This is a genomic window from Sphaerisporangium sp. NPDC005288, from assembly GCF_040607475.1.
Lineage (GTDB): Bacteria > Actinomycetota > Actinomycetes > Streptosporangiales > Streptosporangiaceae > Sphaerisporangium > Sphaerisporangium rhizosphaerae.
Genome location: NZ_JBEXGT010000003.1, coordinates 173,015 through 340,603 on the forward strand (window position 1 = coordinate 173,015; position 167,589 = coordinate 340,603).

Consider the following 167,589-nt stretch of genomic DNA (forward strand, 5'->3'; position numbering starts at 1 on the left):
ACTGAGCTACTCCGCCTCAGGCCGGCGAACTGGACCGGCCACGAAAGGATACCCGACCCGTCTGACGATCGCGCACGCCCATCGCGCGCCCGATCGGGACCAGGCGCTCCCAGTATGCCTGATCACGGGACCCCCATACTTCCCCTATTTCAGGCGACCGGCGAGCACTGGTATCCCACAAGCGAAAAGCCCCACCCGGAATTCCGGGAGAGGGCGATTACGCTGTGGAGCCCCTTTACGGAATCGAACCGTAGACCTTCTCCTTACCATGGAGACGCTCTGCCGACTGAGCTAAAGGGGCCTGCCTCGCCGCGTTTCGCGTTACCGCTCCGCGCTTCGGACAGGTGTAACCATACACTCCCCCAGCGGTCGACGCGAATCAGAACGTCCACCGCAGCCGCCTCCGCGACGGCCCGGCGGGGGGCTAGCGCAGGGCCTCGGTGCGGGCGCGCGGGGAGCGGGCGCCGAACGGCACGGTGATCACTTCGCACAGGTCGGCGAGGTCCAGATATCGGCGCAGCTCGTCGACGGCGGAGCAGTCGGTGACGAACTCGCCGTACCGCCACAGACGGAGCACCTGGCACCCGCCGCGCGTCGCGGCGGTGATCTCGTACCCGTCCGGTCCGACCCAGCGCGTCTCCATAGCCGCACAGAGTATGCCTGATGCCCGACAGTTGCCCGAATTATCGGCATTCGCTCTATCACCATCGTCACCGCCGGACACGGTGGTAGTGGCACCGGTCCACGCCGGCATACGGCCGCGAAGACGGGCCCCGCAGGAGACTTGTGGAGTTGTTCAACAATACTTACATTTGAGGGTACTCCGTACGAGCGCCACCCCCATCTCACAGCGGCTCTACCTTGGAGGCCCTCATGTCCGTGCGCGCCGTATCGGCTTCCGTGGCGGCGGTCGTGGCCGTCATCGTCGCCATCGTCAGCGTCATCGGCCTGCTCAGCGGCTACGAGAGCACCGACGGCGGCGAGGTGGCGGTGGTCCGCGACGGCGGGCCCCTCGACGACAACCGGGTGCGCGGCGTGATCGACCCCGCCTCGAGCCTCACCTGGACCGGCTGGTGGTCCGAAGTGCACCGATATCCGGCGCAGCAGCGCTTCTACACCATCACCGCGGACCCCAAGCGCAGCACCCTGCTCGGCGTCGACGTCGTGACCGTCCCGAGCAGCGACGGCGTCAACATGGGCATCGAGGGCACGCTGTACTTCACCCTCAACCTCGACCACCAGACCCTGCGGCTGTTCGACGACAAGTTCGGCACCCGCAGGTTCCGCGGCCAGGACAACGAGATGCGCTACGCCTACGAGGGCGAGGAGGGCTGGTCCGGCTTCTTCGGCCAGGCCATCAGGCCCGTCGTGGACAACGCCCTGAGGAGCCAGATCGGCGTGTTCCGCTGCGCCGAGCTCGTCTCCTCCTGCGCCTTCGTGGAGAGCGGCGCGGCCCAGAAGGCCGTCCGGCTCACCCCCCGGGACAACAACGCCGCCCTGGTCAAGGTGCAGAACGCCGTGAACAGCACCCTCGCCGGCGACCTGCGCCAGATGCTCGGCGCGGACTTCCTGGTCGACCTGCGGTTCAACCTGGTCAGGATCACCCTGCCCACGCAGGTGCAGTCGGCGGTGGACCGCGCCCAGGCGGCCTTCGCCGGAGTGGCCGAGGCCCAGGCCGCCGTCGCCCAGGCGCGCGCCCAGGCAGACGCCAACAAGGCACGCCAGGACGGCTACGACCGGTGCCGCACCTGCGCCGAGATCGAGAAGCTCAAGGCCCTCCCCCAGGGCATCACCGTCTACGCCCCCGGCAACGGCGCCGCGCTGTCGCTGCCCACCAGGTGACGGCGCCTGTCGCCGCCCACCAGGCGACGGCGCACGGCGTCAGTCCTGGCCGAGGTCGCTCGCGGCCAGCTCGTTGAAGCGGGCGAGCATGCCGGCCAGCAGCTCGACGTCCTCCTGCGGCCAGGCGCCGAGCATGGCGTAGAAGCGCCGCTGGCGGGCCGCCCGGGCCCGGTGGAGCCTGGCCTGGCCCTCGCCGGTGAGGGCCAGGAGCTGGGCGCGCCCGTCCAGCGGGTCAGGCTGCCGCCCGACCAGGCCGAGCTCCTCCAGCACCTTGATCTGGCGGCTGATCGTCGCCTTGCCGACGCCGAAGTAGGCCGCCAGGTCGCTCGGGCGGGCCGGCGCGGCCTCGTCGATGCGGACGAGCAGGCTGTAGGCGCCCGGTTCGAGCTCGGGGTGCACCTCGCGGGCCACCTCGGCCGACAGCGCCCGGGAGCGCCGGAACAGCAGGCCGAGCTGGCGCTCCAGCGCGCAGTATGCCTCGTACTGCTCGACGGGCACCGCCGTCTGCGTCTCCATCGTGGTCATCTCGGCCTGCCTCCCCTCACGCGCCGCGCACCGCGTCCGCGCCGGAGGTCCGGGCGCCCGCGCCGTTCGGAGACTCATTGTCCCGTACCGCCTGGACGTCGAGCTCCACTTTCAGTGTCGCTCCTATGAGCGCGATGCCGGCCTGCACCACCTGGTTGTAGTTCATCGCGAAGTCCTCCCGGCGCAGCTCGGTGACCGCGCGGAAAGCGGCGCGCAGCCCGCCCCACAGGTCCGGCCCGGCGCCGAGGTAGGAGAGCGCGAGGTCCACCGGACGGGTGACGCCCGCGAGGGTGAGCTCGCCGCGCATGGTCCAGCGGTCCGGGCCGGCCGGGGACAGCCCGGTGCTGCGGAAGGAGATCCGCGGGTGCGCGGCCACGTGCAGGAAGTCGGCCGAGCGCAGGTGCTCGTCGCGCGTCCGGTTGCCGGTGTCGATGGACGCGGCGTCGATCTCCGCGACGACCGAGGAGCTCTCGGCCGTCGCGCCGATCTGGATGCGTCCCGCGAACTCGGCGAACCTGCCCTGCACGCTGGACAGCCCGAGGTGCTGCGCGGTGGCGGCGACCTTGGAGTGGGCAGGGTCGATCGTCCACAGCCCGGGCGGCGGCAGCTCCACGCCGCCCTGGCGGGCGAGCTCGATGACCCCGAGGTCGGCCGATCCCGAGGCGGAGGCGATGGCCGTCACGGCGGCCGGCGCGTAGCCGACCGCGGTGACCACGACGGTGTGCACGCCGGAGGGCAGCGGCGCGGTCGCGACCGCGCCGTCCGCGTCCACCTCGGCCCGGACCACCTGGTGACCGGACATGTCGGTCACGGTGAGCACCGCGTGCCCTACCGCCCACCCGTCCTTGCCGCGCACCACGGCCCGCAGCCCGTGCGACGCGGTGGCGCCGGCGACGACGCCGGGCCCGGTGGCGTTCCACTCGCCGCTCATTCGGGGTGACCGAGCCAGACGTCGTGGGCGTCCTCGCCCTGCCCGTTGAGGGTGACCGTGCTCGCCACGGGAGGGTACCCGGTGGCGATGACCGTGTACTGGCCGCCGGTGAGGTCGGCGAAGGCGTACTCGCCGTCCTCGCCGGTGGTGGCGGAGCCGACCACGTTCCCCGCCGCGTCGAGCAAGGTCACGCGGGCGTCGGCGAGCGGCCGTCCGTCCTGCTGAACCCGGACGGTGCCCCTGACCCGGGCGCCGTGCAGCAGGACGACGTCCTGCCTGGTCTGGCCGGTGCCGACCGCGACCGGCACCGCCGCCGGGCGGTAGCCTTCGGCGCTGACCGCGAGGGTGTAGTCGCCCGCGACGATCCCGGCGAAGCCGAAGTCGCCGCCCTGACCGGTCAGGCCGGTGGTGACTACCTCGCCGCGCACGTCGGCCACGACGACCATGGCCGCGGGGACCGGGGCGCCGTCCAGGTCGCGGACCGTGCCCGCGAGCCGTCCGGACCCGACGAGCGTCAGGTCGAAGTCCAGCGGCCGTTCCCCGACGGCCAGCGTGGCCACCTGCGGGTCGTGCTCGCCCGCGGAGGCGATGAGGACGTAGCTGCCGGGGCCGGGGGTCCACATGCTGTACCCGCCGTCGGCCTGCGTGACGGCCCGGCCGAGCTGGTGGCCGCGCAGGTCGATCAGGGTGAGCGTCGCCTGGGCCACCGGGGTGCCGTCGCCGCCGCGGATCACGCCGCGGATGCCGCTGCCCTCCTGCGGCTCGGCGCCGATCTCCTCACCGGGGAAGGCCGCGGTGGCCTGCGCCGTCCGGGTGGCCGACAGCGCCGCGCCGGCCTGCGCCATCCCATTGGCGGACAACGCCGCGGTGACCGGCGTCATGGTGTTGGCCGACAGGGCCGCGGCGGGCTGCGTCGTCCCGTTGGCCGACAGCCCTGCGGTGACCGGCGTCTCGCCGTTGCGCTGGGCGTGGCGGCCGGGGCCGCCGACCGGGGCGGGCACGCCGTCGGCGGTCGCTGCCTGCAGCTCCTCGCCGCTGGCGCTGCGCAGCGGGATCTCCTTGATGAACAGGATGGCGATGAACGCCAGCAGCGCGAACGGCGCGGCGTACAGGAACAGGTCGCCGACGCCGTGCCCGTAGGCGTCCTCGACCACCGTGCGGACGGGCGCCGGCAGCTCCGACAGCCGGGGGACGGCGCCTTCGCTCAGCCCGCCGCCGCCGCGGATGCCCAGCCTGCCCAGGCCCTCGGCCATGTAGTCGATGACGCGGTGGGCGAGCACCGCCCCGAGGGCGCCGACGCCGATCGCGCCGCCGAGCGTACGGAAGAAGGCGACGACCGAGCTGGCCGCGCCGAGCTCCTGCGGACGGACCTGGTTCTGCACCGACAGCACGAGGTTCTGCATGGTCATGCCGAGGCCCACGCCGATGAGGAACATGTAGACGGCCAGCAGCCGATAGTCGGTGTCGTAGCGCAGCATGCCCATCAGCGCGACGCCCGCGGTGAGGAGCAGCGAGCCGGTGACCAGGAAGATCTTCCACCGGCCGGTGCGGGTGATGACCTGTCCGACGATGGTGGAGGCCAGCGCCAGGCCGAGGATCATCGGCAGGGTCATGACGCCCGCCATCGTCGGCGTCTCGCCGCGCGCGAGCTGGAAGTACTGGCTGAGGAAGGTCGTCGCGCCGAACATGGCGACGCCGACCAGCAGGCTGGCCACCACGGCGAGGCTGATGGCGGCGTTGCGGAACAGCCGCAGCGGGACGACCGGCTCGGCGGCCCTGGACTCCACCAGCAGGAAGAGCAGGGCGAGCACCACCGCGCCGCCCACCATGGCTCCGGTCTGCCACGACAGCCAGTCGTACTTGTGGCCGGCGAAGGAGACCCACACCAGCAGCAGCGAGACGGCGGCGGTGATCAGCAGCGCGCCGAGCCAGTCGACCTTGACGGCGCGCCTGCGCACCGGGATGTGCAGGGTCTTCTGCAGGACGACCAGGGCGATGAGGGCGAAGGGCACGCCGACGTAGAAGCACCAGCGCCAGCCGAGCCAGGAGGTGTCCACGATCACGCCGCCGATGAGCGGCCCGCCGATGGTGGCCAGGGCGAACACCGCGCCGAGATAGCCGGAGTAGCGGCCGCGCTCGCGGGGCGCGATGATCGCGGCCATGATGACCTGGACCAGGGCGGTGAGGCCGCCGGCGCCGAGTCCCTGGATGACCCGGGCGCCGATCAGCATGCTCGGGTTCTGCGAGACGCCCGCGATCGCCGAGCCGATGATGTAGATCAGCAGGGCGAGCTGGACCAAGGTCTTCTTGCTCACCAGGTCGGAGAGTTTGCCCCAGATGGGGGTGGAGACCGTGGTGGCGAGCAGCGTCGCGGTGATCACCCAGGTGTAGGTGTTCTCGTCCGCGTGCAGGTCGGCGATGATCGTGGGCAACGCGTTGGACACGACCGTGGACGACAGGATCGCCACGAACAGGCCGAGCAACAGGCCCGACAGCGCTTCCAGAATCTCCCTGTGGGACATGGGTGCGGCCGGATCGGGGGCGGCCTCCCGCGTCTCCGCCGGTACTGCGGTGGTCATCGAAGTCCCTTCACTGTCTGAGCTCGGGCCGTGTCCGGCACAGGGGCCGTGTCCGGCATGGGTTGTGGGGGGCGGTCGCGATGGAGCGGCCGGTCGCGGTGGGCGTCGAAGCCGGCGCGGAAGCGGCCGAGCAGTCCCGACAGCTCGGCGACGTCCTCGTCCGTCCAGCCGTCCAGGGCTCCCTCGATGGAGTGCCGCGCGTGGGCGAGCGCCTCGCGCACCACCCGCTCACCGTCCGGGGTCAGGCGGACGTACCATGAACGCCCGTCGCGGGGGTTGGGCGCGCGTTCCACCCAGCCCCGCTCCTCCACGTCCGCGACGTGCCTGCTGATCACCGACTGGTCGACCTCCGAGCAGTCGGCCAGCTCGCCCAGGCGCATCGCGCCGCAGCGGTACAGCACGACCAGGAGGCTGAGGCCCGCACGGGGGCCGGGGAACGGCAGGTCGCGCTTGACCGCCTTGATCACCGGCACCAGTTCGGCCAGCCGGACGAGCAGTTCTCCGCGGTCGCCGTCGGACGCCATGACCCTTCCTCCATCTAGTTGCCTTAGGCAAATATATATTATTGCCCAAGGCAACCTTTAGGGGGGTCTGTCCTATTCCCGGCCTCCCGGCGTGTACCCACCGGCGCGAGCGGCCCGTCCAGGACGCGAAACGGCGCCGCCCCCGCCCCGAAGGGAGGAGACGGCGCCGTGTCAGCGCGCCGGCCGGCCGGTCAGCCGGCGGTGGCGATGGTCCGGTAGTGGTCAGTGATGGTCAGTGATGGTCAATGATGGTCGTGACCGTGACCGTGGCCGTTGCCGTCGGACGGACGGCGCCACGGGCCGGTGATGGCGAACACGTAGCCCGGAGTCTGGATGTTCGCGAACAGAATCCTGCCGTCCTGGCTGAACGTCGGGCCGGTGAACTCGCTGTCGTTCAGCTCGTTGCGGGCCATCGGGTACGGCGTGCCCTGCTTGGTGACGCCGACCAGGTGAGAGACGCCTTCGCCGTCCTCGGCCAGGATGACGCCGCCGTACGGCGAGACCGTGATGTTGTCCGGTCCGTCGTAGTCGGTGTCGGCCTCGGGGTCGGGGTTCACGCCGAAGATGGTCTTCAGCGTGATCGTCTCGGACTCGGGGTCGTAGAACCAGACCTGGCCGTCGTGCTCGTTGACGCTGCCGTCGTCGTGGCGGGCGTAGCTGGCCACGAAGTAGGCGCCGCCGTCGGCGAACCAGGCGCCCTCGAGCTTGCGGCTGCGGGTGATCTGGTCGTCGGTGAACTGCTTGCGCACCGAAACGGTCTTGGCGTCGCGGTCGGGCACCGCCACCCACTTGACCTTGTACCGGGTGCCGGGCTGGGTGGCCTCGGACAGGTCCTTGATGTGCTTGCCGCCCTTGTAGGCGCTCAGCGCCTCCAGCGTGCCCGCGGTGTCGCCGCCGTTGGTCAGGGCCAGCGCCCGCAGCGCGCCCTTGCGGGCGTGGAAGCCGCGCGGCGGGGTCCAGCGATAGTAGAGCCCGTTCGGGCTGCTGGCGTCCTCGGTGAGGTAGATCTCGGAGTTGCGGGGGTTCACGGCGACGGCCTCGTGCGAGTACCGGCCGAGGAACTTCAGCGGGACCGGGTTCTTGTTGGCGTCGCGGTCGAAGGGGTCCACCTCGAACACGTAGCCGTGGTCCTTCTGGAACGCCCCGCCGGCGCGCTGCTCGGTCTCCTCGCAGGTGAGCCAGGTGCCCCACGGGGTGATGCCGCCGGCGCAGTTGTTGTGCGTACCGGCCACGCTGACGTACTCGCGGACGCGGTCGCCCTGCTTGTCCACCTCGATGTTAGTCGTGCCGCCGTGCGCGCCCGGGTCGTAGGTGAGGCCGTCCAGCGCAGGGACGCCGTAGGGCTCGCCGCCGCCGATCTCGTGGTTGTTCACCAGCACGAAGCCGTGCGGCGCGCGGAAGCAGCCGGTGCCGTCGGCGTCGCTCGGGGTCGGCTCGCCCGTCTCCAGCAGCGTCTTGCCGGCCTGCGCCACGATCTTGTAGGAGAAGCCGGGCGGGAGCGCCAGCAGGCCGGCCGGGTCGGCGACGACGGCGCCGTAGCCGGTCGCGCCCTTGGCCCCGGTCTGCGCGAAGGCGGCGGGGCCGGCGATCGACTCCAGGCTGCCGGCGATGGCGATGCCCAGACCGCCCACCGCGCCGGCGCGGAACAGGTCACGGCGGGAGAGGCCGCGGCTCGACACGTCGCCGTCGGACACGTCACCGCCGGTCGCGCCGGTCGCCTCGTGGCGTGACATCGAGGAGGTCATGAAAGCACCTTTTCCATTCGCATGGTGTGTAGACCTAATGGACCCAAGCCGCTACATATGAACGCTTCCTCCCCTGATGCGGACTTATTGGTTAAGGAACGACTAACGTCCCCTACGTCCCGATGACCATGACACCAGGGCAGAGCGGGACACGTCGCCGTCCAGCACCAGAGCGGACACGCCTTCGTCCGCGTCGGGACGGGACACGCCTTCGTCCGCACCAGGGCGGGACACACCTCGGTCCACACCAGGGCGGGACACGCTTCGTCCCGCGCTTCCAGCCAATCAGCTACCCGCCCGGGTCATCAACCCTCCGCCGCGCCGTGTTGCCGCTGCCCTCCGGCGCCGCGAATTCCCCTGCCTCGCCGAAAGCACCAGAGAGCCTCATCCGTGCGGCGACAGGTCATCAATCACGCTTTTATGCAGGTATACGCGCCATAGGCACCCGCCTGGAACCGGCTGTCCACGATACGCAGGCCGACCGCGGCGATCATGGGTTCGAGCAGCCAGCGGAAGGTGCTGAACTCCGTGCGCACGTGCTCGGCGTACTCCTCCGCGGTGTACCCCTCCGCCGGATCGGACACCGCGCCCGCGAACCAGCCGTCGAACACCCGCCCCGCCTCGGACGGCTGAAAGTCGTAGATCAGATCGTGCAGGCGCAGCACGCCGCCCGGCCGCAGCAGGCCCGCGATGCGCTCCAGCGCGATCGCCTTGAAGAAGTCGGGCAACTGGTGCAACGCGTTCCTGGTGTAGACGGCGTCGACCGGCGGCCCGGCGTGCTCGTAGGTCAGGAAACCCGCCCGGACGAGCTCGATGTTGGACAGCCCGGCGTTCTCCGCGCGCCCGCGCAGGGCGTCCTGCATCACGGGAGAGACGTCCACCGCCACCACCCGCCGGAACCGCCGCGCCGCGGCCAGCGTGAACTGCCCGGTGCCCGCGGCGAGATCCACCACGGTGGCGTCCTCGCCCACCCCGTGCTCGGCGAGGACGGCCAGGTCCGCGGAGGGGTCGGGATACCCCTGCTTGCGGTCGTAGCCGGTGATGAACCCGGGGTCGAGATGCTCATGGCCCGCGTAGGCCAGCTCGTCGATCATCCATGCTTCAGCCATGCGCCGATCCTCGCGAACGTCCTCGCCTGGACGCATCTCCTTTTACACAGAGCCAGATCGGGCCTGTCGCGCCGTAGAACGCGATCCGAGCGAACTCATCGGGACGGACGAGCGTCGAACAAGGGCACACAGACAAGACCACAGATGATGAGGCCCCTTATGAACCGATACCTGCCGCTCGGCGCCGTCCTCAGCGCCGCGCTCCTCACCCCCCTGGCCGTCGCCCCGGCCTCGGCGAGCACCACCCCGCTCTCCCTCGCCCGATCGGCGCCTGCCTCTACGACCGCGGCGGCGAAGCCGGCTCCGATCAAGGGCGTCGCCGTCTACGCGCGGTACAACCGCGGGTACGTCGTCACCCGCTACGAGCCCGGCAAGGGACCCACCCGGCTGGGGGTCACACCGGAGACCGGGCAGTTCTCCGCCTCCCCCGACGGCAGGAAGATCGCCTGGATCACCGGGCTGGGCAAGGTGCAGGTGAGCGCCGCCGGCAAGGTCACCACCCTCGCCAAGGGCGCCGGAGCCAACGCCCCCTGCCTGACCCCGGTCTGGTCGCCCGACTCCGCCAAGGTGGCCTTCCTGCCCAGCAGTGAGAGCGACGCCTCGCCGGTGGCCATCGCCGGCGCCGCCGGCGGCGGCACGCGCAAGGCGGGCACCACCATGGGGGTCTGCCACCTGGCCTGGTCCGCCGACGGCCGCTACCTGGCCGGGTACGCCGGCACCACCGACGGCGTCTACCGCCTCGACCTGCGCGCCCGCACGTCGGTCAGGGTCAAGGGCGTCAAGCTCGCCAACCACGTCCAGAGCCTGTCACCGCACGGCGAGCGCGTCGTCGTGGCGACCCTGTCTCCCAAGGACCCCGGCGGCGACGGCGGCTGGCCCGTGTGGTTCCGCCCGACGATCGTCGACACGACCACCGGCGCCAAGGTCCCGATCGCGGTCCGCGGCCGTCTCATCGGCGCCCTCTACCTGCCCGACGGCCGCCTGGTGGTCCGGGTCGCCGGCTCCGGCCACAACACCCTGGTCGTCCTGGACGCCTCCGGCAGGCAACTCCAGCGCCTCGCCGAACCCGCGCAGGCCCGGACCCAGGCCCTCCTCCAGATCGTCCGCTGACCTGGCCCGACCGGATCATGCCCGACCGGATCATGCCCGACCGTCCGCTGACCGGCCCTGACCTGCTCCTACCGACCGTCCGCTGACCTGACCCGACCGGCTCGTACCCGACCGGCCCGTACCCGACCGTCCGCCGCCCCTGAGCGACCGGGCGCGGGCGGCGGCCCGGGTGAAGGCCGGGACGGGCCGGTACGGGCGGTCGGTCACCCGCACGGCGCGTACATCATGACCAGCACGCCGACGCGAGTGGGGGGAGACGGACGCCGCTGTGGTCAGGCCGGGAGTGCCGTGGCCTGGGAGAGGTGGGAGGGGTTGACCAGGGCGTGCAGGTGCATGTCGTGCCAGCCGTCGGGGTGCAAGATGGAACTGCGTTCGGTGCCTTCCAGGGCGAAGCCGGCCTTGAGCGCGAGACGGCAGGAGGCGTCGTTGAGCGTCGAGTGGTAGAGGTACAGCCGGTGAAAGCCGATGCCGAAGGCCCAGGTGGTGAGCGCCCGCACCGCCGTCGTCGCCGCGCCGCGCCCCCGGGCCGCCGCCCGCGTCCAGTAGGCCACCTCCGCGTGTCCCCAGAAGAGGTCGAAGGTGCGGAACGCGACCCGGCCGAGCACCTCGCCCCGGGGCGTGACCACCGCCCAGTGCGCGCTGGACTCGGCGCGCCAGCCCTGCGCGTAGCCCTCGATCATCTCTTCGGCCTCGGCGAGCGACTCGACGCTGCGCGCATGCCAGTGCTGGATGTCCGGATCCCGGAAGGCATCGACGATCGCGGGCGCGTCCGCCGCCGTCCAGGGCCGCAGCACCAGATCGTTCTCCGACGACAGCACCGGTTGCGGGGCACGCTTCAGCGATCCCGGCACGACGACCGCGGGCACAAGGCTAGGCATCGCGCTGCACTCAACCCCAATCAAGGTCCACATCGGTTCCGGCGTCCGTCGACCTGGCCGGCCACCTCCGGGCCGTCAGGCGGCCCGGAGGCTTCAGACGTCCGGCAGGTCTTCAGGCGGCCCGCAGGTCTTCGGGCGGTCGGCGGGTCTTCGGGTCCGGCAGGACGATCAGAAGATCCAGTCCAGCAGGCCGCCGCCGCTCTCGCTCTGGGTCGGGCTCGGCGCCGGCGGCGGGGGCGCCTGCGTGGTCGGCGGGGGCTTCGGGGACGACTCGGGGTCGTCCTCGATCCGCGGGTCCTGCGTCTGCTGCGGGCGACCGCTGGACCTGGGCGACGGCCGCGGCGAGTGGACCCGGGTGCGCGTCGGCGTCGGCCGGGACGTGGGCGGGCGCGTCTGCCGTCCCTGGCCGGCCGTCGGCGTGGGCGTCCCGCTGGGGGGCTCCGCGGTCTCGCCGGTCCCGGCGGTGGGCTCGGTGGCCGGGTCGCCGATGCTGGGCCCGGCGCTGGGGGTGTCGGTCAGCGCGGGATCCGACTGCTCTACCGAAGGGCACTTGCCGGGGGCCGAGCAGGCCGCCTCCGGCTTGGAGCCGACCGAGGTGGACACGATCCAGCCGCCCGCCACCGCGAGCAGCACGATCGCGGCGATGGCGACGATGAACCCCTTGTTCTTGCCGCCCTTCTCCTCTGCGTCCGCCTCGCCGGTCCACCCCGAGCCGAGGAAGCCGCGCTCCCCTCCGCTCTCGGTGTCCCACTCCTCGCGACCCGGCCGCTCAGGGTCCTCGGACTCGGACCGCTCGTCGTCGAGCACCATCTCCTCGCCCTCGCGGCGGTAGAGATAGTCGAATTCTTCGAGACTCTCGAGCCGCTCGTCACCCTCGGCCCACTGATGGTCGGCCCGGTCAGGGTCGGACGCCTCGTCGTCTGGGGCGTGAGCGGGTTCGTGTCCGGGCGTCCAGCCGTCGGACAGCACGTCACCGCCCGGGCGCACCGGTTGGTCGTCCCGGTCGATGCCCGTGGGCTCCACCTGCTGGAGAGGATCCTCTTCGTGGGATCTCGGGTGGCCGTCGCGGTCCATGCCGAACCTCTCTGCTGTGAATCCTGGCCGCACAACACTTAGCAGCTCTGACTCCGCCTTGTCCGGAAACTCCACATTATTTCCCGGAGGCCGCAATCTTCCCATCGGTCACAGCCGTCACAGACCCCTGGTAGATGGCGAAGCCGCAACGATTGGACGGCGACTCGAGATCCGCCCGTGGTTCGCGGCCGGACTCGGTGTCTAGAGGGGTTCGCCGGATCGCCGCACGCGATCGGCGATGATCTCCGCGCACGCCAGGGAGCCGGTCCGCGTGGTGTCCACCTCCAGGTCATACACCATGCCCTCGTGGACGATCTCCGCCTGCGTCACCGCCATTCCCGGGACCCGGTCCCCCCTGGTCCTCTCGCGCTCGGCGGCGACCGCGCTGTCGCACCTGACCCCGACCCACAGGACCTCCAGTCCGCCGAGAGCCGCCTGCCAGCGCCGCTGGGTCGCCGCTCCGCCGAGGAAGACATCGTCGATGATGACCGGGGCTCCGGCGCGGACCATCGCGGCGATCCCCTCCATCCACGCGGTCTGCAGCGCCATGAACTCCGGCCCGACGTTCACTCCGCCGTCCTGGTCGAACTCGATTCCCGCGTCCGACGCCCGCATGGACGCGGGCATCGCCTCGATGAGCGAGTCGACCCCGAAAGCGAGCCATGGCCGCGGCAGGACGGCCTGCAGACGCCGGACGATCTCGGACTTGCCCGCGCTGGACCCGCCGTTGAGCACGATCACCTGAGTCGTCACGGCGTACAGGGTAGAGACCCGGCCCGCGGGCTGTGAAACCGTTTTCGGCCGGCGCCGCCCTGCCGCCACCGATTAGATCACGGCGCTAGGTCACGATCTCCGTGGTCTCGCAGCCACTGAAGGTGTCCACCGTCTCCAGCAGACCTCGCAGGTCGGAGGTACAACGGTCGGCGCCGGCGCCCCCGTCCAGGGTGCCGCCGCCCCTGCCGGTGAGCCGGTCGTCGCCGCCCAGGCCCTGGATCAGGTCGTGGCCGTTCGACGCGTCGATGACGTTCGGGCCCGCGTCGCCGATGAGCACGTCGTCGGCGTTGGTCCCCTCCAGGTTCTCCACGTCCGCGGCGATGGTGTCGCGGGCGCCCGCAGGCCCGTCCTCCGAACTGCCGTCGTCGCCGGTCGCACCGTCGAGATCGGCCCGGACGCCGAGCCTGTTCGACACCTCGGAGTAGGCGACGGTGTCGGAGCCGGCGCCGCCCCGCAGCAGGTCGCCGCCGAACCCGCCGACCAACGTGTCGTCGCCCGAGCCGCCGACGAGCCGGTCGTCACCGTCCCCGCCCATCAGGCGTGCGGCGAGGCCCGTGGAGTTGGTGATCACATCGTCGCCGTCCAGCCCGCGGACGACCATCGAGCCGACGTTCGCCGACGCGCAGCGCGCCTCGTGCGGGGTCACCAGCGTGCACCCGGCGCCCACGGTGAGCGTGGCGGTGGGATCGGCGACCGTGAGGAACCCGCCGGTCGCGCTGACGGTGATCTGGTCGTCCACGCCCACGGGGGCGTCGTACTTGAGGACCCCGGCGGACCGCACCACACCCGGTTGGCAGTCGCCGTAGCAGGGCCGCGCCGCCATCGCGGGCCGCACGGACAGAACGGCCGGCAGGGCGGCCAGCGCCGCCGCGCCGCCGAGCACCCGCATCACGCGGCGGGAGACGCGGTGGTTTCGATCACGCCCGGACATGCGCTTCTCCTGACGACGGGAACGACGAAAGGCGATCGTCGTCGCGGTGATTCGGCGTGGGGGTCATCCGTCACCACGGCCTTCCGGGTGACCTGATGGACGTTCCTTCATGTGCGCCCCTCTGATCGTCCTGAAACGGTGCCCGTTCAGCACCCACCCGGTAGGCGTTCCACCGCGTTCCACCGCACTGGTGTCGCCTGCCGCTCCCGAGATCGCCGTCGTGAGACGCGCAGGGCCGATCCGCGTGAAGGGCCGGCCATCGGTCTAAAGGACTGCTCGGAAACCGTGCCGACCGCACCTTCGGTCGATACCGGGGCCGTCCTGAACTCGCAAGATCGCTCCATGCCCTACGACGATTCCGCTCCGGCCCAGCGCACCGAGCGCCTGACCGAGCACGACGAGAGTCACCCCACCCCCACCGGCCCCGGTCCGAGCAGGAGAAGGCCGCGGGCCGTGGCCGCGCGAGGCGGCTTGGCCGCCGTGGCCGGACTGCTCGCGCTGGTGGCCGCCACCTCCTGGGCGCCCGCGTCCGCCTCTGCCTCCGTCCCTGTCTCCGCCTCTGTCTCCGCCTCCTCCGCCGGTCCTTCGGCCACGCCGAGCGGCGCCCCGTACCTGCCGGCGCCGACCGGTCCCCATCCGGTCGGCACGACATCCCTGTACCTGAAAGACGCCTCCCGCCCCGATCCGTGGGTCCCCGAGGCCGGGGCGAGGGAGCTCATGGTCTCCCTCTGGTACCCGGCGACGTCGCGGAGCGGCCCGCGCGCGCCGTACGTGACGCCCAAGGAGTCGGAGCTCATCCTGCAAGGCAAGGGGGTGACGGGCGTCCCCGCCGACGTGCTGAGCAGAACGCGGACCAACGCCCACACCGACGCGAGACCGGCGGGAGTTCGGCGCACTCTCCCCCTCGTCGTGCTGTCTCCCGGCTTCACCGACCCCCGGAGCTCGCTCACCGCCCTGGCCGAGGAGCTGGCGAGCAGGGGCTACGTGGTGGCCGGCATCGACCACACCTACGAGACCTTCGCCACCACCTTCCCCGGCGGGCGGCTGACCACCTGCGCCGCCTGCGAACTCGAGACCGACGACTTCGGGAAGAAGGCGGTGGAGAACCGGGCGGTCGACGTCTCCTTCGTGGTCGACGAGCTGACCGGACCACACTCCGCGTGGCAGGGCGCTTCGCTGATCGACCCGTCCCGGATCGCGATGGCGGGCAGCTCCCTCGGAGGCGCGAGCGCCGCCGAGACCATGCTGAACGACCCCCGGGTACGCGCCGGGATCAACATGGACGGCACGATGTTCGCCCCGATCTCCGGCAGCGGAGTGGCGCGGCCGTTCCTGTTCCTTGGCCAGACGCTGCACAGCCCGGGCGGCGAGGACTCCACGTGGGACCGTGACTGGGAGCATCTGACCGGATGGAAACGCTGGCTCGTCGTGGCCGGAGCCGTGCACGCGTCCTTCACCGACTATGACCTGCTGGCCCAGCAGATCGGCGTCGACCTCGGCGGCGACCTGCCCGCGACCCGCACCGTGGAGATCACCCGCCGGTACGTCCGCGCCTTCTTCGACCTGCACCTGCGCGGCATCCCGCAACCCCTGCTGAACGAGCCGTCCCCCCGTTATCCCGAGGTCGAGTTCTGCACCCCGCAGACCGCGACCTGCCGGTAACGGCCCGTCCCCTGCGGTGGCGGCTATGCGCCGACGTCGTCGGCCAGGCGCCGCAGATAGCTCGCGAACCGCCGCCGGTCGTCCTCTGGCCAGGAGGCCGTCAGCTCATCGAACGCCTGGCGCTGCCATCGCCTGGCGGTCGCCAGCAACTCCTCCCCGCTCTCGGTGAGCCGCAGGCAGGCGCGGCGCCGATCGCGTTCGGAGGTGGCGCGGGCGAGGTAGCCGGCTTCGACCGCGTCCCTCACCATGCGGCTGGCGCCCGAATGGTCGAGCCCGAGCTGGTGGGCCACGGTGCCCACGGTGACCACCGCGTCCTCCCCGGGGACGGCGCGGGACGCGTTCGTGACCACGGCCTCGACGACCAGGATGTGCTGCACGTGACGCGACTCGCCGGTCAGCTCCTCCGATGCGCGGCCGGCCCACCTGCGTGACCAGAAGCGCACCAGGCGGAACAGCGCGGGTCCTCCGTCGTGCCCCTCTCTCATGCCCTCACCCTACGGGCGGTTGCGTGCGATTCGCACATATGATTATGTGCGAATCGCACGCATCTCGATCCTCCTGAAGGGCTCTCCATGACCATCGTCATGAACCACCTGATCGTCCCCGCCACCGACCGGACCGTGGCCGCCACGTTCTTCGCCGGCCTCCTGGGCCTGCGGGTCGGCCCGCCCGCCGGGCCGCTCACACCCGTCAGCGTCAACGACGACCTCACCCTCGACTTCGACGACCGCCACCGGCCCCAGCCCGGCCACTACGCGTTCCTGGTCGACGACGACACCTTCGACGCGGTCATGGAACGGCTCGGCCGAGCCCCGTCGGTCGACTACGGCTCCGGCCCCGCACACGGCTGGGACCGCGACATCAACCACCTCGCCGGCGGCCGGGGCGTATACGTCCGCGACCCCGACGGCCACAGCTACGAACTCTTCACCGTCGTACCCGAGTGACCGCCACCGCATGGCCCACCTTCTACCGCCCCCCGGCACCCGAGGCCGCCTCCTCGGCCGTCACAGGGAACCAACAACGAGGCATGGCGGGGATAATTCCCCCATATTTGGACACCACGCAACCCGATAATCCAGCATGGATATCGGCCACAACGCACGGACAGCACGGGACCGCTTGAGCCACTAAACTGAATATCGTCCCCCTTATCGAGAGCCGACCCGGCGGTCATCCTCCCCGGAGGCAGCGTGCGTCAGCGTGGAATCACCCATCTCAGATGCAACGCGTCGAATATTCTCGCCGCCATCGTCCTCGCCACGACCGGTTGCGCCCCCTCCACCACGCCGCCGAACAGGAGCTGCGACGAGGTCACCGTCGGCAACGGGTCCTCGGCGGGCGGCATCGGCATCAGCGGGAAATTCGACCTGACCATGGCGCTGGCCATCGTCGACCCGCCGGACGGGGCTGGCACACCCGAGATCGAATGGAAACCCGTCTACTCGATCGCCAACCTCACCAAGAACAGGATTTGCATCGTCGACATCAGCACGACATTCCCTACGAACCGCGACAAAGCGGGCGCACTATTAGCGCTGAAGACAGCCAGAGAGACGCGTCAGGTCGACATCTACCAGAACAACGCGGCGGTCCTTTCCCGGACGCCTTCTGTGACGCAACGGCCGCCTTTCGCGCTTGAACCGGGCGTCACCGTGCTGGTCCGCTTCCACCAGTACCTCACCCTGACCGCCGACGGGCGGGACGTCTCGTTGAGAACCGACGAAGACCTGTCGGAGCGCCTGGGGCCGCTGTTCCGGCTGAACCGCCTGGACGACGGCAGCTACCACTGTGCCCCGCAGTACCCGTTGAAGGTCACCGTGACCTCCGACATCGGCACGTCGACCCAGGAGGTGATCAACGCGATCATGCCGGACGGTTGCGGGCTCATCTTGCCGACCGGCTGACGGCAGGTCCGATGACGAGACGACCGCCACCACGGAAGACCCCACCGCGTCACGGACCCATTCCCCGGCAGGGCTTACCGGCGCCCCGCCCGAAGTCGTCCCCTGACCAGCGCCACCGATCTCCGGTGATCCGCCACCTCCCCTTCGTCGCGGCAGTACTGCTGTTCTCCGCGGCCCGGGCGATACTGCGGTGGGCGGCCGGCCGGACGCCGAGGCCGAAGACCCCGCCGACGCCGAAGACCCCGCCGCCTCCCGCACCGGCGCCACGTATCCCGGCCCCCTCTCTGAAGCCACCCCCCGAACAGCGACGGCAGGTCCGTTTTCCCGTGGCCGGCATCCTGCTCCTCACAACCGCGGTGTCGCTGTGTGGGCTGGCCTGGGCGCTGTTCGACGCGGGACGTCCCGGCGCACCGTTGTCCCCACATCTGCGCCCGGACTACGGGTTCGACAGCGACGTGACGATCTACCTCCCCCGCGAGGCCAAGCTCACCGAGTCCTCGCTCAACGTCTCCTACGAGAAATCCCAGGAGCCCGGCCATCAGGACGAATGGACGCAGTCTCTCGCGCTCTACTGGGACACCGCGCGCGCGAACCCATTCCCGGTCATCCTGGAGTTCCGCGGCGGCGCCCGTATCGACCGACCTCGCATCGGTGAGACGAAACTCCAATCGGTCGAACTCGGCGACCGTCAACTCGTCCTCCTGGACGACTCCCGCCGGCTCACCGGCGAGATGCGCATACCGCCGATCAGCGCCGAGAACTCGCGGATCGCGTTCGCGTCCCCGCAGGTCGGGTCCCAGATGCAGTGCACGGGGCTGGCCGCCGCCACCCATAACGGGAATCTGTCCGGCCTGACCTTCGCCGAGTGGGACCGCATCTCCAGCGCGTGCGACTTCACCGACTTCAAGCGGTACACGCAAATGGTGCTGATCCTCGACGAGGCGCCACTGCGGGTGGACTACCTCAGCGTCGAGCCTGTCGAAGCGGGCAATACGCCCGGCTTCAGCTGGAAGAGCGAAGGCGAGCTCGCCACCCTGCAGGTCCGCGCCAGCTACGTCGACGTGAACGGCGAAGCGATCGCGCAGCGCATGCTGTTCCTCTCCGGCGTCGTCATCGGCCTCGCCGCGGCCTGCGCTCCCAACGCCATCCACTCCATATCCACATACATCCACCGCCGCCACCGCGCCTGACCGGCCCCTCGACCTCTGCTCTTCCACCTGTGGCCGCTTGGCCGCGTCAAGACATCCGATTTCCCGCGTCCCGACGCGAAATGATGGCCCTTCTCCCTACATAGGCACAGATGTCCGTGGACCGCGCCATGAGGAGAGCAGCATGAGAATGCCAAGGAGACCGGAGATGGGCCCAGCCAGTGGGTGGTGAGCGGGCCAGGTTCGAGTCCGTGTACCGGGAGACGTATGGCCGGCTCACGGCGTACGCGGCCCGGCGCTGCGACTCACCGCAGGATGCGGCGGACGTCGTGGCCGAGACCTTCGCCATCGCCTGGCGGCGGATGGGCGAAGTGCCGGACGGCGAACAGGCCACGCTGTGGCTGTACGGCGTGGCGCGGAAAGTGCTGGCCAACCACTATCGCGGCGAGGTGCGTCGCCAGGCCCTCAGTGTGCAGCTCGACGCCGAACTGGCCGACGTGTACCAGGCCGCGCCCGACAGCGGGGTCGAGCTGACAGCGATCAAGCAGGTCTTCCTCACCTTGCCGCACGCCGATCGGGAGCTGTTGTCCCTGGTCGCCTGGGAAGGGCTGGACCGAGAGCAGATCGCCACCGTGCTCGGCCTGTCACGCAACGCCGTACGCATCAGACTCCACCGCGCTCGCAGGCGCTTCGCCCGCGCGCTCGCCGAGGCGGACGTGCGGTTCAGACCGGAAAGCCGGCTGATCCCGGCGGAGGAAGGGCAGCTGTGAAGCACATCGACGACATCGACGTGATCACCCGTGCGCTGGCCCGGGTGGAACCGGGCGCGCCGGGTGGGGGCGCGTCCGACACGGGGGCGCGGGAGCTCCTGGCGGCGATCACCGCCGAGCAGCCCGGCCCGTCCTCCAACCAGCCCGGCCCGTCCTCCGCCCGTCCCCGCCGGCGCCATGCCCCACGGCTGCTCATGGGGTTGGCGGGCGCGGGCCTGCTCGCCGCGGGCATCGTGGTGGGGCCGAGCCTGCTGGAGAACGGCGGCACCCCCTCCTACGCGGTCACCGAGGAACCCGACGGCGTCGTGTACGTCCAGATCCGGGATTTCCGCGACCAGGGCGGCCTGGCGAAGCGGTTGAAGGAGCTCGACGTTCCGGCCATCGTCGACTACGCACCGCCCGGCAAGTGGTGCAGGGAACCGCGTGGAGCCCATGTCCAGGACATTCCCCGCGGCCTGTACTCCGTGCCGGAGAACATCCCCGGCGAAGAGTCCGGACAAGGCTGGCAGATGCGGATCGACACCCATCTCTTCAAGCCCGGCCAGACGTTCGTCTGGACGATCAGCGACCATTCCACCAGCACGATCCTGATGAGCGGCCCGGTCGCCCCATGCGTTCTCGTACCCGACACGTCACACGAGCCGCGGATGATCAAGTACGAGTACCGGACGGCGACCACGAAGGGCGGCTCGCTCGCCGATTTCCGGGTGGACGAGAAGACCGTCGGGGAGGTTCTACCCGAACTCAAGAAGCGCGGGTTGAAGGTCACCTACCTGATCATGGCGGTCGCGCCGGACAACCCCGGCGGCTATAGCGAGGTGCGCACGCAGACCAAGCCCGTCGGCGATGACTGGATCGTCTGGGAGGCGGAGCAGCCCGACCGCGATCCGAGAGCGATCCGCCTGCTCGTCACAGAGAAACGCTTCGACAGAAACCCCGTCTACGGCGGCCCCCGGGACCGCGTCATCAAGGAACAGCCCTCTACCGGTCAGCCATGACACATCGCCCGCACCCTTAGCCGTGGCCGCCAGCGCGTGCAAACGCTCTCGGAGGAGCGGCCGGTGCCCAGCACGCCGTGACAAGGCTCAATGGCGTCGAGGACACCTCTTCGTGGCCTGGTCATGCCGCGTCCGTGGTCGCATGCTGGAACCAGTCGGCGGCCCATGCGCTAGCTGTGGCGATCACCGTACGGCCATCATGCTCGATCATGGTGTGATGTACGACGCCATCACTCAGCCGTACCGCGACCTGCTACGCCGCAACCACAAGCTGATCGATTACATCGAGCATTTCTGCTACACCGTCACCACGCCGCTGACCCTCGACGAAGCCGTGCGGCGCATCGGCATGCAGCGGGCCGACCTTGTCCCCGCTCCCGGACGCGAAACGCTGGGCGAGGACGGATGCCTGCTCATCGGGCAGGTCGGCCCGGCCGTCGTCACTTACGACGAAGTAGGTGCCGCCCGGTTCATGCCCAACGCCCATGCTTTGGGTAAGGGCTGTGATCACGGCATCGCCCAATGGGATTTCTACAACCTGGCCTTCGCCTACATCCGGTCCGACGGCAGCGGCGGCAGTTGGGACGAGGAACGACGCGGCCATGAGGAGTCGTCGGAGGAACTCATCGCGGGATGGCAGGCGGGTCCGCTCGCGGCCTATGCCGACCTGTTCCACCGCTACCTCCAAGAAGAGGAAGCCGACGAGGAGGGGGCCGATCCCGTCTATCTGCGAGCCGTCATGCTGACGATTCTCGAACTGGAGACCGGCGTGCGACTCGACGACGCACTCATCGACAGCCTTCCCTACGCCCTTTACCTGCCACTGTGATCCAAGGCGGCCTCTGATTTCATCGACGGTCAGATGCTCCTCACTGTCGCCCGCCGAACTGCCAGTCGTGGACCTCGATGTCGGCGTAACGGTCGGGGGTCAGGACCGAGCGTGCCGCATCCGGGTCCGGCGCCCGGATCAACAGGGCCGTGCCCAGCCAGGTGGTGCCGTCGTCCGACAGCAGCGGCCCATACGCGATCAGCTCGTCCTGGCCGAGCGGCGGGACAAGGTCGGCGGCCTGACCAGAGCCGAGCCCCAGCACCAGGTACCGGTCGCCCCCGTCTCGGCCACCAGGGAAGTCCCACATGGTGCGCCCCAGCACGTTCTGCCACCGACGCAGCATCACATCCCGGTACACACCGGCCTGGTAGTTGGGCTCGTCGAAGACGAACGCACGCGCAGTGGCGAGATCGGGCAGGTCAACGATGTGCACGCTGCCGGTGGCCGTATCGCGGCCACGGTCGAGGGTCGGGCCACGGGCGATCATCTCCGCCGCGTACCGATCCATATAGGACCAGTGCTCTTCCAGCAGCTCATCGCGCAATGCCGCGGAGTCACGCCGATCCCGGTGGTAACAGAAGAACTCCATAGGCAGAGTACCTACCATGGGCAGAACCGATGGCTCCATTCTGATTCATCCGAGCCACGGGCGACCGCTGCGCCAGGTCACAGGCCGGCCGTCACCCTCGTACAGGCCGCGACACACAATGGCTGACCCCCGTCGAATCGGCGCGTGATCAGCGACTGGAAGAGAGGCAATGAGCATGCGGTCGAGAACACACCTGTACGACCTGCTGGAATCGACCCTCTTCACCGAAGGTCTCGACGACCACAATGACCTCTGGTCGCTGGGATTCTGCGCCGTATGGGTACAGGGAGTGGACATCGCGACCATCGCATCACACTTTTCACTAGACCCCGGCACTCGCACCCCGTGCTACCTGAGCGAGATCCTCGATGAGGCGATCGACGACGGTTCCCTCTGGGTGGCCGAGGTCGGCGACTGGACTTGTGTCCTGCCCGCACGTACCGACGCCGCGTTCGTTCGTACCCTCGCCGCCGGCGGCGGGCAAGCCCTCAGCCTCGACATGGACATCAACAACAACGCCCTGTTCCAGTACGCCCGCGATGGACGCATGGTCGTCGCCTTCGAACCCAGATGCCCAGGCGACCGGCTCGGCGATGATCCGCACGCGCTCGATCACCTGATGGAAGGATTGCGCTTCCAGATCAGCGGTGACGAGCCCACCGATGATCGGGTTGACTCGGACGAAAGCCTGGCTTCGGCATTGGCGCTCATCGGACGGGTCACGCGAACGGACATAGCCGCCGACTGGTTCGAAGCGCAGCACTCCCGTATGAGATTCATGTCCCCTTGATGCTCGCTGAGCGTGCACCTTCCAACAGCGGCAGTACAGCGAACCAACCCGTCATCCGCTCCCTCGAGATCTGCGAGTCGTCCGGCCGGACATCGCCTCGCACGCTCGTAGCGGACACGGCCGCATATTGGCCGCAACGCCCCGCAGAACGCCGCTGATGACCACCAACAGCCAGGCACACAGCAAGAGGTCCGGCTCAGACCGGAGCCAGTACGCCCGGCGGTTCCTCCTCATCCTCGTCGTGCCACGTGCGCGCCAAATCGTCCCCCGAACCGTTCTCCGTGCCTGGTCAGCATCGAACGCGTCCGCGATCTCTCTGTCGCGCAGCGTGGGCGCCGGTCCCGGCCGGCGGCGGGAACGCGGGCCGCCCGCCGTACACAGCACCCGCCGCACCAAGCCGAACCCGCCGGCGATGGACGTGCCGCCGCCATGCAAAGCGAGAGCGCTGCAGCGGCGTGGGTCGATCTGTTCGGCCGTGGTCACCCGCGTGGGGCGTACATGATGACCAGCACACCCAGCAGGCAGATCGCCGCCCCTATGAGATCCCACCGATCCGGGCGGAACTTGTCCACCACCATGCCCCACACCAGCGAACCCGCCACGAACACACCGCCGTAGGCGGCCAGGATGCGGCCGAAGTCGGCATCCGGCTGGAAGGTGGCCACGAGCCCGTAAAGGCCCAAGGCGATGAACCCGGCGCCGACCCACAGCAGCCCGCGTTGTTCTCGAACCCCCTGCCAGACCAGCCAGGCCCCGCCGATCTCGGCGAGCGCGGCGACCACGAACAGCAGAAGGGAACGCGCGACAGTCACAGCCGTGACTGTAGAGGGTCGCTCACCGAGTGCTGACGGGCCTTCGCACTGTGGCAGCCGCAGCCGTCTCCGCCCGCGCATGCAGTGGCCCGCCTGCGGCGCCGGAGGAACCACGCCAGTCCCCCACGCCAGCACGGCCACGCCCGCCAGGCCCACAGCCACCATCGGCATCACATTCGTCAGCACAACAGCTCCAGCGCCACCGATCACCCCTGCCGCCGGCAGTACAGGAAGCACACAGCAAGCGGCGCAGGCCAGTGCGGCCAAGCCCGTCACGCCGGCCGGAAGCAGTCGCCGGCCTCGGCCGGGATCAGTTGACCTCGCCATGCTCGCCCTCGTCCGCCACGTCCGAGAACGGCAGCGGACAGCACGGACTCCCCGCACACGCCACCAGGTCGTCACACCCGGCATCCACCGCCTGGACGAGCGTCTCGCGAATCGCCTGAAGGTCGGCGATCTTCTGTTCCACCTCGGCCAGCTTGGCCGCCGCCCGTACCCGCAAACCTCGATCCGGCCCGCCATGACGATGTGCGACCGCCTCCACCAGGCCGGCCACCTCATCCAGCGTGAAGCCCAGCCGTTGCGCCACTTTGATCACACGAAGAACCGTCACGGTCTCCGGCGGATACAGCCGATGCCCTCCGTTGCTCCGTCGCGGCTCCTCCAGCAGGCCCCGCCGATGGTAGTAACGCAACGTCTGGACGTTGACCCCCACCGCCTCCGCGACCTCTCCCGTACGCAACCACTTCCCGCTCACGACGCCACCCGGGGAGCCGCCTTGACCGCCTGAGCCGCCAGCCCATCAAGCACATGGGCGTGAACCGCGGGCACCTCGACGTCCAGGACCAGGCCCTCACCGTCGCCGGCGAAGGTGAAGACGAAGAACGAGCAGCAGGCCGACTCACGCGCTGCCAGATCCCTCGCGGCCTCCTCCACCTGCGCACCACCACCCAGCACCAGCCGCAGACGCGTAGACGTCACACGCTCCAGCCCGCGCAGCGCCGAGGCGAACAACTCATCGAACTCCGCCACCCTCAACGGCCGTTCCTCCGTCGGCAGCGTGCATGCAGCCGGTGCCCACTCCATGAGCCCTCCACGTGCCACGACCGCCCGACTCTCACGCGAGCGACCCCTACAGCTCGACGGTAGGCCCGTACCCCGGTACAGGTTGCAACCCCAAAACCATGCCTCCGACGGGGGGCCTCGGCTCCGGGTAGAAACGGTGCACGCCAAGGACCGTACGTGGCCGAGGTGGAAGCCTGATCGTCCCGCCTGCCCCGACCCAGGCAAGCCCAGCAGACGGAAAGATCAGGCAGGGGTGCCCCCGTTGTACCGTGCTCCGTCCCGCCCGTCAGGCGGGCGCCGGGCACGGGGTGGAGATGCAGGTCAGCTTGTTCGTGTATACGTGATTGGCGATCTTCTCGCCGAGTTCCAGCCCGTCCCGGGCGTCCCACGGGTAGTGGACGCCCAGCCATACCCGGCTGTCGGCGTTCTCCCGCGCGGCCTGGCTGAAGCCGGCGAAGTCCTTGGTCCGGACGGGGGCGTGCGGGTCCTCGCTGGTGAGCCGGACCGGGATGTCGTCGTTGCCGAAGAAGCGCCGCATGATCCCGGCCCAGGCGCCGCCGAACGTGGCATGGCCGGAGGCCCATGCCGGGAAGCACGGCGAGAAGTTGACCCCGTTGCGGTCGGCCGACAGCGGCCGCCAGTCGGGGTCGAGGCCGCCGTCGCGGATGGCGGACTCCGGCCGCCAGAGGTCGATCGGCGTCAGGTACTTCACGTCCCACTCGGCGATGGCGGCGTCGGCCAGGGCCAGCGACACCAGGGCGAACAGTCGCGCGTTCTCGTACTTGCTGGTCAGGCCGCGCTGCCGAGCCACCAGGCGAGTGTGTTCGAGGAGCTGGCCCGGCGGCTTGTAGGTGCCGTCCAGGTCGTTGGACCAGAACCAGGCCGCCGCGGTCTGGTCGACGTCGCGCTGGTTCGGGGTCGCGGCGGTGGAGGTGGCGCCGCCCAGCCTCCGGACCTCGGCGACCTGCGCCCGGTATTCGGGATCGCGGATCAGCGCGGCGTAGTCGGCGTACTTTCCCGGCGTGGCCGGCCGGAACACCGACCCGCTGGATATGGCGAACGGCCTGACCACGCCCCACCTCGGGTCCACCGCGTCAGCGCCGCCGGCGCACGAGCTTCCCGGCCCGCCGGTGGGCCGCCAGGCGCCCGGGACGTTGGCGAGCGTGTACCCCGGGGTGTCCTCGGAGCCGTCCCCGGCCCGGAAGTTACGCATCCGGTTCACGACCGAGCTGACCACCTGCAGGTCCAGGTAGTCGGAGTCGGTGGGCGAGGTGCCGAACCAGGCCCGGAACCGCTGGTCGAGGAAGGCCGTCTGGTCGGGGCTGTCGGCCAGCTTCCCGGCACCGAAGAGGTCGAGCATGATGTTGTAGGCCGTCCGGCCGATCACCCGCTCCTCCTCGCCGTCGGTCCTGGCCAGAGAGAAGTACGTCCCGGCCTGCAGGTACGGCTGGTATCTCCGCACCCCCCACTTGTCCTGGAACATGGTCTCGGCGTCGAAGATCGACGCGTTGACCATCGCCGCGGCCCTGGCGAGCTTGCCCGGCGTCGCGTCCCTCCCCTTGAGGTTCCGGAACACGTCGATCAGTACGCCGTTCCAGTACTGGGTGGGGTCCTCGCTGTAGTTGGGCGGCGCGGCGGCGGCCGGTGGCGCCGCGACCGTCGCCGTGGACGCGGTCACCGCCAGCGCGGTGGCCACCGTCACCACGGCTCTGCGTAACCTCTGCCCGACTCCCCTGCGATGCCCGGAACTCATGGGTGCTCTCGCTTTCTCCCGAGGGATGTCCTGTGGATGGGCGAACAGCCTCCATGGAAGCGCGCGAACCCTCGTCCGCCATCGAACGAGGAGTCGAATCCCACCGTGACTTTCGCGGTAAGAGCGATCTGGCTACACCCCTGGGAGTGCGACTTCCGCGGTACACGGTTTCACCTCCGGGTTGATGCGAGCCGGGAACGCGCGGGGTTAGCCTGACGGATGCTCTACGGCGCGCCACCGTCGGTTCGGCGGCTGTCACAGGTCAAACCGGAGATCGCCGACACCGCCCTGGCCCTGTTCATGATCATCACAAGCTGGTTGTGGGCCCTGATCGAACCAGCCCAGGGACATCATCCGGCCGACCTGCCATCGCTGGCCCTGACGCTGCTGGTCAATGCCCCTCTCGCGGCCCGCCGTCGCGCGCCCTACTCCGTACTGGTGATCTGCGTATCGGGGGCGATCGTCTACCACCTGCTCGGCTACCACTACGGGCTCAACAACATGGGTCCCCTGGTGGCGCTCTACACCGTCGCCGCGCACCGGCCCATGCGCGCCGCGCTCGTCTGCTCCATGCCCGTCGTCGCCGAGTGGACGCATTCCTCCTCCCTGCATGAGCCGCGCGTGGCCGTGTGGTCCGCGCTGGGGCAGGCCCTGATGGTGTCCGGCTGTGCCGTGTGCGTCGGCGCGGGCGTGCGACTGCTGCAGTCGCGAACCAGGCAGCTCACGGACCTGGCCGACCGGCTGCATCAAGAGCAGGAGGCCGCCGCGCATCGGGCGGTCACGCTGGAGCGCATGCAGATCGCCCGCGAACTGCACGACGTGGTAGCCCACCACATGTCGGTGATCTCCATACAGGCCGGGCTCGGCCGCTACGTGGCGTCGTCCGAGCCCCAGACCGCGCGGCAGGCGCTGGAGGTCATCGCCCACACCAGCAGCGAGGCCCTGAACGAGATGCGGCGGCTGCTGTCGATCCTGCGCGTCGAGCCCGCCGGCGAGGACGATGAGCTCTACACCACGACACCCGGTCTCGAACGCCTGCCGCCGCTGGTCGAGCGGATACGCCGGGCGGGACCGTCCATCGACATGACCGTCGAGGGAACGCCGCGGCCGCTGCCCCCGGGCCTGGACCTGTGCGCGTTCCGGATCGTTCAAGAGGCGCTGACCAACGTGCTCAAGCACGCCGGCGACGACGCCCACGTACGGATCATGGTGACCTACGCCCCGGCCCACCTCGCCCTCCGCGTCACCGACGACGGGCACGGAACGCGGGCGCCCACCTCCTCAGGAGGGCACGGCTTACTGGGCATGACAGAACGTGTCAAGCTCTATGATGGCGTGATCACCGCCGGTCCGCTCCCCGAGGGCGGCTACGAGGTGGCCGCGTCCTTTCCCATGCCCTCGTCCCCGCAGGAGAGAGGGCTTCCGGACACCGATCGGCGATGCGAGTGAACGTCAGGGTAGCCGTGGTGGACGACCAGATCCTGGTCCGCGCGGGCCTGGCGGCGTTGCTGCGAGCCGCCCCGGGCATCGACGTGGTCGGCGAGGCGGGCTCGGACGAGGAGGCGCCGCCGTCCAGCCTGGCCGGGTTGACCCCGCGGGAGACAGAGGTGGTGCGGCTGGTCGGCCGTGCGCTGTCCAACGGGCAGATCGCCGAGACCCTGCAGGTGAGCGAGGCCACGGTGAAGACCCACCTCAACCGGCTCATGGCCAAGCCGGGCCTGTGCAGCCGCGCCCAGGTCGTAGTCCTCGCCTACGACTGCGGCCTGGTCAGACCGGGCATGCGCTGACCCGCCGGCCGCTCCTGGCCGAGTCAGCCAGTGGCGCCGGTGGTGAGACAACAGCAGCGCACCCCCTCGCTCATCCAGCGGAGCAGCCCTTCTCGAACACGCTCAAACAGAAGGAGATAAGGGCTTGGTCCTTCGGCACGCATTGGGCACAGCCACCTGTTGAGAGCCGCTGACGGCCGGACATAAGCGGACATGACAAAACGGCCCCTGACCGCATCTCTGCTGGTCAGGGGCCTCTTCAGGCTGGTGTGGCAGGTCCAGGGTTCGAACCTGGGTAGGCTGAGCCGACGGTTTTACAGACCGCTCCCTTTGGCCACTCGGGCAACCTGCCGTGTCTTCGCTCTCGCGGCGACAGGTAGAAGAATAGCGGACTTCCGGGGCGGCTGTGACAACGGCCGCCGACGCCCTGATCCACACGCGACACCTCCTGGGTCGCTAGGGTCGGAGGGACGAGAGAGGACACCTATACCGATGGCCGACAGCAGTTTCGACGTGGTGAGCAAGATCGACCGTCAGGAGGTCGACAACGCGCTGAACCAGACGGTCAAGGAGGTCGGGCACCGCTTCGACTTCAAGGGCACGGGCGCGGGCATCGCCTGGTCGGGTCAGAACAACATCGAGATCAAGGCCAACAGCGAGGAACGCGCGAGCGCCGTCCTTGACGTGTTCAAGGAAAAGATCATTAAGCGCGGGCTGTCGCTGAAGGTGCTGGACGCGGGCGAGCCGAAGCTGTCCGGCAAGGAGTACCACCTGGTCGTCGGCCTCAAGGAGGGCATCGACCAGGAGCATGCGAAGAAAATCTCGAAGATCATCCGAGATGAGGGGCCCAAGGGGGTCAAGGCGCAGATCCAGGGGGAGGAGCTGCGGGTCAGCTCGAAGAAGAAGGACGAGCTCCAGGATGTCATCGCGCTGCTGAAGGGCAAGGACCTCGACATCGCCCTGCAGTTCACGAACTACCGCTAGCCAGTCGAGTTTCACGGCTCCGACCTGCCGGCTCATCGGGCGGAGCCCGCGGGGGGCACATCCGGGGCACATGGCCGAGCGCGCCGCCCACCAGGGCACGCGCTCTCTCCTGTGCCTCGGGCCACTCCCCACGTACGTGTCCGGTGTGACCATGGGCGCCGCGCCAAGGCGGAGCTGTACGGTGTCGACGCTTGCTCCCCGGCGGACCACGTTTTCCGAGGTGACGATATGAGCTCCGCCGATGCGCAGTACTCGGAGCTACTGCACGCCGGCCTGTCGAGGCAACTGTGCCTGACCTGGTGTCAGCAGCGTGACCTGGACGAGGTGGCGCGCAGGTTCGGCGCGGACATGGAGACCGGGCTGTGGGCCACGGAAGACGAGATCGAGGAACTCGAAGAGGACGACACAGCTGAACTGGTGCAGCTCGCCACGATCGGCGCTTGGACGATCGCGTACGAACCAGGTGGATATCAGGGCTCGAGGAACATCATCCTGGAGTCGCTCTCCGAAGGGGGCCGAGCTTTCAACGTCCATTGGAACGTCGAGCTGGACAGCTCCATCTGTTACGCCGTAGACGGCGTGACCGAAACCGCCTTCGAACTCCTCGACCCCGAGCGACGGTCGGGAGCTCATCCAGCCGCATTGGACGACATTCTGGCCGAAGTGGGCCTGCACCAAGGTCTTACGACCGAGCAACTCAAGGCGCGTGTCCTCGCGCTGGGAAAGAAGATCAGCGGACAGCCGCTGACTCCCGAGTGGTTGCGATCTCCCCGATACGTCTTCAAGATCAGCGATGCGCTCCCGGATCCCCTCGTTCCAGCCGCATACCGGTATCCCCGAGCCCCCTTCCTGGACGAGCCGGAGTTCGCGCGGATCCTCGACGATCCGTCCCCGGCGATGGCCTCTGCCGTCCTCAGACAGGTCGTCTCCGTCGTCATCGCGGCCGCCTCACTCGAAGGTCCACTTCCCAGTAAGGTCATGCGAATAATTGATCATGGCGAGCAGGTCCAGGGAGAACGAGACGCCCTCCGCTCGGAATTGAGCCGGCAGGCCGGTGATATACGGGCGAAGATGCTCCGAGATGCACCCGACGCGAGTGAGAGGGACCGGCTGGATCTGGCAGGTCAGACGCTGGTCGTCCTCCGGAGCGCCCTTAACGCCTCACCGGCCGAGGCGGCGGGGGCCGCATCCCGCGCCGCCCTCGGGCTCAGCGGGCTGCCCAGGGAGGACTTCATGCGCCTGCTCGTGCTGAGCAATGTGAGCACACGTATCGAACGCGACCTACACCGCTCGAATGACCGAATTGCGTCGATTGATGGGGCATAACGCATCGATATAGCGCGACATATCGCGATTGATGGCTGATAGTGGCTGCTGTCGTTTTGTGGGCGTCGGTCGGGGCTCGGCCGACGCTGAATCGTGACTCAACTTTTCGTCGGAGACCTGCATCTATTGAGGGTGACGAGAGGATCACGCATGAAGCGGACGCGCACAATGGCACTGCTGGCGATGGCCGCCATGGCCACCGCCACCGCCCTCACCGGCCCGGCGGAGGCGTTCACGGGAGCCGCCTCCACCGCGAAGACCCGGGAGACCACGCACACCACGCACACCACGAACACAGCGAGCGGCAAGGCGGTCAGGTACGCCTGGGTGGCGAGCTGCGCCAAGGGTGACTACGTCACCCCGTGCGGCTCGTGGACGCTGAGCCTGCGCGGCGGGAAGACCGTGAAGGTGCCCGAGGCCACCGTGTACCCGCGCGGCGCCGACGGCAGGCCGGACAAGGAGTCGAGCGCCCCGTTCGCGGTCAGCGGCGACGGCTCGCGGGTGGTGTACTTCCGCAGGTCCGACCACAAGCTGGTGTGGACGGACGTGGCGAGCGGCCGCAGCCACGGCCTCCCCGGCTCCTCGGCCAAGCTGCCGAAGAGGCTGGGCATGGAGGACGTCGCGGCCACGCTCTCCCACGACGGAGACACCGTCGTGGTCGACTACGGCGACGCGAGCGGCAAGCTGCCGACGCTCGTCGTGCACCTGAGGTCGGGCGAGGTCGTGAAGCTGCCCGGTAAGGACGATGTGCAGGGCTTCAGCCCCGACGGCCGGCGCGTTCTGCTGTCGCGCACGACCGCGGACAACACCACCGAGTTCACGGTGTACGACACCGACGGCCAGGCCGGCGAGAGCCGGGAGGTGCCGCAGGTCGTGTCGAACAACTCGCCCATCGCGCTCGCCGACGACGGCGTCACGGTGGGGGTCGTGATCGTCCCGACGTCCGGCAGGCCGCGCCTGCGGCTGTACGACCTGTCCACGGACGCGGTCTCACCGGCCGTCGACCTGAACGTTCCCTCCTCCGAGAGCCCCTACCGGCTCGACTGGGACGAGTCCGGCAAGCTGACGCTCTGGCGGCTGCGCTCCAGCGACGACGGCACGCTGACGCGGGTGACGGCCAGCAGGGTCGACCCGTCCGACGGCGCGCTGAAGAAGATCGACTCATTCAGGGTACGCGGCAAGATCTACACCTGGTGGCTTCCCGGAGAATGACCGATCTCCCCGGGGAATGACCGATGCCCCCTCCTATAAAGTCCGATATATCGGGTCTTAGGAGGGCTAAATGGCCAAGGTCTACGACGCGTTGAACGACCGGCTGCGCACGTTCATCTCCGAGCAGCCGGTCTACTTCGTCGCCACCGCGCCCGAGAGGGGCGGGCACGTCAATGTGTCTCCCAAGGGGTACGCCGACACTTTCACCGTGCTGGACGACACCACCGTCGCCTACCTCGACCTCGACGGCAGCGGCGTCGAGACCATCGCGCACCTCCGCGAGAACGGGCGCATCACCATCATGTTCGCCGCGTTCTCCGGCGCCCCGAACATCGTGCGCCTGTCCGGCCGGGGCCGCGTCCTCACCAGCGGCGACCCGGAGTTCGCCCGGCTGCTCGGGCGCTTCGGGCCGCACCCGGGCGTGCGGTCGGTCATCGTCGTGGAATGCGACCGCATCGCCGACTCCTGCGGCTTCGCCGTGCCGCACATGTCCTTCGACGAGGACCGCACCCTGCTCGACGAGTGGGGAGAGCGCAAAGACGTGCGGCAGAGACGCGCGTACCGCGCCAAGCACAACCGGGAGAGCATCGACGGCCTGCCCGCCCTCAAGGCCGAGGAGACCGACCCCGCGCACGACCGCTCCTAGACCCCCCGTCCCGATCAGGCTCCTCGCCCTTCCCGCAGAACCACTCCGAGCCGACCTCGGAGAACGAGACGAACGTCGCCGCTCCGCTCAAGTCAGCCGGGACGGCGGCGCGTCGCGTACTACAGCGAAGGGGCCCAGGCGTTCGTGGTCCGGGACCTGGCGATCGGACAGGTCTGGCGCGTGCCGAGGACGATCGCACGCAGTTCGTTGGTGAGGCAGGCCGGGACGGTCCTCCCGTTGGTCAGCGGCGGTAGCCCGCCATGCGTTCGAGGCGGGCCACCCGGGCGGCCGTGGAGGGGTGGGTGGAGAACAGCCTGCCCACCCCTGCCCCGCGGAACGGGTTGGCGATCATGAGGTGGGAGGCGGAGGTCAGCCGGCTCTCCTCGGGGAGGGGCAGGTCGCGCGCGCCCATCTCGATCTTGCGCAGCGCCGAGGCCAGCCCGAGCGGGTCGCCGGTGAGCAGGGCGCCCGACTCGTCGGCCTGGAACTCGCGGGACCGGGAGATCGCCATCTGGATCATCCCGGCGGCGACCGGGCCGAGGAACATCATCAGCAGCGCGCCGATGAACCCCGGCCCCTCGTCGTCGTCCGCGGAGCCGCCGAAGAAGACCGCGAGATAGCTGCAGTAGGTGATGATCGTGGCCAGCGCCGCGGCCACCGAGGAGATCAGGATGTCGCGGTTGTACACATGGGAGAGCTCGTGGGCGATCACGCCCCGTAGCTCCCGCTCGTCCAGCAATCGCACGATGCCGTAGGTGAGGCAGATGGACGCGTTGCGCGGGTTCCTGCCGGTGGCGAAGGCGTTGGGGTGCACGGTGGGCGACAGGTACAGGCGCGGCATCGGCTGGCGGGCGTCGGTCGACAGCTCGCGGACGATGCGGTACAGGCCAGGCTGCTCGACCTCGCCGACCGGGCGGGCCCGCATGGCCGACAGGGCGATGCGGTCGGAGAAGAAGTAGGCGACCGCGTTGGCGGCCAGGGCGACGAGCACGGCGACCTGCACGCCCCGGCCGCCTCCCAGCCATGACCCCGCGATCAGGATCAGAGCCGACAAGGCGCCCATGAGCACTGCGGTACGCAGGCCGTTGTTGTGCACGCTTCCCCCTCTCGGAACGCTGCGCTCACTACTGGCAACGTTCGCGGCCTGCCCCAACGTTCCCAGCCCCGCGACCGGGGCAGGCGGGCGCGCGATGTCAGCACGCTGGGAAAAGACCGTCGTCGGCACGCCAGGACAAGGGACCAACCCGGTGGGACGTGCGCGGGAGGGGTCCGGACGGCGGAGCGGGCGGAGGAGTCGTTCGGACAATGGGGCGGGCGGAGAAGGAGTCCGGACGGTGGGGTGCGCGGGAGGGGTCCGGACGGCGGGGCGGGCGGAGGAGGGGGTCGGGCGGCGGGGTCAGCCGGCCACGGAGAGGACCAGTTGCGGGGCGATCGAGAAGGCCACGGAGGCCGCCAGCCCGAGCGCGATCGCGACCGTGACCGCCGGGGAGGGGGCACGCCCGGCGAGCCGGTCGACGAGGTCACCCTCGTCCGGGCCGGTGGCAGGCACGGTGACCTGGCCGGTGGCGGGGCCGGTGACCGGGCGGGTGGCAGGGACGGGGGCGAACAGCCGGGCGGTCCAGCCGATGTAGTAGTAGAGCCCGATCACGGTGTTGACGGCCATGACGACGGCCAGCCAGCCCGCGCCGCCCTGGACGATCTCGCGGAACACCACGATCTTGGCGAACATGCCCGCAAGTCCCGGGGGCAGCCCGGCCAGGCAGATGAGGAAGAAGGCCAGCGCGAGCGCCGGCACCGGGGCGCGGAAGGCCAGGCCGCGGTAGTCGTCCAGCTCGTTGCGCTCCGCCCTCCTGCTGACCGCCATGACCACGGCGAACGCGCCGATGTTCATGGCCGCGTAGATCGCCAGGTAGGCGATGGACGCGGACACGGCCGCCCTGCCCGCCACGCCCAGCGGGGCGAGGATGTACCCGGACTGGGCGACCGACGACCATGCCAGCAGCCGCACGGCGTGGCGCTGCCGCAGGGCCAGCAGGTTGCCTGCGGTCATGGTGAGCGCGGCCAGCACCGCCACGAGCGGTCGCCACATCCCCGCCTGGCCGGCCAGCGCCGTGGTCAGGACGAGGATCAACCCGGCGAACCCGGCGGACTTGGAGATGACCGACAGCAGCGCCGCCACGGGCACCGGGGCACCCTGGTAGACATCCCCGGCCCAGAAGTGGAACGGCACCGCCGCGACCTTGAACGCGAACCCGGCGAGCACCAGCACGACACCCACGGTGAGCACGCCGGCGGGCACCTGGCCGGGCCCGTCCGCCGCCGCCCCGCCCGACGCGACGAAGTCGACGTACATGCGGGGGAAGGCGGAGGCCGAGACGGGGAGCCGGGCGGCGATGCGGTCGAGGTGGACCGACCCGGTCACGCCGTACAGCAGCGAGACGCCGAAGAGCATCACGGCCGTCGAGATCACCGAGACCAGGAACAGCTTGAGCGCGGCCTCCGAGCCCCGCGCGTCGTACCGCTTGAGCGCGGCGAGCGCGAAGACCGGCAGTGAGACCAGCTCCAGCGAGACCACCAGCATGATGAGGTCGCGGGACGCCGGCAGGGTGACCGCGCCGGTGAGGGTGCACAGCAGCAGGAAGTACCACTCGCCGGGCGGGATCGTCCGGTCGGCGAGCTGCGCCATGGACAGCAGGACGACCACGACGGCGGCGCAGAGCACGACGGCGCCGAAGACGAGGGTGACGCCGTCGACCACGAAGGAGCAGGAGGAGGCGGCACCGCCTGCGCTTCCTGCGCCGGCCGCGCCTCCTGTGCCTGGTGTGCCTCCTGCGCCGCCTGCGCCTCCGTTCAGGCCCGCGGGGACGCAGAAGGTCGCCAGGCGCCCGCCTCGCAGGGCCTGCGCGGCGACCACGGCGAGCGCGGCGAGGACGCCGGCCAGCGTGAGGAAACCGAGCGCCGTGGTCGTGCGCCCGCCGCGGGGCAGGAACGCGTCGAGCAGCAACACCGCCCCGGCCACCACCGCGAGGATCAGCGGCGGCGCGATGGCCGCGTAGTTGATGGACTGGATCATCGTGCCCCCAGGAACGCCTGAACCGCCGGGTCGGTGACGGCGAGCAGCGCCTTGGGCCACAGCCCGAGCGCCACGGTGAGGACCACCAGGGGCGTCCACGCCGCCAGCTCGTACGCGCTCACATCCGGCATCGGCCCGCGAGGCGCGGGCACGCCGCCCGCCACCGCCACCGGAACACCGCCCGAAACCTCCGAGGGCGCGGCGCCCTGCACCTGCGCAGGCGCGCCGCCCGGAGCTCCTGCGGGGACCTCGCCCCAGGTCTCCTCGAGGACGCCGCCCGGGGTTTCCTCGGACGCAGCAGGTTCGCCGGAGACCGAGGGTTCACCGAAGACCACGGGTTCGCCGAAGGACGCGGGTTCGCCGGGTGGCGCCTCCGCCAGGGGCTCTCCCGGCACCGGCCCGGCGTCGGGCGGCCGGCCGTGGGTGACGCGGGAGAGCATGCGCAGGAAGTACGCCGCGGTGAGGACGGTGCCGAGGCCGCCGACGGCCATGAAGACCAGGAACAGCGGCCGGGAGAGTCCCTGCGCCGGCTGGAAGGCGCCGAGCAGCGCGAGCATCTCGCCCCAGAACCCGGCCAGACCGGGCAGCCCAAGGGAGGCCACGCAGGCGAAGGTGAGCAGCGAGGCGACGTAGGGCATCCGGGCCAGCATGCCGCCGCCGAGCCGCGACATGTCGGCCGTCCCGTACCGCTCCTTGATCCCGCCCGCGACGAAGAACAGCAGGCCGGTGATCAGACCGTGGGCGATGTTGCCGAACAGAGCCGCGTTCATCCCGACGGGGGTCAGCGTCGCCAGCCCGAGCAGCACGAACCCCATGTGCCCGACGGAGGAGTAGGCGATCATGCGTTTGAGGTCGCGCTGGGCCAGGCAGGCCAGCGAGCCGTACACGATGCCGGCGACCGCGAACGCGCCGAGCCACGGGGCGAGCGCGGCGGCCCCCTCCGGCACGATGGGGATGGCGATGCGGGCGAACCCGTAGGTGCCCATCTTCAGCAGCACGCCGGCGAGCAGCACCGAGCCGACGGTCGGGGCCTCGGTGTGCGCGGCGGGCAGCCAGGTGTGCAGCGGCCACATCGGCGCCTTGACGGCCAGGCCGAGGCCGATGGCGAGGAAGGCGAGGACCTGCACGCCGTGGGACATCCCGGCGCCGTGCCGCCGGGCGAGAAGTGCCATGTCCAGCGTGCCGGTGTGCGCCCAGACCAGCAGCAGGCCGAGGAGCAGGACGGCCGAGCCGAGCAGCGTGTAGAGGATGAACTTCACCGCCGCCGCCCGGCGTTCCCCGCCGCCCCACACGGCGATGACGAAGTACATCGGGACGAGCACGACTTCGAAGAACAGGAAGAACAGCAGCAGGTCGAGCGCGAGGAATGTTCCGATCATCCCGACTTCGAGCACCAGCAGCGTGATCACGAGGGACCGGACGCGGCCCTCTTCCGGCCGATGGCGCACCAGGTACACGAAGCACAGGAAGGTCAGCAGCGCGGTGAGCACGACCAGGGGAAGCGAGATGCCGTCGATGCCGAGGTGGAAGCGCAGGTCCAGGCCCGGGATCCACGCGGCGTCGATCTCGAACTGCGGCCGCGCGGCCCGCGCGTGGTCGAACCGGGCCAGGGGCACCAGGGCGAGCACCAGCGTCACCCCGGACACCACGGCCCCGTACCAGGGCCACCGCCCGGGGCCGGGGAACAGCACCAGGAGCAGCGCCCCCGCCAGGGGAACGGCGAGCAGCCCGACGACGACCGCGCTCATCACGACACCACCGCCCCGGCGAAGACCACGCTCATCACGACACCACCGCCCCGGCGGCGACCGCCCTCGGCCCTGACGACGACGGCGCTCACCACGACACCACCGCCCCGGGGGCGACCGCCCTCGGCTCTGACGACGACCGCGCTCATCGCGACACCACCACACTGACGCCGACCGCGCTCATCCCAGCACCACCGCTCCGATGACGATGATCAGGACGCCGGCGAGGACGCCCGTCAGGTACAGCTGCGCGTTGCCCGTCTGGCCGCGCCGCAGCAGGCCCGAGACGCCGACCGCGAGCCTTCCCGACCCTTGGACGGCCCCGTCCACGACCGTGTCGTCGGCCCGGGCGACGGCTCTCGCCAGCCACAGGACGGGGGCGACGAACAGCCGGTGGTACACCGCGTCCACGTAGAAGGCCCGCTCGCACGGCGTCCGCAGCGGCCCGAGCACGCGGGCCGGGTCGGCCGCCGGGTCGGCGCGCCAGGACGCGTACACGACGCCCGCGCCGAGCAGCGCCACGAGCAGGCTGATCACCGCCGAGGACCACTCGACCAGGCCGGCGCCGGCGAACCCGAGCAGCAGAGCCGGGACGACGAGGACGCCGATCGGCCACAGCATCGACGCCGGAGCCTCACGCCCGTCCCAGACGTGGGCCACGCCCGGCTCGGGCTCCGGCAGCGGGACGTGGCGCACGCGGCTCGCCCCGAAGAACGTGCGGAGCCACGCGCGGGTCGCGTACGCCCCGGTCACCGCCACGGTCACCAGGGCGCAGGCGTACAGCAGCCACGCGGCGGCGTCGGTCAGCGGCGCGGCTCCGGTGGCCGCGTGCTCGATGGCGGCGAGCACGGCGTCCTTGCTGAAGAACCCGCTGGCGGGGGGCAACCCCATGAGGGCGGCGAAGCCGATGGTCATGGCCGGGAACGTGACGGTCATGGACCGTCGCAGCCCGCCCATGTCGCTCATCAGGTTGGAGCCGACGGCGTGGATCACCGCTCCCGCGCACAGGAACAGCAGCGCCTTGAAGGCGCCGTGGGTGACCAGGTGGAAGATCGCGGCCTGGTCGGACCCGGCGGCCAGGGCGCCCGCCATGTACGCGAGCTGGCTGATCGTCGAGTAGGCGAGCACCCGTTTCAGGTCGTCCTGGGCCAGGGCGGCCAGCGCCGCGCCGAGCATGCCGAGGGCGGCCATCACGGCGAGCAGGTCCAGCGACGGACGGGCGCCCAGGAACGCCGGGTACAGCCGGGCCACGACGAAGATGCCGGCCGCGACCATCGTGGCGGCGTGGATGAGCGCGCTGATCGGCGTGGGGCCCGCCATCGCGTCCGGCAGCCAGGTGTGCAGCGGCACCTGGGCGCTCTTGCCGGCCACGCCGAGCAGCAGGAGCAGCGTCGCCGCGACCAGCGTGCCGGTGGACATGTGAGGCACCCGGTCCAGCACCGTGGAGACGCGGAAGCTCCCCGCCGCCAGGCCCAGGGTGAACACGCCGAACAGGAAGCCGACGTCGCCGATCCGGGTCACCAGGAACGCCTTGACCGCCGCCCGCGAGTTGGCGCGGTCCTCCCACCAGTGGCCGATGAGCAGGTAGGAGCACAGACCCATGACCTCCCAGCCCACATAGAGCACCAGCAGGTCGGCGGCGTAGACGACCAGTAGCATGGCGCTGGTGAACAGGCTGATGAACGCGCTGTAGGAGGGGTAGCGACGTTCGTCGCGCATGTACCCGGTCGAGTAGATCTGCACGGCGAGCGCCACGCACCCCACCAGCACCGCGATGACGGCGGCCAGTTCGTCGACGCGCAGGCCGATGGTGATCGGGACGGCCCCGGTGCCGACCACCGACAGGGTGCTCTCGATGGCGCCGGCGGGCTGCCGGGGACCCTCGTGCATCGGGACGTAGGTCGTGAAGCCGGACGGCAGGTCGCCGAGGTAGGTCACCAGCACCCAGACGGCGAGCACGGTGGCGAGCGCCGTGGGGGCGACGGCGAACCACGCCGCCCTCCGGTACACCGCCCGATCGACCGTCCCGGGCGGCCGGCCGCGGCGGGGCAGGCGGGTGCCCAGCAGACCGGCCACCGCACCGAGGAAGGGCAGCGCCACCGCCACCGCCGCGAGCCCGGGCAGAGCGTTCATGCGCCACCGCCCACGACTCCGGCGTCCGCGGCCCTCATGCCGCACCGCCTCGGGCTCGGATGTGACCACCGGTCGGCCCGCACCGCACCGGCGCTCATGCCGCACCGCCTCGGGCCGGGATGGTCTCGGCGTCGTGCGGGCGGTCCTGTGAGCCGGCGGCCGGGTCCGGGTCCGGATCCGGATCGGCCAGGTCGCGGAGGCGGTCGATCTCGATGGTGCGCCGGTTGCGGAACACCGCCAGGACGATCGCCAGCCCGACGCCCAGCTCCGCCGCGGCGATCACGATGACGAACAGGGTCAGCACCTGCCCGCCGTGCAGGGCGTCCTTGAGCCAGACGTCGAAGGCCACGAGGTTGAGGTTGACGGCGTTGAGCATCAGCTCCACCGACATGAGCACGAGGATCGTGTTGCGCCGGGCCAGCACACCGTACACGCCGATCGAGAACAACAGCGCGGCGAGCACGACGGGATAGACGACGTGCACGTCAGTCCTTTCCGCCGATGTCGGTACGGGAGAGCACGATCGCGCCGATCAGCGCCGCCAGCAGCAGCACGGAGAGCGCCTCGAAGGGCAGCACCCAGGTACGGAAGATGCTCGCCCCCAGTGGCTTCGCGGCGCCCTCGCCCGGCTCCAGCGGGGCGTAGGCGGTGCGGAACCCGTCGATCACGGTGGTGACCAGGACGGCGGCCGTCGCCACGGCGACCACCGCGGCCACCGTCTTGTTCCCCGAGTCCAGGTCGGTGGACGGGCCGATCGGCGCGCGGGTCAGCATGACGCCGAACAGGAGCAGCACGACGACCGCGCCGACGTAGATGAGCACCTGCACCCAGGCCACGAACTCGGCGGTGAGCACCAGGTAGCACCCGGCGAGCGCGCCGAAGGAGACGACCAGCCACAGGGCGGCGTGCACGATCTGGCGCGTGGTGACCACGAGCAGCGCCGCCCCGGCCGCCACCACGCCGAGCAGAAGGAAGACGATCTCCTGCCCCGTGGGGGGCCACAGGCCGGGCGGCGCGAAGCTCACGACTCCCCCACCGTCCCCGTCTCCGGCCGCCCTTCGGACGGCCCTGGCTCCGGTCGCACCTCGGACGCCCCTGGCTCCGGTCGCACCTCGGACGCCCCTGGCTCCGGTCGCGCCTCGGACGCCCCTGGCTCCGGTCGCCCTTCGGACGGCCCGGGCTCTGGTCGCGCCTCGGACGGCTCCGGCTTCGGCCGCCCGTCGAACGGCCCTGGTTCTGGTCGCGCCTCGGAGTCCTCCGGGCGCTCCCTTGTGTGCGGCGCCGCCTCCGGTCTGCGTCCCGGCTCTTGGCCGGTCCGCGGTGCGGGCTCGGAGCCGGTCTCCGGACTCGAGGGCTCCGCGGCCTCTTCCCGGGCGGAGGGGGGTGGGGCCGCAGGGGGTGAGGGTGCGGCGGGCGGGGCTGCAGGCGGTGCGGCTGCGGGGGGTGGGGCGGCGGGCTTCTTGGGGAGCGCGCCCGGGGGCCTGATCGCGCGGACGGCGGCGTGCGCCGTACGTCCCGGCGACGCCCCGCTCGCCGTGGCCCCCGGTCCGGCCGCGGCCCCGGGCTGAGCCTCGGAGGCAGCCGCGGGCCGAACCCCGGATGCGGCGGCAGCGGGGCTGGACGGGGCCGCGGACGGGGAGCCGGAAGAGGTCTCGGACGGGGCGGCGGCACCGGCCGAGGGCTGCGCGGGGCCGGAGGCGGTGCCGGGACGGTCGGGGGCGGGGCCGGAGGCGGCGCCGGGACGGTTGGGGGCGGGACGGGAGGCGGCGCGTTCGGCGGCGGCGATCTCTTTGGGAGGCTCGGCGTTCGGCTCGTGCGCGGGCGGGATCGGCACCGTCTGCGCCCACTCGCCGAGCCTGTCCTTCTCGTGGAGGAGGTTGCGGATGTCGTACTCCGCGTACTCGAACTCGGGCGACCAGAACAGGGCGTCGAACGGGCACACCTCGATGCAGATGCCGCAGTACATGCACAGGGAGAAGTCGATCGCGAAGCGGTCGAGCACGTTGTGGGCTCGCGGGCGTCCCCCCTCGGGGGCCGGCGCGGTCTCCTTGTGGGAGTCGATGTAGATGCACCAGTCGGGGCACTCCCTGGCGCACAGCATGCAGACCGTGCAGTTCTCCTCGACCAGGGCGATGACCCCGCGGCTGCGGGCGGGCAGATCAGGCTGCACCTCCGGGTACTGCCGCGTGTCCGCCCTGTTCAACATGTGGCGGAAGGTGACGGCCAGACCCTTCGCCAGCCCTTCTCCTGGTATACGAGCCACGGTTCAACATCATGGCGCACATAGGCGTCCCCGTGAATGCACGAGCCCCGGCCATCTCCGGGTTTTCCACAATCATCACGATTTTGGGGGACTAATCGGCCTGGGCATGTGGTCCTTGTGGCCGATGCGGGAGCCTACCGGAGGCCGTATTGTTCGCGGTATGCACCCCACCAACGGCCACGGGGGCCCAGGATCGGGGCCACCGGGAGGCTCTTCCCCCCAGCCTGGTGATCAGAATGGGCCGACGGTGCCACGTCCCCACCAGCTGGACCCGAACGGCCCCACGGCCCCCCGGCCCCGCCAGGCGGCGCGGCCGTTGCCGGAGCAGGGACGGCCGCACCAGGAACAGGGACGGCCGCACCACGAGCAGGGACGGGCGCACCAGGAGCAGGGGCAGCCGTGGCCCGGCCAGGGCCGGCCGCGCCCCGCGCAAGACCCCACGCAGAGGCAAGAGCCCACGCAGAGACAGGGGCCCGCGCAGAGGCAGGGGCCCGCGCAAGGGCAGGGGCCCGCGCAGGGTCGGCGTCCCCGGCCCGAGCAAGGACGTCCCCCGTACGCCCCGCCGAACCCCCGGCCGGCCGCAGACCCGTTCTTTCCGCCTCATCTCGACCAGCACGGGCTGGCCCCCTACTCCCGCCCGGCGCCCCCCGGCCCGTACGGCGCTCCGGGGCCCGCCGGCCCGCACGGCCACCCCTACCAGCCGCCGTTCCCGCCCCGCGTCCCGCCGCCGGCGCCGTCGGGCAACGGCGCCGCGAGCGTCCTGTGGGCCCTCGCGCCGCTGCTGACCTGCGGCGCCGCCACGCCGTTCACCATGGCCTACGCGGCGGCGAAGCTGCGCAGCACGATGCTGGCGCTGTCCGCGGCGATCTACGCCATCGGCATGGTCGCCGTCGTGGTCGGGCTGGCGGACAACGGCTCCGACTTCGCGGAGGCCCTCGCGGTCATCGGCTCGACCGGCAGCTGGCTCGGCGGCACGATCCACTCGCTGATCATCCGCAGGAAGGTCTTCGAGCGCACGGAGACCCCCAACGACCATGCCGTGGCCTTCGCCCAGCACCGCCGCGAACTGCGCCAGCAGGCCCGCGAGCTGGTGGAGCGCGACCCGTCGCTGGCCCGTGAGCTGCGCATCGGGCGTCCCGACCTGCCCCGGCAGTACGACGACGGCGGGCTGGTCGACGTCAACCACGCGCCCGTGAACGTGATCGCCGGCCTGCCGGGCATGACGCCCGAGCTCGCCGAGCGGGTGGCCGAGGTGCGGGCGAACGTCGGCGGGTTCATCTCGGCCGAGGACATGTCCATCGCCGTCGACCTGCCGCCCCGTCTCACCGCCGAACTCCTGGAGATGACCATCTACCTGCCCTGACCGGCAAAAACCTGCACAAGCCCGTCTATCCCCGTAATCTTCGCGATATGCACCCAGGCAGGCCCTCGCAGTCCACCACCGCGATCAGCTTCGTATGGGCTCTGGCTCCGGTGTTCACCTGCGGATTCGCGACGCCCTTCACCATCGCGTACGCGGCCTACCGCAAGCGCGCCCCGATGATCGCGGTGGCGGCGATGCTGTACTTCCTCAGCCTCTTCGTGATGTTCGTGCTCATCGTCGCCTATGACAGCGTCGACAACTACCCCGACTGGGCGGGCCTGCTCATCGTCGTCGGGCTGTTCACGAACTGGATCGGCGGGCCCATCCACTCACTGGCCATCCGCACCACGGTGTTCGCGCCCGGGGTCGCCGCCGCCGCGCCCTACCCGCCGCCGCGCCGGGACCACCACCCCGCGTACGCGCAGGGGCCCTACCCGCAGCGCCCCGCCTCCGGGCCCTACCCGCAGCAGAACCACGCCCCCCACCAGCGTCCCGGCCAGAACCACGCCCAGAGCCGGCCCCACGCCCAGCGGCCGCCCGAGCCCCCCTACCACCCCGGCGCCGTCCCCCCGCGTCATCCGGGCCAGGACTCCCGCCCCCCGTGGTCGCAGCACCAGCGGCCGCAGGACCAGCCGCAGCGGCCGCCGCAGGACCGGACGCGCTTCCTGACGCAGCAACACCAGGGACCGGCGGACCGGACGCCACAGAACCAGGGAACGCACGACCGGGGGTCGCAGGACTGGGGGTCGCAGGACCGAGCGCCGCAGAACCTGGCGCCGCAGGACCAGGGGCGGTATCCGCTGGACGGGCGGCCTCAGGACACCCCGTCCTCCGTACTCCCCTCGGCCGTGAACGCGCCCGTGGCGGCCCGGGTCACGGCCCCCGGCCCGTCCGGCTCGCGGGACGTCTCGACGATCCCCACCCAGGCGCCCGGCCCGCTGCCCGCCGGTGAGCCCGACCGCATCGGCCGTTACCGCCTGATCGGCAGCCTCGGGCAGGGCGGCCAGGGCTCGGTGTACCTGGGCGAGACGCCCGACGGCACCCGGGTGGCCATCAAGATCCTGCACGCCCGGCTGGCCGCCGAGAACGGCGCGCAGCAGCGTTTCCTGCGCGAGGTGGAGGCGGCCCGCCGCGTGGCGCCGTTCTCGACGGCCCGGGTCATCGACGCCGACGTCGCCGACGAGCGGCTGTTCATCGTCAGCGAGTACGTCGAGGGCGCGTCGCTCGAGCAACTGGTCCGCGACCGCGGCCCGCGCGGCCACGACGGCCTGGTGCGCCTGGCGCTGGGGACGGCCGGCGCGCTCGCCGCGATCCACCGGGCCGGCATCGTGCACCGCGACTTCAAGCCGAGCAACGTCCTGATCGGCGCGGACGGCCCGCGCGTGGTCGACTTCGGCATCGCCCGCGTGCTGGACAACGCCACCGCCACCGGTAGCGGGGTGCTGGGCACCCCGGCGTACATGTCGCCGGAGCAGGTCTCGGGCGAGCGCGTCGGGCCGGAGTCGGACATCTTCAGCTGGGCCGCCACGATGGTGTTCGCCGCGACCGGCCGTCCGGCCTTCGGCGAGGACAACATCGCGGCGGTGTTCCACCGCATCTTCACCAAGCAGCCCGACCTGTCCGCGCTGCCGGAGGCGCTCGCCCGGGTGGTCGGCACCTGCCTGGACAAGCGGCCGGAGAACCGTCCCAGCGCCTCGGACGTGATGCTCGCGATCGTGCAGTGACCTGCGGAGGGCCGGCTGAGGGACGACGCCGGTGCAGGAGGTAGATTGCCGTTCGCGCTGTTCGTCGTGTTCCGCCTACCGGAAGAGGTGTGAGGGTCATCTCCCAGCAGCCCGTTGATGCGACGCCCGACGCCGCCGCCCTGCACGAGGTCGTCCCCGGCGTGCTGGCCTGGGTCCAGCCGGACGGGACGTGGTGGCTGAACAACGCCGGAGTGGTGACGGGCGACGATGGCGTGGTCCTGATCGACACCTGCGCCACCGAGCGGCGTACCCGCCGCCTGCTGGAGGCCGTGCGCGGGGCCACCGGCGACGCCCCGGTGCGCGTCGCCGTCAACACCCACCAGCACGGCGACCACGCCTACGGCAACAGCCTGCTGCCCGATTCCACCGTCATCGTGGGGCACGAGGCGATGCGCGAAGGGCTCCGGGTGGACCCGATCATCGACGGGTGCCCGCCGGTCTGGGCGCCGGTGCCCGACTGGGGCGGCGTGAGGCGCCGGTTGCCGTCCATCACGCTGCGCTCGGAGCTGACGGTGTTCACCGGCGAGCGCCGGGTGGAGCTGCGCCACCCCGGATACCCCGCGCACACCACCGGCGACGTGGTCGCCTGGCTGCCGGAGGAGCGGGTGCTGTTCTCCGGGGACCTGGTCTTCCACGGACTGACGCCGCTGGTGTTCATGGGGTCGGTCGAGGGGGCGCTGCGGTCGCTGGACTGGATGGCGGCCTTCCGGCCGGACCATGTCGTCCCCGGGCACGGCCCGCTGGTGGACGCGCGGGCGCTGCCGGAGGTGCTGGCGGCCCACGAACGGTACTACCGCCTGGTGCTGGACACCGCCGAGCGCGGGCGCAGAGACGGGCTGACGCCGCTGGAGGCCGCCAAGCGGTGCGACCTCGGCGAGTTCGCCGGGTGGGCGGACTCCGAGCGCCTGGTGCTCAACCTGCACCGCGCCTACCTGGACGCGGCCGGAGGCGGCGAGCTGGACCTACTACTGGCGTTCGGCGACGCCATCGCCTTCCACGGCGGCCCTCTGCCGACCTGCGTCTGATCGGGCGCGACACCCTTGCGGATCCGGCGGCGGCGCGCGCAGCGCGGCATGACTCCGTGCCCGGGGCACGACGGGCTCAGCCGGTCGTGCCCGTGGCGGGGTGCAGGCCGCCGGCGAGGAGCTGGAGCACCTCGACCAGGTCGCTTCCCGTCGGGACCGCCCGCGGGTCCACCAGCCACTGCGCCGCCAGGCCGCTGAGCATGACCTGGTAGAGCGCGCCGATCTTCTCTGCGGTGTGCTCGTCCGCGCCCACGCCGAGGTCGCCGATCAGCTCCGCCAGACCGAGGCGCGCCTGCCGCCCGGACTCGGCGAACGCCTGGCGCAGCTCCGGGGTCTTGTCCATGTGGGCGACCAGCTCGAACTGGACGGCCCACAGCGGCCGGTTCTCCTCGAAGGACCTGACCACGGCCGTCCAGGCCGCCTCGAACCGCTGCCGCGGGGTCGCGGCCGGGTCCACCTGCGCCGACAGGATGCGGCCGAGATCTTCGCCCCACTCTTCGAGCGCCTGGAGCAGGGCCGCGTTGAGCAGCGCCTCCTTCGACCCGTAGTGGTAGCCGATCGCCGCGAGGCTCACCACTCCCGACGCGGCCGCGATGTCGCGCGCCGTCGTGCGCGCGTACCCCTTCTCGTACAGGCAGCGCTTGGCGCCCGCCAGCAGGTCTTCTCGATTGCCCATGGCTCGGAGTCTACACGCGTCTCATACAGATGTCTCGTACGAATGTATTGCACAGTTGACTGATACAGATGTACTGTCCGAGCGGAACAACACGCCGGGCCCGCTGAGGGACCGGCGGACGAACGCCGAGGCCCGCGCCGAGCGGGAACGGCCGAGCCGATGGAGCCCCCCATGAAGAACCGCACCGTCCTGATCTCCGGCGCGGGCGTCGCCGGCACCGCGCTGGCCTACTGGCTGCGCCGCCACGGCTTCGCGCCCACCGTCGTCGAGCGGGCCCCCGCACTGCGGGACGGCGGCTACAAGGTCGACATCCGCGGCGCCGCGGTGGAGGTCGTCCGGCGCATGGGCGTGCTCGACCAGATCCGCCGCGAGCGCACCGACGTCCGGCAGGGGTCGTTCGTGAACGCCGCGGGGCGGCGGGTGGCGAGCATGGAGGGCGACGACTTCGGCGGCCGGACCGGCGAGGACGCCGAGCTCCTGCGCGGCGACCTCAACCGCATCCTGTACGACCTGACCAAGGACGACGTCGAGTACCTGTTCGACAGCTCGATCGCCGCCGTCGCCGACACCGCGGGCGGGATGCGCGTCACCTTCGACAGCGGTGCGACCCGCGAGTTCGACCTGGTGGTGGGCGCCGACGGCCTGCGCTCGGTCACCCGCCGCCTGGTCTTCGGCCCCGAGGAGGACTACGTCCACGACCTGGGCTACCACGTCTCGATCTTCAGCGTCGGCAACCACCTCGACCTCGACCGCGAGGAGGTCACCTACGTCTCCCCCGGCCGCACCGCGCTGATGTACAGCACCGCCAAGGACACCGGCGCCAAGGCCATGTTCCTGTTCGCCTCCGGCCCGCTCGAGTACGACCGCCGCGACCGCGAGCGCCAGCAGAGCCTCCTGGCCGCCGCCTACGCCACCGACACCTGGGAGGTGCCCCGGCTGCTCGCGGCGATGAGCTCCGCGCCGGACTTCTACTTCGACTCGGTCAGCCAGGTGCGCATGGACCGCTGGTCGAAGGGCCGCGTGGTCCTGCTCGGCGACGCCGGATACTGCGCCTCCCCGGCCTCCGGCCAGGGCACCAGCCTGGCCCTCGTCGGCGCGTACGTCCTGGCGGGCGAGCTGGCCGCCGCGGGCGGCGACCACGGGGCCGCGTTCGACCTCTACGAGAAGGAGATGCGGCACTTCGTGGAGGAGAACCAGAAGCTCGGGCCGCAGAACGTCAAGCACATGGTGCTCGGCAGCAGGGGGCTGATCCGCTTCCAGATGACGATGCTGCGCATCATGCCGTACATGCCGGGCAAGGACCGCGTCATCGCTAAGATCCTGGAGCCGATCCACAAGGCCGCGAACGCCATCTCCTTGAAGGACTATTGAGGCGGCGACTCCCGGAACCTCGCGGAGCGGAATGAACGATCTAATAGCGCCACGAACGCCACAAAAGAGGGACGAGATGGAACAGCGACGTGTGGTGGTCTCCGGAGGAGGCACCGGCATCGGCCTGGCCACGGCGGACGCCTTCGCCGCGGAGGGAGCCCAGGTGGTCATCCTGGGCCGGCGCGGCGAGGTGCTGAAGGAGGCGGCGGCCAGGCTGAACACCGCCTACGACGCCGACCTGGTGAGCTGGCGGGCCACCGACCTGTCCGATCCGGCGCAGGCGCAGGAGGCCGCCGAGGCGATCGCCATGCAGGGCCCGGTCGACGTGGTGGTCACCAACGCGGGCGGGAACGTCGCCGCCTCCGACGACGGCACGCTGGCCGGCATCGCCGAGGGCTACCGCCGCAACTTCGAGGCCAACGTGCTGACGGCCGTCCTGCTCACCGAGGGCCTGCTGCCGTACCTGCGGCGGCCGGGCGGGCGCGTCGTCCACCTGTCCTCGATCGCCGCCGTCCGCGGCCCGGGGTCCTACGGCGGCGCCAAGGCGTCCCTGCACGCCTACACCTACGAGCTGGCGCAGCGCCTCGGGGCCGAGGGGATCACCGTGAACGCGGTCGCCCCCGGGTACATCGCCGACACCGAGTTCTTCGGCGACCGCGCGACGCCGGAGTTCGTCCGGTCGCGCGTCGACCAGACCCTGGTCGGCAAGCCGGGCACGCCCGCCGAGGTGGCGGCCGCCATCAGGTACCTCGCCTCTCCGGAGGCCGGATACGTCACCGGCCAGATCCTGCACATCAACGGCGGCACCGTCTTCGGCCGCTAGCAGCCACCGGACACCTTCACCCGGGTCGCCCGGGTCGCCCGCCGCACGGCGGCGCCGGATTCGCCGTCCACCCTCCCGCCGCCCCGGCGCCGGGAGAAAGCCCCACCCAGGGCGGGCGGAGCAGTGCGCCGGCGAACGGCGGCACGGGCGTCCAACCCAGGACGGGCGGGCAGTGCGCCGGCGCGGGCGTTCAACTCAGGGCGGGCGGAGCAGCGCGGCGGCGGGGGCGTTCAACCCAGGACGGGCGGAGCAGTGCGCCGGCGAGAGGCAGCGCGGACGTCCAACCCAGGACGGGCGGAGCAGCGCGGCGGCGCGGGCGTTCAACCCAGGACGGGCGGAGCAGTGCGCCGGCGAGAGGCAGCGCGGACGTCCAACCCAGGACGGGCGGAGCAGTGTGCCGGCGCGGGCGTTCAACTCAGGGCGGGCGGAGCAGCGCGGCGGCGGGGGCGTTCAACTGAGGAAAAGGACCTTCACCACACCGGTGAGGGCCAGTTGGAGCAGGGCGAGGGGGACCAGGCCGATCCAGGCGAGCTTCTGGAGCTGGTCGGCGCGGAAGCGGGGGAAACTGACGCGCACCCAGATCACCACGAACGCCAGCGCGAAGATCTTGATCAGCGTCCAGACCGGGCCGGGCAGCAGCGGCCCCTGCCAGCCGCCGAGGAACAGCACGGCCGTCAACGCCGACAACACCACGATGCCGACGTACTCCGACAGCAGGAACAACGCGAAGCGGATGCCGGTGTACTCGGTCATCGGACCCATGATGATCTCCGAGTCGGCGATCGGCATGTCGAACGGGGGCCTGCGCAGCTCGGCGAGGCCGGCCACGAAGAACACCACCGCGCCGATGAGCTGCCACGGCAGCCACCACCAGCGCCACGCCTCCACGATGCCGGGCAGCGACAGCGTGCCCGCCGCCATCGCCGCCGAGGAGGCCGCGAGCACCAGCGGCAGCTCGTAGGACATGAGCTGGGCCGCCGCCCGCATGCCGCCGAGCGCGGAGTACTTGTTGGCCGACGACCACCCCGCCATGATCGAGCCGAGCACGCCGACGCCCATCACGGCGAGCACGAAGAACACCCCGACGTCCAGGTCGGCGCCGAACAGGCCGGGGCCGACGGGGATGACGGCCATCACCACCAGGTAGGGCACCAGCGCCACCGCCGGGGCGATGGAGAACACCCACCGGTCGGCCGCCGCCGGGATGACGTCCTCCTTCTGGGCGAACTTCACCCCGTCGGCGATGAGCTGCGCCCAGCCGTGGAAGCCGCCCGCGTACATGGGGCCGAGGCGCGACTGCATGTGGGCCATGGCCTTGTGCTCGGTCTGGCCGACGATCAGCGGCAGCGTCAGGAAGGCGATGACGATCACCGCGAGGCGCAGCGCGACGTCCAGCACCTCAGCCATCGCCGTCCTCCCGTCCCTGCGAGCCGGCGGCCGGGCCCGCTTCGGGCCCGGGCCGTTCCGTGCGTTCAGGCCCCGCCGGGGGCCGCCGGGGCGGCGTTTCACGGACGGCGCGCGGGCCCCGCACCGGCGGGGGCGCGGAGGCGTTCGGTCCCCAGTCGGCGGGGACGCCGGGCGGCAGGGTCTTGCGGCGGCTCGGCGAGCCCGCGCCGGACTCGCCGGGCTCCTTGGCGCCCGGCCACGGCTTGGCGACGCGGGCGGCGAGGATGAAGTCCTTGCGCAGCGGGTGCCCCTCGAAGCCGTCGGGCAGCAGCAGCGGCACCAGGTTGGGGTGTCCCTCGAAGACCACCCCGAACATCTCGAAGGTCTCGCGCTCGTGCCAGTCGGCGCCTCGGTACACGCCGGTGACGCTGGGCAGCCGCGGGTCGGCGCGCGGCACGCGGGTCCTGGCGAGCAGGTGGGCGTGCTCGACGGGGTCGAACAGGTGGGCGACGACCGAGAAGGCGTCCGGCGGTTCCTCCACGCCGGTCAGCCAGTCGAAGAACGCGCACCCGAGGCCGTCGCGGGCGAAGGTGAGCAGGTCGACCCAGTCGCCGGGGGCGACGTCCACGGTGAGCTGCCCGAAGGCGTCGGAGAGCTCGGCGCGGTCGCCGTAGCGCTCCTCGATGGCCGCCCTCACGCCGTGCCGCCCTGCTCGGGGGCGGCGGCGTAGCGGTCGCCGAGGGACTCGGCGGCGATCTTCTCCTGGAGGCGCATGATGCCGTGCAGCAGGGCCTCCGGGCGGGGCGGGCAGCCGGGGACGTAGACGTCGACCGGGATGATCTGGTCGACGCCCTTGGTCACGCAGTAGGAGTCCCAGTAGGGGCCGCCGGAGTTGGAGCAGGCGCCGAAGGAGATCACGTACTTGGGGTCGGGCATCTGCTCGTAGAGACGCCGGACGGCCGAAGCCATCTTGTCCGAGACGGTGCCCGAGACGATCATTAGGTCGGCCTGCCTGGGCCCGTTGGCGAAGGGGATCACGCCGAACCTGATGAAGTCGTGGCGGCTCATCGAGGTGGCGATGAACTCGATCGCGCAGCAGGCCAGCCCGAAGTTGAACACCCACAGGGAGTAGCGCCTGCCCCAGTTGAGGATGAAGCGCATCGGTTTCGGGGCGAGCCGGGACACCGGCCCGACGGTCGGCATCGGGAGATCGCTGGCTGCCATGAGGGCATTGTCTCCTTTCCGGCACCTCCGTGCGAGTGCCCCCCCACCTGCGGACGGGAGCGTCCCGCCGTCGCGGGCGAGGGCGCGGCCCGTCAGGTCCAGGCGAGCACGCGCTTGCGCCAGGCGTACAGGATGCCGATGCCGATGAAGGCCAGGAAGACGAACATCTCGACCAGCGTGGCCATGCCGAACCCGGGTGCGGCGAAGACCGTCGCCCACGGGAACAGGAAGACGGCGTCCACCGCGAACACGACGTAGAGGTAGGTGAAGACGTAGTACCGGACCTGTGACTGCGCCCAGCCCTCGCCCACGGGGTCCACGCCGCATTCGTAGGTCGTGAGCTTGTCGGGCGTGGGACGGTCGGGCCGCAGCAGCCGGTTGACCAGAAGGCCGCCGGCGAACACGGCGACGCCGATCGCCATCAGCAGCGCCACAACGGCATAAGAGCCGAAATATCCGCCCACTCCGCCTCCTCCTTCGCCCGCCCGCGGAGCGCGTGCCCACGGCCTGACGTCGCGAGACCTCCAGCACCGGACAGGAAATAGCCGTCCGTCACCCGTCCACTACCCGTCGCGGTCAAAACCCAGTCTCTCATCACCTAAAATCCCAGTAAATGGGTATCTAAGGGTGCCTAGTGTGGCAGTCATGTCCCGTTTGCCCCTTGCCGGAGGTGTCGCGGCCGTCATCGCGATCACCGCCGGATGCGGGATGGCAATGCCCCTTTCCTCGCCCGACCTGCCCGCCACCCTGCCCGCGCAGCCCACGACGATCAACTTCGTCGACCCCGCCTCCATCCCCGGACTGGCCGTCCACACCACCTCCGACGACTCGGCGGGCCGCCGCGTCTTCGCCGGGTACCCCGCGCCGGACTCGGCCCCCGCCCTCGGCGAGCGGCTCCGGCAGGTGACCGCGGCGGCCGTCCGCCGGTTCGCCGCGACCCCCGGCGCCCGCCGGGGCACGGCCGGGCCGTCCGAGCTCAACATCGGCTGGCAGGTGACGGCGGCCTCCGGCGGGGTGTTCGGCGTGCGCCTGCGCACCGGGACCTTCACCGGCGGGACCTGGCGCACCTCGCTGGCCACCTACTGGTACGACGGCGCGGACGGGCGCGTCCACGACTCGGCCGACCTGGTCAAGGACGCCAAGGCGCTGGACACGCTCGCCACGGTCGTCCGCGCCCGCCTCGGCACGTTCGGCCCGGGGATCACCGCGGGCGCGGTCCGGCCCGACCGCACGCTGTTCGACTCGCTCAACTTCAACCCGCACGGCGACCTGGTGGCCGAGTTCGACGACGGCCGGGTGGCCCCGGCGCGGATGGGGCGCATCGCGGTCGCCGTGCCCGGGCACGAGGCCGCCGCCCTGCTCTCGGACCTCGGGCGCCGCGTCATGAAGGCGGTGGACGCGGCCACGCCGCCGACCCTGGCCGCCTCACCCCCGCCGGAGTACTCGCCCTCCCCCGGGGACGACGACGCCGGCAACGGCGGAGGAGGAGGCGCCAGCGGCGCCGGCGGCGGGTCCGACTGCTCGGTCACCAAGTGCGTGGCGCTGACCTTCGACGACGGCCCCGGCCCGCGGACCGGCCCGCTACTGTCCATCCTGGCCCGCTACGGCGCGCGCGCCACCTTCTTCGCCCTTGGCCCGAACGCCGAGGCGCGGCCCGACCTGCTGCGCCGGATCGCCGCCGCCGGGGACCTGATCGCCAACCATTCCTGGACGCACCGCGACCTGACCACGATGGACGTCCACCGGATCTCCGACGAACTGGACCGCACGCAGATCGCGGCCGGCGTCGCCACCGGCCGCGCGCCCCGCCTGATGCGGGCGCCGTACGGCCACACCGACGCCAAGGTGGCCGCCGCGGCGCGCGCGCTGAACCTTTCAATCGTCGGATGGAGCGTGGACACCGCCGACGCCAGGGACCCCGACCCGCGGGCCGTCGCACGGCGGGCGGTCGACGGCGCCAGGCCCGGTTCGATCATCCTCATGCACGAGGCCGGCGCGGCCACCGCACGGGCGCTGCCACTGGTGCTGACGGGGCTGGCGGAGAAGGGGTACGCCTTCGTGACCGTACCCGAGCTGTACGGCTCGCGCCATATGGGACCGGGGCAGGTGTACGCCGGCGCCGACCCACCGCCGCGACGTGCGCGGACGCGGCGCCAGGAGCCCCCCGCGACCGTCCCGGACACCGACGGCACCGCCTCTGGAATCACTCCATGAGGCGAGGCACTCGGAGTCATCGGGTGAAGGGACATATAGTTGGTGAGCGTGACCGGATACGTGCTCTACTCCCGCTTGCACGTTGATCTTTGCAGGCTTGCCGCGGGGCTGTGTACGAGGAACCGCCTCCGGTCGTGACCACGCCCCCCGCGGTGGTCACCGCCCCCGTGTCGATCTGAGCCACCCGGCCCACGGTGCCGGGCGCCTGCCATCGCCCCCGATGTCAGACCTGCTCCGGCACGCCCGAAAGATCGTTGCCGTCACCAGGGGATCACGGTCACACCCCTGATCGACGCGCATGCGTAAAGAAGCCCGCGCAGCCCCAAGGGATCTAGCATGGAAATGAATACGTGCCACGAGCGACGGCGCCCAGGCGCGTCGAGGAGGACCGAGCTGTGACCAAGCAGGTTCAGCAACTCGACCGCGTGATCATTCGCTTCGCGGGCGACTCCGGCGACGGCATGCAGCTGACCGGTGATCGTTTCACGGCGGAGACCGCGCAGTTCGGAAACGACCTTTCCACCCTGCCCAACTTCCCCGCCGAGATCCGCGCCCCCGCAGGCACCCTCCCCGGCGTGTCGAGCTTCCAGCTCCACTTCGCCGACCACGACATCCTGACGCCCGGCGACGCCCCCAACGTCCTGGTCGCCATGAACCCCGCGGCGCTCAAGGCCAACATCGGCGACCTGCCCCGCGGCGCCGACCTCATCGTCAACACCGACGAGTTCACCAAGCGCAACCTGCAGAAGGTCGGCTACGCCGAGAGCCCGGTGGACAACGGCTCGCTCGGCGAGTGGCGCGTACACGCCGTGCCGCTGACCTCGCTGACCGTCAAGGCGCTCGAGGGCTTCGACATCTCCAAGAAGGACGCCGAGCGGGCCAAGAACATGTTCGCCCTCGGCCTGCTGTCGTGGCTGTACCACCGGCCCACCGAGGGGACGATCAAGTTCCTGGAGCGCAAGTTCGCCAAGAAGCCCGACATCGCCAAGGCCAACATCGCGGCCTTCCAGGCGGGGTGGAACTTCGGCGAGACCACCGAGTCGTTCTCGGTGTCCTACGAGATCAAGCCGGCCACGCTGGCCCCGGGCCTGTACCGCAACATCTCGGGCAACCAGGCGCTGGCCTACGGCCTGATCGCGGCCTCGGTGCAGTCGAAGCTGCCGCTGTTCCTCGGGTCGTACCCGATCACGCCGGCCTCCGACATCCTGCACGAGCTGTCCAAGCACAAGCGGTTCGGCATCCGCACCTTCCAGGCGGAGGACGAGATCGCCGGCGTCGGCGCGGCGCTCGGCGCCGCGTTCGGCGGCGCGCTCGGCGTCACGACGACCTCCGGCCCGGGCGTGGCGCTGAAGGCCGAGACCGTGGGCCTGGCCGTCACCACCGAGCTGCCGCTGATCGTGGTGGACGTCCAGCGGGCCGGCCCCTCGACGGGCATGCCGACCAAGACCGAGCAGACCGACCTGCTCATGGCGATGTACGGCCGCAACGGCGAGTCGCCGGTGCCGATCGTGGCGCCCGCCACCCCGTCCGACTGCTTCGACGCGGCGCTGGAGGCGGCGCGCATCGCCGTGAAGTACCGCACGCCGGTCATGCTGCTGTCCGACGGCTACCTCGCCAACGGCTCCGAGCCGTGGCGGCTGCCCGAGGTGGAGGAGCTGCCCGACCTTTCGGTGGAGTTCACCGTGGAGCCGAACGGCGAGGACGGCGAGACCTACCTGCCGTTCAAGCGCGACCCGCAGACGCTGGCGCGTCCCTGGGCCGTGCCCGGCACCCCCGGCCTGGAGCACCGCATCGGCGGCATCGAGAAGGCCGACGGCACCGGCGACATCTCCTACGACCCGCACAACCACGACCTGATGGTCCGGCTGCGCCAGGGCAAGATCGACGGCATCGCGCAGGACATCCCGCCGCTCGAGGTGGACGACCCCGACGGCGACGCCCGCGTGCTGGTCATCGGCTGGGGCTCGACCTACGGGCCGATCGCCGCGGCCGTGCGGCGGGCCCGCGCGTCCGGCGGGAAGATCGCGCAGGCGCACTTCCGTCACCTGAACCCGCTCCCCGCCAACACCGGCGAGGTGCTGCGCTCCTACGACAAGGTGCTGCTGCCCGAGATCAACCTCGGCCAGCTCGCCCTGTTGCTGCGGGCGCGGTTCCTGATCGACATCATCAGTTACAACCGCGTGCGCGGTCTTCCCTTCAAGGCCGAGGAGCTGGCCGGAGTGATCCAGGACGTGATCGACAGTGAGTGACATCGCGACGAACGGGCACACCGCCGAGCCGATCGGCCGTGGCACCGGGCTCACCCTCATCCCCCGGGCCACCGAGAAGCAGACCCTGAAGGACTTCAAGAGCGACCAGGAGGTGCGCTGGTGCCCGGGCTGCGGTGACTACGCCATCCTCTCGGCCGTCCAGGGCTTCCTGCCCGAGCTCGGGCTCAAGCGCGAGAACATCGTGTTCGTCTCGGGCATCGGCTGCTCCTCCCGCTTCCCGTACTACCTGAACACCTACGGGTTCCACTCGATCCACGGCCGGGCGCCGGCGATCGCGACCGGTCTGGCCGCCTCCCGCCCCGACCTGTCGGTCTGGGTGATCACCGGGGACGGCGACGCGCTGTCGATCGGCGGCAACCACCTGATCCACGCGCTGCGCCGCAACGTCAACCTGAACATCCTGCTGTTCAACAACCGCATCTACGGGTTGACCAAGGGGCAGTACTCGCCGACCTCCGAGGTCGGCAAGATCACCAAGTCGACCCCGATGGGCTCGCTGGACAAGCCGTTCAACCCGATCTCGCTCGCCCTCGGCGCGGAGGCCAGCTTCGTGGCGCGCACCCTGGACTCCGACCGCAAGCACCTCACCTCGGTGCTGCGCGAGGCGGCGGCGCACCGCGGCACGAGCCTGGTCGAGATCTACCAGAACTGCAACATCTTCAACGACAACGCGTTCGAGGCGCTCAAGGACCCCGAGGTGCGCGACGACATCACGCTGCGCCTGGAGCACGGGCAGCCGATCGTCTCGGGCTCCAAGGCCGTGCGCCGCGGCCCGGACGGGCGCCTCGCGGTCGTCGACCGGGCCGGCGTGCCCGAGGATGAGATCGTGGTGCACGACGCGCACGACCCCGACCCCTCGGTCGCCTTCGCGCTGTCCCGGCTGGACGAGCCGGCGTTCGAGCACGTGCCGATCGGCATCTTCCGCTCGGTCGACCGCCCGGCGTACGACACGCTGATGAGCAGGCAGCTGCACGAGGCCGTGTCCGACCAGGGCGCCGGCCGGCTGAGCGACCTGCTGCGCGGCGGCGACACCTGGCGCGTCGGCTGACCAGGGGCGCATGACCCCGAGCATGACCAAGGAGGCCCTCCACGCTCTCGCGTGGAGGGCCTCCGGCGTTCACGGGACGGGCGCCTTGTGCGGGATCGCCTTACGCGGGATCGCCTTACGCGGGACGGGCCCGTCTCGCCGGAGACGGGCCCGGGGGCCGGGTCAGCCGCCCTCGGGGACGGTCTTGCCGTCCTCCCAGACGTTGTTCTTCCACTCGTTGCCGGCGCCGTCCTTGTCCCAGTAGGCCACCGGGCCGTTGTAGCCGCCCTTGGCCCACACGTCCTTGCTGAAGACGTTGCCGACGACCTTGATGTTGGACGAGGTGCCCTTGCTGCCGGCGCCGCCGTAGACGGTGTAGCCGCCGCCGGCCAGGAAGTTGCCCTCGACGGTCACGTTGCGGACCACGCCGAAGTCCTGGAAGAGCGCGACCGCGCCGGTCTGCTCCAGCGTGTTGACCACCGTGTTGCCGCGGATCACCAGCTTGGCCCCGGACGGCGGCCCGCTGGTGCACATGATCATGTCGGTGTGGTCGCCGGAGTAGTACTTCGGATCGTGGATGTAGGAGTCCTCGATCAGGCCCTGCTCGGTCAGGATGCCGTTGCTGATGGTGTGGATGTCCACCCGGCGCACGGTCAGGTCGCCGCCCTGGTTGAGGATGCCGAACTGGGTGCGCTGCTTGCCGTCGCCGAACACCTCGGTGTCCTCGACGGTGAGCCCGCTGTGCCCGTTGCGCTGGATGATGCCCCAGTCGCCGGGCGCCGCGGCGACCCGGGTGTTGCGGATCGTCACGTCGTCGGCCTCGACGTTGATCTCGCCCTTGACCTCCATGCCGTCGATCACCGTGCCGTCCTTGGTGACCGTGATCGACTTGCTGTCCTTGAGGCTCACGCCGGACGGCACGCCGGTGTCACCGGCCCCGGGGAAGCCGCCGGCGGGCGGCGGGGTGGTGGTCTGGGTCGGCTTGGGGGTGGCGGACGGCTCTCTGGTGGGCTGCCTGGTCGGGTCCGGGCTCAGCGACGGCCTCGGGGTGGCGCTCGGGGAGACCTTGGGCGTCGGGCTGCCGGACGGCTTCGGCGTGCCGCTCGCGGTCGGCGACTCCGAGGCGTCGGAGGTGTGGCTGCGCGTCGGGCTGGACGAGGGGCTCGGGGACCCGTCGGCCGTGGGAGTGGTGGTGACCCCGCCGGTCGGCCCCTCGCTGACGGTCGGGCTCGCCGAGCCCTCGGGCGAGGAGGTCGGCGAGACGCTCGGGTCGCCCGGCGCCGGGGAGTCGGAGGGCCGCGGGTAGTGGCGCTCCCGGTGCCGGAAGATGACGTCGACCCAGTAGCTCACCCGCCTGTGGTGCACGCGCGAGGGGAAGGCCGCCTTGGCGGAGGGGGCGAACACCCCGGCCTGCGCGGTCAGCGGCCCCGAGACGACCGGCTCGTCGAACACGCCGGGCGAGGCGACGTACCCGCCGTTGGTCGTGTGGTACGACACCGTGTAGACGCGGCCCGCGACGATCGGCACGGGCCGGTCGAACATCGCCTGCTGCCAGCCGCTCTTGGTCTCGCCGGTGAAGCTCACCTTGGCCAGCAGCTTCCTGTCGGAGCCCCACAGGCTGCCGCGGTGCGTGCCGCGCTCGGCGGCCGGCTTGTAGAACCGCATGCCGGCGACCTCGCCGTCGCGGGCGGCCTTGAAGCGGGTGCCGAGTTCGAGCGGGGTGTGCTCGTCCTGGACGGCGGCCTTCACCTTGCGCGACTTCCACAGGCTGGTCTCCAGCGTCACCTCCGCCGCGACGGGGGTGGCGGCGACCGGCGGCGCGGTGGTCTCACGGTTGACGACCACCACGGTCACGGTGGCCCCGAGCACCGCCGCCCCGGCCAGCAGGGTCACCCATCCCGTGACGGGGAAACGGCGTGACCCGGTCGATCTCGTCTCGGCGGACGCCGCGCGGCGCCGGGGGCGCCGTCCGTCCGCGTGCCGGGAATCGCTCACTGGCCCGAGCCTCCACCTCCGGCGCTCGCGGACGCCGGACTCCGATCATGTTCAAGTCGAGGCCATTGTTGCGGTTGGGAAACGACGAGACAACCAGATCCCGCCTTTTATCCCGGCAATAGCGCTAAATCAGCATGAGAACCGGGATTTCGATGCCACAATCGCCGGATTCATCACACCCAAAACCGCCCGTCACCTCATGATCACTGCGTGTGCGCCACTCCGGCTCCGGCCCCGCGGGCCGCGCGCAGGCCGGCGTAGTGCGCGAGGCAGTCCTCGTACAGCGGCAGCATCCCCTTGTCGCGCGCCTCGGCCAGCGTGGGCGCGGTGGCGTCCTTGGGCGACAGCAGCGGCTCGACATCGGCGGGCCACTCGATGCCGAGGTCGGGGTCCAGCGGGTGCAGGCCGTGCTCCCCGGCGGGGTTGTAGGGCTCGGAGCACATGTAGACGACGGTCGCCCGGTCGCTCAGCGCCATGAAGGCGTGCCCCACCCCCTCGCCGATGTAGACGCCGCGCCGGGTGCGGTCGTCGAGCTCCACGGCCTGCCACATGCCGAAGGTGGGCGAGCCGACCCGGATGTCCACGGTCACGTCCAGGACGCTGCCGCTGACGCACGTGACGTACTTGGCCTGCCCCGGCGGCACGTCCGCGAAGTGCACGCCGCGCAGCACGCCGCGCCGGGAGACCGAGCAGTTGGCCTGCGCCAGCCTCAGGTCATGGCCGGCGAGGTCCGACAGCCGGTCCGCGCGGTACCACTCGAGGAAGGCCCCTCTGTCGTCCTCGTGGACGGCGGGGGTCAGCAGGTAGGTGTCTTCGATCTTCAATCGTTCCACGAGGCCAAGCGTGACAGCTCCGATCTCAGTGCGCTATCGAATGACGGCGGCGCGTGCTGCGTCCGGACCGGGTCGTGCGATAGTTGGGCGGTTCCGTTGGAACGTGCCCAACCAGCGGAGCCAATGGCAGCCAGCTCCACACCCCCCATCGCACTCCTCGCCAAGGAGAGACCATGAGCCGCCTGAACGCGCTGCGCAGCCGTTTCGTCGACGCCCCCGACTCGCTCGGCGCCAAGGCGCGGGCCCGTCGATGGAACTGGTTCGCGCAGAGCTTCCCCGACCTGTCGGAAATGTCGGTCATCGACCTCGGCGGCACGGCCAGCGCCTGGCTGCGCGCGCCGGTGCGTCCGGCCCACGTGCACGTCGTGAACCTCGAGAAGCCCCCGGCGGAGCTTCCCGGCTGGCTGAGGGCCGACGTGGCCGACGCCTGCGAGCTGCCGGCCGCCATCCTGGACACCAAGTACGACCTGGTGTTCTCCAACGCCGTCATCGAGCACGTCGGCGGGCACCTCCGCCGCCAGATGTTCGCCGACTCCGTGCACCGCCTCGCCGGACGCCACTGGGTGCAGACCCCCTACCGCTACTTCCCCGTGGAGCCGCACTTCCTGTTCCCCGGCTTCCAGTACCTCCCCATCGCCGTGCGCACGTCCCTGCTGCGCCGCTGGCCGCTGGTGCACACGCCCACCTCCGACCGCGAGGCGGCGCGCAACATCGTGATGGAGGTCGAGCTGCTCAGCATCACCGAGATGCGGCACTACTTCCCCTCCTCCCAGATCCGGTTCGAGCGGCTCGGCGGTCTGGTCAAGTCGGTCATCGCGGTCCAGGCCCGCTGACCCCGGCGGGGGCGGCGCGGCACGCGCGTCAGTGCCCTCGTGTTACGGATGTGACGCATGTGACCGCGGTTGGCGGCACCGCGTAAACCGGTCCACACGCCCGGACGTCGTTCTCGTCGGGACCACGCTCCACAGCGTGAGCACCACCGGGGCAAGCGACCCTTTTCGAAATCACGTGGGAGCTTCATGAAATCGCGCAGTGCCGCGCGCCGACACAGGTCGGCTTTCGCAGCAGCGGCGTTGACTCTCGCCGCACTCCTGTCGACCCCCGCCGCGCCGGCGCAGGCGATAGGTCCCTGCGACGCGGGCGGCAACAAGATCACCTGTGAGAACGAGATCACAGGCAGCGACCGGTCGGAGTGGGACACCAATCCGCACGGGACGGTCGAGGGCTACGGCGACCAGATGAGCGTCAACGTCGGCCAGACCATCAACTTCAAGATCCGGTCCACCGCGCTGAACCTGCAGGTGGACATCTACCGCATGGGGTACTACCAGGGCAAAGGCGCGCGCAAGGTCATCACCGTGCCCGCCACCACCTCGGTCTCCCGCAACCAGCCGCACTGCCCGGAGAACACCACCACCGGCGAGGTCGCCTGTGGCTGGGGCACGGCGGCGAGCTGGACCGTTCCCACCACGTCCGTCTCGGGCATCTACTTCGCCCACGTGATCCGTACCGACACCAACGACGACACCCACATCGTCTTCGTGGTCCGAGACGACGCGAGCACCTCCGACGTGCTGTTCCGCACCTCCGACAGCACCTGGCAGGCCTACAACTCCTGGGGCGACATCACCGCCACCGAGGACAACCCGAACAAGGTGCTCAACAGCCTCTACCGGGGCGACAGCGTCATCGCGCCGGGCCGGGCGGTCAAGGTCAGCTACAACCGCCCGTTCAACACGCGTGAGTCCACGCCCTGGGGCCGCGACTACGTCTTCGCCAACGAGTACCCGATGGTGCGCTGGCTGGAGGCCAACGGCTACAACGTGTCGTACATGTCGTCGCTGGACGCCGCGCGCAGTCCCGCCACGCTGCTCACCCACAAGTCGGTGCTGTCGGTGGGCCACGACGAGTACTGGTCGGGCGAGGAGCGCGCGGCCTTCGAGAACGCCCGTGACAACGGCGTGAACCTCGCCTTCTTCAGCGGCAACGAGGTCTACTGGAAGACCCGCTGGGAGAACTCCTACCGCACGCTGGTCTCCTACAAGGAGACCCACGCCAACGCCAAGATCGACCCGACGGCGAACGTCTGGACGGGCACCTGGCGCGACCCGCGGTTCAGCCCGCCGGCCGACGGCGGCAGGCCCGAGAACGCGCTGACCGGCACGCTGTTCACCGTCAACTGCACGACCTCCGACAACGGCTGCGAGGGTATCCCGCTGACCGTGCCGATGGCCGACGGCAAGATGCGCTTCTGGCGCGGCACCGGGGTCGGCGGCCAGATCACCGGCTCGATGAACATCCCGGGCGTCGTCGGGTACGAGTGGGACGAGGACCTCGACAACGGCTCGCGGCCCGCCGGCCTGGTGCCCATGTCGAGCACGACCGCGACCGCCGAGCAGGTGCTCATCGACTACGGCACCAACGTCGCGCAGAAGAGCGCCACCCACCGCATCACGTTCTACCGCGCCCCGAGCGGCGCCCTGGTGTTCGGCGCCGGGACGGTGCAGTGGTCGTGGGGCCTGGACGGCGAGCACGACAGCTACGACGACAACGACTACAGCAACCTCAACATCAAGCAGGCGACGGTCAACCTGTTCGCCGACATGGGGGTGCAGCCCAAGTCGCTCACCTCCGGGCTGAGCACCGCGGTCAAGTCCACCGACACCACCGCGCCGTCGGCCGCCATCAGCGCCCCGGCCGCCGGGGTGACGGTGAACAACGGCTCGACCGTCACCGTCAGCGGCACCGCCTCCGACGTCGGCGGCCAGGTCGGCGCCGTGGAGGTCTCCACCGACGGCGGCGCCACCTGGCACCCGGCCACCGGGCGCGGCACGTGGACCTACACGTGGAAGGTCACCGGAGTCGGCGCGACGACCATCAAGGCGCGCGCCGCCGACGACAGCGGCAACATCGGCGCGCAGGCCTCCCGCAACGTCACCGTCGACTGCCCGTGCAGCCTGTTCACCTCCTCCACCCAGCCCGCGAACCCGGCCGAGAACGACGGCAGCGCGCTGGAGCTCGGCGTGCGCCTCAAGCCGGCGGTGAACGGCTACCTGACCGGCGTGAAGTTCTACAAGGGCTCCGGCAACACCGGCACCCACACCGGCACCCTGTGGGACACCGCGGGCAACCCGCTGGCCACCGGCACCTTCTCCGGCGAGACCTCGACCGGCTGGCAGAAGCTCAACTTCGCCTCGCCGGTGTTCGTCACCGCCGGCACCGAGTACGTGGCCTCGTACTACGCGCCGAACGGCCACTACGCCGCCGACGCGAACTTCTTCCGCTACCAGCCGCTGACCAACGCGCCGCTGACCGCGCCGGCCGCCACCGGCACGGCGGGCAACGGCGTCTACCGGGCGGGGGCGGGCTTCCCCAACCAGACCTTCAACGGCGGCAACTACTACGTGGACGTCGTGTTCACCGTCAACGACGTCTACCCGCCGGCGGTCACCTCGGCCGTGCCGGTGCCCGGCTCGTCCAGCGTGCCGACCGGCGTGCAGCCGAAGGTCACCTTCGGCGAGCCGGTGCAGGCGGGCACCGCGACGTTCACGGTGAAGGACGCCACGCAGGCGACCGTCGCCGGCACCGTGTCGCTGGACTCCTCGCGCAAGTCGCTCACCTTCGTGCCGTCGGCGCCGCTGGCGCCCGGCGAGCGGTTCACGGTCGCGGTGTCCGGCGCCAAGGACGACGCGAACAACACCATGACCCAGCCGTACACCTTCGCCTTCACCACGGCGAAGACCTGGACGGCCGGGCTGTGCCCGTGCACCATCTGGCCGGACGTCACCGTGCCCGACACCCCGAGCGTCAACGACACCGGCTCGGTCGAGGTGGGCGTGAAGTTCCAGCCGGCGACCGACGGCTTCATCGAGGGCATCCGGTTCTACAAGGGCGCGGGCAACACCGGCACCCACACCGGCACCCTGTGGTCCTCGACCGGCGCGGAGCTGACCACGGCGACCTTCACCGACGAGTCGACGCAGGGCTGGCAGGAGGTGTACTTCGGCACGCCGTGGCCGGTGACCAAGGACACCACCTACGTCGCCTCCTACCACGCGCCGAACGGCCACTACTCGGGGACGGGCAACGGGCTGGCCTCGGCGGTGACCGCGATTCCGCTGCGCGCGCTCGCGAGCGGCACCAGCGGCGGCAACGGCGTCTACAAGTACGGCACGCGGTCCTACCCCGACCAGTCGTGGGGGGCGACCAACTACTGGGTGGACGTCATCTTCACCCGGCTCGCCGACACCACCGCGCCCTACATCACGCTCAAGTCTCCCGACCACGGCGGCACGGGCGTGGCCACCGGCACGGCGGTGACCGCGACGTTCAGCGAGGCGATCAAGGAGAACACCGCCACGATCACGGTGAAGAACGCCGCCAACCAGGCGGTCGCCGGCACGCGGTCGCTGAACGAGGCGCGCACGCTGCTCACCTTCACCCCCGACTCCCCGCTGGCGCAGAGCACGACGTACACGGTCACGGTGAGCGGCGCCCTCGACGACGCCGACAACTCCATGACCACGACGTCGTGGTCGTTCACCACCGGCGGCCCGGCGAGCTGCCCGTGCTCGATCTGGGCGAGCAACGCCGTCCCGGCCAACCCGTCGAACGCCGACGCGGACGCCGTCGAGGTCGGGGTGAAGTTCACCGCCGAGATGAACGGCCAGGTCACCGGCGTCCGCTTCTACAAGGGGGCCGGCAACACCGGCGCCCACGTCGGCAACCTGTGGAGCGCCACCGGCACCCCGCTGGCCACCGGCGCCTTCGTCAACGAGTCGGCCTCGGGCTGGCAGACCCTCCAGTTCGCCACCCCGGTGGACGTCGTGGCCGGGCAGGTGTACGTCGCCAGCTACCACGCGCCGAACGGGCACTACGCGGGCGACGGCGCGTACTTCAACGCCGGGCCGTACGCCAACTCCCCGCTGACCGCGGCGGCCAACGGCGGACCCGCGGGCGGCAACGGCGTCTACCGGTACGGGACCGACTCGGGGTTCCCGTCGGCCAGCTTCAACGGGGCCAACTACTGGGTGGACGTGCTGTTCACCCCGTCGAGCTAGTCCCGTCATCCGGGTGCGGTTCGATCGCGGCGGGACCCCGCCGGCGACCGGACCGCACCCGGCCCGCACGACCCGCGTCACCGAAGACCGACACACCACCCGATCCCCGACCTACAGGACAGGAGAGCCGCCTTGACGTCGATCGGCCTTGCCGTGATCGGTGCGGGCTACTGGGGCCCCAACCTGGTGCGCAACGCGATGGCGACCCCGGAGCTGCGCCTTGAGTGGCTGTGCGACCTGGACGAGGACCGCGCCAGGGCGGTGCTCGGCCGCTACACCACCGTGCGGCCCACCTCCTCGGTCGAGCAGGTGCTCAAGGACCCGGACGTGCGGGCCGTGGCCATCGCCACCCCGGCGCGCACGCACTTCGACCTGGTGCGCGCCGCCCTGGAGGCCGGCAAGCACGTCCTGGTCGAAAAGCCCCTGACGCCGACCTACGAGGAGGGCGCCGAACTGGTGGCCCTGGCCGAGGAGCGGGGGCGGGTGCTCATGCTCGACCACACCTTCTGCTACACGCCCGTGGTGCGCCGCATCCGCGACCTGGTCTCCTCCGGCGAGCTGGGCGAGGTGCAGTTCGTCGACTCGGTGCGCATCAACCTCGGCCTGGTGCAACCGGACGTGGACGTGCTGTGGGACCTGGCGCCGCACGACCTGTCCATCCTGGACTTCGTGCTCCCCGAGGGCGTGGCCCCGGTCGCCGTGGCGGCGCACACCTCCGACCCGATCGGGGCGGGCCGGCCGTGCCTCGCGTACCTGACCCTGTGGCTGTCGTCGGGGGCCATCGCCCACGTCCACGTCAACTGGCTCAGCCCCACCAAGATCCGCACGACCGTGATCGGCGGGTCGCGCCGCACCATCGTGTGGGACGACGTCAACCCCGCCCAGCGCCTGTCGGTGTACGACCGGGGGGTGGACCTGGCCGCGGCGGGCGAGGACGAGCGCCGGGCGGCCCTGATCTCCTATCGCACCGGTGACGTCGTCGTACCCGCCCTGCCCGAGCGCGAGGCGCTGCGCGGGGTGATGGCGGAGTTCGCGGCGTCCATCGCCGAGGGCCGGGCCCCGCTCACCGACGGCAGGTCGGGACTGCGCGTGCTCGCACTCCTGGAAGCGGCGGGGCGGAGCATCCAAAATGACGGCAGACGAATCGACCTTGGGGGAACCACTCGATGATCTCGGCACTTGAGAACAGCCGCTGCCTGGTGACCGGGGGCGCGGGCACGATCGGCTCGACCGTCGTGGACCAGCTCCTCGCCGCCGGCGCCAGCGAGGTGGTCGTGCTGGACAACTTCGTCCGCGGGCGCCGCGCCAACCTGGCCGCCGCCGAGGCCGCGGCCGGAGACTCCCGCCGGCTGCGCGTCGTCGAGGGGGACATCCGCGACACCGCGCTCGTGCGCTCGCTCACCGAGGGCATGGACGTGGTGTTCCACCTGGCCGCCATCCGCATCACCCAGTGCGCCGAGGAGCCGCGCCTGGCCCTGCAGGTGCTGGTGGACGGCACCTACGAGGTCGTCGAGGCCGCCGCCGACGCCGGCGTGCGCAAGGTCGTCGCCTCCTCCTCGGCCTCGGTGTACGGCCTGGCCACCGAGTTCCCGACCCGCGAGGACCACCACCCCTACGCCAACGACACCCTGTACGGCGCGGCCAAGACCTTCAACGAGGGGCTGCTGCGCAGCTTCCACGCGATGCGCGGCCTGGACTACGTGGCCCTGCGGTACTTCAACGTGTACGGCCCCCGCATGGACATCCACGGGCTCTACACCGAGGTGCTGATCCGCTGGATGGAGCGCATCGAGGCCGGCCGGCCGCCGCTGATCCTCGGCGACGGCCTGGCCACCATGGACTTCGTCTACACCGAGGACATCGCCCGCGCCAACCTGCTCGCCGCGTCGGGCGAGGTCACCGACGAGGTCTTCAACATCGCCAGCGCCACCGAGACCAGCCTGCGCGGGCTCGCCGAGGCGCTGATGGCCGTCATGGACGCGAGCGACCTCGGGCTGGAGTTCGGCCCGGCCCGCGCCGTCAACGGCGTCACCCGGCGCCTGGCCGACGTCGGCGCGGCGGCCGAGCGGCTCGGCTGGAAGGCCGAGGTGGACCTCGAAGAGGGCCTGCGCCGGCTGGTCGCCTGGTGGCGCGCCGAGAAGGCCCGGTGAGCGACCTGCTGGTCTACGGCGCGGGCACCCGGTACGACGGGGTGAGCGGCACCGACCGGCACATGGCCGACCGGCTGAGCGCGTTCACCGACGTGCTGTACGTCGACCCGCCGCGGCCGGTCCGTTCCGGGCTGCGCGACCCCGAGACCGGGCAGGCCGGGCATGTGCTGCGGAGCGTCCACGCCGGCCTGTGGCGGCTCAGCCCGGTCGCGCCGCCCGCGGCCTACCGCAGGGGCGTCGAACGGGTCACCGCGACGATGGCCCGCCGTGCCGTGCGCGCCGCCGCCCGCAGGGTGGGCGGCGCCGTGACGGCGGTGGTCGTGGCCGGGACGACCGACCTGCTGGACCTCGCGCCGCGAGCGCGCACGGTGCGGTACCTCACCGACGACCTGGTGGCGGGCGCCTCGCTGATCCGGATGTCGGCCGCCCGGCTGTCGGCGGCCGAGCGGCGGATGACCTCGCGGGCGGACGCGGTCGCCGTCGTCTCTCCCGACCTGGTGGAACGGCTCGGCCGGGAGGGGCGCACGGCGGCACTGGTGCCGAACGGGTGCGACGTGTCGGCCTACCGGGACATCGACCAGGCCGCTCTGCCCGCGGACCTGCCGGCCGAGCTGGCCGCGACGCCGGCCGCCGGGTTCGTCGGCCACATCAACGCCCGCATCGACATCGCCCTGCTGGAGGCCGTCGCGGCCACCGGGGCGCCGCTGGTGCTGGTCGGTCCCCGGTCCGGCGACTACGAGCCCGAGCGGTGGCCGCGGCTGCTCGCCCGCCCCAACGTGCACTGGGTGGGACGCAAGCCGTACGAGGAGCTGCCGTCCTACCTGCGGGTCATGGACGTCGGCCTCACGCCCTACGCCGACAGCGCCTTCAACCGGGCGAGCTTCCCGCTGAAGACGCTGGAGTACCTGGCGGCCGGCCGGGCCGCGGTCTCGACCGACCTGCCCGCCACCGCCTGGCTCTCGGCCGGGCCGCTGATCGCGGTCGCGCGGACCCCGGCGGACTTCGCCGCCGCCGTGACGGCCGAGCTCGGCACCCCCCGCACGCCCGCGCTCGCCGAGGCGCGGCGGGCGTTCGCGGCACGGCACGACTGGAACCAGAGGGTCCGCCTGCTGGCGGATCTTCTCGGCCTTGAGATCAGGGAGGTGGCCGGGCGATGATCCCGGTGATGCGGCCGTGGTTCGGCCCGGAGGAGCAAGCCGCCGTCGGCGAGGTCATCGCCTCCGGCTGGGTCGCGCAGGGGCCGAGGGTGGCCGAGTTCGAGCGCGCGTTCGCCGCGAGCGTCGAGGCCGGGCACGGGGTGGCGGCCTCCTCGTGCACCACCGCGCTGCACCTGGCCCTGGTGCTCGCGGGCGTCGGCCCCGGGGACGAGGTGGTCGTCCCCTCGCTGTCGTTCATCGCGACGGCCAACGTCGTGCGGTACGTCGGGGCCACTCCGGTGTTCGCCGACATCGACCCGGCGACCGGCAACCTCACCGCCAAGACCATCGACGCCGCCCGCACCCCCCGCACCCGCGCGGTGATCATCGTGCACCAGGGCGGCGTGCCGGCCGACGTCGACGACATCCGCCTGGTGCACGAAGGGCTCGCACTCATCGAGGACGCCGCCTGCGCCGCCGGGTCGTTCTACCGCGACCGGCCGGTCGGCGCCGGCGCGAGCGTCGCCGCCTGGTCCTTCCACCCCCGCAAGCTGCTCACCACCGGCGAGGGCGGGATGCTGACCACCGACGACCCCGAGTGGTCCGCCCGCGCGCGGCGGCTGCGCGAGCACGGCATGAGCGTCAGCGCGGCCGACCGGCACGCCAGCGGCTCCACCGCGCCTGAGGAGTACACCGAGGTCGGCTTCAACTACCGGATGACCGACCTGCAGGCGGCGGTCGGCCTGGTGCAGCTGCGCAGGCTCCCCGAGCTCGTCGCGCGCCGGCGGGCGCTGGCGGGCCGCTACCAGGAGCTGCTGGCCGGCATCCCCGGCCTCACCACCGCCGGCGACACCGACCACGGCCGCACCAACTACCAGTCGTTCTGGATCGCCCTGCCGGTCGGCTTCCCGATGAGCAGGAACGACCTGCTGGGCTTCCTCGCCGAACGGGGCGTCTCCGCCCGGCGCGGCATCATGGCCGCCCACCTGGAACCCGCCTACGCGGACGTCCCTGCCGCCGAGCTGCCGCACACCGAGTGGCTCACCGCCAACTCGCTGATCCTCCCGCTGTTCCACGCCATGACCGAGGCCGAGCAGGACCAGGTCGTCGAGGCCCTGCACGCCGCCGCGCGAACCTGACCTCTCGCCCCCACGGGGAGCCCCTCCGGCGGATCTCCGTCCAGGGGCCTCCCCCGGGGCGTCCCGCGTACCGCCACCTTCGAGGAGACCGACCCGGTGACCTCCCACCCCATGGAGACCTGACCGTGCGCATTCTGGTGTACCCGCACGCCATGGAGGTCGGCGGCAGCCAGCTCAACGCCGTCGAGCTCGCCGCCGCCGTCCAGCGGCTGGGCCACGAGGTCAGCGTGATCGGCGAACCCGGCCCGCTGGTCGCCCACCTCGCCGACGCGGGCCTGCCGCACCTGCCGCTGGACCCCGGGCGGCGCAGGCCCTCCCCCGCGACCGCGCGGATGCTGCGCGACCTGGCCGTGCGGCGCGGCATCGACGTGATCCACGGCTACGAGTGGCCGCCGGGCGTCGAGGCGTTCTACGCGAGCCTGCGCGGCCCCTCCGCGGCGGTGTGCACGATCATGTCGATGTCGGTCGCCCCGTTCCTGCCGCCCTCGCTGCCGCTGGTGGTCGGCACCCGGGAGATCCAGGAGCGGGCCGCGCCCGGACGCCGCCACGTCCACCTCATCGAGCCGCCGGTCGACGTGCACGCCAACGCCCCCGGGCATCCGGCGGCGGAGTTCCGCCGCGCCTTCGACCTGCCGGAGGGGCCGCTGGACATCGTGGTCGTGGGGCGCCTGGTCGCCGAGCTGAAACTCGAGGGCCTGCTCACCGCGATCGACGTCGTCGGCCGACTCGCCGCCGAGCTGGACCTGCGGCTCGTCATCGTCGGCGACGGACCCGCCAGGGGCGAGGTGGAGGAGCGCGCCGCCGCCGCCAACGCCGCCGCCGGCCGCCGCGCCGTCGTCCTGACCGGCCAGCTCCTCGACCCCCGCCGCGCGTACGCGGCGGCGGAGGTGTGCCTGGCCATGGGCGGCTCGGCGCTGCGCTCGCTGGCCTTCGCCAAGCCGCTCATCGTGCAGGGCGAGCTGGGGTTCTTCGAGCTGCTCACCCCCGAGAGCGAGAAGACCTTCCTCGGCCAGGGGTGGTACGGCCTCGGCGCGGGCCGCGAGGAGGGCGCGCCCCGCCTGGAGGCCATCCTGCGCCGCCTGCACGCCGGCCCCGGCCTGCGGCACGAGCTGGGCGAGTACGGCAGGCGCCTGGTCGTGGAACGCTTCAGCCTGGAGCGCGCGGCGCGCGTCCAGGTGGAGATCTACGAGCAGGCGGTCACCGAGCGCCCGGCCGCGCTGGACGCCGTCGGCACCGCCGCCGGCGTGCTGGGCCACAAGCTGCGCCGCCGCTACGCCCGCCTGCGCGGCACCGAGGCCCGCGACGACTTCAACGCCGTCGCCCGGAGCAGGCCGTGACCGCCCCGGAGGTCGACGCGCCGTCGCTCGGCAGCCGGGCGGGCAGGGCGCTGGGCTGGAGCCTGCTCAGCACGATCGCGGCGCGGCTCGGGACGCTGGCCATCGGCATCACGCTGGCCCGGGTGCTCGGGCCGGCCGAGTTCGGCACGTTCGCGGTCGCGCTGGTCGCTTTGCTCGCCATGCTGAGCATCAACGAGCTCGGCGTGAGCCTCGCCATCGTCCGCTGGCCGGGCGACCCGCGGTCCATCGTCCCGACCGTGGCGACCATGTCGGCCGGGTTCAGCGTGCTGGTCTGCGGCGCGTTCGTCGCGGCGGCGCCCGCGTTCGCCGCGGTGATGGGCAACCCGGCCGCCACCGGCCCGGTGCGGGTGCTGGCCCTCAGCGTCGTCACCAACGGGCTGGTGTCCACCTCGGCGGCCCTGATGCAGCGCGAGTTCATGCAGGGACGCAAAATGATCGCCGACCAGGTGGACAACTGGCTCGGCGCGCTGATCTCCCTCGCGCTCGCCCTGCTCGGCTGGGGGGCGATGAGCCTGGCCGTCGGCCGGGTCTGCGGCTCGCTCGCGGGCGGCGCTCTGCTGGTCTCCTTCGCGCCCCAGCGGCTGCGGTTCGGCTTCGACCGTGAGGTGGCCCGCCGGCTCGTCCGGTTCGGACTGCCGCTGGCCGGTGCGTCCCTGCTGGTCTTCGCGGTGGGCTACGCCGACCAGATCGTCGTCGGCCACGTGCTCGGCTCCACCGCGCTCGGCTTCTACGTGCTCGCGGTCAACCTGTCCGGGTGGCCGGTCGCGGTGTTCTCCCAGCCGGTGCGCGCGGTCGCGCCCGCCGCGTTCGCCCGGCTCCAGCACGACCGGCCCACGCTGAGCCGCTCGTTCGTCACGGTCGCCGCCCTGCTGGTCGGGCTGACGCTGCCCATGTGCCTGCTGCTGAGCGGCGCGGCTCCCGCGATCATCCGGTTCGTGTACGGGGACCAGTGGGGACCGGCCGCCGTCGCGCTCGCCGGGCTCGGCGTGCTCGCCGGGCTGCGGATCTTCTTCGAGCTGGTCTACGACTACCTCGTCGTCCTGGAACGCTCGCGCGCCGTGCTCGCCGTCCAGGGGCTGTGGGTGGCCGTGCTGGTGCCCGCGATGTGGCTCGGCGTCACCCAGGGCGGGCTGCGCGGGGCCGCCGTCGCGCTGGTCGCGGTGGCCGGCCTGGTGGTGCTGCCCGCCTACCTGTGGATGCTCGGCCGGGCCGGCGTCCGGCCGGCGGACCTGGCGCGCAGCCTGTGGCCCGCGGTGCTGGCGGCGCTCGCCGTCGGCGCCTTCGCCGTGGGCGCCGGGCGGGTCATCGTCCCCGATCTCGGCGTCCTCGCGGCGGCCGGCACGGCGGGCGTGCTCGTCGTCGGCCTGTACGGCTACCGCAGGCGCCGGGTGCTCGCCGACCTCAGGCGGGCCGCGTGAGCCCGTATCGCGACCAAGGAGACCGCATGACACTCCCTTCCCTGCCGGCGGCGCGTTCCGGGGAGGCCGCGTGACGCCGCTGCTGATCGTGGGCGCCGGAGGGTTCGCCCGCGAGACCGCGCAGCTCGTCCACGCCGTCAACGACGTCTCCCCGACGTGGGAGCTGCTCGGGCACCTGGACGACGACCCGGCCAAGCACGGCGCCGTCGTGGACGGGGTGCCGGTGCTCGGCGGCTCCGACCTGGCGGTGAAGCGGGAGGACGCCCAGGTCGTGGTCTGCACCGGAAGCCCCCGCGACCACACCAGCCGGGCCCGCATCGTCGCCCGTCTCGGCCTGCCGCCCGCCCGGTACGCCACGCTCGTCCATCCGGCGGCGAGCGTGTCCCGCACCTCCACCATCGGCCCGGGGTCGGTCGTGCTGGCGCAGACCGTGCTTACCGCCGCCGTCACGCTGGGAGCGCACGTCAGCGTGATGCCGCACGTGACCTTGACGCACGACGACGTGGTGGAGGACTTCGCCACGCTCGCCGCCGGGGCGCGGCTGGCCGGCGCCGTCCGCGTCGGCATCGGCGCCTACGTCGGCTCGGGCGCGCTGGTCCGGGAGACCTTGACGATCGGGCCCTACGCCCTGGTCGGCATGGGGTCGGTCGTGACCCGCGACGTCCCCGCCCGCGAGGTCTGGGCCGGCGTGCCGGCCCGTTTCCTGCGCCCCTCCACCGTCCCCGTCCCTCCCTTTCCCTCTCCTGGAGCACTGACATGATCCCGTTCGTCGATCTGCGCGCGGCCCACGCCGAGGTGGCCGAGGAGGTGCGCCAGGGTTTCGACCGGGTGCTCGCGACCACGGCGTTCGTGCAGGGCCCGGACGTCGCGGCGTTCGAGCAGGAGTACGCCGCCTTCTCCGGCGTGCCGCACTGCGTGGGCGTGGGCAACGGCACCGACGCCGTCGAGCTGGCGCTCCGCGCGAGTGACCTGCCGCCCGGCGCCGGGGCCGTGCTGCCCGCCAACACCTTCGTCGCCACGGCCGAGGCCGTCGTCCGGGCCGGCCTGCGGCCGGTGCTGACCGACTGCGACGAGGAGTTCCTGCTGCTGGACCCGGCGTCGGCCGCCACGGCCGCCGGGACCGGCACGGCGGCGGTGCTGCCGGTCCATCTGTACGGCCAGCAGGCGCCGATGGCGGCCGTCCACGAGCTGGCCGCGCGCCACGGGCTCGCGGTGGTGGAGGACGCCGCGCAGTCACAGGGCTCCGAGCAGGCCGGGCGTCCCCCGGTCGGCCTGGCCGCGACCAGCTTCTACGCGGGCAAGAACCTCGGCGCGTACGGCGAGGCCGGGGCGGTGCTGGCCTCCTCGGCCGAGACGGCCCGCGCGGTCCGCCTGCTCGCCAACCACGGCAGCGAGGTGAAGTACCGGCACGAGACGCTCGGCTTCAACTCGCGCCTGGACACCCTCCAGGCGGTCGTGCTGCGGGCCAAGCTCGCGCGCCTGGCCCGGTGGAACGAGCTGCGCCGCGCCGCCGCCGACCGGTACGCGGACCTGCTGTCCGGCATCGACGGCGTGCGGGTGCCGCGCGCCGCCCCGGGCAACGTGCACGTGTGGCACCTGTACGTGATCCGCGTGCCCGAGCGCGACCGGGTGCTCGCCGGGCTCCAGGAGGCAGGGGTGCAGGCCCAGATCCACTACCCGGTGCCCGTGCACCTGCAGCCCGCCTTCAGTGATCTCGGCCACGGCCCGGGCGACTTCCCGATCGCCGAGAAGGCCGCCGGCGAGATCCTGTCGCTGCCCATGCACCCCCACCTGACCGCCGACCAGCAGGAGCACGTCGCCGAGGCCCTGGACAAGGTCCTGCGGCAACTGTGACGCCCGGCCGGGCGATCAGGCGAGCTCGCGGCGCCCGGCCGGTGGCGAACAGGCGAGCTCGCGGCGCCCGGCCCGGTGGCGATCAGTCGCCGAGCTCCTCGAACAAGGTGAGCTGCAGCCCGGCGGGGGCCCGCAGCCGGGCGTTCAGCGAGTTCCACGGCGTACGCGTGGGCGGTGCGATGACCTCCGCTCCGGCGCCGGCGAGCTCGGCGGCGGTGCCGGCGGAGTCCGCCACCTCGAAGGCGACCCTGATCGGCCCGGCGACCCGGCGCCCGACCTCCACGCGGTCGATGAACTCCGCCTGCCGGGAGTCGATGATCTCCAGGGTCGCCCGTCCCGCGTCCAGCAGCCGCACCCTGCCGTCCGGCGAGGAGAAGTCGGCGAGCTCGGGCAGGCCCAGCACGTCGCGGTAGAACCGCAGCGCCTCCTCGTAGTCCTCGGCGGTGACGACCAGGCGAAGCTCGCGAACGCTCATGGCCGCCCATCCTACGATCACGCCGAACGGCCCCACGAGGCCGAGCTGGAACGGCTGAGGAACCTGGGATCATGTCCCCGGATGATGACCCGACGGTGCTGATGGAGCCGGGCCCGGGAGGCGGGCCGCGCTTCTTCTTCGTGCTCGTTCCCGAGCCCAAGACGGTCAGGAACCGCCTCCACCTCGACCTGGCGTGCGACGACCTGGACCGGCCCGCCCGTGGTCACGATGACGGCTCGAGGTCGAGCACTGCTCTGCCACTCTGGATGTCGATCGGCACCGAGACCTGGTCGTGTGCGATCAGCCAGTCACCGTCGATCTTCCGGAAGCCGTACGTGACCCTGACCCACATGCCGCTCGTCGCCGCCCCGTCCTTCAGCGTGCCGCTGAGGCGAGCGAAGGCGTGCCCGAACGCCACGTCATCGCCCACGGCGAGCGTCAGGTCGCGAACCTCGTAAGTCACACTCTCGAAGACCAGGAACACGTTTGCCCAGTTCTTGAGTTTCGCCTCCAGCCCCACATGCTGGAGCGGCGGCTCGACGTCGAAGGACACGACGTCCTTGGCGTAAGGCCGCTTCAGGCCCTCGAGATCCTTGGCTCGGAGCCCCTCGACGATCTTGTGGACCTGCCGGCGAATCTCGGCTTCGTCTACCTCGCGTTGCGTAGACATCGCTACCCGCACCTTTCTTTCGGGGGGGGAATCCTGCCTTCTGGCACACGCGACTCTATGGCTTACAAGTTATCTTGACTAAGATCAATATTGTTATGGCGTTATGCATACGGAGGCAAGATGGAACTGAACTCGCTCAAGCAGTTCCTGGTGGTGGCGCGGCTGGAGCACCTCAGCCGGGCAGCCGACGAGCTTCACATCGCCCAGCCGTCGCTGAGCCGTACGATCGCCCGGCTGGAGAGCGAACTGGGCATACCGCTGTTCGATCGCAGCGGCCGACTCCGGCTGAACGACACGGGCAGGCTCTTCCGCGATCACGTCGAACGCGCCCTCGGAGAGCTCGACGCGGGACGACGCGCCGTCGCCGAGGCCGCCGGCGAGGGCTTGGGCACCGTGAGGCTGGCGTCGGAGACCTTTCTCACGCTGACCGGGCCACTGGCGGCCTACAAGCGAGCCCATCCCGCCATCGAGATCGAGCTCCACTGGTCACCAGCCGATGACATGGCCCGCCACCTGCGGGCCCAAGAAGTTGATCTGTGTGTCGCCTCGCAGCCGATCCATGCCGACGGCCTTGAGTCCGTGCGGCTGTTCGACGAGGCGGTCGGGGTGGGCACGCCACTCGATCACCCGCTGGCGGGCCGTACGTCCGTGAGCATCGACGAACTCGCCGACCAGCCCTTCATCACCGCCCGCAAAGGGCACTGGCTACGCGGACTGCTCGATCGGCTCTTCGCCGCACGAGACCTCACCCCGAAGATCGTCTGCGAGACCGACGAGCACAGCGCCATCGCGGACCTGATCGTCGCGGGACTCGGCATTGGTCTGGTCCCCTCCGTCGCCCGCCGCCTGGCCGGTGGCAGCGCCGCACATCCGCCCGCCGCGTGGATCGGCGTCGACAGCCCCGACTGCCGTCGTACGGTCACCCTCTACTGGGGGGCCGGCAGCCACCTGTCCACCGCCGCCCGACTGATGCGCACCACGATCACCAACTGGGACTGGGGCGTCGGCGAACCCCAGGAGAAGCGCTGACACGAACCGCTCAGCACGAACTCGAGGTCCATCATGCGTCCACGGTCATAACACCATAGCAATATTAATCTTGGACAGGATAACCACCAGGCCATAGCGTCGGGGTTCGTTCATATAGGGAGATCACAGTGAGGAGGATCCCTCATGGTCACCAGCAGCCTGGGGTCCGCTGCCGCGCCCCGGACAATGCCGGCCGGGTGGACTCTCCGGGCCGTTGTCACCGCGCACGTGGCGGCGGTCGCCGGCCAGCCGGTGTTCGCCGGGGTGTATCTGACCGGTGACTTCGACAGCCTGCGCCTACACGCGGTCGGCGCCGACGTGGTCACCTCCATCGGTTACCTGCAGGTGATCGTGGCGATCATCGTATGGGTCCGGCTGCGTCAGGCCTGGCCGTTCCTGCCCACGGTGGCGGTGGTAGCGGCCGAGACGGTGCAGTACTTCGCCGGCGTGGACGGCGCGTTATGGCTGCACATCCCGCTGGGGGTGATGATCGTCGCCGCGCTCGTCGTGCAGTTCATCGCGGTCTGGCGCCTGCCCCTCCCGCGGTGTCCGCGTGCGCGGGGGGAGGCCCGCGATGCGTGAGCACGACGAGGACCGGTCCGGCCGTGCCCAGGGCCTGTCCAGACGCCGGGCGCTGAGCATCGGCGGGGCGCTCGGGCTGGTGGCGGTCACCGGGCTGTCGACCGCGGCCGCGCTGGCCCGCCGCCCGTCGATCACCGGTGCCGAGTTGCGCAGCGCTGTGCCGCTGCCGCCCGCGTTCCAGGTGCCACTGCCGCTCCCCGCCGTGCTGGCGCCGGTCAGCACCTCGGGTGGCGCCGACCGCTACGAGATCACCCAGCGCGAAGCGAGTGCGGAGATCCTGCCCGGCGTCAAGACGCCGCTGTGGACGTATGAGGGCGCCTTCCCCGGGCCGACGATCGAGTCGCGCCGCGGCCGGCCCATCACCGTGACGCACCGCAACGAACTGCCCGTGCCCACTGTCATGCACCTGCACGGCGGACACACGCCGGCGGCCTCCGATGGGTACCCGACCGACCTCGTCCTGCCCGAAGGCCGGCACGACGCCGCCATGCCCGCCGGGCATGGCTCCGGGCACGGCATGGACGATCCGCGGGCCGTGGTGACCCATCTGACGCGGGACCACGACTTCCCGCTGGACCAGCGGCCGACGCTGCTGTGGTACCACGACCACCGGATGGACTTCACCGCCCCCGCGATCTGGCGGGGCCTGGCCGGTCTGCACATCGTCCGCGACGACGCGGAAGACGATCTCGGCCTGCCCGCGGGGCGCCGCGAGCTGCCTCTCATGATCACCGACCGTGCGTTCGGCGCCGACGGCGGCCTCGCCTATCCCGCCCTCGACCCCACCCTGCGGGAGCGGCCGGGCGTGCGCGAAGCCTATCTCGCGGGCGTCCTCGGCGACGTGATCCTGGTGAACGGCGCCCCGTGGCCCGTACACGAGGTGGACACGGCCCGCCACCGGCTACGCGTCCTCAACGCCTCCAACGCCCGGCACTACGAACTCGAAGCGGTCGCCGATGACGGTCGCAGGCTCGACCTCGTCCAGATCGGCGCCGACCAGGGACTGCTCGCAGCACCGGTCACCCACCGACTGCTGCCGATCGCACCCGCCGAACGCTACGACGTGATCATCGACTTCTCCGGTGTCCCGGCCGGCGGCCGCGTCCGACTCCTCAACCGGCTCGGCGTGGGCCGCACCCGCGACGTGATGGCCTTCCAGGTCGCACGCCAAGCCACCGACGACAGTCGCATCCCCCGCACCCTCTCGGACGATCTGCCGGCCTGGCGACGGTCGGACGCCGTCAGGGTGCGCGACTTCTCCTTCCGCACCGGGCGGATGGACGGCGATCACGGATGGCTGATCGGCGGCCTGCCGTTCGACCCCGCCCGCACCGATGTCACCGTCCGTCTCGGCGACGTCGAAGTGTGGCGGCTGGTCGCCGACGTCCACCATCCCGTCCACTTGCATCTGGTCGGCTTCCGGGTGCTGTCGCGCGGCGGCCGCGCGCCGCTGCCACACGACGCGGGCCTGAAGGACACCGTCTCCCTACGGCCGGGCGAAGCGGTGGAGATCATCACCCGTTTCGACGGCTACCGCGGCCGCTACCTGTTCCACTGCCACAACGCCGAGCACGAGGACATGGGGATGATGGCCAACCTCGAGATCATCTAGGAGAACGACGGCGTCCTCGTCGAGAGCACCCCTGATCAGCGCGACGGCCGACGGGCAGGCGCGGCCGTCGGCCGGCGCCTTCGAGGGATCACCGCGGGCTCCAGAGCCCCACGGGGCCGGGCTCCGGAGCCCGGCGGCGGTCGATTCCAGAGCCCGGCGAGGACCGATTCCAGCGCTCCGGCGCAGGTGGGTTCCAGTGCTCGGCGGAGGTCGGTTCTATCGCTTCGTGGAGGCGAGGCCGGGCGGGGCGGCGGCCAGGGTCTTGTGGATGGCCTCCACCAGGGCCAGCGCCGACTCCTCGGTGAGCTCGACGGCCACCCGAGCCGACGGGCCCTCCGAGGGGTTGGTGAAGTCGATGTTCACGGTGTGCTCGTGGGTGGCGTGGTAGGGGTGGTCGACGTAGACCGCGCCCTGGCTGACGGTGAACCAGCCGGTGGCGCCCTTGCCCGCGCCGTCGAGCTCGAAGTTCTCGGTGAGGTAGGTGCACATGGCGGACTCCTGTCAGGCGGCGAGGTGGCGGCCGTAGAAGGCGAAGATCTTCTTCCAGCCCTCGACCGCGGCGACGGGGCGGTAGGCGGCACGGTCGGTGGAGAAGAACCCGTGCCCGGCGTCGGGGAAGATGTGGAACTCGTGCTCCTTGCCGAGCTTGTCCAGCTCGGTCTCGATCACACCGACCTCGGAGGGCGCGGGGTAGGAGTCCTGCTCGCCGAACAACCCCAGCAGCGGGCACGAGAGGTCGGCGGCCCTGGACAGCAGCGAGCGCGCCTTGAGCGGGAAGTCCGCGGGCGGGTCGGCGGCCACGAACGCGCCGTAGCAGTCGACGGCGGCGTCGATCTGGAGGGAGCAGGCGGCCAGGAACGACTGGCGGCCGCCCGAGCAGTACCCGATCACGCCGATCTTGCCGTTGGCGTGGTCGAGGGAGTTGAGGTACGCCGCGGCCCCGGCGACGTCGCCGACGAGCTGCTCGTCCGGCACGCCGCCCTTGGCCCGCGCGGCGGCGGCCTGGTCGTCAGGGCTGACGCCGGCGCCCTCCCGTGAGTACAAATTCGGGCACACCGCCGCGTATCCGCCGGCGGCGAACCTGCGGACGATCTCCTTCGTGCCCTCGTCGTAGCCGGGCATGTGGTGGATCACGACCACCCCGCCCCGGGGCCGGTCACCGAGCGGCCGGGCGAGGTAGGCCTCCAGTTCGGCCTGCTCGTGTCCCGTGAAGCCCACCGTGCCGGCCCATATCGCGTCGCTCATCAGACTTGCCTCCTCTTTCTGGTCCCTTATTCAACTACCAGAAGAAGATGGCGTTTCCCTGAGCGCCCCGGGGCCCGCCGGGCGGGCGCGGGAGCCGGGCCGGCTCACCGGCTCCCGCGGCGCGTGGTCAGGACACCTTGGTCGACTCCATGATCCAGTTGGTCTCCCACGTGCGTTCGTCGTCGTAGGAGAACGCCTGCTCCCACCGGCACGTCGTGGGCGTGATGTCCGACCAGGTGTACCGCACCCTGATCGGCTGCCCGTCGTCGGTGTCGTCGGCGTAGAACGCACCGATCCCGTCCACGAACCGGCCGACGACCGGGACCGGGTCCAGGCCGCGCGTGCTGTTGCCCCAGTACAGCGACCACTCGCCGGTCGCGGGGTTGCGGACGCGGACCGTCACGCCGTTGAAGTCCTTGTCCGGGAAGGTGATCTCGTCGAAGTTCCCGGCCCCGCCCCAGAAGCCGTGCGCCACCGAGACGCCGGAGAACTCCTCCCACTCGGTGCACCCGGCGTTGCGCTTCAGCAGCCGCCGGTTGGCGACCTCCCAGGTTCCGACGTAGAAGTCGAAGTCGTTCACAGTCCCACCATGCCTTCCGGGCGCGTGTCGGCGAGGTAGCCGTCGAGATCGGGGGTGTCGTTGACGAACATGTGCCGCACCCACGAGGACCGCTCGTGCTCCAGAGCGGGCAGCTCCCACACACAGCCGACCCAGGGCCGGTCCTCGGACACGAAGTGCGTGGGATCCTCGTCGGGACAGTCCACGGCCGGCTGGCCCGCGGCGGCGGTCCGCGCGTCGACCACGTTGTCCCACACCCAGGTGTAGACGCACAGGTAGGCGCCGGTGTCCCCGCCCCTGTGGAGGACGATCCAGCCGGCCGGCGCGTCGGAAGCGGGCGCGGGCACCAGGGTGGGCAGGAACTCGTAGGCGGCCTTCTCCACCTCCGGCTCGATCGGCCGGTCGGCCCGGTCGACGTGATATCGCTTGTACGGACGGCCGCCGACCGTGATGGGGGCGAGCGGCCGCATGTGCTTCTCGATGAACGGCATGGCCGCACGGTATGCCCCCTCCACTGACACGTATTGTCAGCAGATATGCGAGCTTCCCGGCTTCTGTCCGTCCTGCTGCTGCTCCAGTCGCGCGGCCGCCTGACCGCCCAGGAACTGGCGCAGGAGCTGGAGGTCAGCGTCCGCACCATCTACCGCGACGTGGAGTCCCTGCACACCGCCGGCATCCCCCTGTACGGCGAGGCCGGGCACAAGGGCGGCTACCGGCTGCTGGACGGCTTCCGCACCCGCCTGACCGGGCTGACCGGCCAGGAGGCCGAGGCGCTGTTCCTGGCCGGCCTGCCCGGACCGGCCGCCGAACTCGGCCTCGGCGCGCTGGCCGCCGCCGCGGAGCGCAAGATCGAGGCCGCGCTGCCCGCCGACCTGCGCTCCAGCGCGCGCCGCCTGCGCGAGCACCTGCTGTTCGACGCGCCCGGCTGGTACTACGACGGCGACCAGGTGCCCCACCTCCCGCAGGTCGCGGACGCCGTGTGGAACAGGCGGGTCGTCACCGTGCTCTACCACCGCTGGGCCGAGCCCACGGAGGTCGAGCGGACGCTCGAGCCGTACGGGCTGGTGCTCAAGGCCGGCAAGTGGTACCTGGTCGCCCGGTGCGACGGCACGCTGCGCACCTACCGGGTCAGCCAGATCCTGCGCCTGCGGGTGTCGAAGGAGACCTTCACCCGCCCGGCCGGCTTCGACCTCGGCGGCTACTGGCGCGACCACCTCGCCGACTTCCGCACGCGGCTCGTCCAGGGCCACGCCGTCATCCGGCTCTCACCGGCCGGACGGGAGCGGCTCGCCGAGGTGATGAGCTCCGCCGTGACCGCCGCCGTGGCGGACACGGCCGGCCCGCCCGACGACCGCGGCTGGGTCACCGCCACCGTCCCCATCGAGTCCCTCACCCACGCCCACGGCGAGTTCCTCAGACTCGGCGCGGAGGTCATCGTGCTCGACCCGCCCGAGCTGCGCCGCAGAATCGCCCGAACCGCCCACGGCCTCGCCGCCCTCTACCCCCGCCCCGAGAACTGACCCCCACCATCGCGAGGTCATGGTCTGGCGCCGGAGAGCCGCCGGGCCAGCGATTCAAGCTGCGCGACGATGTCCGCCACCTCGTCGTGTGGGATGCCCAGGCGCGCCGCCAGCGCCTCATCGACGGTCGCCATGCTCGCGATCCGCCGCCCCATCTCCCGCCTGCCCGGCGCCGGGCTCACCAGCGTGCGGCGCCGGTCGGCGGGGTCGGGCTCGGTCACCATCACCCCGTCGTCGCGGAACCTGGCCACCGTCGCCGACACCAGGCTCTGCGGGAACCCGGTGCGCTCGGTGATGTCCTTGATCGAGCTTCCCGGGCGCTCGAAGACGGTGACGAGGATCGTGCGGGCGCTGGTCGTCAACGTGTGAAAGCCGGACCTGGGGATCGCCTCCGCACCGATCTCGATCAGTTTGTGTCCTAGGAGCAGCAACTCGAGCCCGTTCATGCCTTCCATGATGCACCACATGCGTGATACATCTGTATTATGATACATCTAGAAAGTGATGCGTTTCTCGAGGTGCCGGGAGCCACGCTGAGGTACCGGCTTCACGGCACCGGCCCGCTGCTGCTGCTGATCGCCGGAGGCGACGGCGACGCCGACGCGAGCCAGGGCCTCGCCGACAGGCTCACCGACCGCTACACGGTCCTCACCTACGACCGTCGCGGCCTGTCCGGCAGCACCCTCGACGACCCCTCGCGGCCGCCGACGATCACCACGCACGCCGACGACGCACACCACCTGCTGGCCGCGCTCACCGCCGAACCCGCCCTCGTCTACGGCAGCAGCATCGGCGCGTTGATCGCCCTGGAACTGGTCGCGCGCCACCCCGAGCAGGTGCGCCTTCTGGTCGCCCACGAGCCGCCCGCCACCCAGGTCCTGTCGGACGCCGAGCGCGCCGAGGCCGATCAAGGACAACGGGAGGTGGAGCGGACGTTCGAGAAGGAAGGGGCACTGGCGGCGCTCCAGAAGTTCCTGGTCGTGGCGGGCATCGATCCAGCCGACCGCGAGGAGGACGCCCCGCTCAGGTCTCCGGTGCGAGAAAGAGTGGCCAATCTGACGTTCTTCCTGACCCACGACGCCCCTGCGGTGCGCAGGCACCGCCTCGCCCTGGACGCGCTCAGATCGGCCGGCACCCGGATCGTCCTCGCCGTGGGCGAGAACTCGGGGCCGATCATGCCGTACCGCTGCGCCTGCTTGCTCGCGGAGGCGCTCGGCCTCCCGTGCGAGGAGTTCCCAGGCGGCCACAATGGCGGCGTCTTCCGCCCGAAGGCCTTCGCGGCACGCCTCCGGGAGGTTCTTGAATCTCCCGATCATCACATCGCCGCGATGCGTCGAACGGGGTGACGCGAGCGGGGCCGTCGCTCGCGTGACGGCCCCGCGCCGGTCACGATGAGCGGCAGATCCTCGCGGCGGTCGTCGTGGCCGAACGCCGTGAGCGTCGTCAGCAGATCGACCCGGCCGCCCGCCCGGTGACCGCTCTACGCGTCGGGGTCGCGGCGGAGGTGGGGATGGGGGGTCTGGGTCTGGAGGCGCCAGAGGGCGCCGCAGCAGCCGACGAGGAGGAACATGACGTTCGTGATCATCGGGAAGCTGAAGGCGTCGAAGGTGCCGAACCCGAAGATGGCGACGGCGACGGAGGCCGCGAAGCACTGGGCGAGGTGGCGGGTCTCGGGGTCGGCGGCGGCCTTGCGGGCCTGCCGGGCGAGGATCCAGCCGGTGAGCAGGAAGATGACCAGCGCGGCCAGCCCGACGAGGCCGGTCTCCAGCGACGACATCAGGTACTGGTTGTCGATCACGCGGTAGATGCGCGGCAGGTAGGTGGCGAACCCCTGGCCGAACAGGGGGCGCTGGGTCACCGCCTCCACCACCGCGTCGTAGTCGCCGGTGCGCGTGGTGGAGTTCTCGTCCGACCCGATGACCGAGACGAGGTTCAGGACGGTGCCGATGAGCCCCGGGATGAGCACGCGCATCACGATGGCGGCGGCGCCGAAGATGAGGATCGCGCGCAGCCGCCACTCCGACGGCCAGGTGGGCAGCAGCACCACCATGACGACGAACAGGCCGAGGATCGCCGAGCGGGAGACGCTCATCGGCAGCGCCCCCGCGATGAGGGCCACCATCATCCACCGCTTGCGCCGTTGTTCGGGGATGCGGCAGTAGATCGCTCCATGCAGCGCGAGCGGCAGGACGGCGGCCAGCACCACGCCCAGTTCGATCGGGTGGGTGGCGGTGCCGGCAGGACGGAAGAAGCCCTCGCGCTCGAACAGCACGGCCGACCCCTTCTCCACCAGGCCGGGCAGGGCGAGGTACTGGGTGACCTCGATGCCGGTGAAGAACTGGATCATCGCGACGAACGCCGGGAACGACGCCCCCATCACGATGCGGTGGCGCAGGGTCTCCAGGCGGTCCATGGTGCTGATGCCGTCGGCGGTGACCAGGGCGATGCCCGCCCACCCGGCGACCAGCACCAGGCCGAGGTCGGCGGCGTTCACCTCGTCGCCCGACAGCGGCCGGGTCGCCGCGGCGACATAACTCGCCAGCACCGACAGCGCCATGAAGACGATGACCGGGCGCAGCGGCTGCCTGCCCCGGATGGGCGTCCAGCGCGGCGACAGCGTGGACAGCAGGTACCACACCAGCAGCAGCACGGCCACCATGGAGGACGGCGAGCCCGCGCCGCCCAGCGGGCCGACCACGTAGCGGGCCGGCATCACGAACAGGACGATCAAGAAGAAGGTGATGATCGTCACCGGGTCGACGCGGGTCTTCTGCAGCCTGGTCCTGCGTACCGGCCTGCCCGCGGGATGGTGGACGGGTGCGGCGGCCTCGGAGGTGCTGGTCACCGCCCCGGCCTGGTCGGGTCGAACACGACGTACGGCTCGTCGTCGGCGTCGTCGGGAGTGGAACGCGAGTGGGAGCCGGGCCTCTTGCGCGCTGCCGAGGATGAGGACTCGGCGCCGGAGGAGGACCGCGACGCCGCGCCCGGCCGCGAGCCGTTGCCCGGCGAACCGCTCGCACCGGAGCCCGAGCCGCGGCGCGGGCGCTCCTTGTCGTCGGCCCACACGTACAGGTCGTCCTGCGGCTTGACCGTCGGCATGGGGGCGGTGTAGCCCTCCTCGATCTCCTGCTGCCCGGCCCACGGGTCGCGCGGCTCGGGCGGGGGCGTGTGCTTGGACGGCGCCGAGGAGGACGAGGGGGAGGACGGTGAAGAGGCGATGCGCCGGTCGTAGAGCGTCGGCTCGGGCGGGTCGAAGGGCCGCGGCGACCGGGCGGACGGCCGGCCGCGGGGGGCGCCGCCCGCCGGCCGCGGCGAGGCGCCGCCGCCGGCGGAGCGCGGGACGCGCTGGGGATGGGAGGGCCCGGCGGGCGGCTGGCCCACTCTGGTGCCCCCGTGGTCGGGCTGGGCGAGCCGGCGGCGCTTCTGCGCGAGCGACTCGAGGAACAGCGGGACGCCGATGGTCACGAGCATGCCGCCCGCGAAGATGATCACCAGGAGGCGGATCTTCTTCTCGGGGGTCAGTTCGGCCTTGTCGCTGGAGGTGACCAGCTCGGCCCGGATGGTGGCGTCCGGGAGGATGGCGGACTTCTGCTGCATCTCGGTCAGGCGCTGCTGGCTCAGAGTGGCGAGCGTCTCCATCGTCGCCTGGGCGACCTTCGGGTCGGGGCCGGTGGCCGTGATGTCGAGCAGCGGGCCCCGCGAGTCCTGGGCGAGCCCCACGGTGAACTCGGCCGTCTTCCCCTCGTCCTTGAGCATCTGCAGAGTGCGCTCGTCGCTCATGCCCCGCGAGATCACCTCGGCGGTGATCGTCAGCGAGGCGTCGAACGCGAGCCAGGGGTTGCCGCCGACCGGCTGCGACCCCTTCCTGGACGACAGGAAGACCACGGTGGCCTTGGACTCGTACTGCCAGGGGATGGCCATCAGCGCCCCGACCGTCGCGATGATGGTCACCGCCAGCAACGCGACCGTCACGGGCCATCGCCGCAGCAGCGCGCGCAGCGAATCAAGCAGGTCCATAGTGTCCCTTCACCCCTGCCGGCCGGCCATGTCTGTCATTCCCACCCCGCCGAGCCGCCGAAGATAGGACGCCCGAACACCTCGGCGCGTTGTCATTCGCCTTCAAGTGTTTCCTCTGAATGCTTTCTTTACCAGGCCCGTCCCAAACTCCGTACGCCTGTGCCACGATGTGTCGGTGCGAAGGCGAGTGGTTGCGCGGTGCTGCTGCCTGGCGCTGATCTTCCTGGTCGCCGCCTGCGCGGTGATGTGGGTCCGTTATCGGTCACCTCTTTACCAGAGTTCGGTAACGGTCGCGTTCATCACCAAGACCTCCCACTTCCAGGGAGAGGTGTACGACCACTTCACCGACAATCACATCTACATGGCGCTCGCCACGGCGCGGTTCTTCGACAACCCGAGCACCAAGGAGCGCCTGCGTGCCATGGGGGGCACGGCGGCCTTCCATTACGAGGTGGCCCACTGGGGCAACGAGGAGCTTCCCGTGTACGGCCAGCCGTACGCGAGCCTGCAAGCCCTGTCGGACGACCCCAAGCAGTCGATCGACACGCTGAACCTGGCGCTCAAGCTGCTCACCCAGAAGCTCCAGCGCCTGCAGACGTCCGCGGGGGCCAGCGGCAAGGTGATGATCAAGTGGCAGCCGATCGGCGACATCATGGGGCCCGAGCGGCAGTCCCTGCAGAGAAGCCGCGCCATGGCCGGCATCGTGCTGCTCACGCTCCTTTCGTCGGTGGCCGTCCTGTTCGCCACGCGTGACAGGAGCGCCGACCGGCACCGGCCCGGGCCGCCGCCGGTCGCGCCGCTCCCGCCGAGGCGCTCGCGACCGCCGCGCGTCGGGGCGAGCACGACCATCCAGATCTGATCGGAAACAGCACAGCGCGCTTCCGGCGAACCCGTTGTGGAGCGTTCCGCAGACCTACCACCTGGAGTTCCTCGGTGTTCTCTCCGCTGTCGCGCCGGTTGACCCTGCTCGCCGTCTCGCTCGCGCTCACCGGCACGGCCGCCGCGGGCTGCGGCAGCGGCTCGGCCGACGACGGGCGCGAGCCGGTCCCGGGGCAGACCCGCCAGCCCGGCACCCCGGCTTCACCCGGCACGCGCCCGTCGCCCGCCGGCGACGGCTTCCCCTCGGCGGCGACCACCGGCGTGCGTCCGGGCACGCCGCTGAAGAAGGTGGGCGAGGTCACGGTGCTCAAGCCCGGCGCCGTGGTGGAGAACCTGGAGGTGCACGGCAAGCTCAACATCAAGGCCGCCAACGTGACCGTGCGGAACGTGCGGGTGGTCGGCGAGGGCGACTGGTCGGTCATCCAGGCGGCGGGGGCGTCCGGCGCGGTGATCGAAGACTGCGAGATCTCGGGGAACGGGGTCGTCAAGGCGCAGTGGGGCGTGCTCAACCAGGGCGGCGACATCACCGTCCGGCGGGCGAACATCCACACCGTGTCCAACTCCGTGGGCACCGACCACGGGCTGATCGAGGACTCCTACATGCACGACTTCAAGGAGTACCCCGGCGACCACGTGACCGGCCCGCAGGTCAACGGGTCACCGCAGAAGGGGCTGACCCTGACGATCCGCCACAACACCATCCTCAACCAGATCTCGCAGACCTCGGCCATCTCGATCTATCAGGACTTCAGCCGGGCGCACGACGTGCTCATCGAGCACAACCTGCTGGGCGGCGGCGGGTACGCCATCTACGGCGGCGAGGGCAAGTTCGGCAAGGCCACCGGCATCCGCATCGTCGGCAACGTCTTCACCCGCCGCCTGTTCCCCAAGGGTGGCTACTGGGGGCCGGTGACGTACTTCAACGCCAAGGGCAAGGGCAACGAGTTCAAGCGCAACACCTGGGAGGACACCCGCGAGCCCGTCACCCCCTGACCGGGGGACGGGTCACATGGCGGCGGGCGAGTAAGCGTCCTTGAGCAGGAGCCGGGACGTGCCCGATCCGTCGGCCGGGACCTGCCAGACGTCGGAGCTGTCGCCGCGCAGCCGGCCGTACATGACGGTGCGGTCGTCGAGCCAGGCCGCCTGGTCGTCCACGTTCGCCGTCTCCGCGAGCGCCGTCTCCCGGCCCGAGCGCAGGTCCAGCGTGTACAGCCGCCACGGGTCGGTCGCGTCGCCGACGCGCTTCTTGTACGCCACGCGGGTGCCGTCCGGGGAGAGCGAGGGGCACTCGGCGTTCTCCCGCAGCACCCGCATGCGGCGCGCGGCGAAGTCGCCCTGCACCAGGTAGGTCTTGCCCGCGCTCGACACCGTCGCGTAGAAGCGGTTGTCGTCGGCCGCGAACGTCACACCCCAGTAGTTCAGGTCGGCCGCGCTGTGCACGCGGCCGTCCTTGACGAGCGTGAAGTCCTCCAGGCTCTTGACGAGCGTGCCCGTGCGGGTGTCCAGGATGCCGGCGCGGGTGGAGAAGCCGACGCTCAGGTAGGAGTCGCCCGCCACGAAGAACGTCCAGGCCGCCATGCGCCCGCTCGCCGACACCCGCGCCCGGCTCGGGATGCCGGACAGCGGCACCTTGCGCAGCTCGCGTAGTCCGCGGTCGAGCACGATGGCCTCCGACCGGGTCACCAGGCCGGTGCTGACGCGCAGGCACAGCGCCGTGCCGGCCGCCGCGTAGAAGCGCTTGCAGTGCAGGCCGGTGGGACGCTGCTCGCCGCCGTCGCCCCGCTCGATCGCGAAGACCTGGCCGCTGTCGGCCGCGGGGCCCGCGCGCACCGCCAGCAGGTCGCCCGCGTCCAGCGCGGTGGCACTGGGCGCGGGACGGGCGGCCGGCGCCGCGGCCGGCGCGGGACGGGCCGCCTGCGACCTGGCCCGCAGCACGTAGACGGTGCCGACCGCGCCGGCCAGCAGGACCGCCACCACCAGGATCGCGACCCGCGCCCGCCCCGACAGGCTCCCGACCTTCACGACGTCCCACCGGGCGCCGCCTCAGACGGGTCCGCGGACGCCGCCTGAAAGGGGCCGCCGGGCACCGTCTCGAACGGCTCCCCGGACGCCACCTGGGACGGGTCGCCGGGCGCTGCCTGGGACGAGTTGCCGAGCACCGTCTCGGACGGGTCGCCGGGCGCCGTGTGAGATGGGTCCTCGCGCTCGGGGGCCGGGGGCGCGGGGAACTCCGGGCCGGTGAGCAGGCCGTCGGCCTCGATGTAGGTCTCGCCGGTGCGGGGGCACCGCCAGCGGCCCGGGGACTCCTCGCGCAGGGTGACGCCGGCCCGGCCGACCCAGCCGACGCGGCGGGCCGGGGTGCCGGCCACGAGCGCGAAGTCCGGGACGTCCCTGATCACCACGGCGCCGGCGGCGACCAGCGCGTACCGGCCGACGGTGCGCCCGGCAAGGATCACCGCGCGCGCGCCGACCGAGGCGCCCCGGCGCACGACCACGCCCTCCGCGCTCCAGTCGCCGTCGCGCTTCAGCGTGCCGTCGATGTCGGTCGAGCGCGGGTAGACGTCGTTGGTGAGCACGGCGGCCGGGCCGACGAACACCCCGTCCTCCAGCACCGCCGGCTCGTACACCAGCGAGTAGTTCTGCAGCTTGACCCGGTCGCCGATGCGGACGCCCGGCCCGACGTACGCGCCGCGGCCCAGGATGCACCCCTCCCCTAGCGCGGCGTGCTCGCGCACCTGGGCGAGGTGCCAGATCACGGTCCCGGTGCCGATCGTGGCGCTCGGATCGACATCGGCGGTGGCCGCTATTCGCGGTTCGGTCATCGGAGACTCCCGTTAGGGGTGGATACTTCGGAACTATGCCAAGCGCGAGCGTCATCATCCCCGCCCACAACGAGGCGCGGGTCATCGGCCGGCTGCTTTCCCGCCTTCTGGCGGAGGCGTCCAAGGACGAGTTCGACGTGGTGGTCGTGGCCAACGGGTGCGACGACGACACCGCGTCCGTGGCGCGCGGTTTCGGGGTTCGCGTGGTCGAGACGCCGGTGCCGTCCAAGCGAGAGGCGCTGCGCCTCGGCGACGAGGCCGCGGCCGTGCATCCCCGCGTGTACGTGGACGCCGACATCGAGATGGGCACCGCCGACCTCCGCGCCCTCCGCGACGCCCTGCTCGACGGCACGGCAGAAGCACGGGACGGCATGGCGCACGGCAGCGCGGACGACGCCCACAAAACAGGGACGCCCGGCAGCGCGGAGCAGGTGCGGGACGGCGGGGTCCGCGGTGTGCCTGACGCGCGGGAAGGCGACGCGGACGGTGGTTCGGATGATGTCCGGGGCGTCGCCGCGCCGTCGCGTGGGACCGCTCCAAAGGCGCTCGCGGCGGCTCCCGAGCGGGCGCTGGTGCTGGGTGACCGGCCGTGGCCCGTGCGGGCCTACTACGCCGTCTGGAGCCGCCTGCCGGCCGTCCGCGAGGGGCTGTTCGGCCGGGGCGTCATCGCGGTGTCGGAGGAGGGCAACCGCCGCCTCATGGACCTGCCGCCCGTCATGGGCGACGACCTGGCGGCCTCGCTCGCCTTCGAGCCGGCCGAACGGCGCGTGGTGCGGCACGCGCACGCGGTCATCCACCCGCCGCGCACGCTCGGCGACCTGCTGCGGCGCCGGGTACGGGCCGTCACCGTGGTGGCGGAGATCCAGCAGGGCCCCACGTCCGGCCAGGAGGCCCGCACGGGCCTTCGCGACCTGCTGGCCATCGCCGGCCGCGCGCCGTGGCTCGTGCCTCATCTCGGGGTGTTCCTGGCCGTCACGCTCGTCGCGCGCGCCCGGGCCCGCCGCGCCGTACGGGCCAAGGACTACACGACGTGGCTGCGCGACGAGAGCAGCAGAACCTGACGAAGCGCTCACCGGCGTCCACCAGGCCGCCCGCCGCACAACGGCGCCGACCTCACCGTCCACCTTCCCACCGCCCCGGCGCCGAAGAGCACAGCAAGCCGGTGGAACGAGACCACCCGCGCGCTGAGGGCGAAGCGCACCCGCCCAACAGCCGGCCGACCGCCGAGCGCGAAAATCGCCATACGACGGCGCCGACTTCGCCGACCACCTTCCCACCGCCCCGGCGCCGGAAAACCCAGCCACCTGGAGGAACAGAACCACCTCGCCCCGCCGGTGGAGGACCGTGCGAAGGAGAGCCTGCCGTCGACGACGAGGGACACCTGGCGACGCTGAGCAGGCCGGGCGGGGAGGGACACCTGCGCGACGGCGAGCAGGCCGGGCAGGGACCGCCGCCTGGAATAACAGCGCCGAAGGCACCATTTCCGGGACGGGCTGTGCGCGCTTCTGGGATGGGCGGGGGTGGTCAGGGTGGGCGGTGGTCATGGGTGGTTGCGGGCGTGGAGGTACTCCTTTGCCACCATCCAGGCGAAGCGGGTGTTGGTGGACAGGTAGCGGGGGCCGAGGCGGAGGGGTTCCTGCAGGAAGCGGTAGAGCCACTCGGCGCCGAGGCGCTGCCACAGGACGGGGGCGCGGCGCACCTTGCCGGCGAGGACGTCGAAGGACCCGCCCACGCCGTGGTTGACGCCGGCGCGGATGTCGTCGGCGAAGCGCGCGAGGAAGATCTCCTTCTTCGGGGAGGTCATGCCGAGGAACAGCAGGTCGGGCTTGGCCTCGCCGATGCGCGCGGCCACTTCGGGCGCCTCCTCGTCGGTGAAGTAGCCGTCGCGGGCCCCGGCGACCGTGAGGCCGGGGTAGCGGCGGCGCACCTCCGCGACCACCCGTTCGAGCACCTCGGGACGGGCGCCGAGGAAGTAGGCCCGGTAGGAGCGCCGGGCGCCCTCCTCCATCAGGGCGGTGAACAGGTCGATGCCGGCCACCCGCTCGGGGAGGGGGTGGCCGAGCAGCCGGGAGGCCCACACGACGGCCTGGCCGTCGGCGACGACGAGGTCGCAGGAGGTCACCGAGTCGCGCAGCGCGGGGTCGTGGCTCATGTTGACGGCCTTGGCCGCGTTGACGACCCCGATCGTGAGGTTCTCGCGGTTCTCGACGGCCTGGACGCACCGGGCGACGGTCTGCTCCATGGTGAGGGCGTCCAGGGAGAGCCCGAGCAGGGCCCGGCGCGGCGGCGCGGCGCTCACCCCTGCTTCCCCGGCGTGTCGCGGGGCAGCGAGAACAGCCACGCGTACAGCAGCCATCCCAGTTCGTAGGGGCGGCACTCGCGGTCGACGGCGAGCGGCGGGTAGATGCGGTCGAGCACGCCGATGCGCGAACCCTGGTTGATCGCGGTCGCCACCGCGCGCACGCCGCGCACGATCTTCTTGGGGTCGTCCCGGGCGGCCTTGCGCCACGTCAGGTCGAGCTCCTCGATGATCAGCTCGTCGTCGATCTCGGGCCGGGACGTCATCCAGTGCAGCCCGAGCGCGATCTCCTTCAGGTAGGAGGTGCCTCCGGCGTCGGCCAGGTCGAGCAGCGCCATCGGGGCCATGGAGAGCTGGTGGACGCTGTAGACGGGGTAGCCCTCGACCACCCCGCCGGTGCGGGCGTCGTAGTGCCACCACCATTGGCCCTCCGGCCCCTGGGCGGCGCAGATGCCCGCGGCGATCTGCTCGGCGGCCTTGAGCGCGTCGCCGTCCCCGGTGTGCGCGTGCAGGCGCGCGAGGGCCTGCAGGGGGTACACCTGGTCGGCGAAGCATCCGACGTGGGCGCGGTACCAGGAGGCGGGGCCGAGGACGTGCCGGTAGAGGCGGTCGCCGCGCAGGCCGGTGAGCAGCCGCTCGCGGGCGTGGTCCAGCCGCCCGGAAAGGCCGTCGCCGGAGCCGGCGACGCGGTGGGCGGCGACCAGGGCGGCCAGCGCCCAGGAGACCTCCACGGTGTGGACCGGGTCGCCGGGGCGCACGGCGCCCTCCAGCTCGGCGAGCCGGCGCAGGCCCGCGTCGAGGTCGGGGTGGCCGCTCTCGGCCGCCGCCCACGCGATGAGGGCGGCGTCGCCGAGGTTGGCGACGGCGGGCAGCTCCTTGAGCAGGTTGCCGACCAGGTCGTGGACGGTGTCGCCGGCGAGGGCGTCCCGCTGCCGGTCCTCGGGAAGCGCGGCGGCGCCAAGGGCGACGATCGCGCTGTAGCGCACGCTGCGTCCCTCGGGCACCGCCGTCCAGCGTCCGTCATCCCCGCGCCTGCCGCGCCTGGTGAAAACGAACATGCCGTCGGCGTAGCCCGGAGGAAGCCCGCGGACCGACAGGCCGACCATGCGGTCGGCGAGCTCGGCCGCGGGCGCGTCGACCGCGGCGAGCGCGCCGAGGCGGCCCTCATGGCGAGTCATCACTCACCCCACATCTCTGACTCGAATTAACGAAGGGAATTGATTAACGGCCCAGCGAAACCCAACGGGCACGACAAATTCCCATTGATAATGACATTTCACGATTTAGCGGAATCCCAGCCGCCGCGCCACCGGTTCCGGACCGTCCACAACTCGGCCCAGTCGCCGCGCTGCGCGGTGGGACGTCCCTGCCGCCGCATGTCCGGCGGGGCCACCCCGCGGCTCAGCGCCGCCCGCAGCCAGACCCCGAACAGCAGCATGGACACCCCCGCCCGGCGCAGCCCGCGCGGGAAGTGCCGGCGGACCACGGTGGCCTTGCCGGTGAACAGCAACACCAGCTTGCCGAGGCTGGAGGACGACATGCCGCCCGGGTGCACGAACACGGCCCGGTCGGTGACCATGGGCCGGTATCCGGCGCCCCTGGCCCGCAGGCACAGGTCGGCGTCCTCGCCGTACATGAAGATGCGGGTGTCGAACCCGCCCACCTCGTCCCACACCCGCCGGTCGACCAGCATCATCGCGCCGGTGACGATGGGCACGTGCCGCTCGCCGCTCCACACCGTCGGCGACTCCGGGTCGAACAGGGCACGGCCCGGGAAGACGGTGGAGAGGCCGGTGGCGAAGCAGAACACCGACCAGGGCGTCGGGCGGCCCCACCACGAGCGCGGGTCGTTCTCGCCGGTCTCGGTGACGCAGCGCCCGCCGACGATGCCGGCCCTGGGGTTGCGGGCCGCGCAGTCGAGCAGGGCGGTGAAGGTGTCCGGCTGGACCTCGGCGTCGGGGTTGACGAAGACGACGTGGGCGCCGCGCGCGGCCCGCGCCCCGGCGACGCAGCCCTCGGCGAAGCCGCCGTTCTCCTTGCGGTCCAGGATGGTCGCCCACGGAGCGGCGGCCCTGGCGACCTCCACGGTGTCGTCGGGAGAGTTGTTGTCCACGACGATGACCTCGGCGTCGAGCGCCTTGATCGCGCGCTCCACGGCCGCGAGGCAGCGGGCGACGTAGCCGGCGCTGCGATAGGTCACGATGATCACAGACAGGTTCATCCGCGCGCCTTCCTGAGCATCGGGACGGCGACGGCCAGGGCCAGGCCGAGGCCCGCCGCCATCGCCACGACCGCGGCCCGCGGTCCCTGGGCGGTCCACAACAGGCCGAAGGCCCACGAGGCGGCCATCGCGCCGAGCGCCTGGGCGGTCTGGACGACGGCCAGGCCGGTGGCCCGCCGCTCCTCCGGCAGCAGCGGCCCGGCCAGCGCGCTGACCACGCCGTCGGTCGCCGCGTACGACAGCCCGCGCAGCACCAGCACCGCGACCAGGACGGCCGGGCCGGGCGGGAGCAGCAGGAGCACGTAGCAGGCCAGCAGGGCCACATAGCCGCCGATCACGACCGTGGAGCGGCCGGCGCGGTCGGCGAGCCGCCCAAACGGCACCGCCGCCAGCAGGTACGCGGCGGCGACCCCGACCGGCAGCAGCGGCAGCCATCCGGCGTCGATGTCCAGCCTGCGCTGGAGCAGCAGGTAGAGGAAGGAGTCGCTGATCGTCGCGAGTGACAGGGGCGTCATGGCCACCAGCACCCGGCGGAACGGCCGCTCGCGCACCAGCTCGGCGGCCCCGCGCAACGACACTCCCCGCCGCCGCCCGCGCGCCGCCTGCTCCGCCGGGACAGCCTGCCCCTTCGGGAGCGCCTGGTCCGCCTGGGGGGCGTCCGGCCGCGCCGTCTCCGATCCCGTCGCGGCCACCGCGCCGGTCGGAACGTCCACGTGCGGCTCGGTGACCGTCCCCGGAGATGCCGCGGAGCCGGGCGTCGCGGGGCCGGACATCCCCGCGGCGCCCGGCTCGCGGACGAATGCGCCCGGCTCGCGGACGAAAAGGGCCAGGACCAGCACGCCGATCGCGGCGACGCAGCCGCTGACCACGAAGACCGCGTCGTAGCCGGAGGTGGCGCCGACGGCGGCCACCACCCCGAAGGCGGCGAGCGGGCCGATGAGCGCGCCGGCGGTGTCCATGGCGCGGTGCAGGCCGAAGGCGCGGCCCTGCGCCTCGGGCGGGACGCTCAGCGAGATCATCGCGTCCCTGGGCGCCGTGCGCAGGCCCTTGCCCGCGCGGTCCAGCCCGATGACCAGGCCGATCAGCGGCACGGACCGCCCGGCCAACAGGTAGCCGAGCTTGCACACCGCCGACAGCGCGTATCCCGCGCCCGCGACGAGCTTGCGGCGGCGGAAACGGTCGGCGACGTGCCCGCCGGCCAGCCGCAGCACGGCCGTCGCGCCGGTGTAGACGCCGTCCAGCAGGCCGAACTGCATCGGGCTGAGCGCGAGCTGGTAGATGAGGTAGAGCGGCAGGACGGCGGTGACCATCTCCGAGGAGATGTCGGTGAACAGGCTGACCGTGCCCAGCGCGACCACGTTCCCGGCGAGCATGCCGACCGCCCGCGGACCGCCCGCGCCCGTCCCTGCGGCCCCGGCCCCACCGGCGCCCGCACCGGAAGCTCTCGCGCCGTCCGCACGGGCAGCGGTGCCGTCCGCGCCGCCAGCGCCGTCCGTGCCGTCCGTGCCGTCCGCACGGGTAGAGGCGCCGTCAGCGCCACCCGCGCGGGTGGGCGCGCCCGCGGCGGCCTTGGAGGCGTCCGACCGGCGGGTCTCCGACAGGTACATCAGACCGGGCCTCCGACCAGCGAGGGCCAGGCGTCGTGCAGCGCCTCGCGCCAGTGGCGCAGGGGCCGCATGCCGGCGACGGCCCAGCGGTCGTGGCCCAGCACGCTGTAGGCGGGACGGGCGGTCGGCGAGGGGAAGGCCGCGCTGGAGACGGGCCGCACCCGGGACGGGTCGGCTCCGAGCAGGGTGAAGACCTCGCGGGCCAGCTCGAACCAGGTCGTCTGGCCGCCGCTGGTGCCGTGGTAGACGCCGGGCGGGGCGTCGGAGCGGGCCAGAGACAGCAGGCGCGCGGCCAGGTCGCCGGTCCACGTCGGCTGCCCGCGCTGGTCGTCGACCACGTTGACGGTGTCCCGCGACCGCTCCAGGGCGATCATCGTCTGGACGAAGTTGCGCCCGCCCGCGCCGTACAGCCATCCGGTGCGCACGACGTAACCCGCCCGCGGCAGCAGGCCGAGGACGACGGCCTCGCCGGCCAGCTTGCCCCGCCCGTAGGCGTTGATCGGCCGGGTCGGCGCGTCCTCCGGGTAGGGCGTGCGGGCCGTCCCGTCGAAGACGTAGTCGGTGGAGATGTGCAGCAGCCGGGCGCCGATCTCTTCGCAGCCGAGGGCGAGGGCGCGCACGCCGCTGCCGTTGACGACGAGCGCGTCGATCTCGTGCGTCTCGGCGTCGTCCACGGCGGTCCAGCCGGCGCAGTTGACCACGACGTCCGGGCGCTCCTCGCGCAGCAGTTGCCGCACGCCGTCGGGGTAGCGCAGGTCGAGGAGGTCGCGTCCGCAGGCCAGCACGTCGGGCGCCTCGGAGGCGCGTTCGGCCTCGGCCACCACGGCGCCGCCGAGCATGCCCTTGGCGCCGGTGACCAGCAGCCGCTTCACCGAGCGCCCTTCAGTGGCTTCCACCAGGACGGGTTGTCGGCGTACCAGCCGACCGTGGCGGCGATGCCCTCGTCGAAGCCGGTGCGCGGGGCGTACCCCATGCCGCGCAGCCTGGCGTCGTCCAGGGAGTAGCGGCGGTCGTGGCCCTTGCGGTCGGGGACGGGCTCGACCGAGCTCCAGTCGGCGTCCAGCTCGGCGAGGATGCGCCGGGTGAGCTCGAGGTTGCTCAGCTCCGCCGTGCCCGCGATGTGGTAGACCTGGCCCGGCTCCCCCCGCTCGGCGACGAGCTGGATGCCGCGGCAGTGGTCGTCCACGTGCACCCAGTCGCGCACGTTGCCGCCGTCCCCGTAGAGCGGGACCTTGCGGCCTTCGAGCAGGTTTGTGACGAAGAGCGGGACGACCTTCTCGGGGAACTGGTAGGGCCCGTAGTTGTTGCCGCAGCGCGTGATCGACACCGGCAGCCCGTGGGTGACGGCGTAGGCGCGGGCCATCAGGTCGCCGCCGGCCTTGGCCGCGGAGTACGGCGAGCGCGGCGCCAGCGGGGCGTCCTCCGCCCAGGAGCCCTCGTCGATCGAGCCGTACACCTCGTCGGTGGACACCTGGACGACCTTGGGCACCCCGGCGTCGAGGCACGCCTGGAGCAGCGTCTGGGTGCCGAGGACGTTGGTGCGCACGAACGCGCCCGGCCCCTCGATGGACCGGTCGACGTGCGACTCGGCGGCGAAGTTGACCACCACGTCGTGACCGGGGACGACCTCGGCGAGCAACCCGGCGTCGCAGACGTCGCCGCGCACGAAGGCGTAGCCTCCCTCGACGGGGGCGAGGTTGGCGAGGTTGCCCGCGTAGGTGAGCAGGTCGAGCACGGTGACCTGCGCTCCCGCGAACGCGGGGTAGCCGCCGCCGAGCAGCGTGCGGACATAGTGCGACCCGATGAAACCGGCCCCGCCGGTTACCAGAACCCTCATGAGCTGATCTGCACCTTGCTGTGATCTCCGAGCACCAGCCGATGGGCTCTGGGCGTGTTGGGAGCGGGCGTGACCTCGACGTCGTGCCCGATCAGGGACGCCTCGATGCGGCGCACCCCCTGAATGGACGCGCGCCTCAGCACGATCGAGTACTCGATTTCGCTGTCCACGAGCCGGCAGTTCTCCGCCACGGAGGTGAACGGCCCGACGTAGGAGTCGCGCACGACCGCGCCGGCCCCGATGATCACCGGTCCGACGACGCGGGAACGGGTGACCCGCGCTCCCGCCTCGACCACGACCCGCCCGATGAGCTCGCTGTCGTCGTCGACCTCGCCGTCCAGCCGCCGGTCCAGCTCCTCCAGCACGAGCCGGTTGACCTCCAGCATGTCGGCGACGTTGCCGGTGTCCTTCCAGTAGCCGGAGATCACGGTGGAGGCGACCGGGCGGCCGGCGTCGATGAGCCACTGGATCGCCTCGGTGATCTCCAGCTCGCCGCGCCAGGACGGCTTGAGCGCCGCGACGGCCTCGTGCACCGCGGGACTGAACAGATAGACGCCGACCAGGGCCAGGTCGCTCTTGGGGTCGTCGGGCTTCTCCTCCAGGCCGACCACCCGGCCGTCGGCGTCGAGCTGGGCGACGCCGAACTGCCGGGGGTCGGGCACGCGGGTCAGCATGATCTGGGCGTCGGGCCGCTCTCCGGCGAACCGCCGCACCAGGGGCTCGATGCCGCCGACGATGAAGTTGTCGCCGAGGTACATGACGAAGTCCTCCTCGCCCAGGTAATCGCGGGCGATGAGCACCGCGTGGGCGAGGCCGAGGGGGGCCTGCTGGCGCAGGTAGGTGACCTCCAGGCCGAAGGCCGACCCGTCGCCGACGGCGGCCTCGATCTCCTTGTGGGTGTCGCCGACCACCATGCCGACCTCGCGGATGCCCGCCGCGGCGATGGCTTCCAGCCCGTAGAACAGCACGGGCTTGTTGGCCACCGGCACGAGCTGCTTGGCCGAGGTGTGGGTGATCGGCCGGAGGCGGGTGCCTGACCCGCCGGCGAGCACGAGCGCCTTCACTAGTACGCCCCTCCGCCGCGGGTGACGGCCGACCAGGTCTTCCACAGGATCTGCAGGTCCAGGATGAGCGACCAGTTCTCGACGTAGCGCAGGTCGAGGCGGACCGACTCCTCCCAGGACAGGTCGGACCGGCCGCTGACCTGCCACAGGCCCGTCATGCCCGGCTTGACGACCAGGCGCCGGCGCACGTCGGTGCCGTACTGGGCGACCTCGTCGGGAAGCGGCGGGCGCGGGCCGACGAGCGACATCTCGCCGCGCAGGACGTTCAGCAGTTGCGGCAGCTCGTCCAGCGAGTACCGGCGCAGGAAGCCGCCGACGCGGGTGATCCTTGGATCGTTCCGCATCTTGAACAACACGCCGTCAAACTCGTTGTCATCCAGGAGCTCCAGCTTGAGCTTCTCGGCGTCCCGCACCATGGTGCGGAACTTGAAGACCTGGAACTCCCGCCCGGCACGACCCACCCGGGTCTGCCTGAACAGGGCGGGCCCCGGGCTGGTCGTGCGCACGAGAAGCGCGATCACCAGCATGGGCAGCGCCAGGACGGTCAGCGCCGCCGTCGCCAGCAGCCGGTCGAACAGGCTCTTGACGATCTGGCGCGTCCCGTCGAACTCGGGGTGCTCGACGTGCAGCAGGGGCATGCCGGCGACCGGCCGGATGCTCGTGCGCGGGCCGGCGACGTCCATGAGGGCGGGGGCGACGAACAGCTCGGTGCCCTTGCTCTCGATGCTCCAGGCCAGCCGGCGCAGCGCGGCGCCGTCCAGCTCGGGGCAGGCCAGCACGGCGACCGCGTCCGCGGACACCTTGTCGGCCACGATGGCGACGTCGGCGAAGTCGCCATAGACCGGGACGCCGTCGACGTCGAGCCCGTTGCCGGGGTACTGCCCCGGCGGCAGGCACGCCGCGACGACGCGCATGCCGTGGTACGGCTGGCGCCGGAACTGCATGACCAGGTCGAGCACGGCCGTCCTGTGCCCGACGGCGACGACGCGCCGGAGGTACTCGCCTTCGGCGCGCCGGCGGTGCAGCCGCTTGCGCATGCGGTAGCGGAACACCAGCGTGAGCGCCGTCGCCAGCGGCAGCATCGCCATGACATAGCTACGGGCGATCATCGTCTGGGTGGCGTACGCGGCGATCGCCACGGCCGCCGTGAGCCCCACCCCGCCCTCGAAGACCGCGCGGAACTCCTCGCTGCCCTCGCCGTGACTCTTCTCGCGGTACACCCCGGCCAGCACCATGGCGCCGGGCCAGGCCACCAGCGCGAGGCCGAAACCGAACAACAACTCCGACCACGGGATGAAGGCGCCCACCCAGAGCCTGAATCCCATGACCGCCTCACAGGCGATCAAGGCACACGCCAGATCGCCCGCCAGTAGAGCCCGCATATAGGAGCGCGTCCAGATACTGGACGCCGTCAGCGGGCCTACTTCAAGGAGCGCGGCGTCACGCTCCTCCAGCCCCACCCTCATGCCCACCCCTACCCTGCTCACGCCGGACCGTGGCTGCTGCCGGACCGTGCAGATACCAGACGGCCATTGCGTCCCTTTGGTTGACACGTGGCTCAAACATCACGAGCGCGGGTACCCGTTCACATACTAAAGATCGTTACATCGGCGCGAAATAGCAGTGCAATGGCCACAATCGGCCTCAAACTCCGGACCGAGGTCGCTTGACGGAACGGTCCAAAACCGTGTAGGCGGCCCCGGCCTCGCTAGATTCGGCACATGTCTGGTATTCGCCTGGAGCGGTCCGGCCCGGTCACGACCGTCGTCCTGTCGCGCCCGCAGGTCCGCAACGCGGTGGACGGGCCGGCCGCCGCCGCGCTCGCCGACGCCTTCCGCGCCTTCGAGGCCTCCGACGCGGCCGTCGCGGTGCTGTGGGGCGAGGGGGGCACCTTCTGCTCCGGCGCCGACCTGCACGCGATCGGCACCGAGCGCGGCAACCGCGTCGAGCCGGACGGGGACGGCCCGATGGGCCCGACGCGCATGCGCCTGTCCAAGCCGGTGGTCGCGGCCGTCGAGGGGTACGCGGTGGCCGGCGGGCTGGAGCTGGCGATCTGGTGCGACCTGCGGGTGGCCGCCGAGGATGCGACCTTCGGGGTGTACTGCCGCCGCTGGGGCGTTCCCCTGGTCGACGGCGGCACCGTGCGGCTGCCGCGGCTGGTCGGGGCGGGCCGGGCGATGGACATGATCCTCACCGGACGCCCGGTGGACGCCGCGGAGGCCCTGCGCATCGGCCTGGCCGACCGGGTGGTCCCGCCAGGGACGGCGCGGGCGCACGCCGAGGAGCTGGCGCTCCAGCTCGCCGGGCACCCCCAGGAATGCATGCGGCAGGACCGGCTCTCCGCCCTGGAGCAGGAGGGGCTGGCCGAGGAGGAGGCCCTGCGCAACGAGTACCGCCACGGCCTGCTCTCGCTGCGCGGAGCGGTCGCCGAGAACGTCGGCCGCTTCAGGTCGGGCGCGGGCCGGCACGGAAGCCGGCCGCCGGAGGCCGGCCCGTGAACCGGACGGCCCGCACCACCGCGCGGCCGTCCGCCGGGGCCACGCGGACGACCCGGCACCCCTTGGTACCGGTTCAGTCGTATTCGAGATCGGGCAGCGGGGCGGGCGGGTCGGGGCTGCGCCACACGACCACGTAGGTCGGCGTGGCGGCCGTGAACGCCTCGCTCAGCCGCTCGAGGTCGAAGTCCGGCAGATAGCGCAGCCGCGCCAGGAAGGTGGCGTCGGTCGCCGAGCGCGGCACCACGCATCCTTGCCCGTCGCGGTCGAGCAGGACGATCAGGATGTCGGATTCCGTGACCCCGCCGACCCGGACCTCGACGACGTCCTCCCACGCGAGGGCTTCCACGCTGCCATCGGCGTAGTGACGTGTGACGCCCTCTTCGGTGACGTAGACATAGGTATCCGGCACAGAGTTGCCGTGCATGGGCGCGATTGTGACGACTTACGAGCACTCCATGCAAGGGAAGCCGCTCATCAGCGCCATTTCACCGCGCGCGCGGACCGTCATTCATCGCCCCAAGTGTGGTCCAGATGGGCGGCCACGGCCGCCCGGGCGGCCTCCGCCGGGCCCCGCGCGATGGCGTCCAGCAGGTGCCGGTGCTCGGCGACCAGCGTCGCCCGGTCGGGGTAGACGGTGCGCAGCCGCACCAGGCCGAGCCGGGTCTCGGCTGCCAGGACCCCGTAGAGGCGCTCCAGCCGGGGGCTGCCCACGGCGACGATCAGTTCCTCGTGCAGCGTCATGTGCTCGGCCACGACGTCGGCCCACGGGGCGTCCCGCTCCAGGGCGGCCATCCGGGTGAGCGCGGAGTCCGCGCGGGGTACCCGCCGGCCGGCCAGCCTGACCGCCATGAGGTCCTCCAGCGGCCGGCGGACGTACATCAGGTCGTCCAGGTCGGTGCTGGTCACCTCCGGGACGTAGGCGCTGCGGTTGCGCTCGCGCCGCAGCAGGCCCTCGTGGACGAGCAGTGCCAGGGCCTCGCGGACGGTCGGGCGCGCCACGCCGTAGAGCGTCCCGAGCTCCTGCTCGGGCAGCGCGGTGCCTGGGGGGATCTCACCGGAGAGCACGCGCCGGCGCAGGGCGGCGGCGAGGGCGTCGACCGTGGAGACCGGGCGCAGCTTCACGTCGACGATTGTGCCCGCTCGCCGCGGGCGCCGGCCCGCGGCCCCGCCTCCGGGGCGCCGGTCCGCGCGGGAAGTGCCACCACGACCAGGCCCGCGCCGAGCAGGGCCAGCCCCGCCCAGGAGACGGCGGTGAGCCGTTCGTGCAGGACGGCCACGCCCAGCAGGGCCGCCACGGCGGGTTCGGTGAGGGCCAGGGTGGCCGCTCTGGCCACCGGCGTGGTGCGCAGCCCGCGCCCGTAGAGGTAATAGGACAGGGCGGTGGTGGCGCAGCCGAGGTACAAAGCGGTGAGCAGCCCGCGCGGATCGGCCGGCAGGGGCGTGCCGCCCCAGAGCAGCACCGGCAGCATGACCACCGCCGCGCCGCCGAACATCACGCCCATGACCGCGCCGGAGGCCGCGCCCGCGGTGATGGACCGGGCGGCGGTCACGGCGTAGAAGCCGTAGAGCAGGCCGCCCAGGAGGGCGAGCAGGACGCCGGCCGGATCGACGCCGACCGCCCGCCCTCCAAGGACCAGGGCGGCGCACCCGGCGACGGCGGCGGCGGTCGCGGCCGTCCAGCGCCGGCCGGGGCGCGCGCCGTCCTGCAGCCAGGACAGCACCCCGGTGAAGGCCGGACCGCTGCCGATCGCCACCACGGTCCCGACGGCGACCCCGGTGCGCCCGACGGCGGCGAAGTAGCAGAGCTGGTAGGCCGCCACGGCGAGCGCGGCGGCGGTCAGCGGCAGCACGCGGCGCCGCCCGCCGGTCAGCAGGCGCCAGGCGGCCGGCCCGGCCGCCGTCGCGAGGACCGCACCGCCGATGACCAGGCGGGCGGCGGCCAGTGTCACAGGGTCGGCCGTGCCGCCGGCCGCGAGGGCGCCCGCCGTCCCGGCGGTGCCCCACAGGACGGCGGCGGCCACGACGGCGGCCGTTCCGGCGAGGTTCGAGGAGGGGTGGTGGCGCATGGGAAATATTGTCTGACAACCAGACGAAGTTGACCAGTATGGGATGGTTACTACTCCGAAACACCCCCGTTTAGTTACTCAAGGGCCCTACCTCCCCCTGACCCACGTTGATACTGTTTCGCCACCAATAACCCGCGTGTAACGATGCGGTTCCCCTGCGAGGTCACATGGGCGGGCGTAAAAGGTCCATCAAAGTTAAGATCCTGACCCTGGTACTGGTGCCGTTGCTGTCCCTGCTGGGGATCTGGGCGTACTCGGCGATGATCACCGTCCAGAGCGGTCTCGATCTTCTCCGGGTCAGGACGATCTACGAGACGCTGGTCGTCCCCACCGGAAACGTCGCCTCGCAGATCCAGGAAGAGCGCTACCAGTCGGTCATCTACCTCAGCTCGGGCGCCGCCACCGACCGCAGCGATCTCGAGGCGCAACGCGTCAGGACCGACCAGGCGCGGGCCGCCCTGGAGAAGGCCGTCCTGGACAGCGCCGCCGAGCAGGAGTCGAGCCCGCAGATGTACCAGCGGGTGACCGAGCTGATCGAGACCACCCACCGCCTGCCGGACATCCGGGCGCGGGTGGACTCGCGCAGCTTCAGCCGGCTGCTGACCCTGGACGCCTACCGCCTGATCTCCGACGCCGTCGGCCGCGTCTACGACAGCCTGAAGTTCGCCGGCGACCTGGAGATCGGCCCGCCGACCAGGGCCGTCACGCTGATCGACCGCAGCCGCGACCTGATGAGCGAGCAGGCCGCCCTGCTCGCCGGCGTCGTGCGCGCGGGCTCGATGACCAGCGACGAGCGCACGGTGTTCACCACGATGGTGACCAAGCGCAGGATGGTCTACGACATGGGCTTCCAGCTCCTGGACCCCGACCTGCGCCAGCCGTACCTGGTACTGCAGAACTCCCCGACCTACACCCGGTTCGCCTCCGTGGAGGACCAGGTCACCCAGGACGTGCAGCCCGGCAGGAGGCTGCCCGGCGGCTCGGGCAGCTGGGGACCCAACATCCTGTCGCTGACGCAGGCCTTCGACCGGCAGAACGCGATCGTGTCGCAGCGGATCGCCGACCGCGCCGTCCCGCTCGCCGGCGTGATCCTGTGGCGCATCGTCCTCACCCTGTTGCTGGGCATCATCGCCGTGGGCGTCTCGCTGTACGTCTCGGTCCGGTTCGGCCGACGCATCACCGGCGAGCTGATCGAGCTGCAGCGCGCCGCGCTCGAGCTGGCCGGCCAGCGCCTGCCCCGGGTGGTCCAGCGGCTTCGCCAGGGCGAGGACGTCGACGTGGCCGCCGAGACCCCGCCCATCGCCGCCGGGCCGACCGAGGAGATCGCCAACGTCGGCGAGGCGTTCACCTCGGTGCAGACCACCGCCATCGAGGCGGCCGTGGGGCAGGCCGAGATCCGCAAGGGCGTCGGCAAGGTCTTCCTCAACCTGGCCCGCCGCAACCAGTCGCTGCTGCACCGCCAGCTGACCATGCTGGACGCCATCGAGCGCAAGGTCACCGAGCCGGAACTGCTCGACGAGCTGTTCGGCATCGACCACCTCACCACCCGCATGCGGCGGCACGCCGAGGGCCTGATCATCCTGTCCGGTGCCGTCCCCGGACGCGGATGGCGCAACCCGATCCCGCTGTACGACGTCGTCCGCGCCGCCGTGGAGGAGGTCGAGGACTACCTGCGCGTGCACGTGACCATGCCGGAGAGCATGTCACTGGCCGGGACGGCCGCCACCGACGTCATCCACCTGCTCGCCGAGCTGGTGGAGAACGCGACGATGTTCTCGCCGCCGCAGACCCACGTCGAGGTCCGCGGCGAGATGGTCGCCCGGGGCTTCGCGATCGAGATCGAGGACCGGGGCCTCGGCCTCAGCCCCGAAGAGCTGGAACAGATCAACCAGCGGCTGGCCGACCCGCCGGAGTTCGACCTGGCCGACAGCGACCGGCTCGGCCTGTTCGTCGTCGGCCGGCTCGCGGCCCGGCGCGAGATCCGCGTCTCGCTGCGGCCCTCGCCCTACGGGGGCACCACGGCGATCGTGCTGGTGCCCGAGAACCTGGTGATGCCCAGCGAGCCGTCCCCCGAGCCGTACTCGGTGCGGGACCTCACCGGGCAGGAGGGATGGTTCGGCGCCGGCCGGAGCCTCACCGCGGCGCTGGGCGCCGGCAACGGCCAGCCCTCCGCGGCGAACCGCTCCACCGCCGAGGCGGGCGGCGCCCACCAGGCGAACGGGACCAGCAGGACCAACGGGGCGAACGGCGCCGGCGACGACGGCAAGGGACGCCGCCGTGCCACCGGCCTGCCGCACCGGGTGCGCCAGGCCAGCCTGGCGCCTCAGCTCCGCGAGGCGGCTCCGGCGTCCGGCCGGGCGCCGGAGCAGGCGGGCGGCCCGCGGGAAGACCGCGCCGACGCCGAACCGCTGCAGCCCTCTCCCGACATGTTCTCTTCATTCCGGGCGGGCTGGGAGCGGGCGCACGAGGGTGAGGGGAACGCGTCATGAGCGAGGGAGAACGCTGGCTGGACCAGGACGCCGGTCCCCTCATCCGTCCCTACACCGTCACCCGGGGCCGCACCCGGCCCACGGGCCCCGCTTTCGACATGGTCGCGATCGTCAGGGCCGAGCCGGGTGGCCGGCCGCATCCGGGGCTCAGCCCCGAGCACCTGCTGATCCTGCGCATGTGCGCCCAGCCCATGTCCGTGGTGGACCTGGCCTCCGAGAGCGGCCTGTCGCTCGGGGTCACCCGCGTCCTGCTCGGCGACCTGCGCGACCACCAGCTCGTCTCCGTCCGGCCGCCGGCGACGGTGTCGCAGCTGCCCGAGGAGCGCCTGCTGCGCGAGGTGATCCAGGGTCTGCGGGCCCTGTGAGCTCCCCCGGCACGCGCCCGCCGGCCCGCTGAGGCCGCCTCACACGCGACACGGGCCCCCACCGGTCTGTCCGGTGGGGGCCCGCCGCGTTCGTCCGCCGGGGCGGCCTAGGAGGCGATGTGGTAGCTGTCGCCGTAGACCTTCCAGGACAGCGGGGGGTCGAGGTCGAGGTTGCCCGCCTTGAGGAAGACCCGCTGCTCGGTGTCCACCCTGCTGGTGTCGCTGTGGGCCTCCTCGGTCTTCATGGCCGCCTTGCGGGCGTCGAGGAAGGCGTTGAGGTAGGTCTTCTCGTCGCCGCCCTGCGCCGGCGGCTTGGCCTTCTTCAGAGCGGTCTTGCGGATGCCGCCGAAGCTGACCGAGTCGTTGCCGGGGCCGTGCATGACGATGGCGTCGTAGTAGATGAACTGGCCGAGGGCGCGCAGGCCGTCCGCCTTCGCCTGCTTGACCGCCGGGTTGAAGTACACCCGGTCACGCTCGTCGTTCTGGGCGGTCTGGAAGGCGGTGTCCTTGGCCGCGGTCTTCCAGTCCTTGGTGAAGTTCGGGTCGAGTCCCTTGTGGGAGTCGGTGCCGTCGACCGAGCGCAGCGCGGGCAGGTACTTGGCCAGGACGTTGCCCGGCTTGCGCTGGGTGTAGAGCTCGACGAGCTCCAGCATGTCCCCGGTGCCGGAGCAGAACCCGATGATGCCGGCGGTGTAGCCGCGCCCGTCGTCGATGTCCTCGATGTAGCCGTACTGGGCGCGCCAGTCGAGCGAGGAGTTCTCCGCGCTCGACACCAGTTGCATGGCGATGTCCTTCTTGTGCGGGTCGGTGAGGTCGACCGCCGCGGCCTTCACCCACGCTTTGCCCGCCGCCGTCGCCGCGTGGTCGGCGGTGGCCGCGACGGCCGCGTTCCCGCCCGCGCCGCAGGCCGGGATCAGTGCCACGGCCAGCGCCGGCGCCACCAGGACGCGCGCGCGCAAGTGCCGTAGAGCCGGGGGGATCGGCATCTGGCCTCCTCTACTCGTTAGGAAACTTTACTAACGAATGGAAGCACTATCCGCGAAGGCGTGTCAACGGATTCCGCGAGAAGGTCCGCGCGAGGGGCGCGGCGGCCGATGGTGAGGTAGATCGCCCGGGCCGGGTTCGTCTCCGCCGGTCAGGCCAGACACCCGCCAAGGTAAAGAATGAGTACCCGTTTGCGTCGAATGGGTATCAATGGGGGTAGTTGTCCCGTTACTAGGTATGTGCCCGTTGGGCGATGCTCGACATGTCGGTAAAGACCACAGCCCACCAACGAGAGATCACATCGGATTCAGGTGCCAGCCATGTGTCAACACGAACCGCAGTGCCCGCCGGCCAACGCTGTCGATCACGAAGCGGCCTGCCTCGTGGCGTTCCACCCGGAACAGGGGTGGGGGTTGCTCTGCAACGGTGTGGTCGTCTTCGACGACACGGGTGAGCTGCTCCCCGACGGCCGCAGCGTCCCTCCCGTCCACCGCTTCGCCTATGGATGTGCCGCATGACCATGACCTACACGCCCGGGGCGTCCTCCCACAGGTACGCCCGAGCCGCCGTCCATCTTTGGCCGGCGCGCGAGAGCGGCAAGCGCGCGTCATGGGTGCTGGTCCCCGAGCCGACCACCGTGCCGAAGACCCGCAGGCGGGTGCGCGGCAAGCTGTCCGACTGGGGGCTCGCGGCACAGTCCGACGTGGTGGAACTGCTGGTCAGCGAGGTGGTCACCAACGCCATGCGCCATTCGTGGGGTGCGGTCATGTCGCTCGCCATGGACGACGGGACCCTGCGCTGCGAGGTCCAGGACACCAACCCCGCCCTTCCCCAGGTCCGGGAGGTCCACGAGGGGGATGAGGGCGGACGCGGCATGTATTTGATGCAAGCGCTTTCCACATCCTGGGGCAGCCACCCGCTGTCCACCGGGAAGGTCGTCTGGTTCGAGCTGGCCTGCGAGCCCGCGGGCACGCCGGCCGGCGCCGGGAGGAACGGGGACGATGACTGACGATCCGCGCCGCGGCCGGACCGATCCCGCCGCGATCCCCGCCGACGGGCAGGCGTACCGGCCGCGCCGCTTCCAGATGCGCCGGGCGCGGCGCCGCCTGGCCGAGGAGGTCCAGGACCTGCGCACGCCGTCCGGGCGCAGAATGCTCCCGTACTGACGGCGCGACCAGCCTCCCGGGCCGCCCTCCGGGCCCGCCCCCTCCCCGGTGACGCCGGGGCGGCCGGCGGGGCCCGCACCCGCCGGCCCCGGCGTCCCGGCGTCCCGACGGCAGGCCTGGCTCGCCGGCCCCCGGCCGATCTCGCCCCGGGCGGTTCGCCCTCCGGCGCTCTCGCTCCCCGCGGTTCCGCTCCCCGCGGTTTCGCTCCCGGGTGGTTTCCCTCCCCGCGGTTTCGCCCCCCGGCGGTTCGGCCGCCGGGCGGTCCGCCGTCAGTGCCGGCGCCGGGCCCCGCCGGCCGCCCGGCCGTCCGGCGACGCCATGGCCGATGAGAGGCCGTGGCTGTCCTGCGCCGCCGCGCGCCGATCCTGCTCAGCCACCCACACGGCGATCTGCGCACGTGAGTGGAAGCCGAGTTTGCTCAGGATGTGCTCGATGTGCCCCTCGGCCGTGCGCTGCGCGATGACCAGCGTCGTGGCGATGCCCTTGTTGCTCAGCCCCTTGGCGACCAGCCGGGCGATCTCCATCTCCCTGCGGGTCAGCGGCGAGGAGGCGTCAGCGGGCCGCGCGCTCGGGACGGCGGGCGTGCTCTCCTCCATGGCGTAGGCGAGCGCCTCGTCGAACGACAGCCGCGCGCCCTGGCCCAGCGCCGACCGGAAGGCGGGCTCGCCGAGCGCCTGGAGGATGCTCGCCTCACACTCCTCGTGGTAGACGAGCAGGTGGCCGAACTGCAACAGCGGCCTGCCGGACGTCTGCCAGATGTTCCACAGCGCGCCGATCAGCCGGGCCGCCCGCTCGTAGTCGTGTTCGGCGGCGGAGACCCAGGCGAGCACGTCCAGGTTGATCCCCACGCCGAGCCGGTCGTCCAGCGTGCCGTTGAACCGGAGGCTCTCCTTCTCCAGGGCGACGGCGCGCGCCATGTCGCCCTCGCGCCAGGCCAGCACGCCGAGGGCCATGACGGCATAGGCGCGGTGCCAGCCCTCGCCGCGGGCGTCGCAGATGCGGATCGCCTCCTCGCCGGCGGCGGCCGCCCTTTCCACGTCCCTCTTGCGCCCGTAGGTGAGGCAGAGCCTGGTCAGGGTCAGCACCTGACCCCGCTCGTCCCCCGCGGCGCGATGTCCGGCGAGCGACCGCTCGTAGAGCTCGACCGCCGCGTCGATCTCGCCTCGGTAGACGGCCGCCATGCCCGAGAACAGGGAGGCGTAGGCGATCAAGGAGGGCAGCTCCAGCGTCTCCCCCAGTTCCCGCGCCTCGTCGGCCATCACGGCCGCCGCCTGGTCGTGGCCCATCATGATCGCCATCCAGCTCGCGCAGCACAGCGCCCAGGCCCGTGACTCGCACGGCGCGGTGACCTTGGCCAGGCCGTCCTCCAGCCAGCGGCGTCCCTCCCCGACCAGGTACATGGTCTTCCAGTGGTAGAGCAGGTCCGTGGCCATGCGCAGGCCGTCCTCGGCGTCGCCGTCGTCGAAGCAGGCGTGCAGGGCCACCCTCAGGTTGGGGTGCTCCAGCCGGAGCCTGCGCTGCCAGTGGAGCTGGGCGCTGGTGAAGACCAGCGCCTGCGCCTGCCGCGCCAGCGCACGGTAGAACTCGCGGTGCCTGCGCCGCAGCGCCGCCTGCCCACCGGACTCGGCCAGCCTGTCCCTGCCGTACTGGCGGACGGTGTCCAGCAGCCGGTAGCGCACGCCCACGGAGTGCTCCTCACGGACCAGCACGGACTTGTCCACCAGGCCGCTGATCACGTCCACGACGTCCTCGCGGGCGATGCCGTCGCCGGAGCAGACCGCCTCGGCCGCCTCCAGGTCCAGACCGCCGGAGAACACCGACGCGCGGGCCCACAGGAGCCGCTCGGGCTCGGTGCACAGCCCGTAGCTCCAGTCGACCAGGCCGCGCAGCGTCCGCTGGCGCGGGGCGGCCGTCCGTGACCCGGTCGTCAGCATCCTGAACCGGTCCTCCAGCCGGTCGAGGAGCTGCTGGACCGACAGCGCGCGCAGCCGTACCGCCGCCAGCTCGATGGCCAGGGGGATGCCGTCCAGGCGCCGGCAGATCTGCTCCACGGCGTCGCGGTTGTCGTCGGTGACCGAGAAGCCGGGCAGCACCGCGTCGGCGCGCTCCACGAACAGGCGTACCGCGTCCACCTCGGCGAGCGCCTGCGTCGACAGGTTCACCCCGCCGCCGTCGGGGACGGGGAGAGGGCGCACGACGAGGGTGCGCTCGCCGTGGATGCGCAGCGGCTCCCTGCTCGTGACGATGATCCGCAACCCGTCCGCGACGGCCAGGAGGTCATCGGCGAGCATCGCGCAGTCGTGCAGCATGTGCTCGCAGTTGTCCAGGATGAGCAGGGCCTTCTTGTCGGCCAGGTGATCGGCGAGCGCCGCCATCGAAGGACGGCTGGACCGCTCCTCGATCTGCAGGACCTCCAGCAGGGTCGGCACGAGCAGGTCAGGATCGTCCACGGCGGACAGGTCGACGAACCAGACACCGTCGGCGAAGGCCCGTTGCACGTCCTGGGCGGCCCGTGCGGCCAGCCTCGTCTTGCCGACCCCGCCGAACCCGGTGAGGGTCACCAGCCGGGACCTGGACAGCAGCGTCTTGACCTCGGCCATCTCCTGCCGGCGTCCGACGAAGCTCGTGGCGTCGGCGGGCAGCCCTTGTGCCGGCCGACGGTTCGCGGAACTCGATACCATTTCCTCACCCACCAGGCCGACCCCGGAAAGCGCACTTTGCTCCGCAAGTCGGCATCATCGACCCCTACCCTCCGCGGGTCGCCCGCGCACCGCCGTATCGCCCGGATAACGTCAGGTGCCCGCAAAACTTTGATGGGGAGCGCATTCCGTAGACGGCCGGCGCTCTTTTCCGCCCGGCCGGGAGAACGCCGGAAAAGAGGCATCCGCGCACGGGACGCCGAATGCGGCACTTGCCGTAATGCGAGGCGGATTGAGGAGTTTGTGCAGGTAGGCCCGGTGGAATCGTAACCGTGTACCTGAGGCCATGACTCGCGAAGGGCCTCTTCGACCGTCGATACCGGACCAAGCCACTACATATGCGAAGCCGGCCGGAAAGCAGCAGAACAGGAGAAGCGCACACGTCGGCCCGCGTTGAAAGGAACCAGCACGTCGGCGGCCTTGAGAGGAGAGCCCGATGAGTCTGGCCGATCCCAGCGCCAAATCCGATATTCTTCCCCACCCCTATGTGGAGTGCGACCTGCCCGGTCCCCGTTCCGCCGAACTGCTCGGCCGGCAGGCCGTCCGCGAGTCGAACGCGCGCACCTACCCGCGCCGCCTGCCCATCGCCATCGCGGAGGCGTCCGGCAGCTTCGTGCGCGACCTGGACGGAAACGTCTTCATCGACTTCCTGACCGGCGCGGGCGTGCTCTCCCTCGGGCACAACCATCCCGAACTGGTGCGCGCCGCCACGGCCCAGCTCACCCGGCTCACCCACGGCCTGGACTTCCCCACCCCCGCCAAGGACGCCTTCACCGAGGCGCAGCTTTCCATGCTCCCCGCCGGGATGCGCGACCGCATGAAGGTCCACTTCTGCGGGCCCACCGGCGGCGACGCCGTCGACGCCGCGGTCAAGCTGTGCAAGATCGCCACCGGCCGTGGGGACGTCGTGGCGTTCCAGGGCGGCTTCCACGGCAGCGGCCACGCGGCCATGGCGCTCACCGGCCTGGTGCGGCAGAAGCAGCCGGTGGCCAACGGCGTGCCCGGCGTCCACTTCTCCCCCTACTCCTACTGCGCGCGCTGCCCCCTCGGCCTGGTCCCGAGCACCTGCGACACCAACTGCGCCGGGCAGCTCGAACGGTCGCTGCGCGATGGGAACGGCGGCGTCCCGCTGCCCGCCGCGGTCATCCTGGAGATCGTCCAGGGTGAGGGAGGCGTCATCCCCGCCCGCCGGGCGTTCGTCCGCCGGGTGCGCGAGCTGACCCGCGAGCTGGACATCCCCCTCATCGTGGACGAGGTGCAGACCGGCTGCGGGCGCACGGGCACCTGGTTCGCCTTCGAGCGGTACGACATCGAACCGGACGTGATCGTCGCCTCCAAGGGCCTGAGCGGCATGGGCCTGCCCGTCGCGATCATCCTGTACGACCGGCGGCTGGACGTGTGGGCGCCCGGAGCGCACATCGGCACCTTCCGCGGCAACCAGCTCGCGTTCGCCGCCGGGGCGGAGGCCGTCCGCGTCATGCGCCGCGACGACGTCCTGGGCAACGTCCGGCGGCGGGGCGAGCAGATCGCCCGGCGGTTGGCCCCGCTGACCGTCGGCCCGTGGGTCCGCGAGGTGCGCGGCGTCGGCCTGATGTGGGGCGTCGAACTGGCCGACCCCCGCGACGGCGCCCCGGCCACCGACCTGGCGCACCGCGTCCAAGAGGTCGCGCTGCGCCGGGGGCTGATCATCGAGGTCGGCGGGCGCGCCGACTGCGTCGTGCGGATCCTGCCTCCCCTGAACGTGACCGCCGACGTCGTCGAGACCGGGTGCTCCATCCTCGTCGAGGCCATCGCCGCGTGCTGCCCGGTGCCGGCCTGACGGCCGGTCACCACGGGGGGTCCGCGGGAGGTTGATGGAGGCAGCATGACCAGACAGGCCGAGGTCCAGGACGCCCGGCGCGCCGACCGGCCGCCGCCCGGGCACGTGCTCGTCGGCGCGAGCGGCCCGTACACGTCCAGGCGGTGGGACGGCGAGCGGCTGCACCACCTGTTCGAGGACCTGTGCGACCGGCTGCGCACCGCGGGCGAGCAGGACCGGCGGGCGGTGGACGCCGGAGAGGTCACGCTCACCTACGAGGAGCTGGACGCGCGGGCCAACCGGCTCGCCCGCCACCTGCTGGGACGGGGCACGCGCCCCGGCGACCGCGTCGCGCTGGTCTTCGACCAGGCCGTGTGGTCCTACGCCGGCATGCTCGCCGTCTCGAAGATCGGCGCGACGTACGTGCCGCTTGACCCGGGCTTCCCCGCCGACCGCATCGCCTACATCGTCCAGGACGCCGGCGTGCGCGCCGTCCTGACCCTGACGCACCTGCGCGACCGGGTCGAGCACGCCGGCGCCCCCATCCTGTGCCTGGACGAGGCCGAGCCGCTGATCGAGGCCGAGGACGGCCGCCGGCTCACCCGCGACGAGTGCGGCGAGCGCCGTGAGCACAGTGCGCACGATGAGCACAGTGAGCACGATGAGCACGGGCAACCGGCCGGCGAGCTCTGCTACATCGTCTACACCTCCGGCTCCACGGGCCGGCCGAAGGGCGTGGCCGTCGAGCACACCTCCATCTGCAACTTCGTCCGCGTCGCCGTCGACGCCTACGGCATCGCGCCGGGCGAGCGGGTGTACCAGGGCATGACCATCGCCTTCGACTTCTCGGTGGAGGAGATCTGGGTGCCCCTGCTGTCGGCGGCGACGCTCGTGCCCCGGCCGCCGGGGGCGACGCTGCTCGGCCGCGACCTGGCCGACTTCCTGCGCGCCCGGCGGGTCACCGCGCTGTGCTGCGTGCCGACCCTGCTGGCCACCCTGGAGGAGGACCTGCCCGGCCTGCGGTTCCTGCTGGTCTCGGGAGAGGCGTGCCCGGCCGACCTGGTGCGCCGCTGGCACCGTCCCGGCCGCCGGTTCCTGAACGTCTACGGCCCGACCGAGGCCACCGTCACCGCCACCTGGGCGGTGCTCGACCCCGCGCGGCCGGTGACGCTGGGCGTCCCGCTGCCGACCTACGCGGTCGCCGTCCTCGACCCGGCGGGGCCCCGGGCGCTGCCCCCCGGTGAGCTGGGCGAGATCGGCATCGCCGGCGTCGGGCTGGCCCGCGGGTACGTCAACCGCGACGACCTGACCGAGCGGGCGTTCATCCCCGACTTCCTCGGCATCCCCGACAACCCCTCCGGCCGCATCTACCGGACCGGGGACCTCGGGCGGATCAACGCCGACGGCGAGATCGAGTACCACGGCCGCATCGACACCCAGGTGCAGATCAACGGCTACCGGGTCGAGCTGTCGGAGATCGAGTCGGTGCTGCTCCAGGTGCCCGGCGTCGCCCAGGCCGTCGTGGACACCCACGAGCCGGAGCCGGGGGTGGTGGAGCTGGTCGCCTACTACAGCTCGCGCGGCGACGCGCCCGAGGTGGACCCCGAGCGCGTCTACCGCGAGCTGCGCGGACGCCTGCCCGGCTACATGATCCCGGCCTACCTGGAGCCGCTGCCCGGCATCCCGATGCTGCTGAGCACCAAGGCCGACCGCAGGAACCTGCCGCCCCCCACCGGCCCCCGCGCCCTGTCCACGGCGCGGCCCCGCGTGCACCCGGCGACCGCCGCCGAGCGCACGCTCGCCGACGTGCTGGCCGGCGTGGTCGGTGTGGAGCAGGTGTCGGTCGACAGCCACTTCTTCGACGAACTGGGCGCCAACTCGCTGCTGATGACGCGGTTCTGCGCCCGGGTGCGGGAACGCGGCGACCTGCCCCCGGTGTCGATCAAGGACGTCTACCTGTGCCCCACCGTCCGCGACCTGGCGGCGGCCCTCGACGCCGCCCTGGACGGCGCCCGCGACGGCGCCCTTGACGAGACCTTCGACGGCACCCTCGATGGCGTCGCGCCCGTGGCCGCCTCCGGCGCTCCCGCCGTACCGGCGACCCGGGCCCCCGCCAGGGCCGGCACCGCCGCGTACCTGCTGTGCGGGCTGGCGCAGGCGCTGCTGTTCCTCGGCTACTCCTGTCTCGGCGCGCTGCTGCTGGCCCGCTGCTACCACTGGATCGCCGGCGCCACCGGCGCGGCCGAGATCTACGCGCGGTCGGTGGTGTGCGGCGCGGGTGTTCTGCTGACCCTGTGCGCGGCGCCGATCGCGGCCAAGTGGGCGCTCGCCGGCCGCTGGAAGCCCGGGGCGATCCGGGTCTGGAGCCTTGCCTACCTGCGGTTCTGGGCGGTGAAGACGCTGGTGCGCAGCAGCCCGCTCGCGATGTTCCCCGGCTCCCCGCTGTACGTGCTCTACCTGCGGGCGCTCGGCGCGCGGATCGGCCCCGGCACGCTCATCCTGTCCAGGAACGTCCCCGTCTGCACCGACCTGCTGACCATCGGCCGCGGCACGGTGGTCCGCAAGGACTCCTTCTTCACCTGTTACCGGGCCCGCGCCGGCATGATCGAGATCGGGCCGGTCACCATCGGCGAAGGCGCGTTCGTCGGCGAGCAGACGGTGGTCGACATCGGCGCCTCCATCGGCGACCGGGCCCAGCTCGGCCACTCCTCCTCGCTCCAGTCGTCGCAGTCGGTGCCGGACGGCGAGCGCTGGCACGGCTCGCCCGCCCAGCCGGGCGCCCCCGACCACCTGGCCCTGGAACCGGCGGACGCCGGCCGGTGGCGCAGGACCCGCTTCGGCGCCATGCAACTGCTGACCCTGCTGGCCGTGTGGATGCCGCTGGGCATCGGCGGCCTGTACTGGCTGGGCACCCGGTTCCCGGTCCTGTCCGGGTGGGCCGACACCGCACGCCCCAGGGATCTGACCGCGTGGGCCCCCTACCGGGACGCGCTGGCCGCCTCAGCGGCGATCTACTTCGGCGGGCTGATCGCCGCGCTCGCCTTCCTGGCCACCGTGCCCCGCCTGCTGCACCGGACCCTGCGGGAAGGCCGGGTCTACCCGCTCTACGGCTTCCACTACTGGGCGCACCGGGTGATCTCGCGGGTCACCAACGCGCAGGTCTTCACACACCTGTTCGGCGACAGCTCCTGGATCGTCCCCTACGTGCGCGTCCTCGGGTACGACCTGTCCAAGGTCGAGCAGACCGGGTCCAACTTCGGCCTGCAGCACAAGCACGAATCGCCGTACCTGGCCACGATCGGGAGCGGCACGATGGTGTCGGACGGGCTGTCGATCGTCAACGCCGACTTCTCCGCCGGGACGTTCCGGCTGTCGCGCGCGGTGATCGGCGCGCACACCTTCGTCGGCAACGACATCGCCTACCCCGCCCAGAGCCGCGCCGGCGACAACTGCCTGCTGGCGACCAAGGTCATGCTGCCCATCGACGGGCCGCCGCGGCAGGACGTCGGCCTGCTCGGCTCGCCCTGCTTCGAGATCCCGCGCTCGGTGCAGCGCGACAGCCGCTTCGACGACCTGAAGACCGGCGACGAGCTGCGCCGCCGCCTGGCCGCCAAGAACCGGCACAACACGGTGACCATCGCGTTGCACCTGCTCACCCGGTGGCTGCACGTCCTCGGCCTGCTCCTGCTGGCCATGGCCGCCGCCCGCCTGTACGAGACGGCGGGCCCGGCGGCGATCGCGGCCGCCCTCGGGGGCGGCGTGGTCTTCACCATCGCCTACTTCGCGCTGGTCGAACGCCTGGCCACCGGCTTCCGGACGCTGCGCCCGCGCTTCTGCTCGATCTACCAGCCCTACTACTGGTGGCACGAGCGCATGTGGAAGCTCACCAACCCGCTCTACCTGGACCTGCTCAACGGCACCCCGTACAAGAACCTCGCCTGGCGGCTGGTCGGCGTGCGCGTCGGGCGCAGGATCTTCGACGACGGCTGCTACATCCCGGAGCGGACGCTGGTCGCCGTCGGCGACGAGTGCACGCTGGCCCAGAAGAGCCTCATCCAGGCCCACTCGCTGGAGGACGGCACCTTCAAGTCCGACCGCATCGCCATCGGCGCCCGGTGCAGCATCGGCACCAACGCCCTGGTCCACTACGGCGTGCGCATGGGCGAGGACGCCACGCTCGCCCCCGACTCCTTCCTGATGAAGGGCGAGGAGGTCGGCGCGGGCTCCCACTGGCGGGGCAACCCCGCCACCCAGCTCAGCGCCGCCGCGACCGTCAGGGCCGTGCCACGGTGAGCGGGATCCCGCCGGCGGCGTGACCGGTCTCCGCGCGCTCGCCGTGCTCGGCGGCCCGGCGCCGGCCCGCCTCGCGGCGGGTCAGGGGGCGGCGCCGAAGCGCAGGGCGTCCAGGAGGAGGTCGAGCAGACGACCGGCCTGGTCGCGCTGCGCGGGGGCGCCGGCGGCGAGGGTCACGCCGCTCAGGGCGGTCAGCACGTCGGCGGGCGCGACATCGCCGCGCAGCGTGCCCGCCTCGGCCCCGGCGCGCAGCAGCGCTTCGACGGCGCCGATGAGCCGGTCGCGGCTGTGCGCGTACGGGTCGCCGCCGGAGGCGATGACCGCCCGTAGCGCCTCGGCCATGCCGCGCTTGGTCGTCATGTAGTCGAGGAAGCGGTCCATCCAGTCGCGCATCGCCCCGGCCGGCGGCAGGGCGGCGAGGAGCCCGGGCACCGCGTCGCACAGCCGGGCCAGCTCGTTGCGGTAGGCCGCCTCGACCAGCGCCTCGCGGGTCGGGAAGTGACGGTAGAGGGTGCCGATGCCGACGCCCGCGTCCTTGGCGATCGCGTCGAGCGTCACGTCCGGCCCGTCGTGGGCGAACGCGCGCACGGCGGCGGACAGCAGGCGGTCGCGGTTGCGCTGGGCGTCCGCGCGCAGGGGCCGCGGACCGGTGACCGACACGACGTATTCCTCCTCATCCCCGCGGGGACCTCTCCTCGAGCGCCCTCGCCGGCGGCTCGGCGTCCGCCCGACCGGCGGGACCTTCGCCGACCATTCCATCACGGGACGGGATTTGCTAACCGGAGGAAACTCCGATTAGAGTGCCATTTACTGGAGGATCCTCCGGTTTCAGCGTACCGCCTGGACCTCCGACCGCGACCGCCGAGTGAGAACAGGCAAGGCATCACCATGACCGCGACATCACGCATCACCACGCCGTTCAACGCCGCGTCCACCGCCGCCGAGGTCGTGGACGGTGTCGACCTCACCGGTCGACGCGCCATCGTGACCGGCGGGGCCTCCGGCATCGGCATCGAGACCGCCCGCGCGCTCGCCGGCGCCGGCGCGGAGGTCACCCTGGCCGTCCGCGACCTGGACGCCGGCCGGCGCACCGCCGAGGACATCACCGCCACGACCGGCGCCGAGCGGGTCGGCGTCGCGCCGCTGGACCTCACCGACCGCGCCTCGATCGCCGGCTTCGTGTCCGCGTGGGACGGCCCACTGCACATCCTGGTCAACAACGCCGGAGTCATGGCCGCCCCCGAGACCCGGACGCCCGAGGGCTGGGAGCTGCAGTTCGCCACCAACCACTTCGGCCACTTCGCGCTCGCCACGGGCCTGCACCACGCGCTGGCCGCCGCCGGCGGCGCGCGCGTCGTGTCCGTCAGCTCCGCCGCCCACCTGCGCTCCCCGGTCGTCTTCAAGGACATCCACTTCCGGGAGCGCCCGTACGACCCGTGGACCGCGTACGGCCAGTCCAAGACGGCGAACGTGCTGTTCGCGGTCGAGGCGGCCACGCGGTGGGCGGACGATGGCATCACCGTCAACGCCCTGCACCCGGGCGGCATCCGGACCAACCTGCAAAGGCACGTCACCATGGAGGAGCTGGACCGGCTGCGCGCCCAGATGAGCGCGGGCGGCGCGTCCACCCCCGACTGGAAGACCCCCGAGCAGGGCGCCGCCACCTCGGTGCTGCTCGCCGCCTCCCCGCTGGTGGAAGGCGTCGGCGGGCGGTACTTCGAGGACTGCAATGAGGCCGGTCCGCACGAGCCGGGCACCCGCACCGGCGTGGCGGCCTACGCCCTCGACTCCGAGGCCGCCACCCGCCTCTGGAAGGTCACCGAGGAGACCCTCTCCGCCTGATGTGACCACCGGGTCGCCTGATCGGGGCATCAGAGCCGACCTCTCCTGCCGGACCCGTTCCGGCCGCGTGTCCACGGGGCCACCCATCCCGTGCCGAGCACCCGGCGGACGCCGTGCCCACCAGAGCGCGGCGCCCGCCGGGCCGTCAGCGGGGCTCGGCCGCGCGGCGGCCACGGTCCACCGGAGCCGGATAGTCCGGGAGGCTGATGTCGGTGGCGAACATGTCGGTCATCTTGATCATCATCTTCAGCAGGAGACGCCGCCGGAAGACCTGGTCGCGCATCCAGATCCCCGTGCGCGAAGCCGGGGCCAGGAAGCCGCCGGCGTTGCCGCCGCTGCGCGCGACCTTCGCGTACGGGCTCATCACCTCCTCGTACCGCCGGAATGCGGCGTGGTGGTCGCCATCGGCCCGCGCCAGCTCACCGGCCAGCACGTACGCGCCGACCACCGCCACGCCGGTGCCGAACCCGCCCAGCGTGTTGCCGGAGACGGCGTCCCCGAGCAGCGCGACGCGACCTCGCGCGTACCGGCCGGCTCGCACCCGGCTGATCGTGTCGAGGTGCAGGTCCTTCGCGCTCCGCACCCGCTCCATGATCTCCGGCGTGCGCCACCCCATCCCCGCGTAGGCGTCGATGACCAGGCGCTTCATCTCCTCGGTGTCGTACCGGTCGTACGCGAGCTCCTGCGAGGCGAAGACGAAGAACGCGGGCGCCTTGGGGCCACCGACGGAGACCATCCGCCCCGGCTCGTTGTACATCACCCCCGTCCCGTCCCCGTCGCCGTCCGATCCGCCAGGTGGAAGCTCGGCCAGGGCGTAGTAGTAGCCGAGGAACCTCACGAAGTCGCGCTCCGGGCCGAAAGCCAGCCGACGGACGTTGGAGTGGATGCCGTCCGCGCCCACCACCAGGTCGAACGTGCGGGGGGCGCCGCGCTCGAAGGTCACATGGACGCCGTCCGCCGCCTCGGTCAGCGAGGTGATCGAGTCGCCGAACACGTACGCGCAGCCCGCGGCCACGCTCTCGTCGTACAGGATCTCCGACAGGTCGCCGCGCCGGATCTCCACGTCGCCGCCGGTGAACTCGCCCGCCATCACGGCGATCGACCGGCCGTCCGCGTCCACGATCCGCACGTCGGCGCCGCCGGTCTGCCTGCGCCGGACCTCCGCGAGGATGCCCATCCGCCGCAGCACCGACAGTTGGTCCTCGCCCTTGAAGTCGATCGCCTGCCCGCCCGGGCGCGGGCCCGGAGCCTTCTCCACGACGGTCACGCCGAACCCGTAGCGGCGCAGCCACCACGCCAACGCCGGCCCGCCGATGCCCGCCCCCGAGATCAAAATGTTCGAGTTCTCCATGCCCCCGACCCTCCCGCCCCCCACCGACACCCCACCGACACCCCACCGACACTCCCGCAGGCCCGTGTCGGCCGTCGCCCACGGCCGGGTTCACGCCTTTGCCATCCGCGGAAGTGAGCGCTTCTCCTGAGATCTACGGCCGGTCAGGAGGAGGTGGAGAGAGCCCGGGCGGCTTGGGGGCGGGGGAGGGCGGCGGCTGTGGCGAAGTGGGTGGCGAAGGCGTCGGGGCCGATCAGGTCGGTGACGCCGGCGGCGACCCGGGCCACGTCGGCGTCACCGGCGACCGCCGTGCCGCGCAGGGCCACTCCGACGCCGAGCAGGAAGGCCGCCCGCTCCCCCGCGCCGGCCAGCAGGGCCGCCCCCGCGCAGCCCTCGGCGACGTCGGCGAGGTCGGCCGGCGCCGCTCCCGTCGTACGGGCCAGGCGCAGCGCCTCGCCGTGACACCGCTCGGCCTCGGCGCGGTCGCCCTCGGCCTCCGCCAGCCGGCCGAGCGCGGTGTGCACCGCCGTTCTGATGCCGTCGGCGCCGAAGCCGCCGCCCGCGGACGAAAGGGCCGCGCCGTAGCGTCGCCGGGCCTCGTCGTGGTCCCCGGACCGGCGGGCCAGCTCGCCGAGCCCGAGCTCCACGGACGGGGACCGGGCCGCCGGGCCGGTGACCCGGGCCAGGCCGGCGGCGCGGTCCAGGTCGGCGCGGGCCGCGGCGAGGTCGCCCTCACGTAGCAGCCCGCCGGCTCTGCGCCCCAGCACGCCCACCATCTCCTCCAGGGCGCCGAGCTGCTCGTGCAGGTCGAGTGCCCGCCCCCACAGGCGCTTCGCCCGTTCCCACTCGCCGCGCCGGCCGGCGATCAGCCCGAGCCATTCCATCGCCTGGGCCATGCCCCACCGCTCCCCGAGGTCACCGAAGGCGGCCAGCGCCGCCTCCAGCCCGCGCTCGGCGCCGGCGGTCTCTCCGTCGAGCAGGAGCAGCAGCGACTCGCCGAGCCGGGCGGTGGCCCTGCTCCACGGGTCGGCGCCGAGCATTCGCGCCCGCTGGACGACGTTCCCGGCGCCGGGCGGCCCGGCGGCCATCCCCCACAAGGCGTTGAGGAACGGGTGGCGCACCGCCCCGCTCAGCGATCGCATGATCTCCTCGGCGCGCGCCCACCGCTCCGGGGTGGCGTACGGCACGGTCTGCAGCACGCACAGGACGTACTCCTCCTCCAGCCCGGCGGGCGGCTCGTCGCCGAACCGGTCGAGCAGGTGGAGCGCGAAGGATGTCGCCTGGCCGCGCCGCCCGCTCAGCCACCAGTACGCCGCGAGCGCCGCGACCAGCCGCAGCCCGTTCGCGGGTTCCTCTTCGGCGGCGTGGCGCAGCGCGGCGCCGAGATTGGCGTGCTCGGCCGACAGTCGTGCCAGCCAGTCGAGCTGCTCGGCCCGGCGCAGCCCGGGATCGGCGCGTCGCGCCAGGTCGAGGTAGCAGGCGGCGTGCGCGGCCCGCGTCCGGCTCTGCTCGCCTGACTCTTCCAGCCGCCGCGCGCAGAACAGCCGGATGGTGTCCAGCATGCGATAACGCCCGCCTTCTGCCTCGACGAGCGACTTGTCGACCAGATCGGCGAGCAGCTCGCCGGAGCCGCAGACCCGCTCGACGGCCGAAAGGGTCGCGCCGCCGGCGAACACCGAGAACCGGCGGGCGAGCGCCTGCTCCTCGGGCGTGAGCAGGCTCCAACTCCAGTCCACCACCGCGTGCAGGGTGCGGTGGCGGGCCGCGGCGGTGCGGTCGCCCTTGGACAGCAGGGCGAAGCGCCCGTGCTCTGCCAGCCGGGCGGCGATCTCGTCGGCGCCGAACGCGCGCAGCCGCGCGGCCGCCAGCTCGATGGCCAGCGGCAGGCCCTCCAGCGCGACGCAGATCTCGGTGAACTCCGGCCGCATCGTCACGCCCGGCCGTACGGCGGCGGCCCGCTCCAGGAACAGCCGCACGGCGGGATAGCCGAGCGCGGCGGCCTCGCCGGTACCGGGGGGCGGCACCGCGAGCGGCGGCACCGGGACCAGGGTCTCGCCGGTGATGCCGAGCGGCTCGCGGCTGGTGCACAGCACGGCCAGCGAGGGGCAGGCGTCGAGCAGCCGGCGGGTGAGCGCCGCGGCGCCCGCGACCAGGTGCTCGCAGTTGTCCAGGATGAGCAGCAGCTCGCGGTCGGCGAGCGCCACGAGCAGCCGCTCTTCCGGGTCGCCGCCGCCGGCCAGGGGTGGATGCAACCCCCTCTCGCGCAGCCCAAGGGCCGCGAGTACCGCCGGCGCGATCTGGCCGTCGCCGTCGGTGGCCGACAGGTCCACGAAACAGCTCTCCCGCCCCTGGCGACGGACGGCCTCGACGGCGAGCCGGGTCTTGCCGGTGCCGCCGGGGCCGGTCAGGGTGACCAGGCGGCGGTCACGGAGGGCGTCGATGCGGGCCAGCTCGTCTTCGCGTCCGACGAAACCGGTGAGCGGCGCGGGCAGCCGGGACGGCGCGCGCCGCCGCACCTCGCCGGCGCCGCCTACGTCGCCGTCCCGCAGGAGGGCCAGGTGCAGGGCGGAGAGCTCCGGCGAGGGGTCGGCGCCCAGCTCGTCCGCGAGCAGCCGCCGCGCGTCCGCGAAGACGGCGAGCGCCGCGGCCCGCTGCCCCTCGGCGTGCAGGGCCCGCATCAGCTGGCCGGTGAGTCGCTCGCGCAGCGGGTGGGCGGCCGCCAGCCGCCGCAGCTCGCCGGAAGAGGTGCCCGCGGGCAGGGCCAGCTCGGCCTCGGCGAGGTCTTCGCGGGCCGACAGCCGCAACTCCTCCAGCCGGGACGCCTGCGGCGGGGCGAACGGCGCGTCCGCCACGTCGGCCAGGGCCGGGCCACGCCACAGCGCGAGTGCTTCGCGCAGCACCGTGACAGCCTGCTCGTACCGCCCGGCCGCGAGCGACTCGCGGCCTTCGCGTGCCAGCAGCTCGAAGCGGTGCGCGTCGACGTCCGAGGGATCCGCGGCGAGCCGGTAGCCCGCGTCGTGGAACTCGATGGCGCCGGGAGGAAGCACCCTGCGCAGCCGGGACACGTGGGCCTGGACGGCGCCCGCCGCGTCGGCCGGCGGCCGGTCGCCGTACTGGCCGTCGATCAACCTCGCCACGCTGACCGGCCGGCCCGCGTCGAGCAGGAGCAGGGCGAGCAGCGCCCGCGGCCGGGGACCGGCCACCGGGATCGGCTCCCCCGCCTCCGTGCGCGCCTCGACGGGCCCGAGGATGCCGTACCGCACGAACCGATCGTATTACCGGTAGCACCGTCCCAGCGCCGGAGCGGGTGCACCCGGGGTGACGGAGGAATCCGGTCGAGCAGGCGTCACACGGTTCGGGTTCCGGCGAGTGATGAAAGTTTCAGCTCGGTCGCGTTCATCCAGTGGCCAGTTCCGGACATGTCATGACATATCCACCGAGATCCCGGGCTCACAGTACGACCGGGGGCCGCGCGTCCGCGGGCCGCGCAGGGAAATCGGCTGTACACCTCGGCGATCACTCGCCGAATCTTGAAGCAGAGCGCCACTCATGTAAGCGGGACGGTGCCGGCCGATGGCCGCACCTTCCTGGCAAGATTCCTTCTACGGCATGGAGTGATCTATGGGATTCGGCACAGGCCGAGCAGCGCGCGGCTTCGGGGCGGTGGCGACGGCGACGGCGCTCGCCACGGCGGGGCTGGTCCTCGGGACGGTGACCGCGGCCAGGGCCGCGCCGGCGTGCGAGGTGACCTACACCGTCAACCAGTGGGGCACCGGAGCGGGCGGCTTCCTCGCCATGCTCGACATCCGCAACAGCGAGCCGGTCGCCCCCGGCTGGACGCTGAACTTCGCCTTCCCCGGCTCGCAGAAGATCACGTCGGGCTTCCTGGCCCAGTGGGGCCAGTCCGGATCCAACGTCACGGCGAGGAGCAACGCCTGGGGGCCGTCGGGCACCTCGTTCACCATCGGGTTCAACGGCGCCTGGACCGGAAGCAACCCGCCGCCGACGGCATTCACCCTGAACGGCGTGTCCTGCAAGGTCACCCTGGTACCGAGCCCGTCGCCGAGCCCGAGCCCGACTCCCACGCCCCCGGCACCGCTGCGTATCGTGATCTCGCCGACCTCGATCACCGTGCGCGAGGGGCGGTCGGCGAGCGTCCAGGTCACCCTCAACCGGCAGCCTCCGGGCAACGTCACCGTCGGCACTGCGCGGGTGTACGGCGACACCGACCTCAGCCAGTCCTCGTCGATCACCTTCACCCCGGCCAACTGGAACGTCCCGCAGTTGATCACGGTGAGCGCGGCCGAGGACGCCGACGTGGAGAACGGCACGGCCACCTTCGACTCGCGCAGCAGCCAGATCACCGGCAGCAGTGCCGTGCTGTGGCAGGCCACCGAGTGGGACAACGAGATGCCCACCCCGACGCCCGCTCCCCCCGCGAACTGAGCGCCCGGCGCCCCGGCCCCTTTCGACGGGCCGGGGCGTGCGGCGGCAGGGCGTGGCGGGCGCGGGTCAGGCGCGCGGGCCGGAGTACCGCTTGGGGAGCTTGAAGCCGCGGGCGTCGAGCACCGTGCGAAGGCGGTCGGGGTAGTCGGTGATGAGGCCGTCGACGCCGTCGTCGATGAGCTTGTTCATCGTGGGCTCGTCGTCGACGGTCCAGGGGATCACCTTCAGCCCGAGACCGTGGGCCTCCTCCACCATCGCCTCGGTGACGTAGGGCCGGTACCCGGGGTCGGTCACCTTGCCGTTCTGCGGGAACCCGTGCACCGGCGAGAACGCGTCGGCGCCGAACGACTTGATCGCCTTGAGCGGGTCGCCGCCGAAGTCGTCCACGTCGATGCCGCCGAGCCAGGGGGAGGCTCCCGGCTGCCCGGTCTGCAGGAAGGTGTAGTCGGTGAGCGCCACGAGCGGCAGCCGCGGCTCCACCTCGCGCATGCGCATCAGCGAGCCCCAGTCGAAGCTCTGGATCGTGACCTGGCGCAGCATGTGCGCCCGGCGGATCTCCTGGGCGGCGACCTGGACGAACTGCTCGCGCGGCGCGGTCTGCTCCGGCGCGCCGGCCTCGACCTTGGTCTCAACGTTCAGCATCACGTCGTTGGCGTGGAAGCGCTTGACCAGGTCGAACACCTCGCTCAGCAGCGGCATCCGCGCGCCGGGCGCGGGGCGCTGGCCGGGGAACTCGGCGAGCGGCTTGGAGCCGCAGTCCAGGCTCCGCACCTGGGCCAGGCTGAGGGTGTTGATGTACTTGCCGACGTAGGGGTACTCGGGGTCGCCGGGGGACACCGGGCCGGTGTCCTGGCACTTGCGGCCGTCCACCTTGCGGTCGTGGGTGACGACGGCCTTGCCGTCCTCGGTGATCTGGATGTCCAGCTCAAGGGTGCTGACGCCCACGCGCAGCCCGTTGGCGAAGGAGTCCAGGGTGCTCTCCACCACCAGTCCGAGCCCGCCCCGGTGCGCCTGGAGGTCGAAGCTCTTGTGGTGCGCGGCGGACACGCCGGGGTCCGCCATCGCGGCGCCGGGGAAGGCGAGGGCGGCGGCCCCGGCCAGGACGGCGGCAGCGGCGGCCGAGCGAAAACCGGTCATCAGTGTGTATCTCGTTCCATGCGGGAGCCGCTTCCCCCTGATCGGGCGGCACGGCGACGGTCACGACGGTGGCCCGCGACGCCCGATCCCGCGTGAGCGGGAAGGGCCTCGACGGTGCCACTCGTCCAACCTGCCGATCACGCATGGCCTCCGGGGAAACACCCGACGAAGGCTGAACGGGGAGGAAATGGCGCTCATGGAAGACGGCCGCGGCGCGCGACCGCCGCGACAGCGAGAAGGGACGGCCGGCGCCCACTGTCCAGGCGTGTGTTCGGACGTGGTCAGACGATGGCCGCGGAGAGGTTCTGCTTGACGCCGCGGCTGAACTCGTCGGCGATGATCTCCGGCGTGCCGGCGGCGATGCCGTCCAGGCCGGCCTCGGCCACCAGCACGGGGTCGATCTTGTTCTCCGGAGCGACGTAGGCGGCCATGTCGGTGTCCATGTAACCGACGTGCAGGGCCGACACCTTGATGCCCCTGGGGGCGAGCTCCTGGCGGACCGCGTTGGTCTGCGCCCACTCGGCGGCCTTGGCCGCGCTGTAGCCCCCGTACTGCGGCAGGTGCACCCATGACAGCACCGACAGCACGTTGAGGATGGCGCCGCCGCCGTTGGCCTCAATGACCGGCACGAAGGCGCGCGTCACGCCGAGCGTGCCGAAGAAGTGGGTGCGCATCTCCAGCTCGATGTCGCCGAGGTCGCCGTCGATCAGGGAGGCGTGGGTCGAGACCCCCGCGTTGTTGATGAGCAGGGTCGCGTCGGCGGCGATCCCGGCGGCCCGCGCCACCGACTCGGGGTCGGTGATGTCCAGCCGCAGCGGCACCGCCCCGGGCACGTCGACCTTCTGGGGGTCGCGGGCCGCCGCGTACACCTTGGCGCCGCGCTCGATCAGCCGCGCGACGAAGGCGCGGCCGAGCCCGCGGTTGCCGCCGGTCACCACGGCCACGGCGTTCTCGATGTTCATTGTCGTCGCTCTCCTCTGGTCGATCTGGCTTCGTTAAACCAAGCTAGCTATCTCACTTGGAAATAGCAAGTTAGGGGGTATCCTTGGGTGGTGAGAAGGACGACACGCCGCGCCATGCTGGACACCGAGTGCTCGATCCAGCGCAGCCTCGAGGTGATCGGCGACCCGTGGACGGTGCTGGTACTGCGTGAGGCCTTCAGCGGCGGCACGCGCTTCGTCGACTTCCAGACCCGTCTCGGCATCTCCACCGACCTGCTCACCGACCGGCTCGCCCGCCTGGTCGAGGCCGGCATCATGGAGCGGCGTCCCTACAGCGAGCCCGGCAAGCGCGCGCGCAACGGCTACCACCTGACGCCCGCGGGGGAAGACCTGCGCGTCGTCCTCGGCTCGCTCCAGCAGTGGGGGGACCTCCATCGCCCGCACGAGGCCGGCCCGTCCGTGGAGCGCCGCAGCCGCGAGACCGGCGAGCACCTCGCCGTGGCGTTCGTGAACGAGACCGGCAACGCGGTGCCACTGGAAGAGGTCGTCTTCGTCTGGACCCGTCCCGGAACCGAAGCCGCCGCGCACGAGAGCGAACCCGCCTTGTCCGAGAGCCAAGCCGCCCCGTCCGAGAGCGAACCCGCCGCATCCGAGAGCGAACCTGCACCGTCCGAGGGCGAACCCGCCACGACCGAGAACACGGCCGCCGAGCCCGAGACCGCGCCTGCCTGACCCCGCGGCGAGCCCGCCGACGCGGCGGCGTCCCCAGGCGGCCGAAGCCGGCCGCGTCCCGAGGCGGCCGACGCGGCCGCGTCCGGAGCCGGCCGAGGCGGCGGCGTTCAGAAACACCTGAGCCGGCGGCGTTCCGAGCCGGTGAATCTTTCACCGCGTCGCACGTCCCGCCATGGTCCGCCCGGCCGCGTTTGCCGAGGTGCCCGGGCCACCGGCACGCCCGTGCCCCGCCGGCCGCCCCGCCGCCGCGGGCCCGTGACGGCGGATCCGCCGCCGCTGTTGTAGACCTCTAGGCAGGCACCGAACAGCGGGCACCGAACGGGCAGGCTCCGAACGGGCAGGCTCCGGACCCGCGAGCGCCACCGCCTCGTACCAGATCGGGATGGAGACCGGCGGCCGTCGCGACGAGACGGCGCGATCCGCCCGGCCGCGTTCATGGAGTTGATCTTTCATGGGACTGGGCAAGGGCCGATTACGGCGCACCATCGTGACGACGATCATGGCCGCCGCCCTGGCCGCGGCGGGGCTCGTCACCGGCACGATCACGGCGTCCGGCGCCGCTCTCACGTGCGAGGTCACCTACACCACGGTCCAGTGGGGCACGGGGTCGGGCGGCTTCACGGCGGGCATCACCGTGAGGAACGGCGAGCCGGTCACGAACTGGACGCTGACCTTCACCTTCCCCGGCTCCCAGCGGATCACGCAGGGCTGGTCGGCCCAGTGGAGCCAGTCGGGCGCCCGGGTCACCGCGCAGGGGCGGTCGTGGAGCGGGCCGAGCTTCACCATCGGCTTCAACGGGTCCTGGACCGGGGACAATCCGCCGCCGACGGACTTCGCCGTCAACGGCGTACCGTGCAAGGTCATCCTGGTCCCGAGCCCCAGCCCGTCCCCGTCACCGAGCCCGACGCCCACCCCAACGCCCACGCCCACCCCCACACCGACGCCCACCCCAACGCCGACGCCGACGCCGACGCCGACGCCCGACGTCCCGGTGGACAACCCGTTCGCGGGCGTCACCGGATACGTCAACGCGGACTGGACGGCCAACGTCGAGAGGTCGGCCGCCGCCGCGGGCGGGACGGCCGCCGAGCGGATCCGCGGGTTGAAGACGACCCCCACCGCGGTCTGGCTGGACCGCATCACCAAGGTCACCGGCGGGGCCGGGGTCACCAGGAGCCTGGAGGACCACCTGGACGCGGCGCTGGCGCAGAAGGCCGGCTACATCACCGTCGTGCTGTACGACCTGCCGGACAAGAACTGCTGGTCCCTGGTGTCACCCGCCGAGCTGCACGCCGCCGAGGACGGACTGAACCGGTACAAGACCGAGTTCGTCGACGCCATCGCCGGCATCGTCGGCAAGCCGAAGTACCGTGCGCTGCGCATCGCCGCGATCGTCGAGCCGCGCTCGCTGGCCGACCTCGTCACCGGCAGGCACACCGTCGGCTGCACGGCCGCCGGGCAGTCGGGGGTCTACCAGGCCGGCATCAGGTACGCCCTGGACAGGCTCGCGCCGCTGCCCAACGTCTACACCTACCTCGACGCCGCCCACTCCGGCCTGGTGGGCTGGGACGACGAGTTCCAACCGCTGGCCGACCTGATCACCTCGACCGTGCAGGGGTCGGCGGCCGGAGTCAACGGCGTGGACGGCATCGCGACCAACGTCGCCGACTACATCCCCACCGAGGAGACCTACCTGCCCGACTCGTCGCTGGCCATCAACGGCGTCTCCATCAGGACCAGCCGGTTCATCGACTGGAACCCCTACATCGACGAGCGGGACTACGCCACGGCGATGCGCCAGGCCCTCGTCACCAGGGGCTTCCCCGGCTCCATCGGCATCGTGATCGACACCTCGCGCAACGGCTGGGGCGGGGCGGCCCGGCCGACCTCGGTGAGCGTCTCGGGCGACGTGAACACCTACGTGGACCAGAGCCGCCTGGACCGGCGCCCGTACCGGGCCAGCCCCTGCAACCAGAAGGGCGCGGGGCTCGGGGCCCGGCCGGCGGCCGCCCCGCTGCCCGGCGTCGACGCCTACCTGTGGATCAAGCCGCCGGGCGAGTCCGACGGCGCCGGCGGCCCGGTGCTGCCGCCGGACACCGCCCGGCTGGTCGACCCGATGTGCGACCCCACCGCCATGAACCGGTACTTCCGGAGCGCGCCCACCAACGCCCTGCCGAACGCGCCCGCCGCCGGCGACTGGCACCACGACCAGTTCATGATGCTGGTGGGCAACGCCTTCCCGGCCCTGTGACCCCTCAGGCGCCCGCGCCGCCGGCCCAGGTCACCAGGGGGAAGGGGCCGGTGGCGCCACGACCGGGGGACGGTCGTCGCAGGTGATGGTGTTGGGCAGCTCCCAGGGGGCCAGCCAGGGGCCGGTGGTGCCGCCGCCGTCGTTGCCGCCGAGGTCGGTCAGCGAGAACTCCGAGCCGGTGGCGGGGAACCCGAACGAGCCGCAGTTGTTGACGCCGACCGCGCCGACGTTGCGCGCGTCCACGTTCTCGAACGACGCCGAGCCCTTCACGCGGGCGCTGATCACCGAGGTGCCGGTGCCGTCCACCCTGATGTCCTTGAAGCGCACGTTGTCGATGGAGTACAGGTCCTTCACCGACCACTCGCTCACCAGCATGATCGCGTTGTAGGTGTTGTCGAGGAAGTGGTCCCCGGTCACCTGGATGTCGGCGTCGATGCTCCTCTCCAGGGCGTAGAACCAGATGGCGCCCAGGCCGATGTTCCAGTTGAGCTCGTAGGTGCCGGCCCTGACCGTGGTGTTGTCGGTGACCTTCAGGTGCCCGGCGAACGGCTCGGCGCCGAACCGCGACCCCACCTGGATCGCGCTGCCCTCCCTGATCGGGTCGGCGACCAGGTTGCCGGAGATCGTGGTGTCGGTCCCGCCGTAGACGGCGATGCCGTTGGCCAGCACCGGGGTCTGCACGGTGTTGTGGTCGAAGGTGTTGCGGGCGTTCGCGGTCTTCTCCGACCACATGGCCAGGGCGTCGTCCCCGGAGTTGCGGACGAAGTTGTGCGCGGCGAGCGAGTCGGTGACGCCGGTGTGGAAGTTCAGCCCGTCGGCGATCTGGTCGACGATGACGTTGCCCGTGATCCGCAGGTTCTTCATCGGCCCGTCGAACCACATGCCGACCTTGGTGTGCCGGACGTGCAGGCCCTCGACGGTGGAGTCGCTCAGCGCGCCGCCGACGCCGTTCACCTGGTCGGTGTCGACGCGCTCGCGCACGTCACCCTCGATGGCGAAGCCGGACAGGTGGACGTTCCTGCTGCCGCCGGCCGAGGCGTCCTTGCCGTAGAACCCGACGCCGGTGTGCACCGACCCGTCCGGGGCCGGCGCGCTCAGGGCGACCTCGTGGCCCTTGATGATCGTGTACCAGCTCCCGGCGCCCTCGATCGTCACCTCGTCGACGATGATGTGGCGGTTCACCTGGTAGGTGCCCGGCGGGATGTAGACCTTGAGGTGGTTGCGCCTGGCGAAGGCGATCGCCTTGTCGAACGCGCCCGCGGAGTCGCGGCGGCCGAGCGGGTCGGCGCCGAAGGCCAGCACGTTCGCCGCGACGAGCCGGACGTGCGGCGCTCCCACCAGCTCGGAGTCCAGCAGGTCGATCACCGTCCACGCGGCGGCGCCGCCGGCGGGGGCGGTGAGCCGCACCTTGTCGCCCGCCTTGTAGGTCCTGCCCAGCAGGAGCCGCTGCTCGTCGTAGAAGTGGCTCGGGCGGAACGGCTTGGCGATGGCGGGCGCGGGCGTGGTGGCGGCGGGCACGCAGCCGCACTCGGTGATCCACCAGTCGGGGTGCAGCAGGTCGGCGCCGGGGTCGTTGCTGAAGGGGTACTGGTTGTAGAGCCAGGAGTACTGCGAGGTGAGCGTCAGGGTCTTCTTGGCCCCGCCGTTCACCGTGACGTCCAGCGGCGCGGTGATGCCGCCGCCCGCCGGCGCGTCGGGAATGCTGTAGCGCACGGTGATGGCGTTGGCGGCGCCCGGCAGCGTGAACTCGACGTACCGTCCGGGGGTCAGCCTGACCGCCTTGCGGCCGGACGCCTCGGCGGGCAGCGTGTAGGCGGTGCGGTCGGCGCCGATGAGCGTGCCGTTCGTCGCGGCGTTCTCGGCCTCCTGCTCGGCGAACCGGACATCGGCGCCGCGGCCCGCGACGAGCGCGGGGTCGAGCGCGGCACGGGTCACGGCGGGGGCCGGGACGGCCGTGGCGCGCGTGTCGGCGAGGGCTGAGCCGCCGCCGAGCGCGACGCTGAGGGCGACCCCGGCCGCGGTCGCCGCCGCGACCATCCTCTCGGCCCTTCGCGGTGGCCCGCCGGACGACCTCGTCACGGATCCGGTGATGCTGCGCACCATCGCATGCTCGTTTCTCTCGGGGGGTGAGCGCCCTCCAGAACGCTCCAACGAGCGCCCCTGAGGGTGAGGTGACAGTAGGTCCCCAACCCCTTACGCCACAAGGCCCTGTGAATTACTTTCGTAATCCTGCCGTCTCACTGCAGAAATCTACGGATTTCTTGCGAGCGTTGCCGCAAGCCGAGGCCCCGCCGCGGAGCCTCCCCAGCCCGCCGGCGCGCCCGGAGCCGCTGATCACCGCGGCCTGACCCCGCCTCCGACCCTGTGCTTCAATTCACGGGGCCGGACGAGTTGAGAAGTCGCCAAGCCGGACGGACGCACGAGGAGATCAGGTGAAGGTGCTCGCGGACATCGTGGTGGCGGCGGTGGCGCTGCTGCACGTCTACATCCTCGTGCTGGAGATGTTCCTCTGGACGACTCCCCGCGCGCTGAAGGCGTTCGGCATGGACCGCGAGTTCGCCGAGCGCAGCAGGGCGCTGGCCGCCAACCAGGGCCTCTACAACGGCTTCCTCGCCGCGGGGCTGATCTGGGGCCTGGTCGCCGCCGACCCTGCCGGCTTCCAGGCCAAGGTGTTCTTCCTGGTCTGCGTCGCCGTGGCCGGAGCCTACGGCGCGGCCACCGCGAGCCGCAGGATCCTGTTCGTGCAGACCGTTCCCGCGCTGGCCGGCCTGGTCCTGGTGCTGCTCGCCCACTGAGCCGCCCGGTGCGGGCCGCCGAGCCTCAGCCGAACCTCCGGAACGTAGGCCGCCGGCCGCGCACGGCGGGGCGTCGGGGAAAGGTGCGCAGGTTCTCCTGCTCCGGGCCGGTCCCCGGCTCTCGTACGATGACTTCGTGCGCGCCCTCCTTCGCTCGGTGTGGGACGAACCCCGCGCCCCGGATCCGCCGCGACGGGTGTGGCGTGACTGGGCGCTGGTGGGCGTGCTCGTGCCGCTCGCGGTGCTCGAAGGAGTCGTGCGGCCCGACCTGCCGTGGCGGGCCGTCTCGGTGGCCGTCACCCTGGGGCTGGCGCCCACGCTGCTGTGGCGCCGCACCCGGCCACTCCTGATGATCATCATTGTGTTCGGCACCACGAACGTGGCCCCGCTGTTCACCGGCGGCGAGGCCCCGGAGACCTACACCCTGGCCTACCTGCTGTGCGTGGTGTACGCGCTGTTCCGGTGGGGCTCCGGCCGCGAGGCCGTGATCGGGACGCTGGTCATGCTGGCATCGATCGCCATCGCGCTCGCGACCCACCGCATGGCGTCGGGCGACGCGGTGGGCGCGCTCGCCGTCATGTGCGCGGCCACCGCCCTGGGCGGCACGTTCCGCTACCGGACCACGGCGAGGATGCGCGAGCTGGACCAGGTCAAACTCCTCGAACGCGAGCAACTGGCCCGCGACCTGCACGACACCGTCGCCCATCACGTCTCGGCGATGGCCATCCGCGCGCAGGCGGGCCTGGCCACGTCGGCCTCCCGCCCGGGCGCCGCGACCGAGGCGCTGCAGGTGATCGAGGCCGAGGCGGCGCGCGCCCTCGACGAGATGCGCGCCATGGTGCGCGTCCTGCGCCGTGACCGGCCCGCCGACCTGGCCCCCGGGCGGCGCGTCACCGATCTCCATGAGCTCGCGGACCCGGGCGGCAACGGCCCGTCCGTCGACGTCGAGATGGCGGGCGACCTCGACGACGTCCCCCCGTCGGTGGGAGCCGCGATCTACCGTCTCGCCCAGGAGTCGGTCACCAACGCCCTGCGGCACGCGCGTAACGCCACCCACGTGCAGGTCCGCGTCACCGCCGACGACACGACGGTCCGCCTGCGCGTGCACGATGACGGGGACACCAGCCTGATACGCCCCTCCGGCTCGCCCGGGTACGGGCTCATCGGCATGATCGAGCGCGCCGACCTGCTCGGCGGCGCCTGCGTGGCCGGCCCCGATCCCGAGGGCGGCTGGACGGTGGAGGCCACACTGCCGCGCAAGGGGTCGGCGGCGTGACCGTCCGGGTGCTCGTCGCCGACGACCAGGAGATCGTCCGCACCGGGCTCGCGATGATTTTGGACGCCCAGCCGGGCATCGAGGTCGCCGGCCAGGCCGCCGACGGGCGGCGGGCCGTCGAGCTCGCGCGGCGTCTGCGCCCCGACGTGTGCCTGTTCGACATCCGCATGCCCGGCCTCGACGGCATCGAGGCCACGCGCCTGCTCGCCGGCCCTGGCGTCCAGGACCCCCTCGCCGTCGTCGTCATCACCACGTTCGACCTCGACGAGTACGTCTACGCCGCTCTGCGGGCCGGCGCCCGGGGCTTCCTGCTGAAGAACGCCGGGGCGGAGCTGCTCGCGCAGGCCGTCCACGCCGCGGCCGCCGGGGACGCGCTCATCGCGCCGAGCATCACCGCGCGGCTGCTGGAGACCTTCGCCCGCACCGGGCCGGCCTCACCGCCGGTGCGGCCCATCGAGACGCTCACCGACCGGGAGGAGCAGATCCTGGTCACCGTGGCGAGCGGACTGACCAACACCGAGATCGCCGACCAGCTCCACATCTCGCTCAGCACCGTCAAGTCCCACATCGCCAGCCTGATGGCCAAGCTCGGCGCCCGGAACCGCGTCGAGATCGCCATGTGGGCCTATGAGACCAACCGCGTGCCCTTCACCGGCCGGCGGGACGATCCGCGAGGACGGCGCTAGACCGCCGCCGGAGCCCGGCCGGCCTTCCGCGGATCACCCATTCGGCCACGGCGAGGTTGAGCACCCAGGCGGCGCCCAGCAGCAGCGCCCGCGGAAGCTCCGCCGGCATGCCGGCGACCAGGATGTAGGGCAGCTGGGTCACGGCCTGCGTTCCCGCGCCCATGCCGATCGCGTAGCCGCGGATCATCCAGGCGCGGTGCCCGGGGAAGTCGCGCCGCCGGATCGCGGCGAACCCCACGACGATGGAGCCGAGCATGGCCGTCCCGAACACGACGCGGAAGACGGCCAGCAGATCGCCGTCCCCCTCGGGCCGCGGGTAGAACAGGGTCATCCACAGGCCGGAGGCCGCCGCGACCAGCCCGCAGACGACCAGCAGCCGCCCGGCGGCGCGATGCCACCGCGGCCGCCGCCGCCGGAATCCGGGGGCGAACTGGAAGGCGCCGAGGACGCTGTACAGGGTGACGCCGACGATGTGCAGCATGACCGGCACGGGCGCCGCGAAGAAGCGCGCGTTCTGCGGTGTGACCGCCGCGCCGCCGGTCAGCTCGGTCATGCGGACGGCGCCGGCGATCACCGGAACCGCGCTGAGCAGGAGCAGCGAGACGGGGAGGAGCCACCGCGCCCTCGGGCGGGAGGCGGTGGCATTGGCGGTGGCGCTGGCGGAGGCGGAGGTCGCCGGGCCGCTCCGGCCGGCCACCGGCCTGCGGCTCGGCGGCGACTGCGGGAACGGGGGGCGCACCGTCGGACTGTCGTGGGTCATGAGCCGATGGTGCAGGTGGGAGTGATGGCGGCTCATCGGCGGACCGGTCCGACTCCTCCCGGCCGTTCGTCCATCGAACGGGCGTACTTTCGGCTGATGAGCCCGCTGATCGCGCTTCTTACATTGATCCTGCCCCTTCGTGGATGAGGAGAATGTGATGAAGGCCTTCGTCCTGCGCTCGTACGGCTCCCCCGGCGACCTGCGCCTCACCGATGTGGACAGGCCCGTGCCCGGCGACGGCGAAGTGCTGGTCCGGGTGCGCGCCACCTCGGTCCAGCCCTACGACTGGCACCACATGAGAGGCCAGCCGTACGTCGCGCGCCTGATGGGCGGCACCCTCGGACCGCGCGGGCCGAAGATCGACATCCTGGGCGCCGACATCGCGGGGCAGGTCGAAGCGGTCGGCGCGAACGTGACGAAGTTCCGTCCCGGCGACGAGGTGTACGGGATGCCCAAGCGGGGCGGCTTCGCCGAGTACGTGTGCGTCCGGGAGGACGAGCTGGCGCCCAGGCCGCACGGTCTGTCCTTCGAGCAGGCGGCGGCGGTGCCGATGGCCGCCTGCACCGCCCTGCTCGGCCTGCGCGACGCCGGACGGATCGAGTCCGGGCACAAGGTGCTCGTCAACGGCGCCTCCGGGGGCGTCGGCACCTTCGCGGTGCAGCTCGCCCGGGCGTTCGGCGCGAAGGTCACCGGCGTCTGCGGCCCGCGCAACGCCGATCTGGTCCGCTCGATCGGCGCGCAGGAGGTGATCGACTACACCCGGCAGGACTTCACCCGGAGCGGGCAGCGTTACAACCTGCTGCTCGACAACGCGGGAGGCCGCTCGGCGACGGCCTGCCGCCGGGTGCTGACGCCCGGGGGGACCCACGTCGTCGTCGGCGGGCCGGCGGGCCGGTGGCTGCAACCGGCCGGCCACGCGTTCGCGACGCTGGCCCTCGGCCCGTTCGTCCCCCAGCGCGTCGTCCTGGCCGACGTCGTCGGATGCCCGGACATCCGCAGCAGGCTTCTGACCCTGACCGAGCTCATCGAGGCCGGAAGCCTCACCCCGGTCATCGACCGCCGCTACCCGTTCGAGCAGATCCCCGACGCCATCGCCTACGCCGAGGAAGGCCACGCCACCGGCAAGATCGTCATCACCGTCGGCGGCTGACTCCGCGACGCCGCTGTTCCGCCGCTACCGAGGAGCACGATCGGCGGAGAACCGGGAGCTCGTCACGGCCGGCGAGCGGCGGCAGGCCGTCCGGGAACGGGCGGTCATGACCGTTCCCCTCTGGCATGCTGGAGCGACGGCGACCAGAAGGAGATCAGCGATGGCCCATCCCCTCGGCACGCGGCCCGCGGTCCGGCGCACGCCTCTCGACGCGGACGAAAGAGCTCGCGGCGAGGCGAACTTCGCCCCCTACGTCGCCGAACAACTCCTCGCGCACGGACGGTTCCGGGTGAGCGCCGACACCGAGGAGATGGTGGAGCTGTTCCAGGCGGTCGCCCGCAGAGTGGGCGAGATGCTTAAGCGCCCCGTGGTCAGCTACGCCAACGGCAGGTACCTCGTGATCGCCTTCGCCCAGCAGTCCTCCCACCTGACCGGCGAAGACACCCCTCCGACCCTGGAGTGACCGCCGAGCCTCGCAGGACGCCGGCGTGACCGCCCGGCCTCCCGGGAGACGGGGCGACCCTCGAACGTCACAGGAGACGAGGTGGCCGGGGAGCGTCACCGGCCACCTTTCTCCTCCGCGCAAGGCAGGTGAGCCGGGCGACTCGCGCCCGGCGGTCACCATGGTGCGGGATACGGCTGGTGCGGCGTGCGGGGGATAGGACAGATTGGTCCCATGGAACGCCAGATGATCAGCCGTCTCGCCCATCGGGACCATCCCATCGCCGCGCCGGTCTCGGGCGCCCACGTGACCCGGCTGCTGCGCCGGGCCCGGCTGCCCGAGGGGGCGCGGATCCTCGACCTCGGCTGCGGGGAGGCGGCCTGGACGCTGCGGGCGCTGGCGCTCTACGAGGACGCGACCGCCGACGGCGTCGACATCTCCGCCGACGCGATCAAGGCGGCCGAGGGGCACGCGGAGATGCAGGGCGTCTGGGAGCGCATCCGGCTCCACGAGCGGCCGGCCGCCGACTTCCCCGTGGCCGAGCGGTACGACCTGGTGATCTGCGTGGGAGCGACGCACGCGTTCGGCGGGCTCAAGCCCACCGTCGGCCACGTGCGGCGCTACCTGAGGCCGAACGGCCTGGCGCTGGTCGGCGAGGCGTTCTGGGAGCGGGAGCCGACGCCCGAGGCGCTCACCCGGCTGGGCGCCGAGCCGTCGGAGTGGCTGGACCTGCCAGGTACCGTCGCCGCCGCCGAGGCCGCCGGTTTCGACACCGTCTACGGCTACACCAGTGATCTGTCCGAATGGGATGACTACGAGTGGTCCTGGACGGGGACCCTGCTGCGCTGGGCCAACGAGAACCCCGGCCCGGACGCCGAAGCGGTTCGCGCGACCGCTCTGGAGCACCGCGACATGTGGCTGCACGGCTACCGCGGAATCCTCGGCTTCGTCACCCTTCTCCTCCAGCGAACAGGCTGACCATCCGCTGGGCGGCCTCCGGCCGGCGACCGCTCACGCCGGCGCGCCGAACGGCTTCGCGACCCGCCCCAGGCCGGCCGCGACCCGGACCAGGCCGGCACCGCGAGGAGGGGCGACGTGGTACGCCCGGGCCGCGTCCCTGCGGGGACACGGCCCGCGGCCTGGCGGGTCGGCCTCGCCGCCGGATCAGGGCCTGAGAGACGGCCGACGCCGCTGCCGTGTCGACGTCACCACCGATCCGCCGGAAGGTACCGGGAGGACTCAGCGTTGGTAGAGGTTCCAGTTGGTGGGCGTCTGCTCGCAGTAGTACCAGTCGCCGGAGTGCCCTTCCTCCTGGGCCTTCTTCTGCTCGAAGTAGTTCTCCACCGCGTGGCAGAAGATCCCGCCGGCCTCGGAGTTGGCGAAGGTGCTGATCAGCGTGGCCGCGTGCGCCGGGGCGGAGAGCAGGCCGGCGCCTGCGGCGGCTGCGGCCACGACGACGGTGACGCGTGTTCTGAGGTTCACAACTCGACTCCCATCGATCGGGTGTTGGACGCGGTCCGGGGCCCACGGCGAGTTGATCTCGTACCGCCGACTGTAGGGCCCGCCATAGAGGGCTCCCTGGATCTTGTGAACCACGGTTCAGCAGGGCCACCGACAGGCCGCGATCCTGCGCTATGCGCGGCGGAAGGCTCCTGCGGTGGTTCGGGGAATCCCCAGGTGAGCGACGGCGATGGCTCCTGACCGCGTCCCTGAGCCGTCGGCCGGCGGGGTGGCCGGGGACGGTGCGCGGCGGGCATGCCTGTGAAACTTGCAGAAATGGCGGGGGCCGGCCGCGCATACCCGAGCCGAGGTGTTCCACGGGTTCATCACCGCGTCCGCCAGGGGCGGGCATCGGACGGTGGACGTTCCGGGCATCTTGATCGCGACGAAGCCCCCCATCGCGACGCGACGGTAATGCAAACTTCAAGCATGGGCGACGAGCGGTCAGCGGCCAGGGAGCTCGGCATGTTCCTGCGCTCGCGGCGCGAGAGGACGACCCCGCAGGACCTCGGGCTGGAGCCCGGTCCGAGACGGAAGGTCGAAGGACTCCGCCGGGAAGAGGTCGCGGCTCTGGCCGGGCTGAGCACCGACTACTACCAGCGCCTGGAACAGGGCAGGAGCGCGCGCCCCTCCGACGCGGTGCTGAACGCGATCGCCGACGCGCTCGATCTGGACGAGGTGGACCGACGTCACCTGATGAGGCTGGCGCAGCTCGCGCGCAGGCCCCGGCCGCCGGCCCGTCGTGCGGCGGACCGGGTGCCGAGGAACACCAGGCTGCTGCTGGCGGCGATAGACCTGCCGGCGTTCGTCGCCACCCGGCACCTGGACATGCTCGCATGGAACGACCTGGCCGCGGCGCTGCTGGGCGACCCCCGCGCGTTCCCACCGGACCGGCGCAACGTGCTCCTCTCCCTGTTCCATGAGCATCTCCAGCTCGGGTGCCCGGAATGGGAGGCCATGGCGTTGGACTACATCGGCATACTGCGCGCCGCCGTCTCCGCCGACCCCGATCACCCGCGGGCGGTCGAGGTCGTGACCGAACTGAGCGTCAGCAGCCCCGAGTTCCGCCGGCTGTGGGAACGACACGACGTCAGGGAGGCCGTCCACGGCGCCAAGACCTTCCCGAACCCACGCGTCGGGGACATCGCCGTCGAATGGGACGCCTACCCGCTGCAACCCCCGCCCGGACCGCTGCTGATCGTCTTCACCCCCGAAGCCGGGCATGAGGAGCGATTACGCCTCCTGAAAGTGATCACAGCGGCCGGCGAGGACCGTGACCCGTACGCCGCACTCTCCGAGGAACCCGCGGAACCGGCCCGGTAACGCCTCGTCCGCGGCGGGAGCCATGCCGTGCCGGTTCAGCGGACCTGCTTCCCGTCCCCTTCCGAGCCGGGCCGCAGACCGGCCATGAGGAGGTCGAGCAGGCGGGCGGCCTGGTCGTGCCGCTCCGGCTCGCCGGCGATGAGGGAGATCCCGCCGAGTGCCATCATCACGTCCAGCGCGGCGACGTCCGGCCGGAGGCGTCCGGCGGCGGCACCGGCCGCGAGCAGGTTCGCGAGCGCGCCGGTGATCAGGCCGCGGGTCTCCAGCCGCTGGTCCTCGTCGGTGCCGAGCGCGGCCTTGAGCGCGTCCGCCATGCCGCGCTTCTCGGCGAGGAAGCCGAGGAAGGCCTCCATCCAGGCACGCAACGCCGTGACAGGCGGGTGCCGTGCGAGCAGGTCGGGCACGGTGTCGCAGATGCGGTCCACCTCACCGCGGTAGACGGCCCAGACCAGGTCCTCGCGGGTGGCGAAGCGCCGGTAGAGCGTGCCGATGCCCACGCCCGCGTCCTTCGCGATCTCCCTGAGCGAGGCGTCCGCGCCGTCGCGGGCGAACGCCCGGGTGGCGGCCGCCAGCACCCGGTCCTGGTTGACCTGCGCGTCGGCGCGCATGCGCCTGGCCGCCTTCTCCGTCACCGACCCCTCCCACGCTTGCAAGCGGAGCATGCTCCGCATATGGTGAGGGCGCTATGCGGACGGTGCTCCGCTTAAGATCCTACCGAAGGACGGACCATGACGGCACCACTGAAGGGCACGGTCGCCCTCGTCACCGGCGCGAGCAGCGGAATCGGCGCCGCGACGGCTCGCACCCTGGCCGCCGGCGGCGCCTCGGTCGCCGTGCTGGCGCGACGCGGCGACCGGCTCCGCGCGCTCGCGGACGAACTGCGGGCCGACGGCACGACGACGCTCGTCCTGGAGTCGGACATCACCGACCGGCGGCAGGCGGAGGCGGCGGTCGAGCGCGTCGTCGCCGAACTCGGCCGGCTCGACACGGTGGTCAACAACGCGGGTGTCATGCTCACCGGCCCCGTCGCGGAGGCGCCCGCGCAGGAGTGGGACCGGATGCTCGCGGTCAACGTCGAGGGCCTGCTGCACGTGACGCGCACCGCGCTCCCCCATCTGATCGACGCCGCGCAGGACTCCCCTCGCCAGGTCGCCGACCTGGTCACGATCAGCTCCACGGCGGGCCGGGTCGCCCGTGCCGGAACCGCGGTCTACAGCCTGACCAAGTTCGGCGTGACCGCGTTCTCCGAATCGCTGCGGCAGGAGTTGCAGCCGAAGCGGGTGCGCGTCGGCGTGGTGGAGCCCGGCACCGTCGACACCGAACTGGCCACCCACCTGCGCGACGGCGTACGCGAAGCGGTCGCCCGGCAGCTCGGGGACATGGAGAAGCTGAGCCCGCAGGACATCGCCGACGCCGTGTCCTACATGGTCACCCGCGACAGGCGCGTCGCCGTCAACGAGATGCTCGTCCGCGCGGCGGACCAGACCTGGTGAGACCCCCGTCCACGCCGCTCACCGCCGGCCGTCGGCCTGGTGGGCGCGCGCCCTTCGCTCGGCCCGTGCCGCCGCCCCCTACCCGTCATGAACGTGCGGGCGAGCGGGCTCAGACCTGGATCTGCCCGCCGTCGGCCGCGTACTCGGCGCCGGTGACGAACGAGCTCTCCGGTCCGGCGAGGAAGGCGGCCAGCGCGGCGATCTCCTCGGGGCGGCCCAGCCGCTTGAGCGGCGTCTGCGCCGCGAGCCCTCCGTGGAACTCCTCCGCGCTGACTCCTGCCTCCTTCGCCAGCCCAACGAGGGCGGGAGTGACGACGGGGCCGGGCGTGATGACGTTGACCCGTACGCCCCGGGGCGCCAGTTCGGCGGCGAAGGTGCGGCCCAGGCTGCGGATGGCGGCCTTCGACGCCGCGTACAGGCCCATGCCCTCGACGCCCTGATGGATGGTGGTCGAGCCGAGCAGGATCACCGACGCGGTCTCCGCCAGCAACGGCAGCGACTTCTGCACGGTCAGCAGGGTGCCCTTGGTGTTCACGCCGAAGACGTGGTCGAAGTCCTCCTCGGTGACCTCCGTCAGGCCTACCAGGGAGCCGAGGCCGGCGTTGGCGACCACCACGTCCAGCCGCCGGCGGTCACCGCGGACGACGTCCATGACGCGGTCGAGGTCGGCGGCCTGGGAGACGTCACACGGCACGGCGACGGCGCCGGGGCCCATCTCCGCCGCCGCGTCCCGCAGTTCTTCCTTACGCCGGCCGGTCAGGTAGACGCGGGCGCCGTCGTCGGCGAACCGCCGGGCGATCGCCCTGCCGATGCCGCTGGAGGCTCCGGTGACCAGAGCCGTCTTTCCGTCCATGGGAAGCATGTCATGTCCTTTCGAAGGCGTGATGGTGGTGATTCGCACCGCACGGGCCGCGGTCGAGGCGCCGTCCGACGCGACCGGCGTCGATCAGGCCTGATCGACCTGCGAGGTCGCCCGGGCGCCGAGTTCTTGACGGAACCGTCCACAACGTAACCCGTTCTGGACGATACCGTCAAGAACCGATAGACTGCGGAGCATGGCGAGACCTCGGAGCTTCGACGAGAACCAGGTGCTGCGCATCGCCAGAGACCGGTTCTGGTCGGCCGGGTACGCGGCGACCAGCGTGGAGGACATCCTCACCGCCACCGGCCTCGGCAAGGGAAGCTTCTACGGCGCCTTCGGCGACAAGCGCAAACTGTTCCAGCGCGTCTTCGACGACTACTGCACCGGACTGATCGAGGTCCTGCGGCGCGAACTCGACGGCCCGGACGAGGGCGCCTTCGCGCGACTTCGGGCCCAGATCATGGCCATCGCCGACGAAACCGCCGCCGACACCTGCCTGCGCGGCTGTCTGCTGGCCAAGGGCACCGCGGAGCTGTCCGAACACGATCCGCAGATCACGGCGATCGCCCGCCGCACCTTCGACGCCATCGAAGAGATGCTCACCGCCTGCGTCGCGGCGGCGCAGCGGGCCGGCGAGATCAGCCCGGACGCCGACCCGGCCCGGCTCGCAGCCCTCCTGCTCGCCGTCCTGCGCGGCATCGAAGCCCTCGGCAAGGCCGGCGGCTCCCCCGCCTCCCTCCCGCGGATCGCCGAAACCGCCCTGTCCCTGCTCCCCACCCACAAGACGATGGCCCCTGCCAACTGAGTCGACGCGTCGAAGCCATCCCACGGCGCACCGGAGGCGCCGAGGCGGAGCCCCAGCCCTCGGAGCACCACTGCCGCAGCCCGGGCGGTCCGCTCACGGCGGCGTCAGTACGTGACGACGGCGCGGAACCTCAACCGGCCCTTGAGGAGGCGTTCGTAGGCCTCCCCCACCCTCTCCTTCGGGAAGAGCTCGATCATCGGTGTGACCTGACCGCGGGCGACCATCCGCAGCGCCTCGGCGAGGTACTCCGGCCCGTTGTGCGCCGAGCCGACGATCTCGAAAGCGTGGCTCGTGACGGCGAGAGCCGGAAGGGGAAAGGTGGCCTCGGCCGAGATCCCCATGAGCACGAGCTTGCCCCACGGACGCAACCCCTTGAGCGCGTCGACCGCGGGACCGTGCGTCGGAGCGGTGTGCAGGAGTACATCGGCGCCTCCCGCGGCTTTCAAACCCGCACCGTCGGACACGACGTCGTCGGCGCCGAGCCGCCGGGCCAGTTCGTGCTTGTCGGGAGAGCGGGTCATCGCGATGACGTGGTACCCGGCGGCCTTCGCGAACTGGATCCCGAGATGCCCGACCCCTCCGATGCCCAGCACGGCGACTCGCGCGCCCGGCTTGGCATCGGCACGGCGGAGCGCGGCCCACACCGTGTAGCCGGCGCACACCGTCGGCGCCGCCGACTCGTACGAGAGCCCATCGGGCAGCAGCACGGTCCCTTCGGCGTCGACGGCGATGTACTCCGCCTGCCCACCGTCCACGTTCACCCCGGTCAGCACCGGAGCGACACAGTTGTTCGCCGTGACGAAGCTGTCGGGATGGCGCTCCCGGCAGAACGCGCACCTGCCGCACGGCCTCTGGGTGATCGGCAGGCCGACGCGATCACCCACGACCCGCGACGTCACACCTTCACCGACGGCGACCACCTCGCCGACGCCCTCGTGCCCGAGCACCATCGGGAAGGGCCGGAGCGACAGGACACCCTGCGCGAGCAGAGCGTCGGTGTAGCACACCCCGCACGCGTGGATCTTCACGAGCACCTGATGCGACCTGGCCTCCGGCATCGGAACGTCCTGCAGCACCCACGGAGCGTTCACCTCGCCGACGACTGCGGCCTTCATGGTCGGCATGGTCGGCATGGTCGGCATGTCCGGCCCCTTCCTATGGCTCGTGCGTGACCCGGCGCCCAGTCGACCAGCCGGCGGCCTGCTCAGGAAGGCTTCGCGGAACGGTCGGTCCCGGCAACAGGGGGTCGGGGAGACCCCCCTTCGGCTACTGGATAATGACGAGGTGCCTACGAACGAACCGTTGCGCGAGTTCCTCCGCGCCCGGCGAGCACGGGTGACCCCGCAGGAGGCGGGGATCTCCGAAGGCGTCACCGCACGGCGCGTCGAAGGACTCCGGCGGGAGGAGGTCGCCCACCTCGTCGGCGTGAGCGTCGACTACTACATCCGCTTCGAGCAGGGCCGCGTCTCGCCGTCGGACCACATCCTCGCGGGCGTCGGCCGCACACTTCGCCTCAGTGACGACGAGTACGCACACATGGTGAACCTCGTCCGGGGTCCGGACGACCGGACAGGCCTGATCGAATCGCCGGAGCCGCGTCCCGCGATGCGATGGGTGCTCGACTCGATCCGCACGCCGGCGTTCATCCTGGGACGCTGCCTGGCGATCGTCGGCACCAACGAAGGCGCGCGCAGGCTCATGGTCGACTTCGACGCGCGCCCCCCGGACGAACGCAACCACGCGCGCTGGGTGTTCCTCGACCCGCTCGCCCGTGAAAGGTACGTCGAGTGGGAGGAGGTCGCCCGGGACAACGTCGCGTCACTGCGCCGGCAGGTCGGCCTGTTCCCGCACGATCCCCGGCTTGCGGCGCTGATCGAGGAACTGTCGGCGGCCTCGCCGGAGTTCGCCACATGGTGGTCGGCACACGACGTGGTGCAGCATCGGTGCGGGCACAAACGGTACCGTCACCCGCTGGTCGGTGAACTGACGGTCGCGTACGAGGCCTTCCCCGTCTCCGGTACCGACGATCAGATCCTCTACATCTACACCACCGAGCCGGGGTCGGCCTCCGAAAAGGCTCTGGAACGTCTGCTCCGATGGACGCCACCGGCCGATCGACATCGCGGATAAAGGCGAGCCACCGGCCGAAGTGGCCGTCGAGGCCGGATTCCACGACCAGGCGCACCCGGCCCGCCATTTCAGGCGCCACGTCTCGGTGCCGCCCGCCGGGTACGCCGTGCAGGGTCTCGCACTGACGAATATCGCCACATCGCAGCGGGGCTTGTCATAGAAATTTCTCGCTCGCGGTGACACGCACTTCCCCTGTGCTCACCGGAGCGGGCACGTCATCCGCCGGAAAACCGCCGTGAATGTTTCGCAGTCGCCTTTCGGCGACCGGCTGTGGGCATGGCCGATTTCGCACCCCACAAAGATCTGGTCGCCCCTTCATTGACACTCCCGCGACAGCCGCCACAATGACAATGTCGTCGCGAGTGGCGCCCTCTCGACGCGGACCATTCACCTTGCTTTCCTGGTTCCGACTCGAGACGTGGGAGTTCATTCATGCGCTCAGCACTGTCGCGCGCGTTGATGGCGGCGGTCATCGCCGTCGCAGCGGTTCTCGTGCCCGCCGGGCCCGCGTCCGCGGGGGTCTGGCAGCTCACCGACGGGTTCGAGCCGTCGACGAATCCAGCGTCTCGATGGACGTTCACCGTGAACGGCGGATGCGGCGGCCCGTCGTTCGGCGGCGCGTCGAGCACGCCGCGCACGGGGAGCGGCTGGGCCAGCATGTCGGCCTACACGGGGGGCGACTGGTGCGCGCTCGGGCGGACCATCCACCTCACCCCGGTGAGCCTCCACCCGGGCGCACGCTGCACCGCCGGCGTCTGGACGGAACTGTGGGGAGAATGGGCCCAGTTCAACCTCGAGGTGATCGATCCTGACACGTGGACGTACATCGCACTGAAGTCGATCACCCAGGACTGGATCCACGGCTGGGAACAGCAGACGGTGAGCTGGACGGCCCAGCGCTCCGACGTCGTCCTGCGATTCGCCGTGGTGCAGCGGCAGCCGTACTGGCACGCCGCCCAGGTCGATCTCGACGACGTCGTGGTGCAGTGCGCCTACTGATCGACGAAGCGCCCGGCCCTGGTGAGCCCGGGTCGGGTCGTGACCCGGGCAGCACGCGCATGACCAGCGGCGCCGTCACGAGGGAGAAGTCTTGCGATCAGGTCACGAAGACGGCCGAATGGCCTCCGGTTCACTAGCCTCACCGGCATGCCCTTAGCCTCGATTCCGAGCCCTTCCGAGGGGGTCTGGTATCTCGGATTCATCCCGATCCGGGCCTACGCATTGTCCTTCGTCGTCGCGATCCTCTTCGGCATCTGGCTCAGCGAGCGCCGCTGGCGCGCCCGCGGCGGCGAGAAGGGCACGATCAGTGACCTCGCGCTCCCCGCGGTGATCTTCGGACTGATCGGCGCTCGCCTCTACCACGTCATCACCGACTGGCAGACCTACTTCGGCCCGCGCGCGATCAAGGAGCCCTACCGGGCGCTGTTCATCTGGGAGGGCGGGCTCAGCATCTGGGGCGCGGTCGCCCTGGGAGGCGTGGGCATGTGGCTGGCCTGCCGCCGCCGGGGGCTGTCTCTGGGCGCCGTGGCCGACACGGTCGCTCCCACCATCGCGTTCGGGCAGGCGATCGCCCGCTGGGGCAACTGGTTCAACCAGGAGCTGTACGGCGGTCCGACCACGTTGCCGTGGGGCCTGGAGATCGACCAGGCGCACGGCGGCGAGCCAGGCGTGCTCTACCATCCGACGTTCCTGTACGAGTCGCTGTGGGACGCGGCGCTCGGTTTCGCACTGATCATGGCCGGCAGGCGGTTCACGCTGCGCCACGGCCGCCTGTTCGCCCTCTACGTCGCCGGGTACACCTTCGGGCGGTTCTGGATCGAAGGGCTGCGCATCGACCCGGTGGGCGGAGTGGACCACGCGGTCACGTTCCTGGGGCTGCGGATCAACCAGTGGACCTCGATCGTGCTGTTCGTCGGCGCACTCGTCCATCTCTGGGTGACGCGTGACAAGGACACCGAAGAGATCGTGATACCGGCCGCGCGACACACGGCCTCGCCCGAGGAGAACGGCGGGCACACCTCCGATCCCGTCGAGAGCACCTGACCCGACCGGCATGCCGTAAGCCTCCCGAATGCCGTCGCGGCGAGATACGGGAACGGTGCGACGCACTTGGCCGGAGCGCCGGGAGCCGCGGCCGATTCTCCCGTGAACGTTCCCCTCATTCAGCGCGCGGAATCGTCGGCCGGCGTCGCTAGTCTCCGCTCGTCCTTGTCGTCATCGACAGATGGGAAGACCGTGGGATTACCCAGTAAGGCTGGGCGTCGTATCGGAGGGCTGGCGAGCGTCGCGATCCTGGCATCCGGCGCTTTCGTCCCCTCCGCGCAAGCCGCATCCCAGCGTCCCTTTTCAGGTACGGCTTCCACCCCACTCGCATCGGCCGGCAATCCCGTACAGAAACTCACTCTCTCATTCGAGCGGACCACTGCGACGAAGTGCCCCGTGACCTTCAATGTCTACGGAACCTTCGAAGGACTCCCTCCGGGCCTGCAGCTCATCCAATACCGCATCGTCGGTACCGAGCAATGGAAAGGCCTCAAATCCCCCGCCAAGCACAACGGCGGCTTCACCGCCCTGCTCGCGACGCTCGACTGGGAATGGGACGCCGAGACACCGACATCAGGTCAGACGTCGGTCCAGATCGAGCTCCGGCAACCCGACGGTCTCACGTCGAACACGCTCTACTACTTCAAGTGCGGCATGCCCGACGCGGACGACACCTTCGGCGAGACCTCCGAGCCCATCGTTCGCACGCCCAGCGGCGGCCCGTTGGCCGAACTGGTCGCCGATGCCGACCTCGACGCCGTCCAGGCCCGGTCGGGCGCTGAGGCCGCCCTGGTCAGCAGGTACGGATTCCACCTGGACCTCGACGCGGGCCCGGTCACCTACGAGGAGGTGTTCGCGACGCTTCCTGCCGGATTCGCGGTGGACGTGTGGGAGGTCACCGGCGCCGCGCTGAAGTCCGTCCTCGCCCACCCGAATGCGGAGGGCTGGGTGCTCACGCCGTCGTCCTCGCTCCGCTACACGTTGGAGGGCGGCGCTGTCACCGAAATGACGTTGAACGGCGTCCCGGTGACCGACGACCAGGTCATCAGAATCGCGGCCAACTACGTCCTGGTGGGCGGCTACGAAGGTTTCCCCCGATGGCCCGGAGTCACCGGCGTCTATCGCGGTGGCCCGGACGACAGAGGGGCCCTGGCCACCTATCTGGTGAAGAACTCACCGGTCGACGCACCGGCCGGCGACCGGGTCACCGTCCGATGAGCATCATGTGAACGAGCTGATCGCCGGGTGGAATCCGTTCCGCCCGGCGATCAGGCCACGCGCCGCACTCAGGCAGGAGTGCGGCCCGAAGTGGGGCGCATCCGTGGACAGCTCGCAGCACAGAGTGCGCCGGGCTCCGCGTGAGAACGGGTTCTGATGCTTCTCTGGCGGGGGCGTGCGGGGTCTAATGGCCGTATGACGGAGGACTTGGATGTCGGGCTGGTGGGGTACGGGGTCGCGGGACGGGTCTTCCATGCTCCCCTGATCGAGAGCACTCCGGGCCTGTCGCTGGCGGGCGTCGTGACCAATGATCCCGCGCGGCGCGCGGCCCTGCGTGCGGGGCGCCCGGGGGTGCCCGTCCTTGACACGCTGGACGACCTGCTGAGGACGGCTCCCGGCGTCGTCGTCATCGCCTCGCCGAACACCACGCATGTTCCCTTCGCGCTGGCCTGCGTCGAGGCGGGTGTTCCCGTCGTCGTGGACAAGCCCTTCGCGCCGTCGGCGGCGCAGGCGCGGCAGGTGCTGGAGGCGGCGGAGAAGGCGTCCGTTCCGGTGACGGTCTTCCAGAATCGGCGATGGGACGGCGACTACCTGACCTTCCGGCGACTGCTCGACGAGGACGCGCTGGGCACGGTGCACCGGTTCGAGTCGCGGTGGGAGTTCACCGCCGCCGTCGATCCGGCCAGGCCGGGCGGCGGCCTGCTGTCGGAGCTCGGCGTGCACATGATCGACCAGGCGGTGCAGGCGTTCGGCCCGGTGGCCCGCGTCTACGCGGAGCTGGCCACGCGACGTCCTGGCGGCCGCGTCGACGACGACGTCTTCGTCGCGGTGACGCATAGGAGCGGAACCACCTCCCACCTGTGGACCAGCGCCGTGGCCCATGACGCCGGGCCGCGCTTCCGGGTGCTGGGGGACAAGGCGTCCTTCACGATCCACGGACTGGACGTGCAGGAGAACGCGCTCGCCGCCGGGGTCGCGCCCGGGACACCGGAGTGGGGGGTCGCCCCCGAGGAGTCCTGGGGACGGTTGAGCGGCCCGGACGGCGTCACGCGCGTCCCCACCGAGCCCGGCGCCTACGAGGTGTTCTACCGGCGCCTCGCGTCGGCGCTGCGCGAGGGCGGCGCGCTGCCGGTGGACCCGTACTCCACCATCGAGACGCTCGACGTGATCGACGCGGCCGCCCGCTCGGCGCGGTCGGGTGAGGTCGTCCCGCTCTCCTGAGCGGACCCGCGCGGGCGAGGAGTCTCCTTCACGAGCGGGCGCCGAACAGGTCGTCCCTCGCCGGCAGAGCGCCGAACAGGTCGTCCTTCACTGGCGGGTGCCGAACAGGTCGTCGTGGGCGTGGTCCAGGGCCATCACGACCGCGCCCGCGAGCACCGGGCTGTCGGCGAGGTCGCTGACCCGGATGCGGACGGGAATGGGGCTGCGCCGGGCGAGGGCCGCGCCGACCCGGTCGGCCAGCTCGGCTCCGCCGGCTCGGCCCACCTCCCCTCCCAGCACGACGCATCCCGGGTCGAGCACCAGGCACAGCGCCAGCACGCCGTCGGCGATGATGTCGGCGAGCTCGCCGAGGAACGGCTCGCCGCCGCGGGTTCCTTGCACCGCCGCGGCCACCGCGGCCGTCGCGGCGTGGACGGCGGTCCCCTCGGGGACGGGGAGCCCGTGGCGGCCGGCCATCGCGCGGATGGGCGCGGCGCCGACCAGCCCGTGGAGGCCGGGCCGTTCAGCGGCCGGGACCGCCGTCCCGCGGTCGGGGACCGCGAGGAAGCCGACCTCTCCGGCGCCGCCTGACTCGCCGCGGCGCAGCCGGCCGTCCAGGATCAGACCGGCGCCGACGCCGTGGCCGAGCCACAGCAGGGCGAAGTCCGCCCGGTCGCGCGCCGCGCCGAGCCGGTGCTCGGCGATGGCCGCGAGGTTCACCTCGTTCTCCACCAGGACCCTAGACGTGAAGTCCGCCTTGAGCGCCGTGACCAGATCGGCGTGCCACTCGGGCGGCCAGCCGGTGGAGCGCAGGGCGCCGGTTCCCGGCTCCACGACGCCAGGGGCGCCGACGGCGATGGTGTTCGGCTCCTGGTCGAAGGTCTCCCGGGAGATGCGGCGCACGGCCTCGGCCACCCGGGCGACGAACGTACCCGGCTCGTCCTTCCCGATCGGCAGCCCGGTGTCGGGCAGGCGGTTCCCGGCGAGGTCGGCGACGCCGATCGAGACCGAGTCGGTCCTGGCGTCCACCCCGACGACATGCGCCCGCCCGGCGCTCAGCTCGTACAACCGGGCGTGCGGGCCCGGCTGAACGGCCGTCGAGGCGCTGCGCACCTCTATCAGGCCGTCCTCCTGCAGCCGCTGGAGCACGTCGGCGATGGTGGCCCGGGACATGCCGGTGATCTTCCTGAGTTGCGCGGCCGTCAGCGGGCCATGGCGGAGCAGGAGATCCAGCACGAGCCGGTTGTTGATGGCCCTCGCGATGCGGGGCGTCGCGCTGGTGATGTCGGGACTCATGTTCACTTTCTCAGTATCCGGTCTATTTATTCGGCTAGTAGCCTGATAGATTCCAGCGTGTCATGAATGAGATCAGCCGTGCTCGTATCGCCATCACGATGATCTTCGCTCTCCATGGTGCCGTCCTGGGGGCCTTCGCCACCTGCATCCCGCAGATCCAGGACCAACTGCGCCTCGATCCGGCGACGCTCGGCGTGGCACTGGTGGCGCCGGCGGTCTCGGCCTGTTTCGCGATGCCGATGGCCGGGCCCGTCATGCGGCACCTGGGCAGCCGGCGCGCGATCCTCGTCATGGCCGTCCTCCTCAGCCTCGCCCTGGCCCTGCCCGTCATGGCCCCCTCCCTGCCCCTGCTCTGGCTGGCGCTGCTGGCCTACGGCGCGGCCAGCGGGATCACCGACGTCGCCATGAACGCCAACGGCGTCGACGTGGAGCAGCGTTTCGGCCGCTCCATCATGTCCGGCATGCACGGTATGTGGAGCGTCGGCGGGCTGGTCGGGGCCGGTTCGGGAGCCCTGGCGGCCGCGGCCGGGCTCGACGCGCGCTTCCATCTGGCGGCGGCGGCCGTGCTGCTGGCGGCGCTCTCGGCCCTGACCGGCCGCCACCTCCTCAACGTGCGGCCGGGCGAGCACGCCCCCACCTCCCGCGCCTTCGCCTGGCCGACGCGGGCGGTCGTCGCGATCGGTCTGGTCGGCTTCTGCGCGCAGTTCGCCCAGGGCGCCGCGGGCAACTGGAGCGCGATCTACCTCCAGGACATCGCCGGGGCCTCCACCGGCATCGCGGCGGCGAGCTTCGCGGCGTTCAGCGGCACGATGGGCGTCATGCGCCTCTGCGGCGACCCGCTGGTCAGGCGCTGGGGCACGGTGCGCACGCTTCGCGTCTCGGGCGTGGTCGCGGTCTCAGGCTGCGTACTGATCGTGGTGGGACGCGACCCCGCTCCGGTCATCGCCGGTTTCGCCCTCCTCGGCATCGGCATCGCCGTCGTCGTCCCGCTGACCTTCGCCACGGCAGGCCGGCGTGACGACGACCCCAACCGCTCCATCGCGAGCGTCGCGACGGTCACGTATCTGTCCAACCTCGTCGCGCCCGCGATCGTCGGCGCGGTCGCCGGGGCCACCTCGCTGCCGACGGCGTTCCTGATGGTCACACTTCTCACCGCGTGCGTGGTCGCGGGCGCCTCGGCGTTCCGGGTCCCGGCCCCCGTGCACCACATGGCCGTGCGGCCGGGCGGGGAGCGGAGGGACGGGTGACCCGCGGCTCGGTCCAGGAGAGGGTGCGGCGGGACAACCTCGCCGCCCTGCTGCGGCACGTCCACCTGCAGGGCCCGGCCACGCGCGCCGCACTCGCCGAGCGGCTGGAGGTCAACCGCAGCACGATCCTGACCCTCTCCCGGGAGCTCGCGCGGGCCGGCCTGGTACGCGAGGAGTGCGCGGCCTCGCTCGCGCCGCGCGCCGGGCGCCCGTCGTATGTCGTGCGCCCGAACTCCGCCGTCCACGTGCTGGCCTTCGACGTCCGCCCGGACGGGTTCACCGCCGCGCGGGTGCGCCTCGGGGGCCGGGTGCTCGATCGCCGCGAGGTCGCGGCCGAGATCCCGTCCCCGGCCGCGACGCGGGAGATGGCGCGCACCTTGCGGCACCTCGCGGAGGCGGCCTCCAAGGACGGGGTCTGCGCGGGCGTGGGGGTCTCGATCCCCGGGCACACGAGCGCGACGGACGGCGGCGGGGCGGCCTACGACGACCTGCTCGCCGGGCTGCGGGCCGCCTTCCGGTCCGCGCCGCGCGGAGGCCGGTCGTTCGCCGTCGGCCATGAGGCGACGCTCGCCGTGATCGCCGAGCACGGGCACGGCGTCGGCAAGGGCTACCAGAACCTCGTCTACCTGCAGGGACGTGACGGACTACGCGGAGGGGTCATGGTGGGCGGAGCACCCATCGGAGGCGAGGGGGGCCACGGGGTCGACCTCGGCCACCTGATCGTCCCACCCGTGGAACGCGCGTGCGGCCTCGGCGCCGGAGGCTGCCTCCCGGCCGGGCCGTGCGGCGGCGAGGAGGGACGGGCGGCGCGCGCCGTCACCGCCTGGCCGGCGAAACTGCTCGACCTGTTCGCTCCGGAGATGATCGTCTTCGGCGACGACCTGGGCACGCTGTACCGCTCCGCGGCGGGGTGGCCGGAGGCGCGGCAGAGGCACGAAAACTCCCGGTCGTCCCCGCCGGGCGTGCGGCTCGCGCGATCGGCCCTGGGCGGGGACGCCGTCCTGGTCGGCGCGGCGGAGTTGGCCTTCTCCGCACTGCTGACCGACCCGATCCGCGTGATAAGCGAAGCCCGGAAATAGAGTTCATCGGCGCCCTGGACATTGTGGGCGCCAATTAACCGACAATGGTACCGACCCTCCCGTAATCGTCCTTGACAATCGCCGGCGCCGCTGCGGATGATTGTCCCGCCCGAATTCCGCACATGACCCGCATCCGACGCTCCGGGGGCAACAGATGCTCTACGGCGGAATCGCCCGGCCCGCGACGGGCTACGAAATTCGCCATCGACGGGGCCGCAGAAAGAGCCGACCAAAAACAGTTTCGGGCGGCCGGTCTCCTATTGCGGACGCCCGTTGAACGACGATATCCCGAACCTTCCCTAATCGTCCTTGACAATCGCCGACGCCGCTACGGATGATTGTCCCGCCCGAATTCCGCACATGACCCGCATCCGACGTTACGGGGGTAACAGATGCTCTACGGCGGAATCACCTGGACCGCGACCGGCTACGAAATCTGCGTCATCGACGGGGACACGGGAGAGAAAGTCGATCGCGAACGATTTCAGGCGGCCGATATTCTGCGGATGTTCGACTACGTGTCCGGCCTGCGCGAGGTTCACCGCCGGCCGGTCTCGATGATCATCGACAGCAGCAACGGCATGGTCGACGGCACGATGACGGCGGCCGGCCTCGACGTTTACCGGGCCGACCCGTGGCTGCTGCCCGCGGCCTCGGCGCTCGGCTCGGCGGACGCGCCGGCCCTGGCGCAGAGCGCGCGGCGCGACCTGCCGAAACTCGCCCGGCTGGATTCGCGGCACGGCACTTTGACCGGACGGCTGGACGAGCTGGACGCCGGAATCGAGGAGGCCCGGCGAGCGGAAACGGAATTGACCGCCGCGGGGCATTGCGTGAGCCACGGCGGCAGGGACCGGCGGCAGATCGCATTGACCTTCGACGACGGCCCGCACCCTTTGTTCACCGGCAGGGTGCTGGAAATTCTCCGGCACTACGATGTTCCCGCGACGTTCTTCTGCGTGGGCCTGCACGCGAGCGGCCACCCCGAGTTGATCGCACGCATGTCCGACGCGGGCCATCTGCTCGGAAACCACACCTGGTCACATCCTTTTCTGCCTGACCTGACCAAGGACCAGATCGCCGGGCAGATCGCACACACGGCGCGGCATCTGCCCTCCGGCCGCGAAGGAGCGCCAGCGCTGTTCCGGCCGCCGTACGGATCGCGCACCTCGGCCATCCTGTCGTGGCTGGTGGATCTGGAGACGACCACGGTCCTGTGGGATGTCGAGCCCTTCGACTGGGCCATGCCCGGGACCGACGTGATCGTCGGCCGGGTGCTGGCGGAGGCCCGCGCCGGCTCGATCGTGCTGCTGCACGACGGCGGCGGCGACCGGTCCCAGACGGTCGCGGCCCTTCCCCGGATCATCGAGGGCCTCCTCGACCAGGACTACCGGCTGGTCACGATCGACGCGTTGACCAGGCCCTGACGCCTCTCCCTCTACACCCGAACACCAAGACGAGGAGTTCGTCATGCCCAGTTCGGCACAGGAGCAGATGCTCGACCATGAACAGCATGTGGGTCCCGGCACGCTCCAACGGATCGTCGCGGCCTGGCCCCGGCGTGCCACCATCCGCACCGACATGGCCGGCTTCATGGAGCCGCAACCGTACGCACCCGACCTGACCGACTATCCGGCGCATCTGATCCCGTTCGCCGAGCACCCGCGGTTCCTCGACGCCCCGGAAGAGCAGCGCAGGCTGGTGAACACCCTGGCGTGGCAGGCGTACAACGCCCGCGTGATCGCCGCCGAGGAGCACGTCGCCAATCCCACGTTCGAGATGCTGGGGCACGGGGTGTTCCCGGGGATCGACCGCTACGAGATCAAGGAAGCCGTGCGGCAGTCGCACATCGACGAGGTCTGGCACACCTACATGCACATGACCGCCATGCGGCGGACCCAGGAGGCGCACGGCCTGACCGCCGAGCCCGACTACTCCCACCCGGTCACCAATCGGCGGCTCTACCGGCTGACGGCGGACAGGAGCGAGAAGTGGGAGCGCAACCTGCTGTTCCTGCTGTGGACCGTGGTCGGCGAGGTCAGCATCAACAACTTCCTGGAACTGCTGGCGCGAGACCGGACGATCCAGCCGATGCACGCGCTGGTGGCGCGCCTGCACGCCAGGGACGAGGCCGCGCACGGCCCGGTGCTGGCCGACGTCATGAAGGACGTCTTCGTCCACCTGAACAAGGAGCAGCGCGAGCTGCTCATCCGGACGCTGCCCGACGCGATCGTCGCCTTCGGCGCCGAGGACTACGAGCTGTGGCCGGAGATCCTCGCCTTCGCCGGCGTCAAGGGCGCGGAGGAGATCATCGCCGACACCCGCCGGCTCCCGGACGCCGACCTGCTGCTCACCGACTTCTCGACCGTGCAGCGGCTGGTCCGCGAACTGGAGATCGAGGATCGCGTCGAGTACGACTTCGCCGCCGGCCGGCCCGCGAAGTGACGTGCACTCCGGCATCGCGTCACCAGGCCGGCCACGACCGCCCAGCCGAATGAAGGTTTCATGATTCTCACCGGTCCGGAGATCGTCGAGGCGTCGACGGACGGCCGTATCGCGATCTCCCCCTTCAACGCCGACCAGGTCAATCCCAACAGTTACAACGTCTGCCTCGGTGACACGCTGCTCACCTACTCCGGCGACGTCATCGACCCCTACCGGCCCAACCCGACCGACAGCGTCACGATGGACGAGAGCGGGTACGTGCTGCATCCCCAGCAGCTGTACCTGGGCCACACGGTCGAGGAGATCGGGTCCGACGTCTACGTCCCCCTGCTGTTCGGCCGCTCGTCGGTGGGCCGCCTCGGGTTGTTCGTGGAGATCACCGCGCCGATCGGGGACATCGGCTTCCACGGGCAGTGGACCTTGATGCTCGCGCCGGTCCGGCCGCTGCGCGTCTATCCCGGGATGAAGATCGGGCAGATCATGTTCTTCGTCTCGGTCGGCGCCATCGACCTGTACACCGGCAAGTACCAGTCCTCGCGGGGCCCCCAGGAGTCCCGGTACTGGCGCGACCGCGGCCTGCGCGCCGCCGCCGGCGGCCGGGTGGCCGCGCGGTGATCCTCACCCGGCAGGCCATCGTCTCCGCCGTCGGCCGCGGCGACATCGTCATCGAGCCGTTCGAGACGGAGCGGGTGTCCCCCAACGCCTATGACTGGCGGCTCGGCGAGCACCTGCGGGCCTGCGACGCCGAACTGGACGCCGCGGCGCCCGCCGAGTTCACCGAGCTGACGATCCCTCCGGACGGCCTGATCCTGCGGCCGCGCACGCTCTATCTCGGCGTCACGTACGAGCGCACCCACTCCGAGAGATACGCCCAGATGATCAACGGTGACCGTTCGCTCGGCGCGCTCGGGATATGGGTGCACGTCTCCGCCCCGCTCGGCCACATGGGGCACGCCATCCGGTGGACGCTGGAGATCCGGGTGGCCCGGCCCATCCGCGTCTACCCGTACATGACGTTCGGGAAGATCGTCTTCATCTCGGGGTTCGGGCGGCAGGCGAGCTACCAGCAGATGGGACTCAAGTACACCCGCACGGCCGGCATCGACAACTCCCGCCTGCACGAGGAGCTCAATTGACCATCCTGACCGGAGTCGACCTGCCGCTGGGCAGCCCCGGCGGCAGCGTCGAACTCCTCTGGGACCTGTATCTCAGGGACGACGCCCCCCTGGAGGCGGACGTCTTCATGCTGGCCGGCGCGGGCACGCCCTCGCCCCGCGGCCCGGTGCTGCTCGACGTGACCGGCAAGCAACTGCAGGGGGACGGATTCTGGGCCTACGTCAAAGACCTGGCCCTCGCGATCGAGCGCCGCTTCCCGTCGTCCGCCTACGACCTCCTCCACCTGCAGCACCTCACCTTCGGCGCCACCCCCGCCCTGCTGCGCGCCTTCCCCGACCACCCGCACGTGGCCCTCGTGCACGGCACCGATCTCATCTTCGCCGCCGACCACCCCACCCAGGCCGAGGTCCTGCGCGAGGCCGTGGCCGGCGCACGCGCCGTCGTGGTGCCCACGGCCGCGATGGCGGCGCGCCTGCGGGACTTCACCGAGGTGGGCCTCGACCGGGTCGTCCACATCCCGTGGGGGATCCCCGACCGGCTGCTCGCCGACCCGCCGCCGAGAGGTGAGCGGACGACCGGGGACCTGCGGGTGCTGTACGCCGGCCGGCTCACCGCGGAGAAGGCGGCCGCGCCGCTGCTGCAGGCGCTCGCGGACATCGACGGCGTCGCGCTGAGCGTGGCCGCGCCGACCCGCGAGTACGCCGCGCTCGCCGCGGGAGTGGACCTGTCACACGTGCGCTACCTCGGCTGGCTGCGGCGTCCCGACCTGTGGCGCCGCTTCGCCGAGCACGACGTGCTGGTCGTCCCCTCGACCCGGCTGGAGGCGTTCGGCCTGGTCGCGGTGGAGGCACAGGCGTGCGGACTGCCCGTCCTGTACCGGGCCGTCCCCGGCCTGGCCGAGGTCCTCGGGGATTCGGCGATCGCGGTCGAGGCGGGGGACCTGGAGCACGGGGTGGCCGAGGCCGTCGCCCGGCTGCGCGGCGATCCGGGCAGGCTCGACCACTTCCGGGCCGCCGGTCTGGCCAACGCCGCGCGCTTCCCGCTCTCCGGCACGGCGGCCCGGCTGCGCGCGTTGTCGGCGGAGCTGGTGCGATGAACGCGGTCATCCCCCGCCTGGTCGCCACCGACCTGGACGGGACCCTGGTCCGCAGCGACGGGACGATCTCCGCCCGGACCGTCGAAGCCGTCACCTCCGTCCTGCGCTCCGGCGCCGAGGTGGTCTTCGTCACCGGGCGCCCGCCGCGCAAGATGGCCGACATCCGCCGCACCTTCGGCGCCGGCGGCCTGGCCATCTGCTCCAACGGCGCGCTCGTCTACGACCTCGGCACACGGAACCTGGTCGTCGAACGCCCCATCGAGCCCTCGGTCCTCGTGAAGGCCGCCGGGCGTCTCCGGGCGGCCGTCCCGGACATCGGCCTCGCGGTCGAGTACGCGGCGGACCTGGCCGGGGACGAGGTGTACGAGCCGTGGGACTGGGACGCCGACGTGACCCTCCAGCGGCTCCCCGACGCGGACCTGCTGGCACGGCCCGCGCCGAAGCTGCTCGGGCGCCACCACCTGCTGTCGGCCGACCAACTGCTCGACCTGGTCGCCCCGCACCTCGGCGACCTCGTCACCGTCTACCACTCCAACGGCCTGCGGCTGGTCGAGGCCGTCGCCAAGGGGGTGAGCAAGGCGTCGGCGCTCGCGCGGCTCGCCGCCGAGCGCGGCATCTCCCGCGCGGAGGTGGTGGCGTTCGGCGACATGCCCAACGACCTGCCCATGCTGGAGTGGGCCGGACGCTCCTACGCCGTCGCCAACGCCCACCCGCGGGTGCTCGGCATGGTCGACCACGTGATCGACGGCAACGACGACGACGGGGTCGCGAAAGTCCTGGAACGGCTCTTCCCTCTCACGGCCGGCTTCATCCATTGAAGGAGCGAGCGTTGAACGAGCTCGACCATCTGGTGCGTTCCTGCATGCTTCCTGGTGTCACCGGCGCCGCCCTGCCCTCGTGGGTGTCCGAAGGGCTGGAGGCCGGCTTCCCCGGGATCACCGTCTTCCCCGGTGCCCATCTCCACGACCCCGCCACGATCGGACGGCTGGCGGCGGCCGCGCGCGAGCACCGTGACGACGCGCTCGTGTCCCTCGACGAGGAGGGGGGCGACGTCACCCGCCTGGAGTACGGCACCGGCAGCTCCTACCCCGGCAATCTCGCGCTCGGCGTCGTCGACGACGAGGACCTGACCGGGCGGGTCGCCGCGGCCATGGCGCGCGGCCTGGTGTCGAACGGCGTGAACTACAACCTCGCGCCGTCGGTCGACGTCAACAGCGACCCCGACAACCCCATCATCGGGGTCCGCTCGTTCGGCGCGACGCCCGAACGGGTCGCACCGCACGGCGCCGCGTTCATCGGCGCCATGCAGGACGCCGGGGTGGCCGTGGCCGCCAAGCACTTCCCCGGCCACGGCGACACCACCGCGGACCCGCACCGTTCGCTGCCCACCGTCACCTGCTCGGCCGCGACCTTGCGGCTGCGGGAGCTGGTGCCGTTCGCCGCGGTCGCGGACGCGGCCAGCCTGATGGTCGCGCACGTCGTCTACACTGCGCTCGACGCGGGGTCGCCCGCGACGCTGAGCCCCGTCGTCCTGCGCGACGTGCTGCGGGCCGAACTCGGCTACCAGGGGGTGGCGCTCAGCACGGCCGTCGCGATCGAGGCCGGGAACGGGCCGGAGGCGGCCACGCGGGCGGCGGTCGCGACGCTGGCTGCCGGATGCGACCTGGTGCTGCTCGGGCCCGCCGTCGACGAGGCCCTGTACGCGCGGGTGCACGCGGCGGTGGCCGACGCGGTGCGGAGCGGCGACCTGCCGGCGGCGGCGCTCGAAGAGGCGTCCGAGCGCGTGAGCCGCATGCGGCGGCGCTTCGCGCCCCGCCCCGGTGCCGGCCGGCACCGTGAGACGGCCGCCGCCGATGCCGCCGTGGGCATGGAGGCGGCGCGGCGCGCGGTCCGCGCGCGCGGGCGCGTGGGCCTTCCTGGCCCGGCGACCGTGGTGGAGGTGCGGACCGAGGCGAACTCCGTCGTCGGCGGAGCGGCCTGGAGCCTGGCCGACGCCCTGGCGGCGCACGGCCTGACGCGCCGGGCGGTGCGGATCGACGGCCCGGGCGCGGCGATCGGACAGGCCGACGGCCCGCTCGTCATCGCGGTGCGCGACGCCTACCGGACGCCGTGGACCCGGGAGTGGACGCAGAAGGCGCTGGCCGAACGGCCCGACGCGATCCTCGTCGTGGTGGGGATGCCCGACGACGAGGCCCTGGCCGGCGAGGCGTGCGTCTGTACCTTCGGCGCGGGCCGGGCCAACCTGCGGGCCGCGGCCGAGCTGCTGGCCAGGTCATGAGCTCGGTCAAGCACCTCTTCGTCACCGGAGGAGTCGCCTCCAGCCTGGGCAAGGGGCTGACCGCCTCCAGCCTGGGCCGGCTGCTCACCCTGCGCGGGCTGCGGGTGACGATGCAGAAGCTCGACCCTTATCTGAACGTCGACCCCGGCACGATGAACCCCTTCCAGCACGGAGAGGTCTTCGTGACCGACGACGGCGCGGAGACCGACCTCGACATCGGGCATTACGAACGGTTCCTCGACATCGACCTCGACGGCTCGGCCAACGTCACCACCGGCCAGGTCTACGCCAACGTGATCAGCAAGGAGCGGCGCGGGGAGTACCTCGGCGAGACCGTGCAGGTGGTGCCGCACGTCACCAACGAGATCAAGGACCGCATCCGCTCGACGGCCGCCGGCACCGACACCGACGTCGTCATCACCGAGGTCGGCGGCACCGTCGGCGACATCGAGTCGTTGCCCTTCCTGGAGGCCGTCCGCCAGATCCGGCACGAGGTGGGCCGCGGTGCCTGTTTCTTCCTGCACGTGTCGCTGCTGCCCTACATCGGGCCCTCTGGCGAGCTGAAGACCAAGCCCACCCAGCATTCGGTGGCCGCGCTGAGGTCCATCGGCATCCAGCCGGACGCCATCGTCTGCCGGTCCGACCGCCCGATCGGCGAGGGCCTGAAACGCAAGATCGGCCTGATGTGCGACGTCGAGGAGGCCGGGGTAGTCAGCGCGGTCGACGCGCCGAGCATCTACGACATCCCCAAGGTGCTGCACGCGGAAGGGCTGGACGCCTTCGTCGTGCGCCGCTTGGGCCTGCCGTTCCGGGACGTGGAGTGGGGCGCCTGGGACGAACTGCTCCGCCGGGCGCACCGTCCCGCGAAGGAGGTGACGATCGCGCTGGTCGGCAAGTACGTCGGCCTGCCCGACGCGTACCTGTCGGTCACCGAGGCGCTGCGCCACGCCGGTTGCGGCGGCGACACCCGGGTTAACATCCGCTGGGTCGGCAGCGACGCGTGCGAGTCCCCCGAGGGGGCGGCCCGCGAGCTCGGCCGCGTCGACGGCGTCCTGGTCCCCGGAGGCTTCGGCGTGCGCGGCATCGAGGGCAAGGTCGGCGCGATCAGGCACGCCCGGGAGAACCGTCTGCCCCTGCTCGGCATCTGCCTCGGCATGCAGTGCATGGTCATCGAGGCGGCGCGGTCGCTGGCCGGCATCGCCGACGCGGGAAGCGCCGAGTTCGACCCCGGCACCCCGCACCCGGTCGTCGTCACCATGAGCGACCAGGACGACGTGGTGGCCGGGGAACGCGACATGGGCGGCAGCATGCGACTCGGCCTGTTCCCCGCCGATCTCGCCGAGGGGTCGCTGGTGCACCGTCTGTACGGGGAGGCGAAGGTCTCCGAACGGCACCGGCACCGGTACGAGGTCAACAACGCCTACCGTGACCACATCGAACGCACCGGGCTGCGGTTGAGCGGGCTGTCCCCCGACGGCCGGCTCGTGGAGTACGTCGAGCTGCCCCCCGAGATCCATCCGTTCTTCGTCGGCACCCAGGCCCACCCGGAGTTCCGCTCCCGTCCCACCCGGCCGCACCCGCTGTTCACCGGCCTGATCACCGCCGCCGTCCGTCACGCCGCGGGAGCCGACCATGGGTGAGTGCGTCTTCTGTGCCTTCCTCACCGGGCGGGCGCGGACCGCCGTGCTGTACGAGGACGAGCACACGCTGGCCTTCCTCGACATCACCGCGGTCACGCGGGGCCACACCCTGGTCATCCCCAGGCGCCACGCCGCCGATCTGTGGGAGATCTCCGAGGACGACGCGGCGGCCGTCATGCGCACCGTGCACCGCATGGCCCGGCGGATCAGGGAGGTGCTCTGCCCCGACGGACTCACGCTGTTCCAGGCCAACCGCGCCGCCGGCTGGCAGGACGTCTTCCACCTGCACGTCCACCTGGTCCCCCGCTCGACGGGGGACCACCTCGCGCGCCCCTGGCGGGCCGAACCGGTCGAACTCGCGACGCTGGAGCCCACCCGCGAGTTGCTCGCCCTGTCCTAACCCCTGGAGGAGACATGCCCGGACCCGGATACGCCCACTTCGGCGCCGAGGAGGAGAAGAACATCCTGGAGGTCGTCGAGCAGTGGAGGAACGCCTCCGACGCCTTCGGCGCCCTGACGGCCGAATCCCAGATCGACCGCTTCGAGGCCGAGGCCGCCGCGAAGTTCGGCGCGCCGTACTGTGTGGCCGTGAACAGCGGCACCTCGTCCCTGCTCACAGCCCTGGCAGCGCTGGGCGTCGGCCCGGGTGACGAGGTCATCGTCCCCGGGTACATGTTCGTCGCGTCCCTGGCCACGATCGTGTACAGCGGCGCCACCCCCGTGCTGGCCGAGATCGACGACTCGTTCACCCTGGACGTCGAGGACGTCCGCCGGCGGCTGACCCCGCGCACCCGGGCCATCATGGCCGTGCACATGCTGGGCGCGCCGAGCGCCATGGACGCGCTGACCGAGCTGGCCCGCGAGCACGGCCTGGCCGTCATCGAGGACGTGGCGCAGGCCTGCGGCGGTACCTACCAGGGCCGACCGCTGGGCACCTGGGGAGATGCCGGGGCGTTCTCGCTGAACCCCTTCAAGGTGATCACGGCCGGCGAGGGCGGCTTCGTCCTCACCCGCGACCCGCGCATCCACCAGCGCGCCTTCTCCTTCCACGACCACGGGTTCCTGCCCGGGAAGCTGGAGGCAGGCGAGGGGGACCTGCTGTTCGGCCTGAACCTGCACATGACCGAGTTCGGCGCCGCCATCGCGCGGGCACAGCTGGAGAAGATCGACGACATCCTGCTGCGCATGCGCGAGGTCAAGCACGCGTTCGTGGAGCAGATCCCGGGACGGCCGGGGGTGCGCCGCCGCACCCTGCACGACCCCGTGGGCGAGTGCGCGACGCTGGCCGTCTACGTCTTCGACGCCCCGGACGCCGCCCGCGCGGTGGCCGACCACCTGGGCGTCACGGTCCTGGCCGAGTCCCCCAAGCACAACTACGCGCGCATCCCTGCCCTGCCCGCGCTGACCTCCGCGGACCGGCCGTCCTCGCCCTTCCGTGTCCCCCTGGATCCCTCCGCCGCGGCGAACTACCGTCCCGGGCGGCTGCCGCGCACCGACGACCTGCTCGGCCGCTCCGTGGCGGTGGCCATCGGGCTCTCCGACTCCTACTTGGGAGCGGGCTTCGGCGTGACCGTGCACAGCGGTCCAGCCGACATCGATCGCGCGGCCGACATGTTCCGCTCAACCCTGAACCGCGTCCTCGGACCGTGACGACCGGGTGAATGAGCCGCGCACATGACGATGGGCCGCGACTTCGGCGAGGGTGCGGCCCGCGAGCCGAAAGGTCACGCTTCACCGGCGGTGAGGCCGATGGTGCAGGACAACGACGTCAGCGCACTCAGGGAGCCCGCGCCCTGCGTGGCGAAGGCTGCTTGAGGACATCGAAGCGGGCACGGTGGACGCCATCGTGTGCCGGCACGTGGACAGGCTGACACGATCCCCGCGCGAACTCGAAGACGTCATCGACCTGGCCGACCGGCGCGGCCCGTTTGCGAGCGGGAAGTCAGGGGTTGGAGACGCCTTGCCCGGGCGGGGAGGCGGTTGCGTGGTTCAGCGCATGAAGGGTTTGAAGATGGAAACCACCTTCGTGGCGGCACGGTCGGCGTCCCCGTCCGCGATCGCCTCGACCAGCTCGTGGTGGTGGCGGTGTGCCGCGTCGTCGTCCTCGCCCTTCTCGTCGCGCATGTGGGCAGCGAAGATGTCGAGCATGCTGGAGTACAGCTTGACGTGGAGAGGGTTGTGCGTCGCCGAAGCCGTCCGTGCGGCCATGTCCGGTGACACCCTCATCAGCCCGCAGATCACCGTACGGCTCCTGCGCGCCTTCACCGCGCCACCGCGGCCCGTGTCCGACCGCGTCGAGCGCGCGCGGCTCACCGATCGCGAAGTCCAGATCACCCGCCTGGTCGCCCAAGGTCACACCAACGCCGAGATCGCGACCGCCCTGTTCATCTCGCCCGGTACGGTCAAGAACCACATAGCCGGCATCCAGCGCAAGCTCGGGGCCCGGAACCGCGTCGGCATCGCCGCCTGGGCCTGGGCCACCGGCCACGCCACCCCGTGACCGCGCTCGCCCGCCACCGCATTCGCACGCCGTACGGCTCACATCCGGTGCCAGCGGGCCTCCGCGAAGCAGTAAACGGCGAACAGCACCAAGCCGACGGCGATCACGACGAGCAGCCATGGACCGATCGGGGTATCGGCGAGCGACTTGAGCGCGCCGTCGATGCCGACCGCCTTGTCGGGGTCGTACGTGAGGGCCGCCTGGCCGATCAGCGCGCCGGCGGCGAGAGCGATGACGCCACGGGCGACATAGCCGACCTTGCCGATGTTGACCACGAGAGCGTGGGCGCGCGGCTCGGCCACGTGCATGTCCCGCATGAACTTCCCGGTCCACCCCTCGTGAATCCAGGACACGCCGAAGCCGATCAAGGCAAGCGCTATCAGGGCGACCAGGATCTGGCCACCGGGCAGATCGAACAGCGCCTCGGCGGCATCCTGCGACTGGCTGTCGGTCGAGGAGGCGGCCTTGTTCTGGTGAGCAGGGCCACCATCGAGTACACAAGGGCAACGTAGACGGCGGCCTTGGCGATGGACTCGACGCGGTAATGGACCTCGGGCCGACCCCAGATGGCCTCGGAGACGTGCCAGATCGTCAATGCGGCCAGGCCGACGGCCATGATCCAGAGCAGAGCGTCACCGAGAGGCGCGTCGCGCACGATGTGGATCGCACTGCTCTTGTCGGCCTCCCCACCTCTGCCGAAGGCGATCTGGAGGGCGGCCAGCCCGATGATCGCGTACAGGACGCCGCGGGAGGCGAATCCGACTTTGGCGAGTTTCTCCAGGACGGGGTGGTCGGCCATTCGCCGGGCCGCACCCTCCAGTCGCCGGCCGGCCTGATTCGCGGTCGTCATCGAGGTTCCTCTCGGATGGCAGGTCGTTCTGGCTGCTGACCTGGACCGGGTCGGTCAAACGTGCGATGTTCGTACCCACTTCCCGCCATATAACCAATGTGCCGCTTAGTGGCCCCGACTCATTCGTGCAGACGCCGCGAAAGCGCGATCCACCACGAGACCGGCCACTGCGCCCGCGCCCCTCGTCCTCCTCATGCAGTTTGGGGGTGGACCCGCGACGAGCCATGCCAGCATGGTCGGCATGCTCGCGATCATGGCCCGAACGGAGGACGGCCACCGGTACGTCCCGTGCCGCCGACGGCGCAGTAGCCGTTGGGGTTCTTGTACAGGTGGTGGTGACCGCACCTTGTGTAGTCGGTCATACGGAAACGACATCCCGCGTGGAGTGCGGGGGCGGAGCCCCTGCCTTGGGGTCTGGGGGCGGGAGCCCCAAAAACACAGTCCGAGCGAAGCGAGGGCTATTTCGTGTGGACCCGCACACATGACTACGGACCACACCCCGATGGGTGCGGTCCGCAGTTCGATGGATCAGGCTTCGCCGGTGGTCAGACCGATCGGGCAGGAGACCCCCGTGCCAACGAGCGTGTATCTATGTGACCCATGCGACGAGCTGCGATCTACTGCCGGATCAGCCAGGACCGTGCGGGCGCCGGACTCGGCGTCGCCCGCCAGGAAGCCGACTGCCGGGCCCTGACCGAGCGCCGAGGCTGGCAGGTAGCGGACGTCTACTCCGACAACGACGTCAGCGCCTACTCGGGAAGCCCGCGCCCCGCGTGGCGACGACTGCTTGAGGACATCGAAGCCGGCACGGTCGACGCCATCGTGTGCTGGCACGTCGACAGACTGACACGCTCACCCCGCGAACTCGAAGACGTCATCGACCTGGCCGACCGGCGCGGCATCGAACTCGCCACCGTGACCGGGGAGATCGACCTGGCCACCCCGACCGGCCGCCTGATCGCCCGCATGCTCGGCGCCGCAGCCCGCCACGAGGCCGAGCACAAAGCCGAACGGCAAAAGCGCCAGCGACGACAAAACGCCGAAGCCGGCAAGGTATCCGGCGGTGGGATGCGCCCCTACGGCTACGCCGAAGACCGGCTGACCGTGATCGAGGAAGAGGCCGAGGTGATCCGCGAGGCCGCCCGCCGGATACTGGCCGGCGAATCACTGTCCAGCGTCTGCAAGGACTTCGAGCAGCGGGACGTGAAGACCCCTTCCGGACGTCACTGGATCCCCACCACATTGCGCCGCCTGCTCGCATCAGCTCGAATCAGCGGGCGAAGGGAGCACACGCCGCGCAGCACCTTCCAGACCACCCGCCCTCTGCTGGGCGAGATCGTCGCCGACGCCGTCTGGCCCGCGATCATCACCCCCGCCGACTCCGACCGGCTACGCGCCCTGCTCAGCGATCCCGCCCGCGACTACCGCCGCCAGGCCGCCACCGGACGCACCTACCTGCTGTCCGGCATCCTGCGCTGCGGACGATGCGGACACCGCATGAACGGCCGCCCCCGGCAAGGTGTCCCCCGGTACGTCTGCCCTAACGTGCCCGGCAGCGGCTCATGCGGCGGCATCGCCACCAACGCCGCCCGCACCGACGACCACATCCGCGACATGCTGCTGACCGCGCTCGACTCCCCCGCCCTCGCCGAACGCATCCGCCATCAAAGCGGTGACGATGACAACCTCGCCGAGGCCGTCCGCGCCGACGAGGAACTCCTCGAAGAACTCGCCCAGGCATGGGCCACCCGCGAGATCAGCCGCAGAGAATGGATGGCCGCCCGCGCCCCGATCGAACTGCGCCTGGACAAGAACAGGGCACAACTGGCCGGCCTCTCCCGCACCTCGCCCCTGATCCCCTTCATCGGCACCGCCCAGGACATGCTCACCAGATGGGAGGCCATGAACGTCTCCCAGCGACGCGCCATCGTCGCCGCAGTCATCCGCACCATCACCGTCGCTTCCGCCGACCCACGCAAGAAGTGGGACCCCGACCGGTTCACTGTCGAATGGATCGCCTAAGCGGCAGCGACCAAGCGCTCCGGCTCGTCCCCGCCGACGAGCCGAAACACCGACGCCACCCGCTCCAACACCGCCAGATCCTCAACCACCGGCGCAAGCCCCTGCGCCGCCCGAGACGCCGCCACCCGCGCCCGCACCTCGTCATTCACCCACACCCGCCACCAGGCAGCTGCCCAACACGACGCCCACCCCACGGCACCGCGCTCCCAGATCCACCCTCCGCCGCATGCTCGCCTCCCCTCTCGCTCCCTTCGATCGGTAACGAGACCAAGAATGCGACCAACATCCAGAACGAGGACACCACCCAGCCGGACACCACCAAGACGTCCAAGACATCCCTCACCGGGCATCACGTCCCCAGCCGTCCCCGTCTGAAGCGCCTCAGGCGATGCCTTCATGCAGATGAAGGACAGCAGGGATTCTTACCTCAACGATCTTCCGGTCTCAGCCACAGCTTGGGCTGTAGCGCGGGATGTTGCTGCCTGTACTCGGGCTGCCAGGGGAAACGGCCGTCGCGGTCGGGCCACACGACTTCCAACATCGGAAATGGTGGACGCCGATAGAACGCGATCGCTTGCCCGAAGTACTCGCGGTACCACCTCAGGTCGATCTGCTTGAGGACGACGGGATATCGCTTGATGAGGTCGTGCCGTTCCTGGTCGGCTTCAACTGGCTCTCCGGCAGCGATCCCGTCCGCGAGGTCGTTCAACAGGTCCTGCATGAGGTAGATGTCCAGGCCGAACATGGCCAACTCCGGCGAGCGGTGGGTATGCCACAGGCCAACCGTGTAGGCGAAACCAGGCCCAAGATCGTCCGCCGGGATCATCTTCACGCTCCAGCCGCGTCCTCGGACGTGCTCAACGGTGTGTTGATCCACACTGTCCCACTCGTCCCTATCGCCGTAGTCGTGGCAGAGGATGCAGCGACAACCTGGGAACTCAGTAGGCATAGACGTAAGCGTACGGACCCCATCAGAGATGAAGTACCCGATCGAATCATGCCGGACACTGCGCGCCGGCCCCGAACCTCAGGAGAGACGCCGGGCCATGCGGCAGACGGCACCAGCCACCTGACCCGCGAGCCGCGACCACTCGATCCAAGAACCGGCCAAGATCGAAAGTAACTTATCTGTACATCTATCAAGGCGGTCCGCCGGCGGCGGACCGCAGCGCGTTGGGCGGTCGCTGGCCGCGCTGCGGCTCTTCGGCCGGTCGCGGGCCGCCGCGCCCCCGCCCCCACCGGCACCCGGGCCAAACATTTGCCCCGAGAAGACATACCGGGACCACGGGCGATGGGCGGAAC

The 167,589-nt window shown here is 71.6% G+C and carries 155 protein-coding genes, 3 tRNA genes and 1 pseudogene (1 of these 159 running past the window's edge); 84 read left to right on the forward strand and 75 right to left on the reverse strand.

Annotation, left to right across the window (positions count from 1 at the left end; all coding sequences use genetic code 11):
- From ABZU32_RS04380 to ABZU32_RS04390, 3 genes are all read right to left on the reverse strand, one after another.
- Positions 1–16: transfer RNA gene (locus ABZU32_RS04380), tRNA-Met, on the reverse strand; it reaches 58 nt to the left of the window's first position.
- A 209-nt stretch (positions 17–225) separates the two neighbouring features.
- Positions 226–301 (reverse strand) — tRNA-Thr (locus ABZU32_RS04385).
- A 123-nt stretch (positions 302–424) separates the two neighbouring features.
- Positions 425–643 carry a transposase gene (locus ABZU32_RS04390; RefSeq protein ID WP_354916957.1) on the reverse strand — a complete coding sequence of 73 codons (219 nt, stop codon included), beginning with the start codon at positions 641–643 and terminating at the stop codon, positions 425–427.
- Positions 644–873: 230 nt separating this feature from the next.
- On the opposite strand from ABZU32_RS04390, the gene ABZU32_RS04395 reads away from it, so the two are divergent.
- Positions 874–1,842, forward strand: coding sequence for an SPFH domain-containing protein (locus ABZU32_RS04395; protein ID WP_354916960.1), 969 nt, complete (start codon positions 874–876; stop codon positions 1,840–1,842).
- A 39-nt stretch (positions 1,843–1,881) separates the two neighbouring features.
- On the opposite strand, the gene ABZU32_RS04400 is transcribed toward ABZU32_RS04395, so the two are convergent.
- The 6 genes from ABZU32_RS04400 to ABZU32_RS04425 form a co-directional block, all read right to left on the reverse strand.
- Complete coding sequence (locus ABZU32_RS04400; protein ID WP_354916963.1) at positions 1,882–2,367, reverse strand: MarR family winged helix-turn-helix transcriptional regulator; 486 nt, start codon at positions 2,365–2,367, stop codon at positions 1,882–1,884.
- Between the two features lie 16 nt (positions 2,368–2,383).
- Entirely contained in the window at positions 2,384–3,298 is a 915-nt protein-coding gene (locus ABZU32_RS04405) for a YceI family protein (RefSeq protein ID WP_354916966.1), read from the reverse strand.
- Positions 3,295–5,877 (reverse strand): MFS transporter, encoded by a 2,583-nt coding sequence (locus ABZU32_RS04410; RefSeq protein ID WP_354916969.1) that lies wholly within the window; start codon positions 5,875–5,877, stop codon positions 3,295–3,297. Before ABZU32_RS04410 ends, ABZU32_RS04405 begins: the two co-directional genes overlap by 4 nt.
- Positions 5,874–6,401 (reverse strand): MarR family transcriptional regulator, encoded by a 528-nt coding sequence (locus tag ABZU32_RS04415; protein ID WP_354916973.1) that lies wholly within the window; start codon positions 6,399–6,401, stop codon positions 5,874–5,876. The genes ABZU32_RS04410 and ABZU32_RS04415 overlap by 4 nt, the downstream gene beginning before the upstream one ends.
- A gap of 242 nt (positions 6,402–6,643) precedes the next feature.
- Positions 6,644–8,146 (reverse strand): alkaline phosphatase PhoX, encoded by a 1,503-nt coding sequence (locus ABZU32_RS04420; protein ID WP_354916976.1) that lies wholly within the window; start codon positions 8,144–8,146, stop codon positions 6,644–6,646.
- 410 nt (positions 8,147–8,556) lie between these two features.
- The gene (locus tag ABZU32_RS04425; RefSeq protein WP_354916979.1) at positions 8,557–9,255 is read right to left on the reverse strand and encodes a class I SAM-dependent methyltransferase; all 699 of its coding nucleotides are present in this window, start codon (positions 9,253–9,255) and stop codon (positions 8,557–8,559) included.
- Between the two features lie 159 nt (positions 9,256–9,414).
- On the opposite strand from ABZU32_RS04425, the gene ABZU32_RS04430 reads away from it, so the two are divergent.
- Positions 9,415–10,365 (forward strand): hypothetical protein, encoded by a 951-nt coding sequence (locus ABZU32_RS04430; RefSeq protein ID WP_354916982.1) that lies wholly within the window; start codon positions 9,415–9,417, stop codon positions 10,363–10,365.
- A 272-nt stretch (positions 10,366–10,637) separates the two neighbouring features.
- Here ABZU32_RS04430 and ABZU32_RS04435 read toward each other — a convergent pair whose 3' ends face one another.
- The 4 genes from ABZU32_RS04435 to ABZU32_RS04450 all read right to left on the reverse strand — a co-directional run bounded on the left by ABZU32_RS04435 (position 10,638) and on the right by ABZU32_RS04450 (position 14,022).
- Positions 10,638–11,243, reverse strand: coding sequence for a GNAT family N-acetyltransferase (locus ABZU32_RS04435; RefSeq protein ID WP_354916985.1), 606 nt, complete (start codon positions 11,241–11,243; stop codon positions 10,638–10,640).
- A 168-nt stretch (positions 11,244–11,411) separates the two neighbouring features.
- A complete protein-coding gene (locus tag ABZU32_RS04440; RefSeq protein WP_354916987.1) occupies positions 11,412–12,317 on the reverse strand; it encodes a hypothetical protein in 906 nt (301 codons plus the stop codon).
- Between the two features lie 201 nt (positions 12,318–12,518).
- Positions 12,519–13,070, reverse strand: coding sequence for a chloramphenicol phosphotransferase CPT (gene cpt / locus ABZU32_RS04445; RefSeq protein ID WP_354916990.1), 552 nt, complete (start codon positions 13,068–13,070; stop codon positions 12,519–12,521).
- Between the two features lie 85 nt (positions 13,071–13,155).
- Entirely contained in the window at positions 13,156–14,022 is an 867-nt protein-coding gene (locus ABZU32_RS04450) for a calcium-binding protein (RefSeq protein WP_354916993.1), read from the reverse strand.
- 342 nt (positions 14,023–14,364) lie between these two features.
- Between ABZU32_RS04450 and ABZU32_RS04455 the strand changes: the two genes are divergently transcribed.
- Complete coding sequence (locus ABZU32_RS04455) at positions 14,365–15,684, forward strand: alpha/beta hydrolase (protein ID WP_354916996.1); 1,320 nt, start codon at positions 14,365–14,367, stop codon at positions 15,682–15,684.
- A 23-nt stretch (positions 15,685–15,707) separates the two neighbouring features.
- Here the strand turns inward: ABZU32_RS04455 and ABZU32_RS04460 are convergent, their stop codons facing one another.
- On the reverse strand, positions 15,708–16,169 hold the full coding sequence (locus tag ABZU32_RS04460; protein ID WP_354916999.1) for a MarR family winged helix-turn-helix transcriptional regulator: 462 nt from the start codon (positions 16,167–16,169) through the stop codon (positions 15,708–15,710).
- Positions 16,170–16,256: 87 nt separating this feature from the next.
- Between ABZU32_RS04460 and ABZU32_RS04465 the strand changes: the two genes are divergently transcribed.
- From ABZU32_RS04465 to ABZU32_RS04490, 6 genes are all read left to right on the forward strand, one after another.
- On the forward strand, positions 16,257–16,631 hold the full coding sequence (locus ABZU32_RS04465) for a VOC family protein (RefSeq protein WP_354917002.1): 375 nt from the start codon (positions 16,257–16,259) through the stop codon (positions 16,629–16,631).
- 246 nt (positions 16,632–16,877) lie between these two features.
- A complete protein-coding gene (locus tag ABZU32_RS04470; protein WP_354917005.1) occupies positions 16,878–17,591 on the forward strand; it encodes a hypothetical protein in 714 nt (237 codons plus the stop codon).
- 326 nt (positions 17,592–17,917) lie between these two features.
- On the forward strand, positions 17,918–18,781 hold the full coding sequence (locus ABZU32_RS04475; RefSeq protein WP_354838129.1) for a hypothetical protein: 864 nt from the start codon (positions 17,918–17,920) through the stop codon (positions 18,779–18,781).
- A gap of 209 nt (positions 18,782–18,990) precedes the next feature.
- On the forward strand, positions 18,991–19,509 hold the full coding sequence (locus tag ABZU32_RS04480) for an RNA polymerase sigma factor (RefSeq protein WP_354917008.1): 519 nt from the start codon (positions 18,991–18,993) through the stop codon (positions 19,507–19,509).
- Entirely contained in the window at positions 19,506–20,507 is a 1,002-nt protein-coding gene (locus tag ABZU32_RS04485) for a hypothetical protein (RefSeq protein ID WP_354917011.1), read from the forward strand. Before ABZU32_RS04480 ends, ABZU32_RS04485 begins: the two co-directional genes overlap by 4 nt.
- A gap of 217 nt (positions 20,508–20,724) precedes the next feature.
- Positions 20,725–21,336 carry a hypothetical protein gene (locus tag ABZU32_RS04490; protein WP_354917014.1) on the forward strand — a complete coding sequence of 204 codons (612 nt, stop codon included), beginning with the start codon at positions 20,725–20,727 and terminating at the stop codon, positions 21,334–21,336.
- Between the two features lie 40 nt (positions 21,337–21,376).
- Here the strand turns inward: ABZU32_RS04490 and ABZU32_RS04495 are convergent, their stop codons facing one another.
- Entirely contained in the window at positions 21,377–21,925 is a 549-nt protein-coding gene (locus tag ABZU32_RS04495) for a YciI family protein (protein ID WP_354917017.1), read from the reverse strand.
- Between the two features lie 169 nt (positions 21,926–22,094).
- Between ABZU32_RS04495 and ABZU32_RS04500 the strand changes: the two genes are divergently transcribed.
- A complete protein-coding gene (locus tag ABZU32_RS04500) occupies positions 22,095–22,715 on the forward strand; it encodes a DUF6461 domain-containing protein (protein ID WP_354917019.1) in 621 nt (206 codons plus the stop codon).
- A gap of 479 nt (positions 22,716–23,194) precedes the next feature.
- Here the strand turns inward: ABZU32_RS04500 and ABZU32_RS04505 are convergent, their stop codons facing one another.
- The 4 genes from ABZU32_RS04505 to ABZU32_RS04520 form a co-directional block, all read right to left on the reverse strand.
- Positions 23,195–23,527, reverse strand: a complete 333-nt coding sequence (locus ABZU32_RS04505; protein ID WP_354917022.1) for a YnfA family protein — start codon at positions 23,525–23,527, stop codon at positions 23,195–23,197.
- A gap of 310 nt (positions 23,528–23,837) precedes the next feature.
- Complete coding sequence (locus ABZU32_RS04510) at positions 23,838–24,284, reverse strand: MerR family transcriptional regulator (RefSeq protein WP_354917025.1); 447 nt, start codon at positions 24,282–24,284, stop codon at positions 23,838–23,840.
- Positions 24,281–24,559 carry a hypothetical protein gene (locus ABZU32_RS04515; protein ID WP_354917028.1) on the reverse strand — a complete coding sequence of 93 codons (279 nt, stop codon included), beginning with the start codon at positions 24,557–24,559 and terminating at the stop codon, positions 24,281–24,283. Before ABZU32_RS04515 ends, ABZU32_RS04510 begins: the two co-directional genes overlap by 4 nt.
- A 319-nt stretch (positions 24,560–24,878) precedes the next feature.
- The gene (locus tag ABZU32_RS04520; protein ID WP_354917030.1) at positions 24,879–26,345 is read right to left on the reverse strand and encodes a vanadium-dependent haloperoxidase; all 1,467 of its coding nucleotides are present in this window, start codon (positions 26,343–26,345) and stop codon (positions 24,879–24,881) included.
- Between the two features lie 219 nt (positions 26,346–26,564).
- Here ABZU32_RS04520 and ABZU32_RS04525 point away from each other — a divergent pair, with 219 nt between their 5' ends.
- Both ABZU32_RS04525 and ABZU32_RS04530 read left to right on the forward strand, forming a co-directional pair.
- Positions 26,565–27,794: a sensor histidine kinase gene (locus ABZU32_RS04525; RefSeq protein ID WP_354917033.1), complete on the forward strand. Its 1,230-nt coding sequence runs from the start codon at positions 26,565–26,567 to the stop codon at positions 27,792–27,794.
- Positions 27,795–27,811: 17 nt separating this feature from the next.
- Complete coding sequence (locus ABZU32_RS04530; RefSeq protein WP_354917036.1) at positions 27,812–28,132, forward strand: helix-turn-helix transcriptional regulator; 321 nt, start codon at positions 27,812–27,814, stop codon at positions 28,130–28,132.
- A gap of 249 nt (positions 28,133–28,381) precedes the next feature.
- Here ABZU32_RS04530 and ABZU32_RS04535 read toward each other — a convergent pair.
- A tRNA-Tyr gene (locus ABZU32_RS04535) sits at positions 28,382–28,463 on the reverse strand.
- A 140-nt stretch (positions 28,464–28,603) separates the two neighbouring features.
- Here ABZU32_RS04535 and ABZU32_RS04540 point away from each other — a divergent pair.
- From ABZU32_RS04540 to ABZU32_RS04555, 4 genes are all read left to right on the forward strand, one after another.
- Positions 28,604–29,095 (forward strand): YajQ family cyclic di-GMP-binding protein, encoded by a 492-nt coding sequence (locus tag ABZU32_RS04540; RefSeq protein ID WP_354838109.1) that lies wholly within the window; start codon positions 28,604–28,606, stop codon positions 29,093–29,095.
- Between the two features lie 228 nt (positions 29,096–29,323).
- Positions 29,324–30,421 (forward strand): DUF6461 domain-containing protein, encoded by a 1,098-nt coding sequence (locus ABZU32_RS04545; protein WP_354917039.1) that lies wholly within the window; start codon positions 29,324–29,326, stop codon positions 30,419–30,421.
- 150 nt (positions 30,422–30,571) lie between these two features.
- Positions 30,572–31,633 carry a hypothetical protein gene (locus ABZU32_RS04550; protein WP_354917042.1) on the forward strand — a complete coding sequence of 354 codons (1,062 nt, stop codon included), beginning with the start codon at positions 30,572–30,574 and terminating at the stop codon, positions 31,631–31,633.
- A 70-nt stretch (positions 31,634–31,703) separates the two neighbouring features.
- Positions 31,704–32,279, forward strand: coding sequence for a pyridoxamine 5'-phosphate oxidase family protein (locus ABZU32_RS04555; protein WP_354917045.1), 576 nt, complete (start codon positions 31,704–31,706; stop codon positions 32,277–32,279).
- Positions 32,280–32,520: 241 nt separating this feature from the next.
- On the opposite strand, the gene htpX is transcribed toward ABZU32_RS04555, so the two are convergent.
- The 8 genes from htpX to ABZU32_RS04595 all read right to left on the reverse strand — a co-directional run bounded on the left by htpX (position 32,521) and on the right by ABZU32_RS04595 (position 41,439).
- The gene (htpX, locus tag ABZU32_RS04560; RefSeq protein WP_354838095.1) at positions 32,521–33,375 is read right to left on the reverse strand and encodes a zinc metalloprotease HtpX; all 855 of its coding nucleotides are present in this window, start codon (positions 33,373–33,375) and stop codon (positions 32,521–32,523) included.
- Between the two features lie 300 nt (positions 33,376–33,675).
- Positions 33,676–35,352, reverse strand: coding sequence for an NADH-quinone oxidoreductase subunit N (locus tag ABZU32_RS04565; RefSeq protein ID WP_354917048.1), 1,677 nt, complete (start codon positions 35,350–35,352; stop codon positions 33,676–33,678).
- The gene (locus tag ABZU32_RS04570; protein WP_354917051.1) at positions 35,349–37,100 is read right to left on the reverse strand and encodes an NADH-quinone oxidoreductase subunit M; all 1,752 of its coding nucleotides are present in this window, start codon (positions 37,098–37,100) and stop codon (positions 35,349–35,351) included. Before ABZU32_RS04570 ends, ABZU32_RS04565 begins: the two co-directional genes overlap by 4 nt.
- Positions 37,100–37,249, reverse strand: a complete 150-nt coding sequence (locus tag ABZU32_RS04575) for a hypothetical protein (protein WP_354917054.1) — start codon at positions 37,247–37,249, stop codon at positions 37,100–37,102. The genes ABZU32_RS04570 and ABZU32_RS04575 overlap by 1 nt, the downstream gene beginning before the upstream one ends.
- A gap of 31 nt (positions 37,250–37,280) precedes the next feature.
- A complete protein-coding gene (locus tag ABZU32_RS04580; RefSeq protein WP_354917056.1) occupies positions 37,281–39,233 on the reverse strand; it encodes an NADH-quinone oxidoreductase subunit L in 1,953 nt (650 codons plus the stop codon).
- A gap of 94 nt (positions 39,234–39,327) precedes the next feature.
- Positions 39,328–39,717, reverse strand: a complete 390-nt coding sequence (gene nuoK, locus ABZU32_RS04585; protein WP_354917059.1) for an NADH-quinone oxidoreductase subunit NuoK — start codon at positions 39,715–39,717, stop codon at positions 39,328–39,330.
- 1 nt (position 39,718) lies between these two features.
- On the reverse strand, positions 39,719–40,258 hold the full coding sequence (locus ABZU32_RS04590; protein ID WP_354838085.1) for an NADH-quinone oxidoreductase subunit J: 540 nt from the start codon (positions 40,256–40,258) through the stop codon (positions 39,719–39,721).
- Positions 40,255–41,439, reverse strand: a complete 1,185-nt coding sequence (locus ABZU32_RS04595) for a 4Fe-4S binding protein (protein WP_354917062.1) — start codon at positions 41,437–41,439, stop codon at positions 40,255–40,257. The genes ABZU32_RS04590 and ABZU32_RS04595 overlap by 4 nt, the downstream gene beginning before the upstream one ends.
- Before the next feature lie 304 nt (positions 41,440–41,743).
- On the opposite strand from ABZU32_RS04595, the gene ABZU32_RS04600 reads away from it, so the two are divergent.
- The 3 genes from ABZU32_RS04600 to ABZU32_RS04610 all read left to right on the forward strand — a co-directional run bounded on the left by ABZU32_RS04600 (position 41,744) and on the right by ABZU32_RS04610 (position 45,629).
- Positions 41,744–42,859 (forward strand): hypothetical protein, encoded by a 1,116-nt coding sequence (locus tag ABZU32_RS04600; protein ID WP_354917065.1) that lies wholly within the window; start codon positions 41,744–41,746, stop codon positions 42,857–42,859.
- A 47-nt stretch (positions 42,860–42,906) separates the two neighbouring features.
- Positions 42,907–44,583, forward strand: coding sequence for a protein kinase (locus ABZU32_RS04605; RefSeq protein ID WP_354917068.1), 1,677 nt, complete (start codon positions 42,907–42,909; stop codon positions 44,581–44,583).
- A gap of 89 nt (positions 44,584–44,672) precedes the next feature.
- Positions 44,673–45,629 (forward strand): MBL fold metallo-hydrolase, encoded by a 957-nt coding sequence (locus ABZU32_RS04610; RefSeq protein WP_354917071.1) that lies wholly within the window; start codon positions 44,673–44,675, stop codon positions 45,627–45,629.
- Between the two features lie 76 nt (positions 45,630–45,705).
- Here ABZU32_RS04610 and ABZU32_RS04615 read toward each other — a convergent pair whose 3' ends face one another.
- Positions 45,706–46,305 (reverse strand): TetR/AcrR family transcriptional regulator, encoded by a 600-nt coding sequence (locus ABZU32_RS04615; RefSeq protein WP_354838075.1) that lies wholly within the window; start codon positions 46,303–46,305, stop codon positions 45,706–45,708.
- A 171-nt stretch (positions 46,306–46,476) separates the two neighbouring features.
- Here ABZU32_RS04615 and ABZU32_RS04620 point away from each other — a divergent pair, with 171 nt between their 5' ends.
- Positions 46,477–47,676, forward strand: coding sequence for an FAD-dependent monooxygenase (locus tag ABZU32_RS04620; protein WP_354917074.1), 1,200 nt, complete (start codon positions 46,477–46,479; stop codon positions 47,674–47,676).
- 76 nt (positions 47,677–47,752) lie between these two features.
- Positions 47,753–48,499: an SDR family oxidoreductase gene (locus ABZU32_RS04625; RefSeq protein ID WP_354917076.1), complete on the forward strand. Its 747-nt coding sequence runs from the start codon at positions 47,753–47,755 to the stop codon at positions 48,497–48,499.
- A gap of 450 nt (positions 48,500–48,949) precedes the next feature.
- On the opposite strand, the gene ABZU32_RS04630 is transcribed toward ABZU32_RS04625, so the two are convergent.
- The 4 genes from ABZU32_RS04630 to ndhC all read right to left on the reverse strand — a co-directional run bounded on the left by ABZU32_RS04630 (position 48,950) and on the right by ndhC (position 51,573).
- Positions 48,950–49,906 carry a complex I subunit 1 family protein gene (locus ABZU32_RS04630; RefSeq protein ID WP_354838069.1) on the reverse strand — a complete coding sequence of 319 codons (957 nt, stop codon included), beginning with the start codon at positions 49,904–49,906 and terminating at the stop codon, positions 48,950–48,952.
- The gene (locus tag ABZU32_RS04635) at positions 49,899–50,582 is read right to left on the reverse strand and encodes an NADH-quinone oxidoreductase subunit C (RefSeq protein ID WP_354917079.1); all 684 of its coding nucleotides are present in this window, start codon (positions 50,580–50,582) and stop codon (positions 49,899–49,901) included. Before ABZU32_RS04635 ends, ABZU32_RS04630 begins: the two co-directional genes overlap by 8 nt.
- Positions 50,579–51,046 (reverse strand): NADH-quinone oxidoreductase subunit B family protein, encoded by a 468-nt coding sequence (locus ABZU32_RS04640; protein ID WP_354917345.1) that lies wholly within the window; start codon positions 51,044–51,046, stop codon positions 50,579–50,581. The genes ABZU32_RS04635 and ABZU32_RS04640 overlap by 4 nt, the downstream gene beginning before the upstream one ends.
- Before the next feature lie 155 nt (positions 51,047–51,201).
- Positions 51,202–51,573 carry an NADH-quinone oxidoreductase subunit A gene (gene ndhC / locus ABZU32_RS04645; protein WP_354838065.1) on the reverse strand — a complete coding sequence of 124 codons (372 nt, stop codon included), beginning with the start codon at positions 51,571–51,573 and terminating at the stop codon, positions 51,202–51,204.
- Positions 51,574–51,817: 244 nt separating this feature from the next.
- On the opposite strand from ndhC, the gene ABZU32_RS04650 reads away from it, so the two are divergent.
- From ABZU32_RS04650 to ABZU32_RS04665, 4 genes are all read left to right on the forward strand, one after another.
- Positions 51,818–53,323 (forward strand): polysaccharide deacetylase family protein, encoded by a 1,506-nt coding sequence (locus ABZU32_RS04650; RefSeq protein WP_354917082.1) that lies wholly within the window; start codon positions 51,818–51,820, stop codon positions 53,321–53,323.
- Positions 53,324–53,383: 60 nt separating this feature from the next.
- Positions 53,384–53,461 carry a putative leader peptide gene (locus ABZU32_RS04655; protein ID WP_354917348.1) on the forward strand — a complete coding sequence of 26 codons (78 nt, stop codon included), beginning with the start codon at positions 53,384–53,386 and terminating at the stop codon, positions 53,459–53,461.
- Positions 53,462–53,718: 257 nt separating this feature from the next.
- Positions 53,719–55,572 carry a 2-oxoacid:acceptor oxidoreductase subunit alpha gene (locus tag ABZU32_RS04660; protein WP_354917085.1) on the forward strand — a complete coding sequence of 618 codons (1,854 nt, stop codon included), beginning with the start codon at positions 53,719–53,721 and terminating at the stop codon, positions 55,570–55,572.
- Positions 55,573–55,603: 31 nt separating this feature from the next.
- Entirely contained in the window at positions 55,604–56,641 is a 1,038-nt protein-coding gene (locus ABZU32_RS04665; protein WP_354917351.1) for a 2-oxoacid:ferredoxin oxidoreductase subunit beta, read from the forward strand.
- Between the two features lie 162 nt (positions 56,642–56,803).
- Here ABZU32_RS04665 and ABZU32_RS04670 read toward each other — a convergent pair whose 3' ends face one another.
- Both ABZU32_RS04670 and rfbC read right to left on the reverse strand, forming a co-directional pair.
- The gene (locus tag ABZU32_RS04670) at positions 56,804–58,615 is read right to left on the reverse strand and encodes a DUF4082 domain-containing protein (RefSeq protein WP_354917088.1); all 1,812 of its coding nucleotides are present in this window, start codon (positions 58,613–58,615) and stop codon (positions 56,804–56,806) included.
- Between the two features lie 203 nt (positions 58,616–58,818).
- Entirely contained in the window at positions 58,819–59,448 is a 630-nt protein-coding gene (gene rfbC, locus ABZU32_RS04675; protein WP_354917091.1) for a dTDP-4-dehydrorhamnose 3,5-epimerase, read from the reverse strand.
- Positions 59,449–59,621: 173 nt separating this feature from the next.
- Here rfbC and ABZU32_RS04680 point away from each other — a divergent pair, with 173 nt between their 5' ends.
- The 10 genes from ABZU32_RS04680 to ABZU32_RS04725 all read left to right on the forward strand — a co-directional run bounded on the left by ABZU32_RS04680 (position 59,622) and on the right by ABZU32_RS04725 (position 73,563).
- Positions 59,622–60,281 (forward strand): class I SAM-dependent methyltransferase, encoded by a 660-nt coding sequence (locus ABZU32_RS04680; RefSeq protein ID WP_354917094.1) that lies wholly within the window; start codon positions 59,622–59,624, stop codon positions 60,279–60,281.
- A gap of 240 nt (positions 60,282–60,521) precedes the next feature.
- Positions 60,522–64,508 (forward strand): DUF4082 domain-containing protein, encoded by a 3,987-nt coding sequence (locus ABZU32_RS04685; protein WP_354917097.1) that lies wholly within the window; start codon positions 60,522–60,524, stop codon positions 64,506–64,508.
- A gap of 132 nt (positions 64,509–64,640) precedes the next feature.
- Positions 64,641–65,678 carry a Gfo/Idh/MocA family oxidoreductase gene (locus ABZU32_RS04690; RefSeq protein WP_354917100.1) on the forward strand — a complete coding sequence of 346 codons (1,038 nt, stop codon included), beginning with the start codon at positions 64,641–64,643 and terminating at the stop codon, positions 65,676–65,678.
- On the forward strand, positions 65,675–66,658 hold the full coding sequence (locus ABZU32_RS04695) for an NAD-dependent epimerase/dehydratase family protein (protein WP_354917103.1): 984 nt from the start codon (positions 65,675–65,677) through the stop codon (positions 66,656–66,658). Before ABZU32_RS04690 ends, ABZU32_RS04695 begins: the two co-directional genes overlap by 4 nt.
- Positions 66,655–67,815, forward strand: coding sequence for a glycosyltransferase (locus ABZU32_RS04700; RefSeq protein ID WP_354917106.1), 1,161 nt, complete (start codon positions 66,655–66,657; stop codon positions 67,813–67,815). The genes ABZU32_RS04695 and ABZU32_RS04700 overlap by 4 nt, the downstream gene beginning before the upstream one ends.
- Positions 67,812–68,933: a DegT/DnrJ/EryC1/StrS family aminotransferase gene (locus ABZU32_RS04705; protein ID WP_354917109.1), complete on the forward strand. Its 1,122-nt coding sequence runs from the start codon at positions 67,812–67,814 to the stop codon at positions 68,931–68,933. The genes ABZU32_RS04700 and ABZU32_RS04705 overlap by 4 nt, the downstream gene beginning before the upstream one ends.
- A gap of 125 nt (positions 68,934–69,058) precedes the next feature.
- The gene (locus ABZU32_RS04710; RefSeq protein WP_354917112.1) at positions 69,059–70,270 is read left to right on the forward strand and encodes a glycosyltransferase family 4 protein; all 1,212 of its coding nucleotides are present in this window, start codon (positions 69,059–69,061) and stop codon (positions 70,268–70,270) included.
- Positions 70,267–71,709, forward strand: coding sequence for an oligosaccharide flippase family protein (locus ABZU32_RS04715; protein ID WP_354917114.1), 1,443 nt, complete (start codon positions 70,267–70,269; stop codon positions 71,707–71,709). Before ABZU32_RS04710 ends, ABZU32_RS04715 begins: the two co-directional genes overlap by 4 nt.
- Positions 71,710–71,779: 70 nt before the next feature.
- Positions 71,780–72,469, forward strand: a complete 690-nt coding sequence (locus ABZU32_RS04720; protein ID WP_354917117.1) for a NeuD/PglB/VioB family sugar acetyltransferase — start codon at positions 71,780–71,782, stop codon at positions 72,467–72,469.
- Complete coding sequence (locus ABZU32_RS04725) at positions 72,466–73,563, forward strand: DegT/DnrJ/EryC1/StrS family aminotransferase (RefSeq protein WP_354917120.1); 1,098 nt, start codon at positions 72,466–72,468, stop codon at positions 73,561–73,563. Before ABZU32_RS04720 ends, ABZU32_RS04725 begins: the two co-directional genes overlap by 4 nt.
- Positions 73,564–73,645: 82 nt before the next feature.
- Here ABZU32_RS04725 and ABZU32_RS04730 read toward each other — a convergent pair whose 3' ends face one another.
- Positions 73,646–74,038 carry a VOC family protein gene (locus ABZU32_RS04730; protein WP_354917123.1) on the reverse strand — a complete coding sequence of 131 codons (393 nt, stop codon included), beginning with the start codon at positions 74,036–74,038 and terminating at the stop codon, positions 73,646–73,648.
- A gap of 223 nt (positions 74,039–74,261) precedes the next feature.
- Positions 74,262–74,708, reverse strand: a complete 447-nt coding sequence (locus tag ABZU32_RS04735; protein WP_354917125.1) for a nuclear transport factor 2 family protein — start codon at positions 74,706–74,708, stop codon at positions 74,262–74,264.
- A 120-nt stretch (positions 74,709–74,828) separates the two neighbouring features.
- On the opposite strand from ABZU32_RS04735, the gene ABZU32_RS04740 reads away from it, so the two are divergent.
- From ABZU32_RS04740 to ABZU32_RS04750, 3 genes are all read left to right on the forward strand, one after another.
- Positions 74,829–75,737: a LysR substrate-binding domain-containing protein gene (locus tag ABZU32_RS04740; protein WP_354917128.1), complete on the forward strand. Its 909-nt coding sequence runs from the start codon at positions 74,829–74,831 to the stop codon at positions 75,735–75,737.
- A gap of 144 nt (positions 75,738–75,881) precedes the next feature.
- Complete coding sequence (locus ABZU32_RS04745) at positions 75,882–76,319, forward strand: hypothetical protein (protein ID WP_354917131.1); 438 nt, start codon at positions 75,882–75,884, stop codon at positions 76,317–76,319.
- On the forward strand, positions 76,312–77,931 hold the full coding sequence (locus ABZU32_RS04750; RefSeq protein WP_354917134.1) for a multicopper oxidase domain-containing protein: 1,620 nt from the start codon (positions 76,312–76,314) through the stop codon (positions 77,929–77,931). Before ABZU32_RS04745 ends, ABZU32_RS04750 begins: the two co-directional genes overlap by 8 nt.
- 216 nt (positions 77,932–78,147) lie before the next feature.
- Here ABZU32_RS04750 and ABZU32_RS04755 read toward each other — a convergent pair whose 3' ends face one another.
- The 4 genes from ABZU32_RS04755 to ABZU32_RS04770 form a co-directional block, all read right to left on the reverse strand.
- Positions 78,148–78,420, reverse strand: coding sequence for a DUF6295 family protein (locus ABZU32_RS04755; protein WP_354838023.1), 273 nt, complete (start codon positions 78,418–78,420; stop codon positions 78,148–78,150).
- Positions 78,421–78,432: 12 nt separating this feature from the next.
- Entirely contained in the window at positions 78,433–79,176 is a 744-nt protein-coding gene (locus ABZU32_RS04760; RefSeq protein WP_354917137.1) for a dienelactone hydrolase family protein, read from the reverse strand.
- Positions 79,177–79,303: 127 nt separating this feature from the next.
- Positions 79,304–79,756: a hypothetical protein gene (locus tag ABZU32_RS04765; protein ID WP_354838019.1), complete on the reverse strand. Its 453-nt coding sequence runs from the start codon at positions 79,754–79,756 to the stop codon at positions 79,304–79,306.
- Entirely contained in the window at positions 79,753–80,226 is a 474-nt protein-coding gene (locus tag ABZU32_RS04770) for a hypothetical protein (RefSeq protein WP_354917140.1), read from the reverse strand. Before ABZU32_RS04770 ends, ABZU32_RS04765 begins: the two co-directional genes overlap by 4 nt.
- A 45-nt stretch (positions 80,227–80,271) precedes the next feature.
- Here ABZU32_RS04770 and ABZU32_RS04775 point away from each other — a divergent pair, with 45 nt between their 5' ends.
- Positions 80,272–81,255: a WYL domain-containing protein gene (locus ABZU32_RS04775; RefSeq protein WP_354917143.1), complete on the forward strand. Its 984-nt coding sequence runs from the start codon at positions 80,272–80,274 to the stop codon at positions 81,253–81,255.
- A gap of 17 nt (positions 81,256–81,272) precedes the next feature.
- On the opposite strand, the gene ABZU32_RS04780 is transcribed toward ABZU32_RS04775, so the two are convergent.
- The gene (locus tag ABZU32_RS04780; protein WP_354917145.1) at positions 81,273–81,701 is read right to left on the reverse strand and encodes a helix-turn-helix domain-containing protein; all 429 of its coding nucleotides are present in this window, start codon (positions 81,699–81,701) and stop codon (positions 81,273–81,275) included.
- A gap of 72 nt (positions 81,702–81,773) precedes the next feature.
- Here ABZU32_RS04780 and ABZU32_RS04785 point away from each other — a divergent pair, with 72 nt between their 5' ends.
- Positions 81,774–82,601 carry an alpha/beta hydrolase gene (locus tag ABZU32_RS04785; protein WP_354917148.1) on the forward strand — a complete coding sequence of 276 codons (828 nt, stop codon included), beginning with the start codon at positions 81,774–81,776 and terminating at the stop codon, positions 82,599–82,601.
- 134 nt (positions 82,602–82,735) lie between these two features.
- Here ABZU32_RS04785 and ABZU32_RS04790 read toward each other — a convergent pair whose 3' ends face one another.
- Entirely contained in the window at positions 82,736–84,100 is a 1,365-nt protein-coding gene (locus ABZU32_RS04790) for an O-antigen ligase family protein (protein WP_354917151.1), read from the reverse strand.
- The gene (locus ABZU32_RS04795; RefSeq protein ID WP_354917153.1) at positions 84,097–85,272 is read right to left on the reverse strand and encodes a hypothetical protein; all 1,176 of its coding nucleotides are present in this window, start codon (positions 85,270–85,272) and stop codon (positions 84,097–84,099) included. The genes ABZU32_RS04790 and ABZU32_RS04795 overlap by 4 nt, the downstream gene beginning before the upstream one ends.
- A 175-nt stretch (positions 85,273–85,447) precedes the next feature.
- Between ABZU32_RS04795 and ABZU32_RS04800 the strand changes: the two genes are divergently transcribed.
- Both ABZU32_RS04800 and ABZU32_RS04805 read left to right on the forward strand, forming a co-directional pair.
- Positions 85,448–86,131: a hypothetical protein gene (locus tag ABZU32_RS04800; protein WP_354917156.1), complete on the forward strand. Its 684-nt coding sequence runs from the start codon at positions 85,448–85,450 to the stop codon at positions 86,129–86,131.
- Between the two features lie 74 nt (positions 86,132–86,205).
- Entirely contained in the window at positions 86,206–87,144 is a 939-nt protein-coding gene (locus ABZU32_RS04805; protein ID WP_354917159.1) for a hypothetical protein, read from the forward strand.
- A 12-nt stretch (positions 87,145–87,156) separates the two neighbouring features.
- Here ABZU32_RS04805 and ABZU32_RS04810 read toward each other — a convergent pair whose 3' ends face one another.
- Together ABZU32_RS04810 and ABZU32_RS04815 are read right to left on the reverse strand one after the other, a co-directional pair.
- Positions 87,157–88,173: a hypothetical protein gene (locus ABZU32_RS04810; protein WP_354917162.1), complete on the reverse strand. Its 1,017-nt coding sequence runs from the start codon at positions 88,171–88,173 to the stop codon at positions 87,157–87,159.
- Positions 88,170–88,973, reverse strand: a complete 804-nt coding sequence (locus ABZU32_RS04815; protein WP_354917165.1) for an acyltransferase — start codon at positions 88,971–88,973, stop codon at positions 88,170–88,172. The genes ABZU32_RS04810 and ABZU32_RS04815 overlap by 4 nt, the downstream gene beginning before the upstream one ends.
- A 35-nt stretch (positions 88,974–89,008) precedes the next feature.
- Between ABZU32_RS04815 and ABZU32_RS04820 the strand changes: the two genes are divergently transcribed.
- On the forward strand, positions 89,009–90,034 hold the full coding sequence (locus tag ABZU32_RS04820; RefSeq protein ID WP_354917168.1) for a glycosyltransferase: 1,026 nt from the start codon (positions 89,009–89,011) through the stop codon (positions 90,032–90,034).
- Between the two features lie 479 nt (positions 90,035–90,513).
- Here the strand turns inward: ABZU32_RS04820 and ABZU32_RS04825 are convergent, their stop codons facing one another.
- From ABZU32_RS04825 to ABZU32_RS04860, 8 genes are all read right to left on the reverse strand, one after another.
- Positions 90,514–91,272 carry a WecB/TagA/CpsF family glycosyltransferase gene (locus ABZU32_RS04825; RefSeq protein ID WP_354837993.1) on the reverse strand — a complete coding sequence of 253 codons (759 nt, stop codon included), beginning with the start codon at positions 91,270–91,272 and terminating at the stop codon, positions 90,514–90,516.
- Entirely contained in the window at positions 91,269–92,450 is a 1,182-nt protein-coding gene (locus ABZU32_RS04830; RefSeq protein WP_354917171.1) for a hypothetical protein, read from the reverse strand. Before ABZU32_RS04830 ends, ABZU32_RS04825 begins: the two co-directional genes overlap by 4 nt.
- A 98-nt stretch (positions 92,451–92,548) precedes the next feature.
- A complete protein-coding gene (locus tag ABZU32_RS04835; RefSeq protein WP_354917174.1) occupies positions 92,549–93,493 on the reverse strand; it encodes a glycosyltransferase family 2 protein in 945 nt (314 codons plus the stop codon).
- Positions 93,490–94,866, reverse strand: a complete 1,377-nt coding sequence (locus ABZU32_RS04840; protein WP_354917177.1) for an MFS transporter — start codon at positions 94,864–94,866, stop codon at positions 93,490–93,492. The genes ABZU32_RS04835 and ABZU32_RS04840 overlap by 4 nt, the downstream gene beginning before the upstream one ends.
- 233 nt (positions 94,867–95,099) lie before the next feature.
- Positions 95,100–95,996 (reverse strand): dTDP-4-dehydrorhamnose reductase, encoded by an 897-nt coding sequence (rfbD, locus tag ABZU32_RS04845; protein ID WP_354917180.1) that lies wholly within the window; start codon positions 95,994–95,996, stop codon positions 95,100–95,102.
- Positions 95,969–96,937 (reverse strand): dTDP-glucose 4,6-dehydratase, encoded by a 969-nt coding sequence (gene rfbB, locus ABZU32_RS04850; RefSeq protein WP_354917183.1) that lies wholly within the window; start codon positions 96,935–96,937, stop codon positions 95,969–95,971. Before rfbB ends, rfbD begins: the two co-directional genes overlap by 28 nt.
- The gene (locus ABZU32_RS04855) at positions 96,934–98,001 is read right to left on the reverse strand and encodes a glucose-1-phosphate thymidylyltransferase (RefSeq protein WP_354917186.1); all 1,068 of its coding nucleotides are present in this window, start codon (positions 97,999–98,001) and stop codon (positions 96,934–96,936) included. The genes rfbB and ABZU32_RS04855 overlap by 4 nt, the downstream gene beginning before the upstream one ends.
- A complete protein-coding gene (locus ABZU32_RS04860; RefSeq protein ID WP_354917189.1) occupies positions 98,001–99,467 on the reverse strand; it encodes a sugar transferase in 1,467 nt (488 codons plus the stop codon). The genes ABZU32_RS04855 and ABZU32_RS04860 overlap by 1 nt, the downstream gene beginning before the upstream one ends.
- Before the next feature lie 255 nt (positions 99,468–99,722).
- On the opposite strand from ABZU32_RS04860, the gene ABZU32_RS04865 reads away from it, so the two are divergent.
- A complete protein-coding gene (locus ABZU32_RS04865; RefSeq protein ID WP_354917192.1) occupies positions 99,723–100,499 on the forward strand; it encodes a crotonase/enoyl-CoA hydratase family protein in 777 nt (258 codons plus the stop codon).
- 73 nt (positions 100,500–100,572) lie between these two features.
- Here the strand turns inward: ABZU32_RS04865 and ABZU32_RS04870 are convergent, their stop codons facing one another.
- The 3 genes from ABZU32_RS04870 to ABZU32_RS04880 all read right to left on the reverse strand — a co-directional run bounded on the left by ABZU32_RS04870 (position 100,573) and on the right by ABZU32_RS04880 (position 102,565).
- Positions 100,573–100,923 (reverse strand): hypothetical protein, encoded by a 351-nt coding sequence (locus ABZU32_RS04870; RefSeq protein WP_354837977.1) that lies wholly within the window; start codon positions 100,921–100,923, stop codon positions 100,573–100,575.
- An 80-nt stretch (positions 100,924–101,003) separates the two neighbouring features.
- Positions 101,004–101,621 (reverse strand): GntR family transcriptional regulator, encoded by a 618-nt coding sequence (locus ABZU32_RS04875; protein ID WP_354917195.1) that lies wholly within the window; start codon positions 101,619–101,621, stop codon positions 101,004–101,006.
- Entirely contained in the window at positions 101,618–102,565 is a 948-nt protein-coding gene (locus tag ABZU32_RS04880) for an EamA family transporter (protein ID WP_354917198.1), read from the reverse strand. The genes ABZU32_RS04875 and ABZU32_RS04880 overlap by 4 nt, the downstream gene beginning before the upstream one ends.
- 167 nt (positions 102,566–102,732) lie before the next feature.
- Here ABZU32_RS04880 and ABZU32_RS04885 point away from each other — a divergent pair, with 167 nt between their 5' ends.
- Together ABZU32_RS04885 and ABZU32_RS04890 are read left to right on the forward strand one after the other, a co-directional pair.
- Complete coding sequence (locus ABZU32_RS04885) at positions 102,733–105,054, forward strand: nitrate- and nitrite sensing domain-containing protein (RefSeq protein WP_354917200.1); 2,322 nt, start codon at positions 102,733–102,735, stop codon at positions 105,052–105,054.
- Positions 105,051–105,419, forward strand: a complete 369-nt coding sequence (locus ABZU32_RS04890; protein WP_354837969.1) for a DUF742 domain-containing protein — start codon at positions 105,051–105,053, stop codon at positions 105,417–105,419. The genes ABZU32_RS04885 and ABZU32_RS04890 overlap by 4 nt, the downstream gene beginning before the upstream one ends.
- Before the next feature lie 107 nt (positions 105,420–105,526).
- Here ABZU32_RS04890 and ABZU32_RS04895 read toward each other — a convergent pair whose 3' ends face one another.
- The gene (locus tag ABZU32_RS04895) at positions 105,527–106,405 is read right to left on the reverse strand and encodes a chitosanase (RefSeq protein ID WP_354917203.1); all 879 of its coding nucleotides are present in this window, start codon (positions 106,403–106,405) and stop codon (positions 105,527–105,529) included.
- A gap of 318 nt (positions 106,406–106,723) precedes the next feature.
- Here ABZU32_RS04895 and ABZU32_RS04900 point away from each other — a divergent pair, with 318 nt between their 5' ends.
- The 3 genes from ABZU32_RS04900 to ABZU32_RS04910 are packed head-to-tail and all read left to right on the forward strand — an operon-like array spanning position 106,724 to position 107,569.
- A complete protein-coding gene (locus ABZU32_RS04900) occupies positions 106,724–106,921 on the forward strand; it encodes a DUF5999 family protein (protein ID WP_354837965.1) in 198 nt (65 codons plus the stop codon).
- Complete coding sequence (locus ABZU32_RS04905) at positions 106,918–107,412, forward strand: ATP-binding protein (RefSeq protein WP_354917206.1); 495 nt, start codon at positions 106,918–106,920, stop codon at positions 107,410–107,412. The genes ABZU32_RS04900 and ABZU32_RS04905 overlap by 4 nt, the downstream gene beginning before the upstream one ends.
- Positions 107,405–107,569: a hypothetical protein gene (locus ABZU32_RS04910; RefSeq protein ID WP_354917208.1), complete on the forward strand. Its 165-nt coding sequence runs from the start codon at positions 107,405–107,407 to the stop codon at positions 107,567–107,569. The genes ABZU32_RS04905 and ABZU32_RS04910 overlap by 8 nt, the downstream gene beginning before the upstream one ends.
- A gap of 269 nt (positions 107,570–107,838) precedes the next feature.
- On the opposite strand, the gene ABZU32_RS04915 is transcribed toward ABZU32_RS04910, so the two are convergent.
- Entirely contained in the window at positions 107,839–110,250 is a 2,412-nt protein-coding gene (locus tag ABZU32_RS04915) for a LuxR C-terminal-related transcriptional regulator (protein ID WP_354917211.1), read from the reverse strand.
- Between the two features lie 454 nt (positions 110,251–110,704).
- Here ABZU32_RS04915 and ABZU32_RS04920 point away from each other — a divergent pair, with 454 nt between their 5' ends.
- Both ABZU32_RS04920 and ABZU32_RS04925 read left to right on the forward strand, forming a co-directional pair.
- Positions 110,705–112,087: a diaminobutyrate--2-oxoglutarate transaminase family protein gene (locus ABZU32_RS04920; RefSeq protein WP_354837957.1), complete on the forward strand. Its 1,383-nt coding sequence runs from the start codon at positions 110,705–110,707 to the stop codon at positions 112,085–112,087.
- A gap of 45 nt (positions 112,088–112,132) precedes the next feature.
- Positions 112,133–116,359 carry a Pls/PosA family non-ribosomal peptide synthetase gene (locus ABZU32_RS04925; protein WP_354917214.1) on the forward strand — a complete coding sequence of 1,409 codons (4,227 nt, stop codon included), beginning with the start codon at positions 112,133–112,135 and terminating at the stop codon, positions 116,357–116,359.
- An 81-nt stretch (positions 116,360–116,440) separates the two neighbouring features.
- Here the strand turns inward: ABZU32_RS04925 and ABZU32_RS04930 are convergent, their stop codons facing one another.
- Complete coding sequence (locus ABZU32_RS04930; RefSeq protein ID WP_354917216.1) at positions 116,441–117,019, reverse strand: helix-turn-helix domain-containing protein; 579 nt, start codon at positions 117,017–117,019, stop codon at positions 116,441–116,443.
- A gap of 228 nt (positions 117,020–117,247) precedes the next feature.
- Here ABZU32_RS04930 and ABZU32_RS04935 point away from each other — a divergent pair, with 228 nt between their 5' ends.
- A complete protein-coding gene (locus ABZU32_RS04935) occupies positions 117,248–118,201 on the forward strand; it encodes an SDR family NAD(P)-dependent oxidoreductase (protein ID WP_354917219.1) in 954 nt (317 codons plus the stop codon).
- A gap of 145 nt (positions 118,202–118,346) precedes the next feature.
- Here ABZU32_RS04935 and ABZU32_RS04940 read toward each other — a convergent pair whose 3' ends face one another.
- Positions 118,347–119,552: an FAD-dependent monooxygenase gene (locus ABZU32_RS04940; protein ID WP_354917222.1), complete on the reverse strand. Its 1,206-nt coding sequence runs from the start codon at positions 119,550–119,552 to the stop codon at positions 118,347–118,349.
- Between the two features lie 143 nt (positions 119,553–119,695).
- Entirely contained in the window at positions 119,696–122,794 is a 3,099-nt protein-coding gene (locus ABZU32_RS04945; RefSeq protein ID WP_354917225.1) for a BTAD domain-containing putative transcriptional regulator, read from the reverse strand.
- A 358-nt stretch (positions 122,795–123,152) separates the two neighbouring features.
- Between ABZU32_RS04945 and ABZU32_RS04950 the strand changes: the two genes are divergently transcribed.
- Entirely contained in the window at positions 123,153–123,977 is an 825-nt protein-coding gene (locus tag ABZU32_RS04950; RefSeq protein WP_354917228.1) for a cellulose binding domain-containing protein, read from the forward strand.
- Positions 123,978–124,043: 66 nt separating this feature from the next.
- Here ABZU32_RS04950 and ABZU32_RS04955 read toward each other — a convergent pair whose 3' ends face one another.
- Both ABZU32_RS04955 and ABZU32_RS04960 read right to left on the reverse strand, forming a co-directional pair.
- A complete protein-coding gene (locus tag ABZU32_RS04955; RefSeq protein ID WP_354837943.1) occupies positions 124,044–125,114 on the reverse strand; it encodes a glycerophosphodiester phosphodiesterase family protein in 1,071 nt (356 codons plus the stop codon).
- Between the two features lie 281 nt (positions 125,115–125,395).
- Positions 125,396–126,076 carry an SDR family oxidoreductase gene (locus ABZU32_RS04960; RefSeq protein WP_354837941.1) on the reverse strand — a complete coding sequence of 227 codons (681 nt, stop codon included), beginning with the start codon at positions 126,074–126,076 and terminating at the stop codon, positions 125,396–125,398.
- 90 nt (positions 126,077–126,166) lie between these two features.
- Here ABZU32_RS04960 and ABZU32_RS04965 point away from each other — a divergent pair, with 90 nt between their 5' ends.
- Together ABZU32_RS04965 and ABZU32_RS04970 are read left to right on the forward strand one after the other, a co-directional pair.
- Positions 126,167–126,787 carry a helix-turn-helix domain-containing protein gene (locus ABZU32_RS04965; protein WP_354917231.1) on the forward strand — a complete coding sequence of 207 codons (621 nt, stop codon included), beginning with the start codon at positions 126,167–126,169 and terminating at the stop codon, positions 126,785–126,787.
- 451 nt (positions 126,788–127,238) lie between these two features.
- Positions 127,239–129,038, forward strand: a complete 1,800-nt coding sequence (locus ABZU32_RS04970) for a glycoside hydrolase family 6 protein (RefSeq protein ID WP_354917234.1) — start codon at positions 127,239–127,241, stop codon at positions 129,036–129,038.
- Between the two features lie 30 nt (positions 129,039–129,068).
- On the opposite strand, the gene ABZU32_RS04975 is transcribed toward ABZU32_RS04970, so the two are convergent.
- Positions 129,069–131,075 (reverse strand): glycosyl hydrolase family 28-related protein, encoded by a 2,007-nt coding sequence (locus ABZU32_RS04975; protein WP_354917237.1) that lies wholly within the window; start codon positions 131,073–131,075, stop codon positions 129,069–129,071.
- Between the two features lie 395 nt (positions 131,076–131,470).
- Here ABZU32_RS04975 and ABZU32_RS04980 point away from each other — a divergent pair, with 395 nt between their 5' ends.
- The 3 genes from ABZU32_RS04980 (at position 131,471) to ABZU32_RS04990 (ending at position 133,795) form a co-directional block, all read left to right on the forward strand.
- Complete coding sequence (locus ABZU32_RS04980; RefSeq protein WP_354917240.1) at positions 131,471–131,833, forward strand: DUF1304 domain-containing protein; 363 nt, start codon at positions 131,471–131,473, stop codon at positions 131,831–131,833.
- Between the two features lie 136 nt (positions 131,834–131,969).
- On the forward strand, positions 131,970–133,109 hold the full coding sequence (locus ABZU32_RS04985) for a histidine kinase (protein WP_354917243.1): 1,140 nt from the start codon (positions 131,970–131,972) through the stop codon (positions 133,107–133,109).
- Positions 133,106–133,795 (forward strand): response regulator transcription factor, encoded by a 690-nt coding sequence (locus tag ABZU32_RS04990; protein ID WP_354917246.1) that lies wholly within the window; start codon positions 133,106–133,108, stop codon positions 133,793–133,795. Before ABZU32_RS04985 ends, ABZU32_RS04990 begins: the two co-directional genes overlap by 4 nt.
- On the opposite strand, the gene ABZU32_RS04995 is transcribed toward ABZU32_RS04990, so the two are convergent.
- A complete protein-coding gene (locus ABZU32_RS04995) occupies positions 133,758–134,555 on the reverse strand; it encodes a DUF2306 domain-containing protein (RefSeq protein ID WP_354917249.1) in 798 nt (265 codons plus the stop codon). The genes ABZU32_RS04990 and ABZU32_RS04995 overlap by 38 nt on opposite strands.
- Positions 134,556–134,712: 157 nt before the next feature.
- Between ABZU32_RS04995 and ABZU32_RS05000 the strand changes: the two genes are divergently transcribed.
- From ABZU32_RS05000 to ABZU32_RS05010, 3 genes are all read left to right on the forward strand, one after another.
- Complete coding sequence (locus ABZU32_RS05000; protein ID WP_354917252.1) at positions 134,713–135,705, forward strand: NAD(P)-dependent alcohol dehydrogenase; 993 nt, start codon at positions 134,713–134,715, stop codon at positions 135,703–135,705.
- 160 nt (positions 135,706–135,865) lie between these two features.
- The gene (locus ABZU32_RS05005; RefSeq protein ID WP_354917255.1) at positions 135,866–136,168 is read left to right on the forward strand and encodes a hypothetical protein; all 303 of its coding nucleotides are present in this window, start codon (positions 135,866–135,868) and stop codon (positions 136,166–136,168) included.
- 213 nt (positions 136,169–136,381) lie between these two features.
- The gene (locus ABZU32_RS05010; protein WP_354917258.1) at positions 136,382–137,125 is read left to right on the forward strand and encodes a class I SAM-dependent methyltransferase; all 744 of its coding nucleotides are present in this window, start codon (positions 136,382–136,384) and stop codon (positions 137,123–137,125) included.
- 261 nt (positions 137,126–137,386) lie between these two features.
- Here ABZU32_RS05010 and ABZU32_RS05015 read toward each other — a convergent pair whose 3' ends face one another.
- Positions 137,387–137,629, reverse strand: a complete 243-nt coding sequence (locus tag ABZU32_RS05015; protein WP_354837919.1) for a hypothetical protein — start codon at positions 137,627–137,629, stop codon at positions 137,387–137,389.
- 447 nt (positions 137,630–138,076) lie between these two features.
- Between ABZU32_RS05015 and ABZU32_RS05020 the strand changes: the two genes are divergently transcribed.
- On the forward strand, positions 138,077–138,970 hold the full coding sequence (locus ABZU32_RS05020) for a helix-turn-helix transcriptional regulator (RefSeq protein ID WP_354837917.1): 894 nt from the start codon (positions 138,077–138,079) through the stop codon (positions 138,968–138,970).
- Between the two features lie 35 nt (positions 138,971–139,005).
- Here ABZU32_RS05020 and ABZU32_RS05025 read toward each other — a convergent pair whose 3' ends face one another.
- Positions 139,006–139,632, reverse strand: coding sequence for a helix-turn-helix domain-containing protein (locus ABZU32_RS05025; protein WP_354917261.1), 627 nt, complete (start codon positions 139,630–139,632; stop codon positions 139,006–139,008).
- A 66-nt stretch (positions 139,633–139,698) separates the two neighbouring features.
- On the opposite strand from ABZU32_RS05025, the gene ABZU32_RS05030 reads away from it, so the two are divergent.
- Positions 139,699–140,463, forward strand: coding sequence for an SDR family NAD(P)-dependent oxidoreductase (locus ABZU32_RS05030; protein WP_354917264.1), 765 nt, complete (start codon positions 139,699–139,701; stop codon positions 140,461–140,463).
- A gap of 109 nt (positions 140,464–140,572) precedes the next feature.
- Here ABZU32_RS05030 and ABZU32_RS05035 read toward each other — a convergent pair whose 3' ends face one another.
- Positions 140,573–141,325, reverse strand: a complete 753-nt coding sequence (locus tag ABZU32_RS05035) for an SDR family oxidoreductase (RefSeq protein WP_354917267.1) — start codon at positions 141,323–141,325, stop codon at positions 140,573–140,575.
- Positions 141,326–141,518: 193 nt separating this feature from the next.
- On the opposite strand from ABZU32_RS05035, the gene ABZU32_RS05040 reads away from it, so the two are divergent.
- The gene (locus tag ABZU32_RS05040; RefSeq protein ID WP_354917270.1) at positions 141,519–142,130 is read left to right on the forward strand and encodes a TetR/AcrR family transcriptional regulator; all 612 of its coding nucleotides are present in this window, start codon (positions 141,519–141,521) and stop codon (positions 142,128–142,130) included.
- A 104-nt stretch (positions 142,131–142,234) separates the two neighbouring features.
- Here the strand turns inward: ABZU32_RS05040 and ABZU32_RS05045 are convergent, their stop codons facing one another.
- Positions 142,235–143,272, reverse strand: coding sequence for an alcohol dehydrogenase catalytic domain-containing protein (locus ABZU32_RS05045; protein WP_354917273.1), 1,038 nt, complete (start codon positions 143,270–143,272; stop codon positions 142,235–142,237).
- 142 nt (positions 143,273–143,414) lie between these two features.
- Here ABZU32_RS05045 and ABZU32_RS05050 point away from each other — a divergent pair, with 142 nt between their 5' ends.
- The 5 genes from ABZU32_RS05050 (at position 143,415) to ABZU32_RS05070 (ending at position 148,742) form a co-directional block, all read left to right on the forward strand.
- A complete protein-coding gene (locus ABZU32_RS05050) occupies positions 143,415–144,260 on the forward strand; it encodes a helix-turn-helix domain-containing protein (RefSeq protein ID WP_354917276.1) in 846 nt (281 codons plus the stop codon).
- A gap of 432 nt (positions 144,261–144,692) precedes the next feature.
- The gene (locus ABZU32_RS05055; protein ID WP_354917279.1) at positions 144,693–145,259 is read left to right on the forward strand and encodes a hypothetical protein; all 567 of its coding nucleotides are present in this window, start codon (positions 144,693–144,695) and stop codon (positions 145,257–145,259) included.
- Positions 145,260–145,406: 147 nt separating this feature from the next.
- Entirely contained in the window at positions 145,407–146,303 is an 897-nt protein-coding gene (gene lgt, locus ABZU32_RS05060; RefSeq protein ID WP_354917282.1) for a prolipoprotein diacylglyceryl transferase, read from the forward strand.
- A 192-nt stretch (positions 146,304–146,495) separates the two neighbouring features.
- On the forward strand, positions 146,496–147,521 hold the full coding sequence (locus ABZU32_RS05065) for a 5'-nucleotidase (RefSeq protein ID WP_354917285.1): 1,026 nt from the start codon (positions 146,496–146,498) through the stop codon (positions 147,519–147,521).
- A 195-nt stretch (positions 147,522–147,716) separates the two neighbouring features.
- Complete coding sequence (locus tag ABZU32_RS05070; protein ID WP_354917288.1) at positions 147,717–148,742, forward strand: Gfo/Idh/MocA family oxidoreductase; 1,026 nt, start codon at positions 147,717–147,719, stop codon at positions 148,740–148,742.
- Between the two features lie 87 nt (positions 148,743–148,829).
- On the opposite strand, the gene ABZU32_RS05075 is transcribed toward ABZU32_RS05070, so the two are convergent.
- Positions 148,830–150,017 (reverse strand): ROK family transcriptional regulator, encoded by a 1,188-nt coding sequence (locus ABZU32_RS05075; RefSeq protein ID WP_354917354.1) that lies wholly within the window; start codon positions 150,015–150,017, stop codon positions 148,830–148,832.
- 62 nt (positions 150,018–150,079) lie between these two features.
- Between ABZU32_RS05075 and ABZU32_RS05080 the strand changes: the two genes are divergently transcribed.
- From ABZU32_RS05080 to ABZU32_RS05140, 13 genes and pseudogenes are all read left to right on the forward strand, one after another.
- The gene (locus tag ABZU32_RS05080) at positions 150,080–151,264 is read left to right on the forward strand and encodes an MFS transporter (RefSeq protein ID WP_354917291.1); all 1,185 of its coding nucleotides are present in this window, start codon (positions 150,080–150,082) and stop codon (positions 151,262–151,264) included.
- Positions 151,261–152,343: an ROK family protein gene (locus tag ABZU32_RS05085; protein WP_354917294.1), complete on the forward strand. Its 1,083-nt coding sequence runs from the start codon at positions 151,261–151,263 to the stop codon at positions 152,341–152,343. The genes ABZU32_RS05080 and ABZU32_RS05085 overlap by 4 nt, the downstream gene beginning before the upstream one ends.
- 392 nt (positions 152,344–152,735) lie before the next feature.
- Positions 152,736–153,767: a polysaccharide deacetylase family protein gene (locus ABZU32_RS05090; RefSeq protein WP_354917297.1), complete on the forward strand. Its 1,032-nt coding sequence runs from the start codon at positions 152,736–152,738 to the stop codon at positions 153,765–153,767.
- A gap of 43 nt (positions 153,768–153,810) precedes the next feature.
- Positions 153,811–154,785, forward strand: coding sequence for a diiron oxygenase (locus ABZU32_RS05095; RefSeq protein WP_354917300.1), 975 nt, complete (start codon positions 153,811–153,813; stop codon positions 154,783–154,785).
- A gap of 60 nt (positions 154,786–154,845) precedes the next feature.
- A complete protein-coding gene (dcd, locus tag ABZU32_RS05100) occupies positions 154,846–155,400 on the forward strand; it encodes a dCTP deaminase (protein ID WP_354917303.1) in 555 nt (184 codons plus the stop codon).
- Positions 155,397–155,921, forward strand: a complete 525-nt coding sequence (locus ABZU32_RS05105; protein ID WP_354917306.1) for a hypothetical protein — start codon at positions 155,397–155,399, stop codon at positions 155,919–155,921. Before dcd ends, ABZU32_RS05105 begins: the two co-directional genes overlap by 4 nt.
- Entirely contained in the window at positions 155,918–156,997 is a 1,080-nt protein-coding gene (locus ABZU32_RS05110; protein WP_354917309.1) for a glycosyltransferase family 4 protein, read from the forward strand. Before ABZU32_RS05105 ends, ABZU32_RS05110 begins: the two co-directional genes overlap by 4 nt.
- Complete coding sequence (locus ABZU32_RS05115) at positions 156,994–157,815, forward strand: Cof-type HAD-IIB family hydrolase (protein WP_354917312.1); 822 nt, start codon at positions 156,994–156,996, stop codon at positions 157,813–157,815. The genes ABZU32_RS05110 and ABZU32_RS05115 overlap by 4 nt, the downstream gene beginning before the upstream one ends.
- A gap of 11 nt (positions 157,816–157,826) precedes the next feature.
- A complete protein-coding gene (locus ABZU32_RS05120; protein ID WP_354917315.1) occupies positions 157,827–159,275 on the forward strand; it encodes a glycoside hydrolase family 3 N-terminal domain-containing protein in 1,449 nt (482 codons plus the stop codon).
- Complete coding sequence (locus ABZU32_RS05125; protein ID WP_354917318.1) at positions 159,272–160,915, forward strand: CTP synthase; 1,644 nt, start codon at positions 159,272–159,274, stop codon at positions 160,913–160,915. The genes ABZU32_RS05120 and ABZU32_RS05125 overlap by 4 nt, the downstream gene beginning before the upstream one ends.
- Positions 160,908–161,315, forward strand: coding sequence for an HIT domain-containing protein (locus tag ABZU32_RS05130; protein ID WP_354917321.1), 408 nt, complete (start codon positions 160,908–160,910; stop codon positions 161,313–161,315). Before ABZU32_RS05125 ends, ABZU32_RS05130 begins: the two co-directional genes overlap by 8 nt.
- Positions 161,316–161,329: 14 nt before the next feature.
- Entirely contained in the window at positions 161,330–162,565 is a 1,236-nt protein-coding gene (locus ABZU32_RS05135) for a DegT/DnrJ/EryC1/StrS family aminotransferase (protein ID WP_354917324.1), read from the forward strand.
- Positions 162,566–162,692: 127 nt separating this feature from the next.
- Positions 162,693–162,827: pseudogene (locus tag ABZU32_RS05140) on the forward strand (recombinase family protein); the annotation flags it as partial.
- A 77-nt stretch (positions 162,828–162,904) separates the two neighbouring features.
- On the opposite strand, the gene ABZU32_RS05145 reads toward ABZU32_RS05140, so the two are convergent.
- Positions 162,905–163,063: an FCD domain-containing protein gene (locus ABZU32_RS05145; protein ID WP_354917327.1), complete on the reverse strand. Its 159-nt coding sequence runs from the start codon at positions 163,061–163,063 to the stop codon at positions 162,905–162,907.
- On the opposite strand from ABZU32_RS05145, the gene ABZU32_RS05150 reads away from it, so the two are divergent.
- Positions 163,062–163,415: a response regulator transcription factor gene (locus ABZU32_RS05150; RefSeq protein ID WP_354917330.1), complete on the forward strand. Its 354-nt coding sequence runs from the start codon at positions 163,062–163,064 to the stop codon at positions 163,413–163,415. The genes ABZU32_RS05145 and ABZU32_RS05150 overlap by 2 nt on opposite strands.
- Before the next feature lie 38 nt (positions 163,416–163,453).
- On the opposite strand, the gene ABZU32_RS05155 is transcribed toward ABZU32_RS05150, so the two are convergent.
- Both ABZU32_RS05155 and ABZU32_RS05160 read right to left on the reverse strand, forming a co-directional pair.
- Positions 163,454–163,834, reverse strand: coding sequence for a DUF1206 domain-containing protein (locus ABZU32_RS05155; RefSeq protein ID WP_354917357.1), 381 nt, complete (start codon positions 163,832–163,834; stop codon positions 163,454–163,456).
- A complete protein-coding gene (locus tag ABZU32_RS05160; protein WP_354917333.1) occupies positions 163,795–164,265 on the reverse strand; it encodes a DUF1206 domain-containing protein in 471 nt (156 codons plus the stop codon). Before ABZU32_RS05160 ends, ABZU32_RS05155 begins: the two co-directional genes overlap by 40 nt.
- 600 nt (positions 164,266–164,865) lie before the next feature.
- Here ABZU32_RS05160 and ABZU32_RS05165 point away from each other — a divergent pair.
- Positions 164,866–166,287 (forward strand): recombinase family protein, encoded by a 1,422-nt coding sequence (locus tag ABZU32_RS05165; RefSeq protein ID WP_354917336.1) that lies wholly within the window; start codon positions 164,866–164,868, stop codon positions 166,285–166,287.
- 427 nt (positions 166,288–166,714) lie between these two features.
- Here the strand turns inward: ABZU32_RS05165 and ABZU32_RS05170 are convergent, their stop codons facing one another.
- A complete protein-coding gene (locus tag ABZU32_RS05170; protein WP_354917339.1) occupies positions 166,715–167,236 on the reverse strand; it encodes a DUF4262 domain-containing protein in 522 nt (173 codons plus the stop codon).
- Positions 167,237–167,589 lie beyond the last annotated feature (353 nt).

Coding starts and splice junctions, on each gene's coding strand:
- ABZU32_RS04830 (WP_354917171.1), bottom strand. CDS start 92,450: ATGACTCGCCATGAGGGCCGCCTCGGCGCGCTCGCCGCGGTCGACGCG.
- ABZU32_RS04910 (WP_354917208.1), top strand. CDS start 107,405: ATGACTGACGATCCGCGCCGCGGCCGGACCGATCCCGCCGCGATCCCC.
- ABZU32_RS05135 (WP_354917324.1), top strand. CDS start 161,330: ATGCCCGGACCCGGATACGCCCACTTCGGCGCCGAGGAGGAGAAGAAC.
- dcd (WP_354917303.1), top strand. CDS start 154,846: ATGATTCTCACCGGTCCGGAGATCGTCGAGGCGTCGACGGACGGCCGT.
- ABZU32_RS04605 (WP_354917068.1), top strand. CDS start 42,907: ATGCACCCAGGCAGGCCCTCGCAGTCCACCACCGCGATCAGCTTCGTA.
- ABZU32_RS04680 (WP_354917094.1), top strand. CDS start 59,622: ATGAGCCGCCTGAACGCGCTGCGCAGCCGTTTCGTCGACGCCCCCGAC.
- ABZU32_RS04760 (WP_354917137.1), bottom strand. CDS start 79,176: ATGAGCGACGCGATATGGGCCGGCACGGTGGGCTTCACGGGACACGAG.
- ABZU32_RS04400 (WP_354916963.1), bottom strand. CDS start 2,367: ATGACCACGATGGAGACGCAGACGGCGGTGCCCGTCGAGCAGTACGAG.
- ABZU32_RS04425 (WP_354916979.1), bottom strand. CDS start 9,255: ATGGCTGAAGCATGGATGATCGACGAGCTGGCCTACGCGGGCCATGAG.
- ABZU32_RS04925 (WP_354917214.1), top strand. CDS start 112,133: ATGACCAGACAGGCCGAGGTCCAGGACGCCCGGCGCGCCGACCGGCCG.
- ABZU32_RS05170 (WP_354917339.1), bottom strand. CDS start 167,236: ATGCCTACTGAGTTCCCAGGTTGTCGCTGCATCCTCTGCCACGACTAC.
- ABZU32_RS04955 (WP_354837943.1), bottom strand. CDS start 125,114: ATGACCGGTTTTCGCTCGGCCGCCGCTGCCGCCGTCCTGGCCGGGGCC.
- ABZU32_RS04880 (WP_354917198.1), bottom strand. CDS start 102,565: ATGCGCCACCACCCCTCCTCGAACCTCGCCGGAACGGCCGCCGTCGTG.
- ABZU32_RS05045 (WP_354917273.1), bottom strand. CDS start 143,272: ATGCCGACCATGCCGACCATGCCGACCATGAAGGCCGCAGTCGTCGGC.
- ABZU32_RS04410 (WP_354916969.1), bottom strand. CDS start 5,877: ATGACCACCGCAGTACCGGCGGAGACGCGGGAGGCCGCCCCCGATCCG.
- ABZU32_RS04630 (WP_354838069.1), bottom strand. CDS start 49,906: ATGGCTGAGGTGCTGGACGTCGCGCTGCGCCTCGCGGTGATCGTCATC.
- ABZU32_RS04740 (WP_354917128.1), top strand. CDS start 74,829: ATGGAACTGAACTCGCTCAAGCAGTTCCTGGTGGTGGCGCGGCTGGAG.
- ABZU32_RS04415 (WP_354916973.1), bottom strand. CDS start 6,401: ATGGCGTCCGACGGCGACCGCGGAGAACTGCTCGTCCGGCTGGCCGAA.
- ABZU32_RS04970 (WP_354917234.1), top strand. CDS start 127,239: ATGGGACTGGGCAAGGGCCGATTACGGCGCACCATCGTGACGACGATC.
- ABZU32_RS05070 (WP_354917288.1), top strand. CDS start 147,717: ATGACGGAGGACTTGGATGTCGGGCTGGTGGGGTACGGGGTCGCGGGA.
- ABZU32_RS04595 (WP_354917062.1), bottom strand. CDS start 41,439: ATGTTGAACAGGGCGGACACGCGGCAGTACCCGGAGGTGCAGCCTGAT.
- ABZU32_RS04820 (WP_354917168.1), top strand. CDS start 89,009: ATGCCAAGCGCGAGCGTCATCATCCCCGCCCACAACGAGGCGCGGGTC.
- ABZU32_RS04960 (WP_354837941.1), bottom strand. CDS start 126,076: ATGAACATCGAGAACGCCGTGGCCGTGGTGACCGGCGGCAACCGCGGG.
- ABZU32_RS04885 (WP_354917200.1), top strand. CDS start 102,733: ATGGGCGGGCGTAAAAGGTCCATCAAAGTTAAGATCCTGACCCTGGTA.
- ABZU32_RS04775 (WP_354917143.1), top strand. CDS start 80,272: ATGCGAGCTTCCCGGCTTCTGTCCGTCCTGCTGCTGCTCCAGTCGCGC.
- ABZU32_RS04435 (WP_354916985.1), bottom strand. CDS start 11,243: ATGCCTAGCCTTGTGCCCGCGGTCGTCGTGCCGGGATCGCTGAAGCGT.
- ABZU32_RS04565 (WP_354917048.1), bottom strand. CDS start 35,352: ATGATCCAGTCCATCAACTACGCGGCCATCGCGCCGCCGCTGATCCTC.
- ABZU32_RS04900 (WP_354837965.1), top strand. CDS start 106,724: ATGTGTCAACACGAACCGCAGTGCCCGCCGGCCAACGCTGTCGATCAC.
- ABZU32_RS04540 (WP_354838109.1), top strand. CDS start 28,604: ATGGCCGACAGCAGTTTCGACGTGGTGAGCAAGATCGACCGTCAGGAG.
- rfbB (WP_354917183.1), bottom strand. CDS start 96,937: ATGAGGGTTCTGGTAACCGGCGGGGCCGGTTTCATCGGGTCGCACTAT.
- ABZU32_RS04490 (WP_354917014.1), top strand. CDS start 20,725: ATGTACGACGCCATCACTCAGCCGTACCGCGACCTGCTACGCCGCAAC.
- ABZU32_RS05010 (WP_354917258.1), top strand. CDS start 136,382: ATGGAACGCCAGATGATCAGCCGTCTCGCCCATCGGGACCATCCCATC.
- ABZU32_RS05000 (WP_354917252.1), top strand. CDS start 134,713: ATGAAGGCCTTCGTCCTGCGCTCGTACGGCTCCCCCGGCGACCTGCGC.
- ABZU32_RS04455 (WP_354916996.1), top strand. CDS start 14,365: ATGCCCTACGACGATTCCGCTCCGGCCCAGCGCACCGAGCGCCTGACC.
- ABZU32_RS04755 (WP_354838023.1), bottom strand. CDS start 78,420: ATGTGCACCTACCTCACCGAGAACTTCGAGCTCGACGGCGCGGGCAAG.
- ABZU32_RS04405 (WP_354916966.1), bottom strand. CDS start 3,298: ATGAGCGGCGAGTGGAACGCCACCGGGCCCGGCGTCGTCGCCGGCGCC.
- ABZU32_RS04460 (WP_354916999.1), bottom strand. CDS start 16,169: ATGAGAGAGGGGCACGACGGAGGACCCGCGCTGTTCCGCCTGGTGCGC.
- ABZU32_RS04625 (WP_354917076.1), top strand. CDS start 47,753: ATGGAACAGCGACGTGTGGTGGTCTCCGGAGGAGGCACCGGCATCGGC.
- ABZU32_RS04520 (WP_354917030.1), bottom strand. CDS start 26,345: ATGAGTTCCGGGCATCGCAGGGGAGTCGGGCAGAGGTTACGCAGAGCC.
- ABZU32_RS04950 (WP_354917228.1), top strand. CDS start 123,153: ATGGGATTCGGCACAGGCCGAGCAGCGCGCGGCTTCGGGGCGGTGGCG.
- ABZU32_RS04580 (WP_354917056.1), bottom strand. CDS start 39,233: ATGAACGCTCTGCCCGGGCTCGCGGCGGTGGCGGTGGCGCTGCCCTTC.
- ABZU32_RS05075 (WP_354917354.1), bottom strand. CDS start 150,017: ATGAGTCCCGACATCACCAGCGCGACGCCCCGCATCGCGAGGGCCATC.
- ABZU32_RS04545 (WP_354917039.1), top strand. CDS start 29,324: ATGAGCTCCGCCGATGCGCAGTACTCGGAGCTACTGCACGCCGGCCTG.
- ABZU32_RS05165 (WP_354917336.1), top strand. CDS start 164,866: ATGCGACGAGCTGCGATCTACTGCCGGATCAGCCAGGACCGTGCGGGC.
- ABZU32_RS04795 (WP_354917153.1), bottom strand. CDS start 85,272: ATGGACCTGCTTGATTCGCTGCGCGCGCTGCTGCGGCGATGGCCCGTG.
- ABZU32_RS04500 (WP_354917019.1), top strand. CDS start 22,095: ATGAGCATGCGGTCGAGAACACACCTGTACGACCTGCTGGAATCGACC.
- ABZU32_RS04725 (WP_354917120.1), top strand. CDS start 72,466: ATGATCCCGTTCGTCGATCTGCGCGCGGCCCACGCCGAGGTGGCCGAG.
- ABZU32_RS04550 (WP_354917042.1), top strand. CDS start 30,572: ATGAAGCGGACGCGCACAATGGCACTGCTGGCGATGGCCGCCATGGCC.
- ABZU32_RS04835 (WP_354917174.1), bottom strand. CDS start 93,493: ATGAACCTGTCTGTGATCATCGTGACCTATCGCAGCGCCGGCTACGTC.
- ABZU32_RS04615 (WP_354838075.1), bottom strand. CDS start 46,305: ATGGGCAATCGAGAAGACCTGCTGGCGGGCGCCAAGCGCTGCCTGTAC.
- ABZU32_RS04640 (WP_354917345.1), bottom strand. CDS start 51,046: ATGCGCTTCATCCTCAACTGGGGCAGGCGCTACTCCCTGTGGGTGTTC.
- ABZU32_RS05160 (WP_354917333.1), bottom strand. CDS start 164,265: ATGACGACCGCGAATCAGGCCGGCCGGCGACTGGAGGGTGCGGCCCGG.
- ABZU32_RS04395 (WP_354916960.1), top strand. CDS start 874: ATGTCCGTGCGCGCCGTATCGGCTTCCGTGGCGGCGGTCGTGGCCGTC.
- ABZU32_RS04695 (WP_354917103.1), top strand. CDS start 65,675: ATGATCTCGGCACTTGAGAACAGCCGCTGCCTGGTGACCGGGGGCGCG.
- ABZU32_RS04920 (WP_354837957.1), top strand. CDS start 110,705: ATGAGTCTGGCCGATCCCAGCGCCAAATCCGATATTCTTCCCCACCCC.
- ABZU32_RS04815 (WP_354917165.1), bottom strand. CDS start 88,973: ATGACCGAACCGCGAATAGCGGCCACCGCCGATGTCGATCCGAGCGCC.
- ABZU32_RS04430 (WP_354916982.1), top strand. CDS start 9,415: ATGAACCGATACCTGCCGCTCGGCGCCGTCCTCAGCGCCGCGCTCCTC.
- lgt (WP_354917282.1), top strand. CDS start 145,407: ATGCCCTTAGCCTCGATTCCGAGCCCTTCCGAGGGGGTCTGGTATCTC.
- ABZU32_RS04895 (WP_354917203.1), bottom strand. CDS start 106,405: ATGCCGATCCCCCCGGCTCTACGGCACTTGCGCGCGCGCGTCCTGGTG.
- ABZU32_RS05030 (WP_354917264.1), top strand. CDS start 139,699: ATGACGGCACCACTGAAGGGCACGGTCGCCCTCGTCACCGGCGCGAGC.
- ABZU32_RS04390 (WP_354916957.1), bottom strand. CDS start 643: ATGGAGACGCGCTGGGTCGGACCGGACGGGTACGAGATCACCGCCGCG.
- ABZU32_RS05020 (WP_354837917.1), top strand. CDS start 138,077: ATGGGCGACGAGCGGTCAGCGGCCAGGGAGCTCGGCATGTTCCTGCGC.
- ABZU32_RS05130 (WP_354917321.1), top strand. CDS start 160,908: ATGGGTGAGTGCGTCTTCTGTGCCTTCCTCACCGGGCGGGCGCGGACC.
- ABZU32_RS04525 (WP_354917033.1), top strand. CDS start 26,565: ATGCTCTACGGCGCGCCACCGTCGGTTCGGCGGCTGTCACAGGTCAAA.
- ABZU32_RS04780 (WP_354917145.1), bottom strand. CDS start 81,701: ATGAACGGGCTCGAGTTGCTGCTCCTAGGACACAAACTGATCGAGATC.
- ABZU32_RS05145 (WP_354917327.1), bottom strand. CDS start 163,063: ATGCTCGACATCTTCGCTGCCCACATGCGCGACGAGAAGGGCGAGGAC.
- ABZU32_RS04420 (WP_354916976.1), bottom strand. CDS start 8,146: ATGACCTCCTCGATGTCACGCCACGAGGCGACCGGCGCGACCGGCGGT.
- ABZU32_RS04865 (WP_354917192.1), top strand. CDS start 99,723: ATGTCTGGTATTCGCCTGGAGCGGTCCGGCCCGGTCACGACCGTCGTC.
- ABZU32_RS04735 (WP_354917125.1), bottom strand. CDS start 74,708: ATGTCTACGCAACGCGAGGTAGACGAAGCCGAGATTCGCCGGCAGGTC.
- ABZU32_RS04940 (WP_354917222.1), bottom strand. CDS start 119,552: ATGGAGAACTCGAACATTTTGATCTCGGGGGCGGGCATCGGCGGGCCG.
- ABZU32_RS04440 (WP_354916987.1), bottom strand. CDS start 12,317: ATGGACCGCGACGGCCACCCGAGATCCCACGAAGAGGATCCTCTCCAG.
- ABZU32_RS04650 (WP_354917082.1), top strand. CDS start 51,818: ATGGCAATGCCCCTTTCCTCGCCCGACCTGCCCGCCACCCTGCCCGCG.
- ABZU32_RS05125 (WP_354917318.1), top strand. CDS start 159,272: ATGAGCTCGGTCAAGCACCTCTTCGTCACCGGAGGAGTCGCCTCCAGC.
- ABZU32_RS04745 (WP_354917131.1), top strand. CDS start 75,882: ATGGTCACCAGCAGCCTGGGGTCCGCTGCCGCGCCCCGGACAATGCCG.
- ABZU32_RS05095 (WP_354917300.1), top strand. CDS start 153,811: ATGCCCAGTTCGGCACAGGAGCAGATGCTCGACCATGAACAGCATGTG.
- ABZU32_RS04975 (WP_354917237.1), bottom strand. CDS start 131,075: ATGGTCGCGGCGGCGACCGCGGCCGGGGTCGCCCTCAGCGTCGCGCTC.
- ABZU32_RS05080 (WP_354917291.1), top strand. CDS start 150,080: ATGAATGAGATCAGCCGTGCTCGTATCGCCATCACGATGATCTTCGCT.
- ABZU32_RS04730 (WP_354917123.1), bottom strand. CDS start 74,038: ATGAGCGTTCGCGAGCTTCGCCTGGTCGTCACCGCCGAGGACTACGAG.
- ABZU32_RS04495 (WP_354917017.1), bottom strand. CDS start 21,925: ATGGAGTTCTTCTGTTACCACCGGGATCGGCGTGACTCCGCGGCATTG.
- ABZU32_RS04705 (WP_354917109.1), top strand. CDS start 67,812: ATGATCCCGGTGATGCGGCCGTGGTTCGGCCCGGAGGAGCAAGCCGCC.
- ABZU32_RS04995 (WP_354917249.1), bottom strand. CDS start 134,555: ATGACCCACGACAGTCCGACGGTGCGCCCCCCGTTCCCGCAGTCGCCG.
- ABZU32_RS04570 (WP_354917051.1), bottom strand. CDS start 37,100: ATGAGCGCGGTCGTCGTCGGGCTGCTCGCCGTTCCCCTGGCGGGGGCG.
- ABZU32_RS05150 (WP_354917330.1), top strand. CDS start 163,062: ATGCTGGAGTACAGCTTGACGTGGAGAGGGTTGTGCGTCGCCGAAGCC.
- ABZU32_RS05005 (WP_354917255.1), top strand. CDS start 135,866: ATGGCCCATCCCCTCGGCACGCGGCCCGCGGTCCGGCGCACGCCTCTC.
- ABZU32_RS04555 (WP_354917045.1), top strand. CDS start 31,704: ATGGCCAAGGTCTACGACGCGTTGAACGACCGGCTGCGCACGTTCATC.
- ABZU32_RS04575 (WP_354917054.1), bottom strand. CDS start 37,249: ATGAGCGCGGTCGTCGTCAGAGCCGAGGGCGGTCGCCCCCGGGGCGGT.
- ABZU32_RS04770 (WP_354917140.1), bottom strand. CDS start 80,226: ATGCCGTTCATCGAGAAGCACATGCGGCCGCTCGCCCCCATCACGGTC.
- ABZU32_RS04860 (WP_354917189.1), bottom strand. CDS start 99,467: ATGAGGGTGGGGCTGGAGGAGCGTGACGCCGCGCTCCTTGAAGTAGGC.
- ABZU32_RS04905 (WP_354917206.1), top strand. CDS start 106,918: ATGACCATGACCTACACGCCCGGGGCGTCCTCCCACAGGTACGCCCGA.
- ABZU32_RS05090 (WP_354917297.1), top strand. CDS start 152,736: ATGCTCTACGGCGGAATCACCTGGACCGCGACCGGCTACGAAATCTGC.
- ABZU32_RS04935 (WP_354917219.1), top strand. CDS start 117,248: ATGACCGCGACATCACGCATCACCACGCCGTTCAACGCCGCGTCCACC.
- ABZU32_RS04915 (WP_354917211.1), bottom strand. CDS start 110,250: ATGGTATCGAGTTCCGCGAACCGTCGGCCGGCACAAGGGCTGCCCGCC.
- ABZU32_RS05025 (WP_354917261.1), bottom strand. CDS start 139,632: ATGCTCCGCTTGCAAGCGTGGGAGGGGTCGGTGACGGAGAAGGCGGCC.
- ABZU32_RS04870 (WP_354837977.1), bottom strand. CDS start 100,923: ATGCACGGCAACTCTGTGCCGGATACCTATGTCTACGTCACCGAAGAG.
- ABZU32_RS04840 (WP_354917177.1), bottom strand. CDS start 94,866: ATGCTCGCCGGGAACGTGGTCGCGCTGGGCACGGTCAGCCTGTTCACC.
- ABZU32_RS04750 (WP_354917134.1), top strand. CDS start 76,312: ATGCGTGAGCACGACGAGGACCGGTCCGGCCGTGCCCAGGGCCTGTCC.
- ABZU32_RS04890 (WP_354837969.1), top strand. CDS start 105,051: ATGAGCGAGGGAGAACGCTGGCTGGACCAGGACGCCGGTCCCCTCATC.
- ABZU32_RS05115 (WP_354917312.1), top strand. CDS start 156,994: ATGAACGCGGTCATCCCCCGCCTGGTCGCCACCGACCTGGACGGGACC.
- ABZU32_RS04450 (WP_354916993.1), bottom strand. CDS start 14,022: ATGTCCGGGCGTGATCGAAACCACCGCGTCTCCCGCCGCGTGATGCGG.
- ABZU32_RS05040 (WP_354917270.1), top strand. CDS start 141,519: ATGGCGAGACCTCGGAGCTTCGACGAGAACCAGGTGCTGCGCATCGCC.
- ABZU32_RS05035 (WP_354917267.1), bottom strand. CDS start 141,325: ATGCTTCCCATGGACGGAAAGACGGCTCTGGTCACCGGAGCCTCCAGC.
- ABZU32_RS04465 (WP_354917002.1), top strand. CDS start 16,257: ATGACCATCGTCATGAACCACCTGATCGTCCCCGCCACCGACCGGACC.
- ABZU32_RS04620 (WP_354917074.1), top strand. CDS start 46,477: ATGAAGAACCGCACCGTCCTGATCTCCGGCGCGGGCGTCGCCGGCACC.
- ABZU32_RS05055 (WP_354917279.1), top strand. CDS start 144,693: ATGCGCTCAGCACTGTCGCGCGCGTTGATGGCGGCGGTCATCGCCGTC.